A 227,497-nucleotide genomic window follows, 5' to 3' on the forward strand; every position below is an offset into this window, starting at 1 on the left:
GTCCTGACCGCGCTGTCCGCGCTCGCCGACCCGGTGCGCATCCAGCTGATCCGTGAGCTGGCGGGCTCCGCCGTCTGGACACGCAGCTGTGGCAGCTTCGACGTGCCGGTCGGCAAGGCCGCGCTCAGTCACCACTTCTCGGTCCTGCACGGCGCCGGCCTGGTCGAACAGCGTGATGAGGGGCCCAGGCGGGTCAACCGACTGCGTCGTGAGGAGTTCGAAGCCCGTTTCCCCGGGCTGCTCGACCTGATCCTCCGCGCCGACGGGGCTGGTTGAGGCGTCCAGGCCGGTCGGACTCACCCGACCCGATCGGCCGCAGCGGCTGCCGCTGAGCGGCCGGCGCTGCGGCCGAACACCGACCCGGCGGTCAGCCCGGAGCCGCCCGGATAGTTGAAGTAGAAGAGCCCGCCGACGAGTTCACCTGCCGCGTGCAGGCCCGGTACGGGCAGTCCGCGGGTGTTGAGGACGCGTACGTCGGGGTCGATGCGCAGGCCGCCGAAGGTGAAGGTGATGCCGCAGGTGACCGGATAGGCGGTGTGGGGAGGCGTGTCGAGGGGCTGGGCCCAGTTGGACTTGGGTGGGGTGACGCCTTCGGCGCGGCTGCCGTCCCTGACCGTCGGGTTGAAGGGGCCGCCCGTGATCACGGCGTTGAACTCCTGCACCGTAGAGGAGAGTTGGTCCTCTTCTCGAGATCCGCAAGGTGCGGACTGTGGCTCAGGGGCGCAAGCGGCTGGTCCGTGAGCGGGAGGCGCCGCGGGGCCTTTTCCAGTACGAGGACTCGGGCCCCCTCTTGCCGGGCGGAGTGCGCGGCGCAGAGTCCGGCGTTTCCGCCACCGACGACGATGACGTCCCAGGGTGCTGCCATGAGTGCGGGTGCTCCTGATCGCGAGAAGGGGCCGGTCCGGAGCGGAGGCTCCGGACCGGCTGTGGGGGGCGTCAGCCGGCGGTGGGCACAGGGTCACGGTCCGATCCGGCCGCCGCCTTCGGGCCGGCCTCCTCCGCGTCCCCTGGCTCCGCACCGGATGCGGGTTCGGCCTGCGGCTGGGGATGCATCTGAGGCTGGAGATCGGTCCGCGGCCGCAGATCGGTCCGCGGTTCAGGGGCGTGGCCGGCTTCGGGGGCCGAGGTGTACGGGATCTCGCCCTTCAGGACGGCCCTGGCGCGCTCCTCGTCGAGTTGCCCCTCCCACTTGGCCACCGCCAGGGTGGCGACGCCGTTGCCGACCACGCTGGTCAGGGCGCGGGCCTCGGACATGAAGCGGTCGATGCCGAAGATGAGCGCCAGGGCGGCGACGGGGACGTGCGGAACGGCGCTGAGCGTTGCGGCGAGGGCGACGAAGCCGGAGCCGGTGACGCCGGCGGCGCCCTTGGACGTGAGCAGCATGACGGCGAGCATGGACAGTTGCTGGGTGAGGCTGAGGTCGATGCCGAGGGCTTGAGCGAGGAAGACCGAGCCCATGGTCAGGTAGATGGCGGTGCCGTCGAGGTTGAAGGAGTACCCGGCGGGCAGCGTGATGCCGACGACGGGCTTGGAGGCGCCCGCGTGCTCCAGCTTTGCCATCATGCGCGGCAGCACCGGCTCGCTCGACGAGGTACCCAGGACGATCAGCAGCTCCTCCTTGATGTAGCGGAGGAAGGGCAACAGGCGCAGGCCGTTGATGCGCATGACCGTACCCAGGACGACCAGGACGAAGAAGAGGGCGGTGAGCCAGAAGGAGCCGACCAGCAGGAAGAGGTGGCGCAGGGTGTCCAGGCCGTAGTTGCCGATGGTGAAGGCCATGGAGCCGAAGGCGCCGATCGGGGCCAGTCGCATGATCCAGCGGATGAGCGTGAACAGGACCTTGGACAGCTTCTCGATGCCCTGGGTGACCCCCTGCCCCGACTGGCCGGCGGCGTTCAGGCCGAAGCCGAACAGCACCGAGACCACCAGCACCGGTAGGATCTCGTGGCCGGTCAGCGCGCTGATCAGGGTGTCCGGGATCATGGCGAGGACGAACGCGGCGAAGCTCTCGTGGCTCTCGGTCGCCTCGGGCGGCAGGCCCTTGGCGGAGAGGGTGGAGGGGTCGACGTGCAGTCCGCTGCCGGGCTGGACGATGTTGACGACGACCAGGCCGATCACCATGGCGACAGTGGTCAGCACCTCGAAGTAGATCAGTGCCTTGAGGCTGACCCGGCCAACGGCGCGCGCGTTGCCCATGGAGGCGATGCCGTGGACGACGGTACAGAAGATGACCGGCGCGATCATCATGCGGACCAGGGCGATGAAGCCGTCGCCCAGGGGTTTGAGCTCGGCTCCGAAGGACGGCCACAGCCAGCCGGCGGCGGCCCCGGCGAGGACACCGATCAGGCACTGGACGTAGAGCAGGGACAGCAGTCGGCGGATGCGGCCGGGTGGAGCGGTGACGGTACCCGGGGCGGCGTCGTTGCGGCTCATGCGGGGCGTCCTTCCAGGACGGGAACGAGAAGTTCGGCTCGGGCGATGCGGCGGGCGGCGCGGTGCAGCAGCACCGTGGGCGACGCGCCGTCCGCCGCGGGGACGGCTTGGGCGGCGATGACGCCGGCGGGGGTGCCCAGGCGCAGCGTGCCGTCGGCGGTCTGCCGGGCGACGCGGTGGGCGAGGGTGCCGGGGGTGGCGGCCGCGGTGGCCAGCGCCACGGCGGAGGTGAGACCGATGGCCGGGTGCGGAGCGTGCATCGACACCATGCGGACGGCGAGGTCGTACTCGTCCTGCCCGACCGGGGTGCCGTCGGTGGTCCGGTAGGCGGCAGGCCGGGCGACGACGCCGACCTTCGGCACGGCGTGGCTGACGGGATCGCTCTCCCCGGCCAGTCCCATGGCCAGGGCGGCCTCACGCCGCAGTACGGTGAGCGTGGGTACCGCCGCGGCGAACTCCACCAGGGATTCGGTGCCCTGGAGACCGAATGCCTTGGCCTCGAACAGCGCGGCCGGGGCGCCCGCGTCGACCAGGGACGCCTCGACCGGACCGGCGGGCCCCTTCAGGGTGTCCAGGGCGCGACCGGTCGGCAGGGCACGTCCGGTGGTGGAGCCCGCCGGGTCCTCGAAGCCGAGCAGGACCGGCACACCGAGCGCGGCAGTGCCCGGCACGGCGGCCGTTCCCTCGTCGGGGGCCCGGTGCCCCGGGGTCGGGATAGTGCCGGTGAGGCGGGCCCCTGTGTTGACGTTGAGCATGCGCACCGTGGTGGAGTCCGACGCGATCGGCACCAGGCCGTGGTGGACGGCGTACAGGGCGACGGCGGTGGCGCAGTTGCCGCAGTTGCTGGTCCACTCCACGCGCTCGTCACCGATACCGACCTGAGCGAAGGCGTACTCGACGTCGATGCCCGGCTCGGCCGACGTCCGGACGATCGCGGCCTTGGAGGTGGTGGAAGAGGCGCCGCCGACGCCGTCGATCTGGCGGGGGTCGGCGGCGTTGTAGGCGGCGAGCAGCAGGGTGTCGGCGTCCACGCCGGTCGCCACCACATCGTGGTGGTCGAAGATCCAGCACTTGCTGGTTCCTCCGCGGATCATCTCGCCCTGCAGACGCAACACAACAGACTCCTCGTGGAAACCCCGACGGCACGTCCGTGCGGGCCGCGATCCACAGTGGGCGCCGGGAGCGTGAAGTACAATCTCGGAAATCTGCAGGGGTATTAAGCTGACATTAACGCTGGAGGTGGCGCGGTGCTCGACGTCCGGCGCATCCTGCTCTTCACCGAGGTCGCCCGCCGGAGCTCGGTCACCGCGGCCGCACGGGCCCTCAACTACACAACGTCAGCGGTGTCCCAGCAGGTCAGCCGCCTGGAGGCAGAGGCCGGGCAGCCTCTGCTTGAGCGCCATGCGCGGGGCGTCACGCTCACCGACGCGGGACGCGCCCTCGCCGAGCGCGGGGAGCGGATCGAGCGCGAACTGAAGGCCGCCGAAAACGAACTCGCCGACTTCGCGGGACTCCGCGCGGGCACACTTCGTGTCGGCACCTTCCCTACTGTCGGTGCCTCCCTCCTCCCCCGGGCTGTGATCGCCTTCCGGGAAGCGCATCCCGGCGTACGGCTGACGGTGCGCAGTTCCCGTATCGCGGGCCTGTGGGCGATGCTGGAGAACCGGGAAATCGAAATGTCCCTGATGTGGGACTACGACTGGAACCGTATCGACCGCGAGGACATCGTCGTCACCTCACTCGTCGACGATCCTCCGGCCCTCCTCGTCAGCGAGACACACCCGCTCGCCGGCCGCGACTCGGCCGCCCTCGCCGACTTCGCCGACGACCCTTGGATCACCCGCGCCGAGAACCACCCCGTGGCCGAGGCTCTCGCTCGCAGCTGTCACGCCGCCGGCTTCGAGCCGCAGATCGCCTACGAGGCCCACGACTACCAGGAAGCCCAGGCCATGGTCGCCGCCGGCATCGGCATCGCCCTCGCCCCCACCCTGGCCCTGGAGGGCATCCGAGCCGGCGTCAGCGTCCTGCCGCTTCAACCCCCCGCTCCGGTGCGTCGCATCCTCCTGGTCCGCATGAGTGACCACGTCCTCACCCCTGCCGCCGAGGCGTTCGCGGGCTTCCTGCGCGACAGTTCTGCGGCTGCCTGACGCGTATCACCCGCCAGTAGTGGGAACGTCGCCGCGTTATGGACCGGCGTCAAGGACCGAACCCGCGTCGTGAACCTTGCGCTTGCCGAATACCTCGTCCGTGCAGGTCACGCGGCATGTCTGTATTCGTGGAGGATGCCGTCAAGGCGGTCGTGGCGTCGTATGTCGAGGTGGCTTAGCTTGTCCGGATCGTCGATTGGCGTCGGCAGTGGGTGTAGTGGTCGGGCGTTCGTGATGCCCTGGTGCGGTCGATGGGAGTTGTAGAACTGCTCGAATTCTCGCAGGGCGTGGAGGAGATGGCGCTGGTTCCAGATCAAGGTCCGGTCCAGGAGCTCGTGTCTGCAGGTCTGCACCCACCTTTCCATGATCGAGTTCATTCTCGGCATCTGGATTCCAGTGAGGACGACCTCGATCCCCGTACCCTTGAGGACAGCGTCGAACAGGACGGGGAACTTCCCATCCCTGTCCCGGATCACGAATCGCGCCCGGCAGCCGACGTCCTCAAGGTCCATGACCAGGTTCTTCGCCGCTTGTGTTACCTATGAGGTGGTCGGGTGTGCGGTGGCGCCAAGGATCCGGATGCGGCGGCTGCTGTGTTCGATCACCGCGAGTACGTACATCCGGGCGCCGGACAAAGTGACCGTCTCAAAGAAGTCGCAGGCCAGGAGAGCATCGGCTTGCGAGCGTAGGAAGTCGGCCCACGTGCTGGAGCACCGGTCGGGCGCTGCATCGACGCCGGCATCCTTCAGGATCTTCCAGACGGTCGACGCGGCCACCTTCACTCCCAGCACGAGCAGCTCGCCGTGCAGGCGCCTGTAGCCCCAGTTTGGATTCTCCCTTGCCAGACGCAGCACCAGAATCCGGATGGAGCGCACCGTACGAGGTCGACCAGGTCGCTTGGGGCGCGATAACGCGGCATGCCGGCGCCTTGCGAGGTCGCGATGCCGGCGCAGTACCGTGTCAGGACGCACGAGCAGCCGCACACGCCGCAGGGCGGGCAACGACAGCTGGTGCAGCAGCGCCGCCAGGAACGCCCGGTCGCTTGAGCTGAACCGGACGTTTTCTTTGCCGAGTTGGCGTTCCAGGACCGCGATCTGGTGGCGCAGGGCCAGGATCTCTACATCCTTGTCCCGGTCGCTCATCGGCAGCAGACGCAGCACCGCGAACGCATTCGTCACACCGAGGTAGGCCAGTCGTAGCAGCACGATCGATCATCATGACGCGTGGACCACGGCTACGCGAGAGGCCGACTCGAGCGACCGCGGCCGAGGACTGTGGGGTCCGGTGCAGGCCTCCGACCAGCGCGGATGACATTCTCGGCAAGCACACCGTCAGCCCACGCGAACTCCTCGCACTGCTCCGGGCCTTCGTCTTGCCCCGCCCCTGCCAGGACACCGATCCCGCGCACGCGCTCCGCTGGTCACACTGGCGCCGCCGACACCAACATCGGGCAGCGGACTGCCACCGCCGCTGGAAAAACGTCACGGCAGTGGCCATCGCATGACAGGAACCTCACGACTCACGACCTACAACTGCCGTGACAGCGACCTAGCTGTGGTGACTCAGAGCCTCTCCTGATCTCCCGACGCCGAAGCGGGAGAGGCCCCTCGTCAGGAAAGATCGATCACTAGCACCTCTTCAGTGAGCTGATGTCGTTCGCATGACCGTACTGCGAGGTGTTGCCGCGCCAGTTGCCGACGGGCCAATTGGGGCCGCCCCATTCCTTGTCGACATACAGGCACCAGACATCGCCGGTGCGGTTCCAGACGGAGCGGACCTTATCGTTGAAGACGTAGCCCTCGACCGGGTTCGCCAAGTTCTCCGAGCCGTAGTAGAAGCGCGCCCAATGGCCCCCGACCGCCCCCACGTTGGCGTTCCCGTACTCCCAGATGCAGAAGTAGTACTCGGGGCACTGCTCCCACGAGCTGATGGATTTCGCGGAAGTCACCCGCGTGTCGTCCAGAGGTGCTGCCTGGGCCGTGGCGGGCACCGTGACCGCAACCGCGGCGGCGAGCCCCAGGGCCGTAGTCATACCTTTCAACCAACGCACAGTATTCACTGCCTTCCGTCGATCCATCCGCACCGGTCGTCCCGGCTTCCCCTCGTCCCCCCTGTGGGCCGAGGTGCGAGCTATGGTGTAGCGCGGATGGGTTGTCCGGCGCCGGACCCGGGAGTGTCTCGGCGAATTTCCAGTGCTATATGACCGAAAAGTCGTAGCGGCTACTGAACTTGAATGCGTGATGTCGGTCAGCCGTCCATGATCAGGTCTGTGCCGGCGAGGCAGCCGTCGACGAGGTGGGGGCGGTACTGGATCTGCTTGAGTCTGAGTTTGACTGCTCGGGTGATCTGGGCCAGGTTGGCGGCAGCGAGGTTACCGATGTCGCGTTTGACCAGTGACCAGATGGCTTCTTGTGGGTTGAGGTCAGAAGCCATCACGATGCAGTGGCCGCACCTTTGCCCGCAGGCACCCCATCCACCACGCTGAACCGCAGCGTTGCCTTACGCCTCACGGACTACAGCTGCCGTGACTGCTTCACTCGCCTGCTGTCGCCACCAGGAAGAAGCCCGCCCTGTCGAATTCCTCCAAGGCAAAACGGAGAGTGCGGGCTTGAGAGATGACGTCACGAGGCGGGTCACCGTTTTCGATAATGATCGATTTCCCAGCAAAGGTGAGCATGTCCCTATAGAAGTAGTCAACTACGTTTGGCGTCATATCGACATCGTCACCAAGAGCGTCGCCGTGTGGGTCGCCATGGGGGTCACGGTATGTCACCACGGGCGAGTCGAGAACGATGAATCCCGGGTGCGGTCGGGAGTGTTCGTGGCAGTACTGGGCCAGAGCCGCGGTGAACGCTGAATGCAGTACGGAGCGGACTCCCTCTCCGCGACCAGACCGCAGGCGACTTCCCTGAAGGGTGTCTTTATTGCAAGCCCGGGAAGTTGGGCAGGTGGGCTGGTTGTCAAGCGGTTCGTCGAAGGCGGGGTAGGCGAACGGGGCTCCGCGTAGGACGGAAGTCGACCAGGACACACCGTCTCTGTAGGAGCCCCGTTGCATGGTCAGTCTGGCATGCCCGCGCTGCGTTACGGGCGGCGCGCCGTCGGGTGGGGGTCGAGCCGTTGGCGTTGCTGTTCGCGCGGCTCCGGGGCCCGGTGGCCACGGCGGTGACGGCCGGCGCGTTCTGGCAGGGGCTGCGGCTGGTGGCCTGGGACTGGCAGATACTCCACGCCGCAGGCATCGATCCCGCACCACGCCGCACCGGCCCAACCTGGCGCGAGTTCCTCTCCGCACAGGCCACCAGTCTGATCGCCTGCGACTTTCTCCACATCGACACCATCGGGCTGCAACGCCTGTACGCCGGCGTCGTCGGGAGTAGTCCCATCGGCGGGCGATGAGCTTGCGGTGCCAGGCCAGCAGCGTGCTGGGGTGATGGGGAAGGCCTTGGCCCAGCGGCGGCGGGGGACCAGGGAGGACAGGGAGGCGAACCACAGGCGGTCCGCGGGTTCGTACCGTACTCGACCTTGTATCTGGCGTCGTAGCACGGCGTTTTCGTGACGCAGGACGAGAAGTTCAGCCTCCTTCGAGGCGTCCCGCCGCAGAACGACCGCCGGGACGGAGAGAAGACCTCGAGTCACCTGGTACAGAAGGGACGCGATCGCCTAAACATGGTCGCAGCTCTCTGCGCGCTGGGGCGGGGCGTTTGACCAGCGGCGATGAATAACCGAGCCCCACAGGACCTGGCGTTCCTTCCTCCGTTCAGAGGGCTTCTCGAAACCGAGTGTGGTGCCTGGGTTCGTGCTGGTCAGGCATAGTGCCGGGGTGGGTGAGGTAGGTCCGGTGCGTCCGTGGAGGTGGCGTGCTGGAGGTGTGTGATGGCGTCGGTGCTGGGGCGGCTGGGCGGCTGGAGGAGCGGGAGCGTGCGGCCCGGAAGCGGGTGGAGGAGTTGCAGGCCGAGTTGGAGGCGGCGCAGTCGGAGTGGGACGAGTGGCTGATCGCCCGCAGGCGGGTCGGCGAGGTGTGGGACGCGGGTGAAACCGCAGGCCAGGAGGGTGTGGCGGGGAAGACGCCGGGCGGGAACGAGGCGGCGACGCTGGCGGCGAAGCCCGGGTCGCTGGTTCCGGTCTGGCGGGAGGGGCTGTCGGCCGAGGTGCTGGCGCCGGATTATCAGCAGGTCATGGGCCTGCTGGCCGAACGGGCGGTGCTGTCGTGGCTGGGCTGGTTGCGAGGAGTACGGCCACGACGGCCCGGCGGCCCCGGCCTGGGCGAAGCGGCTGGCGGTGCCGGATTCTGAGACCCCGGCCCGCTCGAAGATGGCGGTCGACCGGCTCATCGCACGGCGCGAGGTCGACCTGCAGGAGAAGACGCTGTGGCGGATGCTCTACGAGACCGCCGGGCGGGCGGAGGAGATCGTCGGCGTGAACATCGAGGACCTGGACTTCGCCAGGCGCCGCTGCCCGGTCAAGGCCAAGGGCGCCCGGACCAAGGCCCGCCGCCGGGGCCAGGCGGGCGAGGACTTCGTGCTGGAGACCGTGTACTGGGACGCCGGCACCGCCCGGCTGCTGCCCCGGCTGATCAAGGGCCGTATCCGAGGTCCGGTGTTCGTCACCCACCGGAAGCCGGGCCCCGGCAAAGTCGTCAGCCCGCGCGACGTCTGCCCTGACACCGGCCTGGTCCGGCTGTCATACGGGCAGACCCGTGCCCTGCTCGACGCCCACACCGCGGTCGGCGGGGCGCCGGGCACGGGCTGGGACCTTCACGAGTACCGGCATTCGGGCCTCACTCACCTCGGCGAGGCCGGGGCCAGCCTGCCGATGCTGATGGCGAAGTCCCGGCACAAGAAGCCGGAGAACGTACGGAAGTACTTCCACCCCTCGGCGGAGGCGATCGCCGAGGTCACCAGCCTGCTCGCGCCGGGGGACAGCAGACGCTGAGGTCTTACAGCCCGGGGATGCCGTGGTCGTAATTTCCGGGCGCCATCCACTCGTGCAGGGCCATGCGCCGATAGACGTGGGGACCGATGACCTTGTCCCACTGGCCGGGGGCCGCCTCGTCCAGGGCGTTGTTCCAGCGGCGCATCCAGTAGCGGTCCGCGACCCAGAAGGCAGTCTCGGCGACGGTCGAGCCGTCCAAGACCAGGCTGTGGTCGCGGACCCGGCGCAGGGCCTCGGCGAGCTCTTCGGGCCCGATCGGATGCCCCTTGTCGACGGCATCAACCCCGTGTTCCGCATCGGCATGTTCGGCGGCATGGGGCAGGAGGGTGAGGCGGGAGCCCGCCCTGCTGCGGGTGAAGAAGGCCAGGTACACACGCCAGGCGGGCCGGGGACTCATCTCGTGCGCGACGAACAGCAGCCCTCTGCCGCAGTACAGGGGTGCGTGCGTACGAGGCGTCGGGGCGGACGCGGTCGAAGAACGGATCGCCCGCCCGGTAGGCGGTCAGCCGCCGGTGCCGCAGGTCGTCGCGAGACGGAAGGGTTCCTGTACGGCAGTCTCGGGCCCGGGCACAGGGCGCGGGCGTTCGAGCCTGTGGATAACGTCAGAACGAGGGGTCAGAGACGCCGTGCAGGCGCGGCAACTTCCGTTCGCCCGTCGGCTCGGCTACGCCTAACGCGCCAGCTCCACACGGTGTGTCCCATGAGAGCCACGGCGACGACGCATGCTGCGACGCGAATTACGTTCCAGGTTATGGCAAAAACTGGACCCTGCGAGTCCGCCTCTGTACTCAATCGCTCAGTGGCCTCGAAGAAGGCGATCAATGGAACAATCAGGCGGAACAGAAGGCCCCCAACTCCGGGCGTTCGCGCTACGTTCCCCACGAGTCCCACCGGCGCACCAAACACGAAAGCCGCTATTCCCCACACGCGAATTTGCCCCTCACTGGAGGCGTCAGATTCCATTCCGGCCGGAATGGAATCGGTAGGTTCCATTCCGGCCGGAATGGTGGGGTTCACATCCTTAAAAAGGTAGTACGTGACTACACCGATAGCCAACCCTAAAAACGACAGCAACGCTGACTCGATTTTCGATCGACAGAAATAGCCCACCAGGAATGCATAACAGGCCCACGGCCAACCGCTAGAAAAAACAATACTCACGGCGACGCAAACGGGATTATCCCATTTCCCAGCAACGGGACCCACTAGGCCAAGTAGCAACCCCACCCCGAGAGACACAGTGACCGGCACAAAGCGAGCACACGTAAAGCGCATGATTTCTCTTCCCTGTTCAGCGAGTAAGTCCGAGTGGCAGGTGGCGCCACTCCGAGGCTGCGCGAGCCACCGTACAGCCCCTGAGGCCCGCGCCCTGGCGGAGGACTGCGGGTGCCGATAAATCATCCGCGCAGCTCAGGCGGCGTGCTGGCATTCGCGGAGGGCTCCGCCGAGTCGGTCTCGTCTGTGGACTTCCAGGCGGGTGAGTTGGGCTTGTTGGGTGATGGGTGATGGGTGTGGGTAGTGGGCGGCAGGGGGCGGCTTGTTCCAGGGCTCTGTGCGGGCGGTATTCGTTGTAGAAGGATTCGTACTCGCGCAGGGTGTGAAGGAGGTGGCTCTGGTTCCAGATCGGGTCCGGTCCAGGAGTTCGGTGCGGCAGGTCTGTATCCAGCGCTCGATGAGGGAGTTCATCCGGGGTATCCGAATGCCGGTGGTGACGACCTTGGGACCGGCATCGGTCATCAGGGCGTCGAAGGCGGCAGTGAACTTCGAGTCTCGGTCGCGGATCAGGAACTGTGTCCTGCTGCCTGTGTCTTCGAGGTCCATGAGGAGGTTGCGTCCGAGCTGCACGATCCAGTCCCTGGTCGGATGTGCGCTGGCACCGAGGATCCTGATGCGACGGGTGATGTGCTCGATGACGGCGAAGACGTACAGGCGCGCCCTTGTCAGGAGAGAAGGGCCTTGGCCTGGCTGCAGAGGAAGTCGGCCCAGGTGGTGCTCTGTCGTTCGGGTGCGGGTGGGATGCCGTGCCCGCGGAGGATCTCCCAGACCGTGGAGGCGGCGACCTTGAGCCCCAGTGCTGCGAGTTCGCCGTGGATCCGGCGATATCCCCACGAGGCATTCTCCCTGGTCAGGCGCAGGACCAGGGCGCGGATCGAGTGGATGGTGCGTGGGCGTCCACGCCGCTTGGGCATGCAGGTCGCGGCATGGCGCCGCCTGAGCAGCTCACGATGCCAGCGCAAGACCGTCTCGGGGCGAACCAGCAGCAGAAGGTGCCGCAGTCTGTCTTTGGGCAGGTGGCACAGAAGGCCGGCGAGGACAGCGCGATCGCTGTCGGTGAAACGCAGGCTTGCTGACCTGGCGCTGCAGGACAAGCAATTGGTGCCGGAGCACGAGGATCTCGATGTCCTTGTCTCTGTCGCTCATCGGCAGGAGGCGTAGGAACGCAAGGGTGTTGGTCGCGGCGAGGTAGGCCAGGCGCAGCAGCACGACAGATCATGATGCCGTCGGGGCCTTGTGCAGGTGAAGACGCCGGGGTGAGCATCGGCCAAAGTCGAAGATCTCTGAACAAGCTCTCACCTGCGTGGATGATTTACCGGCACCCGCACACTTCAACAGCCACCGGCCCCACCAAGGCCGAGACCAACTCGCGCCCCAGCGACGACCCGAACGTCATACCCCTGCCACCAGCCCGAATCGAACGTCGACAAGCCGTCGCCGGCCTCGTCAACGAGTACCGGAGAGCCGACTGACGACGACCAAAGCCGCAGCTCAGCGCCAATGAAGCCATTCTGAAGCGCTACGGGGATGTGCATCGCACCCTCACCGCAGACTGCGGGCACTGCCCTCGCCGGAACCTCATCCGTGTAGGTCACGCCGCATGTTGGTAATCGGGGAGGGGGCCGCTGAGTCGATCGTGTCGGCGTATGTCGAGGTGGCTTAGCTTGTCGGGATCGTCGATTGGTGTGGGCAGTGGGTGTAGCGGTCGGGCGTTCGCGATGCCCTGGTGCGGTCGATGGGAGTTGTAGAACTGCTCGAACTCTCGTAGGGCGTGCAGAGGATGGCGCTGGTTCCAGATCAAGGTCCGGTCCAGGAGCTCGTGCCTGCAGGTCTGCACCAACCTTTCCATGATCGAGTTCATTCTCGGAATTATGATGAATCGTGCCCGGCAGCCGGCGTCCTCAAGGTCCATGACCGGGTTCTTCGCAGTTTGGGTTACCCAGGATGTGGTCGGGTGTGCGGTGGCGGCCCAGGACCCGGATGCGGCGACTGCTGTGTTCGATCACCGCGAGTACGTACATCCGCGCGCCGGACAAGGTGACCGTCTCAAAGAAGTCGCAGGCCAGGAGGGCGTCGGTTTGGGAGCGCAGGAAATCGGCCCATGTGCTGGAGTTCCGGTCGGGCGCCGGATCGATGCCGGCATCCTTCAGGATCTTCCATACGGTCGAGGTGGCCACCTTCACTCCCAGCACGAGCAACTCGCCGTGAAGGCGCCTGTAGCCCCAGGTTGGATTCTCCCTCGCCAGACGCAGCACCAGAATCCGGATGGACCGTACTGTACGAGGAGCGACGAGGCCGACGACCGCCAGTCCAGGTGCAGGCCTCCGACCAGGGCGGATGACATTCTCGGCAAGCGCAGGGGCGAACCTCGGAGTGCGAAGCGATGAAGCGGCGGACAGGTAGCGCGGGCTGTCCTTTGTTACCGTCACGGTCGCCGGCCGGTATCTCCCGCGTAACTGCCGCAGTCAGGGCTCACCGCGCCGCCCGCTCCAGCGCCCCGCGCAGCTCCGCCGCGCTCGCGCAGCCGATCTCGGGGTGCTCCCGCAGCGCCGTGTCGATGACCTCCGCGAGGCGTCGTGGGATGGCCGGGTCGCGGCGGCGGATCGGGATCGCCGGCTCCTGCAGGACGACCTGCCAGGGGTCCTTGGCGCGCGGGAACTCGCGCGGGGTCCTTCCGGTCAGCGTGTGGTAGATGCAGGCGGCAAATGCCCAGACGTCCGCGGCGGGGGTGGCCTTGCGGAAGTCGATGACCTGTTGGCGCGGCATGAACATCGGTTTGCCCGCTGTGGTGCCGGTGCGTGTCAGCCCGCTCAGGCCCGCCTGGTCAAAGGCCTTTCCGATGCCGAAGTCCGCGATCTTCGCCGTCGTCGAGCCGTCGGTCTCCCTGTGCAGCAGGATGTTGGAGGGGCTCAGGTCGCGGTGGACGACGCCCTGCCCGTGCGCGTGTTCCAGGCCCTTGAGCGCCTGCACCGCGATGGGCACCGCTTCCTCGACCGGGAGTCGACCGCCGCGTTCGGCGACGAGCCGGTCCAGGCTGCCGCCGGTGCAGAACTCGGTTGTCAGATAGAAGGTTCCGTTCGCGAAGCCCGCGTCGTGCAGCGCGACGACGTGCGGATGCTTCATTGCCCGGGTGAGCGCCACCTCGCGCAGGAACCGGGCGCGCGCCGTCTCGCTCGCCGCCACCTTCGGCAGCATCACCTTCAGCGCCACCTCGACGCCGGTGGCCTCGTGCCGGGCCAGGTACACCGCGCCCATGCCGCCACGGCCGAGTTCCCGGATCACCGAGTAGCCGCGGATGGCCATGAGGTCGGCGCGGCCGCCGTGCGCCAGCTCGAGCAGCAGCTTGAGCACGGCGTCGGGCCGGGCCTGACAGGCGGCGCACAACAACTCGCCGGGGCGGCCGCCCGCCTCGTCGCCCAGCTCGCGCTCGCACTTGGCGCAGCGCGCGAGCCTCAGCGTGGCGACCTGCGGCCGAGTGATGTCGACGCGGAACACAGTGTCACCGAGGCGGATCCGGTCGCCGTCCTTGAGGTCGTGCTCGGGGTAGGAATCCGCGACTGCCTCCTCGGGGGTGAGGCCGCGGCGCCGCTGGCCGATCTTCTCGCCGTTGACGTACGTGCCGTTGAGGCTGCCGAAGTCGCGGATGCGGATGTCCGGCGGGTTGATGTCGAGCAGGCAGTGGTGGCGGGAGACGGTCTTGTGGTCGGAGTCGTCGGGTAGTTGTGGCGAACAGTCGGTGGAGCGGCCGAGGATGCGGGTGGTGCGCTCCTCGAAGACGTACGCGCCGGGCTTGGCCCGGCCCTCGACGAGGGTGAGCGTGATGGTGGCCGAGGGCGTCACAGAGGATCGTCTCCTTGTGTGTGAGGGGAGGGCTTCGGGGGACGAGACGGTGAACGTGAGCGTGCCGTCTGCGGCGTCGGACAGTACGCATCCCGCTCCGCTCAGTCGGCTACCAGCTCCCAGTCGAGGTCCCAGAGCCGGATGCCGTCGTCTCCCGCCGAGATCAAGTTGCGCAGGTCGGGGGTGAGTTCGAGGTGCCGGATGCGTTGTTGGTGCCCTTCGAGCACGTGCAGGCATCGGCCGGTGGCGACCTCCCACATCCGTACGGATCTGTCGTGGCCGGAGGAGAAGGCGAACCGGGCGTCGGGTGTGAACCGCACGGCGGAGACCCAGCCCTCGTGCCCCGCGAATTCGCGTACGGACCGCCCGGCACCGGCGTCCCACAGCCGGATCGGTTCGTCCTTGGCGCCCGAAGACATGACCTGGTGTGTGGACATGGCCAGGCGGCCGTCGGCGCTCAGGCACGCCGACAGGATCGGTTCCCGGGGGCCGGTCCAGGTCTGCAGGCAGGCTCCGGTGTCAAGATCTCGCAGCCGGACCACGCCGTTGGAGTCGCCGACCGCCGCGAGCCGTCCGTCCGCGGACGTGGAGATCACGTTGACCGGGCCGTTCCGGGGGATCGTCGCGATGCAGCGGTCGTCGTCCAGGTCCCATCGGCGCAGGACACCGTCGCCGCCGCCGAGCCAGGCGTACCTTCCGTCGCCGGTGAACCTGATGGTCCTCCTCATGTCCCAGTCCGGAGTCAGCCGACGGCACTCGCCGTCTGCCAGTCGCCGCCGAATGATCGCGAGTGGCTTGGTGCCCTCGCACAGGACGTGCCGGCCGTCGTCGCTCAACGCCACGCCACCCACCCTGCCGGGGTGATCGTCGAGGACGTGCGTGCACGCGCCGCTGCCCAGATCCCAGATCCGTACGGTGCCGTCGCTCTGCCCGCTGACGGCGAGCCGGACATCCGCGGCGACACCGATCGCCGTGATGGCGCCGTAGGAGAGGTGGCCGGCGTCCAGTGGCCGCGACCAGGCGGAGCGCAGCCGTACGTGGCGCGCCGAGCGGCCCAGTTCGTGCCAGGCGGCCAGGACCTGGGGGGCGCGCTCGTATCCGGGTATCTCCCGTGCGCGGGTCAACAGGCCGAAGGCTGACCGGTGTCGGCCGTTCGACATCGCCTGGCGTGCTTCGGTGAGCAGTTCCTCGGCCAGTCCGCCGAGCCGGCTGACCTCCGCGTACTCGCGCGGCTTGATCACGTGCGGCTCGGCGACGTATTCGGTATCGGGCAACCGCCAGCGATGCATGGACAGTTCGGGATGTCCGCCGACGGAGCAGCCGAACCGGTCGTCGCTGTCGGGGAATCCGACGTGGTGCATCCCGTACGCGTGGGCGGTGAAGGTCCGCAGACACCGGCCGCTGCTCAGCTCCCAGATCTGAACGGTGTGGTCGCCGGTCGTTCCGGACAGCAGCAGCCGCCCACTGTCGGCGAAGGCCAGGTGACTGGCCGCGGCGGTCAGCCCCGTCAACGTACGCAACGTACGGACCTGCTGGTCGTCCCCCACATCCCACAACCGGATCACCCGGTCCTCGCCGGCCACCGCGACCATCCGACCGTCGGGACTGAAGCACAGCGCATGCGTCGCCGAGCCGGCGGCCAGTACCCGGCACCGGCCATCGGCCACGCTCCACAGCCGCGCCCCGTCCTCCTCGGCGGTGAGCACATGGCGCCCGTCGGCGCTCACCTCGTACTGCGAGCCGTCCAGGGCGCTGTCCTTGAGTGCTGCCCCGAGCGACCACCGGCGGGTCCCGGTCCGCGGTTCCCAGACCTGGACGCGCCCGTCCACGCCCTGCCACACACCGATGCGCCCGTCGGCACTCAACCTGGCCGGGCACCCCGTGGCGCGTGCGGCGGAGCGGATGACGCGGGTACACCTGCCTGCCCTGAGATCCCAGAACTGCACCGTGCCGTCGCGGCTCGTGGACAGTGCGTACGAGCCGTCAGGGGTGAGGTCGACGCCGAGCACCTGCGTGCGGTGGCCCTTGACTGCCAACCGTTGTGCGCAGGTCGCCGTGTCCCACAGCCGGAGCACGCCGTCCCAGTGGCCGCTCAGCGCGAGGCGTCCGTCGGGAGCGAACCGGATCGGCAGGTAGCCCATCACCTCGTGCCGGGCGAGCAGTTTCACCGGCGCGAACGGCAGCGCGAACGGCTCGCGAAACTCGCGGGTGCTGGTGTGGCGGGCATCGGCCACGGTTCCCGAGGCCGCCACCCGCAGCGCCGCCCGTACGTCGGTGTCGTCGGGCCGTTCGCGCGCGAGGGCGTCGAGCAGGTCGTGTGCCGCCGCGAGGTCGCCGCGTTCGAGGTGGACCCGGGCCAGAAACAGCTGCACCTGCCAGGAGGACGCGCCGGACCCACGCGGGATCGCCTCCAACCGGGCGACGAGTTCCCCATCGGTGATCGCCCCCGCACGCCACCGGAACAGGCCACCGTTGTACACGGCCCCGACGTGGTGCGGGTCGACCGCGAGCGCCTGGCCGAAGGCATGCTCGGCGTCGGCGGCCCGGTCCAGGTCGAGGAGCGACAGGCCACGGTTGTTGAGCTCGTCGGCGCGCAGATCGGCGGCCTGCGACGTGGGACGCGGATACGCCGAGCCGGTCGCCTGCTCGTAGATCCCGGTCAGTACATCCGCGATGTCCGCCATCGAGGCCGGCCGGTGGGCCGGGTGCTGCCGCAGGCAGCGCCGGAGCAGGTGGGCGACTTCCGGCGGCGCCGCGACCGGATTCGAGGGGTCGGCCAGGTATTCCTCCAGCGCGAGACCCGCGACCGAACCAGCCGCCCAATGCACACCGCCGGTGAACATCTCCAGGACCGAGACCGCGAAACTGTAGACATCGCTGCGCCGCCCGACGGGCTCGCCCGCGAGCTGCTCCGGGGACGCGTAGCCGACCGTCATGCCGCCGGACGGCACCAACACGCTGACGCCCGGAGCCATTTGGAGGTCGGCCGGGGCCGTGGCGGCCTTGGACCGGGCGAGGCCGAAGTCGGTGATCTTCGCGGCGCCCGTGCCGTCGAGCAGAATGTTGGCTGGCTTCACATCCTGGTGCACCAGGTCTCTGCTATGGGCGTGCTCGAGCCCACGGGCCGCTTGAACTGCCGTGTCGAGAACACGGGCGAGGGCCTGCCGCGCATCCCCGGCGTGGAGGCGCCCGTCGCCGATCCACTCGGCCAGGCTGCCGCCGTCGACGTACTCGGCGAACACGCGGGGGACACCGTCGATCACCCGAACGTAATGGCAGGCGCAGACGTTAGGATGGAGCCCGAGGGACACCCACGCCTCGGCTTCCCTGACGAACAGCTCCTGATCGCCGGGGCTCCGGAACAGCTCGGGCCGCGAACTCTTCACTGCCATGTCGATGCCCCAGGCGAGATGCCGTACCCGGTGCACGACGCCCATCCCGCCCCGGCCAAGCTCGCCGATCACCCGGTACCGGCCGTCGACGGTCTCGCCGGTCACCCAAACGGTCGGCGACGTAGGTGCGTTCACTGCGATTCCTCATCGTGATTGCGGCAGAAGTCGCTGTCCTGGAAGGCCCGGACGCAGAAGGCCCCGTTGTCGGATTTCGACGAGGGTCAGTATGTGACGTCGTCGATCCTGGTGTCGATGTTTCAGGCTCACCGCGGGGGTGCGGGAGCGCTGCGCTTGCCGAAAATATCATCCGCCCTGGTTGGATGCGGTGCGCACGGTGTACCGGAGGCCGACCGGCGAAGTCGCCTGAACGGGCGCTCTCGCGAGGCTGGCGCTTACCGCGGCAAGATGTCGACCGTGTTGCTGCGACTGGCCTGTGGGTGCCGGGAATTAGGCTCTTGCAAGATTTTCGTGATGCGGTGACGGTCGGTGAGCGTTGTCAGGTGAGTAGGGCTCGTTTGCGGAGGAGTGCGAGGCTGGCGCGGCCGTAGGTCTGGCGTTTGAGCATTTTGATCTTGTTTTCGGTGCCTTCGACCATGCCGGAGTTCCAGTCGAGGGTGAGGCCGGCGGTGACGGCGTTCCAGTCCTTGTCCAGTCCGGTCGCGAAGGCTTTGAGTGAGGGGAGGTCTTGGTTGCGGACCTGGTGCACCCAGGTGTTGAGGTGTCGGCCGTTGCGTCTGGTCATGATCTGGGCGAAGGCCTGGACGTGCTGGTGCAGGGCGTTCAGCTCGGGGCAGGCTGCCAGTGCGGTCTTAAGACGCTGCTGGTCATCGGGGTTCAGGGTGGCGGGGTGGCGCATGATCCAGCCGACGAGCCGTCGGGTTGGAGGCGGGGCAGGTTCCGGGGTGGGCAGGGCTCCGTTCGCTCGGAGGGTGCGCAGGTAGCGGGTGACCAGCCGGATGCTGCACTGCAGGCCCCGCTGGGTGAGTTCCTGGTGGAGTGCTGTGGGCGAGTGGCACCCTTCGGCCCATCGCTGGTGCAGGTAGTCGCGGTGTGGGTCCAGTTTGCTGGGGCGACGACCGGCGGCGTGAGCGAGGAGTTCTTCCACGTGTTCAGCCCGGGCGAAGGTCTGCACGGTTTTGTGGTTCAGCCGCAGCTCACGGGCGATCTCTTTCAGCGCCCAACCCTGCTCCAGCAGGGCATGGACCTCGCGGTAACGGCGGCGGGTGCGCGCCTCCAGCGCTCCTTGAGCGGACAGGGCCTGCGCAGGCAGATCTTCGAGTCCGGTCCGGTCTGCAGGTGTTCGGTCCGTGGCCGCTCGGTGCAGGCATCCGCGGTGGCGGGCGATGTCCTTCTCCACGTGTTGTCCGAGGTTGCGCCACAGGTGCCAGCGGTCCGCGACCTGCACGGCAGCCGGCGCGGCGCGGGTGGCAGCCTCGGCATAGGCACCTGCCCGGTCACGGCAGATGACCCGCACCCCAGGGTGATCCCTAAGCCACGTGGCCAGCGGCTCGGCGTCCCCGCCGGGCAGCAACTCCAGCACCCGCCGCGTTGTCCCGTCCACCAGCACCGTGCCCCACACTCCGCCCCTACGCAGAGCGAAGTCGTCGACACCCAGTACCCGGGGAACCTTCCAGTCCGGGTCCGGCAACGCCATCACCAGCGCTAACAGGGTCACCCGGCTCACCGCCATGTGCAGGACCGCCAGCAGCCTCGCCCCGGCGGACCCGGCCAGTGCCAGCCCCACCGCCTGGAGCAGCCCCAGCAGCAGCGGCGTATAGCGCCCATACCGCACGGACAGCCCGTCCACCTGCTCGGCGAACGTCTGCCGCGGACAGCCAGGCTCATCACAGAACATGCGTCGCACACCGAGATGGATCACGACGGGACGGCCACCGACCGCCACATCGGCCAGACGACGCCGATAGCGACTGTGCACCCGCGTCGACAACACCCCGCAGTCCGGACACGGCAACGCGACACCCTCCCGGGTACGCGCCCAAACCTCGACCTTCTCACCCTCAAGGCTCACCCGCTCCACCAGCACCTTCTCCAGGTACGGGAACACGATGCCCAGCAGCTCGTCACACACTCCGCACGATGACACCAAGATGACGCACTGTCACCCCATCACGAAAATCTTGCAAGAGCCCAGATTCCGGCACCCACAGGGACCGGCCGAACCCGTCCGACAACCGGTGACAGCGACGAGCCGCCCTACCCCACCGGGCTTGCCGCGCTGCACGACGGGTGGCGCCTGTTCCAGGCCTCCCAACTACTGCCGCCGCAGTCCGGCCACGAGTACGACGTCTCCTTTCTCAAGCACGAGTTCTTCTTCGAGAAGCTGGAGGAAAGCTCCCGCCCTTGACCCGGTACGGCAACCGCGCCCGAGCGGCCTGGCCGGAAGCGTCCAGCCACGAGTGAACGGCAGCTCGTGGCTGGACACGTCCAGGGTGCCCGGCAGAGCTCAGCGGTTGAACGTCAGGCGCGGTGCCGCGTTGCGGGCCAGTGCGTGGGCCTGGTCGGGCCACCAGGTGCCGGCGGGCGGGTCGACGATGCCGTACTCGGGGTCGATCGTGCCGCCGGTGTTGCGTGTGCAGCTGCCGTCGGACTCACCGGGGATCTTTATCCACAGGTAGGCGTCGACGAGCGGGACGCCGGTGTCGGCGGTGGGGCGCGGGCCGAGGCCGCGGCCGGGCGCGTTGCACCAGATTTCCGGGTCCCCGGTGTACTTGCCCGGCTCCGGGGTCCAGGCGCCCAGACCGTTGCGGCTGGTGTCGATCACGAAGTGATGCAGTTCGTCGGCCGGTGGGGTGCCCACGTTCTGGTCGAACCAGGCGTCGGTCCACCGCCAGGTGGTGGGGTCGGCGGAGGAGACGGCATTGCCGGGGGCGCCGTCGTTGGGCGCGGCGGACGAGTAGTACTGGCTGGCGCACGAGTCGGCGTGGCCGCGCGCCTGCTCGGATCCCTCGCCGACGAACCACATGCACTTGGATATCCAGGTGCCGTACCTGGCGTTGTGGTCGGTGGGGTGGGTGTTGGACACGTTCAGGGCGAAGCCGTCGCTGTACCGGACCCCGGCGTCCAGCAGCCGCTGCGCCATATCGCCGACGGGTCGCCACTGGACGTTCCCCGCGTCCAGATAGACCGCAGTACGCGGTCTGGCCTTGAGTGTCTTGACGGCGTACTCCAGGTCGGCGATGCGGGCGGCTGTGAGTTCGCCGGTCGGGTCCTCGGTGGGCCCGCAGTCCTTGGGAAGGAGGGCCAGGCCGTCGGGTTCGACGACGACCACCGCCTTGGTGTTGCCGATGCCGGCGGCGAAGGCGTCGATCCACTGCCGGTAGGCGGCGGAGGATGCGGCTCCGCCGCTGGAGTACTGGGTGCAGTCCCGGCCCGGGACGTTGTAAGCGACCAGGACGGGGGTCCGGTTGACGGCCCGGGACCGGTGGACGAGCTTGTTCACCTCGGCGCGCACCTCGTCGGGCGTGCCTTCGGTGAACCACTCGGCCTGCGGCCAGCTCGCGAGCCTGGCCATGTTCGTGGCGTTCTCGATGTCACCGTTCCCGAAGTCCACGAGCGCCTGCTTCGCGGCCTTGCTGTGCGGGTCGACGTAGAACTTAGTGGCCGGGGTGATCACATCCTGCGTGGGTGTGGCCTGCGCCTGCGCCTGCGCCTGCGCCTGCGCCTGCGCCTGCGTCGCGGTGAGGGCGGCGCACGCGGTGAGTGCCGCGATGACGGCGGCCGCGCGGCGCCGTGGGCTGCGTGGTGGCATGGCTGCTCCTGGTCGCTGGATGGATGTGAATCAGTAGCCGTAGATCATCTTGTAGGCGACCTCGGGGAGGAACTGTCCGGCCGAGGAGCCGCCTCCGACGCCGCAGTTGCCGTCGGACTCGCCCGGGGCCTTGATCCACAAGAGCATCTCGGCGCCTCCGCCCAGCTGGGTGGGGGTGCCGATACGACGGCCTGAGGGGTTGCACCACTGGCCGTTGGAGCCGTTGCCGTTGCGGCTGGTGTCCACGACGAATGGCTTGGTGTAGCCGTAGCGGGCGTTGAGTTCACTGTTGACGGCGTTGCCGTAGGCGGTGTTCTCGGCCGTGGTGAAGTAGTTGGAGACGTTGAGGGAGAAGCCGTGGGCCTGGCGGAGGCCGGCTTCGTGGAGGCGCCGGGCCATGGTCGCCGCGTTCGCCCAGCCCGGGTTGCCGGCGTCGAGGTAGACCCAGGTGTTGGGGGCCTGGCGGCTGAACTGGGTGAGGGCGCCGGTGAGCATGCCCTCGCGTTCGTCGATCTGGGCCTGGGTCATGCAACCGTAGTCCCCGAGGGAGTCCGGTTCGAGGATGACGACGGCCGGGCGGTTGGCGATCCCGCCGGCGAACTGGGCGATCCAGGTCGCGTAGGCGGACGGCGAAGCGGCTCCGCCCGCGGAGTGCCCGCCGCAGTAGTCGCGGTTGTAGATGTTGTAGGCGACGAGGATGGGCAGTTTGTCCCTGGAGTCCGCGGCGCCCGCGTACGCGCCGGTGGCGGTGCCGATGGTGCCGCTCCAGGAGCCGAACCAGCGGGCCATCGGGGTATTGGCGAGGGAGGCGTTGATCGCGGGCGCCCGGCCGTCGCCGGGGTTGGCGGCGACCCACCTCTTCGCGCTGGAGTCGGGGTCCACGTAGAACCCGTTGGTCATGGTGGTCGGGTCGGCCGCGTGGGCGGACGGTGCGACGGCGAGTGCGAGCGGGAGCGTGAAGAGCGCTGCCACCAGGACGCGGAGTCTGCGGCGCATGACTGTACCTCGGTTTCCTGACAGGGATGCGTCGCGCGCTCTCCTCCCGAGCGTGCGACGCGCTGAGGAAGTGCGGTGGTACGACGTCCCTTGTGCCGGCGACTCTCCGGCAGGAACGACACGTCCGAAGATCGGCAGCGGGCATTGGGAGCGCTCCCACTGGAAGCGGTCCCAACAGCACCGAGAACCTTCGGGGGTGTGGTCGGTATCGTGTTGCGAGCTGGTGAAGCTGTCAAGGGTCGACGTACAACCCGCTCTTCACATGGCGGGGACAAGGCTCTACAGTCCACAACTGGAAGCGCTCCCAGCCCCCTCCGGTCCCTGAGGCTCCGTACCTGTCCTGTCTCGTCCACCGGGTGGGTGGCGGCGGCATGGGCGGGGGTGAGACGCTTCCCGTCCGGTCGAGCGGGAAAGGCTCATGGCTCATGGCAGAAGATGCGCCGCGTCGGCAGCCGACGCTCGACGAGGTGACCGAACTCGCCGGCGTCTCCCGCTCCGTGGCCTCCCGCGCCCTCAACAACGCACCGCACGTCAGCCGCGCCAAACGCGAGGCGGTCGAGCGGGCCGTCCGGCAACTCGGTTACGTACCCAATCCGACCGCCCGCGCTCTGGCCACCCGCCAGACAGGAGCGGCCGCCCTGGTCGTCTCGGGAGAGGATCCGTCGATCTTCGCGGATCCGTTCTTCGCCCAGGTGATCGTGGGGGCGTCGGCCGCTCTGGAGGAGGCCGACCTGCATCTGATGCTGTGCCTGGCCGCTTCCGACCGGGGCCGCAAGCGGGTGGAGGAACTCCTTCGCTCCAAGGGCGCCGACGGCGTCATGCTGATGGCGCTGCGTGAGAACGATCCGCTGGCCCGTATGGCCGAGGAGGCGGTGATGCCCGTCGTGTTCGGCGGACGCCCGGTCGGTTCGGCTCCCCGGTGGTACGTGGACGTCGACAACGTCGGTGGAGCGCGCGAGGCGACCGAGTACCTGGTCTCGCGCGGCCGGACGCGCGTAGCCGCGATCTGCGGGCGTCTGGACACCGAGGCCGGGCGCGCCCGGTACCGCGGCTACCGGGACGCCATGCTGGCCGCCGGCCTCGATCCGTTCCCGCCGCAGGAGGGGGACTTCACCGAGCCCAGCGGAGCCGCCGCCATGGCCGCACTGCTGGCGAACCACCCCGACCTGGACGGGGTGTTCGCCGCCAACGACAACATGGGGGCGGGAGCGCTGCGCACGTTGCGCGAGGCCGGCCGACTGGTCCCCGCCGATGTCGCAGTGGTCGGCTTCGACGACCTGGCCGTCGCCCAGATCGCCGATCCGCCGCTCACCACCGTCCGTCAGCCCATAGCGGCTTTGGGACGGGAGATGGCGCGCATGCTCGTCGCCCTCATCAACGGACAGGACCCCACCCCGCTGATCCTGCCCACCCGCCTGGTCACCCGCTTCAGTGCCTGACGGCTGTGACCCGGACTCCGGCCCACACTGACACGCCACCAGAGGGACGGCTGGGTTGCGTCAGGCCGGCCTCCTTCGCCTACTGCTGAGGGGCCAGACCGCGTTGGCGCAGCCACTTCAGCTGCACCGCGGTGTTCCGGCCGAAGCCGCCGCCGTGGTCGGCGAAGGGCCAGACGGTCATGGTCCGGTCCGCCCCCGCGTAGTGGTTGAAGGCGGCGTAGACGGTGGAGGGCGGGCAGATCGGGTCCATGAGGCCGACGCTGAACAGTGCCGGGGCCGTCGCCCGACGGGCGAAATGGACACCGTCGAAGTAGTCGAGTGTGGCGAAGGTCGTCTCGACGCGGTGCGGACTGTGCCAGCGCAGGTATCTGGTGAGTTCCAGGTACGGGCCCTCCCCGCTGATCTGCGCCGCCTGGCGGAAGTGGCACAGAAACGGAAGGTCCGGAACCACTGCCGCCACCCGGTCCGGGGCGAGTCCGGCGACCGCGAGAGCCAGGCTGCCACCCTGGCTGCCGCCCGCGACAACGACCCGCCCGGCATCCAGTCCGGGCAGTTCGACGATCGCGTCCACGGCGCGTACACAGTCCGTCATGAGGCAGCGATAGTAGTAGTTGTCAGGTGAGTCGACGCCGCGGGTCATGAAGCCTTCGGCCCATTGCGTACCGTCGCCCTCGCCGTGGTCCGGGGTGTCGTGGCCCTGTCCGCGGCTGTCGACGACGAGCTGGGCGTAACCGGCCGCGGACCACAGCAGGTGGTCGGTAGGCAGCCCGCGGCCGCCGGAGTACCCGATGTAGGTGACGACGACCGGCAGCGGCGCCTCGGCGCCGCGCGGGCGCAGCAGCCAGGCGGCCACGGGTTCGCCGTTCCAGCCGGGGAAGCGTACGTCGTCCACCTCGACCGTGCTCAGCAGGTGCCGGTCGGTGACCCGCTCAGCCTTCACCGCTCCGCCTCGGCGCGGGAAGCCAACTCGACGCCGGAGACGGCGCCGGGGCGCAACGGGCAGCCGAGGCAGGACGCAGGGCTGATCGAAGGTGTCAGAATGGCGGTTGCAGCAGTCGAGGGGATGGGGAAAGGCGACCGTGCCGGACAACCGATCGGGAAGACCTTCGGCGGACGAACACAGGGAGCGTGGCACGGGACCCGCATCGGTGACGATCGCGTACATCGCCGAGTCCGCGGGCGTCTCGATTCCCACCGTGTCGAAAGTGCTCAACGGCCGTTCCGGAGTGTCGGACGAGACCCGGGCCCGGGTCGAGCAGCTGATCCATGAGTACGGTTACCGCAAGCCTCCCCAGAGCCGGAGCAATCTGGTGGAGCTGGTGTTCCGCGAGCTGGAGCACATGTGGTCCGTGGAGATCATCCGCGGAGTCGAGCGCGTGGCCCGCAGGAACGGGGTCGGGGTGCTGGTGTCGGAGTTCGGGCTTCCGGACGCGGAGGGAAGGACCATCGGCGACACGGTGGGGCGGCGACCGCAGGCCGTATTGTCGGTGGCCCAGCTCTTTGAGGCGGAGCGGGAGCAACTGACCGCCAGGGGCATCCCCTTCGTTGTCTTTGACCCGATCGATGAGTTGCCCGACGGAGTACCGTTCGTGGGAGCGACGAACTGGAGAGGTGGTCAGGCGGCGACCCGGCATCTGGTCGAATTGGGGCACCGGCGCATCGCCATGATCAGCGGGCCGGACCACGACTTCTGCCGCGCTCGGCTCTCCGGTTACGTCTCCGCCCTCGCGGAGGCGGGCCTGCCGACGGACCCCGGTCTGGTGGTGAAGACGCAGCTCTCGCGTGAACACGGGTACGTGGCGGCGCGGGAGCTGCTGTCCCGCCCCGATCGTCCCACCGCCGTGTTCACCGCCAACGACATGCAGGCGCTCGGTGTCTATCAGGCCGCGCGGGAGCTGGGCCTGGGTATCCCGCAGGACCTGAGCGTGGTGGGTTTCGACGACGTGCCGGCCGTGGCCTGGATGGATCCGCCCCTGACCACTGTCCATCAGCCGCTGGCCGAGATGGCGACGGCCGCCACCGAGCTGGCCCTCGCGCTCGGCCGGGGAGAGGCGGTGCCCCAGGTGGGGCTGGAGATCGTGACCACGCTCACCGTCCGGGAGAGCACGGCTCCGCCGAAGGAGGAGTGAGCCCGCAGGGAACGGACCGCTGTGCCCTGGCCGCCCGGGGGAGCGGGCGGCCAGGAGCGAGGAGAGGTCGGTCAGGAGACCGTGCCGGTGACCGAGGGGCCGGACTTGGTGACGTGGTAAGTGACGGTGGCTCCGCTGTAGAAGTGGAAGGTCAGCGTCACCGGCTCGGTGTCGCGGAGTGCGTTCAGGAATTCGGGGGTCAGGATGATCTTGCCGTTGGGGTAGTCCGGTGAGAAGGCCTTGTTGAACTCCTGGTACGGAGTCCAGCTGGTCTGTCCGGCGTTGCTGCCGTCGGCGTACGTGGCGTGCATGGTCGCCAGTACGTCACCCCGGTACTGGGTGGGGATGGTGAACGAGCTCGTCGTCCCGGTGGCGTCCATCAGGACCGGTGTGTCGTGGGTGACCACGTCGATCTGCCACGGCAGCCCGCGGGAGAACCGGGCTCGGAGCGTGGCGTTGACTCCGTAGGCGCGATCGCCGGCCATCCGGGTCAGGGCCTTGGCGGTGAGGGTGAGCCGGTTTCCGGAGACGGTGTAGTCGCGTCCCGCGACCAGCTTGGTGCGGCCGTGCCACAGGCCGCGGAAGCTGGTGCCGTTCCGGTTCAGGGTGAGCGACTGGGCGGTGATGGGGCTGGACTTCGGCAGGAAGATCTTGTCGAAGGAGGTGGTTCCCGAGCGCGTGGTCCAGCTGGACTTGATCCAGGCGAACAGGGCGGGGTCCCGCCATTGCAGGGTGTCGCGGTTCAGGTAGGCGAAGGGGTCCCACAGCGCCGTGGTGACGCCGGCGACACGCGCCTTGTATCCGAGGTGTTCGAAGTACTTCAGCGCCTCGCCGCGCTCGACGCGGTCCGGATGGTTGTGGTCAGGCCAGCTGAGCAGGCCGTACTCGCCGAGGTAGACGGGGATGCCCTTGGCGACGAACGTGTCGTGCATGCGGGCGAAGGCGTCGTCGAGGTCCTTCTGGGCGGCGGCGTCGTAGTGGGTGCCGCCCGCGATGTTCACGCTGAACGGGAACCAGCTGTAGTAGTGCACGGTGGCGACGAGGTTGCTGTCGTTCAGCGCGTCGATCGTGGCGGACAGGTCGTCCATGAGGGTCTGGGAGGGCGTGCAGTACTGCGTGGGCAGGACCAGCAGACGGTTTGCGTTGCCGCCGCCGGAGGAGCGGACGATGGAGTGGAAGGAGGTGTTGAGCTCGTTCAGGAGCTGAGTCTTCCGGGCGTCCGTGGCGTTGTCGAAGACCGGTTCGTTGACGCTCTCGAAGAGCAGGGCGCGCGGCGCGTCCCGGAATCTCTCGGCTATCTGGGTCCACAGGGCGTTGAAGCGGGCGAGTACCCTCGTCATGGTCGGTGGACATCTTCGAAATCCACTGCCATGAGTCGTGGTGGATGTTGATCACGACGTACAGACCCTCGGCGAGCGCCCAGTCGACAACCTGCTCGACGCGGTTCATGTACGCGGCGTCGATGGTGTAGGGGCCGGTGGCCGAGTGGTGGTCGGTCCAGGTCACCGGGATGCGGACGCTGCGGAAGCCCTGCGCGCGGACGGTGGCGAGCAGCTTTCTGGTGGTCAGCGGGTTGCCCCAGGACGTCTCGTCGGGAATGGCGTCCAGGGTGTTGCCCAGGTTCCAGCTGGGCTGCATCGCCGCGACGGCGTCCATGGCGGAAGCCGGGACCCTGACCGCCGACGGTGACGCTTCCCTCGTGCCGTTGGGCGCGGCCAGTGCCGTGCCGCCGGTCAGCCCCAGCATGACGACCAGCGTCAGCAGCAGGGCCGCCAGGCGTCCTGGGCCCCGACTGCGGTGGTGTGCGGGGTGCCGTATGTCCTTCATACCTCGTCCTTCTCGGTCGGTCGTGCCTTTCGGCCGGTTCACGGGTACGGTGCGGAAGGCTGCGCCGGATTCCAGGGGATGCCGCCGGCCCAGGCGGTCGGCCATGCGCTCTGCTGTCATGACGGCTCCATGGGCGGAGAGGGCTGGGTATTACTGCTCTGGCGGACGGTCAGAGTCGGCTGCAGAAGGACCCGTTCGTCGGTCGGCGGCTCGCCCCGCCGTGCGGCGGTCAGCCGCCGGATCATCTGGCCGACAGCCACGCGGCCCAGTTCCTGCCCGGGGCCGGACACGGTGGTGAGGGCGGGTGTGTGCTGCTCGGCCAGCTGCTCCGGACAGAGGGCGACCACCGAGGCGTCCTCGGGAACGGACCGTCCAACGGCCCGCAGCAGGCCGAGCAGCGGGCCGATCGCCGCCTCGTTCTGCACCACGAAGCCCGTGGTGCCGGGTCGGTCGGCGAGGATCCGGGTCAGGGTCCAGGCGGTGGATTCGTACGTGCCCTCGCAGGGCCGGTGCAGGAAGCGCACCCGCCGCTGCTCCGCCCGTTCGCGGAAGCCGGCGAGGGTTCGTTCGGCGTATCCGGCGTGCCGCTTGTAGACGCCGGAGCCGTAGCCGATGAAGCCCACGTCCCGATGGCCGAGGTCCGCCAGATGGTCCGCGCACAGGGCACCCGCGGCGGCGAAATCGTGGTCGACGCAGGACAGTTGGTGCGGGTCGTTCGGTAGGCCGATCAGCACGGTCTGTGTGCCCCGGGCGCGCAGCGCGGGGATGCGGGGGTCGCCCAGTTCGACGTCCATGAGGATCACGCCGTCGGCCAACCCGCTCGCCGCGACGCGCCGCACGCCCTCGGGGCCCTCCTCGTCGGTGACGAGCAGGACGTCGTACCCGTGCCGCCGTGCCTCGGTCGTGACCGAGATGGCGATCTCCATCATGACCGGGACGTACATGTCCGTCCGCAGCGGCATCACCAGCGCGATGATGCGGGAGCGGCGGCCGGCCAGCGTCCTGGCTCCGGCGTTGGGGTGGAAGCCGAGTTCCGCCACGGAGCGCAGGACACGGTTGCGGGTCGTCTCGGAGATCTGGTGGGAGTCGTTCAGGACGTAGCTGACCGTGCTGGACGAGACTCCCGCGTGTCTCGCCACGTCGGCGATGGTCACCATGATGGTGTGCCGGCGTGGTTCAACCCGGGATCGGTCACCGCGCCGTCACTGCCCGACACGGAAGCGATGTCCGGTTCGACGGGTGTACGCGGCACGTGGTCGGGCAGCGCGGCGTTCAGACCCGACTTCGTGTTCGTGCCTGTCTTCTGCTGTCCGCCATCCCCGCAGGCGGACAGCAACGCGGCCGCTCCCGCGACCGTGGCTGCTGCGCCGGCGAAGCTTCTGCGGTTCAACTCGTGCGTCATGGTCGGGGCCCTTCCCCTGGAGCGTGTCGAAGCGCTTCACTTGGCACGGGAAGTTAGCGGGCTTGTTTCGCACGAAACAAGAGCCCAGACGCAAGGAAAGTTTCTCAGCCTGGTCCATTGACAGCCCGTGCGGGCACTGGCAGCGTCGATGCGCTTCGACAACTCACGCTCAAGCCGTCATCCATATCTGCTTGCAGAGGGGTCTGATTCGTGGCCACTCCGTTCCCTTCCGCCGAGCTGGTTCATCAACGAAACTTTCCAGCCCGGCGTAGCGGGGACGGTGTCGAGTGAGCGCCACGCCTCTGGGCCGTCCGTCCGGGGCATCGCGCTGCCGCGAGCGGCTGCGTATCGGCGGCCCCGACGGCATCGTGCACAGCGGCACCGCGGGAGGGGGGGAAGACCAACTTCCGCTATGAGGACTGAGCCTGGCCCGGACTGACAACAGCGCTGTCCGCCCGGGAGTCCCATCGGGCGGACACCGGCTTTCGATCAGGAGGTGCGCCACCATCGCCACCCAGGGCGTACGGGATGACGCACCGCGCGGCCGCATTCAGTGAAGGAGACACGAATGAAGGGCACGCATATGACATTCATGGTGCCGTGGCGGAGACGCGTGACGCGAACGACGGTGCTCACCGTGGTGACCGCCCTTTGGGTGGCGCTCCTGGCCGGATTGGGCGCCGCCGAGACGGCACGGGCGGCCACCGTGGATCCGAACGCGTGGTACGTGCTGGTCAACCGTGGCAGCGGCAAGGCGCTCGACGTGTCGGGCGCGAGCACCTCCGACGGGGCGAGCCTCTCGCAGTGGACCCGCACCGACAGCGCCAACCAGCGGTTCCAGTTCGTCGACTCGGGCAACGGCTACTACCGGCTGAAGGCGCAGCACTCCGGCAAGGTGCTGGACGTCTTGAACTACTCCACCGCCGACCACGCGGACATCGTGCAGTGGAGCGACGCGGGCAGCACCAACCAGCAGTTCCGGCTGGCCGACTCGCCGGATGGTTACCTCCGGCTGATCAACCGCAACAGCGGCAAGGCCGTCGAGGTCGACAACGCCTCCACCGCTGACGGCGCCAAGGCCGTGCAGTTCACTGACTGGGGCGGGGCCAACCAGCAGTGGCAACTGGTCCCCACGACGGGAGTGCTGGCTCAGGTGCACACCGCCGGGCGGGTGAAGGACGCCGGAAACACGGTGCAGTACAGCTGGCCCGGCGTGTACTTCGAGGGCACCGTCAGGGGTACCGGCGTGGGCATCGTACTCAACGATTCGGCCGCCGACTACGACGTCCAGGTCGACGGAGCCACCGTCGCCACGCTCGTCACGCCCGGCCGGACCACGCACTGGATCAACGGCCTGCAGGACCGCGCGCACACCGTCCGGCTCGTCAAGCGCAACGACAGCCCAGGGGACACGAGCACGTTCGGAGGCTTCGTCGCCGCGCCGGGCGGTGCCGTGCTGAGCAAACCGGCGGCCCGCAACCGCCAGATCGAGTTCATCGGGGATTCCCTCACGGTGGGCTACGGCAACCTCTCGACCTCGCGCGACTGCACCTGGGACCGGGTCAGGCGGACCACCAACGCCGACGTGAGCTACGGCGCCCTGACCGCCCGGCAACTGAACGCCGACTACCAGATCAACGGCTATTCGGGCCTCGGCATGGTGCGCAACTACAACGGAGGCTCTCCGGACGTCACCTACCGGACCTTCTACGACCGTGCCCTGCTGAACGTGTCCGGCGACGTCTGGCAGAACCCGGGCACCTGGCACCCTCAGCTCGTGGTGGTCAACCTCGGCACCAACGACTTCTCGACCGCCATCAACCCCGGTGAGCCGTGGACGCCCGACAGCCTGGCTGCCGCCTACCGCACCGCCTACGGCGACTTCCTCCAGAAGCTGCGGACGCGCTACGGGGCCACGACCACCATCGTGGCGGTCGGCACCGGCCAGTTCGCCGGCCATGTCCAGCAGGTGGTCAAGGCACGCAACGACGCCGGTGACAGCCGGGTACGCTACTGGTTCCTCGACGACTCGGGGCTGGACTTCCTGGGCTGCGACTGGCACTACTCGGCGCACGACGACCGACTCATCTCCGACCGGCTCACGTCGTTCATCGCCGGTCTGCCGATGGGCTGGTGACGGCACCGACCACCCAAGACCACCACAGACCCGACTACGGGACCTCCGACTCCGGAAGCGGTGCGGCTGGACCCGACGGTCGAGATCGCCACCCCCGGCCACCGTGCTCGGGCCGCCCCATGAGCTTCTTCACGGCGGCCCTTGTTCGGTGTCGTAGCACGGCGTTTTCGTGGCGCAGGACGAGGAGTTCGGCCCCCTTCGAGGCGTCCCGCCGTAGAAGCACCGCGGGAACGCAAGACCCCGGACTCGCCTCGCCGCCGGTCTTCACCGCTTTCGCGTACGCGCTGGCACGCAGGTCTTGACGGCAGGGCGGCCGACCGCTTTGACTACGTAGTCAACCGAGGTTTGCGCAGCCATTCCGGACGGCGACCACCTCCATGTCCCGCTCCTCGAGGGAGGACCATGCCCGACAGTTCCACCCCGCCCCGGTCCGCGTCCGGTGCGGGGCCGCGGCCCCGCACCGGACGCGGACCGGGCATGCACGACGTGGCGAGGGCCGCGGGTGTGTCCCAGAAGACGGTCTCGCGTGTGGTCAACGGCGAGCCGCACGTCAGCGACGATGTCCGGGCGCGCGTGCAGCAAGCGATCGATGCGCTCGGATACCGTCCCAACACCGCCGCCCGCGCGCTCACCCGGGGCCGCTACGGGCGGCTGGGCGTGGTGTCGGTCGGCGTCGAACTGTACGGCCCCTCCGCGCAGCTGGTCGCCCTGCAGCGGGTGGCGCACTCCCGCGGCTACGCGGTGGCGTCGGAGGCCGTGGCGGACAGCGTGCCCGACGGGCAGGCGGAGGCGATCGACTCCCTGCTCGCCCAGGGCGTCGACGGCATCGTGGTGCTCAACCCGGTCGGCGACGGCGCGCCGATCCGCGAGGAGGGTGATGTACCGGTGGTCAGCCTGGCCCTGGCCCGCGAGGACGGGATCGCGCCCGCCCGTGCCGCGACCGAGCACCTGCTGGCCCTCGGCCATCACACAGTCTGGCACCTGCCAGGACCGCAGGAGTGGTGGTCCGCCCGCGACCGGCTCCAGGGCTGGCGGGAGGCCCTGGCCGCGGCGGGTGCGCCGGAGCCGCCGCTGCCGGAAGCCGGCAACTGGACCGCCGCCTCGGGCTACGCGGCCGGGATCGAACTGGCCCGCGTACAAGGGCTCACCGCGGTGTTCGCCGCCAACGACGACATGGCCATCGGCGCGATGCGGGCCTTCGCGGAGGCGGGCCTGGACGTGCCGGGGCAGGTCAGCGTCATGGGATACGACGACATCCCGCTGGCGGCATACGTCACCCCGCAGTTGAGCACCGTAAAACAGGATTTCCCGGCTGTCGCCGAGCGTGCGGTGGATCTGCTGCTCACCCGGATCGAGCACCATCCGGATCCCCCGGCCCTCGCCCGCATCCCGGTCCAGCTGGTCCTCAGGGAATCCACCGCGCGGCCGGCGGGCCGGCACTGACGGCCCACCAGAAGGCGGAACCTTCCTTTGCCCGCTGTGAAGGTCCGACCTCTGAGCTAGGCGCTTCGTAACACCCGCAGGAGCGAGGTAATTGTGAACGTTGACACGTCACCCTGGCGAGCTTCTGCTGTTCAACGTGATGTTCAGCTCTTCGTCGATTCCGTTCGCGGTCATCCTGGTGCCGCTGTTCGTCATCGTGGTCAAATCCGTCCTGGGCAACCCTGGTTCATGCTGATCGTTCCCTGGGCCGCCCCCGCCTTCGGGATCTTCATGATGCAGCAGTACACCATCCAGAGCATCCCGGACGAGGTCCTTCCGACAGCTCCCAGGCCACCTTGCCTTTGGGGTTGCAGACCCTCTTCGGCGTGGAGTGCTGCCAGTACGACCTGGTGATGCCCGGTTCCGTGCTCGCCGTCCTGCCGACTGCCGCGGTCTTCGTCCTGCTGCGCAAGCAGCTGCTCGACGGCCTTTCCACCGGCGCGGTCAAGGGCTGAGGCCGCGGCCGCCCCCATACAGACAGAAGTGGAGAAACACATGTACGAACCTGCCGAGCGGGTCCTTTTCGGCGCCGCTTACTACCACGAGTACCGGCCGCACGACCGGCTCAAGGAGGACCTGGACCTGATGGCCGAGGCCCGGTTCTCGGTGATCCGGGTCGGGGAGTCCGTGTGGTCGACCTGGGAACCGGAGAACGGCCGGTTCGCGCTGGAGTGGCTGCGCCCGGTGCTGGACGGCGCGCACGAGCGTGGGATAGGGGTGATCATCGGCACTCCCACCTACGCGGTTCCGCCGTGGCTGGCCAGGCAGTATCCCGAGATCGCGGGGGAGCGGCGCACCGGGGAGCGGATCGCGTGGGGCCACCGGCAGGAAGTCGACTTCACCCACCCGGCGTTCCGCTTCCACGCCGAGCGAGTCATCCGCAAGATCGTGGAGCACTACGCCGACCACCCCGCGGTCGTCGGCTTCCAGGTCGACAATGAGCCGGGCGTGGCGCTTCTGCACAACCACGGGGTCTTCCAGAGGTTCGTCGACGACCTGCGCCACCGCTACCAGGATGTCGAAACGCTCAACCGGGAGTGGGGCCTGGTCTACTGGTCGCATAGGCTCAGCGACTGGGCTGACCTGTGGCGCCCCGACGGCAACGCGCAGCCGCAGTACGACCTGGCGTGGCGGCGCTTCCAGGCCCGCCAGACCACCGAATTCATCGCCTGGCAGGCCGACCTCGTACGGGAGTACGCCAGACCGGGGCAGTTCGTCACCACGTGCATCGCCTACGACCGGGTGGCGGCCGAGGACGCCGAACTGACGAAGGCGCTGGATGTCACCGCCGGGAACCCGTACTACGCCATGCAGGACGGTCTGGCGCTACCGGACCGGGACACCGCCCCCCAGGGGTGGGCGAGCCGCGGGACCTGGGCCCTGTACCAGAGCGCCGATCGGATGTACGCCTCCCGGCAGGAGCCGTTCCTGGTCACCGAGACCGACGCCCAGGCCATCGGCGGCCCGGAGATGAACTACCCGGCCTACGACGGCCAGTGGCGCCAGGCGGCGTGGGCGCTGATCTCCCGCGGCGCGTCCATGATCGAGTACTGGCACTGGCACACCCTGCACTTCGGCACCGAGACCTTCTGGGGCGGGATCCTCCCGCACAGCGGCCGCCCGGGCCGCATCTACCGGGAACTGGCGCGGCTGGGGGAGGAGCTTGAGACGGCCGGCGGTCTCGTCGCGGGCCTGCGCCCGGACGCCGACGCGGCCTTCCTCTTCGACCACCCCAGCATGTGGGCGCTGCAGCACCAGTCGCCGCTTTCCACCCCCGACGGTCCCGACACCGGCTCCTACGGGCGCCTGTTCGGCGCCTTCTACCGCGGCGCCTTCGATGCGGGGCTGCAGGCACGCATCGTTCACCCGGGCCAGCTGGAGACCGCCGACCTGCCGCCGCTGCTGGTCGCCTCCGGCTACTACATCGCCGAGGACCAGGTCCTGGACCGGCTGCTGGAGTACGCGCAAGCCGGCGGCCACCTCGTGCTCGGTCCGCGCACCGGCTACGCCGACCACGAGGCCAGGGCGCGTACCGACATCCAGCCCGCACGCCTGGCCGCGGCGGCCGGTGTCGCTTACGAGGAGTTCTCCAACCTGGCGTCGGCGCTGCCGGTCACCGGTACGGATGCGCTGCCGCTGCCGTCGGCAGCGCGCGCGACCGCCTGGGCCGACGCGCTGTCCCTCACCGAGGCCGAGGTACTGGCCGCTTACGAGCACCCGCACTTCGCCCGGTGGCCCGCTGTGACCACCCACCGTTACGGAGCCGGGAGGATCACCTGCGTGGGTACCGTCCCGGACCAGACCCTGGCCCGCGCGCTGTTCCAGTGGGCCGCCACCGGCACGGACCCGTGGCGCCCCGGCCACCCGTCGATCACCTCCACCGGGGCCACCGCAAGGGACGGCAGCCGGCTGCGCTTCGTGCACAACTGGTCATGGGACCAGATCGCCTTCCCGCTGCCGAGCCCGGTCCGCGATGTCCTCACCGGCCGGCGGTACGCGGCCGGCGACACCTTGCCTCTGGGCCCGTGGGACGTGCGGGTGTGCGTCGAGGAAGCCGTGCCGTCGGCCGACCCGGGAGCCGACGCGAGCGAGTAGCCGGAGTGGTCGGGCCCCGGTCGCGGCACGGATCGCCGGGGCCACGATCGGGGACCTGCCCTTGCCGGCACGGCATCCGCCTGGGCCATCAGCGTGGATCATCCGCCAATGGTCCCGCCACCGGCCGCCCCGCTTCGGCCTCCGGTCCGGGAGCAACGGGCCCCCCGGACCGACGAATGGCTGATCCAAGGCGAAATCGCCTAGGTGAGGGCCGCTTGCCAGGAGGTGCCGCTGCTGGTGGCGTCGGTTCGCAGGCGGTCGCGAGCGGCGGTGTCGCCGTACAGGCTCCAGCGGAACCAGTCCAGGAAGGTGTTCTTCGTCTGGGCGTAGTACCGGTAGTCCGGGACCAGGTACTGGCCGTGGTCCGCTCCGAGGTGGGTGAGGAACGCTTTGGGCGACGGGAGCTCCGCGTACGCGGCGCGCGCCGAGTTGTAGTCGCAGGTCGGGTCGTGGTCACCGTGGATGAACAGCACGTTGGCGTGGAGGCCGGCCGGGTTGCCCATGTCCACGCAGGCGACCGGGACGGCGGCGACGATGCGGTTGTCCGGCCAGGCGGTGAGCAGGCCGTGGGTGGTCATACCGCCCATCGAGTGGCCGGATACCCCGACACCGGCTCGGGTGTCGATGTGTCCGGCGAACGGGTCGCCCGCGGTGTTGTTCAGCGCCAGTGTCCGAGTGAGGACCTCGGAGACGTCCTTCGACCAGTTGCCGTTGTAGACGCTGCCGATGTTGGTGTTGTCGGAGAACGAGGGAGCGGGGCAGATGAAGCCCGCGGAAGCCAGGTCGTGGGTCTGCGAGGAGTAGCAGTCGGAGTTGCACCCCATGCCGTGGCTCCACTCGGCGATGGGGAAGACGCCGCCTGCGATGGGCGCGTTCGGGATGGGGTTGCCGCCCGGGGTGCCGACGGCCGGGTAGAAGACCTTCGTGGTCAGTTGGCGGTTGCCGCGGGACCAGTTGAACTGGCGCACGCCGATGGCGAACTGCGCGGTGGGCGCCTGCCGCGGTGAGGAGATCCGGGGTGTCAGCAGGGTGCCGGCGGCCGCGCTGCTGCCGAGCAGGGACATGCCCACGCCCGTCGCCGCTGCCGCGCCGAGGCCCAGTAAGGTACGCCGTCGCACTGACATTGATGACTCCTTGTTGCTGTGGGGGTGAGGCGGGCCGCACAGACGCGGTGCATCAGCGTGGTGGGTCCCGCGGTAGTTGCGCATGGGGCCGGGCCGTCAGCTCGGTCCCCGGCCCCGTGAAAGAGGGGCCGGGACGCTCAGCAGCTGTTGTTGGTCTGGGTGAGCAGGCCCAGGCGATAGGGGAGCTGGGAGTAGTCACCGCTCGAAGAGGGATCCCTGCCCTGGTAGAGGAACTGCAGGCGGCACCCGTTGATGGTCATGGTCTGGTCGTTGCCGGTGCGGATCAGTTCTCCGTGGCTGATGTCCTTGGTCCAGGCGCCGGAGGGGAAGGTCACGTTGTTGGCACGGGCGAAGGGATTGGATTCGCTGGCCGCGAGCGGCTGCCACTGGCCGTTGAGGCCGTTGGCGGTGAAGGAGCGGTAGTAGCGGTCGCCGACGGCCACTACCTGGCGCCGGAGCTTCCCGGGCTGAGCGCGCAGATGCATCCCGAGTCCCGGCGGCAACGTCGCCTCGGGCTCCAACCTCAAGCAGTGGACCTGGGACGGCAGCTCCAACCTCCAGTGGCAGGCGGTGGAGGTCCCAGGCGGCTACTACAAGCTGGTCAACCGCGCGAACGGCATGGTCGCCGACGGCTGGGGCGCCACCGCCGACGGCTCCGCCGCCAGGCAGGCCGCCTGGAACGGTGGCAACAACCAGCAGTGGACGATCACCCACCGCGGCGGCGACCGCTGTTCGATCGCCAACCGCACCACCGGCCTGGTCCTCGACGGCGGCGGCAACGTCGCATCGGGGTCGGTCACCAAGCAGTGGACCTACGGAAGCAGCACCAACCTGCTGTGGACGTTCACACCCCTGTGACCAGGACGGACGCGGCGGCCGCGAGCGTGTGCCCGTGGCTTGTGCGACCATGGCGATCCCTCGAGGAGACATGGGATGAATTTATAGGGTGCTACGGAAATGGTGTCCGTACCTCTCGCGCGCAAAAGTGATCGAGACGCGATCACCTGCGGGTACGGGGAAGTCGATGCGAACCCTGATGATGCGATCACTCCGCTCCTTCCTGGGCTGTGGGATGTATTGGTACGCTGCCGACGCCCGAGGATGAGCAGTGGGGTAGCGCAGCATGTCATTGACCGACAAGGCCATCGACCGCATCAGGGAGCTCGTCCAGTCGGGCGAGCTTCCCCCGGGTGCCAAGCTGCCGCCCGAACAGCAACTCGCCGCGGAGCTGGGGCTGTCCCGCAATCTGATGCGGGAGGCGGTCAAGGCGCTGGCCGTCTCGCGGGTGCTGGAGATCCGACGCGGCGACGGCACGTACGTGACCAGCCTGGAACCGGAACTGCTGCTGAGCGGCATCGGATCCGCAGTGGAGCTGCTGCGCGGCGACACTCTGCTGGAACTCACCGAGGTCCGCCGACTGTTCGAGCCAGTCGCCACCGGCCTGGCCGCCGGCCGCATCTCGGCCGAGGGGCTCGCGGAGGTGGAGCGACACCTGGAGGCGATGCAGGCGGCCCGCGACGATGTCGAGGAGCTCAACGAGCACGACGCCGCGTTCCACCGCGCGGTGATCGCGGCCACGGGCAACGCGACGCTCGCCACTTTGCTGGAGGGCATCGCGAGCCGGACGCTGCGCGCGCGTGTCTGGCGCGGACTGGTCGACGAGGATGCCGCCGGCCGCACGCTGGCCGAGCACAAGGCGATCTACCATGCGCTGGCCGTCGGCGATGCTGCCCTCGCCCAGGCCGCCGCCCTCATGCACGTCAGCACCACCGAGCAGTGGCTGCGCGAGCACCTGGACCGGGACGGCGCCTCGTAGCCGCGAGCGCTGCGCGTGGGCCCGTGGGCTCAGAAGCCCCATTGACCGCTGACATCGACGGCGCGTTCCTGGCCGTCACAAGCGCTCAACGGGAGGTGTCAGAATGGCGGCGGGGGCAGGCGAGGCGATGGGGAAAGGCGATTGTGCCGGACAACCGATCGGGAAGATCTTCGGCGGATGACGACAGTGAGGGTGGCGCGGGACCCGCGTCGGTGACGATCGCGTACATCGCCGAGTCGGCGGGTGTCTCGGTTCCCACCGTGTCGAAGGTCCTCAACGGCAGGTCCGGCGTGTCGGACGAGACTCGCGCCCGCGTCGAGCAGCTGATCCTTGAGTACGGTTACCGCAAGCCTCCCAAGAGCCGGAGCAACCTGGTGGAGCTGGTGTTCCGCGAGTTGGAGAGCATGTGGGCCGTGGAGATCATCCGCGGTGTCGAACGCGTGGCCCGCAGGAATCGGGTCGGGCTGCTGGTGTCCGCGTTCGGACTCCACGAGTCAGCGGGGATGATCGACGACACGGTCGGACGGCGCCCCCAGTGTGTTCTGTCGGTGGCGCAGCTCTCCGAAGCGGAGCGGGAACAGCTGAAGGCGAAGGGCATTCCGTTCGTCGTCTTCGACCCGATCGACGAGCTACCCGACGACGTGCCGTTCGTCAGTGCCACGAATTGGCGCGGCGGCCAGACGGCGACCCGGCATCTGCTCGACCTGGGACACCGGCGCATCGCCATGATCAGCGGGCCGGATCACCCCTACTGCCGCGCCCGGCTGTCCGGTTACTTCTCCGCTCTCTCGGAGGCCGGCCTGCCGATGGCACCCGAACTGGTGGTGAAAACCCAGCTCACGCGCGAGCACGGGTACACCGCGGCGCGCGAGCTGTTGTCCCGCCCTGATCGCCCCACCTCGGTGTTCACCGCGAACGACATGCAGGCGCTCGGCGTCTACCAGGCCGCGCGCGAGCTCGGTTTGCGTATCCCGCACGATCTCAGCGTGGTGGGCTACGACGACGTCCCGGCCGTGGCCTGTGCGGATCCTCCCCTGACCACTGTCCATCAGCCGCTGGCCGAGATGGCGACAGCCGCCACCGAGCTGGCCCTGGCGCTCGGCCGCGGCGACGATGTGCCGCGGCTCGGACTGGAGATCGCGACCAAGCTCACCGTCCGGGAGAGCACGGCTGTGCCGAAGGAGGAGTGAGGTCGCGCGGAGTCGCGGGTGTGCCCTGGTTGCCCGGGGAGCGGGCAACCAGGGCGAGGGGCCGGTCGGTCAGGACGTCGTGCCGGTGACCGAGGATCCGGACTTTGTGACGTGGTACGTGACGGTGGCGCCGCTCCAGAAGTGGAACGTCAGCGTCACCGGTGCACCGTCGCGGAGTTCGTTCAGGAAGTCGGAGGTCAGGATGGTCTTGCCGCCCGGGTAGTCCGGCGAGAAGGCCGTGTTGAACTCCTGGAACGGAGTCCAGGTGGCCTGGCCGGCGTTGCTGCCGTCGGCGTACTTGGCCTCCATGGTCGCCAGCACGTCACCGCGGTACTGCGTGGGGATGGTGAACGAGCCGGTCGTGCCGGAGGCGTTCGACAGCACCGGAGGGTCATAGGTGATGATGTCGATCTGCCAGGGCAGCCCGCTGGAGAACCGGGCCTGGAGCGTTGCGTTGACCCCGTAGTCCCGGTTGCCGGTCAGCCGGGTCAGCGCGGTGGCCGTGAGGGTGAGCTGATCGCCGGAGACGGAGTAGTCCCGTCCCTCGACCAGCTTGGTGTCGCCCTGCCACAGGCCCTGGAAAGTGGTGCCGTTCGGGTTGAGGGTGAGTGTCTGGGCGGTGATCGGGCTCGACTTCCGTACGAAGACCTTGTCGAAGGAGGCCGTAGCCGAGCGGGTGGTCCAGCTGGACTTGATCCAGGCGAACAGGGCGGGGTCGCGCCATTGCATGGTGGAGCGGTTCAGGTAGGCGAAGCCGGGGTCCCACAGGGCGGTGGTGACACCGGCGGCGCGTGCCGCGTACCCGACATGCTCGTAGTACTTCAGTGCCTCGCCCCGCTCGATGCGGGAGGGGTGGTTGTCGTCGGGATATCCGAGCAGACCGTACTCGCCGAGGTAGACGGGGATGCCCTGGGCGACGAACGTGTCGTTCATGCGGGCGAAGGCGTCGGTCAGGTCCTTCTGAGCGTTGTCGTCGTACCGGGTGCCGCCCGCGATGTTCACGCTGAACGGGTACCAGCTGTAGTAGTGCACGGTGGCGACCAGGCTGCTGTCGTGCAGTGCGCCGATCGTGGTGGACAGGTCGTCCATGAGGGTCTGGGACGGGGTGCAGACCTGCGTGGGCAGGACGAGCAGGCGGTCGGTGTTCCCGCCGCCCGAGGAGCGGACGACCTTGTGGAAGGAGGTGTTCAGCTCGTTCAGGAGCTGCGTCTTCTGCGCGTCCGTGGCGTTGTCGAAGACCGGCTCGTTGACGCTCTCGAAGAGCAGGGTGCGCGGCTCGTCCCGGAACGTCGAGGAGATCTGGGTCCAGGTGGCGTTGAAGCGGGCGAGCACGTTGTCATGGTCGGTGGGCATCTTCGATATCCACTGCCACGAGTCGTGGTGGACGTTGATCACGACGTAGAGGCCGTCGGCCAGCGCCCAGTCCACCACCTGCTTGACGCGGCTCATGTAGGCGGCGTCGATGGTGTAGGGGGCGGTGGCGGACTGGTGGTCGGTCCAGGTCACCGGGGCGCGGACGCTGCGGAAGCCCTGCGCGCGGATGGTGTCGAACAGGTCCTTGGTGACCTTCGGGTTGCCCCAGGACGTCTCGTCCGGAATCGCGTCCAGGCTGTTGCCCAGGTTCCAGCTGGGCTGCATCGCCGCCACGGCGTCCTTGGCGGCGGCCGGAACCCTCACCGCCGACCGCGATGGCTCCCTGGTGCCGTCGGGCGCGGCGGACGCGCTGCCACCGGACAGCCCCAGGATGACGAGCAGCGCCAGCAGCAGGGCCGCCAGGCGTCCGGGACCCCGGTTCCGGTGGTGCGCGGGTTGCCGTATGTCCTTCACGTGCCGTTCCTCTCGGTCGGTCGTGCGGATGGTGATCCGATCCGTGGCGATCAGCCGCCACCGTCGGCCCTGCCTGTCCGTGCAGATCCATTGGGCGGTGCCGGTTCAGCGGCTGATGGGCTCGTAGTCGAACCAGTCGAAATGGACGGTGCCGGCCGCGGCGTACATGCCGATGACGCGGCCGGTGAAGCCGCCGGCGACCTCGGTCGACAGGTAGCGGCCGTCGAGCGTCGCGAGCACGCTGAGGGTGCCGTCGGGCTGCTCGACGCCGAAGGAGACGGCGTCGGGGCCGGTGCGGGCGTCGTGCGGAGGCGGCGGGTCGCCAATCATGAGGCCGAGGACCACCGGCCCGTCGGGTACGGGCTGTGCAGCCACCACTGTGCGCAGGGAGCCGACGCGCGCGACCACCCGCACCTCGCCCCCGGACACCTCGATGGCGTAGTGGTGCCGCTCGTCCAGCCGCACGGCCAGGCCGCCGCGTCCCTCCGAGGGATCGACCAGGGTGCGCGCCCGGCACGACAGGTGCTGCTGACGCCGGCCGGTGAAGACGACGTCGGGCTCGTCCAGGGAGCCGCCCCGCGCGCGCAGCGTCAGCCATCCGGGGCGCTCCTTGGTGGTGCAGTGCTCTGCCGGGCGGTCCCGCACAGAGATCCACAACGGCCGCAGTTCGCTCAGGTCGAAGTCGTCCCGCTGCCCCTCGACGGGGCCGGGGACAAGGGGCCAAGGGAGCTCCGGCAGGTCCAGTGCGACCTCGCCGACGACCGGCCAGCCGTCCACCCAGGTCACCGGCGCCAGAAAGGTCTCCCGGCCGAGTACGTGCCAGCCGGGCGTGCCGCCGCCCGGCCGTACCCCGAGCAGCACCATCCACCACGAGCCGTCCGGGGCCTGGACCAGATCGGCGTGCCCGGTGTTCTGCACGGGATGGTCGGTGCTCCGGTGGGTGAGGATCGGGTTGGCCGGGCAGGGCTCGAACGGGCCGCTCGGCGTACGGCCGCGGGCGATCGCCACGCCGTGGCCGCGCTCGGTGCCCCCCACGGCGATGAGCAGGTACCAGTAGTCGCCGATCCGGTACAGATGCGGCGCCTCCGGGGCCTTGGCGCCGGGTGTGCCGGACCACAGCTTCTGCGGTGGTCCGTACGTCCGACCGGTGTGCGGGTCGATGCGGACCTGTGCGATCCCGGCGACGGTGCACCAGCAGGTGCCGTCCTCGTCCCAGGCCAGGTCGGGATCGATGCCGGGCACGCCGGGGAGCCGGACGGGATCCGACCACGGTCCGGCCGGGTCCGTGGTGGTGACGACCAGGTTGCCACCGCCCTCGCTCACATTGGTGACGATCAGCCAGAAGCGTCCGTCGTGGTACCGCAGGGTGGGGGCGTAGATCCCGGCGGAGGACGGCACATCGGCCGCCAGAGGCAGCTGGCTCGGCCGGTCCAGGGCGTTGCCGATCTGCGTCCAGTGCACCAGGTCACGGCTGTGGAAGACGGGCACACCGGGGAAGTACTCGAAGCTGGAGCAGACGAGGTAGTAGTCGTCGCCCACCCGGCAGATGCTGGGATCGGGGTGGAAGCCGGGGATCACGGGGTTGGCGGGTCCGGTGTCTGACAAGTCACCAGGTCCTTTCGAGGTGTCGGGTGCCCACAGAGGCGGGGAGGGTGTGTCTCAGGCGGAGGTGCCGTCCGGAGAGGGCGCCTCCGGGCGGCTGAGCCGGAGCCGCAGGGCATCGTGACCCCAGCGGATCGTGTGCCGTTCCTCGGTCATGGTGACCTCTCGGAGTCATGGCCTGCGCAGCACTGCGCAACCACCGGGTGGCAGCTCATGGGCCGTGGTGTCGGTGAGCAGGTCGTGGACGGGCTCCGGCAGGGGCACGGCGTCCGCGCCATGGTTGATCAGAACGTGCCAGCGGCGGCCGTCGGGCGCGTGCCGGGTGACGGCTTCCACACCGCCCGGCAGACCCGGCGCTTCCGGGCCGGCACCGGCCTCGTCGAGCAGCCGGCGGACCAGAGCGCCGTAGTCGGCGTCGTCGAGGCGAGTGGAGAGATACCAGCCCTGTCCGGTTCCGAATCGGTGCCGGGTCAGCGCCGGGCTGCCGGCCAGCATGCCGTGGGTGTAGGCGGCGAGCGTCTCGGCGCCCTTGGTGTGCAGGGACTCGCTCCAGACCGTGCCCAACGACCCGTCCGACAGGGCGATCCGTTCATCCGCCCGCAGCGGTCGGTGCTCCTCGACACGGATGCCCAGGGCGTCGCGCAGCGGCCCGACGGGATAGCCGCCGAGCCGGGCCTGCATGCGGTCGTCGACGCATCCGTTCGCGTGCTGGACGAGGAGCGTCCCGCCGCCGGCGACATAGCGGCGCAGGTTCTCGGCGCCCGCGTCGGAAAGGAGGAACAGGGCCGGGGCGATGACGAGCGCGTAGCGGTTCAACTCGTGCTCGGGATGGGCGAAGTCGACCGTGACGCCGGCGTCCCACAACGCCCGGTGCGCTCGGCTCAGCTCCTTGTGGTAACCGAGGCCGGCGGAGGGCAGGCCGTCGACGCTCAACGCCCACCAGGCGTCCGCGTCGTGCAGGACGGCCACGGACGCGTCGACCGTCGAGCCCGCCAGCTCGCCGAGCCGGGCGACCGCCTCGCCGACCTGTGTGACCTCCCGGAAGATACGGCTGTCGGGCCCCGCGTGCGGGACCATCGCCGAGTGCCATGTCTCGGCGCCGGCCCGGGACTGCCGCCACTGGAAGAAGAGCGCGCCCTCCGAACCGCGCGCGATGTGGCCGAGGGTGTGGCGCAGGATCTCCCCGGGCTCCTTGCCGAGCACCCGGTCACCGTCGTAGACGGTGTTGGTGCCCTGTTCCATCAGCAGCCACGGGCGACCGCCGGCCAGGGAGCGGGTGCGGTCGGCGTGGAAGGCGACGTCGGCGGCGGCGTCCAGACCCGGTGACCCTGGGTAGTGATCGGAGGCGACCACGTCGAGTTCGCGGGCCAGGGCCCACAGGTCCAGGTTCTGGTAGGCGGGCAGCATCAGGTGGGTCGTCACCGGCCGGTCGCTGTGCGCGCGGATGGCGTCGCGCTGCTCGCGGAAGGCGGCGATTGTCTCCTCGGACCAGAAACGGCGGAAGTCCAGGGTCTGGCCCGGGTTCTTGTGCCACTGCGTCGCGCGTGGCGGCAGCACCTGCTCCCAGGAGGTGTAGCGCTGGCTCCAGAAGGCCGTTCCCCACGCCTCGTTGAGGACGTCCAGCGAACCGTGGCGCGCGCAGCCACTCCCGGAAGGCCGCCGCGGCGTACTCGCAGTAGCAGAGGGTGGCGTACTCGTTGTGCACGTGCCACAGCGCGAGGGCGGGGTGGTGGCCGTACCGTTCGGCCAGGGCGGAGGCGATCCGGCGGGCGGCGCTGCGGTAGGCGGGCGCGGCCAGGCAGTAGGTGTCGCGGCTGCCGTGGGTGAGGCGGGTGCCGTCGGGGGTGACCGGCAGTGCGTCGGGGTGGGTGAGGGTGAACCAGGGCGGCGGGGAGGCGGTCGGGGTGGCGAGGTCGACGGCCACGCCGTTCGCGTGCAGGCGTTCGATGTGGGCGTCGAGCCAGGCGAAGTCGTAGCGGCCCTCCTCCGGTTCGAGCAGGGCCCAGGAGAAAACGCCCACGGTGACCAGGTTGACCCTGGCCTTGCGCATGAGTGTGTCGTCCTCCTTCCAGACGGGCTCGTCCCACTGCTCGGGGTTGTAGTCCCCGCCGAAGGCGAGGCCGCTCAGGCGGTCGGTGATGCTGCGGGTGGTCATGGCTGCTTCTCCGGTACGGGAGTCGGGTCGTGCTCCGGCGGGTGGTCGGCACCGGCGCCGCCAGGAGGTGAAGGCCGACGGCCGTCGCAGCCGTGGCGGGGGAGCGATCCCTGTCACGTGGCGGCATAGTCCGCCACCCCCTCAGCCGGACAGCAATGGTGTCAGTGCGGCCGTTCCCGCGACCGTGGCTGCTGCGCCGACGAAGCTTCTGCGGTTCAACTCGTGCGTCATGGAGGCGGCCCTTCCCCTGGGGAAGCGTCGAAGCGCTTCACTTGCAGGGCGAAAGGTAATGGACACGTTTCGGGCGAAACAAGAGGCTGAACACAACGAAAGTTTCTTTATGCAGGTCATTGACAGCCGCCACGGCGGTGGCAGCGTCGATGCGCTTCGACATTCCGGCCTTCGGCCCGCCATCCACATCCGTCTGTTGAGGGGTCTGACTCTTGGGATCTCCCTCCCTTTCCGCCGCTGCCGTCCAGCTGCCGTTCCGTGATCCCGCGCTTCCGCTCGGGGAGCGCGTCGGCGACCTGCTGGACCGGCTCACACTGGACGAGCGGGTCGCGATGCCGCATCAGTACGTTCCGGCCGTCCCACGCCTGGGCATCGCCTCGTTCCGCACCGGAACGGAAGCGCTGCACGGGGTGGCCTGGCTGGGAGTGGCGACCGTCTTTCCGCAGGCGGTGGGGCTGGGAGCCGCATGGGACGAGGATCTGGTGCGTGCCGTCGCCGAGGCGGTGTCGGTCGAAGTGCGCGCCTTCCACCGGCACCGGCCGACCTCGACCGGGTCCGGCACCAACGGCCTCCAGACCTGGGCGCCGGTGGTGAACCTGCTGCGCGATCCGAGGTGGGGCCGCAACGAAGAGGGTTACTCCGAGGACCCGCTGACTTCCTCGCCTACAACAACGAGACGGATCGCTGCGTCACCTCCTCCGGCTTACGCCCCCGCGTGCTGCACGAGTACGACCTGGCCGCCTTCAACCTGCTCAACGGCCGCCCCTGCCACGTCAGCCCGCTCATCGAGACGGAGCTGCGGACCTGGGCCCGGACCACCGGCCACGAACTGTTCGTGGTCAGCGACGAGGAAGCACCCTGCAACCTGGTGGAACTGGAGCACTACTTCGAGGACCACCCCACCTCCCACGCCGCCGCGCTGAAGGCCGGCATCGACAGCTTCACCGACCACCGCGAGGACAGCGCCACCGTGATCGGCCGACTGCGCGAGGCGCTGGAGCGCGGGCTGATCGAGGAGGAGGACGTGGACCGGGCGGTGCGCCGTCAGCTGCAACTGCGGTTTCGCCTAGGCGAGTTCGACCCCGACCTCGACCCGTACGCCGGAATCGGCCCGGAGGTGATCGACAGCCCCGAGCACCGCGCCCTCACACTGCGCGAGGGCGGCTTCGAAACGGTCCATGGTCGCTCCCCGCTCACCGGGACGTTCCCGCTAAAGCATTTACCACGCCCCCGGCGCGCACCAAAGGTGCGCTGGACTGCTGACCAGCCGTTCCCGGAAACCAGGAGCCGTCTTGCGCGGCCACGATTTGAATCGAGGCCTACGCCACGCAGCGCAATACACTCCTGAAACTGTCACTGTATGTAAGAATTGATGCATTGATGGACAAGGGGACGGCAGATTGACTCAACCATGACCGAATCCTGCCCGGAACAGCCGCCAGGTCCGGGCCCGAATGAACCCCTGCGGCTCAGTGCCGCCGGCGCGGCCGCATCAGCCTGGATCACTGTGTTGACCACCGAGCACTACAACATGCAGACGCAACGCGCCGCCACGATCGGCGAAGCCAACGGACGGGCCAGCATTTTCCTCGGCGCCCTGTCGGCCGGCCTCATTGCTCTCGGGTTCTACGGTCGCGCCGGGCACAGTGCAGGGACCACCACCTTTTACACGCTGGTGCTGTCGTCGCTGGCGTTCTTGGGTGTGGTCACCTTCGTTCGCTGCCTGGAGATCTCCATTGACGACTGGCAGTTCAATATCCGTATCGCCAGACTGCGCGCCATGTACGCGGAACTGGTTCCCGAGCTGGCCGACCTGCTCCTCGCTGTGGCCGGTGCCGAGCAGGCCGTGGCCATGTTGACGCCGCACCGACAGCCATTTCAGCGGATGCTCAGCGTTGCGGGCAGTATTGGTGTGATCACGAGTGTCGTCATCGGTGCCGACGTCGGCGTCGTGGCCTACGGACTGCACGCCCCGCTCACCACAGCTCTTCCCGCGGGAGTAACGGCCGGACTCGTTATGCTCGTCGCGAGCGTCCGCTTTCAAAGCTCGCGCTGGAAAGGGGCTTCTGCCACCGACCCTTCTCACGGCAGCATCTAGAGCACACCCGATGCAAAGATGAGCCTGAGTTGAGTTTTACCAGCCTTTGACAGTGGCGTGCATTTCCCAGACGAGGATTTCGGCGGGTTCGTCGGCGGTGATCCGCTGGCCTCCGGTTGCGGTGAAGCGCACGGAATCCCCGGCTTCGAGTTTTCCGGATGCCTCCAGCGTGACGGTGCCGCGGGGAACGAAGAGGTGAAGGAACGGCGCCTCGGGAAGGAGCACCGAGTCGCCCGGGTTCAGTCGTGCCGCGTGCAGTCCGGCGTACTTGTTCTTGATGCGGATCGCCGATGCGTCGGCATGCCGGTCCATTCCCGAGGCCACGGTGACCAGGCCGCCGTGCAACAGTGCATCGTCGATCTCCAACTGTTCGTAGCCGGGAGTGATGCCCTCCTCGTCGGGCACGACCCACATCTGCACGAAGTGCACGGGGTCGGTGTGGGGGCTGACGCCCTCGACTCGCCAGGAGTCGTTCTTCTCCGAATGCAGGATGCCCGTCCCGGCGCTCATGCGCTGGGCGAGTCCGGGGTAGATCAGCCCGGTGTGGCCGGTGGAGTCCTGGTGGACCAGTGATCCCTGCAGCACCCACGTGACGATCTCCATGTCCTGGTGTGGATGCGTTTCGAAGCCGGTGCCGGCGGTGACGATGTCGTCGTTGTTTACCAGCAGCAGCCCATGGTGGGTGTTCTGAGGGTCGTAGTGGTGCGAGAAGGAGAAGGAGTGCTTGGAATCAAGCCAGGACAGCTGTGTTTTGTACCGTTCCCGGCTGCGGCGGATGTCCACCGTCGGTTGCAGAGCAGCGGTCATCGCATGCGTCCTTTCCACCCCCGGCGTACCGCCGCGCTCACGGCCGTCCCCGGGCGCCGGGTGGAACCGTCACCGTCGGCACAGCGTCGGGGGCTCCCCGGTCGGCGACGTGCAGTTGTGTGCAGTGCTGGTCGGCGATCTCGGCGCAGATGTCGGCCGCCTGCTCGCAGAGGGGGTTGCCGAAGTCCGCGGCGGTCAACGCCATGATCATCTTGTAGCGGAGGTCATACATGTCCGCCTCCGGAAGTTCGGGGGGTCGGCAGCCTCCAGGCTAGGCGCACCCGCGTGCCGCCGCCATCTGTACGGCACCGGCCCCTTGCGGGAACAGGCATCGAAACGGACTGTTCACAGGGCAGATCTGTAGGCGCCGATCGCCGGGTCGCCGGCCTGAACGGTGTCATTATTGCCATAGGGTGGTTGACCTGGGGTTTTGCGATCGCCCAAGTATGGGCGTGATCGTTGATCGTGGGTCTGTGACTGGTCTACCTGATCTTCTGTCGACTACTGGGCTGCCTCCTCTTGCTGGGCCGATCGACCGCCGCGAACAACGTCGAGATCCTCACTCTCCGCCATGAGGACGCTGTGCTGCGTCGGCAGGTCGAGCGCCCGCGGATCTCGTGGGCCGATCGTGCCGTGTTCTCCGCTCTCGCACGGCAGTTGCCGCCCGCCTTGCGTCGTCATCGGCTGGTCGCCCCGGGGACGCTGCTTGCCTGGCACCGCCGTCTGGTGCGCTGGAAGTGGCGTCAAGCACCGGTCAGAGCCGGTCGTCCGCCGTTGTCGGAAGAGACGGTCGCGCTCATCCAGCGCTTGGCGAGGGAGAATCCGACCTGGGGCTACGTCAGGATCCAGGGTGAGCTGCGACGGCTCGGTCATCGGGTCGCGTTGCGTCGGTCAGGCGGAGCAGCTCCCAGTGTTCACGGGCGGTGCGTGTGTTGGTCACGCCACCCCGCGGAGGTCGTTCAGGGGTTCGGTTTCTTCGACTTCCACTGCGGGGCCGCGTGGGACGACTTCCACGAGGGCGCCGAGAATGCCGGACAGGTCCGTTTCGAAGCTGGTGATGTCGAAGTAGGAGCGGTCGGGGTCCAGGGTGGCGACGAGTTCCCCGGGCTCGGTGCTCAGGGCGAAGGAGTGCAGGCCATGGCGACGCCCGAGATCCACTGCTACCGTGTGCTACTGATCGTCGCGGAGAGTTGTCACGTGGCTGGGGGTCAAGGGGGCGCAGGTTCGAATCCTGTCGTCCCGACCAGCATCATCGCAGGTCGGAGGCCGTTTCCGCGGGTAGCGGAGGCGGCTTTAACCATGTCCGGGCTGGGGGCAAGTGGGAGCCCTCTGGGAGCCCTCGTGCTCCCAACTCGCAGACGTGTCAACGCTGCCCGATTCGTCCGTCACCCGATCCGGTAGACCTACCGCCCCGTATCGGGTACCTGTGCGCCGTCGTCAACCAGGGGCCCCCGACGTCACGGTTTTCGCAGGCAGCTCGCACGTGGGGTTCCTGGCTGCCGGGGTGCGCCCCGCGCCAAGGCAGGGCAAAGCCCCTTGTCGCCGGTCTGTAGATAGGGCACTCCCAGGGCGTGAGTGCCGTATCCGGCTCTGCGGCGCCATGGCGAGACAGTCGGCAGAGGCCCCCACGGTAAGAAAAAGTGTGCCAAGCGAGGCGGGAGTGTGCCGCTGGTGTGGTGTCGCCGGAGCCGACGACGTCTTGGTGTTGATGCCCTATACCTGGGTGGCTGGGGAGGGTAGACAGCGCGAGCGTCCATCTGACTTGCGCGGATGGATTTATCGGCACTTGCAATGCCGCAGCTGTCGGATCAGGCCAGGCGTGGTGGCGTTGAGGACCGTTGAGGTCGGCAGTTGAGGCTGTTCGAGCCGCCGTGATGAGGATCAATGGGCCGGGGCCGGGGCCGGGGCCGGGGCCGGGTCGATCGGCGGTGGGCCGCCGGGCGGGCGCGGCCGCCTTCGCAGGTCCTTAGGCCTTTCCTGACTGGTCGGCGGGGCAGGGCTTCGGCGTAGTCGTGTGACGTCCGGTTCGTGATCACCCGAGGCCGAGGAGTGCCAGGGGGCGGAGTGGTTCGCGGGCGTTGCGGCGGAGGCCGGCCGCGATGTTCTTCACTCCGGCCATGCGGAGGGCTCAGATGGCGAGATTGCGTCAGGTGGCCATCGCACGGGGCGCGTTGCCGGTCCGCAGCTGGGAGGCGTCCTCGGCGAAGGTGGTGATCACGAACCGGGCGTCACGCGACTGCGCCGAAGCCCTGCCAGTGAGTTGTGGTCAGACCAAAGGTCCATACGAAAAGCCCTGGCCGCCTCTTCGTTCTCGCGGGAGTGGCACAGTTCCGGTGTGCGGCGGGAACAGCCGGTCCGGCCGACACTGTTGCACCGCCAAGAGAGCGGCGCCGCGCGGATGGGGGACACAGAGGCCAACAGCCGACGTGATCCGGGGCCCTCGGGTCCGCGGTACGCCCGGTCATCCGACATCCGATATTGAAGGGCGACCGCTCATACGCCCGGCACGGACTCGGACCGAGGCCTTTTCACACAGGAGGACAGTTTCATGAATGACTTGCCCTTGACGCTTATGGCGGTACACGCCCACCCCGACGATGAGGCCACTGGAACAGGAGGTGTCCTCGCGCGGTACGCGGCGGAGGGCATTTGCACGGTCCTCGTGACGTGCACCGACGGCGGTTGTGGTGACGGACCGGGGGGTGTCAAGCCGGGCGATCCCGGGCACGATGGGGCGGCCGTCGCCTTGATGCGGCGTCAGGAACTCGAGGCAAGCTGCGAAGTCCTGAAGGTCAGTCATCTGGAGACGCTGGACTACGCCGACTCCGGGATGATGGGGTGGCCGACCAATGACGCCCCAGGCTCCTTCTGGCAGACACCTGTGGAGGAGGGCGCTGCCCGACTCGCGGAACTCTTGCGGCGCTACCAGCCCGATGTGGTCGTCACCTACGACGAGAACGGCTTCTATGGCCACCCCGACCACATCCAGGCCAACCGCATCACGATGGCGGCGCTGGCGATGACCGCGCTGACACCGAAGGTGTACTGGACGACGGCGCCCCGCTCGATGATGCAGCGGTTCGGGGAGGTCATGCGCGAGTTCGGTGCGGACGGGCAGGAGCCGGATCCCGCTGAGGCCGACGCGATGGCCGAGATCGGACTCCCCGACGAGGAGATCACCACCTGGGTGGACACCACCGCGTTCGGCGGCCAGAAGTTCGATGCGCTGGCCGCGCACGCCAGCCAGGGCGAGAACATCTTCTTCCTCAGGATGGGCCAGGAGAGGTTCACCGAGTTGATGGGCGTCGAGACCTTCGTACGTGTCCAGGACGCCACCGGCGCGGCCGTGCCCGAGAACGACCTATTCGCCGGACTGCGCTGATCCGCCCGCCCAGCGGGGGTCAGAGAGCTCATGGTCCGGCTCGCACACCCGGAGGCTTGTTCACGTGGGTTCCGCTCCGGCGGCCCTTGATCATCAGAGTGGCCCTGCTCGGTCGCGTGGCGGTTACGAGGATGCCAGTCCCTCCACCCGGGCAGGGCCGTTGAGCGGGAACGTTCGACACGCTGGGCGGGGATCAACCGGACGGGCTGGTGGCCGGTGTCCACGCCGAGCTGGGGGCCGCCCCACACAGCCCGTCCCCGGAGCAGATGCGGGCGTCGGGTTTGTGCCGATCAGGTGTGGTGGCCACCCATCCGACGCGCAAACCATATGCTGCGCTCACGCCGTATCGATAAGGTGGTGCACTCGCTACGCAACTACGGCGATGTGAGGGCACTTGGGGTTCGTGTGGAGTTTGATTTTGCTTCTCTGGGCGACGCATCGGCAGTTGCGCCGACCGATCCGCGTGTGTTCTTCAACGCGCTGTCCCGCGCAGATCACTACGAGTTCCTGCGCGATCCCCAGGGACAGGTCCTGGAGGAGTGGCACCGGCGCCGCACGGAGCGGGATCTCGTCGTCAAGCTCAACACCGGGGCCGACAAGACACTCGTGGGGCTGATCATCTGCCAGTCCAGCCTCAACGACGGCGCGGGGCCGGCGCTCTATCTCGCCCCCGATCCCTACCTCGCCGAGCAGGCGGCCCAGCAGGCTGCCGACCTCGGCCTGGACGTCGTCACCGACCGGGCCGAGCGCGGGCCGCAGGTGGTACTCGACCCGGGAGTCCCGTACGCGGTGGCCGTCGGCGTCGACTTCGACTGCCTTGCCCGTCGTGATGAGGTCGTGGGCTGTGGTGTCGTCCAGACGAGTGCCGATCATGGAAAAAGTGGAGCCGTTCAACTTTCCGCAAACAAGCTTGATTGAGCGGGTAGTTGGGACGGGAGTCGGGAACCATCACGCCAGGGCCCGGTGGCATCGCCCGGGCCCCGGGACTGGGGGCAGACATGGACGCAAGGGACAGGGAGGGCGCATCAGTACCCTCCGAGCAACCGCCCCCACGACCACCGCTGCCCCCGTACCCCCCGTACCCCCCACGCCCCCCGCAGGCGCTGCCCCCCTCTCAATCGCCGCCGGACAGTCAGGCGTCCCGGGCGGGCGGAGCGCGCACCTGGCTCACGAACTCCCCCCACCCGTATTGGCGTTGGGGCGTCCTGGCGCTGGTCGTGGTGCTCATCGCCGGTCTGACGACCTTTGTGCTCTGGCCGCGCGAGGAGGAGAAGACGCCCCCGCAGCTGGCCTCGGCGGCCACGAAGAGCCTGCGTGCCTGGCGTGGGGTCACCTATGCGGGGACCACGGTGGACGGCAACGGCGCGATCGTCGGCTTCCGTCTGACGGTCGCCCGCGACGGCACCGCGTACGGAACCCTGAGCCGTGACTCGGGGGCGCTCGCGGAACTCGCCGTGAGCCCGGAGCGAACCCTTCTGCGCGGCAACCAGCAGTGGTGGTTCGGGCACGAGCCGGGCAGCGCCGACGCGCTGGCGAACACCTGGGTGGCCGACCCGCCGCACGGTGTGACCGGCCTGGCCGAGCTGTCCCGGCTGACTCCGGCGGCGCTTGCCGATGCCCTCCTTGATGAGGACTCCGACGGTCCGTCCGGGGTTGCCAAGTGGCGCCATAGCGGGGCCACTTCGGTGAACGGCCGCCCGGCGAAGGTACTGACCGATGGCACCCTGCGCATCGTGGTGACCGCGTCCCCTCCGTACCGGCCGCTGTCGGTCGGCCTGCCGGGTTCCGCCGAGCCTCAAGGCCCCACCACGCCCGAACCCGCGCCGAACATCTGGGATGTGCGCACCGCTGCCTTCCGCTCCGGCCCGCCGGGCGGCGCCGTACGGTCCGCGGGCCACGCGAGCGCGGCGGCCGGTGAGCCCGCGCCGGACCCGGGCCTGTCGTCCGCGGTCAGTGAGCCCGACGAGGCTCAGGTGCAGAGCACAACGGAGGCCGTACGCCGGGTCGACGAAACGCAGGAGCAGGCCGAGCCGCTGAGCGAACGCGTGGTGGCGCAGCCGGACGTGGCGGTGCAGGCCACCCCGACCCCGTCGGTCTGCACCACTCCGAGCTGCACGGCCGCCGTGACCGTGACCAACCGGGGTACGGCTCCGGCCAGTGGCACGGTGATGGTGACCGTAGCGGGCCAGACAGCGCTGAACAGTACCGTTTCGGTGCCTCCCGGTGGAAACCGTGCGCTGACGGCGACGGCGAGGAATGTGGCAGCGCCCGGCCAGACGGTCCCGGTGACCTGGTCCGCCGTCTTCTACGCACCGGATGTCATGGGCGACGACCCGGCGCTCGTCAAACGGCTGGCGGACCGCGGCTTCCGGCTCAACGAGCCGATGGGCGACCAGCGTGCCAACAGCGGCCCGGCCAACGGCAAGGCCGTCCTCCAGCTCCTCGACGCCATGACACCTGGCATCGGTCCGCGGACCAGCCCCCTGCTCCGCAAGCAACGGATCAGCGATGTCAGCCAGACGGTGGCCAATCTGGTGCAGCAGGGCGCGTTCGAGCCGTTCTACGAACTGGCCGTGAACACCGACAACCTGAAGCTCTCCGACGAGAGCGGATTTGCCGAACTACGGGCGAAGACAGCCCAGTTCAACGACTCTGACCGGCGGACGCTCCAGCATGCGAGCGATCTGGCGCGAGCGGGGCACGAGGTCGTCTGGGGCACCACCTTCAAACCCGCGGGCTCTACGGACGGGTACAAGGCCGACCTCCAGGACCTGACCCGTAAGCAGACCATCCAGCGCAAGGCCGTGTCTGGGAGCACGGACGCGGTCGTGAACGACTTCGCGAAGGCGATCGGCGAACTGTCCGGTGACGGGGTGGCCCCGCCCGGCTTCAACAAGGTCGCCTGGGTCGACATCGACCCGAACGCCATCACGGCCCTGGTCGGCATGGGCCGGCAGGCGCTGGTACAGGAGTTGAAGAGGCTCAAGCTCGACAAGCACTGCCGGGGCGCGGGCGGGCCCGCCTTCGACGCGGCCGTGTTCACCACCTATCCGCCCGGCCCCGACGGCACCCCGCAGCGTACGAACAGTGTGTTCACCTGCAACGAGCTGCTGAGCCGGGGCGCCGACCACCGTAAGTACATCCAGAACGAAATGATCTGGAAGGCCAACAACGACCCGGTCTGGTTCTCTGACAACTACGACAGCATCGGCCGCCGTCTGAGCAAGGCCGCGGCGGAGAACGGCGTCGGGCTGCCTCAGCTCGCCAAGGACAACGAGAACAACTGGATCTCCAAGCACGAGCTGCCCTCGGCACCCGGCGCGACGCTGTCCCCCGCGAAGTCCGTCGGCCCGGGCTCGGTCGGCGACAGAAAACGGAGCAGCCTGCTCGACAAGATCGCCGACCACCGCAAAGCGTCCGTGGATCTCACCAACGCGGAGCGGAAGTTCCGGGAGAGTCCCACCGTGGCCAGTCAACGGGAACTCGACAAGGCACGGCAGACGTACCGAAAGGAACTCGGCGTCAAGCCCAACAACAGCTCCATATCCGAGCGGCTCGGCGAGAGCGCGGCCCGCTACCACGTCGTTCCGGAGGAGTTCCGGGGCGCCGAGTGGATCCCACTGCCCAAGACCCCCAACGGCGCCGATATGTTCGACCAGTTATACCGGCTCAAGAACGGCAAGCTACTCATCGTCGAGGCCAAGGCGCCGTCCGGCGATCTCGGCTGGCGTCAGGGGAAGGGCCGCCACAAGGGCAAGCTGGTCCAGCAGGGGACCAGGGAGTACGTGGAGACGATCATCGAGCTGATGAAGGAGCGTGCGGCGAAGTCCCCGCGGGACGGCAAGCTGGCGCGGGACCTGGAGGAGGCGCTGGAGCATAGCAAGCTCCGCTATGTCCTCGTGAAGGCGAAGGAGGGCGGCGGCTCCTACGCGGGTGCCACTCTGCAGGACTGTGACATCTACTAGAAGACTGATGAAGATCTTGGGTTCTGGCTCTGCCGCGTGAGCGGCAGAGCCAGACTCGTCTTGTGTCGATGGGTGAGTGGGTCGGGGAGACCGTTGGGCCGGACGTGTGGGAGACGTGCCGGGATTTGATCCCGGCGGGGAGTGTGTTCGCGTTCCTGGCCGAGCATCGTGGTGCCCTGTTTCCGGCTCAGATGTTCGCGGACATGTATCCGTTGGCGAACGGGCGGCCCAGTATGCCGCCGCAGATCTTGGCCGCTGCGATCATCCTGCAGTCCCAGCACGGGCTGTCGGATCACGAGACGGTGCAGGAACTGCGGTGCGACCTGCGGTGGAAGGCCGCGTGCGGGCTGGGTCTGCACGACATGGCATTCGATCCGTCGTCGGCGAGGGGAGGGAGCTGTGCCCGGGCCTGGTGTGGGCGATGACGGTTGTAGTGCCGGGCGTAGGCGTCGAGGATCTGTCGGGCATGGGTTTCGTTCCATATGAGCAGGTGGTCGAGGACCTCGCGTCGAAGGACTCGGTGTACTTCGCGTCCCGGTCGCGAATCAGGAAGCGCAGCGAGTCCACCCGCACACCCAGCTCGATGGCGCGGTTTCTCGCCTGTTGCACCGCCCAGGGCGCGGTGGGATGGGCTGTCACGCCGGCGATGTGCAGTCGGCGTGTGGGTGCTCGAGGAACACCAGCGCGTACATGCGGCGCAGGTCGATCAGGTCGATGTATGGGAAGTCGCAGGCGATGATGGACTCGGCTTGCGCGGTCAGGAACTCGCGCCACGTCGGGCCTCCCCGGCGTGGGGCTGGATCGATGCCCGCCGCTGTGAGGATCTCCCAGGCCGTCGTCGAGCCGACCGGGTGTCCGAGCCGGATGAGTTCGCCCTGGATCCGTCGGCAGCCCCACCGCGGATTCTCCTTGGCCAGCCGTAGCACCAGCGCCTTCACCACACGCGCGGTCGGCGGTCTCCCGGGCCTGGTCCGGCGCTTGCTGTAGTCCCACTTCCGGGCGATCAGCCTGCGGTGCCATGCGAGCAGTGTCGTGGGCGTCACCGGGAACGCGTGCGCCCACCGGTACCGGGGGATCAGCGACGACAGCGCCGCGAACCACCGCCGATCCGCCGGCTCGTACCGCACAGGCCTCGTGGGCTGCCTGCGCAGCACCGCGTTCTCGTGTCGCAGTACAAGCAGTTCCGCGTCCTTGGCCGCGTCCCGACGCAACAGCAACGCCGGGAACGCGAGCAGCTTCCGAGCCACCTGGTACACCAGAGAGACGATCACCCGGACAGGGTTCCAGCAGACCGTGATGGAACGCCAGACCCGCTCCGAGTAGCAGCGATGAGTTTCCGAACGGCACACGGCGCGCGTGGCGCGGGCACCGCGTCCCGAGCCTGCCCTCAGATCGCTGATCGTCCCCGCGATGGCTTCGACGCTTTTGAGGGCCTCGGCCACCGCGGGGCCGAAGGCTTCCCATGCTTCGGCGATCATGATGTCGATGTATCGGCCGACTGTTCGTAGGGGTCGCTCATCATCGGCTCTTCGGTGGAGTGCGGTGTGGCTCATTGCGGGGAGGGGGAAATTCGGCCCGGCCCTGCGCGTGCCGCCCCTCGGGGCCCGCCGAGTGTGCTGCGCTTCAGGGTTGCGGTACCGGCTCGGCCTCGTGTGGACCGTGTTCGTGGTCGCAGGTCTCGTCGAGGCCGTAGGTCTCCCAGGTGGGGAAGGGATCGTTCCAGGCCGACCAGACGTGTGCGCCCAGCGCGTGTTCGTCGTCGGTGAGCAGGCATGCGGACAGGGCGTTGTGCAGGGCGGCGGGGCGCAGTCCGGTGCCGATGAAGACGAGCTCCTGGCCGTGGTCGGCGACGTCCTCAGCCTCGCCTTGGCCATCGCGTGCTCCAGATGGCTCGAACCGGGCGACGGCGCCCGCCTGCGACCACAGCCCGGTCACCCGTGGGCGGGTCGCCAGCCAGAAGAAGCCCTTGGAGCGCAGGACGCTGCCGTAGGTCCCGGTGTCCAGTTCCGTGGCGACGAAGTCCCACAGCCGGGTGGGGTGGAACGGGCGGGTGGCGCGGAAGACGGTGCTGGAGATGCCGTATTCCTCGGTCTCCGGCACATGGTCGCGGTTGAGTTCCATGACCCAGCCGGGGGCCTGCTGAGCGCGTTCGAGGTCGAAGCGGCCGGTCCCGAGCACCTCCTCGAGTGCGACCCGGCTGTGCGTGGCGGGCACGATGCGGGCGACCGGGTTGAGCCGGGACAGTGCCGCCGCCAGCCGTTCGGCCGCCTCCGGGGTGACGAGGTCGAGCTTGTTGAGGACGATGACGTCGGCGAACTCGACCTGGTCCATGAGGAGATCACTGACGGTGCGCTCGTCGTCCTCGTACTGGTCCAGGCCCCGTGCGGCCAGTTCGTCGCCGCCGGTCAGTTCCGGCAGGAAGCCTGCGGCGTCGACGACCGTGACCATGGTGTCGAGCCGCGCGACCTCGCCCAGCGTGGCGCCGTCGTCGCGCGGGAAGGCGAAGGTCGCGGCGACGGGCATGGGCTCGGAGATGCCGCTGGACTCGATGAGGAGGTAGTCGAACCGTCCTTCCCGGGCGAGCCGGTCCACCTCCTCCAGGAGGTCGTCGCGCAGGGTGCAGCAGATGCAGCCGTTGGTCATCTCGACCAGCCGCTCTTCGGTGCGCGAGAGGGCGGCGTCGCCGTCGCGGACGAGTTCGGCGTCGATGTTCACCTCACTCATGTCATTGACGATCACCGCGACGCGCAGCCCGTCGCGGTTGTTGAGGAGGTGGTTGAGGAGTGTGGTCTTGCCGGATCCCAGAAATCCCGACAAGACCGTCACCGGCAGCTGGTCGGCCATAGGGCGCGTCAGCCCTCGGGGTGGAGCAGGCCGCGCCGGTAGGCGGGGACGAGGCGGCGCGGCACCTGGTGTTCGCGGCCGTCGATGGTGATCGTTACCAGCTCCGGCGTGCTCGCCTTCCACTGCGCGCGGCGGTGGCGGGTGTTGCTGCGGGACATCTTCCGCTTGGGGACGGCCATGACGCATCGGTCCTTTCCTGATGGGTGTTGTTGCCCCGTAACCGTATATGAAAATGGGTACCGTTTCCATGTAACGTCTGTGGTGACACTGTGGCGTCGTCACTCAGGAGGAGATGTGCCGTTGGTGATGTTGCGGGTACGCAGGACCGCTCATGCGCTCGTGACCGCCATCGGACGGGTGGCGGAGTGAGGGCCGGTGTGAGGCGAGGGGGCCGGGGGTTGCTGGGTCTGGTGTCCGGTAACACCCCCGAAGCCCGGGGGCGTGTGCTGGACCTGCTGCTGCGCACCTCGCCCGGCGTGCTGGTGCTCTCGGTCTCGGTCCATGGCGACGAGGCGGGGCGGTATCCCTTCGTCCAGCGCTTCGCCGCAGGTGGCGATGAACGGGAACCGGTCTCGCTGTCTCAAGCGGCCACCGGCGATCCCGCGGTGATCATCCGCCAGGATCTGGACGTCATCGCACGGGCTGCCACGTGCCCGCATGTCGTGCTCGCGCTCCCTGACAATGTCGACGCGGTGCCGTTTCTGGCCGAGCTGTGGCGGACCCCACTGGGTAGAACTCCGCTGTCGGACCACTACGATCTGGCGCCGCTCGCCGTCGGCGTCGACCCCGGCCGGCTGCTGAGGGATCTGCGCTGCGTGCACCGCGCCGTCCCCGTCTTCGGCCACCATCCGCACGCCGTGCCCCTCACGGTCGCTGAGGCCGCCGCCCGTCAAGTGGAGGCCGCCCAGGTGATGGTCCTGCGGGGCCGACGGCAGGAGCCTGACGGCCGCCGGGAAGGCGCCCGCGCCCTGCTCGCCCACCTCAACCCGTCCGCGATGCCGCACCTCGACATGGAGGGCGCCGACAGCACCTCTCTTCCGGCTCTGGCGCGGCCCGGATCCGGATGGGCCGCGGCCGGACCGGCCGATCGGATCGACGCCGTCACTCCCGTCGTGCGCCGCCGTGGCCTCGACCGCGGCGTGGCCTCGGTGCTGTGGCGGTCCCGGCGCCCGCTGCATCCCGAGCGGTTGGCGCAGATCCTGCCGCAGGTCATGCCCGCGGTGGTGCGCAGCCGCGGGCACCTGTGGATGGCCACTCGCCCGGACGCGGTCGTCTCCTGGCGTTCGGCCGGGCGCCATCTCGAACTGCGGGAGGCGGGGCGCTGGCTGGCGGACGGGGACGCCGCGGCCTGGTGCGCCGCCTCGCCCCAGCGCCGGACGCTTGCGTCGTGGTACTGGGACGACTACTACGGCGAGCGGCGCAACGAGATCGTTTTCACGGGCGCCGAACTGGACGAGGGCCGGCTGCGGGTCGCCTTGGATGGCGCAGTACTCGACGACGGTGAACTGGCCCTGGGTGCCGACCACTGGGCCCGCCTCCCCGATCCGCTGCTCGGCGCCGAGGCGTATGACCCGGAGAGCTGACCCGTAAATGGGGGCTTCCGGCTCATGGTCGGACGCCCCCACCCGGGCTGTGCGGGCGAGCAGGGACGCTCTGCCGCTCCGCGGGTCAGCGGGCGATGAGGTCTGTCAGCCTGGTCTTGGGCTGAACGGTGGTGAGGTAGCCGCCGGCGGCAAGTGGTGTCGGCGTCTTGAGGATCTTGGTCACCCGGCGAGTTCGGGTGTCGATGACGGAGATCAGGCCGTCGCCGCCGTGGCTGACGAAGGCGAGGTCCCCGGCGGGGGTGATGGCTCCGCTGCGTCGCTGTGTGCCGGCGGCGGGCTTCCCCTCCTGGGGGCCGTGCGGCAGCGGGTGCAGCGGCACTCGGCCGACGATCCTGCGGTAGGTGGACGATGCCGGGTTGACGTCCAGCAGGTAGGCCGCGTCGCCGTCGGGGTGGATGGCGAAGAACAGTGCGTAGGGCTTGGACAGCGCGAAGCGACCCACGATTCCGTCGGTGAGATGGATGAGGTGAGAGCGGCCTCGTCGGAGGTCGATGGCGTTGACGAAGGTGTGGGTGTCGGCCCACCGCTCGGCCGGACGATCGGGGTCGGCCTGGTCGACCGCCCCGTATACGGACTGTCCGTCGGCGGACAGCCGGGGGGGGGGGGGGGGGGGGGGGGGGGGGGGGGGGGGGGGGGGGGCGGTAGTTCTGGACGACGTCGCGGGTGGTGGAGTAGGGCACGCTGCGTGGGTCGCGGAGGGTGCCGCCGGATACGGCCGCGCTGTCGAGCCCGTCGGGGGTGGTGCTGTAGACCCGGTCGCCGTTGCGCGAGACCACGGGGCCGTGGGTGTCGAACCCGACAGGAGCGGTGCCGGTCGGTGCGGCGGCCTTGCCTCGGAGGATGTCGGAGAGGGCGTAGGCCCTGAATTCGCCGCCTGCGGTCACGATCAGCAGCAGGGGGTGGCCGGCCAGGTATACGTGCATCTCGTCGTAGCCGCCACTGCGGTTCGGCTTGAGATTCACGGTGAGCTGACGCGTCGCGTAGGTGGTGAGGTTGACGACCGTGACGGTCTGCTCAGAGGCCCCGTCGTTGTCGGAGCCGACAGCGAAGTAGCGCCCCGAGGGGTCGACCGCCGATCAGCCGGCGCGCTTCCGGGTCGTGTCCGTGGGAATGTCCGCGGAGCCGACGACGATGGGGTGGCCGGACGTGTCGATCCGGACGGCGAGTACCCGGGCGTGCCGGTCGTCGGTGAACAGCAGTCGCCCGTCGGGCAGTTGCACACTGCCGGCGTGTTCGCCGAGCACGACGTCGTCAAGCTTGCCGGTGAGCTTCATGGTCGAGGTCCGGTAGACGTAGACCTCGGCGGCGCTCGGGTCGGCGGCGACCAGGTACCGGTCAGGTGTGTCGGGGAACCGCTGGTCGGCGGCGGCGGCGTCGGCCGGAGCGGAGGACAGAAGGGTGACCGCGAGGACAGTGGCACCCGCTGCTGCGGCAAGTCTGCGCAGGAGTGCCAGCGGTCCGCGTCCGGGGGACCGGTCGCATACGCGGCTGCCTGGGGATCTGTGTGCTGGTTTCTGGTGGCGCATGGGGAGAATTCATCAAGATAATAATCGTTTTCATATGTCCTGGAGGTGTGCCCACTCCCACCATCAGTCGGACCGGGCCCTTGCTGGACGGTGCGGCGATCGTCCTGCGGACGGCGGCGGGAGAGGACCGCCGAGTGCGGTGAGGCTCAGCTCGCGGGCAGCGCAGGTCTCCACGATCCGGCCCTGCCGCATGATCGCGACGCGGTGGGCGAAGTGGCGTACGAGCGCGAGGTCGTGGCAGACGAACAGATACGCCAGGCCCCGCTTCTCCTGCAGGGCGGTGAGCAGATTCAGTACTCCCGCGCGCACCGACGGGTCGAGTGCCGACACCGGCTCGTCCAGTACCAGCAACCGTGGCTCGCCCGCGAGGGCTCGTGCGATCCCGACGCGCTGGCATTGTCCGCCGGACAGTTCGTGCGGCAGTCGGTCGCCCAGCGAGGGGTCGAGGCCGACCGTCTCCAGCAGCTTCTCGACCTGGCCGGGTGCCGGTGGCCTGTGTTGTGCGCGCAGGGGTTCGGCGATCGCGTCGCGGGCCCGCAGCCGTGGGCTGAGTGAGCCGTAGGGGTCCTGGAAGACCGGCTGGAATCGTGGCCGCAGGCGGCGCAGTTCCCGCTCCCGCAGGACGGTGAGCTCCCGTCCTTCGAAACGTACGCTCCCCTCGTCCGGGTGGCGCAGCGCGAGGGCGGCCAGGGCAGTGGAGGATTTGCCGCAGCCCGATGGGCCGATCAGGGCGAGTGTCTCGCCCGCGTGGATCTCGAAGGAGACCTTGTCGACGGCAGTGTGGTGGCCGTAGCGGACGACGAGGTCGGTCACCTTCAGCAGCGGGTCGGTCATGCTGTCGCCTTCCGCGAGAAGAGTTCGGTCGCCGGTACCGGAAGGTCCGTCGAGCGGTGGCACGCGGCCAGCTGCCCCGGTTCCCCGGCCGCGGCCAGTGCGGGCTCGCGGTCTTCGCACTCCTGCCGGGCCAGCGGGCAGCGCGGTGCGAAGGCGCAGCCGCGCGGGAGGGCAACTGGTGACGGCGGTGCGCCGTCGATCGACGGCAGCCACCGGTCCGCTGAGCCCGCTTCGGCGGGCGGCAGTGAGGCGATGAGGCCCGCGGTGTACGGGGCTCGGGGGGTTCGGAACACCGGCTCCACCGGGCCTGATTCCACGGTCTTCCCCGCGTACATCACCAGGACCCGGTCCGCGTGCCCGGCGACGACCCGCAGGTCGTGGGTGATCAGCACCAGCGCCGCGCCGGTGGCCTCGCGGGCTGTCGCCAGGACATCCAGCACCTGGGCCTCTACTCCCGGGTCCAGCGCGGTCGTCGGCTCGTCGGCGACGACCAGCTCCGGCTCGTTCACCATCGCCATCGCGATCACCGCTCGCTGTCGCATCCCGCCCGAGAACTCATGCGGATACGCCCGTGCCCGCCGTGCGGCGTCCGCGATGCCCACGCGCTCCAGGGCTGTCACGACCCGTATCCGGGCCTCTTTGCGGGAGGTCTTCGTCACGGATCGCACGGCCGCGGCGATCTGGTCGCCGATTGTGTGCACCGGGCTGAGCACGGTCAGCGCGTCCTGCGGTACGAACGCCATCCGGCGGCCCCACACGTCCGCCCAGGATCCGCCGACCAGCTCGCGCCCGCGCAGCCGCACGCTGCCGGTGACACGGGCCCCGTGTGGCGGCATTCCGAGGACCGACCGCGCGGTCAGGGACTTGCCGGCCCCCGATTCGCCGACGATGGCGAGGACTTCGCCTTCGTTCACATCGAACGACACTCCACGTACGGCAGGTATGGCGTGGCCCCGGTCCCGCAGGGTCACGCGGAGGTCGCCTACGGCGAGCAGAGGTTCGGGCATGGGACGTCACCTCGGGTACGGAGTGTGCGGATGGTGCGGATCGCATACGTATGCGGGCTGTGCGGAAACCTCACGGCCGGACCTCAAAGGCCGGTGCTCCGGCGTGTGCGCATGCCCGCGGTCGACAGGGAGACTGCCAGCCCGGCCAGCAGGGCGAGGGCCAGGGCGGGGGCGAGGGCGGCCCAGGGGGCTCGCTCCACGTACAGCCGTGATTCGTCGAGCATGAGGCCCCATTCGGGAGCGGGCGGCTGGGCGCCGAGTCCCAGGAAGCCGAGTGAGGCCAGCGCCAGGGCGATGCCGGGGAGCCGCAGCACCGCGTGGCGGGCGACGGGCCCGGCGACCGCGGGGAGGATGTGCCGGGTGAGGATCCACAACGGGCGGGCGCCGATGGCGCGTTGGGCGGTCAGATAGGCCGCTGCGCGTGTCTCGCGCACCAGCGCCGCCGCGTGCGCGGCGAGCGGTGGCCAGGAGACGAGGGCGACGGCGATCGATGCGCCCGCCGTGCCGGGGCCGAGGACGGCGGCGACGAGGATGCCGACGATGACCGGGGGCAGGGCGTTGGCGATATCGGCGGCGCCGGTCGAGACGTTTGTCAGGAAGCCGAAGGCCAGGGCGAACAGGTAAGAGACCACGCATACGGCGAGGGCCACGCCGACGGTGGCGGCGGCGCCGTGCCCGAGCCGGGCCAGGACGTCACGGCCCAGTCCGTCGGTGCCGAGCGGATGGGCGAAGGACGGCGCCGCCAGGCGCCCGGACATGTCCAGGCGGTACGGGTCGCCGAACAGCCCCCAGCCGATGGCGGCCGCGAGTACGGCGGCGAGCAGCACCGGCACTGCCCGGCGCAGCCGCGTCGGCTCGGCCACCACAGGAGCGGGAAGGGACAGCGCCGCGTCCTTCAGGCCCGGCCCGAGCAGTCGGCGGCGTACGAGATGCGCCAGCGCGCCCGCCGCCAGCCCGAGGGCGAGAAGGACCAGTACGGCGCCCTGAAGCAACGGCAGGTCCTGGGACCTGGCGGCACCGAGCGCGGTGCGCCCCAGACCGGGCACGGCGAAGACGGTCTCGACGGCGACGGCACCGCCCGTGAGGCCGACCGCCACGAGGCCGAGCTGCGGCACCAGCGCCGGCATGGCCCGCCGCAGCGCCGCACCGGCGATCCGCCCGTTCGTCACGCCCGACGCGCGCCACAGCCCTGCCCACCGCTCGCCGAAGACGGCGGGCAGGGCGTCGTCGACGAGCCGTCCGACGATGCCTCCCGCGGGGATACCCATGGCGAGAGCGGGCAGCGCCATGTGCGCGGGCCCCTGCCACCCGGAGGTCGGCAGCCAGCCGCACCACACCCCGAGCACGATCAACAGCACTGTCGCCAGGAGGAATTCGGGTACGGCCGCCAGCATCGCGGCCACCGCCCCGCTGCCTCCGCGCACCGTGCCCCGGGCGCCCCGTACCAGAGCCGGAGCGCACAGGACGGCCGCGACCACCAGTGCCACCATCAGTGACGCGCCCATCAGCGTGAGGGAGACGCCGAGCCCGGAGAGCACCGACGGCAGTACGTCGGTGCCGGAGACCCAGGACTGCCCGAGGTCCCCGCGCAGCAGCCCGGCTGTCCAGTCGCCGAGCAGGGCCAGAGCCCCGGCGTCCAGCCCGAGATCGTGCCGCACGGCCGCCAACGCCTCGTGCGTCGGCTCCTGTTCGGCGGACCGGGCGCGCAGCACGGTGAGCGCCGGGTCCCGGCCGGACAGCCAGGGCAGCAGCCCGACGGCAGCGGTGACGATTGCCAGGGCTGCCACCCGGGTCAGCTCGGCCCGTAGGGCGGCGCTCACTTGACGTACGTATCGACGGTGACCAGCGCACGCTCGCGCGGATCCTTGGCCGAGCCCACCACGTCCACCGCATCTCCCTGGATGACCCGCTCGTGCAGCATGGGGATCGCGGCGTCGGTGTTGAGGATCGCGGTCTCGGCCTTCAGGATCGCCGCCCGCCGGGCGTCGCCCGACGCGGTGGCCTCGGCCTTCCGCACCGCCCTGTCGACCGTTTCGTCGCTGAGCTGGGCGATGTTGAAGGAGCCGTCGCCGGCGAAGTCGCTGTGGAGATACGCGGCCGGGTCACCGGAGTCCAGCACGGTCGCACGGGAGAGGATGAAGGCGTCGAACTTTCCCGCCAGGGCGTCGGATTCGATGTTCGCGTACTCGCGCACCTCCAGCCTCACCTTGAAGCCCGCGTCCTGCAGCTGTTGCTGCAGCACGGTGGCGACCTCGGGCAGCTCGGCCCGGTCGGTGAAGGTCCCGATGGTGACGGACCGGCCACCCGGGTCACCGGCCTTGACGGTCTTCGTACGGCCCTCCCGCCCCTTGGCCGCCCAGGGCAGCGCCGGCCCCAGCAGGCCTCGCGCGACGTCGGCGCGGCCTTCGTAGACGCCCTTCACCAGTGCCTTGGCGTCGATGGCGCGGCGCGCGGCGGCGCGCAGCGCCGGGTCGCCGAACGCGCCCCGCTCGGTGTTGAGATACAGGGTGTTCGTACGCGGCATGGGGACTTCGCTGATCTGGTCCTCGTCCAGCAGCGCCGCCTGGGAGACGGGGATGGCCTCGACGATGTCGGCCTCCCCGCTGCGCAGGGCGGCGGCCCGGGCTGCGCCGTCGGGCACGAAGCTGACATCGATACCGGCCGCCTCGGCCTTGCCGCCCCAGTAGTGCGCGTTGCGGTCGAGGGTGGCCGAGGTGGTCCCGTCGACCTTCTTCAGGACGAAGGCGCCGGTGCCGGCGCCGACCGGGTTGACCGCCTTCCCCTGGTAAGCCTTGGCGGCGAGGATCGACAGCTGCGGGGAGGACAGCCGCTGCGGGATGAGCGGGTCCGCGTGAGCGGTGGTGACGGTGACGGTGTCGTCACCGCTCGCCTTCACCGTCATGTCGACCCCGTCCAGGATGCGCGGCTTGGGCGCGGCCTCGGTGGCGGCGGTCAGGGACCGCACGACGGCGTGGGCGTCGAGCGCCGTCCCGTCGTGGAATTCCACACCCTGACGGATGGTGAAGGTCCAGGTCCGGTCGCCGGTGCGCCGCCACTTCGTGGCGAGGGCCGGCTCCGCGTCGCCGTCCTTGTCGAGGGTGACCAGGGTCTCTGCGGTGCTCCAGCGCGACAGCTTGAAGGCATCGTCGCTGAGCGGGGACAGGCCGGAGCGCGGCGGCTGCATCATCGCGACGCGGAGGCGCTTGCCCTCGGCGGCCGACGGCGGGCCGGAAGCGAAGCAGCCGGTGAGCAGAAGCGCGGAAGCCGCTGATATAGCGGCGGGAGGAAGGGCTTTGGGCAGGTTCACAGGTGTCTTCCAGGGGAGCGGTGAGCTGCGGGTTTACCTGCCCTTGACCGTAGCACACGATAATCATTGTCAATATGCTTGCCTGGGGGCGACGCTGGGCGGCGGATGTGTGGATGTCGGCGGATTGTCGGTCCTGGCGCGGTCGGGCCGGGTGGCTGTGGGTGCCGCCCGGCCGAACCGCGGGGTGTGAAGTGGCCCCGGTCGAGGGCTACCAGCTGCTCTTGGTCACGCCGGGGAGTTCGCCCGCGTGTGCCATCTCGCGCAGTCGGATGCGGGACAGGCCGAAGGTGCGCAGGTGGCCGCGGGGGCGGCCGTCGATGGAGTCGCGGTTGCGTACGCGGGTGGCGCTGGCGTCGCGTGGCTGGCGGCGCAGTTCCCGCTGGGCGGCGGTGCGTTCCTCGTCGGAGGTGCGGGGGTCGGCGATGGCCGCCTTCAGCTCGGCGCGGCGCTTGGCGTAACGGGCGACGATCAGGCGCCGCTGCTCATTCTTGGCGATCTTGCTCTTCTTCGCCATCAGACCTTTCCTCCCTTGGTGCGGATGCGGGCCACGGCGGCCTCGATGCCGATCGCGTCGACGGTCTTGATGCCCTTGGCGCTGAGGGTGAGCCGGATGTGGCGGCCCTCGCTCGGCAGCCAGTAGCGCTTGTGCTGGATGTTGGGGTCGAACCGGCGCTTGGTGCGGCGGTGTGAGTGGGATACGTGGTTGCCGAAGCCGGGTTGCCGGTCGGTGAGTTGGCAGTGAGCGGACATGATCGCTCCCTCTTCATCGTTCGGGGTCACTGTGGGCGGCACAGTAGCAGCTTGATGAAAATGAAAACCAACTCCATGTATGCTGCGGCTCATGGCACGCAATGAACTACGCCCGATCATCAAGCTGAGGTCCACCGCGGGCACTGGCTACACCTATGTGACCCGCAAGAACCGCCGCAATGACCCCGACCGGATGACCCTGCGCAAGTACGACCCGGTCGTCGGCCGCCACGTCGACTTCCGAGAGGAGCGCTGACCGCCATGAAGCCCGGTATCCACCCCGCCTACCGGCCGGTCGTCTTCCGTGACCGGTCCGCCGACTTCGCCATCCTCACCCGCTCCACGGCCACCAGTGACACGACCGTCGAGTGGGCGGACGGCAACACCTACCCGGTCATCGACGTCGAGATCTCCTCGGCGAGCCACCCCTTCTACACCGGCAACCAGCGGGTCGTGGACACCGCAGGGCGCGTCGAGCGCTTCGAGCGGCGTTACGGACGCGGACGGAGGGGCCGGTGAACGCGGACGAGGCGCGGCTGCCCGTCGCGATCGTGGGCGGGTTGCACGCCGACGCCCGCCGGGCCGCCGTCGAGGAGATCCTGCGCACGGTGCCCGGCTCTGTGGCGCTGCACCACGACCTGTCCGCCGCCACCGACAGCGCCGTGCACCGCACCGTAAGAGACGCCCAAGGACTGCTGGGCAGCGGCGACGCGCCCCTGGTGAACGACTGCGCGTGCTGCGCGCTCCGGGAGGACATGGTCCCCGAGCTGCTGCGCCTGGCCGAGAACGGCGGCCACCGGCTGGCCGTCGTCGAACTGTGGGACTCGGTCGAACCCCAGGCCATGGCCGCCGTCATCGCCGCCGAGGGCGCACCCCTGACGCTGACCGGCGTGGCAACCGCGATCGACCCCGCCCTCGTGGTGCCCTATCTGTCCAATGGCGACGATCTGGTCGAGGCCGGTCTCGCCGCCGCTCCGACCGACCAGCGCACCATCGCCGACACCTTCGCCCGGCAGACGGAATACCCCACCGTGATCGCCGTCGCCGAGGGCACATCGGTCGACGAACTCGCGGACGACGGCGACCACGCACTGCTCGCCCAGCTCACCCCGGGCGCACGACAGGTACGCGTCGGCGACGGAGACATGGGGCCCGCCCTGCTGGCCGGATTCGATGTGGCGGCGGCGGCCGCCCGCCAGCACCCGGCCTGCGCGCTGTTGCCGCAGGACGGCGACGAGCACGGTGTGAGCACTCTCGTCTGGCGGCGCGATCGCCCCTTCCACCCAGGGCGGCTCTACGAAGCGCTGGAAGACCTGAGCTGCGCCGCCGCCCGCAGCCGGGGCCGTTTCTGGCTGGCGGACCGGCCCGATGTGCTGCTGTCGTGGGACGCTGCGGGCGGTGCGCTGTGTGTGGAGTCTGCCGGACCGTGGCTGGCCGCGCTGCCGGACGGCGCCTGGGAGATGGTGTCGGCCGAGCGCCGCGTCGCCGCCTCGCTGGACTGGCATCCCGAACACGGCGACCGCTGCCAGCACCTCACCTTCACCTCACCCGGCCTCGACCGCGACGGTCTCCTGACCCTGCTCGACTTCTGCCTCCTCACCGACGCCGAGTACGCGGCGGGCCCGGACGGCTGGAAAGAGCTGTCGGGTGCCTTCGACGAACTGCTCGACCCTGTCGCCTGACCGCGTATCACCCCCGTACGGAAAGGACTTGCTCATGGCCCGCCGCCTCACCACGGAACGCCGGGGCGCCAAGCGTCCCCGCGTCAACCCGCTGGACGCCGCCGGCATCACCTACGTCGACTACAAGAACACCGACCTGCTGCGGAAGTTCATCTCCGACCGCGGCAAGATACGCAGTCGTCGGGTGACCCATGTGACACGTCAGCAGCAGCGCCAGATCGCCCGCGCCATCAAGAACGCCCGCGAGATGGCCCTGCTTCCCTATAGCTCCCGATAGCCACTCCGGTCGCCTGGGGGTGACCATCAGAGATGCTCACCCCCAGGTGGCGTCAGCGCGTGTCGCGGATGTCGAACCGTAGGTGTTCGATGTGGTGGACGGCTTGGCCGAGGAGTTGGGCGACGTGGTCGTCGTAGAGGCGGTAGACGATCCGGCGGCCGTCGCGGCGCCCGCTGACCAGGCCGAGGGCGCGCAGGAGCCGGAGTTGGTGGGAGACGGCGGATTGCTCCATGCCGACTGCGGCGGCGAGTTCGGTGACGGAGTGCGGCGATTGGCGCAGTGTCGAAGGGATCGGTAGCCGCGACGGTGTGGCCAGGGCCTGGAGGGGGGCGGCGACGGATGCCGCCGTGGCGTTGTCGAGGCGGGCGGCCGCGAGGACATCGCGGCCGCCCATGGCCTCATCGGCGTGCACGGCCGCGCCCGCGTCCGCGTGCCCGCGTCCGGGCTTCGCTCGGCGGGCGGATGAGCCGCAGTTCGAGCATGGCCGGTGGTTCGGCGAGTCCTGGGCCGCCGGCGGCGGCCCAGCGGAGGAATTCGTCGGTGCCGTCGTCGTCCTTGGCCCAGCCGATCCAGGTCGCGCGACCGCCCTTACCGCGTCCGGCTGTGGAGGGCTGGACCACGATGACATTGGCCTGGCCGCACAGGCCGAGGCAGTCCGTCGTACGGACGGCGAGGCGGCCGGCGGATTCGGCGGCCGCGGCGCGCAGTCGGTGAGTTGCCATTGGTGGTCGGTGCAGGGGTGCTCGCGCGGGTTGCTGCAGCAGCAGCCCCGGCAGACGACCAGGGTGCACGGCCGATCGCGGGCGGCGCCGATCGTCGCCGTACGGGGACTCACAGCGCGGTCCGGGAGGGCAGCCGGTGGGCTTGCACGCGGCCGTCCCGGTATGCGGCGATCAGGAGTGTGCCGTTCGTGGCAGCGCACGGCACCGTACGCGGCGACGGCGAGTCGCCGCCCCTGGCGGAGCCAGGCGAGGTCGGTGACGGTGCTGGCGGCGGGTTCGGTGGCCCACAGTTCGTCGCCGTCCGGGGCGAGTACGTGTGCGCGGCGGCCGGAGGCGATCGCGACCCATCCATGAAGAAGGTCTGCGCGACCGGCGCCGGGTCGGCGAGGCCGGTGGTCTCGATCAGGATGTGGCCGAACGTCTCGCGCCGCCGCATCAGGGCACCCAGAATGCGGATCAGATCGCCGCGCACGGTGCAGCAGATGCAGCCGTTGTTCATCTCGAAGATCTCTTCTTCGGCGTCGAGGACGAGGGCGTCGTCGACGCCGACCTCGCCGAACTCGTTCTCGATGACGGCGATCCGCAGCCCGTGCTGCTCGGTGAGGATGCGGTTGAGCAGGGTGGCCCGAAGGTCGTCCTCGGTGATCTGTTCGGTAGTGGTGTGCAGGGTCCAGCGGCGGACCTGGCCGTTCATGGGAAGGACGGCGCAGCCTCCAGGGGCGGGCAGCCGAGCTCGGTGCGGGTCAGTTGCCGGACCACTACGGCGGTGTCGTCGTCGAGGCCAGCAGGCGGCGTACGGCCTGCCTCAGCTCGCGCAACTGCGGGCTCGGCCCCGGGCGGGCTCCCAGCGGCATGGCGGCGGTTCTCCTTCGTCGGTGGTGGGTTGGCAGTCGGCGCAGATGCCGCTGAGTTCGACGGTGTGCTCCACCGCGGCGAATCCGGTGTCCGTACCGATCCGCTCGGCCCACCGCTCCACCACCTCGGAGTCCACCGGCCGACTGCGGCCGCAGCAGCGGCACATCAGGTAGTGGCGGTGCCCGTCGGCAGGTCGCCGGCGGTAGAGCCGCTCCCCGTCCCCGTCGCGTACGACATCGACACCACCGGTCGCCTCCAGATCCCGCAGGGCGCGGTAGACCGTGGTCAGCCCGATCCGGACCTCGGCGGCGGTCAGCAGCGCGTGCAGTTCCTGCGCCGAGACGAAGTCCTGACAGCCGGTGAGAACCCACAGGATGGCAGTTCGCTGCCGGGTCATCCGACTGCTCACGGCAGATCACCCCACTGGCGCTCGGCTGGAAGCAATACGCACTTTACCATAGATGAAAATGAAATCCACGTCCATGTGAATGCCCTCGCATGTTTCGCGCTGTGTTTGCCGCCCATCCGCCGCCGCTAAGGTGAGCTCCGGATGCCGCCGTGGCGAAGATCCCTGTGGGGGAGGCGTGATGGACAGTGATGTCGACATAGCGCTGTCACCGCGCGAGCGCAGTGACAGCGGCCGGGCGTCGCCCCGAAGCCTCGACCGGCCAGACGGCCCCAGCGGGCTGGGCGCGGCCGTACGCGTCACCTCCCCCGCGTTGATCGCGGGTCTTCCGGTGGCGCTGCTCGGCGTCGTCGCGATCGTGCTGGAGCCCGAGATCACCGGCGTGCTCGACAACCGGGCGGTGGCGGCGTGGCGGACGGTGTTCACCGCGATCGTCATCCAGGGGGTGCCGTTTCTGCTGCTCGGCACCCTGGTGTCGGCCACGATCAGTGCCTTCGTCCCGGCGTGGGTCTTCACCCGGGTGCTGCCGCGCAACCCGGCGCTCGCGGTGCCGGTGGCGGGCGTCGCCGGGGCGGTGCTGCCGGGCTGTGAATGCGCCTCGGTGCCGGTGGCGGGCAGCCTGATGCGGCGCGGGGTGACCCCGGCGGCGGCGCTGGCCTTCCTGCTGTCGGCCCCCGCCATCAACCCGATCGTGCTCATCGCGACCTATGTAGCCTTCCCCGGCAACCCGCAGATGGTCGCGGCCCGCCTCATCGCCTCGCTTCTCACCTCCGTCATCATGGGCTGGCTGTGGATCCGGCTCGGGCGGGAGGAGTGGCTGCGGCTGCCGAAGGGGCCCACCGGGCACACCCTCGGCGCGAGCCGCGCGGAGGAGTTCCGGGTCTCGCTCCAGCACGACTTCCTGCACGCCGGAGGCTTCCTCGTGCTCGGCGCGGCGGCCGCGGCCACCTTCAACGTCGCGGTCCCGCACTCCGTACTGCGGCTCTTCTCCGACTCCCTGTGGCTGTCGCTGCCCCTGCTGGGACTACTCGCCGTGCTCCTCGCGGTCTGCTCCGAGGCCGACGCGTTCGTCGCCGCCTCCCTCACCGGCTTCTCGCCGGCCGCCCGGCTCACCTTCATGGTCGTCGGCCCGATGGTGGACCTCAAGCTCATCGCCCTTCAGTCGGGCACCTTCGGGCGCGCCTTCGCACTGCGCTTCTCGGCGGCCACGTGGGTCACGGCGGTACTGTGCAGCGCTCTGGTGGGGTGGTGGCTGCTGTGAAGCGCAATGTCCAGGTGCTGCTGCTCCTGTTCCTCGGCGTCGGCCTGCTGCACATCTCCCTGCTGACCGACCTGTATCTGCGCTACGTCCGGTCCGGCCTGCGGCCCGCGCTCATCGCTTCCGGTGTGCTGCTGGTGCTGCTGGGCGCGGTCAGCGCCGCCCGCGACGGATTCCCCTTCAACCGCCCCCGAATGCACCACGGACACGGCCACGATCACGCAGGCGGTCCGCGAGTCGCCTGGCTGCTGTACGTACCGGCCCTGACCATCCTGTTTCTGGCACCGCCCGCTCTCGGCTCGTACACCGCCTCCCGCGACGATGCCCAGGCTCCGAAAGCCCCCACTGTGTCCGCTTCCGGTGACAGCCTCTTCCCCGCCCTGCCCGGCAAGGGGATCGTCGAGATGTCCCTGAACGACTTCAGCTCCCGGGCGGTCTGGGACACCAGCCGCACCCTGAAGGGCCACACCGTCCGCCTCACCGGCTTCGCCACCCCCGGCCGCCACGGCACCTGGTATGTCAGCCGCCTGGTCATCAGCTGCTGCGCCGCCGACGCGCAGGTGCGCAAGGTGCGGGTGCACGGGGCTGCGGCGCCGCCCGCCGACGCCTGGGTGACCGTCACCGGCACGTGGCACCCCACGGGAAAGATCGGTACGGACGACGCGAGCCCGGCTCTGGACGTCACCACCGTCAAGCGCGTCCCGGCCCCGAAGGACCCCTACAACGACATGGTGGCCACGCCACCGAGTCGCTGAGGCCCGGCCGCACATGCGTCGGCCCCAGGCCATCCGGCCTGGGGCTTCGCGGTCTCCGGGGTAGGGGTGCGGGGTGTCAGCAGTCGCGGAACTCGGGGGACTGATTAAGTACCTGGGACCGCGTCGAAGTGAACTTCTCGTACGTCGAGCCGTCCTCGGTGCCCGGCCGGAACACGGCTACCCGGTGGCAGTTCATGAACGCCAGGGTGACGCCGAAGTGACGCTCCAGGCTGCCGCGGATGGCGTCGCTGGCCAGCGCGCGCAGCAGCTGCCCGCGTTCGGCCTCCGACGGCGGCGGGGTGTGGTTGTCGGCGAACTCGGCGTCACCGTCGCGGAGTGTGCCCGCCAGGCCGGCGATGAGGTCATAGGCGTACGGCAGTGATGCGCGGACGGTGGCGACGAAGTCCTCGTCACGGATCTCGCCCTGCTCGGCCTGGGCGAGGAGTTCGGGTGCGACGTTCAGTGACATGGCGGGGGTGGTCCCATCGGTCGGTTACGGGTGGAAGGCGGGTTGGTTCAGCTGGATGCCACGGCGACGGTGGGCGCCGGCTCGGGGGTTGCGGCCAGTGCGGCCGGTCCGTGCCGGAAGTCGGGGTCGATCTGGGCGCTCAGGTCCTGGCCGGTGGCGCGGTTGGCCCAGGCATGGGCGTTGCGGAGATGGAACTGGATCGCCTGTCGCTGGAAGGTCTCCCAGTCCTTGGTGCGGGAGTCCACGGCGGCGCGCAGTTCCTGCAGCGCCAGGCGGTGTTCGGGTTCCAGGTCGCCGGTGTGGCGGCCCTGTTCGCGGGCGCGGACCCAGTCGGAGTGGCCGAAGCAGGCCAGCAGGTCCTCGCCGATGTGTTCCTTGAGGAAGAGCCGGTCGTCCTCGCTGGTCACCTTGTTGCCGATCACGGCGATGGGCACGCCGAACTCGGCGGCGTGGTCCTTGTACTGGCGGTAGACGGACACGCCCTTGCGGGTGGGTTCGGCGACCAGGAAAGTCATGTCGAAGCGGGTGAACAGCCCGGAGGCGAAGGAGTCGGCGCCGGCGGTCATGTCGACGACGACGTACTCGCCGGGGCCGTCCACCAGGTGGTTCAGGTACAGCTCGACGGCGCCGAGCTTGGAGTGATAGCACGCGACACCGAGGTCTTCCTCGGCGAACGGCCCGGTGATCATCAGCCGGACCGCTTCGATGTCCCGGACGTGCCGGGTATGCACCGGATCAGGGCCGAGCGGCCGCAGCAGGCGTGAGCCACGTCCCGGGGGAGTGGTCTTGACCATGGTGTCGGGGGAGGCGATGCGAGGGTTGTCGCCGCGCAGGTACTCCTTGATCTCGGCGAGGTGTGCGCCGAGGGGGACGGCCTCGCGCAGCTCGTCCTCGTCCAGTCCCAGGGCCGCCCCCAGATGCTGGTTGATGTCGGCGTCGATGGCGACGACCGGGGCGCCTGAGCGGGCCAGATGCTGGGCGAAGAGGGCGGAGAGGGTGGTCTTGCCACTCCCGCCCTTGCCGACGAACGCGGTGCGCATGGCCGCGCATCACCTCCAGTTGAACATGAATGTCATTGTGTTGCGTGAAGGCTTCCTGGATCGCAGGCTTCCTGTCAAGAGGTGCTGTCGAGTGGTTTTGGAAACCATTTTCACTTAGCCTCCCTGGTGTTCGTCCCGCTCCGAGGAGACCCTTGCCATGAGATCTGCCATATCCCGCCGCCCCCGTCCCCGCGCTGTCGTCGGAGGCGTCATCGCCGTAGCGGCGCTCACTGGCACCAGCGCCTGCTCCACCGCTTCCTCGGATACGTCCGACACGTCCGCCTCGGGTAAGGCGGCCTCCGGCAAGGTGATCCAGGTCGTGGCGGCGGAGAACTTCTGGGGCAGCATCGCCCAGCAACTGGGCGGCAGCCACGTGCAGGTGAAGAGCATCATCGACAACCCCGCCGCAGACCCTCACGACTACGAGCCGACCGCGGCCGACGGCCGCGCCGTCGCCACCGCCCGGTACATGATCGTCAATGGCATCGGCTACGACGCCTGGGCCGACAAGTTGCTGTCGGCCAACCCGGGCAGCGACCGCACCGAGCTGAAGATCGGCGACCTGGCCGGCGTCAAGCCGGGCGGAAACCCTCACCGCTGGTACTCCCCGGCCGACGTCCACCAGGTGATCGAGAAGATCACCGCCGACTACAAGAAGATCGCCCCGGCCGACGCCGCCTACTTCGACGCGCGGAAGAAAACCTTCGAGGCCACCACACTCGCCCCATACAACCGCCTGGTGTCCGGCATCAAGTCCCGTTACGCCGGCACGCCCATCGGCGCGTCCGAGTCAATCGTCACCCCGCTCGCCGAGGGCCTCGGCCTGAAGACGCTCACCCCCGAGTCCTTCCTCGACGCCATCAGCGAGGGCACCGACCCCACGGCGAAGGACAAGACCGCCATCGACCAGCAGATCAAGAACAAGAAGATCAAGATCTATGTCTACAACAGCCAGAACTCGACCCGCGATGTGCAGGCTCAGATGAAGGAGGCCAAGGCGGCCGGCATCCCGGTGGCCACGGTCACCGAGACTCTCACCCCGGCCGGAGCCTCGTTCCAGGACTGGCAGGTCCACCAGCTCAAGGGCATCCAGAAGGCCCTGGCCCAGGCGACGGGCAAGAAGTAGGGACGGTGGAGGCGATGGCCCGGATACGGGAGGTGGTACGCGACCGCGTACCGCCGCAAAAAACAACCACCGCCGGACGCCCCGGCGACGCTGAGCCCATCGTGTCCCTGCGCGGCGCGGCCGTACGGGTCGGCGGACGCACCCTGTGGTCCGGGGTGGACCTGGACGTCGGCGCGGGCGAGTTCACCGCCGTCCTCGGCCCGAACGGGGTCGGCAAATCCACCCTGATCAAGGTGGTGCTCGGAATCCTGCCCACCGCTGAGGGCGAGGTACGGGTCCTGGGTGACGCCCCCGGCCGGGCCGGGCACCGGATCGGCTATCTGCCGCAACGCCGTAGCTTCGACCCGTCCTTGCGGATCCGCGGCGTCGACGTGGTGCGCATGGGCCTGGACGGTGACCGCTGGGGTTTGCCGCTGTCGTTGCCCCCACGGTTCAGCGCGCGGCGCAGGGCGGCCCGGGAGCGCATCGCCGAGGTCATCGAACTGGTCGGGGCGAGTGCGTACGCCCACCGGCCGATCGGGGAGTGTTCCGGCGGCCAGCAGCAGCGGCTGCTGATCGCCCAAGCGCTCGTCCGCGAGCCCGAACTGCTGCTGCTGGACGAGCCGCTGGACAGCCTGGACCTGTCCCACCAGAGCGTGGTGGCCGCGCTCATCGGCCGGATCTGCGAAGAGAAGGGCGTCAGTGTGGTGATGGTCGCGCACGACGTCAACCCGATCCTGCCCTGGCTGGACCGGGTGCTGTACATCGCTGAGGGCGGCGCCGCCGCGGGGCCGCCCCGCGAGGTCATCACCACGCAGACCCTGTCGCGGCTCTACGGGACACCGGTGGAGGTGCTGCGCGCCGGCGACGGGCGGCTGGTGGTGGTCGGCGGCGGCCACGGCGCGACGGGCGGGGGAGGCCATGGTCACCACCATGAGCTTGGCTGACACCTATCCGGCGTGGTCCTGGAATCCGGTCACCGACCTGCGGGCGATGTGGGCGTTTCCGTTCATGGTCAACGCCTTCCGGGCCGGTACCATCGTCGCCGTCCTGGCGGGCGTCATCGGCTGGTACATGGTGTTGCGCGGGCAGAGCTTCGCCGGCCATACGCTCGCCCAGGTCAGCTTCCCCGGCGCGGCGTGCGCCACCCTGCTGGGCATCACCCCGGTCCTCGGCTACTTCGCCTTCTGCGTCGGGGCCGCCCTGGTCATCGCGGCCATCCCGCGCGCCGGCCAGGGTGGCAGCGGTCAGGAGGCGGCTCTGACCGGAACGGTCCAGGCGTTCCTGCTGGCCTGCGGATTCCTCTTCGTCGCGCTCTACAAAGGCTTCCTCGGCGGGGTCAACTCCCTGCTCTTCGGCAGCTTCCTCGGCATCACCACCACTCAGGTGACCGTCCTCGCGACCGTGGCGGTGGCGACGCTCGCCACGGTGGCGGTGATCGCCCGGCCACTGCTGTTCGCCTCGGCGGACCCCGACGTCGCCGCCGCTCGGGGGGTGCCGGTGCGCGCCCTGTCCGTGACGTTCCTCGTGCTGCTCGGGGTGGCAACCGCGGAGACCAGCCAGATCACCGGCACGCTGCTGGTCTTTGCCCTGCTGGTGATGGCTCCTGCCACCGCCCAGCAACTCACCGCGCGCCCTGTCGCCGGACTGGCCGCGTCGGTGCTGATCGCGCTCGCCGTGACCTGGGCTGGTCTGATCGCCGCGTACTACTCACCGTATCCGATCGGTTTCTACGTCACTACCTTCGCCTTCACCGCCTATGTTCTGGCCCGGCCTGGTCGCCTCCTCGGGCAGGCCCTCGCCCGGCGTGTCCCGGCGGCCGGCCGCCTCTTTGGGGGTGCGGCATGAGCGTCTTCAGTATGTTCGGGCACCCGTACTTCACACACGCGCTGCTCGCCGGGACGGCGATCGCCGCGGCGGCGGGTCTGGTGGGGTACTTCCTGGTGCTCCGGGCACAGGTCTTCACCGGCGACGCGCTCGGTCATGTGGCGTTCACCGGAGCGCTGGCGGCGCTCGCGTTCGGCTACGACCTGCGGCTGGGGCTGTTCGCGGCGACCGTGGTGTTCGCCGTGGTGATCGGTTCGCTCGGCCGGTGGGGTCGCTCCGACGATGTGGCCATCGGCAGCGTCTTCGCCTGGATCCTGGGCCTGGGCGCCTTTTTCCTCACCCTTTACACCACCCGCGGTGCCGCTCATGGCACCGCGGGGGTCAGTGTGCTGTTCGGCTCGATCTTCGGCCTGTCGTCCGGGCAGACGCGAGTGGCGGCGCTGGTGGCCGCCGTGATCTGCGCGGCCGTAGCCCTGCTCGCCCGGCCGCTGCTGTTCGCCTCGGTCGACGAGGCGGTGGCCGCGGCACGCGGTGTGCCGGTACGGGCGCTGGGCCTGGCGTTTCTGGTCCTGGTTGGGGCCTGCGCGGCCGAGGCCACCCAGGCGGTCGGGTCCCTGCTGCTGCTCGGCCTGCTCGCCGCGCCCGCTGGAGCCGCTCACCGGCTCACCGCCCGCCCGTACCACGCCCTGGCCCTGTCGGCCGGACTGGCCGTGGCCGAGATGTGGGCCGGTCTGGGACTGAGCTACGCCGCGCCGCGGCTGCCGCCGAGCTTCGCCATCCTGGCCGTCGCCACGGCCGTATACCTCGCGGCGCTCCTCAGCGTGTGGCCCTGGAAGGGGACCACGCGCGCAACGACGGAGGAATGGGGAAACGCACCACGGCCGTCACGGCATTGAGCGGTGCGGGGTGTGCGCGGTCAGTGGTCGTCCCAGTGGTCCTCATGTCGGGCATGGCGATGCCCGTCGTGGACGTAGTCCACATGATCCCCGTGTGGGATGGCGACATGCCCGCAGTCGGGACGGTGCTGGTGGTCATGTCCCTCGTGGACGGCGTGAGCGGCGGGCTCGCACTCGTCGACATGGTCGTCGTGCGTCCGGTGGAGGTGGCCGTCGTGCGCGTAGTCGATGTGGTCGGCGTGCGGTACGGCGACGTGGCCGCAGCCGCTTCCGTGCCGGTGGGCGTGGTCGGTGTGGGGAGCGTGTGTGCCTGTGGTCATGGGGGACACCCCTTCTTTCTCCCCCCACCACATGGTGCGTCCAGGACGCCGCCCGCGCCAAGCCTCGGCAGTGAAGGGTGTGGACCCTGGCGCGTCATGGGCTACCGGACGGCGACGAGGACGTGGCCGTTCCCGAACTGCCAGACCGGGCCGGCCTGCGCGAACCCCGCCTGGCGCAGCAGCGCGGTGTGCCGGGACAGGCTCAGACCGTTGTGACCGACGCTCTTGACCGCCTGATGTGCCTCCCGCTGTGTCCGCCGGCGCTCGGCGAGCAGGCCGGCCAGTTCCGGATCCTTGGCCGTGGACGCCCACCAGGACTCCCAGTCCTCGTGGGCGAACGCGCGCAGCCGCTCGGACCGCCGGATTCCGACATGGGTGGTGATCTGTGTCGGCTGGGTGTCCTCCGGGGGGAAGTGGTCGGCGTTGACGAGGACGCCGCCGGGGCGCAGTAGGGCCGCGATCTGGTGGTAGGTCCGCCGCAGCGAGTCCTCGCCGAGGCAGTGCAGCGCTGTCGTGGAGACGGCGGCGTCCAGCGGGCGGTTCAGGCCCAGCGCGTCGGTCCACCCGGGCTCGCCGATGACCGTTTCGATGTAGCGGGCCGCGTCGGCGTGGAGGGTACGCGCGAGCCCCAGCAGCAGCGGGTCCATGTCCACCGCGACGATCTCCGCGCCCGGCATCCGCTGGGCCAGCCACGCGGTGAGTGACCCGGGGCCGCAACCGAGGTCGGCGATCAGCGGACGCCGCTGGCGGGCCGTGACCTGCTGCACGACGTCGGCGATCACGGTGAACCGTTCTTCGCGGTCGACGGCATAGCGCTGCTGCTGGCGGTCCCAGCGCCGTACCCATCGCTCGGCCGCGGCCATGCTCAGCCCCATCGGGTCGTACCACCTCTGCCGTTTCCGCACCCGTCCACCGGGTCGGGCCCGAACTTACAGGTGGAAACGGTTTCCATTCACATCTCGCCGGGGGTTTCACCCTTTTCACTGAAGGGTGCGCAATACCTCGAGCAGCCGGTCGATCTCCTCGGCGGTGTTGTGGATGTGCGGGCTCACCCGCACGGACCCGCTCTTCTCGCCCGCGCTGCCCTGGCAGTGGCTGTCGGAGCGGACCATGAAGCCGTGGCTGAAGAGGATGAACCCTAGGTCACCGGAGGTGATCTCACGGTGCCGGAAGGCGACGATGCCCTGGCGTCGCTGCACGGCCGAGTCCGCGGCGAGGCTGGCCCGGCAGCCCAGCACCTCGTACGCGTCCAACTGCCGCAGCCCGTCGGTGAGCCGGGCCGCCAGGGCCATGGTCCAGCGCTCGATCCGGTCGAGGCCCGCCGCGTCCAGCCAGTCGAGCGCCGCCGTCAGGGAGACGATGCCGACGGTGTTCGGGGTGCCGCTCCAGCCGCCGGGCCGGAACGCGGGACCGCGCGCCTGACGCGCCCACACTGCCCCCGACCCCGGCAGGGCCAGGGCCTTGTGCCCGGAGAAGGCGATGAAGTCCACATCCAGGTCGGCCACGGAGACCGGCAGATGGCCGATGCTCTGGGCGGCGTCCAGGCAGATGACCGCCGCCGGGCCGACGGCCTGGCGGACGCGGTGGACGTTCATGTCCGCGCCGTAGACGTGGTGGACGTGCGTGACGGCGACGAACCGGGTCCGGGGCCCGGCGAGTGTGGCCAGCGCGCGATGGTCGTAGTCGCCGGAACTTCTCTGGTACGGCATCTCGACGACATGGACGCGTACGCCGCGGTCGGCCAGCAGCCGCTGAGCCTCCAGCCAGGGGGAGATGTTGGCCTGATGGTCCGCGACGGGTACGACGATCTCGTCCCCGTCGGCGAGGTGCGCCGGGAGCCAGTCGTGGGCGATGGTGCGCAGACCTTCGGTCGTGCCGCTGGTGAGGTGGGTGGACGACCGCTCGGGGGCCGGGTCGTGCAGAAATTCCTTGATCCGGTCCCGGGCCTTCTCGACCAGCGCCGTGGTCCGGTTGGCCCAGGGGTAGGTGGCGCGCCCGGCGTTGGCGTTGGTGGTGGTGAGATAGGTCCAGGCGGCGTCGAGCACCGCTTGCGGCTTCTGCGCGGTGGCCGCGCTGTCCAGGTAGACCAGGTCCGGGTTGCCCATGATGATGGGGAACTGGGCGCGCAGCCGGCGCTGCCACCCCTGTAAGTCCTCCAGCACCTGCCGCGGGCTGGTCACGTCAGTCCCGTACGAGCGGTGCACCGGCGTCGCGCCAGGCGATGATGCCGCCGGCGAGGCTGCGCACATCGGGGTGGCCCATGCGGGTCAGCAACGCCGCGTACCGCGCGGACTTCTCGCCCACCGGGCACGCCAGCAGCACCGGTCGACTCCGGCTGAACGGCAGCCCGCCGTGCACCAGCTCCTCGAACAGCTCGTCGACGATGTTGATGGACCCGTCGATGTGCAGCGCGGCGTACGCGTACGGGCTGCGCAGGTCGACCACCAGCGGCCCCTCCCGGTCGATCCACGACCGGGCGTCCGGGACCGAGATGGCCGGGGCGGCGCGCACCTCGGCCTCGGACAGATCGGCGGCGGAGTGCGTCCGGCGCGGTCGGCCCAGCAGCTCGGGTCGCCGCTGTCGGACGTAGCTCAGATAGCTCTCCACCCGGTCGCAGACGATGAACACCGCCGTTCTGCGGCCGCCCGGCTCCACCGGCTCCTCGTCGTATGCGTGCAGGTGGCGCACGGCACCGACGTAGGCGGCACCTCCGGTGGGCCCGGCCAGGATGCCGCAGCGGCGATTGAGGGTCAGCAGCCCGTCGATCGCCTCGTCCGCGCCGACGGACTCGATGGTGTCATAGGTGTCCGGGTCGAACAGGCCGACCTCGTGGACCTCGTCGAGGGTGCGGATGCCGGGGATGAAGTCGGACTTGGCCGCGACGAGGCCGACGACCCGCACCCGTGGATCGTGCTCGCGCAGGACGCGCGCGACACCGGTGGAGGACCCTGCCGTGCCCACGCAGGCGATGAACCAGTCCGGGGCGCTGCCGTCCAGATCCTTGACGATCTCCGGGCCGGTGCCGGTGACATGGGCCTCGGTGTTGCGGGCGTTGAAGTACTGGTCGGTGTGCAGATAGTCGCTGCCCGACGCGGCCAGCGTACGGTGAAAGACGGTGAGTGGATCGTCCGTCGCGGTCGGGTCCAGGCATTCGCTCTGCCCCGGCAGCTCCTCGATCTCGGCACCCAGCAGGAGAAGCAGATCCTTGATCTCCGGTACCCGCATCCGGTTGGTGACGCTCTTGAAGGACAGCCCGTGCATGCCCGCGATAACGGCGAGCGCCTTGGCCGTGTTGCCGCTGGAGAGCTCCACCACCTGGCTCCCGCTCTCCACGGCGGCGGCCAGATGCGGCCGCGCCATGTTCCACGCGGCCCGGTCCTTGACCGACCCGAAGGGGTTGAACAGCTCCAGCTTGGCGTACAGATCGATATGGCGCAGACCGTGCACGGCCGGGTCGATGCGGACCAGCGGGGTGTTCCCGATGGCCTCGGTGACGCTGTCGTACCTCACTGCTGTCCCCCAGGAGGTGTGATCGGCCAGTACTGCTCGTCCAGGCACCAGCGCCACTCGCCGTCGCCGTCCTGCCAGGCGGCGACCTTGCGGGCGACGGGCTGCCGCTGCGCGTGCGTGGCGTGGAAGTCCATGCAGTACCCGGCGGTGTTCACGAAGGCCATCAGATCGCCCTGCACGGGGCGGCGCGGCAGGAACACGGTCCTCCGCGTGATCAGGTCGGACTCCAAGCACAGACTGCCGAAGAGATGGACCGCTACGGGTCCGGTGCCCTCGGGTGTGCCGGGCTCGCGGGGGAGGATGAGGGGATCCACGAGGACTCCGTGCTCCTCCAGCCCGATGTCGCCCGCCGTGGCCGCGAGCCGCACCCACAGCGGCCCGGCGCCGAAGTCCCGTACTTCGAGAACCTTCGCCAAGGTCAGTCCGCACTGATCGAGCAGCGCGCGGCCGGGCTCGGTGTAGAGGTCGTAGAGATGCTCCAGGAGCAGCGCGCCCAGCGGACGGCCGCCGAAGGCGATTGCCGGTCGGGACAGCAGCTCGTCGAGGTACCGTTCACCGGCGACCGGACGGTACGCCGGATACACTCCCAGCGCCCCGCGGAGCGCACCGCCCACCTCGCGCAGCCCGTAGCCGTGCCCGCCCCACGTCAGGGGCGGGCGGCTGCCGAGGACAGCGTTCGCGAGCTCGGTCGTGTACCGCTCCCACTGCGTACGGTCGGCGAGGTAGTTGACGCCGAATCCGCCGCCGATGTCGACGGCCCGGGGCGTCAAACCCCGGCCGCGGCACTCCTCCAAGGCCATCAGACAGCCTTCGAGCGCGACCGCCTTCTCGGCCAGGGAAGTGGTGTCGAGGTGATAGGCGATACCGGTCAGCTCCACGACGTCGCCGTGCCGTTCGACTGTCTTCAGCGTGGCGTCCAGCTCCCGTATGGGCGACCCGAAACGGCTGCGGCGGGTCAGCACCCTGACCCCCGACGCCTCGAACCCCGACAGCCGCAGCAGCACCCGAACCCGTGGCAGCCCGTGCCCCCGCACCAGCGCCACGAGCTGATCGAGCTCGGCTGACGAATCGAGGCTCACGGTGGCTCCCGTGCGGGCGGCCAGCCACAGGAACTCCGGGTCCTTCGGGCCGGTGGCCATGATCACTGCCGGGCTGACCCCGCAGCCCAGCGCGTGCTGCAATTCGCCCAGCGACGCCACGTCAACGCCCGCCTCGCCTGTGGCGAGGCGCCGCAGCAGAGCACTGGAACGATTCGCCTTGTGCGCGAGGAACATCTGGCCCGCGAGACGGTGCTTGCGGTACACCGAACGGAACCGCTCGACATTCTCGGCGATCTGTTCGGGCAGCACCACGCCCAGCGGCGAACCGAGCGCGTCGGTGAGGTCATGCAGAAGACGGACCGATCCTAGTAACGCTCCCAGCCTCGGCCCCATCCGCGGCTCCAGGTACAGGGCGCCGCCCATGCCGCGGTCGCCTCCCCCCTCAGCCTGTGCCGCGACTCAGTTACCATCCGCCGTACGAGTATTGCCACCCGTGAAGGTCTTTACCCCCGCGCCGCGGCGTATGGCTCAATTCGCGGGGCGACACGTTATGCCGGGACGTCGAGCAGGTTCGGAAGGACACGGGGACGTTGTAGGTGCCAAGAACCTCGTCCGTGCTGGTCACGCGACATGTCGGTACTCGTGCAGGATGCCGCTGAGGCGGTCGCGTCGATGGATGTGGAGATGGGCGAGCTGGTCGGGGTCGGTAATCGGTTCGGGCAGTGGGTGGAGCGGTGCGGCGCCCGCGAGAGTGCGGTGAGGCCTGTGCTCGTTGTAGAACGCCTCGTACTCGCTCAGCGCATGGAGGAGATGGGTCCGGTTCCAGATGAGGGTGCGGTCGTAGAGTTCGGTTCGGCATGACCGCACCCAGCGTTCCATGATCGCGTTCATGCGCGGCATCCGGACGCCGGTCTGGATGACCTTGATGCCCTCGGCTTGCAGGACGGCGTCGAAGGATGCCGGGTAGCGAACGTCACGGTCCCGGATCAAGAACTTTGCCCTCATGCCTGCGTCTTGGAGGTCCATGGCCATATTCCGGGCAGCCTGGGTGACCCAGGCCGCGGTGGGGTGTGCGGTTGGGCCGAGGATCCGCACGCGGCGGGTGGCGTGCTCGATCTGCGCTTGCCGAGAATGTCATCCGCCCTGGTCGGGGGCCCGCACCAGGCCTCACGGTCGTCGGTCGCGGTCACTCGAGTCGGCGCTCTCGCGTAGTGGGTGATCCGCGCGTCATGATGATCGATCGTGCTGCTGCGACTGGCTTACCTGGGTGTGACACACGCGTTCGCGCTGCTTCACCGGCTGCCACTGCACGTCCTGCGACAGTTGCGGCTACTCGTTCGCCCCGACACGGTACTGCGTTGGCACCGCAACTTCGTCAAACGCCGCCATGCCGCCTCCTGCCGGCCCAAACGCCCGGGACGACCGCGCACCGTGCGCCATCCGCACCCTGGTGCTGCGCCTGGCGAAGGAGAACTCGAGCTGGGGCTACCGGCGCCTGCACGGCGAGCTGCTCGTGCTGGGGCTGAAGGTGGGCGCGTGAGGCTGACCCTTTGGAGTGGACACCCTGACAATGGATCTTGATGGTCCAGGAAGGGATGTCGAGGTGGGACGCCAGTCTCTGTACCCGGAGGAGTTTCGGAAGGACGCCGTCGCGTTGTACCGAGCCGCCGGTGGTAAGCGCACGTACGCGGCGGTGGCCGCGGAGCTCGGGATTACCGGGGAGACGCTGCGTACGTGGGTCCGCAAGGACACCGTCCAGCACCCGTCCGAGCGCCGCGAGGTCGGGGCCGGCCAGAGTCCGGCCGAGGAACTGGCCCGGCTGCGGGCCGAGAACGCCCGCCCGCTGAAGGCCGAGAAGGAATGGCAGTTGGAGCGCGAGATCCTGCGCCGGGCAGCGGCCTATTTCGCTCGGGAGCTGAAATGAGCCCCTGCCGCTGAGACTTCATCTCCGACAACCGCGCCGACTTCGGCGTCAAGCGGCTGTGCCGGGTACTCGAAGTGTCCCGCTCCGGCTTCTACCGCCACCAGGCCACCGCACCAGCTCGCGCCGAGCGCCAGGCGGCCGAGGAGCGGGAGGTCGCGGAGATCCGCGCCATTCATGCCGAACACGACGGCGCCTACGGCGCCCCGCGCGTGCATGCCGAACTCTGGTCGCGCGGGGGGAAGATCAACCGCAAGCGTGTGGCCCGGTTGATGCGCGTCAACCACATCACCGGCCGGCACCTGCGGCGCAAGAAACGCACCACGATCGCGGACAAGACCGCGCCCGCCGCCCCGGACCTGCTGATGCGCGACTTCAGCGCGGACGCGCTGAACACCAGGTGGTGCGGCGACACCACCTACATAGCCGTCGGCTCCACCTGGCTGTATCCCGCCACGGTCATCGACATCTGCTCGCGCCGCGTGATCGGCTGGTTGATCGTATCTACGACAGTGCCCTGGCCGAGTCGTTCTTCCAGGGCCTCAAGCGGGAGTTGCTCCACGGCCGGCGCTGGACTTCGAAGGCACAGACGCGGCTTGAGCTATTCCGCCGGCTCGCCTAATACAACCGGCGCCGACGGCACTCCGCCCTCGGCTACCTCACATCGAACGAGTTCGAACAGCGGCTGATCACATCACCTACGCTCTGACTCGCCGCATGAAACCCGGTGTCCACTCCCGGGGATCAACCTCAGCGGGCCGGATTTCATCAGGCGGACCAGAGAGTGTCACTCACTTGAGTTGGTGACTTACCGGCTGGCCTCCGTAGTGAACAGCGGGGCCGTCCGTTTGAGGCTCGCCCAAGCCGAGGCCGCCGCGCGTGCCCACCACGATGGGCCGGAAGTCCCGGTGTGCGGATATTCCGGCACCTGCGCCGGTGGGCTCGACGAGGAACCGCGCCGCGGTGTCGGACCAGCGCAGCGATGTGTACGTGAACTCACCTTGCTCGTAGCCGAATCCGTCACCAGCATCGTCGTAAAGGTCGAACCGGCCGTCGGTGCCCGGGTAGATGCGGACCTCCAGCGGAGGGTCGACTACCTCCTCGGCGTGGGGAACTACGGGTCCGAGCGGAAGGATCGAGCCGGCCCGAACGAAGATGGGCATGTGCTCGAGCGGGGCCGCGGCATCGATGGTCCGGCCCCCGGTATGCCGCTCGCCCGTCCAGAAGTCGTACCAGTCGCACCCGGCGGGAAGGTAGACTTGCCGGGTCCGTGTGGCCTCGATGATCGGCGTGGAGCCTGGGCCGTAGTACATGGGTTCGGTCACCGGGCAGATCATCAGCGCGGGCCCGATCATCAACTGGTCGTCGATGTCGTACACGGCCGGATCGCTGCGGAAGTCGAAGGCCAGCGCGCGCACGCTGGTGTAGCCACGGTGGGCTTCCCAGCCCTGGAGCGTATAGAGGTAGGGCAGCAGTCGGTAGCGCAGGCGGATGAAGGCGAGGATTGTTTCATAGGTGGTGTCGCCGACGTCTCCGAAGCGCCAGGGTTCGCGCGGGGTGTCGGTGCCGTGCGAGCGGAACATCGGTAGGAACGCGCCGAATTGCAGCCAGCGGACGTAGAGCTCGCGGTATCCGAGGTCGCCGCAGCCGTCGGGGAAGTCCCCTCGCCAGAACCACTGTTCCTTGCGATCGACGAAGAACCCGCCGATGTCGCAGGACCAGCGGGGGTTGCCCGTCATGCAGAAGTTGAGCCCGTCGGCGATCTGGGCGCGCAGCGTGGTCCAGGTCGCGGTCACGTCTCCCGACCAGGTGACCGCTCCGTAGCGCTGCTGGCCCGGATAGCTCGACCGGGTCAGCACGACGGGTCGTTTGTGCGGGTCGGCCCCGCGCTGGCCCTCGTACAGGGTGCGTGTGTGCATCAGCGAATAGGCGTTGAGGTGTTCGGCGTCGAGATACTTCTTGCTCTCGTCGGTGTTGATACGCGCTCGGGTGGCGGCGTCGGGTTTGGCTGTGCCGTTCCAGTCTCCTTCGAACGGCTCGGTGCAGTCGGCCCACCAGGCATCGACCCCGAACCGGAAATACCCCTCGTCGGCCTGCTTCCAGTAGAGCTTCCTGGCATCCGCGCTGAAGGCGTCATAGGTGGCGTCGTTGCCGAGCAGGTGTCCCTGTTCCCGCATCTCGACCTGGTCGGGTCCGTCATTGTGCATGTTGGGCCACACGGAGACCATCAGGCGCGTGTTCAGGGCATGGAGGTCGGCGCAGAGTCGGCCCGGGTCGGGGTAGCGGACCGGGTCGAAGCTCTTCTGCCCCCACAGTTCTCCGGTCCAGCTTTTCCAGTCCTGCACGACGCAGTCGAGGGGGATTCCCCGCCGCCGGTGTTCGCGGGCGATCTCGACAAGTTCTTCTTGGGAGGCGTAGTGCTCCTTGGACTGAAAGTAGCCGAGCGCCCACCGGGGCAATAGCGGCACCTGGCCTGTCAGCGTCCGGATGCGCCTGACGATCTCATCGATCTCCGGGCCGAGGATGAAGTAATAGTCCAACTCATCGTCGGTCTCGGTCCAGAAACGGGTTCCGTCCTGGCCGTCGGAGAATGAGGCGAACGCATAGCTGTCCCACAGCATTCCGTAGCCGGCGGTGGACACGATGACCGGGGCGGCCACCTTCATGTTCTGCTGATACAGGTACTGCCGGTGCCCACGGTAGTTGAGGATGCCTTCCTCGTGCTGGCCCAGGCCGTAGATCGCCTCCCCCTCGGAGAGTTCCAGGCGCAGCGTGGTCGAGTACGCCGTACGGTCCACGACGCGCGGCACGGAGTCGGTCACCGCCTTCAGTCCGTCGGCTCCGCGCACGTTCGTTGTGTGCGCGTCCGCGGCGAGGAGGGGGCGGTGGACATCGATCTCTTCGAGCGTTTTCGTCTCTGCTCCGTCGTGCGGCTCGCGCACCAGCAGCCGGCCCGAACTGTCCGCCCAGGTGAACGCGCCGCTGAGGGCGTCGATCCTGAGCTGCAGTGCGGGAGTCGACATGAGGAGTCCGCCGTCGACTTCGGCCACGTCCGGGGCGGTGGCAGGTGCCGGGAGGATCATGAGGCTCTCGGCAGTGCCGAAACGGCCCCGCCGGGTCTGCACTACTCGCATGATCTCGGGGCCCAGGACCTGAATCCTCAGCCGCCCGGTGTCGGTGAGGACGACGACCGCGTCGCCATCGACGTGGTAGCTGGTCACGAACATCGTGGTACTTCCGTCTCTGGCTGGGTCAGTTGGCCGACCTGACCGCTTCGCCGCTCGCAAGGGGATGGTCGAGGCGACACGGCGCAGGTTTCACTCCTTGGTGGCGCCGGCCAGCATGCCGGAGACCAGGGCTCGCTGGGAGAAGAGGAACACCAGGAGCACGGGCAGGATCGTGACGAGGGCGGCCAGGGCGAGTTCCGGGCGCATGATCTGGGTTCCGAGGCCGGCAGAGGTGTTGAAGACCGACGAGGAGGTGAGCAGGTTGTTCAGCCCTACCTGGGCCGGGTATTGCGAACTGTCCGGCAGCATCACGAACGGCAGGAAGAAGTTGTTCCAGTTGCCGACGAAGTTGAAGAACCCGACCAGTGCGATGACCGGTTTGGCCAACGGCAGGGCGACGAGCCGGAAGACCTGCCACTCCGAGCAGCCGTCCATCCGCGCGGCGGCCAGCAGGTCGGCCGGGAGGTTGGAGGAGAAGTAGATGTAGGTGAGGTAGACACCGAACGGGAAGAACGAGAAAGGCAGGATGACCGACCAGATCGTGCCGTCCAGATGGACGGCGTTGAGCTCGAGATACAACGGCAGAACCAGCGCGGCCGAGGGCATCAGCATCACGAGCAGCGTGATGGTCAGCAGCAGTCGGCGGCCGATGAACCGGGTGAGTGCCAGGCCGTATCCGGCGGGGATGCCGGTGACGAGGGTGATGAGCAGCGCGCCGAAGGTGTACAGGGCGGAGTTCCTCAGCCAGCCGAGGATGGCCCCGTCCTGGAAGCTGTACAGGTTGTGCCAGGTGTGGGCGAGCCGGTCCAGGGATCCGAAGGAGAACGGGTCGCCGCGGAGGATCTGCCCGTCGCTCTTGGCCGGGGCGAGCAGCAGCCAGATCACCGGCAGCACGAAGAACAGCAGGAAGAGGCCGAGGATGATGAGCCATGTGGTGCGGGCGGCCAGGCTCTTCGGGCGGATCCGCCGCGGTTTGGTGGGACGGCCGGAGCCTGTGTGGGGCTCGGCGGCCGTGGGCCGGGCCCGGTGGGCGGAGGAGGTGAGCGTCATGGCGGCCTTTCAGTCCCGGTCGAACAGCCCGGCACGGAAGACGACGAGTGCCGCGCAGCCGAGCCCGAGGAGGAGCAGGTCGACCGAGAGCGTTGCGGCGCCGTTGAAGTCGCCCGCCTGGAAGGCGTACTGGTAGGAGAGCTGATTGGGGGACCAGCTGTCGGGGATCACGCCCCAGCTGGCGGTGGAGACCAACTGAGGTTCGACGAACAGTTGGGTGCCCGCCGCGAAGGCGAGGATCAGCATGTAGGCGATCCACTTGGTGAGCATCGGGATCTGGATGCGCAGCGCGATCTGCAGGGTGCTCGCGCCGTCGATCCGGGCCGCCTCCAGGATTTCGTCGGGGATGTTGTTGAGCGCCCCGTACATGATCACGATCCAGCCTCCGGCCCCGGTCCAGAAGGCGATGACGGTGAAGAGCACTGGTAGATGGCTGGGGGAGATGACCTGGGCGAGGGTGTGCCAGCCGAGGGTGTCAAGCAGCCATCCGACCGGGCTGGAGGCCGGGTCGAGCAGGATGAGCCACAGCAGCACACTCGCCACCCCGGCGAGCGCCCCCGGCAGATAGAAGAGGAACCGCAGGGCGGAGGCGGTTCGGCGCATCCGGCCGTGCAGCATCAAGGAGAGCAGCACGACCAGGACCATCAGCACGACGAGCCAGATCAGCAGGTACAGCCCGATGTGAGCGAAGGCCGGGCCGAAGCGGTAGTCGGCGAAGGTGCGGGTGAAGTTGCCGAGTCCGACGTACTGACCGCGGGAGTTGGACAGGGCCAGCCAGATGGCGTAGGCGGTGGGCAGGACACCGAAGGCGAGCAGCAGGAGGACGTAGCCGGAGACGAAGAAGTATCCGGCGCGGCCGAGCGGGTTGCGGGCGCTGCGGTCGCTCCGCTTCGGTCGGGTGGCGGAGATGACGGTCATCGGTTCACATCACCGCTCGACCGTGTAGCCGAGGGACTTGGCCTTGTCGGTGATGGCGGTCTGCCAGTCACCGAGCGTATCGGTGAGCGGTTTCCCCGAGTTGAGAGCGGGGACGACGGTGGAGGCGTAGATCGCCTCGTTGCTGTACTGGGTGGCGGACCAGCCCGGCCACACCCGCTCGGCGGCCCGTTGGAAGGTGCCGCCGATATCACCGGCGAAGTAGCCGGTCCTGGCCTGGTTGGCGAGCCAGGCGGTGGCGGCCTTCTTGTAGGCGGGATAGGTGCCGGCGGTGGCCTGGTAGTCGTTGGAGGTGGTCATCCAGGTCACCAGGTCGGAAGCCGCCTTGAGGTTCTTGCTGTGGGAGGAGATGAACCACAGGCCACCGCCGACATTGCCGGTGTAGTTCGTGGTGTCGCCGTCGAACTTCAGGGGAGCGGCCGCCGCTATCCGGCCCTTGGGGGTCTTGAAGGTCGAGTGGAACAGCACCTGGCCGTACCAGGACGGGCCCGGGAGCATGAGAACCTTGTCGGCCTTGTTCTTGACGAAGCCGGCGCTGAAGACGGTGTCCTTGGAGACCGACCCCTTGGCGATCAGGCCGTCGAGCAGCTTGGCCATCCGGATGCACTTGGGGTCTTTGAGGTTCACGGTGACCTTCTTGCGGCCGGTGACGGTGCTCGCGGGACACCGGCTCGCCCAGAAGTACACCTCCGGGGCGTAGGAATCACCGGCGGTGCCGACGAGATAGCCCGGGTGCTCCTTGGCGACCTTCTCCCCGAGGGCCTGGTACTCCTCCCAGGTGGTCGGGACGGTGTACCCGAAGGTGTCCATCAGCTTCTTGTCGTACCAAAGGACGTTCTGGGCCAGGTCGTTGCGGACACAGTAGGTATCGCCGTTGAAGACGCATGGGCCCAGGGCGCCGTCGGCGAAGCCGCTGAGGGTGGTCTTCGGGATGATGTCCCGGTTGACGGGGGCGGCGTAGGGCGCCCTGCCCTGGGAGGCCCAGGTGGCGTCGTTGACGTTCGCGCTGAAGGCGACGTCGGGCCAGCCGCTGCCGGTCCGGTCGAAGAGCTGCACCTTGGTCTGCAGGTCGTTGGCTCCGTTGGCGTCGCCGCTGTACGTGACGATCTTCATCTTCACGTCCGGATGGGCCTTCTGATAAGCCTTCACGCCCGGCACGCGGGTGGCGTCCGCCCATACCGTGATCTCGCTGCCCGCCTTCTGGGTCACGGGGGAGAACTTCGCGGCTGGCTCGTTCGCCGAGGGGGTGGGATCCGCACTGGCGCACCCGGCCAGCGAGAGCAGACACACGACACCGACAGCCGCGATGGCGCCTGTGACACGTGGACGAGAGGAGTACCGAACACCGTTGTTCATGGCTGACCTCGTTTTGCGCTGGGATGCGGGACGATCGTGCGGGATGAAGGACGCGGGCGGGGACGCCCGATGGTCATGCCTTGGGGGTCATGCCTTGGGCGGGGTGGCCGTCTCCGCGTCGACGTACGGTTGGAGGACGGCCGGGTACTCGAGTCCGGCGGGCAGCGCGACGCCGTGGCCGGTGGGGGCGTGGACGATGCCATCGGCGTCGATGCCGCTCTCACGGCTGATGGGGTTCCCTATCACCAGGGACTCGTAGTACGTGGTGTTGGAGATGGCCATACACAGGTGCCGATTGGGGATTTCGGGTCCGTGTACCTCGGCGCGCAGCCGGAAGGCGTCGGCGAGGTGGGCGGTGCGCATGGCGCCGGTGAAGCCGCCCCGCAGCTGGGTGGAGGCGCGGACACCAAAGGTGGCGGCGCCCGCCTGGATGAAGTCGGCGGAGTTCATATGCGCCCCGTCGGAGGTCTCGGCCACGAGCAAGGGCACGCTCACCGCGTCCGCCAGGCGCTGGTACGCGGTAACGCTGAACTCTCGCATCGGTTCCTCGTACCAGAGGTAACCGGCATCGGACAGAGCGTTGCCGACATGGATGGCGTCGGGCAGATCGAAGCCCGCGGAGCCGTCGAACATCAGCGGGATGTCGTCGCCGACATGCTCGCGCAGCGCCACGGACAGCTTGGCGTCGCGTCGCGCGTCGCCCCAGGCGTGCAGCTTGATGGCCGGGTAGCCGAGCTCCAGCGCCTGGTCGGCGATGTCCAGGTACTCCGCGACGGAGGAGTAGGTGACAGTGGAGGCGTACGCGGGGATGGAGGTGCGGTAGCCGCCCAGAACCTCCCAGGTGGGCCGGCCCGCGAGGCGCCCCGCCAGATCCCACAGTGCCGTGTCGACGAGGCCGAGGAGGTACAGCGGCAGTTCCTCGGTGCGATCCAGTTCCCACAGCCGGTGCCAGAGCCATTCGCGCCGCAGCGGATCCTGACCCAGCAACTCCTCGCGCAGCACCCGGTCCAGCAGGTCCGCCAGCATGAGGCCGGAGCCGCGCCGCGGGCTCATCGCCACACCGTCGACCCCTTGGTCGGTGCGGATGTGCAGCACGGCGGCCTCACCTTCCGGCGGGCTGCCCCTCAGGCCGTGCCGCCAGACGAACGGCGGGTCGGCGGCGGGGACACGGATCGGATAGCTCGCGACATCGGTGATGCGCACGGTGTCCCACCTCACAGAGAAGCTGAAAATACCTCGGGAAACATAAGTCGTCATACGAATATCGTCAAGCCGTTGAGGGCTAGAATGCGGACACGCATCGGAGCGGAGGGGGCGGTCGCCATGACGGAGACGGGCACGGACAGCGGTGGGGGTCCGCCCCCGATGCGGCCCTGGCTCAGGCGGCCCGCCCGGCTGGCGTACGCCGTTGTCGAGGCACTCGCCGACCGGATCGTGGCGGGCCACTTCCCTCCCGGCTCGGCGCTGCCCATCGAGCCCGAGCTGTGCGAAACCTTCGGGGTCAGCCGCACCACCATCCGTGAGGCGGTCAAGGCCCTGGAGGCCAAAGGGCTGGTCCGCGCCAGACAGGGTTCCGGAACCACGGTCACACCGCAGGAAGACTGGAACCTTCTGGACCCCGTCGTGCTGGCCGCCACCTTCCAGCACGACGACCAACTCGTGGTTCTCGACCAGCTCGTCGGCGTGAGATCGGCGCTGGAGTCCCAGATGGCCGCCCAGGCGGCCGTCCTGGCGACGGAGGACGATCTCCGTGCCATCGAAGAGCTGCTCGTGCGGTTGGACGCGGAGACCGCGGCCCCGTATCGCTTCATCGAGACGGATCTCGTCTTCCACGGCCGGATCATGGAGGCGTCGCGGAACCGGCTCGCGAGCTCCATCGTCCGCAGCGTCCACACCCAGGCCCGGACCACCTCTCTGTACAGCGGCGCACCCGACACCCGTGCCTGTGAACTGGCCAACGCAGAGCACCGGCATCTGATGGAGCGCCTGCTCGCCCGGGATCCCAAGGGGGCCGCGCAGGCCATGACGTCGCACATCGAAGACGCCTGGCAGCGCCGCCGTTCACCGGCCGGCCGCCGGTCGGCGGAGTAACCGGGCGCCACTTCTCGTATCCCCGGGCTGCACGGCACGGGGATACGAGAAGTTACTGTTCGGTATCTATTGCCGCTATTCGTATGACGACTAATGTAACCGCCGCTTCGTTTTCGCCACTGCTCCGCAGCCACCCAGCCGGACCACGAGAAGTCCGGCTCCACACCTTCGGGAAGGTGCCACGTGCGGTTCACACGTTCATTCCCCTCACCACAGGACCGGGTGAGCAGAGCCTGCCTGACAGTGGCCGTGGCCCTCGCCACGGTGACCGCGACGGTGCTGGGCCAGGCAACGCCCGCCTTCGCGGCGCGGGCGGCGACCGTCCACGTCTCACCGGGCGGCCACGGCACCGCCTGCTCAGCGGCCCACCCCTGTTCGATCGGGCAGGCCAAGGCGAAAGTGCGGGCCCACAACTCGCATATGAGGGCCGATATCGTCGTCCAACTCGCAGGCGGTCCCTACCGGCTCTCCGCGCCGCTGACCTTCACCCGGGCCGACTCCGGCACCAACGGGCACACCGTCACCTGGAAGGCCGCGCCTGGTGCCCGCCCCGTCATATCGGGGGCGCGGAAGGCCACCGGCTGGACACCGCAGGACCCCGCGAAGAATATCTGGAAGGCCAAGGTCGGCACCGGTTTCGATATCCGGCAGCTGTACGTCGACGGAGTCCAGGCCACCCGCGCCCGTACCCAACTGGACCGCGCCGACCTGACCGCCGACGCGAACGGCTACACCTTCACCGGCGGCGCGCTGAAGTACCTCAACAGCCTGGCCGATCCCGGCCGTACGGAGATCGATGCCCTCGGCTCCTTCACCAACCGGTACTCCCCGGTGGCGGGCATCAGCGACGGCGTCATCACCATGGAGCAGCCGGCCTGGAACAACAACACCTTCGGATACGACACCATCACCAACCCTTTCCGGAAGGGGCCGCTGTACATCGAGAACGCGTATGAGTTCCTCGACTCGGCGGGCGAGTGGTACCTGAACACCCGTACCGGGACCCTGTACTACAAGCCCCTCCCGGGCCAGGACATGTCCACCGCCGATGTGGAGATGCCGAGGCTGGAGTCGCTCCTCTCCGTCGGCGGCACCTACCGTGCCCCGGCGACCCGTATCGCCTTCTCCGGCCTGCAGTTCTCGCACACCAGCTGGCTGCAGCCGTCCACCGGCCAGGGGTACGCCAACCAGCAGACCGGCGCGTTCGTCCACGGTGACTGGGAGCGTCCGTCGGACGCGCTGAACTCCTGCCAGTTCGGCTGCCGGCTCTTCGAGGCGACCCGTCCCCACTGGCACCAGATGCCGGCCGCCGTCCAGGTGTCGGCCGCCTCCCACATCAGCTTCACCCGCAACCGGTTCACCCAGCTCGGCCAGGTGGCCCTCGGCATCGGCAACGACGCCAACGCACACGCCACGGGAGTCGGGCTCGGTACCGACACCATCAGCGTGACCGGCAACGTCTTCACCCAGGACGCGGGCGGCGGTGTCGTGGTCGGCGGTGTCCAGGCCGACGCCCATCACCCCAGCGACAGCCGCATGACCAACCGGAACATCACCATCAGCAACAACGTGATGCACGACCTCGCGCTGGACTACCGCGACATGACGGCCGTGCTCGTCACCTACGCCACCAACGCCACGGTCTCCCATAACGAGATCTACGACATGCTCTACACCGGCATCGCGATCGGCTACGGCTGGGGCACCAACGACCCCGGGGGCAGCCAGGACTACCTCAACCGCGGGCTGTACGACTTCCAGCCCGTATACACCACCCCCACCACGTTGAAGAACCTCAGGATCACCGGCAACCATCTGCACAGCGTGATGCAGCAGATGGACGACGGCGCCTGCATCTACACCCTCTCCGCCGCGCCGGGCACCCTCATCGACCGGAACTACTGCGCCGACAACAACGGCCACTACGGCATCTACCACGACGAAGGATCACGTAGCTATACCGACAGCAACAACGTCTTCCGCAACACCGGCGACTGGAACCATGAGAACTCCAACTCCACCAACAACACGGGCGCGCTCACGGTGACGGACAACTGGACGAGCAACGGCTCCATCAGCCTGCGCGACGGGGAGCGCGGCAACACGGTTTCCGGCACTGTCGTCGTCAGCGACGGCAACTGGCCCCGCGGCGCCAAGCGGGTCATGGAGAACGCCGGCGTCCGCCACAAGTGACTGTCCCTGCCGAACACCTCATCCGTGCAGGTCATGCTGCATCTTGGTATTCGTGGAGGATGCCGCCGAGGTGGTCGCGGCGGCGTATGTCGAGGCGGGTTAACTTGTCCGGGTCGTCAATTGTTGGGGGCAGTGGGTGCAGCGGTCGAGCGTTGGCGATGCCCTGGTGCGGTCGGTGGGTGTTGTAGAACCGCTCGTACTTGTGCAGGGCGTGGAGGAGGTGGCGCTGGTTCCAGATCAAGGCCCGGTCCAGGAGCTCGCGTCTGCAGGTCTGTACCCACCGCTCAAAGGCGAGACTGTCTTTGTCGCGATCACGCATGGGCAGAAGCCGTATCAGCGTGAACATGCTCGTCAAGGCCAGGTATGAACCGCCCCGGATCGAATGGAGACTCGATTTCATGAAAGGATCGAGTCATGGCACGACCTTCCCGTTACCCGCTTGAGCTCCGTCGCCGTGCGGTGCGCATGGTCGCCGAGGTGAGCGACGACTACCCGAACGAGACGGCCGCCTTGCAGGCGGTGGCAGAGAAGCTCGGCATCGGCTCCCGCGAGACGCTGCGGAACTGAGTGAAGCAGCACGAGATCGACGCGGGCCGGCGTCCGGGGACGACGACGGAGGAGTCCGCCCAGCTCAAGGCGTTGAAGAAGGAGAACGCCGAACTCAAGCGGGCCAACGAGATCCTGAAGTCCGCGGCGAGTTTCTTCGCGGCCGAGCTCGACCGGCCACACACGCGCTCGTAGCGTTCATCGACGAGCACCGGGACCGCTTCGGCGGCGTCGAGCCGATCTGCAGAACCCTCACCCAGCACGGCTGCAAGATCGCCCCTTCCAGGTACTACGCCCGCAAGAAACACCTTGAAACTCCGTCCGCCCGTTCCGTGCGCGATGAGGAACTCAAAGAGCGGATCCAGGAGGTCTACACGTCCAACTACCGCGTCTACGGAGCCCGGAAGATCTGGCGCGAGCTGAACCGGCAGGAACACGCCGTGGCCCGCTGCACCGTCGAGCGCCTCATGCGCGAACTCGGCATCACCGGCGCCGTCCGAGGCAGGAAGGTGATCACGACGATCATCGATCCGGCCGCCGAGCGGGCCCCGGACCTCCTGGACCGCGACCTCGTCGCCAGTGCCCCCAACCGCTGCTGGGTCGCCGACTTCATGCATGTCGCCACCTGGAACGGGGTCGTCTACATCGCCTTCGTCGTGGACACCTTCTCCCGGCGCATCGTCGGCTGGTCCGCCGCTACCACCAAGGAGACCAGGCTCGTCCTGGACGCCCTGGAGATGGCGCTGTGGCAGCGCGACCGGGATGGACTCCCCTACACTCAGGGCGAGTTGATACATCACTCGGACGCGGGGTCGCAGTACACATCGTTCGCGCTGGCCAAGCATCTGGACCGAGCAGGGATCGCGGCATCGATCGGCTCGATCGGCGCCGCGCTCCAGGCGGTGCAGCAGGCGGCGTCGGAGTACCGGCGGTGTGCCCTGGCGATGCTGAGCGGGACCGAGGAAGCCGAGGCGGAGACGCGCCGGGTGTACGCGACCGAGCGGAATCGCCGCTGGTCGGGGCGAACCCGAACGGTGAGGGCTGGTGTTCTGGCCAGTCGGCAGGGGCGGCGGGGCGCAGCCCGTAAGGGGCCTCCCGCGATCTGTACCGACAGTCGGATAGGGATGGTCCCCCGCTCCCGGCTCCGTCACGCCTGCTCCGCGTCAGGCCTGTGCCGACTCTGGGATGCCCAGTCGGCTGGCCACGGCGGTGAGGGCCGTTCCCAGCGGGAGCGCGACCCGGGTGACGGCGTGCCGGTCGCCCCGGGTCGGGTCCAGGTTGACGATCAGCACCGGCTTCCCGGCCTGGGCCGCTTGGCGGACGAACCGGAGCCCGGACATCACCGTCAGTGAGGATCCCAGGACCAGCAGCGAGGTCGCCTCGCGGACCAGCTTGCGGCAGTGCTCGACCCGCCGTGGTGGAACGGCTTCGCCAAAGAACACCACGTCCGGTTTGAGAATGCCGCCGCAGACCGTACAGGGCACCACGCGGAAGTCCCCGACCTGTTCGTCGGTGAGGTCGGCGTCACCGTCCGGGTTGATTCCGGCGGCCACCGGCTCGAAGCCCTCATTGGCCTCCTCCAATCGTCGGGCGAGTTCGCGGCGCGGGCCGAGGGCGCCGCAGGAAAGGCAGACGACCCGGTCCAGGCTTCCGTGAAGTTCCACGACGCTCTCGTTGCCGGCAGCCTGGTGAAGGCCGTCGACATTCTGGGTGATCAGACCTGAGAGCAGGCCATGCCGAGCAAACGCGGCCACGGCCCGGTGCCCGGGGTTGGGGCGGGCGCGGCCGAAGGTGCGCCAGCCGAGGTGGCTGCGAGCCCAGTACCTGCGCCGGGCCTGGGCGTCGGCTATGAAGTCCTGGTAGGTCATCGGGGTATGCCGGTTCAGGCTCCCGCCCTCGCCCCGGTAGTCGGGGATGCCCGACTCCGTGGAGATGCCGGCCCCGCTGAGTACCAGCACACCGCCGGTGCTCAGCGCTTTGGCGACCGGTTCCAGATCCGTGCTGCCCGGCGGCAGGTCCTCGGTAGGGGTCCAGCTCAAAGTGGGACGCATGCGCATGCCGCCAGAATACGGAACAGGCTGCCACCCCCGCTTCCGCCGTCGATGGCACCATCTGGGCGTTCACGGGCCCGGCGCAAGGGGCCGGAAGGTCGCCGACGCCAGCCCAGCGCCGTTTGCCTTGGGCGCGTCGGGGCCCAGACGGGATCGACTCGGCGGACCAGGTGTCGTCTGTCCAGTGGGTTGCCCTCGTATATGGAGTGGCCGGCCCGTCATCGGGCAGGCGCGCCGTCGAACGTGACCGCTGTTCCCGCGGCCATCCGCCGGGCCGGGCGGAAGACGACACTCAAGTTCGGGTACGGCAGCACCATCGTTTCGATACCGGGGCCGGCAGGCGGATCAGCCGTATCACCACGACCGGCATGCTGCCTCAGAAGGACCCGTTGTTCTGAGGTCCGGCACATACGAACCAGCGGGTCAGTCCGGATGACCGGCGCCCGCAAGCCTGAGCGGGTGTCAGCTTTCCGTGGTGTGTGGTTGGGGCCATGTGGTCTGGGTGGCGTGGTCGTGGAAGTCGGCTCGCAGGGTCAGTGCGCCGCCGAGGGCGGTGATGTAGGCGGCCATGGTGTCGATCTGCGGGGTGCTGGCTCCGTTTTCGATCTGGGCGATGCGAGCCTGGCTGACGCCCAGTGCGCGGGCCAGTTCCCGCTGGCTCATGCCCCGGCTGCGTCGGGCCTCTTTGAGGAAGGTTCCCCAGGTGTGGGTGGTGGTTTCCTCGGGCGGTGTCGCGTTGGGGCGTTCGGCCGGGTGTGTGGTGGGGTTCATGGTGGCCGTTGTCCTTGTCAGTCGACGCTGCCGCGTGGGGCGATCCACTGGTGGGGCTGTCCGGTCACCTTGGCGATGGTTTCGAAGTCCGCGTCGTAGTACAGCAGTGTCAGCCCGGACAGTTCGGCGGTGGCGGCGGTCATCAGGTCGACTGCTCCCGGTCCCTGGTGCCAGCTCGAGGTGACGAGGAGGTCCTGCACCTGCCGGGCCCGGGTCAGCGCACGGTCGGGTACGGGGTCCAGCCGAAAGCGTCGTGGAGGTAGCGTTCCAAGAGGGTTCGTTCCTCGCGGCCGCCGACGGCGCGGACCAGTTCGAGTTCGGTGATCTCGTACACGCTCGCCCGGCCCTCGTCCAGGACGGTGGCCCAGTGTCGTTCCACGGCGGGGGTGCGGAACAGGCGGTTGCAGGCGCTGGTGTCGATCAGGTATTGGGACGCGCTCACGCGGGACGGGCCTCGCCGAAGGCACCGCCTTCGCCGGCGAGCTCGCTCAGCCGCTGCCGGGCTGCGCGGCGCTGGTAGATCGCGCCGACCGCGATGTCCACCGCCTTCGCCACGGTCTCGGTGTCATCCTCGGTGTGCAGGAGCTGCTTGGCCTCGGCCGGGGTGTCCTGCGTCTGCATCCCATGGATCGGGGAAGGAGGTGTCGGTGCGCTCGGCCCGCGCGGCCAAAGTCGCCGGACCGTGGTCACTCGAAGGAGGGGTACGTCGCCCGACTGACGCCGACTGGCGCGTAGTGTGCGGGGTGCATACTTCTTGGGCTTCATGTACTGGTGTAGGTCTCTGAACGGACCACTACAGAGTGGTACGGATGGTTATAGAGAGTGGTCACTGGGCTGGGGGTCAAGGGGTCGCAGGTTCAAATCCTGTCGTCCCGACCAGCATCATCGCAGGTCGGAGGCCGTTTCCGTGGGTAGCGGAGGCGGCCTTGACCATGTCCGGGCTGGGAGCAAGTGGGAGCCCTCTGGGAGCCCTCGTGCTCCCAACTCGCAGACGTGTCAACGGTGCCCGATTCGTCCGTCACCCGATCAGGTAGACCTACCGCGCCGTACCGAGCCCCTGTGCGCCGTCGTCAACCGCAAGCCCCCGGGGTCACCCCATCGATTCGGATGCTCTCTGCATCGAGAGGCATAAGAACCCCTTGTCGGCTCTCGACTCCCTTTCGGGGTGGGAGCACGATCTCGTGCTCCCCATGCGACAGGGGGGAAGCTGTGGGCTGAGGGCCTCGGTCGGCGTGTTTCCGCAGGCAGCCGGTGCTCGGGTGTCCCGGTCGCAAGGTGCCTGCCGCGTCAAGACGAGGTAATGCCCCTTGGCGTCCGCCGGCAGACGGGGCACTCCCAGGGCGTGAGCGCCCTATCGGGCTCTGTAGCGCCGTAGCGAGACAGCCTGTGCCGCTCGAAAAGTCATCGCCGCAGGTGAGCGGGGTGCGGTCAGTCCGCTGGGATCATGTCCTCCGTGATCGTGCCCTTGCTGTACAAGGTGACCCGAAAGCTGCTCACTGTTCCATCGGTGCTCCTACGTCGCGGGACAGCGAAGGACGCGGAACTGCTGGTGCTGCGGCACGAGAACGCGGTCCTGCGTCGCCGCTAGTTGGCCGGATCGGTCCGCTATGAGCCTGCCGACCGGTTCTGGTTCGCCGCCCTGTCCGGGCTGATACCCCGGCGCCACTGGCGCGAGGTCTTCCCTGTCACCCCCGGCACCCTGCTTGCCTGGCATCGCAGGTTCATCGCCGCGAAATGGGACTACACCGCGCGCCGGGGCACCGGTCGCCCACCCACCCCGGCAGCGATCAAGAAGCTCGTCGTGCGGCTGGCGAGGGAGAATCCGACGTGGGGGCACCGGCGGATCCAAGGGGAGCTGGCCCGACTCGGGCATCGGATCGCCGCCTCGACGGTGTGGGAGATCCTCAACGCGGCCGGCATCGACCCCGCGCCACGTCGCGCAGGCCCCACCTGGCGCGAGTTCCTGACCGCGCAAGCCGAGGGCATCATCGCGGCAGACTTCTTTCACATCGACACCGCACTCGGCAGGCGGTTGTACGCGCTGGTGATCGTCGAGCACGGCACCCGGCGGCTGCACATCACCGGGGTCACAGCCCGCCCGACCCGGGACTGGGCGGTGCAGCAGGCGCGGAATCTCACTGCCGACCTGGGCATACGCATCGAGTCCCTGCGCTTCTTGCTGCGCGACCGCGATGGCGAGTACGGCGAGGCATTCGACGCCGTCTTCCAGGCCGAGGAGATGGAGATCCTCGAAAGTGCGCCACAGGCTCCCCGCATGAACGCGCACTGCGAACGCATCATCGGCAGCATCCGACGCGAAGCCCTCGACCACGTCCTCGCGGCCTAGGAGCGGCACTACAACGAACACCGACCCCACCAGGCCCGCAACCAGCTACCACCCGACGCCCACGAACAACCCGCCGCGGCGCATGGCCTCAGCGCCGGCAAAGTCCTGCGCACCCGGCTCCTCGGCGGCCTCATCAACGAGTACAGATATGCAGCATGACATGCAGCGATGACTATTCGAGCGGCACAGGGTGCGGCCCGCCAAGACCACTCGGCAGTGGATGCGCTCATGTGCCTCGTCAGTTGAGTCGCGCCCGGTCGGTGAAAAGGGCTCGATGCAGCATGGCGCGGACGCGGTGGTCCATCCGGCCGCGGTGGGCATCGTCGTTGTCCGCCATCACGCCGGCCGCCATGGGGAAGGCCAGCATCACGTCCTGGACTTCGACGGCCGGGTGGACGAGTCCGGCCCGGCGGCCGCGTTCGAGGTGCGGCTGGAACGCGGCCACCGTGCGGGTGGACAGGCCGGTCAGCCAGTCGAGGTCCGCGCCGGACAGGGCGCGGGCGAGGCTGCGGTTGTCGCGCTGCATGTCGAGGACGAAGTCGAGGAGGCGCACGATGCCGTCCGGGCGCTCGCCGAGTTCGATGGCGTGCTGCTCGATGCGTGTGACGTTGTCCTCGAAGACCGTCGCCGCGAGTTCCTCGCGCGTGGCGAAGTTGCGGTACAGCGTCGTCCGGCTGACATCCGCGGCGCGGGCGATCTCCTCCAGGGCGACATCGGGGCCGGACTCGGCGAATGTCCGGCGGGCGGCTTCCAGCAGCCGTTCCCGGTTGCGGGCGGCGTCGCGTCGCTTGGTGCGCTGGGCGTCCTCTGGCATGCCCCGCAGACTACTGGCGATTATCCGTACACCCATGTACGTTTCTTGGGTCGTGGCAGGGCACACCAGGAAGGAACACCGATGGAAGGCATCAAGGACAAGGTCGTCGTCTTCGCGGGCGCAGGTGGGCTCGCCACCGCGACAGCGAGGTTCCTGGGCTCCGGCGGTGCCAGGATCGTGGTGAGCGACGTTGTCGAGGCCTCCGCGGAGGCCACGCTCCAAGCCGCCCGGGACGGCGGGGGAGACGGCGTCGCCATGGTCGTCGACATCTCGGACGAGGACCAGGTCAGGAGCCAGATCGACCGGGCGATGAAGGAGTGCGGGCGGATCGACGGACTGTTCAACGTGGCCGCCAACATCCATCCGGAGGAGGTCGCCAAGGACACCCATGTGGTGGACATCGACCTGGCGGCTTGGCAGCGCACGCTCGACGTCAACCTGACGGGCTATCTGCTGACCCTCAAGCACGCCCTGCCCCACATGATCGCGGGCGGCGGCGGATCCGTGGTGAACACGATGTCCGGTGCCGTCTACGCCGGTATGGCGGACAAGGTCGCGTACTCGGTCACGAAGGCCGGGGTGGGGGCGCTGACCCGGCATGTCGCCCGCAAGTACGGCAAGGCCGGAGTGCGTGCCAACGGTGTCGCGCCGGGCTTGGTGATGACGGAGGCGACCAGGCTGAACCTGCCGGAGGAGTTCCGCGACATGATCCTCACGACGACGCCCGCACCGCGTCACGGCAGGCCCGACGACATCGGTGCCACGGTGGCGTTCCTGCTGTCCGACCTGTCGGAGTGGATCACGGGGCAGGTGATGTGTGTCGACGGCGGTACCACGATGCGTGGGTAGTGAGCCTCCCGCTGAACAGCCAGGTCGCCGCTCACGGACGTGCTCACCTCTCATCAGCAGACCTCATCCACGCCTTGATCGGTACGACTGCGGCGGGAACCGGCACCACGCCGGTTCCCGCCGCAGTCGTACCCGCTTCCGCTACGGGATCTCGACCTTCTCCGCCTCGCGCCGCATGGCGTCGGCGTCCTCCGCGAGGAGCCAGCCCTCGGCGACGAGTTCGTCCAGCCGGCGGTTGAAGCGCTCGACGTAGTCGGACGAGTCCTGGTACAGCTGCCGCAGCTTCCGCGGGTCGAACGGCTCTTCGCTGCCGACCGTCAGATAGCTCGGAGTGCCGTCCGGGTTCGTCGGGTTGGGCCGGTACGCGGAGTGCGGGACGTCCAGCTGCACACAGCGGACCCCGCCCCGGCTGTTGCCGTGCGCGTCCGTGGCGAAGTAGCCGTCCGGGCCCACCTCTATGCGCTCGGCGCGGGGTGGCACGGTGCCGTTGGCCACCCACTCGACCAGGTGATGCAGGCCCACACTGAACAGCTCGAAGTGCGGCAGGCTGCTCATCCGCGGGCCGAAAGTGGCGTCGGGCTCGTCCGGGAACGTCGCCTGCCACAGGGACACGTCGTCGTAGGGCGCGTGCCGAGTGCCCATGTGCGGGACCGCGGCCAGCTCGTAGAGGCGGAACTGGTCGCCGGGCTTGTCGCTGTCGTCGCGACGGTACCGGCGGCCTCCGTAGCCGGGGCTGAGCGAGTAGTCGGGGCGGGAGACGTCGCCGTCGCTCATGACCTGCACCACCGGCACGCCGACGTCGTGGAAGGCCTCGAAGGGGAAGCCCGACGGGAAGAAGCCGTCGTAGACCGGTGAACCGTCGCCGAGACGCTGAACGTCGTGGGTGTCGCGGATGTAGTACGTGGTCACGCTGCCGGTCTGCGAGTGGCCGGCGAGGATGACGTGGGCGACGTGCCATCCCGCGAACGGCCCTTGGGGTGAGCGGAGCGCGGCGCCGGCCTGGGCGAGGATCGTGCCGGCCGCCCGGTTCCGGCGTTCCAGCTCCGACCAGAACACCTGGGCGAGCTCGGGCCTGCCGAAGTTCGGGTTCGCGTCGAAGTCCGCGGTGTCGGGCCCCTCGATGCGCAGGGCCTCGTAGCGCTCCGGGTTGGACGGCTGCACGTGCAGGTCGAGCGTCGTCTTCTGCGCGGTGATCTCCACCCAGGCGTGGCCCGAACGCATGATGTAGGGGGCGGTGTAGATCCAGATCGGCGCGATCCCGTGGACGTGCAACGGCTCGGCGATCACGGTGCCGCTGAAGCGGGCGCCGTCACGGGGCCGCCGAACCAGCAGCGTCGTCGCGTAGGGGTGGCCGTCCTCCTCGCCGGAGGCGATCCACTCCTCCTCGACGTAGTCGTACGTGTCGAGCGGGGGCACGTGGGTGCCGTACGGGGCGAACGTCGCCGAGCCGTCCTTGGGTGATCGTCGCAGGACAGCGGGGGTCACAGCTTGCATGGCGCTCCTTGATGGGCGTGCGGGGGCAGGGCCGTCAGCGGGGGATGACCGGAAGGATCAGGCGGGAGGGGTGCAGCTCGTCGTGGAAGATGTGCTGGGTGGCCGGCACCGTCTTGGCCGTGGAGGCGTGGGTGATGCGCTCGCCGGTGTTCGGGTTGAGGTCGTAGGTGGGGAACTCGCTGGAGGAGATGTCGAGGCGGATGCGGTGCCCGGCCTTGAAGACGGTGCTCGTCGACCACAGGCTGATCTCGTAGCAGTACGCCGCCCCCGGCGTCCGGGGCTGTGTCACCCCGTGTCCCGTGCGGACGACGCCCTGGCAGACGTGGACGGCGCTGCCGTCGGGGAAGACCTCGACCAGCTTCGCGGTGAAGTCGGTGTTCTCCACGGATGACGAGGCCCACAGCTCCAGCGTCACCGGACCGGTGACCTCCACGTCGGTCGCCAGCGGCGGGGTCGTGTAGACAAGCACGTCGGGCCGCTCGGCGACGGCCTTGAGGTCGACGGGGTCGTTGTATGTGGGGCCCACTCTGAGTGAGCCGGGCACGGGGTCGCTCGGGTCGTACACGAACACGTCCGGCGGCTCGTCGGCCGGCGGCTGGGTCGACAGGCCGCGGACATCGTCGGTGCGGCGGAGGTAGTACGGGGTCCACTGCGTGCGGGCCAGGGGCCACTCGCGCTCCTCGCGCCAGACGTTGTCCCCCATCACGTACAGCTGGACCGGCGGTTCCTCTTCGTAGCCCGGCAGCTCGCCCTTGAGGTGATGGGCGAAGAACCGCATGACCGGCGCGTCCGGGCCGAAGTCGATGAGCAGCCCGGCGTTCGGATCGGCGTCGGGCCGGACCTGGGTGCTGATGTGGTTCCACGGTCCGACGACCAGCCGTTGTCCCTTGCGGGTCCGCTCGGTGGCGCCCTGACGTGTCAGCGTGGTGTAGGCATCCAGGCCGCCCTTGCCGAAGAAGTCGTACCAGCCGGCCAGGTGGAAGGCCGGCAGATCGATGTTCTGAATGTGGTCGGCGGCACTGATCTGTCGCCAGTACGGGGCCTTCCCGTCGTCGTGGTCGCACCAGTCGCGGAACCAGGGCGCCAGCTCCCGCAGTTCCTCGATGTCCCGCAGGGGACGGCGGTCGAGAAGCGTACGGGTTCCCTCCATCTCCAGCCGGAGCATCTCGGCGAGCTTCCCCGGGTCGGCGAGGCCGGCCTCGCTCATGATCTTGTCGGCCTCGGCGAACCTGGGCAGCGGCGATGCCGTGTCCCGGCGGTCGGCCTCCTCGGTCGTCATGAGGGCGCTCCAGCTCAGCGCGAGGCCGAGGTGGATCACGCCGGGTGCGTAGTACCACGTGCTGTCGCTCCAGTCCCAGGAGCACGTGAACGGGGCGATCGCGACCAGGTGGGGCGGCCGGGCGATGGCGGCGGTCCACTGCGTGTAGCCGCTGTAGGACATGCCGTACATGCCCACCTTGCCGTTCGACCACGGCTGCACCGCCGCCCACTCGACGGTGTCGTAGCTGTCCTCCACGTCGGGGTGGAAGGGGTAGAACTCGCCTTCGGAGCCGTACCGGCCGCGGCAGCTCTGCACGGCCACGGCGTAGCCCTGCCGGGCGATCATCTGCCCGAACCTCGCCATGATCCCGTCACGGATGTTGTACGGGTAGCGCTGCACGAGCACCGGGTACGGGCCAGGTCCGGCGGGCCGGAAGATGTCGGTACGCAGGCGGATGCCGTCGCGCATCGGCACCATCACGTCGTTCTCGACGACGAGGTCATCGACGTCAGCCATGTCGTAGTGCCCTTTCGTGTTGCTGCCGGATCGTCAGCGCAGGGCGCTGCCGATGCTGATTCCGCCGTCCACGTCGAGGACCACGCCCGTCACGTATCCGGCCGCTTCCGAGCACAGGTAGGCCGCGGCCTCGGCGATGTCCGTCGGGTCGCCGATGTGCTTCATGGGCACGCGGGCGGCGAGCTTGGCGCGGGCGGCGTCGTCCATGGAGGCCAGCATCGGAGTGTCGATGAGGCCGGGTGCGATCGCGTTCGACGTCACGCCGTGTGGGGCGCCTTCGAGCGCGATGGTGCGGGCCATACCGAGCACGCCCGCCTTCGCCGCGGCGTAGTTGGCCTGGCCGAAGTTGCCGCGCCAGGACATGGAGGAGAACGACAGGATCCGTCCGTACTCCCGCTGTTTCATATGCGGGAACACCGCGCGGGTGCAGTGGAACATGCCCCGCAGGCTCACGTCGATCACGGCGTCCCACTCGCCGTCGGTCATTCGCTCCAGGCGGTTGTCCCGGATGACCCCGGCGTTGTTCACCAGAACGTCCACGCGGTCGTAGGCCGCGAGTGTGTCGGTGACCCACGCGTCGACCTGCCGGGCGTCCGCCACGTCCACGACCGACGTTCGCACGTCACCACCGCACTGGGTGGCCGTCTCCTTCACCGCGGCCTCGTTGACGTCGCACAGTGCCAGCTGCGCGCCCTCCGCCGAGAACCGGAGCGCCATGGCCCGGCCCAGTCCCTGCCCGGCTCCGGTGATCATCACGGTCCGGTCCACATAACGTCGCACGGCGGTCACCTCAAGGCTCGTCGGTCGAAGAAGTCGGTCAACTTGGCGGCGATGTCCTGCTCGTGCCAGTGCTCGGCGAAGATGTCGAGCTCCCGCAGCAGGGCGGCCGGCACACTCGGATCGGCGAGCATCTGCTTCATCCGGCCGTGGCAGCCGGCCGGCAGTCCCGTGAAGGAGTCCGCCACGGCCGTCACGGTGTGCTCGAACTTCCCCGCGTCCGCGACGACTTGGACGAAGCCGCTGGGCAGGAACTGCTCGGCCGGTAGCAGTTCGCCGGTGAGCATCAGGCGCCGGGCGAGGGGCTCGCCGACCTTGCGGGCGAGCCGGACGCTCGATCCGGCGCCGGGCAGGAGTCCGTTGCGGATGTGTCCGTCGCCGATGACCGTGCCCGCCTGGGCCACGACCGCGTCGCACGCCAGCGCCAGCTCCAGGCCACCGGCGACCACATGGCCGTGCACGGCGGCGATGACGGGTTTCGGCGCCGTCTCAAGTCGCGTGAAGCACTCCGAGACCAGTCCGAGGAACGCCAGCGGATCCCCGCCCGTACGGGCCAGCTCCAGAAGGTGCCGCAGATCGGCTCCGGCGCAGAAACTCGGCCCGTTGCCGGCGATCACCACCGCCTCGGTGTCGGGGTCGACCATCGCTTTGGCGACGGCCTCGTCGAGGGCGTGGAGCAGGTCGGGGTTGATGGAGTTCCGGCTTCCGGGCCGGTTGAGCCGGATCCAGCGCAGCCGTCCGGCCTGTTCGATGAGAACCGCAGTGGTCACGCGCGGGCCTCCGGACGGGTCTGCCGCTGCTGACGCAGGACGTAGCGCTGGATCTTTCCGCTGGGTGTCTTGGGCAGGCGGTCGACGAAGTGCACGGCGCGTGGGTAGGCGTGTGCGGCGTAGCGCTTCTTGACCAGCCGCTGGAGCTCGGCGGCCAGGGCCTCGGAGGCGCCCACCGCGTCCTGGAGGACGACGTAGGCCTCCAACACCTCGCCGCGGACCTCGTCGGGTGCCGCGATCACCGCGCACTCGACCACCGCGGGGTGGGTGGCCAGCACCGACTCGACCTCGAACGGACCGATGCGGTAGCCGGCCATGATGATGACGTCGTCATCCCGGGACGAGAAGTGGAAGTAGCCCTCGTCGTCCACACGCCCGACGTCGCCCGTGTAGTACCACCGGCCGTCCGGGCTGAACTTCTCCGCGCTCTTGCCCGGATCGCCTTCGTACCCGCGGAACCAGGCCAGCGGACTCTCGGAGAGGTCTGCGGCGATACGGCCGACGGTGCCGACCGGCGCGATCTCGTCCCGGTCCTCGTGCAGCACGTGCAGGCTCCACCCGGGCATCGGGTGTCCCATCGCCCCGGGACGCACGGGCCGGCGCAGCGCCGGGAGGTGGTGGTTGTTGATCAGCATGCCGGCCTCGGTCTGGCCGTAATGGTCATGCACCTGGATGCCGAATGCCTGTGTGGCCCAGGCGTTGACCTCGGGGGTCAGGGGTTCGCCCGCACTGGACGCGCAGCGCAGCGTCAGGCTGTCCGGCACCGGCACGTCTGAAGCGCGCAGGGATCGGTACACGGTGGGTGCGGCGGTGAAGTTGGTGACCTTGAATTCATCCATCACCTGCCAGGTGAGCTCGGCGGAGAACCCGGAGTGCAGCAGCACGCTGGGCACGCCGAGGCTGAGTGAGGCGATCACGCCGAAGTACAGTCCGTACGCCCAGCCGGGGTCGGCGGCGTTCCAGAAGACGTCGTCCTCGGTCACGCCGCAGCCGTACTCGGCGTAGAGACGGAAACCGGCGATCGCCGAGGCGGGCACGACGACTCCCTTGGGACGCCCCGTCGTGCCTGAGGTGAAGATGTGCACGATTGGAGCGTCCCCGCCCAGGGCAGCCGCGGGATACCCCGGCTCGTGCGCGGCCATCAGTTCGGTGAAGCTGAGATCACCGGCCTGGCCGGCGCCTCCGCTGACGACGATCTGCCACTTCGCGTCCGCTGGGATGTCCTCACCCGGATTCAGCTTCGACCGCTGAGCCTCGTCGCAGACGACAACCTTGGTGTCACTGGCCAGCAGCCGCAGCGCGATCGCCGGGGGCGCGAAGGCGGTGAACAGCGGCACCGTGACCGCGCCGAGCCGCCAGGTCGCGAGCAGCGCGACGAGGTAGTCGACGCTCTTTCCCATCAGCGTCGCCACGCGGTCGCCCGGCCCGACCCCCAGGTCGGCCAGGGCGGCGGCGAACCGCTCGGACTCCGTCTTGAGCCGGCCGTAGGTGAGCACAGTGGCCGAGAGGTCAGGCTCTACGACGGTGTAGGCGGCGGCGTCGGACGGGTGCCCGTCGCAGAGCAGGTGCGCGACTGCCGCGTGCGGGCCGCTGTAGAGGGTGACCAGCTCATGGACCCGGACGAGCGGGTCGGCGGCAGAGCGGGGATCGGAGAGGGCCATCGATTGCCTCACCTCGATACGACGAAGGTGACCTTCGGTCTGAGTACGATTACGTGTACGTTAGTACCCTGTGAAGTATTCATCAAGGGTTCGGATGGCCGCTCCCGGAGTAGGGGCGGGCTCGGCAGCGGGACCGCAGCATCCTGCGCCTGACCCCGATGGACGCAGCTGGGAGTTCGCCCCGGCCGCCTCAGGCGGCGGTCACGTCAGCGGCGTGGAAACCGGGCGCAGCGCGGCGAAGGCACCGGTAAAGCTTCAGCGGGGTGTTTTGGAGAGCGCGGCGAGCACGAGGTTGCTCAGCTCGATGAACGCATCCCCGGAGGACAGCCCTGTGGAACCGAGGAGTTCACGGCTGTGGATGCCGTCGATCAGCAGCCCGACGGCCTGGCTGACGAACTCGGCGTGCACCGAGCGGAAGTCGCCGGCCTCCACACCCGCGTGGATCATCTCCCGGACCCTGCGCGTCGCGGCGAGCGAGTTGACCGTGTAGATCTCCCTGGTCGCGTCGTCGTCGAGCATGTCGTCATAGCACGCCGCGGACATACGCCGCATCTGCGTTCCCACCGAAGCGAGGTAGGTCGCGATCTGCTGTGCCGGGTCCGCGACCGTGGCGACCTCTGTCTCCACTTGTTCGGCGGCGTCCCGGAAGAAGCGCTTGAGGGCGGTCGCCACGAGATGGTGGCGGCTGGAGGAGATCGCGTACAGCGTGGACTTCGAGCACTGCAGGCGCGCGGCGAGCGTGTCGACGGTCAGCCGGGCGAAGCCTTCCTCCAGGACGATCGCCTGCAGCTGCCCGAGCAACTCCTCGCGACGGTCGTCGTCGAGGCGTTTACGTCCGGCACTTGCCACGCGCCGACCAGCCCGCGGAGCGCGCTGCACGGATGCGTCCCTCCCTCCGGGGCCGAGCTGTTCCGGTACTGTTTCAGGCTTCATCGTACTGCAGGTCACGAGAAGATCTGTGTCGTCCGAAGAGGACATCGAGGAGTGGTCCGTCGCCGGCGCCGTAGTTGCCGTCACCGTCTCGCCATCGTCGACGCGCAGCACCGCACCCAGCTGGTCGCCGCTGACGTAGCAGTCCTCACGGTCGTCGACGGCCACGTCCACGGGATGGGCGAGTCCTTCGGCGAGGGCTGTGAGGGGGTCGGTCCCCCACTCCGACTCGGCTTCGTCCCAGCGCAGTTCGGTCAAGCGGGTCCGGAAGCTGCCTGGCGCAGGCGTGCGCCGGTGAGCGGACTGCCGAAGCCGCTGCCCGCCGATGACGGCCACTTCCACTCGGTCGGACAAGGGCTCACGGGTGAATCCGGGCTCCTCCGCATACGGGTCGTCGGCGTAAGGGGCCAACCCGAGCCGGTCCGGGTCCGGAGCCGTGGGGGCGGGCGGCTTCCGAGGGCTGTGCATGGGGGGTCTCTCTGCTGTCCGTGGCCGGTGGGAGTTCGCTTGTAAGGTGCTGACACGTGCGCGGGTCCCGAGTTCGGGTCAGACGGCGGACCAGCCGCCGTCCACGGGAAGGACGGCGCCGTTGATGTTGGAGGCCGCGTCGGAGGCGAGGAACACGATGGCGGCGGCCTGAGTCTCGGGGGCGGCCGGCCGGCCGACGTTGCCCATGTAGGCCATGAGCGCCTGCGGGCCGAGTGCGTCGGTGTCGATGTTGATCTCGATGTTGGTGAGAGTGCCGCCGGGGGCGATCGCGTTGCTGCGGATGCCGTGGTGGCGGTAGGTCACGGCGAGGGACTTGGTCAGGCCTACGATGCCGTGCTTGGCGGCGGTGTACGCGGCTCCGGCGCTGCTGCCGCGCAGCGAGGCCTCGGAGGCGGTGAAGACGATCGCGCCGCGCCCCGCCTGCAGCATGTGGGGCAGGACGGCCCGGGTGAGCAGGAACGGGGCGGTGAGGTTGACCCGTACCAGGCGTTCCCACTCGGCGTCGGTCACGTCGGCCACGGCGGACATGCCGTCCATGATCCCGGCGTTGTCGACCAGCACATCGATGCTCCCGAAGGCGGTGACCGCGGTGGCGACGACCTCGTCGACCACCGACCGCTCGCTGAGGTCGCCGACGACGGTGACGGCCACCCCGCCGTCCTTCTCGATCTCGGCCCTGACCTGGTCGGCGGCTTTGGCGTTGAGGTCCGCCACGACGACCTTGCCGCCCTGGGCGGCGAAGGCCGCCGCCTTCGCGGGGTCGACCTGGCTCTCCGCCTGGTCCATCAGCTTCGTGAGCTCCGGGTCCGTGGACTTGAACGGATTCAGGAGGGCGGTGGGGCCGAAGTTGTTGGCTGCCTCCCGCGGAGCGGTGTTCAGCCCGTCGATGAAGAGGAACATCGGGTACTTCTTCGAGGCGACCGACCCCAGGTTGTTCTGCGGGGGCACCGGCGTCCACTTCACCTTGATCCCGATGTCGGCGAGTGCCTGCGTGACGGTCGGCTCGAGCTGCTTGTTGAAGGCGAAGCTCGGCATCGTGACGGAGAACCCGCCCGGATAGCCGGCCTCGGCCAGCAGCTTCTTCGCGGCCGCGGTGTCGTATGCGTAGGTCTGATCGAGTGCGGCGTCGTAGGCCCGGCCCTTGGGGTTGAACACCTGGAGCGTCGGCTTCCCGACGCCCTTGAGCAGCTGCCTGGTGATCTTCTCCCGGTCGAACGCCATGTTGATCGCCTGTCGCACCCGCTTGTCACCGAGCGGTTTGAGCACGCTGCCCGTCCGGTCGGCGAGGATCAGGTTCGACACCGCCGTGGCCTGGACGAGCGTCATCTTGAAGCCCGCCGCCTTGAGCTTGCCCGCGTACTGAGGGGCGGCGGGACCGGCATTCAGCTGCCCGGCCTGCAGCGCGTTGAACGCCGCGGTGGGATCCGCGATCACCTTGAGCGTCACGGTCCGGAAGGGGTAGGCCTTCGCGTTCCAGTAGTCGTCACGCCGCTTGAGCACATACGTCGAGCCGTTCACCGTCGCCTTGTCGAGGACGTAGGGACCCGAACCGACCGGGTTCAGCTGAGTGCTCTTCTTGGCCATCGTGGCAGGATCACCGATCACCCCGGCTCCCATCGCGAGGCTGGTCAGCAGTGAGCCGTCCCGCTGCTTGAGACGGAGCACGACTGCGCCGGCATCAGGAGCTTCGACCGATGTGACGAAGGCCAGCACGACCTGTTGCGTCCCGGGCGTGGACAGGGTGCGCTCCAGGGTCGCCTTCACCGCGGCCGCGTCCACCGCGGCGCCGGAGCTGAACTTCATCCCTTTGCGCAGCTTCAGGGTGAGGGTCAGGCCGTCGTCGGAGTACTTCCAGCTCTTTGCTGCGTTGGGCTGCAACTTGCCCTTGTTGTCCGTGTAGAGCAGCGTGTCGTACAGGGAGCTCCAAATGAAGGCCGGTTGTCCGTCGTTGAGCTGGGCTGGGTCGAAGGAGTTCGGAGCGGCCTGTATGGCGAGGGAGAGCGTCGTGTCGCCGGGCGACGACGAGTCTCCCGACCCTCCGCCGCATGCCGTCAACGCCAGTAGTGCCGCTGCCGTGATCGCTGCGGGCAGTGTCCGAAACCGTGGTCGCGGGCCGTTGGATCGAATGCGCATCATGTGGTCTTCCTTTGTCCCGTGCGGTCCGGGGCCGGTGCGATGACTGCGGCCGGCACCACCCCGGGGCTCCTGCCGGACGGCTCGCGGTCGGTCCTCCGCGTCGGGCTCGGGCGTGGCACCCCATCGACTGAGCCCGCGCTTGGTGTCTCGAACGCGCCTACTCGGCTACTCTTACCAAGTGGTTGGAATTGCTCGTGGAAGGTAGGCGTAGGCAAGAGCGGGTGGGAAGAGGGTGTGCGGCGTTCTTGACCAGAGCGTTACCTTTCGGCTGGTGGTGATGGCGGCGACGTGACGGGGTGGCGCATCGTGAAGGCGCTGGTCGCGGGGGTGCGAGAAGCTCCGCGAGCTCTGCTGGGCCGCCTTTTCAATTCCAACCACCTGGAAAGATATGGCGCCGGAGCACTAAGGTGCCGGGACATCACCAGTGAGAGCCTGACCCGACCGCCGCCGACGCGCGCGGCCAACAGCGAGGGGGTGCGACGTGTACCGGGCAGAGACACGGGGTCCGAACGCGAAGACGGCAGCCCGGCGAGCAGACATCATCCGTGCGGCACGGGACAGCTTTGCCGAACGCGGGTACAGAGGTGCTTCGTTGCGAGACATCGCGAAGCGTGCCGGGATCAGTCATGCCGGTCTGCTGCACCACTTCCAGGACAAGGACGACCTGCTCACCGCTGTTCTCGCCCAGCGCGACGACGAGGAATGGGAACGCAGCTTCGCCGAGGTCGACGGCCCGGACTCGCCCCAGGGGTACCTCGCGGAGACACTGCTGCACCACCAGAAAGCACCCGAGCTGATGCGCCTGTGGGCCGAGCTTGCCGCTTCGGCCTCATGCGCCGACCATCCCGCTCATGGGTACTTCGTCGACCGCAATGAGCGCGTGCGCACCTTTACGGCCCAGGCCATGCACAAACGCGCGGCACAGGGGCGGCTGCCGGAAGGCCTCGATCCGGACAGTGCGGCCGCGCTTCTCCTCGCCGTCCTGCATGGTCTGCAGATGCAGTGGCTGCTGAACCAGGACCTGGACATCATCGAGCCGCTCAACCGCTTCTTCGATCTCATTCTTCTGCCGGCGGAGAGCTAGCTGCCTCCTCGGGGCCCGTCGGCGGGTGCTCGGCCCGTCGATGCTGCCGTGCCCTTGGCGTATTGAAACGTTCTCATCGGGTGATGTGAAGGGGGCCGGCGTGCACGCACCTACCCACCTACGGGTGGAGCATCTGGACAACGGGTTCGGCATCGACGTGGCTGTGCCCAGACTGTCGTGGTGGCTGCCGGAGGGCTCCGTGCGCCAGCTGGCCTATCGGCTCAGGACCGATGCATGGGATTCGGGGCGTGTGGACAGTGACCGGAGCGTCCTGGTGCCCTACTCCGGGCCGGAGGCGATGCCGGGGGAGCCGGTGGTGTGGCAGGTCAAGGTCTGGACCGACTTGGGCGAGAGCGACTGGTCGGAGCCGTGTGTCTGGGAGCAGGCCCTTCCCGCGGGGGAGTGGACCGCCATGTGGATCGAGCCCGCCGAGTGCGAGCGGCCGGCGGCCGGTCGGCGACCGGCGTACCTGCTGCGGCACGCGTTCGAGCTGAGCGAACCCCCGGACCGGGCCCGGCTGTACGCCACCGCCCATGGCGTCTACGAGATGTTCGTCAACGGCATCCGCGTCGGCGACCAAGAACTCACCCCGGGCTTCACCTCGTACCTGTCACGGCTGCACGTGCAGACGTATGACGTGACGGACCTGCTGCGGCCCGGGGCCAACGTGGTGGGCACGGTGCTGTCCGACGGGCGGTTCCGCGGCTGTAATGGCACTCAGCGCATACCGGACGGCTTCGGCACACGCACCGCCCTGCTCGCGGAGCTGCACACGCTCTTCGGCGAGGGCCGCGCCGGCGTGGTGCGGACCGGCGCGGAGTGGCGGTCCTGCGTCGCGGAGATCACGGCGGCCGATCTGATGGAGGGCCAGCGGGTGGATTTCACCCGGGCCCTTCCCGGCTGGTCCCAGCCGGGTTTCGACGACTCGGCATGGGATAAGACAGTCGTCCCCGACGGGGGCCTCTATGCCCTCCGCGACCGGCTCACCACCAGCCCGGCACCCCCCGTACGCCGCATCGGGACCCTGCCCGCGCTCTCGGTCACCCGTCCCAAGCCCGGCGTCCAGGTCGTCGACTTCGGCCAGAACCTCAACGGCTGGGTACGGCTGTCGAACCTCGGCCCACGCGGCACCGAGCTCACCCTCGTCCACGGCGAAGCCCTGGACCGCGACGGCGACGTGACCACCGAACACCTGGACCTACCGGCCGAGAACCACGACGAGGGCATCGCGCTCACCTTCGGGCAACGCGACCGCGTCGTCTCCTTGGGCCGCTCCGACGAGGTCTTCGAACCGCGCCACACCACCCACGGTTTCCAGTACGTCCGCATCGAAGGGCATCCCGGCACGATCGCCCCCAACGACATCGAGGCGGTCGTGGTCCACACCGACCTGCGCCGCACCGGCTGGTTCCGGTGCAGTGACGACCGGATCAACCGCCTTCACGAAGCAGCGGTGTGGAGCTTTCGGGGCAACGCCTGCGACATCCCCACCGACTGCCCGACCCGCGAACGCGACGGCTGGACCGGCGACTGGCAGCTCTTCGTGCCCACTGCCGCGTTCCTGTACGACGTCGTCGGCTTCTCCACCAAGTGGCTGCGCGACCTGGCCGCCGACCAGTGGCCCGACGGCAAGACCGCCAACATCGCACCCGACCACGCCATCCTGCGCCGCACCCCTCAGCACCGCCGCGCCCTGCTGCACGGCTCGGCAGGCTGGGGCGACGCGGCCGTCATCGTGCCGTGGGAGACCTACCTCGCCTACGACGACGCCCAGATCCTCGCCGACCAGTACCCGTCGATGACCCGCTGGGTGGACTGGGCCGCCGCGCAAGCACGCACAGGACGCTTCACCGAACGCGCGCGAACCCGACCCGAGCCCGCGCCGCACGAGGAGTTCCTGTGGGACTCCGGCTTCCACTGGGGCGAATGGCTAGAACCCCGGCAGGCCGACGCCACCCCCTTCTACCTACAGGACCACGGCCCGGTCGCCACCGCCTACCTCCACCGCTCGGCACGCCTGCTGTCCCGCATTGCCGGCATCCTCGGCAAACCGCACGACGCCGAGCGCTACGGCCGCTACGCCGACCGAGTCCTGGCCGCCTGGCGAACCGAGTTCATCCGTGAGGACGGCACCCTCACTCTCGACACCCAAGCCAATCACGTCCGCGCCCTCGCCTTCGACCTGGTGCCCGACGAGCTGCGAAGCCGCACCGCCCAACGGCTGGTCGCGCTGATCCGCGACGCCGGTACTCACCTGAACACCGGTTTCCTCGCCACCCCCTACCTGCTGCCCGTCCTGGCCGACAGCGGACACCTCGACGTCGCCTACGAGCTGCTCTTCCAGGACACGCCCCCGTCGTGGCTGGTCATGATCGACCGTGGCGCCACGACCATCTGGGAAGAGTGGGAAGGCATCGACGACAACCGCGTCCCGCACAGCTCCCTCAACCACTACAGCAAGGGCGCGGTGATCTCCTTCCTCCACCGCCACACCGCGGGCATCCGCCTGCGCGACGACGCCCCCGGCTACCGCCACTTCGACATCCGTCCCCAACCCGGCTCCAGGCTCACCTGGGCTGAGGGACAGTTCGACTCCGTGTACGGGCGCCTCGCATCCAGCTGGCGCATCGAAGGCGGCCGTTTCCACCTCACCGCCACCGTGCCACCGGGCACCACCGCGACCATCACCCTGCCGAGTGGACACACCACCGAAGCAGGCCCGGGACACCACCACTACGACTGCCCCATGACGTTGTAGGTGCCAAGAATTACGTCCGTGTGTGCACCATCCGGCCGGGGTAGCGTGCTGCGATCATCTCCGCCATCTCCCGCGCGTGCGCGAGTTTGCCGGTGTGGCGTGGCTGCCACAGCCGGGCCAGGGCCGGCAGGCACACCGGCCGCAAGGAGAAGGGCAGTTGCACCACCAGTCCGGCGATCACCCAGCATTTGCCGTACCCGATCGGCCCCGGTCCCTTCGCTGCCCCGTCGTGGTGCCAGGCCGCGCCGAACGTGATCGGCGCGCCTGCCGGCAGCAGCCGGGCCACGATCACGTCGGCCAGGGCCAGGCCCATCTGGTCGGCGCACCAGCGGGCGTGGTGCCAGAACCGCTGCAGGCCGGCGCCGAGCACGGCGACCACGGCGCGGTCGCTCTGCCCGAGCAGGGCGTTGGCGCGGGCGAGGCCGTCCGCCCAGGACAGGGAGGGCGAGGCGTGCGAGTTCTCGATGACGTCGTGCTCGGACTCGGCGCGGCAGGGGTAGCCCGACATGCCGCCGGTGCGGCGGAGCGTGGCGAGGGCTTCGGTGCGGCCGGTGAGGATCCTGTGGACGTAGGCCTGGTGGCCGGTGTCCCACAGGATCTTGTCGCGGGGGGAGTCGAAGACGCGGTGCAGGGCGATGGACAGTTCGACGACCCCGAGGTTGGGGCCGAGGTGGCAGCCGTTGGCGGTGCAGGTGTCCACCAGCAGCCGCCGGATCTGCGGCGCCAGTTCGCGGGCCACCTGCGGGGACAGGGCGCGCAGGTCCTCCGGCCCCCGGATCTCCTCCAGGCGTGGCACGGCGCAACCCTCTTTCTCCAGTGGTGGATTCATCGCACCCCAACGGGTGCCGGCGAGACCTCGCCGGCCAGCGGTGTCTGCGGGACGCGGCCGATGACCGGGTCGGCCAGCCGGCCGGGCATGGAGAACACGACGTCCTCGGCGATGCCCCGCTGGAGCTCGACCTGGTCGAAGCCGAGTTCGGCGAGCCGGGCGACGAGCCCGTCGACGAGGATCTCCGGGGCACTGGCCCCGGCGCTGATGCCGACCGACGACACGTCCCTCAGCCAGGCCGCTTCGAGGTGCTGTTCGTCGGGCACCAGATGGGCGGCGGCGCCGTGGTCGCGGGCCACCTCGACCATGCGCAGCGAGTTGCTGGAGTTGTGCGAGCCGACGATCAGGACCAGGTCGTCGTCGCGTGCGAGGTCCTTGACGGCGTTCTGCCGGTTCTGGCTGGCGTAGCAGATGTCGTCGCCGGGGGTGAACAGGTCGGTGAAGCGGGCGCGCGGGGCCTCGACGACGCGCTCGGTCTCGTCGAACGAGAGGGTGGTCTGGGTGAGGACGGCGACCGGGGTGTCGTCGGGCAGGCCGAGGCGCCGTACGTCGTCCTCGGTCTCGATGACGACGATCCGGTCGGGGGCCTCGCCGAGGACGCCCTCGACCTCCTCGTGGCCCTCGTACCCGGCGAGGAGGATGGTGCGGCCGTCGCGGGCGAAGCGCACCGCTTCCTGGTGGACCTTGGCGACCAGCGGGCAGGTGGCGTCGATGACTTCGAGCTGCCGGCCGGCGGCGGCGGAGCGCACCCCGTGCAGGTCCAGCGCCCGCTCGACGATGCCGATGGCGCGCCGTACGCCCGCGCGGAAGCCGCGCGGCTGAGCCAGGACGACGTTCCCTTCGCTCACGTCGCGTCACCCCCGGCCGGTGCGGGGACGGCGGAGGTCATCCGGCGCGGGGTGCGTGCGTCCAGCCTCAGGCGCAGCCGGCGCGGGTGGTAGACGGTGGCCAGCGGGACCGGGCGGATGTCCATGCCGGGCTCGCAGGTGACCCGCCAGCGGCCGAGGATGGTGGCGAGCCCCAGGGTGGCCTCGGTGCGTGCGTAGAGGTCGCCGATGCACTTGCGGGCGCCGGTGCCGAACGGCACGTAGGCGTGGCGGGAGGCCGGCGCGATACGGTCCGGGAGCCAGCGGTCGGGGTCGAACTTCTTGGGGTTGTCGAAGGCGTCCTCGTACTGGGCGACCGCGGCGGGGCTGAAGACGACGGTGGAGCCGGTGGGCAGCTGACGGCCCGCGAGTTCGGTCGGGGAGGCGGTGAGGCGGGTGAACAGCCAGGCCGGCGGGTGCAGTCGCAGCGTCTCGGAGATGATCCGGTCGGTCAGGGAGAGGTTCGGCAGGTCGTCCCACTGCGGGGCGCGGCTGTCGAGGACGGTGTCGATCTCGTCGTAGAGCGCGGCCTCGATCTCCGGGTGCTGGGAGAGGAGGTAGAAGACCCAGGTGAGGGTGGAGGCGACGGTCTCGGTGCCGGCCGCCATGACGGTGATGACCTGGTCGTGGATCTCCTTGTCGCCGAGCCGGCCACCGTCGTCGTCGCGGGAGGCGATCAGGGCCGCGAGCAGGTCGTCGCGCTCGGTGTCGGAGCTGCGGTAGTCGTCGATGAGCTGCTGGGTGGTCTCGTGCAGGAAGTCCAGGTTGCTCTTGTAGCGGCGCTGGGACGGCAGGGGCAGTCGGCGGATCGAGGCCGGCAGGAACATCTGCCGGAACAGGCCGTTGAGCACGACGTCGAAGGAACGTTCCACCTTCGCCGCCAGCTCGGGGCTGACGGGTGTGGAGTACAGGGTGCGGCCGACCGTGCGCAGGGCCATGCCGTACATCTCCTGGAAGGCGTCGACGACCATGCCGTCCTGCCAGCGCGACGCCGTGTCCTCGATCTCGGCGTGCATGGCCGCGGCGTACCGCTTGAGCTGGCCGCGGGTGAACGCCGACTGCATCAGCCGGCGCTGGCGGCGGTGGTCGGCGAACGGGCAGGTGACGAGGCCGTTGCCGGCGATGTCACGGGCACGGTCGTAGAAGACGCCGCCCTTGTCGAAGATGCGGTCGTTGGTCAGGACGTGCCGCAGCAGTTCGGGGTGGGTCGGGACGTAGGCCGTGGTGGGGCCGATCTTGATCTCGACCAGGTCGCCGTGGGCCGACAGCGAGGCCATGAAGTTCACGGGGTGACGCATCATCTGGAGGGCGTGTCCCACGACGGGGAGCGCCCCGGGCGCCGCTCCCGCCGAGAAGGTGGTCTGCTCGGTCATTCGATTCTCAACTTCCCATCTTTACTGATCTGTTGACAGCTGTTCCGGTCTGTTGACAGTTGCGCCGCCGCGACGGCCGGGCGCGGGGGCGTGTTGCTGGTGTGCGGTGCTGCTAGTGGGCGGTGTTGCCGAGCTCCTCCAGGTAGCCCTGGGCACCGGCAGCGAGCGCGAACTCGGCGTCGTAGCGGCCCGAGGAGCGGTGCCAGTCGTAGGAACCGCGGATCACGGTGCGCACGGCGTCGTTGCGGTAGCGCTCCAGGGCCTCGCGCTCGGCCTCGTCGAGCCGGTAGATGTCGCCGACCTGCGGCAGGCAGGACTCCAGCAGGAGGTACTGCTCCAGGCGGGCGCGCACCTCGCTCTGGATGTGGGCGACGCTGCGGTCCTTGGACCAGCCGTGCTCCCGGCGCAGGATCATGACCATGTTGTTCTGCTCGCCGCGGGCCTCTTCCTTCTCCAGCGAGGCGATGTCGTTGAGCAGCAGATTGACGTCGACGGCGATCTGGAGCATCGCGGAGAGCACGGCGCTGTCGAAGACCCGGTGCGGCACCTCGAAGCGGCCCGCGCGCTCGGCGAGGTCGACCGTCGGCTGCACCCCGATGGTCTGCCGGCGCACGGCCAGGTACTGGGCCGCGGAGTTGTACGGCGTGTCCCAGAAGCGGCTCTCCGCCTCGTCGACGTAGCCGTCGAAGTAGCTGCGCCAGTGCCGGGCGCTGCGCGCGCACCAGGCGGGTGTCATGCCCTCGCTGGTGCGCCGCCAGATGTCGGCGAAGCCGTGGGCGATGGGGGGCGCGGTGTCGGGGAGGGGGCCGTCCAGCGCCGCCGCGACCGCGTCGGTGAGCTGTTTGGTCTCCTCCGGGTTCTCGCCGCGCGGCCCGTCGAAGAGGTCGTCGAAGAGGAAGAACCACGACATCAGGTCGACGCCCAGGTCCAGGTCGGCGCCGGTGGCGTGCGGGTAGAAGCGGGAGGCCAGGTCGGCGTAGCCGCCGCGCAGATGACGCGTCGCCGCCGCCTCGGACTTGATCAGCCCGAGCGACCGCGGCCACGCGAGCTGCTCGGCGTCGGCCCGCGCGTGATCCGGGCTCTGCCGCCCCGGCAGGGGTATGTGGAAGTCGACGTCCTGGGGCATGACGGAATCCTTGGGAGTGGGTTGCGGAGGGGCAGCGGGCATGGTGGTGCCCTGGCGGGGGTGGCGCGCTGATCGGAGAGTCAGAAGTCAGAAAGGGGCATACGGGTACGGGGGCCGGCTCGGTCTCAGACCTCGCGGTCGACGACGAACCGCCCGAGCGCGAGGAGTTCGTCCCGCGCGCCGGCGTCCAACTTGATACTGCGCAGCGCGTCCTCGGCCAGCGCCATCCGCCGGGCGGCCTCGGCCAGCGCCCAGTCCCGGCCGCCGGCGTCCTCGATCAGGCCGGCCACGCGCCGCAGTTCCTCCTCGCCGGGTTCGCCGGGGGTGGTGAGCCAGGCGGCCAGCTCGTCGCTGAGCGGGCCGTCCTGGTTCAGTGCGTGGCTCACCGGCAGGGACTTCTTGCGGGAGCGCAGATCGGAGTGGACCGACTTGCCGGTGACGGCCGGGTCGCCCCAGATGCCGAGAACGTCGTCGACGAGTTGGAAGGCGACGCCGACCTGGTCGCCGTAGAGCGCCAGCGCGTCCACCGTCGCCTCCGGTGCCCCGGCGAGGACGGCGCCGATCGCGGCGCTCGCCGACAGCAGCGCGCCGGTCTTGCCGGCGGCCATGTCGATGCACTCCTCGACCGTGACGTGCGAGCGCTGTTCGAAGGACAGGTCCTGGACCTGGCCGCGGATCAGATGCCGGGTGGTGCGGGCCAGCAGCCGGGCGGCGGGCGCCGCCGTCGGCAGCCCGGTGTCCAGCAGCACCTCCTGAGCGAGCGCCAGCATCGCGTCACCGGTCAGGATGGCGCTGGAGGGACCCCACAGCTTCCACACCGTGCGCCGGTGGCGGCGCTTCTCGTCGCCGTCCATCAGATCGTCGTGCACCAGGGAGAAGTTGTGCACGAGCTCCACGGCGACGGCGCCGGGCAGGGCGACCTCCGGCGGTGCGCCGACCGCCTCGGCCGACAGCAGCGCGAGCGCCGGCCGTACGGCCTTGCCGGCGCCGGCGCTGGTGGGCGCGCCGCCGACGGTGATCCAGCCGAAGTGGTAGGCCGCCTGGTGACGTGAGCGGTGGTCGAGCCGGTCGACGGCGGCGCGCAGCGCCGGGGTGATCGTGACCCGGCCGTGGCTGAGGCAGGCGGGAGCGGTGCTCATGTGGCGACCTCCGCGCGCCAGGGGTCGGTCGGGTCGTCGAAGATGCTGACGACCTGGCGCATGATGCGCCGTTCGGCCGGGTTGAAGGCCTGCTTGGCGTGGACGGTGCCGAGCTGGTCCCACACGACGATGTCCCCGGGCTGCCAGGTGTGGGCGTAGGTGTGCTGGGGCTTGCCCGCGTGCGACAGCAGTTCGTCGAGCAGCTTGCGGCTGTCGTCGGGGGTGAGGTCCACGATCCGCTTGGTGTTCAGGGTGCTGATGTAGACCGACTGGCGGCCGGTGCGCGGATTGCGGGCGATCAGCGGGTGGATGGTGGAGGTGCCGTCCTCGGGCTGGATCTGTTCGGTGCTCTCGCCGAGGGACACCTCGCCCTGGAGCTCCTCCTCGATGGTCTCCTCGTACCCGGTGCGCAGGGCGTGGCGGACCCGGTGGGAGTGCAGGCGCCGGCGCTCTTCGGGCGACAGCGACTCGTACAGGGCGTACATGTCGGTGAAGAGGGTCTCCCCGCCGCCGGAGGACGGCACTTCCACGGCCTCCAGGAAGCCGATCTGGGAGACGCGGGGGCGGAAGGAGTAGTCGGTGTGCCAGCCCATCCACTCGGCGTCGCCGACGCCGATCTTGCGGCCGTCCTCCACCAGGTTGGAGACGATCAGGATCTCGTTGTGGTCGGGGTGGGCGCCGCTGGTCAGACCGGTCTTCGGGATGTACCCGAAGCGGCGGCCGAAGGCCAGGAACTCCTCGAAGGAGGGGATCTCGTGGCCGCGGAAGACGAGTACGAGATGCGCGTCGAGCGCCGCCCAGATCTCCTCTGACTGGGTCTTGTCCATGTCGCCGGTGACATGGGCGCCGTGCACGACGGCGCCGAGAGCGGCGCCGGGTATCGGCGTTACGTCCATGGGCGTTGCCGCCTTTCGCAGAAGGGAGGGGCCAGAAAGGGGGTCAGCGCAGTTCGAGGCCGGCGAGGTCGCCCGCCTCGCGCCAGCGCCTGAGGATGTTCACGAACTCCACCGAGCCGCCGCCGTAGCTGGAGTTGAGCAGGGGCAGTCCGCTCGGGTCGCCCTCGTTGTTGTAGAGGCCGGGCGTGCAGTTCTCGAGGAAGCCGATGTCGTTGGTGGCGAGCCGGAGGATCTCCTCGACCCATTCCTTCTCGCCGGCCTCGGAGGCCTCCACGACCTGGTGGCCGCGCTCCTCGACGCACTTGACGATGTGCGCCAGGTGCCGGGTCTGCTCGCCCAGCATGTAGGGGATGTTGACGTGCCGGCCGGCCTGGATCTTGGACAGGATGAAGCAGTTGGGGAAGCCGTTCACCTGGAGTCCGTGCAGGGTGTGCGCCCCGTCCGCCCACTTCTCCGACAGCTTCACGCCGTCGCGGCCGACGATGTCGTAGCCGGCGCGGTGCGTGTACGGGACGGCGAACTCGTGCTCGTAGCCGGTGGCGAAGACCAGGCAGTCGACCGGGTACTCCCGGCCGTTCGCGACCACCCCGGCCGGGGTGAGCCGCTCCACGCCCTGCCCCTGGGTGTCGACCAGGGTCATATTGGGCCGGTTGAAGGTCTGGAGGTAGCCGTCGTGGAAGCAGGGCCGCTTGCAGTACACGCGGTAGTACGGCTTGAGGGCGGCGGCGGTCGCGGGGTCGGTGACGACGCTGTCGATGCGGGCGCGCAGCTCCTCCATCTTGAGGAAGTCCGCCCGCTCGGCCGCGAGCGCCCGCTCCTTCGGGTCGCCCCCGGTGTCGCCGGTGGGCAGGATGGCGGCGGCCAGCTTGGCCGTGGTCTGGGTCCAGCGGTCCTGGACCAGGTCCTCGTCCTGCGGGATACCGGAGGTCAGCGCGTGGAAGTTCTCCATCCGGCGCTGCTGCCAGCCCGGGGCGAGGGTGTCCGCCCAGTCGGGCGGGGTGGGCCGGTTGCCGCGGACGTCGACTGCGGCCGGGGTGCGCTGGAAGAGGACGAGCTGCTCGGCCCACTCGGCGAGGTGCGGGGCGAGCTGGACGGTCGTGGAGCCGGTGCCGATGACGCCGACCTTCTTGTCCTTCAGCTTGGTCAGGCCGCCGGTGCTGTCGCCGCCGGTGTAGTCGAAGTCCCAGCGGCTGGTGTGGAAGGAGTGCCCGGCGAACGTCTCCAGGCCCGGCAGTGCGGGGAGTTTGGGGCGGTGCATCAGACCGATCGACATGGCCACGTACCGGGCCCGGATCAGATCGCCGCGGTCGGTGCTCACCAGCCACTTCCCGGCGGCCTCGTCCCAGCGCAGCTCGGTGACGGTGGTCTGGAAGAGGGCGTCGCGGTAGAGGTCGTACTTGTGGGCGATCTGTTGGAGGTGGGCGAAGATCTCGGGCCCGGTGGAGTACTTCTCGGTGGGTATCGTGCCGATCTCTTCGAGCAGCGGCATGTAGACGTAGCTCTCGACGTCGCACCGGACGCCGGGGAAGCGGTTCCAGTACCAGGTGCCGCCGACGTCGCCGGCCTCGTCGATCAGCCGGATGCGCTTCAGGCCGGTCTCCTTGCGCAGATGGGCGCCGGTCAGCAGGCCGCCGATGCCGGCGCCGACGACGGCGACGTCCACCTCGTCGGTGAGCGGCTCGCGCTCCTGTCGCTCGGTGTAGGGGTCTCGCGCGTAGCGGCTGAAGTCACCGCGCGCGAACTGGTAGGTGCGACCGACGCTGCGCTTGTCGCGTTCCTGCCGATATTTCTCCCTCACCGCTTCCAGGTCGATGGTCAGTGTTTCATCGCCACGGTCGTCGCTTTCGGCGCGGGCCACAGCTCCTCCTCGGGGGAAGGGGGTGGAAGGGAAACATGACGCCATACGTCGTCGAACTGATCGCGCAGCCGCAGCGGGGCGTCGGAGTTGCTGAAGAGATAGAAGCGATCGGAGCCGAGGGCCTCCCACACGAGTCCGGCGACGTCCTCGGCGCTCACCGAGGTGTCGCCGCCCGCGCCGCGCGGGGCCGTCAGGCCTTGGACCATGGGGGTGTCGACCCGGCCGGGACACAGCACCGACACCCGGACCCCGGTGCCCCGCAGATCGGCGCGCAGACTGCGGGCGACCGCGAGGTCGGCGTGCTTGGAGGCGGCGTAGGCGGCGCTGCCGGCGCCGACGACGAAGGCGGACATCGAGGCGGTGTGGATCAGATGGGCGGGCCGGCCGCGCTCCAGCAGCCGGGGGACGAAGGCGCGGGCCACCAGGACGTGCGCCCAGTGGTTCACCTCGAAGACCTGCCGCATCCGCTCCAGCGGCACCTCCCACAGGGGCTGTCCCACGGGGCCGAGGACCCCGGCGTTGTTGCACACCACGTCGATGTCGCCGAGTAGGTCGAACGCCGTGTCCGCGAGCCGTTCGACGGCGTCCGGGTCGGTCAGGTCGGCGGTCACTGCGGTGACCTGAGCGCCCTGTGCGGTGAGTTCGGCGGCCCGGCGGTGCAGTGCGTCGCCTTCGACGTCCGCCATGACCACGCCGGCGCCGGCCCGTGCGAAGCGGGCGCTGAGGGCGAGGCCGATGCCGCTGGCCGCGCCGGTCACCACGGCTGTCCTTGTCTGTAACTGCACTTGGCTGTCTCCGCTTCTGCGCGCGGGTACGCCGAAGGACGGCGCGCCGTTGCCAACGAGGAGGTCTGGATCAGATCGCGCCGTTCGAGGGGCGCGGGTGTCAGCTGGGGTCGGGGAGCTTCAGACTGATCACGAGAACGGTCACCGAGAAACATGCCAACAGGGCGAGAACGAGCACGGCCGCCGACGCCGTCGACAGCCAACTGGCCAGGGAGAGATAGAGGGTTCCGCCGACGGTCGCGCCCAGCGCGGTCGCCATCTGCTGGCTGGTCACCAGCACACCGCTGCCCATGCCGGCCTGCGCGGGGGGTACGTCGGCGAGGATCGTCCGGAACAGCGTCGGGCCGATCAGCGCCGCGCCTGCGCCGAAGAAGGCGATCCCGACGAGCACGAGCGCCAGGGAGGGATGCGGCCAACCCAGCCAGATCACCAGTGCCAGCAGCAGCAGGCCCGTGCCCTGGACGAGGGCGCCCAGGGTGACGATCCGGCTGCCCAGGGCCGCCGCGATCCTCGGGGTGAACAGCGTCACCACGAAGAACGCCGCGGCGAACGGCGTCAGCACCCCGCCGGAGGCGAGCCCGTCGAAGCCGAAGTGACCCTGCGCGATCAGCGCGTAGACGAACAGGAAGGCGCCGAAGCCGGCCGAGAACGGCACCATCGCCGCCAGCCCTCTGCGCATCCCCGGCTGGGACAGCACCGACGGGGACAGCAGCGGTGAGCCGCCCCGCGCCTCCAGCCCGCGCTCGGCCCGCACCAGCGCCAGCGCCCCCACCGCGGCGACCGCGAGCAGCGACCACAGCCACAGCGGCCAGCCCAGGTCGGGGCCTGCCACGACCAGGGCCAGGACACAGACCATGGTGACACCGAACAGCACGGTACCCACCGGGTCGAAGCCCGGCTTCGCGTCGGCCCTGGTCGCGGGGGTGCGCCGGACGGCCAGCAGCGCGGCCACTCCGATCGGCACATTGATCGCGAAGACCGACCGCCAGCCGATCCCGGCGACGTCCAGCGAGACCAGCAGCCCGCCCAGGATCTGCCCGGTGACCATGCCGAGGGCCGCGGTCGCGCCGTACATGCCGATCGCACGGGCGCGCGCCTGGCCCTCGGTGGCCGCCTGGATCGTCGCCAGCACCTGCGGTACGAGCATGGCGGCGGCGGCGCCCTGCAGCAGCCGGGCCACGACGAGGAACTCGATGGTCGGGGCGAGTCCGCACAGCGCCGAGGCGACGGTGAACGCCGAGAGCCCGTAGGCGTACAGGCGCCGTCTGCCGAAGGCGTCGCCCAGCCGCCCGCCCAGCACCAGGCCGAGGGCGTAGGTGAGGCCGTAGCCGGACACCACCAGCTCCAGTGCGGCGGGGCCGCCGTGGAGGTCGTCACTGATCGAGGTCAGCGCCACATTGACGATGGAGGCGTCCACGATGGACAGGGCGTATCCGGTGAGCACCACCACGAGGGCGATGCCACTGAGCCCCCCGCCGGCCGGTTCCGTGCCGGCCGAGGGCTCCGGTGTCGCGTTGGGCCCCTTCAGAGGGGGGAGGCCCTCACGTTTCGTCATGCGCTGCCTACCCGGGCGTTTGTGGGGGGGACGGTTGAGGCGGGTGCGGGGGTAACAACGTCACTCGGTGGTGGTGGGGGTGCCGGTGATCTTCGACATGATTCCCTTGGAGGGGTCCTTCGCGGACTCCGGCCAGGGGGTCAGGGCGTTGAACCCGCGGTGCGAGGAGGCGGGCTGGATGCGGGTGTCCATCGACATCCGCATGCCGGCCGGGTCCACCGAGACGTTCGGGATGGACTTGTGACACATGAAGGCGTGGAAGATGATCACGTCGCCCGGTTCCATGGGCGAGAACAGCAGTTGCTCGTCCGCGCCGAACTCCTCCGCCGGGATACCGCGCACGGCGTGGCCGAAGCGGCGGAAGTTCTCGGTGACGACGTGCTCGCGCGGGCCATTCTTGTGGCTGCCGTCGGCGACGGCGACGCCGCCTATGTCGGGGGTCGTCGCGAGCAGCGGCACCCAGGCGGTGCGGAAGTCCTTGTTCGGGCCGATGTAGAAGCCGTCCTGGTGCAGCGGGGTCAGGAAGCTCGGCTCCGCGGAGCCCGCGGCGGAGGGGTAGTAGCGGATCGTCGTCGACTTGAAGACGAAGACAAGCTCGCCGAAGACCTTCTCCCAGACCTTGAGGGTCGAGGGGTGGTTCCACAGGTCGTCGTACTTGACGTAGTCGTGCATCGCCACCTCGTCGACCGCCTCGAAGGACTCGATGGTGAGGGTGTCGAGCGTGGTGCCGGGGGCGGCGTGGCCGAGTGCGATCAGGCCCTCGAGCATCTGCTCGGCCGTGGTCCGGACGAGTTCACGGTCCAGAGCGCCGCGCAGATAGAGGTAGCCGTGCTCGTCGTAGAACCGGTCGAGGGCCTCACGGTCGTCGAGAAGAGGCGTGCAGTCGACGTAGTCGCTGAAAGTGTCCGTCATGGTTCCTTGTCCTCCTGACGTCTGTGCGTGAGGGAAGGAGCGTCAAACATCCGGGCGGGCGGTCGGCTTCGATGGCGCCGGGTGAGGCGGAGGTGACGAGGGACGACCGCCGGGGACGGCCGGTGCTGACGTTCAGGATGGTGGGGGCCGGGCCGGTCAGAGGGACGATCCGGTGAGCAGGGACGGGTATGCGAGCAAGTGGGCCGTCGTGGGCACCTCTCCGCAACCGTTGATACCGATACGCACAGTCATAGGTGTGTCCCTCACCGGGCGGTCCAGTGACACTGGAGCGCCGTCGCTCTTGAGGTCGATGGTGCGCCGACGCGCTGTGATCCGTCACAGACGACACGCCATACAACGTTCTGGCAAAGCGATCGACCATGAACGGTGGACGGCTGTGTTTTCGCTCGTGCAATGCCACTTAGAAGGTAACGGGGATTTCATCGAACCCGCCGGTGATCCGGTGCTCCTGCCAGCGCAGCGACTCCTCGGGTACCGCGAGCCGCAGGTTGGGCAGTCTGCGGAACAGCCGCTCGAACACCGCGGTCAGCTCGATCCGGGCCAGCGTGCGGCCGATGCAGTGCCGGGCGCCGCGCCCGAATGCCAGGTGCGACTTGGGCTTGTCCCGGGCCAGGTCGAACAGGTCGCTGTCGGGGAATGCCCGGCCGTCGTAGTTGGCCGCGCCGATGGCCAGCATTACCGCGTCTCCGGTCCGGATCACTGTCTCGCCGACGGTGATGTCGCTGTGCGCGTAGCGGGGTATTATCGCGTTGGATCCCTTGCCGCCAACGCCCAGGCGCAGGATCTCCTCGACCGCGGCCGACGCGAGTTCGGGATTCTCGGCCAGCAGGGCACGCTGGGCCGGATTGCGCAGCAGCAGCAGGGTGCCCAGGTCGATGCGCACAATGGTGGTCTCGTAGCCGAACAACAGCACGGCGTTACCCAAGTGGGCAATGTCCGCATCGGACAGTGCGCCGTCTTTGTCGGCGATCAGCTCGGACAGGATGTCGTCGCCCGGCTCGGTTCGCTTGCGCGCCACCAGTTCCGTCATGTAGCCAACAACCTGTTGAAAGGTGTTCGCCGAGTGCTGGTTGTCGCTCTGGTCGAATGTGCCTCTCGCCCACTGCCCGAACCGCTCCCGGTCGGCCAACGGCACGCCAAGCAGATCGCAGATCACCATGGTCGGCAACGGAAACGACAGCGCGCGGTGCAGGTCGGTCGGCGGAGTGCTGGCGGCCAACTGGTCGAGCAGGTCGTCCACGTGGTGCTCGATCCGGGTCTTCATGAGGTGCATCCGGCGCGTGGAGAACCGGGGCACAAGCAGCGCGCGCATCTGCGCATGCCTGGTGGCCTCGGTGTCGTGGTCGTCCCCGGCCATCAGCGCGATCATGAAGCTCCTGGCCGCGCTCTTGGCCGACTGCTCCGGGTTGGGATTGCTGAGACCGAGTCGACGGTCGGCGAGTAGTGCCCTCACCTCGTCGTAGCGGGTGACCAGCCAGGCGTCTTCACCCGCGGTCCGTACCCTGGTGATCGGCCCCTCCTGCTGCAGTGCGCGCATCTGGGGCGCGATGCCGAGCATGGCTGGGTTGTCGAACGGTAACCTCGGCAGTTCCTTCATGTGGTCATGATCATATGTTGCGGTTTTTATGTCAATAAGTTTGAGTCAGGGATTTCAGCGGTCGAATCAACGTGGGTTGACTGTTACGACTGGCACGTGTGTGCTCGACGTCCGGGGGAATGCCGGTGCCGTTTCCTTGACATCGGCGAGAAATGGCAGGCCATCAGCTTCGGGGAGATCGCGCAGTGACCACCTTCGGACCCACTCACCCCTTAAAGCGCCACCAAATACCACTGCCGGGGCAAAACGCTCTTTAACCACAAGTACGCGCGCGCAGGTCGCTGAAAGCGCGGAAAGGATATCGTGCAGGTCGTCTTCCGGTGCAATGCACAGAAACACCACCGTCGCGCGGTGAATAGGCCATGTGCGGACTGGCTGACGGCTGTCCACGGAGGCCACGAGGTTAATCCCATCGGCTTCCACGAGCACCGCCGCGAGCACCTGCCTGGCTATGGGGTCGCGATCAGTCAGGACAATGTCGGCCATTTCAGTGTAATAGCGCGGCTCGGCTGCGGCGGAGTCGGCCACCTGATCGGTACTGCAGCAGGGCCGACTATCTGGTCGGTAATCAGTTGAGTCCCCGCTCGTTTTATGTTGGAGAATTGTGCCAACTCAGCCTCCGAGGAACTGCGTCTTTCCCCTCGTAGCGTGAAGTCCGTGACCGCAGGGGAAGTTGGGAGTCATGGCGGAGAAGCGACGGAAGTTCGAGCCGGAGTTCCGTGAGGGAGCCGTACGGATCGTGACGGAGACCGGCAAGACGGTCGCTGAGGTCGCGAAGGACCTGGGGCGCCGCCGTGCGACCACCGACTGGACCGCCTACCTCCAGGCACGCACCCTTGCGCCAGGGCGCACCGGTCGGGGGGACTCCGGAACCGATCCCTCATAGCGAGCGCTGGGACCCGGGCGCGAAGGCAACACCACCGCGGTCGCCGGTTCGGGTGAACCCCCGGGCCGCACCGTGGATTTGCCGGCGCGGAAGCCGATACCACTGCGCTACCACTGTCCGGCGTCACCAGCAGTCGAAGCCGACGGAGGCGCTGATTGGGAAGGCGATGGGGCAAGGCAGCGAGGAAAGTGCGGTCCTCGGGCGCGAACCGGGGGCGGGCTCCGCCGAGCTGCCGCTCCAGCACGGCGAGTTGGTGCCGCAGCGCCAGGATCTCCACTTCCTTGTCCCGGTCGCTCAGCGGCAGCAGCCGTAGTGCGGCGAAGGCGTTCGCAATTGATCATTATGTCGGTCAACGCCGACGCGCCGGAAGAACACCGCCCACCCGCCGTCGGCAAGACAACGTGATCCGTTCTTTCACCTGCGCGGATGGACTTTTCGGCTCTTGCAAGATTTTCGTGATGCGGTGACGGTCGGTGAGCGTTGTCAGGTGAGTAGGGCTCGTTTGCGGAGGAGTGCGAGGCTGGCGCGGCCGTAGGTCTGGCGTTTGAGCATTTTGATCTTGTTTTCGGTGCCTTCGACCATGCCGGAGTTCCAGTCGAGGGTGAGGCCGGCGGTGACGGCGTTCCAGTCCTTGTCCAGTCCGGTCGCGAAGGCTTTGAGTGAGGGGAGGTCTTGGTTGCGGACCTGGTGCACCCAGGTGTTGAGGTGTCGGCCGTTGCGTCTGGTCATGATCTGGGCGAAGGCCTGGACGTGCTGGTGCAGGGCGTTCAGCTCGGGGCAGGCTGCCAGTGCGGTCTTAAGACGCTGCTGGTCATCGGGGTTCAGGGTGGCGGGGTGGCGCATGATCCAGCCGACGAGCCGTCGGGTTGGAGGCGGGGCAGGTTCCGGGGTGGGCAGGGCTCCGTTCGCTCGGAGGGTGCGCAGGTAGCGGGTGACCAGCCGGATGCTGCACTGCAGGCCCCGCTGGGTGAGTTCCTGGTGGAGTGCTGTGGGCGAGTGGCACCCTTCGGCCCATCGCTGGTGCAGGTAGTCGCGGTGTGGGTCCAGTTTGCTGGGGCGACGACCGGCGGCGTGAGCGAGGAGTTCTTCCACGTGTTCAGCCCGGGCGAAGGTCTGCACGGTTTTGTGGTTCAGCCGCAGCTCACGGGCGATCTCTTTCAGCGCCCAACCCTGCTCCAGCAGGGCATGGACCTCGCGGTAACGGCGGCGGGTGCGCGCCTCCAGCGCTCCTTGAGCGGACAGGGCCTGCGCAGGCAGATCTTCGAGTCCGGTCCGGTCTGCAGGTGTTCGGTCCGTGGCCGCTCGGTGCAGGCATCCGCGGTGGCGGGCGATGTCCTTCTCCACGTGTTGTCCGAGGTTGCGCCACAGGTGCCAGCGGTCCGCGACCTGCACGGCTGCCGGCGCGGCGCGGGTGGCAGCCTCGGCATAGGCACCTGCCCGGTCACGGCAGATGACCCGCACCCCAGGGTGATCCCGGAGCCACGTGGCCAGCGGCTCGGCGTCCCGGCCGGGCAGCAACTCCAGCACCCGCCGCGTTGTCCCGTCCACCAGCACCGTGTCCCACACTCCGCCCCTACGCAGAGCGAAGTCGTCGACACCCAGTACCCGGGGAACCTTCCAGTCCGGGTCCGGCAACGCCATCACCAGCGCTAACAGGGTCACCCGGCTCACCGCCATGTGCAGGACCGCCAGCAGCCTCGCCCCGGCGGACCCGGCCAGTGCCAGCCCCACCGCCTGGAGCAGCCCCAGCAGCAGCGGCGTATAGCGCCCATACCGCACGGACAGCCCGTCCACCTGCTCGGCGAACGTCTGCCGCGGACAGCCAGGCTCATCACAGAACATGCGTCGCACACCGAGATGGATCACGACGGGACGGCCACCGACCGCCACATCGGCCAGACGACGCCGATAGCGACTGTGCACCCGCGTCGACAACACCCCGCAGTCCGGACACGGCAACGCGACACCCTCCCGGGTACGCGCCCAAACCTCGACCTTCTCACCCTCAAGGCTCACCCGCTCCACCAGCACCTTCTCCAGGTACGGGAACACGATGCCCAGCAGCTCGTCACACACTCCGCACGATGACACCAAGATGACGCACTGTCACCCCATCACGAAAATCTTGCAAGAGCCGACTTTTCGGCACCCACAGCCTCACCATCCACAGGAAACGCCCAGCTCAGCGGCCTGATCGGAATATTGACACCCTTCAGGCGCAAAACCGTCGTTCGACAACTGCCACGACTGTATCCATTCAGAACGGCCAGCTGATCGTCTGCGGGGGTTGGTGATCATGCTTATGGCGGTCAGAGACGTGGGTGGACGTCATCGATGGTGATGTCGATGCGGAGGAGGCGAAGACCGAGCTGGGTGGCCGCGGCTGCGTGCAGGGCGGCGCGTACCCGGTGGGCGGTGGTGGAGGCGTGCTGGCCGTAGCGGAGGCTGATGCTGACGGCCACGTGGGTGGGGTCTCCAGGGGTGGGGAAGCGGCAGCCTCGGCCGGTGGTGCCGGGGACGCTGCTGGTGGCGGCGGACAGGAGAGTAGCGGCGGCGTGTTCGGTGATGGACAGACGGTGCGGAGGTTCTGCGGGGAGCGGCAGCTTGCGGAAGCGGCGCGGTTCTTGGCGGATCCGGACCATGACACATGCGACGAAGCCCGGGGGGCGCTCGACCGGTTCGGCGGTCAGCGCGGCGGTCGCCTCACGGAGTGTGTCGATGGCGGTGCCGCTCGGCAACCGGTCAGCAGTTGGATGGTTCATCGCCATGGCGTGAGCTCCTGAGCAAGCCGGGCACGGGCGCGGTGGACGCGACCACGGACGGCATCCGGGCTGGTGTGGACGGTGTGGGCGATTTCGTTGGTGGACATGCCTTCCAGTTCTCTCAGCACCCAGCATGCGCGCTGCTCCGGGGTGAGCCGTCTGAGGGCGCTGGTCAGCGCGGCACGTAGCTCGGCGGCCACGGCCTGCTGTGCGGGGCCGGCTGTGCGGGACGGCGGCAAGGCCTCCTCTTCGAGGCTGGTCTCGGGGCGTCGGGCGCGGGCGACGTTGACGGCGCGGGTCGCGGCGATGCGGTACAGCCAGGCGGCGAACGCCTGCTCCGCATGGATTTCGTGCAGGCAGCGCCAGGCGGTGATGAAGGAATCCTGGGCGGCGTCCTCCGCGGTGTCGGCGTCTCCCACGATGCGCAGCGCAATCCGGTACACCCGAGTGGCGTAGCGGCGCACCAGGTCCTCGAAGGCTGCGGTGTCACCGTCACGGGCGCGGGCGACAAGAACGCCGTCCTCCGCCTCGGAGGTCACCTTGTGCGAGTGCCCCGGCGGGAGGCTACGAACCACTTTCGCGTGAGGTACATCCCATGACGGGCGTGAGGATCCCCGGGTCGGCTGTGTCTTCTTGAGTGATGCGGGTAATGAGCTCGCACGGAACGGAGAACGGCGCCGTGAACACACAGATGAAAGAGACGACGGTCAAGTCGAGTGAGCAGTCCGAAGGGGCCCGTTCCGTGACGGCGCGGGGGTCCGCGGAGCTGGTGAGCGAGCAGGGCAGGACGTCGGTCGCGGATGTGGTCGTGGCCAAGATCGCGGGGATGGCGACCCGTGAGGTGCCGGGCGTGTACGCGATGGGCGCCGGCGTGTCCCGTGCGCTGGGCGCGATGCGCGAGCGTCTGCCCGGAGTGGTCGGCCCCGGCATCACCCAGGGGGTCGCGGTCGAGGTGGGTGAACGCCAGGCCGCGGTCGACCTCGATGTGATCGTCGATTATGGGGTGTCCATCCCGGACCTGGCCGCGGGGGTTCGCCGCAACGTGGTCACCGCGGTGGAGAAGATGTGCGGATTGGAGGTCACCGAGGCCAACATCACCGTCGGCGACATCCACATGCCCGGTGATGAACCGGCCGAGTCGGCGGAGTCCCGCGTCCAATGACACATCCGGCACATCGCACACATCCGACACGTCCAGCCCCCGGCCGGGATACGGGCGAGGTCGGCCGGCTGGCCGGCCGGATCGCCACCGCGGTGGCCGACTGCCCGGCGGTAGCGGCCCTGGCCGACGGGCCGGTTGCCACCTACCTGCCGGGCAGCACCGTGGCCGGGGTCGCCGTCCGCGACACCGAGGTAAAGGTCGAGGTGGTCGCGGTCTTCGGTACGCCGGTGACCGAGGTCGCCGCACAAGTACGGGCCGCGGTCCACGGGCTGATGCCCGACACACAGGTGGAGGTGTGCATCGACGACATCGAACTCCCCGACAGCGCCGCTCGGGAGACGCTCAGATGAGCGCGCACCCCACACCGCAGCGGCAGGCGTTCCGGGCCTGGGTGCGCCTGCACCACCCGGACGTCGGCGGCGATCCAGAGGAGTTCATCGCAGGGTTGAGCCGCTGGCGCACCGCTGTCGCGGCGCCGCGCTGTTCCGAGGTGGTCCGGGTGCGCGTGTTCCGCAGCCGGGGCGGACTGTGGCTGGCCGCCCGGTGGTGGCGGCGCCACCGGCGCCGTCGAGCGCGGCGCGTGCGCTGACGCGATGCGGCACAAGTTCAGACGAGGGAAATGAAGTGAGTGACATGGACGGAACGCAGTGGGCTACAGCGATCGGCCTGGGATTCGGGACCGCGCTGGGCTTCGCCGGAGCCTTCGGTGGCTTGACCGCTTTCTTGATCGTGCTCGTTCTCGGCGCCGTCGGACTCCTCGCGGGCCGGGCCGTGGCCGGTGAACACGATCTGAGCGGCCTGCTGGGCGGCCGGAGGCGGTCGTGACCACAGATCTGGCGCCGACGCCACCGGCGGCGCTCGGGCCGCCGGAGACCCGCGGGCACACTGAGATCGCCGATCGGGTGCTGGAACGGATCGCCGTGCGCGCCGTCACCGAAGTGGACCAGGCCGGCGGGGCGCCGCGTCGGCTGCTCGGGGTGCCGCTCGGGCGGGCCAAGGCCCTGCCCGCCCCCCAGGCCACGGCCCACGTGGACGGGCACCTGGCCACCGTGGCGATGACGGTGTCGGTGGCATACCCGGCGCCGATCCGCCAGGTGAGCCGCCGCGTGCGGGAGCGCGTCGCTGCCCGCATCGGCGAGCTGACCGGCCTGGACGTGCGCGAAGTCGACATCGACGTCGCCCGCCTCACCCACCCTGCGGCTCCCCGCACCACCGTGGACCACGAAGCGCCGTCCGCGCCCCCGCAGGCGGTCGACCGACAGCGCCGACGGGCAGCGATACGTGCCTTCCGGCCCAGGCGGACCCTCCCGGCCGTCCTGATCGCCGCCCTGCTGGCCGCCGTCGCGCTCCTGGCCACCATCCAGGTCGTCGCGAGCCTGATCAACCGCGACGCACAGGTGCTGCCGGTGACATGGCTGACCCGGGCAGGCCGCGATCTGCGGTGGGACGATCCCGCCGTGCTCGCCGCAGCCGCCGCGATCCTCGCCGTCGGGGTACTGCTGGTCGCGCTGGCGCTGGCGCCCGGCCGTCCCCGGATGATCGCCTTGCGGTCCGAGGATCCCCACACAACGGTCGGCATCACCCGCGCCGGGCTGCGCCGCTGTCTGACCGCCGCCGTCGGCGGCATGGACGGCATCGACCGCGCACACGTACGACTGCGCCGGAGGCGGGTACACGTGAACGCCGACAGCCCGCTGCACGACGTCGGCGACCTCCCCCAGCGGGTCCGGCAGGCCGTCACCGACCGCCTCGACGAACTGTCACCCATGAGACCACTTCACGTCCGCACCACCGTACGAGGACGAGAGGAGTGAGCCCGATGCGCCGCCCCACCGCCCGCGCCAACCGCATCGCGCTCCTCGCGGTCGGCCTCGTGCTCACCGCGGGCGGCGGCGCCGCACTCGCCCGCGGCCTCGACCTTCGCCCCGGTCTGCTCGGGGCATCCCACGCTCCACTGATCGACGAGCAGGCTCGCCGCTACGCCGCGGACCACTGGTGGTTCTGGGCCGCCGTCGCCGCGTGCGCCGCCCTGCTCGCACTCCTCGCACTGTGGTGGCTCGCCGCCCAGGCCCACACCGACGCCATCCACCACATCAATGCCGAGCCCGACCCTCGCCACGGCGCCACTCATCTGTCCGCCCGGGCCGCCACCGAAGCACTCGAGGAGGACCTGACCGCCAGCCCCTACGTGCGACGGGCCAAGGCCACCCTCACCGGCGCCGCCACCGTTCCACGACTGACACTGACCGTCACCCTCACCGCCGACACCGACCCAGGCGCCGCGAACCGGCACATCCACCAGGCACTGGCTCAACTCCGCCACGCCCTCGAAAGCGACCGCCTCACTGCCACCACCCGCATCCACATCGCCCCAGCCCGCCACTGAGTACCAGCCCTCGCCCGCGATGCGGGCCGGTTGCCTTACGCGCGGCCACGTATCGGCTTCAGAGTTCGTCCGTCTGGGTGCGGTCGTCCGCGGAGGATCGGCTGGCCACCAGCCAGGATCACGCCGGCTCTACCGCCCGGGTGTCCACGTCCGGGGCGCGGGCTGCGACCGCGATCACGTGGGCGTCGTGGCGTCGGTCTTGGCCTCGCCGGGGTAGAGGTCGGCGATCCGCCGCACCGTCAGCCCTGGCAGACAGGCCACCTGGCAGCGTGTTCGGGCCCGGAGGTCGGGGGCTGCATTGCGGAGCCGTGGAGAAGACAACGGGGGGCGGCTCTGCGGCCGGTGACACCAGCGCGCTCGCCGATGTGGCCCGAGCGCTGCCGGATGCCAGGGTCGGAGATCTGGCCGTGCGCGCACCCGTGCGGGCCAGCGGCCGTTGACGCCCAGGTGAGCCAGGCCTTCCACGGACAGTTTGCGCCAAATCCTTGCCGCCCACCGGTGTCTACCAGCGATTCGGCCGCTCCCGGCCGACCGGCTACCGCTCCGTAGGGTCGCACGTGTCGTGGCCGCGTTCACACTGTCCGGGAGGCTCGTGACGTTCGACCACTTCGGCGAGCCGGCTGAGCATGCTGCGGTGGCGTAGTTGCATCAGAGCGTCCACCACCGCGTTGTGTAGCTTCCCGGCGACCCCGCGCAGCGGATGCTCGTCGCAGATCACCATGGTGTTCTCGCCCCACGGGCGCAGTTCGAGGGCGATCCTGGCAGTGCCGAGCCATCCGCTGATGGCCTCCAGCTCCAGAACGTGCGGTGGCTCGCTGCGCCGGGCGATGGTCTCTCCGCTGCCCTTCCACGGGCCGAGTTCCACTGTATAGACGATGCGTGATCCGGTCCGGGGCCATGTTCCGGCGGTGGGATGGGTCCGCGAGGTACCGACGACCCAGTCACCGTAGCGGGTACCGTCCGCCAGCACCGCCCACACCGCTTCGGGACTGCGGCGGATCATCTGGTGCCGTACAGCCATGCGTCAACTCCCTGCCGAGTCCGGAAAGGGGGGCAGTGCACGTCCATCCCAGGGTACGGCGGGCGCCGGTGGTTGACCTCCGGACAATGTCACGCGGTGGCGTCCGCGGCGTCGAGCACGCGGTCACTGCGGGCAGCCGACTGTGCTGATGCGGCAGTGGCCGACTCCGCGCGGAGGCCGTCTCGCTGATGGGACAGGAGTGGGCTCCGCATTATAGTCACATCCTTGGCACGCGCGGGCCCGGCACTCCCGCACCCGCTCGTGCCGCAGCCGCCAGCAGCGTCACCCGCAGCGGCGCCAAGTGCGTCAGATGGGGCAGAGACTCGACGGCCGCCCTCGCCCGCCATTCTGCGAAAGATACAGTGAGCCCCCTGCCTGGCTGTCTGGGTTGGCGTATCGACGCAAGCTCAAGTCGCGGCAAAACACTTGGCGTTTTCCCGCGGCGGGGCACTCCCACAACGCTAGCGCCGTACCCAGCCGTACCGCGCCGCAGCGTGCCCGTCCGCCAGCCGGTCAAGGCAGCGCGTCCTGTGAGTCCGAGGTCGCCGGTTCGAGTCGGCCCACATGGCGCCGCGGCGACCGGACCCCTACCCCCCTCGGTTTTGGTGTGGCCGAGGGGTCCTGCTAAGCAGTGCCTGTCATCTGCCGCTTTCGCTCTCCATCCGTGTGTGCCTTCTCCAACAGCGAGCCTTCTTCCTGCTCGTAGTGCGACAGGGCGACGCCGAGGCCGAAGAATGTGGGCGCCCACTCGCCGACGTAGATGCCCCAGCGGTCGGCACGGTCGAGTCCCGCGCCGGGTTCGGCACGCAGGGAGGCGGCCCAGGTGAGCACGGAGAGTCCGATGGAGGCGACGGCGGCGGTGTAGGCGTGCTCGCTGCGCAGGCCCATGTCGTGCAGCTTCTTGATCATGACGGTTGCTCCTTAGGGTGTTCCCTCTCGGGGTCACCTCCGGGTTCCCCCTCCGTGGCGAGTGACGCGGGGCGAGCGAAACGACCAGGGGTGCCCTCGAGAACGAAACGAACGAGTTCCCGGGTCGTGTGCCGGTCTGGGGGCAGGGCCGGGACGTCACGGGGATGCCGTGTTCTCAGTCGGCAACGCTTCCAGCAGGTCCCCGCTGTGGGAGTCCGCTAGCGCGCGAGCGGCGCCGGCCAGGGCTGACGTGCCCGCGGGTCGTCTTCGTCGAGGACGAGGGAGGAGCCGGCTCATGTGGCGACTGGTCACAACGATCCCTCGGCTTCATCATAAGCCTGGCCACCACGACCTCGCCTTGGGCCGTGCCCTGCGTTGGGCGCGCCTGCGCACTCGACGCACGGTTTCATGATCTGTCGTGCAGCGGTCGCTGTTCTCCCTGCTGACGGTTACACCCCGCCACCGGAGCCGACAGCTCCGGTCAGCGAACGGGGCTTTGGCCGCGTGGTTGCGCGCCATATTTTCGGGCCCTCGACCGCCACTGTCCGACTCGTTGTCAGTCTGGTCGCGAAGTGGGTCCTTTGGGGGCATGGTGGGAACGTTCTTCCGCAGTCGCGATGCGCCACGCGAACGTCAGCGGCCGGTAGCTGGCCCAGCCTTGACGCTTGCGGCCTGAGTGTGACGGCCTCGGATCCGGTAGCGGCGTGGTGCATCCATGGCTCCCGAGGCATGGCCACATGCCGCGATCGAACGATATGCACCATACTTGCTTATATGACCTGATTGACGGCCTCGTCTTTGTGGCGGGAGGAGGAGCGAGCATGAAGAACATCCAGGCTGCCCTGGTTTTCACCGGCGGTTACCTCGTCGGACGCACGCACAAGATGCGCTGGGCTATCACCCTCGCAGGACTGACGGCCGGGAGACGCTTCCTGTCCGGCGGCGATGTGGCCGATGGGGGGCAGGCGAAGTCCCCCGGGCTCGGCCGACTCGGCCAGGAGCTTCGCGGTGAGTTGATGACTGCGGGGCGCTCGGCAGCCATATCGACAATAAGCAATCGAATGAATTCCCTGAGTGACGCCCTGGGGGAGCGGGCCTTGGCGTTGCGTCCCGGCCCGAATGGCCAGGAGCCGGATGAGTCGTCGTCACAGGGGGACCACGCACGGGGGGATGAAGCCGAATCGCAGAAGGGACCCGAGGACGAGGGGCGGTCCCGAGCCGGCAAATCGAAGAAGTCAGCTGACCATCCGGCCGAGCACGAAAAGAAGACCGAGGCCGGAGGGTCCGGACGGAGCCGAGGGTGATGGGGCATGGCTGAGAAACCGGACAACCAGCACACGGGCGGGGTCGGCACCCTCGCCAAGCAGCTGCCCACCGACCGTCTGAAGCAGGAAGCGCAGAATCTCCTCACCGCACTGGGTGAGAAAGCCCTGTCATCGGTGAGCAGTATCGGCGGGGACGGCAGTTCCGGAGGCGGACTCGGTGCCGTAGTGAAACCCATGGTGAAGGCCGGATTGGGCAAGGCCAAGGACAAGGTCATGGACAAAGCCAAGGAGGCCATACCGGGCCTCGGCGGCGGCGGCGGTGGTGGCGGCAAGGACAAGAAGCTGAAGGTCACCAACATCGTCGAACAGATTGACGTCGGTGCCCCCGTGTCCCTCACCTACGACCTGTGGACCCAGTTCGAGGACTTTCCCAGCTACATGAAGAAGGTCGAGGACGTCCAACAGGAGTCCGACACGGAAATGGAGTGGAAGGCCCAGGTTTTCTGGTCCCATCGCAAGTGGCGCTCCGAGATCCTCGAACAGGTGCCGGACAAGCGGATCATCTGGCAGTCGCGGGCTGAGAAGGGCCATGTGAACGGGGCGGTGACTTTCCATGAGATAGCTCCAGATCTCACCCGGATCCTGCTGGTCCTCCAGTACTACCCCCAGGGCTTCTTCGAGCGCACCGGAAATATCTGGCGGGCCCAGGGCCGCCGCGCGCGTCTTGAGCTCAAGCACTTCCGTCGCCATCTCATGACCGAGGTGCTGCTTGAACCCGACGAGATCGAGGGCTGGCGGGGCACGGTGCACGAGGGTGAGGTCGTGGAGGAGGAAGAAGAGCCCGAAGGCGAGGAAGAAGAGGAGGATGAGGAGGAAGAGGGCGAGGACGAGGAAGAAGAAGCCGAGGAAGAAGAGGAGCCTGAGGACGTGGAGGATGAGGCCGAAGAGAAGGAGAAACCGCGGCGGCGCTCGCGTCGTTGACGGCCGCCTCCTCCTCAACAAGGACGGCAGGAAGCCGCAGGTACGGCATCGGGGCCCGTCGGGTCCGCCGGCCGCCACCGCACCTGATTCCACCGCATGGGTGCGGACGCCGATTCCGCCACCGGCACCCCGTGAGTGGCTGCCTTCGGATGGCGGGGAACTTCCCGTCCCGGTCCCGGATCAGGAACCGCGCCCGGCAGCCCGCGTCCTCAAGGTCCATGACCAGGTTGTGGCTGTTTCCGAAAAGTCGCAGGCCAGCAGGGCATCGGCCGGGGAGCGCAGGAAGTCGGCCCACGTGCTGCAGGCCCGCTCGGGTGCCGGGTCGATCCCGGCCTGACGGAGCGCATCGTGCGTGGCCTTCCCTGACGCTTGGGGCGGGAGGCGGCCGCGTGGCGGCGTGCGACCAGGCTGCGGTGCGGGCGCCATCCGTGTCAGGGTCGGCGTTCGCCACATACGCATGGGAGCCGTCCGGGCGCACGGCCACGAAGCGCGACTGGGCGCTGACGCCGATGGTGGCGGCGCCGGCGGCGGTGTCGATCACACTTACCGTGTTCGAGCCACAGTTGACCACATACGCGCGGGCCCCATCGGGCGTGAGAGCGGTTTCCTGGGGTGTGTTACCCACGGAAATGATGGCTCCTGCCGCGAACGCGGCACTGGACATGGAGCCGCGCGCCAGGGCCGACCACGCGAAACCGGTGGCTCGGCGCCATCTCTGGGTACTCATGGCGCATGGTGCTGATGACCCCTCCAGGGGTGTACGCGCCGCAGCATGACACGTGGCTGCTGACCGAAGCGCTGCGCCGCGAGAACATCACCGAGGACACCGCCGTCCTGGACGTCGGGACCGGTAGCGGTGCCCTGGCCATCGCTGCGGCCCGGCGCGGTGCCGGGCGGGTGACCGCGGTCGATGTCTCGGCCCTGGCCGTGGCGACGGCGTGGCTCCACGCCCGGCTGGAGGGGCTGCGGATCCAAGTGATGCGCGGGGATCTTTTGACCCCGGTGGCTGACCGCTGCTTCGATCTCATCGTTGCCAATCCCCCCTACGTGCCCTCTCCGGGCGCCCGCCGCGGCCGCGCCGTGGCGTGGAACGCCGGTGTCGACGGCCGGGCACTGGTCGACCGGATCTGCCGGGACGCGCCACCGCTGCTGCGCCTTGGAGGTGTGCTCCTTCTGGTTCACTCCGCGCTGTGCGGCGTCGAAGGAACCGTGAGGCGGCTGGGGCAGGCGGATATGCGGGCGGCCGTGGTGGACCGCCGCCTCATCCCGTTCGGACCGGTGCTGCGCGAGCGGGCCGCGTGGCTGGAGGGCCGCGGGCTGATCGAACCGGGCGAAGAAACCGAAGAGCTGGTGGTGATCCGTGCCGAACGAGCGCAACGACAGCGACGGGACGCGTGCGGAGCGGTGGAGGTACGACAGCCCTGAGCCTGTCGTGCGGGTGACGCTTGAAACGGACGGCCCGATGCTGATCGAAGGTCCCGTCGAGGTGGCCCTGCCGGACGGCCGCGTGGTCCGCTCTGACCGCTTCACGGCTGCGGTGTGTCTGTGCGGCCGCAGCGCGCGTTATCCGTGGTGCGACACCAGCCACCGCCGCCGTCCGCCGAGGTCACAGCGGAATACGCAGTGAGGAGCGGTCGTCGCGCCAAGCGCCCAGAAGCTGACTCGCGAGCCGGTCCTCCAGGAAGACGGTGGCGTCGACTCCGAAGGCGACATCGGGGGCCAGCCCCGGTTCGTCCCGCAGCAGGCCGTCGACCACGCCATGGCGCACGACCTGCTCGTGCACCGCGTCGGCCTCGACATGCTCGGTGTAGAAGAACACGACCGCCTCCTCCGCTCCCATGCGGCGCAGCGCCTGGGCCAGCCGGTCGGAGGAGGGCGATGAGGTGATCTCGACCGTCGCGAAGTGCCCCACCAGAGCGCCGCGCAACGCGCGGTGCAGTCCCAGCAGCGACATCAGATTGACCACGGCCAGCATCTGCGCCGACGCGGCGTCCAGGTAGCCGTTGTACGTCGGGTCCAGACCCAGGCCCGCCATCAGGTTGGCGAACAGCTCCGCGTGCACGCGCTCCCCGCGTCCGGCGCCGAACTCGTCGTACTCCACCGCCGCCATGGCCGCCTTGGCCTCACCTCGCAGCCGCGGGATCACCCACACATGCGGATCAGCCTCCTTGAGCTGGTAGAGCGAACGCTGGGCGATGTACTCACGCAGCTGCCAGGGCTCCCCCTCGTCCCTGAGATAGTGCGACACTCCCACGTCCTCGCCCGACTCCACCAGCAGCCCCTCCAGGGCGGTCGCCACCTCGTCGTGTCTGGTGGCGTCGGCGCGCAGCGCAGCGAGAAAACGCTGCTCCAGCGCTTGGCGCAGCTGGAGCAGGTCTGGATTCCACTCCCAGCCGTCGTCCACCCCGGCGAAACCCTGGTAGTGGAGCTCGTAGCAGAGATAGAGCCCGAGCTGCAGGTCGTCCCCGTACGGATCCGCCTCCCGCAGCGGGCGGCCCGCGGGCAGCGTCGCCTCCCCGGGCGCGCCCAGGAGGGCGTCGACGAGCGCGGTGGACAGCTCTCCCCGCCCTGCTGGCAATGGCATCCGGTGCTCCTTTGGGACTGCGGGCCGTCGAGGTGATGAGGGACCGGCCACCCGGATGGGTACCCCGGTGCCACGAGATCTCTCGGTTGCGCGCCGGGCGTGCTCCACGCAGGGCGAGGATGGCCCTGACACTCTGGGGCTGCGGTCGACTCTGCGTATACGCGGACGTACACCTGAGACACGTTCGCCATGGGCGTCATGCGACTACGTAGCTGTGCGAGCCGAGGCCGGGGCGATCGCCGACGCGGCGGCGGGCCAAGGGGTGAGCGCGGGTGTGATGGTGCAGTAGCGCGAAGACCGCTGCACAACCGGCAAACCCTCCCTGGGGCCGGTGGCCTTCACGCCTCGTCGGCAATCCACCGGGATCGTGCAGGAGCACTTCGTGCATGGTCCTGACCGGGCCGTGGGCGAGGCGGGCCAGCTCGTGACCACGCTGATGGCGAGCGCGGCTACCCGACCGAGGGATACGAGCAACAGAAGCGCGATCTCTCGGTTGAACACGCCGAAACGCTGCAGCACTACCGCATTGCCCACGAGATCAACCGTCGCGCCGGAGACAGGAACACCTCAACCGAGGAACTGCGGAGCGCCATGGTCCACTACCGCGCCTTGGGGGGTCCTTCTTCGACCGCCTGCTCAACGCCTGACCGCCGGCCCCGCCGCGCACTCCGAAGTCGCAGCCCCGGGCACGCTTTGGCCGCCGCCCGCGCAGACGTCCAGCGCGAGCGGCGGCCACCAGCCCGCCGGGCCAGAGGGTCCGGCATCCCCTCCGGCAGACTCTGGCCGACCGGGGATCCGGAGTGCTCTGTCAGCGCTTGAAAGCGCCCTTGATGTTCTGCCCGGCCTGCTTGAGACCGCCCTTGGCCTGCTCACCCTTCCCCTTGGCCTCCAGGGAACGGTCGCCGGCGGCCTTTCCGGTCCTTTTCTTCACCTTTCCCTTTTCCTTTTCCGCGGAATGCGCGGTCTTCTTGCCCAGCCTCATGACCAGTCCTCTCAGCGGCTCTCGCGGGCACCCGTATCTAGGGTCTTTTGTTCATATATGTTCCCTCCTGGGTAACGGTCCAACCGTGTGAGGGCCGAGCAGCGGCGCCAGGAGGTCAGCTGATCCGGGAGCGGTTGCCGTGGGGACAGCCGAGGACCACTGTGGGAAGGAGGGTATTCGTGCGAGATCGGAGGATGCCATGATCGTCCTGGGGGTCATTCTTCTCGTCATTGGGTTCCTGGCCGGGATCTCCATTTTGTGGACCATTGGAATCGCCTTGGTCGTGATTGGAGCGATCTTGTGGGTCCTGGGCTCTGTGGGGCATGCGGTCGGCGGGCGACGGCACTACTGGTAGCCGAAAATGTGGCCAGGTGCCCCGCACGACCGTCGGGCACCCGCGTGGCCCCCGGCCCCGACCTGCTACCCGCCTCTCGCGGTTTTCGCAACGGGCCGGTGGGCGGACATTTTGCGACCAGCAGTCGTCGACTCGCTGATCGTCGACATGTCGGAGGGACGTGCTATGGCGAAGGATGTAACCGTGAGCTGGGCCGATGCCCCGACAGGGCACGACTACCCGGCAGCCGAGTCATTTCTGCGACTGACGGCAGCTCCGGCTCTCGTGGATGTCCTCACCGCGCTGTTCTCGCAGGCGCCGACGGTGCGGCATCGCGCCAAGGACATCCTGCGTGCGGCCCGACTGCAACTGCTTCCCGCAGATGACCCCGAGGTCGCAAAGGACCTGAAACATGCCAGGAAGGGCAAGCCACTCTCACCGATCCTCCTGGTACGCGGCGAGCTGAACCTCGACCACCCTCTGCAGATAGCTGACGGCTATCACCGGGTGTGCGCCAGCTACCACCTCAACGGGGACACCGAGATTCCCTGTCGCCTTGTCGCCCTGCCCGTGATCGCCGTATGAACGCCTGCCCGCGCCGCCCGCCGGCGCGAGGACCGTGGCCGTCAGCGGCTTTGGGAGACCGCTGGCGCGACACCGGACCGCTGGTCGCATTCCCGGCGTACCCCGTCCGGTCCACCCGTCGCCTCCGGTGGCAGCCGAGGCACCGGAGGCGACACCGCACACAGCCGCCTCCCGGCTTTCACGGATCCGCCCTGGGCCATGCCTCGCGGGCGTGGGCGGACGGGAGAGCAGGCCGCTGGCGAGCCTGCGGCGGGCGGCACGCCATATCGTGCGTATCGCGCACCACGAGGGGCACTCGGCCGCCATGAACGCCGAGACAGGAATCCAGGGGTCCTACTGGCTGGAGTCCGCTCCGCCCGGCGACCTCGCTAGCCCGCCGTCCGGTGACTTCACCGTCGACGTCGCCGTGGTCGGCGGTGGCATCGCCGGACTCAGCACGGCCTGGGAGCTGGTCCGGCAGGGACGCGAGGTTGCCGTCCTGGAGGCCGATCGTGTCGCCGCCGGGGTCACCGGCCACACGACGGCCAAACTGACCGCTCTGCATACCCTGGTGTACGACCACCTGCGCCGCACCCGCGGCCCCGAAGGCGCACGCCTGTACGCACGCTCCCAGACCGCGGCGATCCGGCACGCCTCCGAGATCGTCGACGAACTCGGCATCGACTGCGAGTGGGAGGAGGCGGCGGCCTGCACCTATGCCGAGGATCCGCAGCGCACCGGGGAGCTGCGGGCGGAGGCCGAAGCCGCACGTGAGGCGGGTCTTCCGGCCGAGTTCATCACCGATACCGAACTGCCCTTCGCGGTCGCCGGCGCGGTCCGGGTGAGCGGGCAGGCGCAGTTCCATCCCCGCAAGTACCTGCTGGCGCTCACCGACGACCTGCGCCGGCGCGGCGGCACGGTGTACGAAGCAACACGTGTCGTCGGCCTCACCGAGGGCGAACCCTGCGTCCTGCGGACCGACACCGGTGTGTCGGTCCACGCCAACGAGGTCGTGATCGCCACGCACTACCCCGTCTTCGACCGGGCCCTGCTGTTCACCCGCCTCGGCTCACGCCGTGAACTCGTCGTCGCCGCGACCATCGACGAGGACCGCGCCCCGCGCGACATGTACATCACGCCGGAGCAGGCCACACGCTCCGTGCGCAGCGCGCCGTACCGTGACGGCAGACGCCTGCTGATCGTCACCGGGGAACACTTCGTCCCCGGCACCGCGGACGTCGAGAAGCGGTTCGCCCGGCTGTCCGCCTGGGCCGACGACCACTTCGCCGGCCTCACGTTCACCCACCGCTGGGCCACGCAGGACAACGACTCCACCGACTCCGTACCTCTGGTCGGGCCGCTCCACCCCGGCAGTCGGCACACCTACGTGGCCACCGGGTTCGGCGGCTGGGGCCTGAGCGGCGGCATCATGGCGGGCAGTCTGCTCAGCGACCTGATCAAAGGCCGCGAGGTCGCGTGGGACGGCCTCTACGATCCGCGCCGCCTGGCTTCCGTGTTCCGCGAGGGGGCGTCGTTCCTGAAGCATCAGGCCCATGTGGCCCGGCACTTCGTCGGCGACCGGCTGTCACCCGTGACGGGCCCCGCACCCGACGACATCCCGCCGGGTCACGGCGCCGTGGTGCGCCTGGGTACCCGGCAGTGCGCCGTCCACCGGGATGAGAACGGCTCGCTCCAGGCGGTCTCGGCTCGCTGCACCCACCTCGGCTGCATCGTGTCCTTCAACCACGCGGAGCAGGCATGGGAGTGCCCGTGCCACGGCTCCCGCTTCGCACCGGACGGAAGGATCCTCCAAGGTCCTGCCGTGCGCCCTTTGGAAAAGCGCACCATCCCGAAATAGGCGCGGCCCGGGGTAGATGTGTCGCGCATCTAATGTGCAAAGAGGGACAAACCCGCGACGTGGCGACGCACAGGTATCGCCTTCGTCAAAGGCAGGGTCGCCCTGACGGCGCGTGCATGTGCCGGAAGCCCCATCGAGGGTTCTCGGTGCCGAGCTGGATGATCAGGTCGCGGATCTCCTCGGGCAGGGTCGGGCGCCCGGTAGAGGGCGGTTGCGTCCACTTCTGCTTCATCAGGCGCTGGTGCCGGGCCGGCAGGGTGCGCGGTGGGACGCTCCGGTGTTCGCGCAGGGCGCGGGGGAGCAGTCGGGTCAGGGCGGCGAGCAGTGCACGGTCCGGCCAGCCTGGCCCCGGCAGGGCGACCTCCGCATTCCTGGCCGCAGAGGATCGAGTCATCAGGAACAGCCACGCGAAGATCCCTGTGGCGATCAGGTAGACAAGTCGTACCAGCACGAGGACTGATCATGCTGGGAACCGGCGGTCACACCCACCGGCATGATCTGGCGTCGATGCCGACGCCGCCCACCAGAACGCGCCGGGGTGGTGGCTCGTCCTGGTGAGCGACGTCGACCGGTTGCCCCGCGGAGCTCGGGCGCGGGGGCGCCTCAGCGTTCCGCACCGAAGTGGCAGGTCCGAAGTCGGGCGGGGGCGGGGCCGGCTCCGACGGCGGACCCGGCAAGGTGAGGACGACTGCCAGAGTGGCAGCCGCCATCGTCGGACCTGAACTGTCGCGTCGTCTCAGGCACGCCGGACGGGGACCCTGCGGGCCACCAGGACGCCCTCAGCGTCACCGCTCCGGCCCCGGCGGCCCAGGCGAGCTACCGGTCGGACGAGTTCGGGGTGACGGCGGCGCCGCTGCCGCCCGCGTGGACGGCGTTGGGCGTCGATTCCATGCCGCTGAACGTCTGGGTCTTCAGCGCCAGGTTCTTGTCATCGGCGCTGCCCCAGGCGTAGAGCGCGGTCCCGCACCACCGCGAGCCGTGCGAGGTGCACGTAGGAAGCCGGTCGTCCTGACGCTCGGACCTGGCTGGTCCGGGCAGATCGTGCCCAGGCTGCCGCGGCCACCGGGGCTGGCGGAGGCCGTCGCGGTCGTGGAAGCGGTCGCGTCCGGGTGAGGTGCCGTCGCCCGTCGGCCCTCCGGCCGAGGCGGCTCCTGGCATCGGTGGACGGAACGTGATCAGCTGGACGGACGTGTCAAGCGCTCGAATGCTGTCGTCCGGGGTGTGACAGCCGTGTCGGGCGCTCACGGTGCGGCGCCACCCATAGGGCAAGCCCGAGGACGCGCCCGACCTCCGATTGAACAGGTGATCGCATCGAAGGAGGGACCATGGCCGTTCATCATCGCGGGACAGGGGCGCCGGACACTGTCGTGGTCGGTGCCGGTCTCGCCTGCGCCCTGGACCTGAGCCGAGCCGGACGGCGGGTGGCTCGGCCGCTCTGTCCCGGGCCGGGCTGTCGGACGCGGCAGTCGCCCACATCCTGCGGCCCTTCCTGTCCGGAGTGCTCCTGGAGGACCGTCTGCAGACCTCTGGCCGTTTCTTCCACCTGGTCTGGCGGAGCATGGTGCGAGGGACGCTCTGTCTGCCCGCCGACAGCACCGGAGCGGTGCTGAACACCTGTGTGCTCACCGAGGTCGCTCCCACCTACGCGCCGCCCGGCACCGCACTGGTCTCCAGCTCCGTCCTGGGAGGACCGGCGCAGACCGGATCCGTGTAGGGCGCGCCGGCGGCGGGCACACGGGCCGCCCGGGAGGTCCTGACCAACAGTGCACGGAAGAGAGACAGGGATTCGTCCCCGCGACCCGGAGCGAGGCGTGGAAATGAAAGGCGCGCGTGCGCAGATGGCCGGCGCCACCGGCGTCCTCGGCGGTGCGCTCACAGCCGAACTGGCCGGTCTGGGCGCACGTCCTGCCCTCGCCGGACGCGACCCGGACCGCCTGGACCGGGCAGTCCGGTCGTACCCGGGGGCTCCGACCGTCCTGTTCGACGCGCACGACCCCGAGTCCTGCGCCCGTGCGGTGCACGAAGCTTCGGCTGCCCTCGGTGGCCTGGACGCTGTCGTGATCGCGTTCGGGGCGGTGGCCTTCGGTGAGGCGGAAGAGGTCGGTGGCGAGGTCGCGGAGTACCTGATGGCGGTGAGCGTCCTCGCGCCCGCAGCGTTCTTGCGTGCCGCCCTCGGCATCATGCGACCTGGTTCGGTGCTCGCCGCCGTCACCGACGTGGTGGCGGAGCGCCCGCAGCCGGGGATGGCTGGCTGCATCGCCTCCAAGGCCGCGCTGAGCACCTGGCTCGGTGCCGTGCGCCGTGAGGCGCGGGGCGCCGGCGTCCGGGTGCTGGGCATCCGGCCGGGCCACCCGGACAGCGGTTTCGCCGGCCGGCCCGTCGCGGGCACGGCCCCGCCGATGCCCTCGGGAGGCGACCCGCGCCAGGTCGTCAGGGCCGTCGCCGACGCGCCGGCGACGGACGCCGAGCTCCTGCGTACGGCCCCGGACGGAACGCCCGTCGTCGAGCGGCGGGCCAGGTGAGCCGACGTGCCTCAGACCTCGTCACCAGGTCCGAAGTGGTCATTGTGGGCGGCGGCGCGGCCGGACTCAGCCTCGCGCACCGGCTGACGGAGACCGGCTCCACCACCGTGACCGTGGTGGAGCCGCCGGACGGTTCGCTGCGGCCGCCAGAACGGACCTGGTGCTACTGGGACCGGGGCACCGGCGACTTCGACGAAGCGGTCAGCGCATCCTGGTCCCGGCTGCGCGTCCACGGCGCCGACGGCGGCGAGGTCACCGCTGATCCGGCCCCGCTGCGCTACCGCATACTGCGGTCCGCGCAGTTCGAGCGGCTGGTGCACTCCCGGCTGGCCCGTTTCCCCGGTGGGCGTGTCCTGCGCGCGACGGCGGACGCGGTACGGGACGTGGCTGACGGGGCGGAAGTTCACTGCACGGCACCCGATGGCCGGGCGCTGACGCTGCGCGCCCGCTATGTGTTCGACTCCCGTCCCCTGCGCGCCCTGCCGCCGGCCCGGACGCTGCTGCTGCAGCACTTTCGCGGCTGGTTCGTGCGCACGTCCGCGAACCGGTTCGATCCCGCGGTCGCGGACCTGATGGACTTCCGGGTGCCGCAGCCGCGTCACGGGCTCGCCTTCGGCTACGTCCTTCCGCTGGCGCCGGACCGGGCTCTGGTCGAGTACACCGAGTTCTCCCGGACTCCGCTGACCACCGCGGCATACGAGGCGGCGCTCGGCCACTACAGCCGCGAGATCCTGGCCCTCGGTGCGTTCACCGTGGAAGCGGCGGAACAGGGTGTCATCCCCATGACCGACGCGCGCTTCCCCCGGCGGGTCGGGGCGGCCGTCTTCCGTATCGGGACCGCGGGCGGCGCCACACGCCCGGCGACCGGCTACACCTTCGCCGCCGTGCAGCGGCAGAGCAGAGCCATCGCCGCCGCTCTGCGAGAGGGGCGCAAGATCGTGCCCCCGCCGCACGGGCGGCGTGCGCTGGCCATGGACGCGGTGCTGCTGCGGGCCCTGGACACCGGACGGATCGACGGCCCCGACTTCTTCACCGGCCTGTTCCGCCGTACGCCCCCGGAACGTCTGCTGCGCTTCCTCGACGGCGCCACCTCGCCCTGGGAGGAGTGGGGCATCGGATTGCGCACTCCCGTCGGCCCGATGCTCCGGACCGCCGTTGAACTCCCCTTTCTGCCCCGCCGCGCCCGCCCCGCCCCGCGAATCGGAGAGAGCCACCCATGACACTGCTGCGCGACCACGATCTGGCACGCGCCTTCGACCACGCCTCGCACACCTACGACCGTCTCACGGCCCTCAACCCCGGCTACCGCACCGACCTCCTCCGCTCGGCCCGCAGACTACGGCTGCCCGGAGACGGAGCAGGACTCCACGTGCTCGACCTCGGCTGCGGCACCGGCGCCTCGACCCGGGCCCTGCTGCGGGCCGCGCCCCGCGCTCGCATCACCGCCGTCGACGCTTCGCCGGGGATGCTGCGACGCGCGCTGGCCAAGCCGTGGCCCGCACGCGTGCGCTTTCTGCATCTGACGGCAGAGGAAGTGGCGACGGCCGGAGCGGGTCCCTTCGACGCGGTCTTCGCCGCCTACTTGTTCCGCAACGTCACCGACCCGGATCGGGTCCTCGCGACCGTCCGGGCACTGCTGCGACCGGGCGGACGACTCGCCGTCCACGAGTACAGCCTCAGCGGCTCGGCCGTCCACCGCGCCCTGTGGACGGCCGTGTGCCATGGGGTGATCATTCCGGCGGGCACGCTCAGCGGTGACCGTGCCCTGTACCGCCACCTCTGGGGCAGCGTCCTCGCCTTCGACACCGCACCCGCCTTCACCGACCGTCTGACGCGTACGGGCTTCACGGACGTGCGCGCCGTCCCCGTCGCCGGGTGGCAGACCGGCATCGTGCACACCTTCCTCGCCCGCAACGGCTCCGCCACCGGGGAGCACGCCCGGTGAGCGCCCGCCCGCACGGTGGCGCCCGACGGGGCCGCGACCGCAAGGCCGAGGTCCTGATGCCCGAACCCGGCCGGGCCAGGTTCGAGTACGGGGACGCGCCGTCCGTCGCCGTGGTCGGCGGCGGCATCGCCGGTCTCGCGGCGGCCACCCTGCTGGCCGAACGCGGCGCCCGCGTGACCCTCTACGAACGGGAGGAATCACTGGGCGGCCGCCTCGCCGGCTGGCGCATCCGCCTGGCCGACGGATCCGAGGCGACCATGAGCCGCGGTTTCCACGCCTTCTTCCGCCAGTACTACAACCTGCGCGGCCTGCTGCGGCGGACCGACCCCGACCTCACAAGGCTCACTCCGCTGCCCGACTACCCCCTTCGGCACAGCGGCGGCCTGACGGACAGTTTTGCCCGTGTCCCGCGCACACCACCGTTCAGCGCACTCGGTTTCGTCGCCCTGAGCCCCACCTTCGGCTGGCGGGACCTGGTCACCATGGACGCCCGGGCGGCGCTGCCGCTCCTCGACGTCCGGGTGCCCGAGGTCTACCAACGCTTCGACCAGGTCAGCGCGGTCCGTTTCCTGGAACGCGTCCGCTTCCCCGAGGCCGCCCACCACCTGGCGTTCGAGGTGTTCTCACGCAGCTTCTTCGCCGACCCGCGCGAACTGTCCGCCGCGGAACTGCTGCTGATGTTCCACATCTACTTCCTCGGCTCGGCCGAGGGCCTGCTCTTCGACGTACCGAACGAACCCTTCCCGCAAGCCCTGTGGGAGCCGCTCGGCGACTACCTCCAGCGCCTCGGAGTGGTCGTCCGCACCGGCACCTCCGTGCACGACGTCCACCCGCGCGACGGTGGGGGAGTCGCGCTGCGTACCGACACCGGCGCGGACCGGCACGAGGCGGCGGTGCTCGCCCTCGACACCGGAGGACTGCGCCAGGTAGTCGCCGCGTCACCCGGCCTGGGCACCGCCGCCTGGCACGACAACATCGCCGCTCTGCGTACCGCCCCACGGTTCCTCGTCTCCCGGCTCTGGCTCGACCGGCCTGTCCGTGCCGATCGCCCCGGATTCCTCGGCACCAGCGGGTACGGCGGCCTGGACAACATCAGTGTCCTGGAACGCTACGAGGGCGAGGCCGCCCGCTGGGCCGCCCGGAACGGGGGCTCGGTGGTGGAACTGCACGCCTACGCCGTCGCTGCCGATGCGGAACGGGAGAAGGTGCAGAGCATGCTCGTCGACCGGTTGCGTCAGGTGTACCTGGAGACACGCGAGGCGCGCATCGTCGACGCCCGGCACGAGTGGCGCTCGGACTGCCCGCTCTTCCCGGTCGGCTCCCACCACCGGCGTCCCACCGTGCGGACCCCCCACCCGTGGCTGACGCTGGCTGGTGACGCGATCCGCTGCGACCTCCCGGTCGCGCTGATGGAACGCGCCGCCACCACCGGATTTCTGGCGGCCAACGCTCTGCTCGCCGCATGGGGCGTTCGGGGCCAGGTGCTGTGGACGGTCCCTCGGGCGGGCCGATCGCCCGCGCTGCGGGCACTCGGCGCACTCGGCGCACTCGCGGGACGTTGATCCGGGGCCGCATGACGCCAGGGGCGGGCGCCCGACGACCGGGGCCGGCGCGGAGCCCGATCGGCAGACGGGTGGGCTCGGTGGCTCAACCCTCGCTGGTCACCCCGGGAACTGTCCGGTGCTGCGCAGCGTCCAGCGTCGCTCGGCGTACGCCAGGTCGTCGCGCCACAGGCGCCCGGCCGTGCGACGCATCAGCGGGCGCAACACGGGGGCGGCGACCCGGGCCAGCTTGAAGCCGCGCCGGTCCGAGGCGGCGACGACCGCCTCGACCACGGTGGTCCGTGGCTGTTCATCGGCCTCACCGGTAAGCGGCGTGGCATGGGTCTCCACCACGGACGTCGCTCCCTCGCCGTCGGCGATGCGCATGACGACCGTGCGCGGCTCCGGCGCGGTGAACTCGGCCCGGACCGGGACCACCAGACGCCCCGCCACGCGGAAGGAGACATCGACGACGAACGCGTCATCCTCGTCACCTCGCGGCTCCCGCGCCACCGTCAGGCCGACGAACGAGTACGGATGGAACCACGAGCCGTGCCACGGGTCGAGACGGTTGGCGACCACGTCCTGCGGTTCGCACCGCCCCACCGCGGTGAACACCGCGTCCACCCCGCTGCCCGTCGCGGGACGCACCGGCACCACGGGGCGTTCCGACGGTTCCTCGCCGCCGACCGTGTCCAGCCGCACCCACACCAGCACCCCGTCGTCGTGGACGGGGTACGGCTCCCAGCCTGCGAAGGCGGTACCGTCCAGGGCCAGTCCGTGCCAGTGGCACACCAGCGTGCCGCACACCACCCGGCTGTCGCGCAGGGGAGCACCGAGATGAGGGCAGGCGCCTGGACCCGCGTGCAGCCCACCCGTGTCCGAGCGCCACAGCACGACCTCGACGCCGCCCACCGTCCTGCCGCACGGGTGCCCGCCGGCGCGCACCTCCCGGGAGGCACCGACGACGAACCAGTTGCCGGAGGGACGTGCGGAGGCCCGCTTGAGCGCGTCGGCAATCAGCGCCGGCCGTGCCGCCCGCCAGGTCGGTTCCTGCGCAGCCGCCGGGCCGCGGCGCCGCCGCAACGGCGGTGCCCAGCGGGCCTTGTCCGTTCGATCGCTCACTACCCGGGCCCCTTCCACTGAAGTGCCGCGCCGCCTTCCGCAGGTGCCGGACACGCGACGCGGGCGCGCCACCGCGCGCCGATCACCTGTACGGCTCCGGCCGCGGCGGTGGCCGCACGCCGTCCGCGTGACACCGTGGCACGCTGATGCAGCACGATGTAGTCGCGGTGCGCGATCGCGTCGAGAATGCCGCCGTACAGGGTGAACGCGGTGCGGATGCAGGGGCGCACCCGCGGGTCGAGCATGTCGATGCCCGGTTCCGCCGCACGGTACACGTCCCTGATCATGGCCTCGGCAGCGACGAGCGCCGCGCGGATCCGCGGGTCGCGGTGCCCTGTGCGGCGGCTCCACTCCAGCAGCGACCGGTCCACGTCATGGGCGGCGAGCAGGTCCGCCGGCAGGTAGACGCGGCCCCGGTCCAGGTCCTCACCCACATCCCGCAGGAAGTTGGTGAGCTGGAACGCCACCCCAAGGGCCGCCGCGTGCGGTGCCGCCTCCTCGCGGGCGACGACCGTGCCGAGCACCGGCAGCATCTGCAGACCGATCACCGCCGCCGAGCCGTGCATGTAGGAGCGCAGGTCGGCGTAGGTCGGATAGTCCGTGACGGTCAGATCGCTGCGCATCGAGGCCAGGAAGTCGGCGAACAGCGTGTGGTCGATGCCGTACCGGTCGGCGGTGTCGGCCACGGCCCGGACCACGGGTTCGCCCCCGCCGCCGGTGCGCAGCCCGCGCGCGAGGTCGCTCTCCAGGCGCCGCAGCAGCCGTTCGCGCTCGTCGGGTGTCCGGCGCCGGTCGAGGTCGTCCACGATGTCGTCCGCCCAGCGGGCGAAGCCGTACAGCGCGTGCACGGCCGAGCGGCGTTCCAGCGGCAGTAGACGGGTGGCCAGGAAGTAGGTCCTGCCGTGGCGGGCGTTGAGCCGCCTGCACCGGGCGTAGTCCGCGCGCAGCGCGGGATCGGTGATCCCGGCGGCGTCCAGTTCACGACGGGTCATCGGCACCTGCCGAAGTCGGGGCGTGGGGGACATGAGCGCCGACTGTGCTCGACCGGGTGTGTGGGGCGCGGTTTCCGATGCCGCCGGTGACGCGCGCCGCGGCGAGTTTGCCGCTGATGAGCACTGTCGGCACGCCGACGCCGGGGGTGGTCCCGCAGCCGGCCAGCACGACGTTGTCCAGCCCGCGTACCAGGTTGCGCGGCCGGAACGGGCCGGTCTGGGCGAACGTGTGGGAGACCGAGAACGGGCTGCCCGCCGCGTGGCCCTGTGCCGTCCAGTCCAGTGGAGTCACCAGGAGCTCCTCCTGGACACTGTCCGCGAATCCGTCGAGGCCCCGGCGCTCCAGCTCGGCGACCAGCCCGTCGCGGTAGCGCGGGCCCAGGTGCCGCCAGGCGGGCGCGGAGGGGCCGACGACGGTGTTCGGGCAGGGGGCCAGGACATAGTGGAGGTGGCCGCCCGGCGGCGCCAGGGTGGGGTCGTGCGTGGTCGGCCGGCTGATCAGCAGGGAAGGGTCGCTCATCAGCGCTCCCGAGCGGGTCAGTTCGTCGAACGTGCGCTCCCATGCCGCGCCGAAGGAGAGCGTGTGATGGGCGAGACCGGGCCACGTGCGGTCCGTCCCGGCGTGCAGGATCACCGCGGACGGTGAGTGACGCAGCCGCACCGGGCGGCGGGGTGCTCGCCCCAGGAGCCGGTGCGCGGCGGACAGTTCACAGGTCAGCACCACCGCGTCGCACCGAATCCGCTCACCCGACCTCAGGCGTACGGCACGTACCCGGCCGGCCGAGCGCTCCAGCCCGCTCACCTCCGTCGACCACCGAAGGTCGGCACCGGCGCCGGCCGCCGCGTCGGCCATGGCGCGGGGCAGCGCGTGCATCCCGCCTTTGGGAAACCAGACGCCGGCCACGGTGTCCATATAGGCGATCACGGCGTAGGCCGCGAGGGCCCGGGCGGGGGCTACTCCGGCGTACAAGGCTTGGAAGGAGAAGACCCGGCGCAGGCGGGCGTCGGAGAGGAAGCGGCCGATCCGGTGGTCCAGACGTCCGAAGCCGCCGAGCGCCGCCAGGCATGCCAAATCCGGGTGCAGGAGCTGGAAGGGGGAGTCGAAGTTCGTGTCGATGAAGCGTCGCATCTGCGCCCGGTACAGCCGCTCCAGCCAGTTCCGCAGCCTGCGGTAGCCCGCAGCCTCCGACGGTCCGGCGAATCGACGGACCTCCGCCTCCATCGCCTCGCTGTCGGTGTGGACGTCGAGCGAGGTCCCGTCCGCGAAGCATGCCCGGTAGGCCGGGTGCAGGGCCACCAGCTCGACGTGGCGGCCGAGGCTGTCCCCGACGGCCGTGAACGCCTCGTCGGCCAGGTGCGGCATGGTCAGCACCGTGGGGCCGGTATCCACCTGGTATCCGCCGACCTGTACGCGGCCGGCCCGGCCGCCCGGACCGGCGTCCCGTTCGACGACCGTGACCCGGCGGCCGGCGCCGAGCAGGTGAAGGGCGCAGGCGAGGCCGGACAATCCGGCGCCCACCACGACGACATGGTCCGTCGGTCCCGCCACCGTCCTCACGCGCCCTCCTCGGTGGGGCCCGGGGTGACGCCCGACGCTCGTTCGACCAGCGCGGCGAACTCCCGCCGCAGGTCCGGACCGGCGCCGGTCGTCGAGAAGTGCCGCAGACTCGTGGCTGCCAGTTCCGCGATCTTCGACTCCACGACGGTCCGGGCTCCGGTCCGCTCCAGCGCCGCCCGCATCCGCTCCACGGTGTCCTCCGACCGATAGGCTGCGCCTGGGGCGAGCACAGCGGCAGCCTCCTCGTCCCCAGCGGCGTCGGCGAGCCTGACGCCGACGGCGAGCAGGTAGGTGAGCTTGCGCGTCCGCAGGTCGTTGCCGGCCGGTTTGCCCGTGAGCGCCGGGTCGCCGAAGGCGCCGAGGAGGTCGTCGCGGAGCTGGAAGGCCAGACCCGCGCACCGGCCGGCGGAGCGCAGCGCGTGCAGCGTGTACTCGGCGGCGGCGGCCAGCGCCGCGCCCAGCGCCATGGGCCGCTCGACGGTGTACAGGGCGCTCTTGAGCGTTGCGATGGTGAGCGCCTGGTCGACACCGGACGAGGTGGCTGCCTGCGCGTGGATGTCGCGGTACTGCCCGGCGACGATCTCACCGCGCATCGCCTGCCACTCGAGGAACAGTCGTCGACCGTGCGGTGAGCCGAGTGCGGTCTCCGTCAGCAGATCGTCCGCCCACACCAGTGCCAGATCGCCGGCGAGTACCGCGGCTGAGGTGGCGAATGAATCTGGTGGGCCGGTCATCCGTGCGGCCCGGTGCATGCGGGCGAAGCCGACGTGCATAGCCGGCGCACCCCGACGCAGCGGCGATCCGTCCATCAGGTCGTCATGTATGAGGGCGCATGCCTGGAGGAGTTCGAGGGCGGCTCCCGTGTGCAGGACCGCTGTGGCATCACCCGAGCCGCCCGCCGCCCGCCAGCCGCACCACGCGAACGCCGTGCGTAGCCGCTTCCCGCCGCGCTGGACGAACGTGCTGACAGGGCCTGCCACGTCGCGGGCGAACAACGGGTCCACATCCCGGGCCCGGCCCAGTGCCGTCTCGAGGTGATGCTCCAGTACCGTCTCGACGGCCCTGACGGCCTCGCGGGCCGTGCGCGGTTCCTCGACGAGTTTGGCCGGGTCTGCCACCGTCGGCTGCACTCCAAGCATCCGCAACCTCTTCTCACTCTCGGTCACCTGCACACCAGTGCTTCTGCCGTCGGCCCGTGCGCGGATGCGTTGATCTCTGCCCGGTGTGCAGCCGGTTGGGGAACTTTTCACTCCACCGGCCCATCGACATAGGTCTCATGGCGGTGCGTCACCGCGTGTGCGCTCCTGCCGGCGGACACTCAGCGAGGTCGGTGAGCCGGTCGAGCTGCCGCACCGCCCGGGAGGTGCGGTGGTTGCCCGCGAACCGGTCCCGGTGCCGGTCGAGGAACGTCCAGTAGCCCGCGGTGTAGGGGCAGGCGTGCTCGCCGGTCCGGTCGCCCGGCCGCGGTAGGCGCACGGCCCGCAGAGGTCGCTCAAGCGGTGCACGTAGGCGCCGCCTGACGTGTACGGCTTGGCCGTCATCCGGCCGCCGTCGGCGTACTGGGACATGCCGACGACGTTGGGCACCATGATTCAGTCGTATCCGTCCACGAAACAGCGGTGGAACCAGTCCATGACCGCGGGGTCCCAGCCCCGCTGGAGGCGAGGAGGGTGCGCGGGGAGATGATGCGGTGGCCGTGCAGCGGCCGGGGGGGTGCCCCTATGTGTTTGGTCAAGGTCGAAGGCCAGTAGGTTCGTGTGGTCGAGAGTGGGGTCAAGCCGTAGGGGTGTGCATGGGGGATAGCCAGGTCACGATCAAGCTCACGAGTGACGAGGCACTGGTGCTGTCGCACTGGCTGGAGAAGTTCCAGATGACGGACCTCAGTCGCGTTGTCGACGATCCAGCGGTCTGGGCACCGATCCATCGGATCGCCGGAACTCTGGACAAAGTGCTTCCTGAGCTGTTCGCACCCGACTATGACCAGCGGCTTGAGGCCGCTCGTCAGCGACTTCGGCCGGAGGACTGACCGATCGGTCTGACCCTCATCTGGCCCCTGCGGGTTGGGGTTCATAGAAGGTGCCGTCGCGGAGCATGGCGAAGAGGACGTCTGCCCGGCGTCGGGCCAGGCAGAGCAGGGTTTGGGTGTGGTGCTTGCCCTGGGCGATCTTCTTGTCGTAGTAGGCCCGGGATGCCGGGTCGCCCAGGGCGGCGAACGCGGAGAGGAAGAAGGCCCGTTTGAGCTGCTTGTTTCCTCTCCTGGATGGCTGTTCGCCGCGGATCGAGGAACCCGAGCTCCGCGTCGCCGGGGCGAGTCCAGCGTAGGCGGCGAGGTGGCCGGCGGTGGGGAAGGTGCTGCCGTCACCGACCTCGATCAGGATGCGGGCTCCGGTCCTGACGCCAACTCCCGGCATGGACGTCAGGACCTTCGAAAGAGGGTGAGCCTCCAGGAGTTCCTCGATCCGCCCGGCCAGCAGCTTGCGCTGGTCAAGGACGGCCGTCAGCGAAGTGGCCAGGCTCGGGACGATCAGCGCGGCCGCCTCAGTGCCGGGAACGGTGACGGTCTGCTCGTCGAGGGCAGTGAAGATCTCGTCGGCCAGGCGCTCGGCCATCCTGGGGGCCTTCGGCCGCAGCAGGGTGATCAGCCGACGGCGGCCGGCTTTGCGGATCTGGACCGGTGACCCGAACCGTTCCAGCAGCGAGAGGACGGCCGGATGCTGCAACCGCGGCCCCAGCACCCGTTCCAGAGAAGGGTGGATCTGGGTCAGCAGGCCGTGCAACCGGTTCGCGACCCGGGTGGCCTCGCCGGCCAGGTCGTCGTCGAAGCCCACGATCATCTCCAGCTCGGCGATCGTCTCGTCCTCGCCGTCGATGGCCCGCAAGGTGTGGGGCATCGCCCGGGCGGCGTCGGCGATGATGAACGTGTCCCTCGCGTCGGTCTTGGCCTCCCCCGGGTAGAGGTCGGCGATCCGCCGCATCGTCAGCCCCGGGAGATAGGCGACCGGGCAGCCCATGTCCCTGGCGACCGCCAGCGGCAGAGCCCCGATTGAGGCTGGCTGGTCGACGACCACAAGTACGGTCCCGTGCTTGGCCTGGAGTTTCGCGAACAGCTCGCGGAGCTTGGGCTCGGTGTTGGGCAGGCGCCTGTCGAACGCCTTCTTCCCGGCCGGGGTGACGGCGGTGGCGTGGTGTTCGCCCTTGCCGACGTCCAGGCCGAGGAAGACGTCGATGTCGCCGGTGTCGATCACGTGCAGGCCCCTCCATCACGCTTTCGTCCGGCCTGCCAGGGCACCGAGCTGCCACATCCACGTTACGGAGAGCTCTTCCGGCTCGAATGAAAAAGCCGGTGCTCAAGCCCCTCATCAGCGGTCCGTCGATGCCTCCGGGCCCGGTGACACCACCCCCCGGATCATCAACAACAAGGGGGGGAAGTCATGCCGGACCCGAAGGCCGGAGGCCCCATTGCGGAGCCGCGAAAAAGGTAACGGGGGAGGCGGGCGAGGGCGGCGGGCAGGGTGCGGTCTGGCCGGCTTGACTTGGGGGTGGTGATCTGTCGGCGCAGGACCGCGACCTCGTGCCGCAGGATCAGTGTTTCGGCGTTGTTGGCGGCGGAGGAACGGGAGAGCAGGACCAGCCACGCGAAGATCCGCGTGGCGATCAGGTAGAGCAGTCGCACGAGCATAGGCACCCAGAGTGCCCTACCGGCACACAGGGACATCGTCCCTGTTCAGGGCCGGTGCAGCCATTCTGAAGCGGTACGGGTATCGTCGGATCCACGGCGAGCTCGCGGCGCTGGGGATCAAGATCGCCGCCTCCACCGTCTGGGAAATTTTCCGTGAGTACGGCATCCCACCGCGCCCGAACGGCAGAGCACCACCTGGGCCGACTTCCTCCGTGGCCAGGCCGAGGCCCTTCTCTCCCGCGATCTCTTCGAAGTCCGCACGCTGACCGGGACGCGCCTGTACGTCTTCGCCGTGATCGAAGACGCCACCCGGCGCATCCGGATCGGCGGCGCCATCGCACACCCCACCGCGGGCTGGATCGTGCAACCCGGACGCAACCTTCTTCATGGACCTCGAGGACGCGGGTACCAGGGCACAGTTCCCGATCCGCGACCGCGATTCGAAGTTCACAGCGGCTTTCGACACTCTGATGATCGATGCCGGCCTGTAGGCCGTCACCACCGGCATTCGGATCCCGCGGATGAACTCCCTCATGGAGCGCTGGATACAGACCTGCCGCACCGAACTCCTGGACCGGACCCTGATCTGGAACCAGAGCCACCTGCTCCACGCCCTGCGCGAGGACGAATCCTTCTACAACGAACACCGCCCGCACAGGGCCCTGGAACAAGCTGCTCCCTGTCGCCCGCTACCCACACCCATCAAGCAGCAAGTCTGCTCGCCCACCTGGAAGTCCGCAGACGAGACCGACTCGGCGGAACCCTCCACGAGTACCAGCGAGCGGCTTGAGGTGCGCGGATGATTTATCGACCCCCGCAGAGTTCGCGCACTGTCGCCATGTCGCTGAACGGGAGCAGCCGCTCACCGACGATCTGGTACGGCTCGCTGCCCTTTCCGGCGATCAGGACGATGTCGTTCCGGTCGGCGACGGTCAGGGCGTGGGCAATCGCCCGACGGCGGTCGGTCAACCGTTCGAACGCCGTCCCGGTCGCCGCGAGACCTGGGGTGATCTGGTCCAGGATCGTCTCGGGGTCTTCGTTGCGAGGGTTGTCCGAGGTGAGGACGCACAGATCGGAGTGAGTCCCGGCGATCTTCCCCATCCAGGCACGCTTGGTGACGTCACGGTCCCCGCCACAGCCGAAGACGGTGATCACCCGGCCGGAAGCGAAGGCCCGGATGGTGGTGAGGACTTGGTCCAAGGAGTCCGGGGAGTGGGCGTAGTCCACGATCACGGACGTGCCGCGCGGGGTTTCGAATCGTTCGAGCCGACCCGGGACCGGAGGCATCTGGTCGAGTGCGGTGACCAGTCCCTCCAGGTCGTGCCCCAGGACGTGGCAGGCGGCCACAGCCGCCAGCGCGTTCGCCACCGAGAATCGACCGGGAACCGGGATCGCCGCCGAATACTTGCGACCGTCGTGGTGGAGGGTGAACCGCGTACCGAAGGCGTCCATAGTGAGGTCGGTGGCCCGGTAGTCCGCCTCGGCATCGAGGGCGTATGTGGTCACCGCGCCGGGCATCATCACCGGGATCCCCGCACCCACCGGATCGTCGACGTTGACAACCGCGCGTCGGCACAGGCCCTGGAACAGGCGCAGTTTCGCGTCCCGGTAGTTCTCCATCGTTCCGTGGTCGTCGAGGTGGTCCTGCGTCAGGTTGGTGAAGACCCCGACATCGATGAACGAGTGGTCCACTCGGCGTGTCAGCAAACCCATCGACGTGGCCTCCAGAACCACGCTCCCGACCCCGCGGTCGCGCATGCACCCCAGCAGGTACTGGAAGTCCGGCGATTCCGGTGTGGTCAACACCGACCTCGGCATGGGGATCAGCTCGTCGCCGATCCGGTTGCCGGACGTTCCGATGACGCCCACCTTGGCACCCTCGGCGATCCGCAGGACGGACTCGACCATGTACGACACCGACGTCTTCCCGTTGGTGCCGGTTATGGCCACCATGTCCATCCGCTGCCCAGGATCGCCGTAGTAGCGGGAGGTGACGACCGCGGCCGCCGTCCGCGCATCCGGTACCCGGACGACACACACCCCCGCGCCCGAGGCCGCAGCCCGGACCGGCGCCGGGAGATCCGGCGCTGTCCCGTCCACGAATACCGCCACCGCTCCGCGCGCGAGGGCAGGCCCAACCGCCTCGGGACCACCCTCACCATGGCCGGGCACCGCGATGAACAGCGACCCCGGCGAGACCCGGTGGGCGTCGAAGCACGCTCCCGCAGTGATCTCCGTATCGGGGTCGCCCTGAAGAATCTCGTGATCGTGCCCGGCCAGCAGCTCGCTCAGCTTCACAGGAATCCTTATCGAGGACGCGGCTCGTCCGGCCGTCCGGCCGTCCGGCCGTCGCAGGCAGACGGCGGGGCCGACGGCGCGCCGTAGCCGGGGGGGGAAAAGAAACGGACTTGGCAACCACCGGATCGGGCCGGAGGCCACCACTCAGCCCGACAGGTGGAGTCGCACGGGGCACACACGGAGAGCGGACCGCGGCGAAAAAACCACGGTCAGGCGGCCCGGCCGGACAGGGGCCGTGGGAAATCGTTAGCCGTGGCCGTGCAAGGCTCGGCAGCTAATCTGCGGCACCTCGGAGTAGAGGGCGGTAGAGCACAGCGCGCGAGGCGCCTGTCGGCACTCCCTCACCCTCACAGCACGTGTGCAACCCATGTGGCGAGTGTACGTCCAACGGAACGGTCCGAGATACGCGTACGTGCCCGTCCCGAGGCAGCGCCCGCCCGGACGCCTCCCGCACGGCGGCCGGGCAACGATCCGTGGCGGCCGGCATCCAGAAGATCTGGCTCGACGGGATGGTGAAGGCCACCCTGGAACGCAGCGTGCCGCAGATCGGGGCCCCGAGCGCGTGGGCAGCCGGTCACACCGGCGAGGGCGTCAAGGTCGCCGTGCTGGACACCGGCATCGACAGCCGTCACCCGGACCTGGTCGGCGCCGTCGTCGACGAGAAGAACTTCTCCACCACCACCGACGCGGTCGACCACCATGGACACGGCACCCATGTGGCGTCGATCATCACCGGCAGCGGCGCCGCATCCGACCGCGGTTTCAAGGGAGTCGCCCCCGATGCGAGCCTGCTCAACGCCAAGGTGCTGGGCAACCAGGGCAGCGGCAGCCAGTCGGGCATCCTCGCGGGGATGCAGTGGGCGGTCGACAAGGGTGCGAAGGTCGTCAACATGAGCCTGGGCAGCACGGACAGCCCGGGAACCGATCCCCTCGAAGACGCCGTCGCCAGGCTGTCCGCCCAGCACGGCACCCTGTTCGCCGTCGCGGCGGGCAACGACGCGCCGTGACGCGCAACCTCTGCGTGTCCCGCGCCCTCTTCCATACCGGCCATGGCCGTACGCGCCGACGTGCCCCGGTCCGGTCCGCACACCAGCTGACCGACTCGGTTTACGACTCCGCCCCGACCCCGATCCCGATTCCACGAGGACACACCGCTGTGATGCCCGACGAACACTTCGACCGCATCGCCGACGACCGCATCGATCGTCCGCGCGCAGCCCGTCGCGTTCGTCGGGAGACGCACAGCCCGGTTCCCGGGGAATCGGCTCACCATGCGCCGGCGAAACCGCACCTGTGCGGAGCCGCCGCTGCCGATGGCGCGGACCGTGTCGCGAACACCGGCCGTCGATGTTCCGGCACTCGCCAACCGGCGCACCTCGCGCCGCAGACCGTATGACGCTCATCCGCACCCGGGACGTCCGGGAGCACACCGGAACCGCAGGAACCGTCCGAGCCGTCGTCTGCCCTCGCGCAGACGGCCTCGGTGCACACGACCGACTTGGGGCAGACGTGCCGGAACTTGTACTGCATGCCAATGGACGCACCTGGACCCTGGAGGCGTCCCGGAGCTACACCATCGGGCGCGACCAGCAGGCCGACATCTCGTGCATCGACCGCCGAGTCTCCCGGCGGCACCTCGTGATCCGTTGTGACGGCGGGACGTGGGTCATCGAAGATCTCGGCAGCGCGAATGGCACGTTCACCGAAGGGCGTCGTATCCAGCGGATCGAGATCGGCCACGGTTCGATCGTCCGGCTGGGAGACGTCTCCACCGGCATGCGGCTGGACTTCACCGGAGCCTCGGCGGTGGTGGGCGACGATCAGGTGCGTGTTGACGCTCGGATACGCGCGGGGCTGCCCCAGGACGAGGCCCGTCCCAAGGCCCGGGGTGCCACGGATCGGGGCACGTCGGCGGCGGCCGCCGCCACACCCCCGGTGGTGCCTGGTCCCCGGGCGGGGGAGGTTCCGGGAGCCCCCACGGGGGCGGCGGCCCGTGGCGACGACCTGTTCCGGCCCCTCCCTCACCTCGCCGCATCCGACCTCACCCGTGCCGCAGTTCCCCGGACTCCCGTAGACACGGGTGACGCCCGGGACATCCACCGGCCCGAAGGACCCACAGCCGGTCCCCGTGGAGCCGCCGCGGCCCTTTCCATCGACCGGGACCCCTCGGGCGTCCACCCACTCGTCCTGGGACAACGGCTGCGTATCGGTCGCGCGCCGGACAACGAACTCGTGGTGGAGGGCCCGTATGTCTCCCGCCACCACGCGGAGTTCCGGCCCCTGCCCGGTGGCCGATTCGAAATCGTCGACCTCGGCAGTCACAACGGCACCTATGTCAACGGGCAGCCCGTGGACCGCCGGATCATCGGCCCGTACGACATCGTCGGTGTCGGCCACTCCACCTTCCGTCTCGCCGGGGACCGGCTGGAGGAGTTCGTCGATACCGGTGAGGTGTCCTTCACCGCCCGCAACCTGACAGTGACCGTCGGGCGCGGTAAGACCATCCTGGACGACGTCTCCTTCGGTGTCCCCGAGAAGTCGCTGGTCGCGGTGATCGGGCCGTCGGGCTCCGGGAAGTCCACCCTTCTGCGCGCACTCACCGGCTACCGGCCCGCCGACCGTGGTCAGGTGCTCTACGACCACCGCGATCTCTACGCCCAGTTCGCCGAGTTGCGCCGCCGTATCGGCCTCGTCCCGCAGGATGACATCCTGCACAAGGAGCTGACCGTCGACACCGCTCTGAAGTACGCGGCCAAGCTCCGCTTTCCCGGTGACACCAAGGCGGCCGAGCGCAAGGCCCGAATCGACGAGGTGCTCCAGGACCTCAGACTCGACGTCCACCGGGCCAAGAAGATCGCCTCGCTCTCCGGCGGTCAGCGCAAGCGGGTGTCCGTTGCCCTGGAACTGCTGACCAAGCCCTCCCTGCTCTTCCTCGACGAGCCCACCTCCGGTCTGGACCCGGGCCTGGACCGTGATGTCATGAAGTTGCTGCGGGAGCTCGCCGACGACGGCCGCACCGTGCTGGTGGTGACGCACTCAGTCGCCGAACTGTCCCTGTGCGACCGGGTGTTGGTCATGACTTCCGGCGGCTCCGTGGCGTACTTCGGTCCCCCGGGCGAGGCCCTGGACTACTTCGGTCACGACAGCTGGGCCGATGTCTTCTCCGCCTTCGAGAACCATCGCGACAACGACTGGGGCGGACGCTGGCGGGCTTCCCGGCAGTACGACCGGTGCATCGCCGAGATCGACTCGGCCGTACCGCCGCAGCAGCCCGGCACCCCTGCGACGCAGCCGCGCGCACGAGCTCTGCAGCGCAAACCACAGGGCTGGATCGGCCAGTTGTGGACGCTGATGCGCCGCTATGTGTCGGTCATCGCCTCCGACAAGGGCTTCATGGCGCTGATGCTGCTGCTCCCGGCCGTGCTGGGCGGAGTGAGCTGTCTGATTCCGGCGACATACGGACTCGCCCCGCCACCGCCCGACAGCCGTTTCCGCTACAACCAGGAGTCCGGAACCATTCTGCTGGTGCTGGTCGTCGGCATGTGCTTCTCCGGCGCGGCCAACTCCGTACGTGAATTGATCAAGGAACGGGTGATCTACGAACGGGAGAGAGCCACAGGTCTGTCCCGATCCGCGTATCTGATGTCGAAGGTGATCGTCCTCGGTCTGATCACCGCGATGCAGGGTGTCGTCATCTGCGCGATCGGCTTCTCCGTCCGTCAACTGCCCGCCCAGGGGCTGCTCATGCCCACGGCCGTCGAGGTCTGCGTGGTCATCAGTGCGCTGGGCTTCACCACCATGCTGTTCGGTCTGGTCATCTCCGCGCTGGTGAGGACCCCGGAGAAGACCATGCCGCTGCTCGTGATGTTCGCCGTCGTCCAGGTCGTCTTCACCGGGGTCCTCTTCAAGCTGTTCGACGCTCCGGGCATCGAACAGATCGGCTGGCTGATGCCCGCCCGCTGGGCGGTCGCCGGCGCCGGGACCACACTCGACCTCGCGCACACCATGCCGCCCTGGAATCTCGACAAGCCGGACGACCTCGACCCGCTGTGGGCCCGCACCGTCACCCAGTGGGGCATCGACCTCGGTGTGCTCCTGGCGATCGGACTGATCTGCGGCTTCGCGGTGGCCCGTCTGCTGCGCCGGCACGAGCCCGAGATCATGCGAGACTAGCGTGCGCGTTTCACCTGGCACCGTGTCCGGATCTTGATCGGAAAACCGAAGCTCGGCGACCGAGCCTCCGAGTTCACCTTCCTGGTGCGAGACCGGGCCGGGCAGCTCTTCGCCAGCCGGGGCGGGGTCCACGGCCAGGCGTTAGCCGGATGTTAGTGGGGCGGCAGTGTTGCGGTAGTGGCCCCGGTCAGAGTTGTTGTCGTACCGAGCAGACGACGACACCGACCTCTCCGGGGGGACTCGAAATGCGCTCCAACACCACTGCCCGCATCGCCCGCCGTCGCACCCTCCGCGTCGCCGCCGCGGTCCTGACCGCAGCCGCCGCCCTGACCCTGACGGCCTGCAACAACGACACGAAGTCCGGGGGCCAGGCCGACACGGCCCCGGCCGGGTCCAGCAGCTCCCCGGGTTCCTCCGACGGCAAGGGAGGCTCGGAGGCGGGTGTCGAGCGCTGCCGCACCGAAAACCTGGAAGCCGCGTTCGCCACGGGTGAGGACGCGCTCCCGGTGCCGGAGGAGAGCGCGGGCGGCGCGACGACCGCCACCATCGTCCTGATGAACAAGGGCACCAGCTCCTGCAGGATCGGCGGCTTCCCCGGTGTGGACCTGACCTCGATAAACGGCGGCGAGCGCTGGTCCTTGGCCCGCTCCTCGCAGAAGTGGAGCTCCCTGGAGGTGGAGGCCGGCCAGAGCACCGAGTTCACCCTCAACCTCGCCTTCACCAAGGAGGAAGAGGGCTTCTACCAGCCGGCCTGGGTCGAGATCACCCCGCCCAACGAGACCAAGTCCCTCAAGATCGAGTGGCCCTGGGAGACCGACAGCCTCGTCGACCAGCGCGGCGCCACCCGCCCCGCCACCTTCGTCAACCCCATCGGCTGACCAGCCCAGAGCTGTGCCATGAAAGTCCGCTTCCCCGGTGCGTCACACCAGGGCAGCGGACTTTCCGTTTCACGGCCCGTGCCCGGTGGGAACCCACGGGTCCAGCGCTGTGCCTCGGGCCGATGCATCCGTGGGTTCGGCTGGAACACGAGGATGCTGAGCGAGCGGAAGTCGCGTGCAAGGCCGTCGAGGAACTCGCCCAGGTTGTCCCAGACGGTCATGGTCATGGTCACGGTTTCGAGCCGTGCACGGACACCGACATCCAGATCGGGCCGACGGGTCGGAAGCTGCTGTCGCTGTCAATCGTCTGAGGCTCCGGCCGCTGGCGCTGGACTGGCGGCTCGGTCTGGTGGTGTGCGCGGCGCTGCCGGTGCCGTGGCCGGGCCGTAGACGGCCATGGTCACCCCAAGGCCGGCGAGCGCTGCGGTGGAGTGGTGTCCCAGGACAGCGGTGTCCACGAGGGCGCCTGCCGAAGCCGCGATCATCGACAGGTAGAGCGGTAGTGCGGTTGCTGCGATCTGCTTGATCAGCCCGGTGGCCGTGGGCCGTCCGTCGTTCGTCGTCACTGGAACTGCTCCCTTGTGATCTTTGCGGATGTCGGACTCAGACGCCCGTGTTCCGCGTCGATGCACTCGGCGATCGCCTCGACCTGGTCGAAGAGGGTAGAAGTGGCCGCCTGCGAAGGTGCGGACGTGCACCGGCTTCCGGAACGCGCCGCGCCAGCCCTCTGGTGAGGCCACCGGGTCGATCAGACCGCAGAAGACCCCGCCAGGGTCCGGCTCAGCTGCGAATCAGCGGTGACTCGGTGGCCGTCGAGCACGGCAAGGTCGGCCCGCAGGATGTTCGTGACGACCGCGGAACTGATCGCGGCCACCGCCCGGCCTGCACTTATAGACCATTTCCCTTGCCCGTAAGACCGTCGTCTCTCCCTGGAAGGATCGGTAACTCACCCCAGCTGGAGCTAGGTTGGACCGATCGACATGCAATCCCCCTGGAAAGGGGCATGAATCGGTATGACCGTCGCCTCACAAGCCCCGGCCCAAGTCTCGACTCGAGTCCCGGCCCAAGGCCGTGCCGCCCGGTTGGTGGGGCGGGCCCCCGCCGGGGTGCGGCCGTATCTGGAGTTGCTGCGGCTGGACCGGCCGGTGGGGGCCTGGCTGCTGGTGGTGCCCGGATGGATCGCACTGGGAGCGATCGCCGGGCCCCGGGACGGGGCCCTGCTCGGGCTGCTGCTCCTGGTGTACGGGGTGCTGTCGAGAGGGGCCGCCTGCGGGCTCAACGATGTGCTGGACGCGCGGTTCGACGCGCAGGTGCCGCGTACGGCGGGGCGGCCCGTCGCCTCCGGGCGGCTGGCGGCCGGGCGGGCACTGGTGCTGTGTGTCGTGGTGGGGGCCGTCGCTCCGCTGGTGATGGGGTTCTGGAGTGTGGAGGCCGTGGTGTGGGCGGCGGCCGGGGCGCCCCTCGCGGCGGTGTATCCGTATATGAAGCGGGTCACCCACTGGCCGCATGTGTGGCTGGGGATCACCATCAACTGGACGTTGCCGCTGGTCTACGGCCTGCTCACCGGAGGGCTCGGGCTCGGGGGCGGGGTGCTGTACGGGGCGCTGATCTGCTGGGCCGTGGGGACGGACGTGATCTACGCCTGCCAGGACCGGGAAGCCGATGTGCGGGCCGGGGTGCGGTCGGCCGCCGTGCTGCTGGGGCGCCGTAGCCGGGTGCTGGTGGGCGGCGTGTACGCGGGGTGTGTGGTGCTGCTCGCCTGGTTCGGGGTCGTGGCCGGGCTCGGGCCGCTGTACTGGCCCGGACTGTGCGTGGTCGCGGGGCAGTTGGGATGGCAGGTATGGCGGGCCGACCCTGCGGACGTCGGAGCCTGCGGGCGGGCGTTCGGCACCAACCCCCTGTGCGGACTGCTCATCCTCGTGGCCGTGCTCGCCGGGCGGATCGGTACCCTCGGCTGAGGGACACGGACCCTGGAGGTGCTGGTGGGACTGCGGGAACGGATCGCGGCGGAACTCACGGCGACCATGCACGGCGGGGATCTCAAGCTGGAGCGGTACGCGGGGCCGCCCGGTGATCCCGGGCTGTTCGGGATCGCGCCGGGGGACCCGGTGTGGCGGGTGCACGGGCAGGCCACCGGGATGCTCACCGGCGGGTTCGCCGCGCTCATGCTCCAGTCGCTGCATCCGCTGGCCATGGCAGGGGTCGACCAGCACTCCGACTTCCGCGCCGATCCGGTCGGGCGGCTGAACGGAACCGTACGGTTCATCACCACGACCACCTTCGGCTCCTCGGCCGCCGCCCGCGAGGTGATCGACCTCGTCCGGCGGATCCACACCCGGGTGCACGGCACCGCCCCCGACGGCCGGCCGTACCGCGCGGACGACCCCGACCTGCTCACCTGGGTGCACACCGCCGAAGTACGCAGCTTCCTCGCCGGCCACCAGACCTACGCACCCCGTCCGCTCCGACTGACCCCTGCCGAGTGCGACGCCTACTACCGCCAAGCCGCCCCCGTGGCCGAGGCGTTGGGCGCACGGAACGTACCGCGCACGTCCCTCGAAGCCGAGCGCTACCTGGCCCGCCTCCGCCCCCAACTCCACGCCACTCCGGCCGCGTTGGATTCGGTACTGTTCCTCCGCCGCTTCGGACGTACACGACGGGAGCGGCTGGTCGTAGGCCTGCTCACGAACGCCTCGGTCGGACTCCTCCCCGACTGGGCCCGCACCGAACTCGGCATCCACCGCCCGGCCCCCGTCCGCACCGGCTGGGACCGGCCCCTGGCGACGGCCGTCGGACGCACCCTCCAGTGGGGGCTCGGGCCCTCCCGGATCCAGGCCGCCGCACGGGGGCGGCTGGCAGGGGCGCGGCAGGGATGACGTCGAGACATGCCCGCGTCTTGGAGGCCCATGGCCATGTTGGGCGGCTCCGTCAGGGTTTTGGTTTCGAAGAAGTCGGTGGCGAGATGATGGTCGCCGAGGCCATGCGCATCTACGGGACCAAGACGAAGGCGAAGGCCGTGCGCATGGCTATGGAGGATGCCGTCAAGCGCCACTTGCGTCAGGAGTTCGCGGACGCGATCAAGAGCGGAGAGCTCGACCTCGGCGAGATCGTCGAGAACACCGGCCCCCGTAACGCCGACGGCACCCTCCAGTGCTCTGCGCAAGGCGCTGCGTGACCGACTACCTCGCCGACAAGTCGGCACTCGCCCGCTGGGGGCATCCCTCCGTCGGCCGTGCCCTGGACGACCTCAGTGACCGGGGTGTCCTGGCTACCTGCGCGGCAGTTGAATGGGGAATGGTCTATAGCGCCCGCAATAAGCCGGATATGGCGCGCATCCGCTTTCTGCTGCGCGGTTTCAACTTCCTGTACTGCGGCGACGAGGTGTTCGAGCGCGTGCTCGAAGTGCAGGGCATCGCGCTGGAGCGCGGTTTCCACCGTGCCTTGTCTATGGCGGACCTCCTCATCGCCGCCACAGCCGAATGCCACCGGGCGACCGTACTCCACTACGACGGCGACTTCGACATGATCGCATCAATTACCGGACAGCCCGCCCAGTGGGTCGTCCCCCCCCGGGAACCGCGGACCAGTAGCCCGGCCATAGTGCCAGGACGGCTGGGGGGATTGGGCCTCGGCCTCGTGGCCCGGCGGGGCCAGGTTCGCCTGGGCGGAGGCAAAGGGGAGTGCGCCCAGTTGCAGGACGCGCGGTCTCCAAAGGAGAGGGCGGGGTCATGGCTGGCAGCATCCTGTTACGGCTGCGTACGGACTCCGGCTGGCAGCTACAGTGTGGTACGGATGGTTGCGGAGAGTTGTCGCTGGGCTGGGGGTCAAGACATCCGATGCGGATGATCTGTCAAGCGGCGGCTTCGAGAGCGGGGTTTGTGGGTGCGGGAAATGCGGTTGCTTCGTCGTAGTGGATGCCGTGGGTGAGGCAGTGGTGGAGGCATCCGAGCAGTCGGTTGAAGAGCTTGCGCTGGCGGCGGTGTGGCGGTCTTTGGCCTTGCGTCGCCGGTCGTAGTGAGCTCGGGCGCCGGGTGAGGCGGTCAGGGCGGAGAAGGCCCAGACGTAGTCGGCGGAGGCCAGGCGCTGGTTCTTGACCCGGCGGGCGAGGACGGCGACGCTTTTCCGGACGCCCGGGTGACCGGTGCGGCCCCGGCGAAGGCTTTGAGGCCTTTCGCGTCGGTGAAGCGGGATCGGTCGTCGCCGATCTCGGCGAGCACCCGGGCGCCGGTGAGTGAGCCGAGCCCTGGGAAGCTGGTGATGATCTCGGCGTCCGGGTGTGTGTTAAAAGATTCCACCGCCGCTTGGGCGAGGTCGTCTGCGCTGGTGCAGGCGGCTTCCAACTGTCGTAGCAGGGCGGTGGTCTGGTGTCCCATGGCTTGCTCGACCAGGGGGAGTTGTCGCATCTGTGGGGCGCGGAGTGCGGTGTGGAGGCGGTCGGCTTCGGTGTCGATGTCGCGCTTGCGACCGGCCTTGGCAAGGAGTGTGCGCCCTGCGTCGGCGAGGCGGTAGTGGGTGAAGTCGGCCTGCCGGGTCTCGTTGGGCAGCTCGGCCTGGAAACGGATGCAGGACGAGCGCGGCCGTTTCCTGTGTGTGGGGACGACCAGGCCGTGGGCGGTGAGGTAGCGGCTGATCGTGGCCCGTGACACGCGCAGTCGATGATGGTGCTGCAGGTGCCAGGCGATGGTCTCGGGCCCGGCGTCCAGGCCCTGTTCGGCTCGACGGCGGCGATGGCTGAGGACTTCGTGTGGCGGCACGAGCGAGCCGCCGCGAGCAGGCCCGGCGGGCTGTGCCCGTGCGGCTGCTCAGGAACGGGCGGCGTCGGCCTTCTTCGGAGCCGAGACCGCCGTCACTCAGAGGTGCCCGGAGGCCCGGTCCCGGGCACCTCCCCGCCCGGATCGATCAACAATCAAGCAGAAGATCAACCGGCCGACGCACCGGTGGCTTCAGGCTCAGGCCCAGCGCTTCAGGAACTCGATCGCTGCGGAGCCGACCTCCGCGGGATGCGAGGCACTCAGGAAGTGCTGCCCGCCCTCAATGATCTCCAGGCGCGCCTCGGGGGAGCAGGTGAACATCCGGATCTCCTCCTGGGCGTTCGGCACGGAGTACACCTGGTCCGCGGTACCGTGCAGCCACAGGACAGGGCAGCGGACCTCGTCGAGCCTGCCATGGAGCCCGTCGCGGTCCCGCAGGTTCACCGTGCTGAGGCGCAGACGGTGGCGTCCGGCGTCACCGGTGTAGTTTGCACGGTAGGCGGTGAGCCAGAACTCGCGTTCCTCGGCTGAGACGCCGCCCAGGGCCGTGGCGAAGACGGCGTCTACGACCTCGTCCGGCACGACCCAGTCCTCGCCGACCGGGTCGGCGAGGGCGTCGACGAGCGGCGTGTTGGACCCTATCCCGTCCCAGCACCCCAGGTCGCGGCTGCGCGGGCTCTCGAAGTCCATCGACGTGCCGAGCGGGATGAGGCCCCTCACGACGTCCGGGGCGAGCAGCGCCATGCGGACCGCCACCCAGCCGCCCTGCGAGGTTCCCAGCACGAAGGCCTCGTCGATCCCGAGGGCATCGAGGGCCTGCAGGTTCGCGACCGCGCTGTCCCAGTAGGTGAAGTGCTGGTACGCGGCCCTCGTGCGGCCGTGCCCGTAGGGTTCGAGGGCCAGCAGGTTGGCCGCGGACCCGAGCTCCGGGTCGGCGAACTGCGGCCGGTACAACTCGGCCGAGGTGGTGTACGAGTTGATCAGGACCAGCGTCGGGAGTGCGGGGTCGTACGGCTTGCCGAAGGTGTACCCGACGGTCGATCCCCCGAGGTGAGGGATCTCGACGGTCTGTCCGGGCTTGCTCACGGTGTACTCCTCGATTCGTATGCGGGGGTCTCTGAGAACGAGGCGTCGGAGCGGAGGACGGGAGTCCGGAGACGTCCGGCAGTCTCCGGTCCGCTCCACGCTTGCCAGCGGGTGGCGATGCAGGCGGTTCCAAGGCGCTAGTCGATGCCCTCGAAGCCCACTCGACGGAGGTCCCCACGAAAGAGCCGAACACGGCTCGACGCGCCTCGCGCTCGGCGCCGCACCTGGCCTGCCATGGTCATGCAAATTACCCCTTCGGGGGACGGCTCCGGTCGAGTCCACTGCCATGATGGGCTGATGATCCACATGATGTCGAATAATGGTTCGGCCTCACCCTGTTCGCATCTTTCGTAGCCGTGGCCCAAGAGGGCTCAATCCCGGCGGGCGCCCGCCGACAGGGAGTCACACAGCCAGCGATGACACGTCAGATCCAGCGGCTCGAGCACGATCTCGGCGTGCGGCTGCTGGTGCGCGGCACCGGACCGTTGCGGACGACACCCACGGGCGCCAGGTTCCACGACCGCCAATCGAGCCGCCAACGGTCAGCGGCCGCTGCGCGATCTCCGGCGGCGTGTGGCACTCGTACTACGACGCCACCGATGTCTCAAACGCCCGCGTCCTGGACATTGACCACCTCGTACCCCTCGCAGAGGCCCGGGACAGCTGGGGCCTCGAGCTGGTCGGCCCAGGAACGCCAGAACTACGCCAATGACCTGGGGGATGCGAGGTCCTGGCGGCGGTGAGTGCTCGAGAGAACCGCAGCAAGGCTGACCAGGACCCCCGCGAGTAGCTTCCCCCCGATCCGGGAGCGCGCTGCCGGTACATCGAGGAATGGACGGACCGTGGTGAAGTGCCGCTGGGGCTTGTCGGCAGACCCCGCTGAAGTGGCCGCTCTCACCGCCCTCGCCGACCATGCTCTCACCCGCCGTACCGAGGCGGTCGAAGATCGAGTGGAGTCTCTGCAGGTACAGACAGGCGGCAACTTCGCCGCCGTCATCGAGGGCCAGGTCGCGCTCCGTCGCGAGGTGCGAGACGGCTTCGCCAAGCTCGACGCTCGCTTCGATGCCCTGGAGTAGAAGATGGAGAGCAACCAGGCACACATGACCGAGCTGCTCACGCGTCTGGGCGGATGGAACCCGGACGCTGGCTGATCGCTTGGGCCACGTCATGCTGCGGCCTCGGACCCCTCGTGGACGTCCGGGGCCGCAGCCGTAGCCGGTTCTATGCGGTGGATGACGCCGTGCCGGGTACCGTCTGCCCTGAGACGCGGGTGGTCAAGGCACGGTGGAGGATCGCCGCCGCCGAGGCTGCTGACCTGGTCGGGAACGCTAACGTGGCGGTCGGCGACGTATGCCGCCCCGACCGGGCGCTTCGGAACTACCCCAGAGCCACACTGCCGGACTCGCGCCGCAGCGTGGAAGCACAGCGGGTTTCACAAGCTGTCGCCAGGAACGCTGAAGACCACCGACCTGCGCGATGGGCGACTGTTCCTGCCGAACCGGACGGTCCTGCTCGCCGAACCCGTGCGTACTCGTCTGGCGACCTAACTGGACTACCGAAACCGGCGCTGGCCCGCACCGCCAACCCCCACCTGTTCGTCTCCCGGACCACGGGCTGCGGCGTGGAGCCGGTCAGCCACGTCTGGACCAACGATGTACTCGGCATGTCCACCAGCCGGCTCCGGGAGGACCGCCTCCTCCACGAGGCCGAGGCCACCGGCGGCGACCCCCGCCGCATCTGTGACTTGTTCGGCCTGTCCGTCGGCGCGGCCCTGCGCTACACCGGCACCATCGATCAACCCGGCCTCATCGAACACAGCCTCCGCAACGCGGGACCGGCACCGAGGCAGGGGTCCGAGTAGGAACGGACCAGGAAACCGGTGTTGCTGTCAGGAGTTTTGACGGGCCGTGGTCCGGGTCGTGCGCCGAGCCGGCCGGGCTCCGGAGGCCCGGCCGGCAACCTGCGCGGCGGCTGGTCGTTTCACGCGCTGCTCACGCGTCGGCCCCAACCGAAGTGCGGTCAGTAATCCCAGACGGCCGGTACGAAACGGAAGGCGTTGCCGGCGACCGCCACGTGGCAGACGGACGGGAACGGCAGGTGAGTGGCCACCAGTTGCTCGCCGCTCGCCGCCAGCTCTTTCAAGAGACGGATCCGGACGCGGGCTGATTCCTCGGGGTCGTGGTCGAAGCCGTTGTGCCACTCGGGGTTGTCGAACCCGCACTGGAACACGGCATCGCCGGCGAACGTCAGCCGGTCGCCGCCGGACTCCAGGCGGACGATGCTGTGGCCGGGGGTGTGACCGCCGGTGCGACAGATCAATACTCCCGGCGCCACCTCGTACTCCGTCTCGAACGGCTGCAACTGGCTGCGGTACACATCCAGGAACCGCGAGGCGGTCGTTCGAAGCACGTCCGGCACCGGTGCCGGCATGGCGGTGCGGGAGAAATCAGGCGCTTCCCAGAACTCGGCCTCGGCGGCCGCCAGGTGGACCCGCAGGTCCGGGCGCAGCCGGCGCCTCAGACCGTCGATGAGCAGCCCGCCGATGTGGTCCATGTGCAAGTGGGTGAGCACCACGTCGGTCACGGATGTGGGATCGATCCCGGCGGCGTCCAGTCGCATGGCCAACTGCCCGGCCCGCGGGAAGCCCGGAAACTCTGTCCCCAGCCCGGAATCGATGAGGATGGTCCGGCCACCGCTGCGCACCACGGCCACATTCAGTGGCCAGTCGAGCATCTCCGGTGGCAAGAACATGTCACTGAGCCAGGCCGCCAGGTCGGCCGTGGCGGCGTTGGTGGCCATCGTCGCGGGGGGTATCGGCAGCACCCCGTCGCTGATCACCATCACGTCGATGTCGCCGACCTTCAGCGCGTAGCGCGACGGAACTAATTCGTCATACCCCGGTGCATCGGGGCGTGAGATGTTGACCCGGCTCATGTTGTTCTCCTCTTGAAGAGCGTTGCCGAAGACATCGACGGCGCCATGGGGCACACCGTTCAGTCATCACCTAGGACCGGACGGCAGCTCGGTTTGTGACAGCCGTCCTGCTCCCTCGCCCCCGCCTCGCCCGACCGATCATGCCGAGGATTGGCCCAAGTGATTCCCCGACGCGGCCACATCGGTCACGTTTCCGCACGTCAGCGCCTCTCTTGTGCGTTCGGGGCCGCTCGTCTTCCACGGACCTAGGTGATCATGAAGTTGTCGTCCGCCCGGGCCAGGCCGCACGACCGACACGAGCCCGGAGCTCGTCAGCACCAACTCGGCGCCAACACTCGGACGAGGAGGCCGAGGCGCAGACGCGGCGCCTGCTGGCCACCCGCTACAACACCGTCCGTCCCTTCCTGTCCCTCCTCGGGGAGTCGCCCGCGCTGGGGGCGGCCTCCGGAGGCAAGCGGATTCTGGAGGCGGTGAAGCGGCTCCCGGCGCTTGCCCGGCGGAAGGTGAAGGCCAAACCGCTGCTGCCCCGCGAGATCGACGCCAAGCTGGTGCTGGCGCCGTGGAAGAAGGCGGTGTACTCCAACCCGGAGCTACCCGAAGGCGCAGTGGACCGCGACGCGTACACCGTGTGCGTGCTGGAGCAGCTGTTCCGGGCACTGAACCGGCGCGACGTGTTCGCCTCGCCGTCGAACCGGTGGGCGGACCCGCGGGCGCGGCTCCTGGACGGCAAGCAGTGGGAGGCCGTCTCCGAGGAGGACGTACTGCACGGCGCCAAGCTCAGCTTCGAGATTCAGCCCAACGGCCGCCTCAAGCTGAACGTCGACCGGCTCGGCGCACTCGGCGAGAGTGACTCCCTGAAGTGGCTGCGCAAGACCACCGCGAAGATGCTCCCGAAGATCGACCTTGCCGGACCTGCTGTTCGAGGTCGACTCATGGACCGGATTCCTGGACGCCTTCGTGTACCTGGGCGGCGGCCGCACTCGCATGGAGAACCTGAAGACCTATCTGGTCGCGCTGCTGGTGAGCGAGGCGTGCAACATCGGCTACACCCCCGTCATCGACGCCGACGACGAGGCGCTCACCCGGGCCCGGCTGGTCCACGTCGACCAGTACTACCTGCGCGCCGACACCATCGCCGCAGCGAACGCGAAGCTGATCGAGGCCCAGGGGCGGGTGCCGATCGTGGAGCACTGGGGCGAGGGCCTGCTCGCCTCGGTCCACGGGCTGCGGTTCGTGGTGCCGAAGCGGACCATCAACGCCGGGCCGTCGCCGAAGTACTACCACTTCAAACGCGGAATTACATGGCTAGATGCTGTAAATGACCAGGTGGCGGGCATCGGGCAGATGGTGGTGCCCGGAACTCCGCGCGACTCCCTGCACATCCTGGACACCCTGCTGAACCTCGACGCCGGGGTGAAGCCGGACATGGTGGCCACCGACAACGTCTCCTACTCCGACATGGTGTTCGGCCTGTTCTCCCTACTCGGCTACAACTTCTCGCCCGCTTCCGCGATCTGGCCGACCAGAGGTTCTGGCGGGCGGAGATGCCCGGAGCAGACACCGGCGGATATGGGCCGCTGGAGCCGCTGGCCTGCAACAAGGTGAACCTGAACAAGGTGATCACGCACTGGCCGGACATGCTCCGGGTGGTCGGCTCCCTGGTCACCGGGCAGGTCCGCGCGTACGATCTGCTGCGGGTGTTCGGCCGTGAGGGACGCCCCACCCCGCTGGGCACCGCGTTCGCCGAGTACGGGCGGATCGCCAAGACCCTGCACCTGCTGCGCGTGGTCGGCCCGGTCGACGACACCTACCGGCGGCAGATGAACCGGCAGCTCACCGTGCAGGAGTCCCGCCACAAGCTCGCCCGCGACATCTGCCATGGCAAGCGCGGGCAGATCATGCAGGCGTACCGGACAGGTCAGGAGGACCAGCTCGGCGCTCTCGGTCTGGTGCTGAATGCCGCCGTGCTCTGGACGACCCGCTATCTGGACGCCGCCGTCGAGGAGTTGCGGGCGCTGCCCGCCGACGAGCGCGAGCGCGACGTCCTGGACGAGGACGTCGCCCGTGTCTCCCCGCTCAAGCACGCGAACCTCAACGTGCTCGGCCGATACAGCTTCCGCGCCTCCACCCCGATCGACGGCGGCTTGCGCCCGCTGCGCGACCCGCGTGCGGGCGGTCTCGACGCCCACACCGTCCGCCCAGCCGGTCTCGCTGTCAGCGCTCTGTGTCATTATGCGGACGCGTCCCAGAGGAGTGGGCCGCGGTCTACTGATTGCCAGGGGGTTGGGGATGGGCGCGGGTACGGAGCCGGACGGCTCGTCCAGGTCCGACGAGGAGTGGGAGCGGTTTCTGCGCGAGTCGGTGGCGGGTGCCGCCGACGCGCCCAAGGAGCCGTCGGCGCGGGCCCGCGAAGTGGCAAAGCGGCTGCGCGCGGAGCCCGGCCGCGGCCCGGAGGGCTGGCGCAGCTACACGCCCGCGCGGCCCAAGCGGCGCACGGGCTGGTACGTGGTCGGGCTGCTGGCTTCGCTGGTGCTGCTGGTGGTGGCGCTCGCGCCGGGGCGGATAGTGGACCTGTTCGCCGGCGACGACCCTGACTCCCCGCCGCTGGCGGCCGAGACCGCCCGCCCGACCCAGGCACCCCCGGCGGAGGCGGCCCAACGCCCCACCATGGAGGAGCCGTTCCGCGGCTCGCCGGCGGCGAGCTGGGCGAGCGGAGCGGCGGGAATCAGCGTGCCGAAGGCCGGGGCGGTCGGCTGGATGAGCGCGGCCGAGGTCGAGCGGGCCCTCGCCCACAGCCGAGACTTCCTCGTCGCGTCCGGCCTGGACCGCGGGGTGCTGCGGGGCGAGCGCCCCGAGAAGGCGATTGCACTGATCAACCCGCACCAGAAGGACGTCCAAGACCTTCTGAAAACCGCTTTCCGAACCCCGAGCGAGAAGAACGACCCCCTCCTCCTCTTCAGCCGCTTCCAGCCCTCCCGCACCCACCTGGTCGGCGACGTCGTGAAGACCCGGGGCCGGCTCACCTACCGGGAGGGCGAGCGCGGCGCGCTCCAGGTGACCGCCGACGTCACCTTCGTCTACCCGGTCACCCGCGCGGACGCGGGCGGCGACGACGAGATCGTGCGCACGATCGTCCGGCGCGAGCTGGTCCTGAGCTGGGACGACCCTGACAAGGTGATCACCGAGCCGGGCACGTTCTCGATCGTCTCGTACAAGTACGACATGACCAACGGTGGCTGCGGCGCCCCCACGGGCTACTTCACCCCGCCCTTCGGCACGGACCGCCGGGCGGACGAGGCCGGCACGGAGATCGACCCGTACGACCGCAGCGCGCCGGTCGGGCAGGGCGAGTCCTCCGGGGACGAGTGCAGGAGGGCGACGCGGTCCTAGCGGGCGGCACTCGGTGGCGGCCACCCCAACCCCGAGGGCGATGAACATCCAGCCGCCGATCCACTCCCAGCGCCGACGCCAGGCCGGTCGGCCGAGCACCGCGCGCAGCCGGGCGGCGACGTGCACGAGCGCCAGCCAGTAGACGACGCCAATCGCGACATCGAGCGCGCCGAGTCAGCCACGTCCGGTACGCAGCACCAGTTGCGCTGGACAGTTCCGCGCTCAACGGCCGAGTGCAATGCTCACTGGCCAACGAGAGCGCTCAGTGTGCGACACGAGGTCGCACACTGAGCGTTGTAGTTGGCCAGTTGAGCATGTGGGTGGGCAGGCTAGCGCGAGCGGGGTCCCAAGGGCGGTTTCCGGTGATCTCGCCATGTCGCTGGTCGCCGGGGAGCCTTGCGAGTTGCCGGCCGTAGACGTGCTGGAAGGCGGTGACGCGTCACTGGCCGACGGGCTGTCAGAAGTCGTACGGCTTCGTGGTGCTCCAGTTCAGCACGTCGGCCTCGTTCCAGCTGAACTGCGTCTTCTCGCCCTTGGTGTCGACGGAGTAGAAGGGGCCGTCGTGACCGTCCGCGCCGCGCAGCGCGATGGCGAACGACTGCGCCGTCTGGTTCTCCGAGCCGTAGTCGAAGAGGTTCACCGCGCTGTATGCCTTGCCGCCGGGCTGGAGCGTGATGCGCTTGTCGCCGCCCGGGTTGTCCTTCTTCGAGTGCGGCAGTGCGGCGCCGTCGTCGCCGAGCCTCACGGCCGGGTACGAGGTGACCCAGCATGGCTTGGTGCCCTCGTTCGACGCGGTGACCAGCAGGTGGTCGCCCTGCTGCCCGGCGAACCGGTGCATCGCGGTGACCAGCATCTCGTCGCCGCGGCACTGCTGGGCGCCGACCGCTGTGCCCTTGCTCGCGACCTCGTCCGTCCCGCCCGAGGCGCCCGCCTTGGTGTCACCGCCGCTGTTGGCCTGCTCCGCGCCGCCCTTGCCGTCCCCGTCGGACGCGGGCCGGCTCTGCGCGGTACCGGCGGCGTTGTCGCCGCCCGCCGCCTTCGAGCCGCCGTCGGCGCCGCCGCAGGCGGTCAGGCCCAGCGCCAGCGCGGCGGTGACGGCGGCCAGGGTGGCGGTACGAATCCGGGAAGTACGCATGATCGGGTTCCCCCTGCGTTTTGTGCGGGAGTCTTCTTTGGCGGTTCCCGCGGTGTGGACACCACTTTTCCCGGGGCCACTGACGTTCTGGAAACGTCTCACTCACGTCCCGCAAACAAACCGCGCGCGAACGGGTGAGGCCGAGCCGCGGGCGGCCTGGAGCTCCTCACCGGCCGGATCAGCGCTGGCGTTGGCCGCACCCGCTGCGGACCCGCCGGAGCGGTGCTGTCCACCCTCCGCAAGGCCCTCGGCCTGGCCGACGGCATCGAGGAACTGACCGACGGCGGCGACTGGCTGGGAATTCCGTTGCGCTTCACCGCCGGTGAGCCCGTGAGTATCCCCGCCGCTACCCGGCTGCACGCCGTGGACGCGAGCGTGACCGTCGTGAGGAACACTGTGTTCGTCACCGACTGGGCCCGCCGGTACTTCGGCCCGTGGTGGAACGCCTACGCGGTCGACGCCGAGAGCATCGGCACCGCCCCTGTTGTCGTCGCCGACGTCAACCAGCCGGCCTACGCCGACCTCGCCACACTGATCGAAGCGTGCCCCCCACCAGGAGGTCACCTACACCAAGGCCCGGACCCTCCTCGCCTGTGACGGCGCGGGCACCATCACCGCCGTCTCGCCCGAGGCGGGATGCCTGACCATCGCCGGTCTCATCGCCGAGCCCGTGGCCCTGGCCGCCGCCCGCATCGCCCGCATCGCCCGCGAGATGATCCGCGCGGCACTACTGAGCGACGGGTGGACACTCCTTCACGCCTCCGCCGTCGTCCGCGACGGGAAGACCGTGCTCACCTTCGGTTCCAAGGGAGCTGGGAAGACCACCACCGCCCTGCTGCTGGCCTCCTGCGGGCTCCAACTGCTCGCCAGCGCCCGGGCCTTCATTCGCCCCGACGCCGACGGCCTGCAGGTACTGCCGTGGCCGTCGGCGGCCGCCATCGGCCTGGGCCTGCTCGACGCGCTCGGCCTGTACGACGTCGTCCGCGACCGGCTCAAGTCAGGCGAACAGCTCCACCCCACCCAGCACCAGGACGTCACCGACGCTCTTCTCGCCGGACGGCGCGAGCCGCTGTGGGAGGCCGGCGGCAATCGGGAGAAGCGGGAGAAGAAAGTGCAGGTCTTCCCTGACCAGTTCGACACCTGGTTCGGCATGACCCTCGCCACCGGCGGCACGGCATCGACGGCGGTGGCACCGATCGGGTCCGAGCCGCCGTCGCCGACCACCTCGCCCAGCTCCCGCACCACCCGGTGGTCCTGGGCCACGACGCCAACGCCAACGCGGACTTCCTCAGCAAACTCGCCGACAGCATCTGACAGCCGCCGGACCGGCGGGCACACCGCCGCGGCGGCGACGAGACGGCCTGAGGCTGACGGAGCCTGCTGACTGGCAGGCTCCGTCAGTCCGCTGGTCGGGGCGTACGACCGGTGCGGATCTCTCCGAAATACTTGCGTGCGGTGCCTTCGGCCAGCCCCACAGTGCCGTTCCGTAGGGGGCGGAGCGGGGTCAGCTGTCGACGTTCCCGGGTTCGGGCTCGGCCAGGGCGTCGTTGGTGGCGTCCAGGTACTGGTCGCGGTCCCGCGCGGTGACCCACAGATGCGATGCTCGGCGGCCGCGCTGGGCGGGCACGTAGAGAGGCACGTACTCCTGGCCCGCGGTCGCGGCGATGAGCCGGTCGAGCCGCATGCCGAGCGTGGGCGCCCAGGTGCCGTGCCTCCGGTTGCAGCGTCCGTAGCCGCGATCTGGGCAGGGCAGGGGATTGCGGCTGTCGCATGGCAAATGGTCGGGGTTTCGGAGGAGCGAGAATGCCCTTGATCTTTAAGGGGCCCAGCGCTTTGTCAGCGGCTCGGGCATCGAGCCAGCCCAGCTGGCGGGCTTGCTGCGAGCGGAGGGGCCTCAGCGCAGCCGGCGCGCGCGCAGCACCAGGTCGTCGGTATGGTGCGCGCCGGCGCCGCCGTCGGGCGCCACGCGTGGCCGCTGCTCGTCCACCTCCACCTCCCAGTCGTCGCTGAGCAGAGCGGCGACCATCGAGGGCCAGACGTAGTCAGCCGGGTCGAAGCCGCTGTCGTGCGCCTGCTGGTTGTCCATCCCCGCGTGGTGTACGAGCAGCAGCACGCCGCCGGGCGCGACGGCCGCGAGCAGCGCTCGCTCGGCTGCGGCGTCGGGGGTGCGCAGCAGGGCTGGGTACTGCGCGGAGACCAGGTCAAAAGAGGCTGGCGGGAGCGCCGCCTCCGTCAGGGCGGCGTGTACCCAGCGAACAGTGAGGCCTGCCTCCCGTGCGTGCCCGGCCGCCCGCTCCAGCGCCACGCCCGAGACCTCGAGCGCGGTCACGTCCCAGCCGCCGCGCGCGAGCCAGACGGCGTCCGCGCCCTCGCCACAGCCGACGTCGAGCACCCGCCCAGGTGTGAGCCCGGCGACCTCGGCCACGAGCGCACCGTTGGGCTGGCCGCTCCACAGTTGTTGTCGGTCGGCGTACCGGTTGTCCCACTCCGCCCGCACCGCGGGGTCTCCGACGTAGCCGTCGGCAGGCGAGGGGGTGCCGGACACGGGTGATCCTGCTGTGATGTTGTCGGTCACGGACCCACCGTCGCCCATCGTGTCCCGGGCACGCCACTACTGTTGCCGGTCCGGCAAAACGGCGTCGGGCGCGGAGGGAAGCGGACCTGACCACCTGAAGCCCTCTGTTCTCCGATCGTGTGGTTTTGTCGCCGGTCAGCCGTGGGTGAAGCGGGCCGTCGATGGCAGCGTGAAGGACCTGCCCTCCGCCATCCGCGATCGCGGCAGCTCGGTGCGTAACAACTCCGATCGCACCGCACGCGTCTACGAGAAGCGCAACTTCGCCGGCCGGTGGGTGTGCGTTACCAAGAGCGGCGGTTCGATCCACGACCTGCGCGGCTACAACCTCAACGATCAGACCCGCTCGCTACGCATCAACCGCAACGACTGCGGCTGAAGCGACGAACCACCACCAGTGCTCCTCCGGCATGCTCCGCGGGATCGCGTCGGCTGGCAGTGGCGCCACTCTGGTCGCGACGTCGCGCATCTCCTCGTCCGTCGCCTCCGCCCAGTCGGTCGCGACCAGCGCCGTCGGCGGCAGGCCGGCGTCCCGCAGCAGGATCTCGACCACGCTGCGGGCGAAGCACGCGTTGTACCAGCCGGTGGACGTCTCGCTCTCGAGGGCGAAGTCGAGCTCGGCGAGGTACACGGCGAAGTCACCGCCATGACCGTCGAGTACCTCACGGACGTGGTCGTAGAACGCCGTGAGCCGCTGCCCGGCCCACTCCGCCGACGGGTCCTGCCGGCGCAGCAACCACAGCGCCAGCACGGTGGCCAGCGCATCGCCCAGCGTCGCGGCCCGCGCCCGGTCGCTCCCGTGCGCCTCAGCGAGAACACCGATGGCCCGGTCGAACCCGGCGAAGTAGCCGTCGGCGTCGGAGCGGGGGAAGTCGTATCGCACCACGGTCCACGGTTCCCGTTCAGTGCTTCAGGAAGGCCCCGAAGGTCGCCATCACGACGCGGCTGTCGGCACGTGCGTAGATCATGACGGTGAGCGTAACGGGCTTGCCCGCGTCGTCCGTCGCCTTCCACCCGAAGACCGGGCAACTGGACCTGCATCCGGACCCACCCGCCTACGCCACCCAGCTCCGGCTGATCACCGCGTGGATCATCACCATGGCGACCACGCGATCGGCACCGACGCGGTGCGCACCGTCCGGGTCCGGCCCGCCGACGCCGCGCCCGCGCCCCGTACGGCTCGGCCCGAACCGTCGGCAGTGGCCGGACCCGAGGCGCCAGTGAAGACGAGGGAGACGGCGTCCCCGGGCTATCGGGAGACGTTGGCCGCGCACCAGGCCGTCGCGCCAGCCCGGCGAGTCGACCCGGCCATCGCTGAGGCGCTCGAGCGGCAGAACCGGGCGATGCGCGAGCAGGGCCGGCGCCGGGCTCCTATCCCCAGCCGCGCGGCGCCTTGCCGGGCCGAGCGAGTGGGGTCCGAAGCTCAGTTCCTCGTCGGCGCCGGGGCCTTCGCCGGCCCGGCCAGGTGCTCGGGTTCGAGTACGAAGACGGGGATCACGCGGTGGGTCTTCTCCTGGTATTCGGCGTACGGCGGATACGCGGCCACCGCGCGCTGCCACCACTGGGCCTTCTCGTCCCCGGTGAGCTCACGGGCCATCATGCCCTGGCGTTTGGGGCCGTCTTGGAGATCCACCTGCGGGTCGGCCTTGAGGTTGAAGTACCAGACCGGGTGGCGCGGGAAGCCGGCCTTCGAGGCCACCGCCGCGTACCGCCCCTCGTGCTCCACGCGCATCAGCGGAATCTTGCGGATCCTGCCGCTCTTCGCGCCGCGCATCGTGACAATGACGACCGGCAGGCCCGTGTCCCAGAGCGTTGTGCCCTGTGTGCCACCCGAACTCTCATACAGCTCGACCTGTTCGCGCACCCACTGCGCCGGACTCGGCTCGTACTCGCCCTCAAGAGGCATCGCATTCACCCCATTGTCGTGTACGGATTATGTCGGGACAGTCCAACACAAGCCTCGCGCGAAGGGGAGACCGCCGTTCCCGCTCTGTCGACAACTTCAAGTGAGACGGCAAGGTTCCGCCTGTCGCACCCGGCTTTGTGTCTCCGCAGGTCAGGGCATCCCCCGGCAGCAAGGTCGAATGAGACAGGACAGTTGCGGTCGGTGTCTGGTCAGATGCCGGAGGCGGCGAGGTGGAGCTGGCAGGCGCAGTCGAGTGCTTCTGCGGGGGTGCCCGTGGGGCCGCCCGTGGGCAGCAGGGAGTCCTCGTAGCGGTCGCTGTCGGCGTAGTAGAGGGCGAAGCCCCACCTGCCGACGGCGCCGGTGTAGCGCAGCCGCATCAGCTTGACCTGTTCGCTGTCGGCCAGTTCCGCCTCCACATAGGCGAAGGCGCCGCGGTGGCGGACGTGCAACTGCTCCAGCTGTGGCCAGGCGGTGCGGGCGTGCTCGCCGAGGCGCCCTTCCAGCGAGAGCCGGGTGTGTTCCGAAGGCGTGGGCATGGCGTCCATCCTGCCCGAGGGGCCGGTCGGCGGGTACGGCAGGCTCTGGCCTGTCGTGATCCACTTCTCCCGATCGGCCTGCCTGCCTTGCCCGTTGCCACCGCCCGCCCGATAGCCCTGCGCGCCGCCGGGCGCGAGCGGCTGAAGAAGATGGCCTACGGTCACAAAACCGAGTACCGGTTACGCACGCGCGCGCAGGTGGTGCTGCATGCCGCACGGGGACGCTCCAACGCGCGCATCGCCCGGGAAACGGGCCTGCACCTGGGCACGGTCCGCTACTGGCGGGGCAGGTTCGCCGAGCGCGGTCTCGGCGGGCTGAGGGACCGCGAAAGGTCCGGACGGCCGCCGTCGTTCACCGCGCTGCAGGCAGCCCAGGTCAAGACCCTGGCCTGTCGGCTGCCGGCCGAGACCGGGGTGCCGCTGTCGCGCTGGTCGTGCCCGGAGCCGGCCCGCGAGGTCGTCGCCCGGGCGATCGCCGGCTCGGTCTCCGCCTCCACCGTGCGCCGCTGGCTGGCCGACGACGCGCTCAAACCCTGGCAGCAGCGCTCCTGGATCTTCATCACCGACCCCGACTTCCGGATCAGGGCCGAGCGGGTGCTCGGCTTGTACGCCCGCACCTGGCAGGGCGTCCCGCTCGGCGAGGACGAGTACGTCATCAGCGCAGACGAGAAGACTTCCATCCAGGCCCGCTGCCGCTGCCACCCCACCCTTGCCCCCGGCCAGGCCCGCGCGATGCGCGTCAACCACACTTACGTCGTCAGTCGGCTGTCCGGTACTCGTTGATGAGGGGTATGACGTTCGGGTCGTCGCTGGGCGCGAGTTGGTCTCGGCCTTGGTGGGGCCGATGGCTGATGAAGTGGCCTGCGTAGTCGCGGAGGATCTTTTCGGCGTGGCTGCGGCCGAACAACAAGAGCCGGTCGGTGCACTCCTGTCGAGCTGAGCGGATGAAGCGTTCCGCGTGGGGGTTGCAGTTGGGGCTGCGCGGAGGGATCTTGGCCACCGTGATGTCCTCGCCGGCGAACACGGCGTCGAAGGCGGCAGTGAGACCGTGGCGGGGCTGGCCTTGTGCCCGAGGCGCCGCATTTCGCCGTGCACGCGCCGAAAGCCCCATCGAGAGTTCTCGGCGCCAAGAGGGATGATCAGGCCGCTGATCTCCTCTGGCAGGGGAGGGCGCCCCGGAGGCGGTGGCTGTGCCCCTTTTCTGCTTCACCAAGCGTCGGTGCCAGGCCAGCAGGGTGCGTGGTGAGACGATTCGATGTTGGCGAAGTGCGTGGGGGAGTAGCCGGGCCAGGGCGGCAAGCAGCGCCCGGTCCGGCCGGCCAGGCTTGGGCGTGGTGACCTGTCGGCGCAGAACTGTGAGCTCGTGCCGCAAGATCGGTATTTCCGCGTTCTTGGCCGCAGAGGAGCGGGACAGCAGGACCAGCCATGCGAAGATCCGTGTGGCGATCAGGTAGACAACTCGTACCAGCACAAGGATTGATCATGCTGGACGGACGGGCGCGTCATGGCGTTTCCCTCGGTCAGGCAGGTGAAGCCATTCTGAAGCGCTACGAGGCAAGGACGCCGAACTGCTGGCGCTTCGGCTGGGTCCCCTGACCCTACGAAGGGCTGGAACAACCCGAACAGGAAAGTAGAGCAGCACTGAAGCGGAGCGGCAGCCACCGCGAGCCTCCGACTCTACTCAGGAGTGCATTTCCGTGTCAGGATCCTAATTTCCGGCGCCTGTGAGTTGTTGTCAGCCGAACCAGGTGGCCTGGAGCACCACGATGCGCTCGCCGCGTACATCGGTCAGATAAGTGAGCATGAGCTGACCCTGGGCCTCGGTGCGCAGCCCGGGGCTGGAGCCGGTATACGAGGCGCCTTCGAGGAAAACCATGGACTCCCGCACGGCGATCTCCTGTGCCAGCTGCTCAGCGTGGGCACGTGCTTCGGGCGGCAGGTCATCGAGAAGATCAGCAGCCCACCAGTTTCGCCAGGTCGGCCGAATCGGGCGACAGAGTCCCGCAGGTCCGGGAAGCCTTCGGGTGGAGCGCTGCCGCAGCACCTCGACAGCGGAGGGCGACGGCTCGGCGTCAGGCATCAACGCTCCGGGGAGAACTCCGGCAGCACGCCCTTGGTGAGCAGGAAGCACCCGTATGGTCTGTCCTCGCCCGTGATGACCACCGCAAACGCGGAGCGGGCACGCGCATAGAACGCGTGGCGTTCGACCGTCTCCACCGCGAGAGGGCGGCCCGATGCCTCCTCCGCGGCGGCGACGAAGTCCGTCTGTACCGGTGGCTCGGCGGCGGCGTCGCCGACGACCTCCATCCTCGCGATGGGCTCGGCGACGAACGTGTCGAGCGGCAGCAGTCCCAGCACCGCCCGGCCGGCCGAGACGACGTCGGTGCCATCCAGCCGAATCACACGGTCGTTCACGGAGTGCGCGGGGAAGTTCCTGTCGACGAGCGCGATCGTGTCTCCATGCCCCATCCGCGCGAGCGCGTACAGCAAGTCCGGGGTCAGGAGCGGGTCGAGTCCTTTGAGCAAGGTGGATCAGCCTTCCGTGATCGAGGATGAGCGGGGGCCGGAGTCGCGGGGGCCGGGGTCGAAACCGTCCGGGGGCGCACCGAGCTCCGGAGTCGCGAGCGCGTGGCTCAGCAGCGGGGGCGCGAGCAGTCCGCACGGCTCGGGCTCGGCGCGGAGCCCGGTCCCGGCGTAGTAGCGGTTGGCCGCCGACGGCGCGACCCGGATGCGGAGTTCGTTCCCCTCGGGCCGCAGGGCGTCAGCGGGGATCGTGACGCGGTACGGCGCCCAGGCGCGCGCCCCCACACGCACGCCGTTCACGGACACGATCACAGCTCCGGCGACAGCCGGGAGCGTCAGCTTCAGGGGGACCGGCGCGGCGAGCTCGATCTGCCGCACATAGTCGGCGGTGCCCGCGAACGCCGGAAGGCCCTGGCGCTCCCAGCCGTACGTCACCGCGATGTCGCGGCGGGTGCCCGCCTCCTCGTACGCGTCCTCGGCGACCTCGAGCAGCCAGCCGGACTCGAGCGCCTCCGGCGCCGACCATTCCGGCGTGCCGTGACCGGCCGCGGCCTCGGAGTCTTCCGTGGCGTCCGCCCAGCCTGAAGCCGGTTCTGCGCCCCTGCACACACGCAACATGCGCAATGCGTTCTGCTCCAGCCGCAGCACGACCGGGCCCTCGGCTGCTTCGAGGGTGCGCACGGTGCCGTCGGCGGCCTCCCACTCCTCGATATGCCAGGGCCCGTCGGGCAGCAGGAGCTCCACCGTGCCCTCGGTCTCGGCGAAGCACGCGAAGCGGAAGCCGTCGGCCGCGTCCGGGCCGCCGCGCCAGCGCACCGCCGAGCCCGCGGGGACGCGCAGTGTCGGCTCGGTCTGCCCACGCTGCGCGGCGAGCCCGCGCAGGACCGCCTCCTCAGGGACCGTAGCGAACACCTCCACGGCTGGGGCGAGGCCTGCCCAGTCCTCGAGGGCGGTCTGTGGGCCCTCCTGGTAGACAGCGGGCGTCGCACCGCTCGCGAGCACCCGTACCCCCGATTCGGCCAGGCTGCGAAGCCGGCGCAGCGATGCGGCCGAGCGCAGCGTTGTCACGGCGGGAAGCACGAGCGCCCGGTACCGGTGGTCCCCGAAGCACACCGCGCCCTCCTCCACAGCGGCGGCGTCGAGATCGCGTTCGTCCACGAGGTGGAAGCCCACCCGGGCCTCGTTGAGCGCGCGGGCCCACTCGCCCATCGCCGACGCCTGCTCGCCGAGCTGACCCGCGGTCCACACCGTACGCAACGGGTACAGGACCGCCACGTCGCTCTGCGGTGACACCGGCTCGAGGAATTCGCTCAGTCGCGCGCTCTCGAGCGCGAACCGCAGGTGATGATCGGCGAACCACGGCTCGAAATTGATGCCCGGGGGGAAGTCGAAGCGCGGATTCCGCAGCGACTCGTGATCGTCTCCATGGCCGTGGGTCTGATAGAAGCCGTGGAAGATCATCTGCCGCATGCCCTGCAGATGGTGGTTGATCGCCGTTGTGCGCAGCTCCTGGAGGGTCAGCCCCCAGTGGCCGGACCACGGGGTCCCGCCTTCGGGCGGGGTGAGGAAGTACTGCTCGACCATCGTCCCGCCGCGGCCGTGGTGGCGGGCGACCGAGTCGCCGAACACGGGGCTGAGCTGCACCAGGGCGTCCTGCGCATCCACCGCGGTGAGGTCGCGGTAACCGTCCACGCCGAAGTGGTCGAGTCCGAAGTTCACGCGCAGGTCCCAGTTCGTGAACGCGGTGTCGAGCGCCCAGCCGCCGACGTGCCCGAGGACTTCATGGCCGGACTGACGCAGGCCGTGGGCGTGGCTCCAGGTGCGCAGCTTGCCGAGGAACGTCTCCATCGCGTAGCCGCTGAAGTGCTCGTAGAACTGGGCGCGAAGGCTCAGCCGCTCCGGCTCGTCCCCGTCGAGTACGGCGGCGAGCACTTGGGGGGTCCGCCCGCCCCAGCGCTCCCGGATCGAGACGGCCAGGCTCTCGTGGAACGGCATCGCCGACCGCAGGTCTCCTGTGCGCTCCGTCCAGTCGTAGTACACGGCGTGCGGCTGGTCGAAGAACATGTAGGCGACGGTGGAGCCGAAGAAGTCGCCCAGGGCGTCGGCGAAGGGCTGGTAGCCGGCCTCGATGAAGCGATCGACCGCGACCGGGTCGACGGGGTTCACGAGCCGGGAGGTCGCGCAGCGGGCGGAGACGAACACGATCGCCTCCGCGCCGTCGGGCACGGGGTCGACGAGGCGGACACGACACCTGTCGGCGGTGCCGTCCACGCGGTCGACGAGCTCGGGCCGCTCGGCGGCCGCGCCCTGCTCCCCTTCCACGACGAGCGCGTACTCGATCCGCCAGTCGGCCCAGGCGACGACGCCGCCCTCGTAGTGCCAGTCCATCGCGGCGGGGCCGAGGTTCTCCGTCGCCGAGCGGATCCCACTGAGCGAGCCCTCGCTCGCGCCCGCGGGGACCCGCACCCAGAACAGGTGCCGTTCGCGCAGTTCGTCGTGCCCGGTCACGGCCCGGCCCGCCGCGTGACCGGTCTGCCAGTTGTAGTCGTCATAAATGCCGACGATCATGCCGAACTCGGCGGCCGTCTCGACGGCTGCACGGCACGCGGCGAGGTAGTCGTCGTCCAGGTAACCCTCGATCGGGTACGACAGCCGCGCCTGCACCTGGAAGCTCCGGATCCCGGCGCCGTACATCTGCCGCACCTGGGCGCGGATCGTGTCCTTGTCGGGTAGCCGATGCCAGAACCAGTAGGTGGCAGGCGCATGCCACGGGTCCGGGTTCCGGAATCGCTGTAGCGCGGTCTCATGTGCGGACAAGGCGGTCAGCTCCTCGAGCGGCGGCGAGACCCGCGTGGGCCTCGCCGCCACGGGTCGGTCAGCGTTCGGTGCGGTCGGCCGCACGCCTGTCGGCCGCGTCGGGCGTCGGAACCTCGCGCCCGCCCTCCCCGCGAGCGGCGTCTCCCGCGGTCACGAGCGAGTAGTCGGGCTTCGGGTCCAGCCGCAGTCCGAACGTGAGGATCGCGTAGAGCGCGGCGCCGAGCGCCAAGGCGATGACGATGCCGAGCCCGCTCGACCCGAACACGCCGGTGCGGCCGCTCTCGGTGAGGAGGAATCCCGTGATCTCCCCGAAGTTCGGGTCGGAGCTCGTCACGAGGCCGAGACCGACGACGGTTCCGGTGATCAGACTCAGAATCGCCGTCCAGCGCCCGTCGCGGCCGCCGTAGCCACGCGGGTTCGCCATATCGGTGTTCCAGCCCATGCGGCGCTGCCGGATGAAGTCGACGATCTGGATGCCGCCCATGGTGCCCATCATCACGGCGATGAGCGACAGGAACGACTGGAACGTCGCGAGGAACGAGGTGGAGATGAACAGCAGGTAGAAGGCGCCCGCCGCGATGATGATCGCGTTGATCGCGGTCGTCACGGAGCGGCGCAGCCGTACGCCGACCGCCATGAGCGCGAGGCCGGAACTGTACATGCCGGTGATGGCGGCCGAAACGAGCGAGATGACGATCACGATGGAGAAGGGAACGAAGAACCACATCGGCAGGAGCGCGGTGAGCGCCCCGATCGGGTCGGACGCTGTGGCGGCACCGAGCTTCGAATCCCCGCCGACGAGAAGCGCGCCGACGGCGAGGAGGATGACGACCGGCAGGCTGAGCCCGGCGACCGTCCAGCTGATCACGCCGCGCGCCGGGGTATCGCGCGGGAGGTAACGGGCGAAGTCGCCGCCGTAGTTGAGGAAGCCGAGGCCGACGAGGGTCATCGCCATGATGATGCCGCCGATGAACACCAGCGGTCCGCCCGCAGGGGTGTCACCGAGGTGCGCCCACTCGATCTCAGGCACCATGAATCCGAGGAACGCGACCGTCATGATGCCGGTCACCCACGAGATCCAGACCTCGACCTTCATGATGAACTCATGGCCGAGGACGGAGACCATCATCGTCACGGCGAGCACGAGCACGAACCACAGCACGATCGTGAACGTGGCGCTCGACCCGTCCGTGTCGGCGAACACCGACGGCCACAGCTTCGCGAACAGGTTCGCACCGGTGGTCGAGGCAAGGGTGATGATCGTCACCTTCCAGCCCATATTGGACAGGTAGGCGAAGAACGCGGGGATCCTGTTGCCCTTCATGCCAAACGCGAAACGCGTCTGGGCGAGGGTCGGCAGTCCCGTGCGGGGCCCGCCGACCGCGAGGATGCCGACGAGGGCGGACGAGGCGAGGTAGCCGATGGTCCCGGCGACGATCGTCTGCCAGACGTTCAGGCCGAGGCCGAAGACGAAGATGCCGTAGCTGATGCCGAGGATCGAGATGTTCCAGGCAAACCACACAGCGAACAGGCCGCGCGGCCTCCCGCGCCGCTCGGCATCGGGAACGGGATTGACGCCGTTCGATTCGACGGTCGTGCCTCTACGACCTTGCTGAGCCTCATTGCTCACGGAAGGGCGCCTTTCGATGTATGGCGATGTGGGGAGGGGCAGGAGGTTGAAAGTTCGGGGAAGTCATGGGTTCGCGTTCGAGGAGCGCGTCGACCGCGTCCGGGGTCGACGCGGCTCCGCGTGCGACGTGCGACGTGCGACGTGCGACGTGCGACGTGCGCCGTGCGCGGTGACGTCCATCGCGGCCGCGGCGGACGCGTGTACGGCGGTGAGGCGGACCGCTAAGCGGTGGGGTGGACCGCTAATCCGCCGGTGATAGGGGCAGTGAACGCGCCGGGGAACGTGTCGTCGGCGCCGGCCTTGTCGGTCGCGTCGACACGGAATGGGGCCACATGGGTCGTGGCACCCTGTGCGAGGACGACAACGCCGCCGGAGCCGAGCGTGACGAGGCTGTCGCCGGGACCGGAACGTTCGAGGACGGCGGCGACGGTGCCGGGGGCGGCCGGGGCCGGGTCGAGGGCGAGCAGACCGGCGAGTTCACCTTCGTCGAGGATGAGCAGGGCCACGAGCGCGAGCAGCTCGGGACGGAGTGCGCGGGCGGGTGACGGGCTGAGGGGCACGCGTGCCCGGCCCGCGTAGGCTCGGAGCAGCGCCGCCACGACAAGGGCGGGCACCTCGTGGTCGGTGACGACGACGTCAGACGGCGGGCTGTCCGCGGCGAGCGCGCGGACATGCGCGGGCTTCGGGGGATCGCCGGCTCCCGGGTCGACGACGATGCGGCTGCCGCCGCAAGCGATGACCGGGACGGCGGTTCCCGTCGCGGCGTGGTCATGACCGACGATCACCGCGCCGGGGCCGACGCCCGCGGCGGCGAGGTCGGCAAGGGCGTGCTCGGCATCGCGGCCGACGGAGGCGAGCAGGGTGACGTCGGCACCGGGGCGGCGGGCGGCGAGGGCTTGGTGCGCGCCCTTGCCTCCGCCCGCCTGAAAGCGCCTGGTGGTGCGAATCTGCTCAGCGCCGCGCGGCAGGCGCGGCAGTGTGCGGCCGAGGCCGAGGTTCACCGGTCCGACGACAAGCACCCCTCCGCCGCCCCCAGGGGCGTGCGGCGGGCGGTCACGCGGTACTCTCATCGTCGGGAAAAGCATTTCCGAACCTAAGCACGCTGGCCCCGGCCGCGTCAACGGGTCGCCGAGACTGCCCTGATAGCATCCACGGGCAGGAACCAGGGGAGACCAGGATGGGCGCGCGCATCGGCTTGAAGGACGTGGCGTTGCGCGCGGGGGTGTCAGTGCCGACAGCGAGCCGTGTGCTCTCCGGTGTTCAGCGCAACGTCGATCCGGAGCTGGCGCTGCGGGTGCGGAACGCATGCGAGGAACTGGGCTACAGGGTGAACGCGGCGGCGCGGGCGCTGCGGATTCAGTCGACGGATTCGTTGGCGCTTGTCGTTCCTGCGATCGCGAACGCGTACTTCGCGGAGCTGGTGTCGGCGTATTCGCGTCGCCTGGATCTTCAGGGCAAGCGGCTGGTGACGATCGACACGGGCGAGAGCCCGGAGACCGAGCAGCGCCAGCTCGGCGCCATGGATCGTGCGCTGGTGGACGCGGTACTCGTGGTACCTGCCGCGTTCGAGCGGAGTGGCGCGGCGATCACGGAGCTCGCGCGGTCCAACCGTGTCGTGCAGGTCGACCGCCGCGCACGAGGCGTCGAAGCGCCGTCGGTACGGCTCGACAACTCGGCCGGGGTCCGCCTGCTCGTGGAACACCTGCGGGCGCGGGGCCGCCGCAGCATCCTGATGGTCGACGCCCAGGAAGACTCCTCGTCGAGCATCGAGCGCACAACCGCGTTCCGCGCGCTCGCCGGGCCGGACGACCGGGTTCTGGAAATGCCCAACTTCACAGTGGCGAGCGGCATCGACGCGGCGCGGCTCCTGCTCGCGAACCCCGGCGACACAGATGCGATCATCTGCACCGCTGACACTGTCGCGCTCGGCCTGCTGACGGCGCTTCAGCACGCCGGTAAACGCGTGCCTGCTGAGTACGCGATCACGAGTTTCGACGGTACGTACATCTCCGACACCGCCGCGCCGGGACTCACCACCCTGGGCTCGACCGCCGAGCGCATGGTCGAGGCATCCCTCGCCCTCCTCGACGGCGGCAGCGGTGATGTCGTCCTGAAACCCGAGCTCGTGGTCCGCGGTTCCAGCGGCTGACTGCGAATCCAGGGTCGCCGGCCCTTGAAGGGTGTCTTAATTGCCGTACGGTGGCTGACCTGGGGCTTTGTGATCGTCCAAGTATGGGTCACCTCGCCCAAGCCCGGCTGGCCGGGCCGTGCGCTACTCGCCACCCTGACCCGACTACTCCCCCGCGCCTTCGCGAACACCGGATCGTCTCACCGCGCACCCTGCCGGCGTGGCACCAGCGTCTGGTGAAGCAGGAGTGGACGCAGTCGCCGTCTACTGGGCGGCCGCCGCTGCCGGAGGAGATCCGCGACCTGATCATCCGGCTCGGCGCCGAGAACTCCCGATGGGGCTTCCGACGCGTGCACAGCGAACTGCGCCGTCTCGGGCACAAGGTCAGCCCCGCCACCGTCCGTCGGGTACTGCGTGCTGCCGGTCTCGGTCCCGCGCCGCGCCGCCAGCCGGCGCGCGGTGAGTGGGCTGCCTTCCTCAAGGCCCAGGCCAACGGCCTGCTCGCCACCGATCTCTTCCATGTAGACACCGTGGCACTGCAGCGGCTCTACGCACTGTTCGTCATGGAGGTGCGTACCCGCACCGTCCATATCCTCGAGGTCACCGCCCATCCCACCGCCGTCTGGGCCGCCCAGCAGGCCCGGCAGTTCCTGTGGCAACTCGGCGACCGCGCCGCAGAATTCACTCACCTCATCCGCGACCGGGACGCGAACCACCGCCCCCACCAAGGCCGAGACCAATTCGCGCCCAAGGACAACCCCGCGAGGGACTACGAGCGACTGATGGCCCACGCAGAAGCCCATATCCAGCGGGCGTTCATCACGCTCATGTCGCGCCACCCGGCCCGCCCTCGCCGCGAGGCCGAGGCGTTGCCGGCCACCCTCGCCGCTACCTGAAGGCCAGCATTCGGCCGTTGCCGTTTGGAACGGCGGCCATCGAGCGGCACACGGTCCGCGGGCTCGTACCGTACTCGTCCCTGCAGCTGGCGTCGTAGAATGGCGTTTTCGTGCCGCAGGACGAGAAGCTCAGCCTCCTTCGAGGTGTCCCGCCGCAGAAGCACTGTGGGGACGGAGAGAACTGACAGGCGCGGCCCAGCGCGGGCTACCGCCACGCGCTCGTCTTCGTCCGCGCCCTCTATCACGGCGTCGCTCGCTGGGCGGCGGACGATCCGACGTGCAGGGGTCGCTGGGGTGCCCCCTCAGAGTGAAGCGTCACACGGTTTCTCAGCGTCTGGGAGGGCTCCAGGCCCAGTTCGTCGAGCAGGACGCGGCGGCATTGTTCGTATTGCCGCAGTGCTGCGCCTCTGTTGCCAGCGGCGAGATGTGCGTTCACAAGTACCTGATGAGCGCTTTCCCGCAAGGGTTCCGCGCGTACGGCGGCGAGCCCGGCGGCGACGGCCTCGCCATGGCGGCCCGCCGCTGTCAGCCGTTCGGTCATCGCCTCCAGCGCATACAGCCGGAGTTCATGGTATTGCTCCTGCTCGATCAGCACCCACTCGTTCTCCGACCACTCGGGTAACAGGTCGGCCGAGAGGTCCGCCCGTGTCTGCGCGGTGAGGATGTCGTCGCACGGGCGTGACATGTCGAGCAGGCGGTGCGCGCGCGTCGCCGCCGTGTGAATGTCCACGTTGATGTGCTTGGAGACCGCCAGTTCCTGCGTGGACGCGTCGATGACCTGATGTCCCGTTCGCATCGCGCGCCACAAAGACGACCTGAGGTTGGCGTGGGCGCGGGACGCCGTGACGTCCGGCCATAGCATTCCGGCCACGTAGGTTCGGGTTCGTGGCATCTCCTGCAGGGCGAGAAACGCGAGGAGGCGTTGGGCGCTGGAAGAAAGCGGCACGCGTTTGTGATCGACCGACAGCGCGAAGCCTTTGAGCAGCCTCAACGTGATGACATGGCCTTCTGCGCTCATCGGCCCCCCGGGGCGATATTGGCTCCAGCGACCCACCCCATACCGGCAATCGGGATGCCCGGAAGCCATGTTACGAGCAAGTCATGATCGTTTGTCCGGTCTTTCGGCTAATGGACGTTATATGGCCAGGCGTCACCGGAACGTCACGGGAACGTCACCTGTCCGGCTCGACTAACTGGTCGAGCCAGGCATGCACGGCGGTGAGCACGTCGTCGACCGTGCTCACCGCGGTGGGGGGCGCCTGGTGCGCGCCGCCCGTCCGCACGATGCGTGCGCGGAAGCCGTCCGGTCTGCCGCCTTCCATCCACACCCGGAGGATCAGGACGCCCGTCCGCTCTGAGGGGATTTCCATGAAAGGAAAATATGCCTTGTTCGTGTCACCCCGGCGTTGTCGGCGCGTGTCCGGCTACGTCGTCGGCGGCCGCGAAAACGGACTGGTGACGCTCGTGTGATGCGCGAATCGCGGTCCGGCCACGCCGGGCCCGGCATCCTCTCGGAGCACGCCTTCGAGCGCGGAGCGGGGGGAGGATTCGGATGGGTGACTTCGGCGTCATCGCCGACGTCTCGACGGTCATCGTGGAGACCTTGACCCAGGCCCTGCGCGGGCTCAGCCAGGTGGAACCCCCGATCGCGGAACTCAACGACCTCTCCGAGACGGTGCAGACGCCGCCGCCGAAACTCACGGTGTTCCTGTACGAGATCGCCGAGGACCCGACGTCGCGCAACCGGCCGCCGGTGCGCTCCCAGCCACCCGACCCACCGACCACCCGCAAGCCGCCGATGGCTCTGCTGCTGCGGTACCTGGTCACCCCCTGGGGCGGTGACCAGGCGACCCAGCACCGGATGCTCGGACGGGCCATGCAGACGTTCTACGACGACGCGATCCTGGACGGCGCACAGCTGTCCGGCAGCCTGGCGGCGAGCACCGACTCGCTGCACCTCAGCCTGACCCCGCTCACCCTGGATCAGAAGTCCTGGGTCTGGTACGCGATTCAGAAGCCGTACCGGCTGTCGCTGAACTACGAGGTCCGCGTGGTCAACCTGGACTCCGCCGTCGAGACGGCGGCCCGCCCGGTGCACAGCCGGGTCATCAGCGGGGCGGCGTTGCCATGAGCCGCTTCGTACCGCTGGAACGTTCGACGCTCTACAGCCCGGCCTGGTTCATACCGTTCGACGACTACGCCCGGCGGGTGCGCAGTGCCGGGGTGACGGTCCAGCTGGACCGGTTCGACGAAGGTCACTGGCTGCCGCTGGACGACGTGGCGGTGCGCACGCCCAGCGCCGCCTTCGCCTATCCGGGGCTGGGCAGGTGCGGCGAACCGTGGGCGGCCCGGCCGCGGCGCCACCGGGCCCGCTTCGCGGCCGCCGGCTACCAGCCGCTGTACCCGGCCGACGGGCAGCCGTTCTCGGCCGGTCTGGTGGGCGTCGAGTTCCTGGCGTACCCGCATGACGACGCCCACCCGCCGGCGGTGGTGACCGAGCCGCGGCTGGTCCGGCTGCTGCCGAGCGTCTCCTTCCCCTACCCGCCGGGGCTGCGCACGGTGCACGGCGTTGTGGTCGACGCGGCCAGGGGGACGCCGATCGCCAACGTGCTGGTCGAGGCCCGGGGACAGACCAGCCGGGACCTGACGCCATGGCACGAGCGCACCCTGTCCGACGCCGCGGGCGCCTTCCGGCTGGCCCTGCGGTGGGAGGGCGAGAAGGCCGACGAGCACGCCGTCGAGGAGACATTCCGCCTGCAGGCCACCGAGCGGCCGGGCCGGTCCGGATCGCTGGTCGTGCGGCTGCCCCAGGACACCGAGCGCCGACACGTCATAGAGATCCGAGAGCAGTGAGGAGCCGTCCATGCCGGAATATCTGAGCCCCGGGGTCTACATCGAGGAGATCGATGGGGGCCCACGGCCGATCGCGGGGGTGAGTACCAGTACGGCCGGCATGGCCGGGGTCACCGTACGCGGTCCGTACACCGGCAAGCCCAAGCTGGTCACCAATTTCCTGGAGTTCCAGAACACGTTCGGCGGGTTCCTCCGCGAGCCGGACGCCCTGATCCGGGACACCTGGGCGAACGATCCGGCGGAAGGCGGCCGCTGGTGGCTGTTCCCGCTGGCGGTCAAGGGCTTCTTCGACAACGGCGGTCAGCGGCTGTACGTCAAGCGGGTCGCCGGCAGGCAGGCGAGCCCGGCCTCGGGCGTGCTGGGCCACGGCCTGGTCAGCCCGGTCGCCGGTGATGCCGCCAAGGGCGCGACCCGCCTGGAGCTCGGCCACCTGATCGGGTTCGCCGGCGTCGGGCAGCAGATCCAGATCTTCCGCGGCGACGACCAGCAGTCGATCCATACCGCCGGGGTCGCCGCCTACGACGCGACCGCCCGCCGGATCGTCCTGGACGCCGCGCTGCCCGCGGAGGTCAGGACGGCCCGCGGCGACTACGTGCAGATCGGGACGCGCAGCGCGGAACAGACCCTGGAGTTCACCGCCGTCAGCCCCGGTTCGTGGGGCGACGCGGTCCAGGTGCGGATCCAGCCGATGGCCTCGGCCGCGCTGCCGGTGCTGCCGGATCCGCAGGAGGGCGCGCTGTTCGTCACGCAGCTGGCCGCGGACGCCGCCGAGGACAGCGAGACGGTCGAGGTCGCCGCGGTGACCGGGCTCGACCCCGACGACCTGCCGTCCGACGTCTGGGTGCAGATCGGCTCCGGCCGGTTCAAGGTCCAGGTGAGCCCGCCGGCGGACGGGAAGGTCACGCTGACCCTGCCGTCCGGCGCGGCGCATGAGGCGTGGCGGCGTGGGCTGGTGGTGCGCCGCGTGCGCCGGGGCAACACCTCGCAGGGGCCGACGCTGCGGGTCGGCGGAGCGAGCCGGCTGTACGAGGGCGCCGTCGTCCAGCTCGACGACGGCACCACTCTGACCATCCGCACCGTCGAGACGATCGCCGCGGACGTCGTCACACTCGACGGGGACGTGCCCGGGACGTTGTTCGAAACCGATCGGCTGCACCTGGTCGAGGCGCAGGTCGACGCCCGGTTCGCCGACCCCTCCGGGGCCGTGGTGACGGAGACGTACCGCAACCTGCGGCTCACCGGCGACGCGCCGGCGAACCTGGTGACCACTCTGGCCGGCCGCTCGCAGCTGGTGCGGGCGACGGCTCTGGCCGCTCTGTCCTCGGACCCGACGAAGTTCCCCGTGCCCGCGGTCGGATCCTGGCTGACGCTGGCGGACGGGGACGACGCCTACGGGAGCCTGAGCGTGGCCGACTTCGTCGGCGAGGACGGCGGCAGCGGCAAGCGCACCGGGATCGCCGCGCTGGAGGACATCGACGAGGTGGCCGTCTGCGCGGTGCCGGGCGTGTGGTCCGGGACGGTCGAATCGGCCCTGGTCACCCACTGCGAGCTGCTCAGGGACCGGTTCGCGATCCTCGATCCGCAGGACGGCCTGGACATCGAGGGCATCCAGAAGTTCCGCGAGCCGTTCGACACCAAGTACGCGGCGCTCTACCACCCGTGGCTGGTCACCCGCGACCCGTCGACCAACCGCGACGTCGAGTTGCCGCCGTCGGGCCACATGGCCGGGATCTACGCGCGCGTGGACGTGGAGCGGGGGGTGCACAAGGCACCGGCCAACGCGGTCATCCGGGGCATCCGGCTGACCGACGGCATCGCCCAGGACATCACCAAGCGGCATCAGGACCTGCTCAACCCCAAGGGCATCAACGCGCTGCGGTTCTTCCCCGGGATGGGCCACCGGGTGTGGGGCGCGCGCACGCTCTCCTCGGACAGCTCGTGGAAGTACGTCAATGTCCGGCGGCTGTTCCTCTACCTGGAGGAGTCGATCGACGAGGGCACCCAGTGGGTGGTGTTCGAGCCGAACGACGAGGCGCTGTGGGCCCTGGTCCGCCAGACGGTCACGAACTTCCTCACCACGGTCTGGCGCAGCGGCGCGCTCGCCGGGACGACCGCCGACGAGGCGTTCTTCGTCGCCTGTGACCGCACCACGATGACCGAGGACGACCTCGCCAACGGTCGGCTCATCTGCGTCATCGGCGTCGCGCCGGTCTTCCCGGCGGAGTTCGTGATCTTCCGGATCCAGCAGAAGACCCGCGAGACCCAACTCGCCTGAGCACCCGAGGAGAGGCCACCATGCCGCCCGTCACCAGGGACGATCCATACGCTTCCTATAACTTCCAGATCATCGTGACCAACGTCAGCGACGACGGGGTCGCGGTGAGCGGGTCCTTCACCGAGGTGAGCGGGCTGGAGCTGGAGGTTCCGCCGATCGAGTACCGCACCGGGAGCGAGGACATCACCGTCCGCAAGATCCCCGGGCTGAAGAAGTTCACCAACCTCACCTTCAAGCGCGGCATCACCGGCCACGTCGGTTTCTGGAACTGGGTGGTCGAAGCGCTCAACGGCAAGGTACGGCGCACCTCCGGCTCCGTCGTGCTGCTGGACGAGAACCGCCAGGAGGCGATGCGCTGGAACTTCGATCGCGGCTGGCCGACCAAATACACCGGTCCGACGCTGAGCGCCACCAAGAACGAGATCGCCATGGAGACGCTCGTCCTGGCGGTCGAGAAGCTGGAGATCGACGTCTGACATGGCCGGCGAAGCGCTCCCCGGGGTATCCCTGACGTTCGCACCACGCGGCTCCGACACGGAGCCGCTGCGCACGGACGTGGCGGCGTTCCTGGGCCGGCTCCGCCGGGGCCCGGTCGGCACTCCGGTACGAGTGGAGAGCTGGAACGACGTCGTGGGCGCCTTCGGACCGCCGGACGGCGCCTTCGCCACCCCGTACGCACTGCGCGGCTTCTTCGAGAACGGCGGCCGTACCGCCTGGGTGCTCCGTGTGTCCGGGCCGGCCACCACGGCCCGGACACCGTGGACGGTCGGTCCGCTGAGCGGTTTTCCCGCCACGCGCTACCAGGTGGTCGCCACCAGCCCCGGGGTCTGGGCCAACGGCGGGCGCGTCGCCCTCCGTTACCAGGCCAGCACGGTCGCCGGACCGCCCACCGTGGGCGTACGGGTCATGATGCCCGGCGAGGCGCCGGAGACCTTCCCCGGACTGCCGCTCGCCGACGTGGCCGACCGGCTGACCGGGTCCCGCTACATCCGGCTGGTCCCGGACGGGCCGCCACCGCCACCGGGGCGGCCCGGCCCGATCTCGATGTCCTGGGACCTGACGCTCGCGGGCGGCGCCGACGCGGCGCCCACCCGCGGCGCGTACACGGACGCCGTGACCGTACAGGCCGAACTGCCGGAACCGGCGCTGGTGGCGCTGCCGGACCTCGGCGCGGACCTGTCCGGCACCACGCACACCGACGTGGTGCTCGAACTGCTGCGGAGCGTGGAGCCGTTGCACGACCGCCTCGCCGTCCTGGACGTACCGCCCCGGCTGTCCTCCGTGGACGAGGCGGTCGACTGGGTGGGCTCCCTGGCGGCCACGGGCGACAGCCGGCTGCTCGGCTGCGCCGCCGTCTACCACCCGCCGCTGCGCACCCCCGACGGGCAGGCCTTGCGGACCGTCCCGGCGTCCGGGCACGTCCTGGGCGTCATCGCCCGCCTCGACGGCGAGCGCGGGGCGCACCACACGCCCGCCAATGCCCTGATCCTGGAGGCGGTCGACCTCGCGGCCGAGTACCCCGAGCCGCAGCAGGTCCGGCTGTTCGACGCAGGTCTTGACCTGATCCGGTGCACCCGCGGGCGGGGGCTGGTGGTGTGGGGCGGGCGCACCCTGTCCGCCGACCCGCGCACCCGCTACATCGCGCACCGCCGGCTGGTGCACCTGCTGGTGCGCGCGATCCGGCGGGTGGCGAGCCCGCTGGTGTTCGACGTCAACTCACCCGAACTGCGGCTGACGTTGGTGCGGGCGCTGACCTCCGTGCTGCTGTCGGCCTTCCGGGCCGGGGCGCTCGCCGGTGGCCGGCCCGAGCAGGCGTTCCGGGTGGTGTGCGACGACACGAACAACCCGCCCGAGCAGGATCCGGGGCAGCTGGTCTGCGAGATCGAGGTCGCCCCCGCCGTCCCCATGGAGTTCATCCGGCTGCGTCTCGTACTCGGCCAGGACCGAGGCTTGGAGGTGATCGAGGCATGACCCTGGATCCGCTGCCCAAATACCGCTTCCTGGTCACGCTCGACCCCGGCGACGCCTATCTGCCGCCCGCGCAGGCGCTGCTGCTGCCACTGGCCGCGGCCGGGGCGTTCCAGGAGGTCGCCGGGCTCGGCGCGCAGCTGGAGGTGACGAGCTACCCGGAGGGCGGCCGCAACGACTCGGTCCACCAGCTGCCGCTGCGCCACTCGTGGAACCGGATCACGCTCAAGCGCGGGGTGGTGCGCGACCCGGGGCTGTGGGCCTGGTACCAGGCAGGGCTCGCCGACTCGCTGGGCGCCCGCCGCGACGGCGCGGTGATCGTGCTCGGCCCGGACGGGGTGCCCGGCGCGGCGTGGGCCTTCCACGGCGGGCTCGCCGCCAAGTGGAGCGGCCCGGACCTGCACGCGGAGCAGAACGCGATCGCCATCGAGTCGCTGGAGATCGCGCACGAGGGGCTGACGAAGGTCCTGCAGGACGCCGCGGCGAACGCCTTGTCGCGCCTGAGCCAAGGGAGGTGACCGGCGTGCCGAAGGTGACCATTCACCACCTCGAGGTCCGGTTCCAGGTGGACGGCGACGATGGTGCCGTGTTCACCCGCCTGTTCAACAAGCACATCCAGGCCTGGGCGAAGCTCTACGAGGACCAGTGCGCGCGCGCCAAGCACACCGAGGCCGAACGCAGCTTCGGCGACGGGGAGGGCCACCCGTGAGCGTGACGCCCGTGTCCTTCGCCCGCCAGGGCGCCGCCCAGGCGCGCCTGGAGATCGTCCGGCCGGTGATCGCCGACGAGCGGCAGCGGCGGATCCCGCTCCGGTTCAACCCCACCGACTACAAGCTGAGCAAGAGCAACACGTTTGCCGAGATCACCATCCCCGGCCTGGAGACACCGCCCCTCCAGTACGTCCGCGGCGGCACGGAAACGCTCACGGTCCAGGCGCTGGTGGACACCTCCGACACCCTGGAGAACGTACGGAAGGCCTACGTCAACGCGGTGCGCAACCTGCTGAGGCCCGACAGTCGCGAACACGCGCCGCCGGTCGTCCGGTTCGTCTGGGACGAGGAGGTCTTCACCGGTGTCGTGGAGAAGCTGGACGTCAACTACCAGCTGTTCCGGCCGGACGGCGTGCCGCTGCGGGCCATGCTGGACCTCTCGCTCAAGGAGTTCCGCCCGGCCGCCGTGCAGGTCGCCGAGACACCGCGCTCGTCGCCCACGGTGGAGAAGAGCTACGTGGTACGCCGCGGCGACACGCTCAGCTCCATCTCCGCCGCGCTGTACCGGCGGCCCGACGCCTGGCGGGAGCTGGCGCGCGCCAACGGCATCAGCGATCCACGAGACCTGCGACCGGGCCGGGTGCTGACCGTGCCCCGGCTGCCGTGAGGAGCGCGCGATGAGCACCCCCGTGCCCGAAGTCGCATCGCCCGACCGGTACGCGCCCGAGTTCGACGTGCGCATCGAGGGCCTGGAGATGGACCCGTCCACCAAGAACGACATCATCGACATCAAGGTGAACCGGGACATCGACGAGCTGTCCGGCTTCGACCTCACCCTGAACAATTGGGACGACGCCAACCTGCGTTTCAAGCACAGCGATTCGCCGCGCTTCCGGCTCGGCGGCCGGGTCTCGGTCCGGCTCGGCTATGCCGACAAGCTGCTCACCGTCGCCACCGGGACCATCTCCACGCTCAGTCCGAAGTTCACCGACGGCGCGTCGCCCACCGTCCAGGTCAGCGGCGTGGACGGGCTGCTGCGGCTCAAGGACCGCAAGCCCACCGAGAACGAGACCAAGATCTACCGCAATCTGCCCGACTGGCGCATCGCCGAGCAGATCGCCCAGCGCAACCACCTGCGCATCGAGGTCACCAGGGAAGGGCCCACGCACGACAGGGTGGTCCAGAAGAACCAGGACGACGCGACGTTCCTGCTGGAGCGGGCCAAGCGGCTCGACTTCGACTGCTACATCCTGCCGGACCCGAAGACCGGCGAGGACACGCTGTACTTCATCAAGCCGACCGACGGTCGCGACGGCCGCCCGATCCGGGTGTACCGGCTGGCGTACGCACCGGGGCTGAGCACCGGCCCCACCGACCAGCCCGAGGGGCTGATCCCCAACCTGATGGAGTTCACCCCGACGCTGACGGTGTCCCAGCAGGTCAGCAAGGTCACCGTGCGCGGCTGGGATCCCCGTACCAAACAGGCGATCGCGTTCACCGCGACCGCCGAGAACCTGCCGGCCGGGCAGAACACGGCCGACGGGCAGAGCGGGCCGCAGGTCGCCGAGTCCACCCTGCAGGGCCGCCAGGAGGTCATGGTCGACGCGCCGGTCGGCAGCGACCAGGAGGCCCGCGAACTGGCGATCAGCCTGTTGCGCGAGCGCGCCTACGAGTTCATCACCGCGACCGGGAAGGTGGCGGGCCTGCCCGAGCTGCGGCCCGGCGACAACCTGGAGATCTACGGCCTCGGCCGCCGCTTCTCGGGCACGTACTTCGTCAAACGGGTCGAACACACCCTCAACACCAGTGGTTTCTTCACCCAGTTCACCGCACGGCGGATCCACCAGGGGGCCCAGTGACCATGAGGGGCACGCCACGCGCCCGTTCCAGCGACAAGCGCTACTACGGTGTCGTCGAAGCGCTCGTCGTAGAGAACGAGGGCGACGACGAAGGCCAGGTCAAGCTGAAATTCCCCTGGTTCGACGACACCACGGTCACCGACTGGGTCCGCGTCAGCCAGCTGTACGCGGGAGGCGGCTACGGCTCGGTGTTCGTCCCTGAGAAGGGCGACGAGGTGCTCGTCGCCTTCGTCCACGGGGACATGCGGTACCCGATCGTCCTGGGTGGTCTCTACAACGGCGAGGACAAACCGCCGACCGCCCGCACCGAAGGCCGCGACCAGAAGATCATCCGGACCCGGCACGGCCACGAAGTGCTCCTCGACGACACACAGTCCAAGGCCGCCGTGCGGATCAAGTCCGCCGCCGGACACGTGGTGGAGCTGGACGACCAGGGCAAGGCGATCCGGATCACCGCGGCCGAGGGCGGCAGTGTCACCGTGACCGCGCAGGGCGAGATCACCCTCAAGGCGCCGAAGGTGACGGTCGATTCCCCCTCCATCGACCTCGGCGGCGGCGCCACCGAACCGCTCGTGCTCGGCAACGCGCTGCTCCAGGCGTTCAACACGCACACCCACCCCTCCGCCGCCGGGCCGACCGGCCCGCCGACCCCGCCGCTCACCCCCGCCGTGCTGGCCAAGAAGGCGAGGACGGCATGAGCGAGGAGTTCCTCGGGACCGGCTGGCGGTTCCCGATCCTGCCCGACGCGTCCGGGCGGCTCGGGTACGCCGTCGGCGAGGAGAGCATCGAGCACTGCCTGCGGGCGCTGCTGCTCACCGGCACCGGCGAGCGGGTCATGCGGCCCGAACTGGGCACCCGTGCCCACGAGTTGCTGTTCGCGCCGGGCAGCGTGCAGAACCTGCGCGACCTGGAACACTCGATCGCCGCTGCCGTCCGTGACCACGAGCCGCGGGTGGAACTGGAGGAGGTCCGCGCGGAGGCCGACCCGGCCGACGAGTCACGGATCACCGTCTCGGTCGTCTACCGCATCCGGCGCAGCAACACCAAGGCGAACCTGGTGTTCCCGTTCTACACCGGACTCACGGGTCTCACCGGGAGCACACCATGACGCTGCCCGTGCCCAAGCTGGACGACCTGACCTGGGCCGACATGATGGCGGCCATCCGCCGGCGGATCCCCGTCGAGTCGGACGGCACCTGGACGCTGCACGCGCCCGTCGACCCCGGCGTCACCCTCCTCGAACTCTTCGCCTACCTCCTCGAGCAACGGCTGTACTGGCTCGACCAGGTGCCGGACGCGCTCGTGGTCGCCGTATTGCGGCTGCTCGGCCTCGAACCGCCGCGCCCCGCCCGCCCTGCCGCCACCGTGCTGCGCGTCGCCGCCCGGCAGGCGGGCACCGCCGTCCCGGTCGTCCCCGCCGGGACGGCGCTGACCCGGGACCCCACGGGGCAGATCGTCTTCACCCTCGACGACGACGTGGCCGTCCTCCCGCTCGCCGAGGGCGGTGAGATCACCGTGTGGACCGACCGCGACCGTACGGCGGACCTGCGGGCCCGCCGCGGCATCGCGCTGCTGGCGAGCGACGGCGCCCCGGCCGAGGTCCGGTTCACCCTGCCGCTCACCGGAGCGCACCCCGCGCCCGGCCCGCTCACCATGTTCGTCGAGCTGGACGCGCCCGCCGCGTCCGCGTCGTCGTGGCTGCCCGGGGCGGTCGCCGATGTGCCGCCTCCCGCGGAGCTGACCTGGTCCTGGTTCCGGCCGGGCACGGACATTTCCGGCGGGTTCGGGAAATTCGAGAAAGTAGAGGACGGCACGGCCGGGCTCAGGCGGTCCGGTGTCGTCCGGCTGCACCCCCCGGCCGGCTGGTCCACCCGGGAGACCGGGATCCTGGTGTCGACCCCGGCCGCCACGTACACGGCCCCGCCCCGCCTCCTCCAACTCGCCGTCAACGTGTCCGCCGCGCACCACCGCCGGCACCACACCGCGCGCGGTGCCGAACTCCAGGAGCAGATCGACGCCTGGCTCAGGCTGCCCGGCCAGCACCTCGTCCTGCCGGACGCCGCCGACCGCCTCCTGGAGGCGACCCTGCGCCTGGCGGGTCAGGAGTGGCAGCCGGTGCCGGACTTCACCTTCGGCGCGCCGGCCGACCGGATCTTCGTGCTCGATCGGGCCGAGGGAGCGCTGGTGTTCGGCGACGGACTGACCGGGCGCATCCCCCGCCCGGACCCGGACCCGGACGTGCACGTCGCGTACGTGACCGGTGGCGGCCGGGACGGTAACGGCGGCATGACCGACAACTGGTTTGCGGCCGCAGACCCTCCGGTCCCGTCGGGAGCGATCTCGGCCGCCAACCTCGTACGGGCCGAAGGTGGCGCGAACCCGGAGACGATCACCGAGGCGCGCCGGCGCGCGGCCGCGTCCCTGGGAGAGGTGACCCGCGCGGTCACCGCCGACGACTTCGTCACTCTGGCCCGTACGACACCGGGCGTCGCCGTCGCCCGCGCGTACCCGTCCCTCGGCGAGCACCCCGGCTTCCCGTGCTCCACGGTGCCCGGCGCGGTGACCGTCCACATCGTCCCGGCGGCGCCCCGGGACGACCTCGCCCGCGAGGACTTCGTCGCCGCGCCGCTCCCCGACCCGGGCATGCTGTGCGCGGTCGCCGACCGCCTGGCACAGGCGCGGCTGCTCACCTCCGAGGTCTTCGTCCGCGCGCCCCGCTACCGCGAGGTGACCCTGCGCGTCGCCCTGTCGGGTGACCCGGCCGACCGCACCCGCGTGTCCACCGTGCTCACCGCGGCACTGCGCCGCTTCCTCGACCCGCTCGTGGGCGGTGAGGAGCAGGACGGCTGGCCGTTCGGGCAGCCGTTACGGCCCTCGGCTCTGCTACGGGCCGCGCAGCGGGCGCTGGGGGACCTCGCGGACGTCGCCGCCGTGGCGATCGGCCTCGACGGGGCGGACTCGGATGGGGCCGACGAGGACTGCGACGAGGTGCCGCTCGGCGCCGGGGAACTTCCCGTCCTGCGGACGGTCCGCACCCGGATCGTGACCGCCGTCGAACCGGGGGAGGGGCTGGCATGACCGGCGGCGTGTGGTGGGAGAAGGACGCCCGGGAACGGGAGAGGGCGGACGGGCGGATCGTGCCCGGTCCCGGACCGACCGGCGTCCAGCCCGAGCTGGTCGAAGCGACGCGTGAGGCGGTCCGCGCCGACATACGCGGCCGGATCGCGGGCTACACCCCGGACTGGACCGACCCCGACCGCCAGGACGCCGGCGTCGCGCTCGTCCGCCTCTTCGGCACCCAGGCCGAAGCCGTGCTCGGCCGCGTCAACCGGCTGCCGGAGAAGGCGCTGGCCGAACACCTGGCGACGGCGGGCGTGCGACGGCGCCCGGCGGGCGCGGCGGCCGCGCTCCTGGAGTTCACGGTGAACCCGCCGGACGGCGCCTCCGTGCTCGTCCCGGCCGGGTTCCAGAGCGCGGCCCAGGCTCCGGTGGGGCAGGTCGTCTACGAGACGGACCAGGACCTGTACGCCACACCGGCCACCCTCGGCGCCCTCGCCGTGCAGGAGGCCGGAACGCTGGAGACCCTGCCGCTGGGGCCGTCCGGGCCCAGCCGTCCCTTCGCGCCCTTCGGCCGGGACCCGGAGCCCGGCAACGGGCTGTGGATCGGACTCGCCGGCCCGGTCGGCCCCTACCCGCGGCTGTCGCTGGGGTTCGTGGTCGTCGCCGCTCCCCCCGCGCCCGCGGGCTCCGGCGGGGCGGTGCCCCTGCCGCTGCCGCCCGCTCCGCTGCTGCGCTGGGACGTGCTGGACGGCACCCGGCTCGTACCCGCCGAGCTGATGCGGGACTCCACGGCCGGGCTCAGCGCCGGCGGGACCGTCGAGCTGCGGGTCCCGCGCTCATGGGAGCCGGGCACTCCGTCCGGCAACCGGCCCCGGCTGCGCTGGCTGCGCGTGCGGATCGCGCACGGCGCCTTCGCCGGTCCGGCGCCGGTGCTGTCCGGACTGCGGCTGAACGTGGTCGCCGCCACCGCCGCCCGCACCATCCGGGACGAGCCCCTGCAGCCCGTCCAGGACCCCGCGGCCACCGGGCGGCGCCGTATGAAACTCAGTCAGGCGCCCATCCTCGCCGGATCGGTGGTCATCGAGGTCGACGACGACACGGGCGGCGATGTGTTCGGCACCACGGCCGGAACCCTGTCCCGGTGGCGCGAGGTGGAGAGTCTGGCCGGATACGGCGCCGACGACCGGGTGTTCACCGTGGACCACGACAGCGGCGAGGTGACCTTCGGGGACGGCGTCAACGGCGCGGCCGTCCCGCCGGGCTTCCGCAACGTCCGCGCCGTGCGCTACCGCGTGGGCGGCGGCAGCGCCGGCGCCGTACGGGCGGGTGCCGTGGGCGCGGTGGTGACCGCGCTCCCGTTCGTCACCGGCGTCAACAACCCCTTCCCGGCCTCCGGCGGAACGGACGCCGAGCCCGACGCCGACGCCATGCGCCGCGGCGTCGGCGAACTGCGGGCCCGCGGCCGGGCCGTGGCCCCGGCCGACTACGGCCTGCTCGCCACCCATGCGCCCGGTGCGTCGGTGGCCCGCGCCCGGGGCGTGCCGGGCCTGCACCCCGACTTCGCCGGGGCGCCGATCCCTGGCGTCGTGGGAGTCCTCGTCGTACCCCCGGTGTCGGCGGGCGACGACCCCGGCGAACCGCCGGTCCCCACCGCCACGACCCTCCGTGCGGTCGCCGACTACCTGTCGCGCGAAGCCGCCCCCGCCGGGGTCACGGTGGTCGCCGCCCCCGCGCCGTACCGCCGCGTCGGAGTGGAGTCCTGGGTCACGCTCGACCCGGACCTCGACCGGGCCGCGGTCCTGGCCCGGGCCGGCGACGCGGTGCGCACCTACCTGGATCCGCTGCGCGGCGGGGAGGACGGCGCGGGCTGGCCGTTCGGCGGCGCGCTGCGGCACACGGCGCTGGTCCGACGGCTCCTGGCGGTCGACGGGGTGCTGGCCGTCACCCGGCTCTCGCTCACTGTCGACGGAGTGCGCCGGCCGCCCTGCACCGACCACGCCCTCCCGCCCCACACCCTCGTCTGGCCGGAGCGCCCGCTGCTGATCCCGGTAGGTGACCAGTCATGACGTGCACACCACACCCCGCGACCTTCCGTCTCCTCGACGCCTACGTCGGCTGGGACGAGTCCACCGGCGGCGAGCGGGGCACCGACGGCACCGACGGCATCGTCGGCTTCGACGACCCGGCCGGCCTCCGGCTCGCCTACCGCGGCCCCACGCCGGAAGGGCCAACCAGGGGCCGGCTGCTGCCGTGGTTCCCCGACCCCCGCCTCGCGCCGGGGTGCGGGCCGTGCGCCTGGTACCTGCTCGTCCCGGGCGAGCGGCGGCTGCTGCGCCGCGACGTCTGCAGCGGCGCCTTCACCCCCGTCTGGCCGCCCGGCTGCGACCCCGGCCTGCTGCGCGAGCCGGTCTCCGTCGCCGCGCGCGGACACCGGCTCGCCGTGGTGGAGTCCGACCGGGTCCTGGTGTGGCGCCGCGAGGGCGCGCAGCTCGCCGGGGTGATCCGGGCCGAGCGGCCCCGATGGGCCGCCCCGGCCCCCGGCGACGAGGTCCTGGTGGCCTGCCAGGGCAGCACGGACCTGCGGCGGTTCGACTCGACGGGCGGCTTCCGCGGCGTGCTCCGCACCGGCGCGCGCGGCGAGGTCATCGGCCTGCGCACCGGCCCGGAGCGGACGGTGTGGCTGCTCACCGACGACGGCGGACGGCTCAGGATCCACCGGGGCGGTCACCGCCGCCCCTTCCGCACCGTCACCGTGGACGAACTGGCCGCGGCCCTGCCGCCGTCCACGCTCACCTCGGCGGACGAGGACGGGTTCTGCCTGAGCGAGAAGGGCCCGGACGGCCCCGAGACCACCTGCCACACCTGGCAGGGCCTGCCTCGGGACCCCGCCCCGCCGGCCACCGACGCGTACCTGACCAGCGGGTCGTATGTCACCGCCCTGATCGACAGCGGCATCTCGCGGTGCCGCTGGCACCGCGTGCGCGTGGACGCCGACGTGCCCGGCGGGACGGCGGTCGCCGTCGAGATCGTGGTGAGCGAGGACGGCCGGTACGACGAGAGCGACTGGCAGGCGTCGCCTCCGGGAGCCACGGACTTCCTCGTCGACCAGCCGCCCGGCCGCTTCCTGCGGCTCCGGCTGCGGCTGTCGGGCGACGGCGGTACGACTCCGGTCGTACGCCGGATCCGGCTGGACTTCCCCCGGGTCACCAGCGCCGACCTGCTGCCGCCCGCCTTCCGCCAGGACCCCGCGGCCGACGACTTCACCGAGCGCTTCCTGTCGCTGTTCGACGCCACGCTCGCCCAGCTCGACCGGGTGATCGAGCGGTATCCGGCACTACTCGACCCGGCCGGCGTCCCGGACCGGGTGCTGCCGTGGCTGGCCGGTCTGCTGGGCCTGTCGTTCGAGGCGGGCTGGGACGCCCGCACCCGGCGCGCGCTGCTGGCCGCGGCCCCGGAGCTGTACCGGCGCCGGGGCACGCCGTGGGCGCTGCGGGAGGCGGTACGCATCGTGTTCGGGGTGACCCCGGTCATCGACGAGCTGGCGACGGACCGCCGCTGGGCGCATCTGCGCGAGGCCGCCGGCGGCTCCGGAGCCGGGCAGGGGCAGGGGTCGGGGCCCGGTCAAGGGCTCGGCGCCGTGCGGCTGTTCGGCCGGTCGGCGAGCCGGTTCCGGGTCGGCGGCTCGGCGCTGGGCGCGGCGCCGCTGCGCGCGTTCGGCGTGCCGGACAGCGACCCGTTCACCGCGCACGCGCACCGGTTCCGGGTGCTCCTGCCCGCCGGATCGGCGGACCGGGCGGCGCTGCGGCGGCTGGTGGAGCGGCAGGCGCCCGCGCACACGGTGGGGTCGGTACGGACCGGCGGCGCCGGGTTCGTGGTCGGTTCGAGGTCCACGGTCGGCGTGGACACCGCGTTCGTCCCGCTGCCGGCGCCTGTGCTGGGCGGCGCGCACCCCGTGCGGCTGAACCGCGACGGGGTGCTGAGGCCGGGACCGAGAGGGTCGCGCCGAGGGATGGGTGTGGGAGTCCTCTCCGCCGTCGGTGTGCATACACAAGTGTCGTGAGAGGACGGGGCGATGACGGAGACAGAGACATCGAGGACAGAGGAGTTCGACGCGCCACCACTGCGCCGGCTGCGGTACTTCCACGGCCAAATGCTGGGCGCGCGGGACTTCCAGCGTGAACAGGAGTATTACCGTGAGAAGTTGAGACTGCGCATGCGCTGTCTGCTCGGCTACGGAGTGGTGTGCGGCCTGCACGTGGAACCGGCGCCGCGGGACGAGGACGACTGCCCGCCGGACGCCGAGGCGCCCGCGGAGGACGCCGAGGCGCCGCCCGCGGAGGGTGAGGCGGACCGCACCGGGCACACCCGGCGCCGGGCCAAGGTGAAGATCACTCCAGGTCTCGCCGTGGACTGCGACGGCAACGAGGTCGTGGTGCGGGGCGGCTGCGTGATCGACCTGTGGAAGGCGCTGCCCCCGCACGAACGGGACACCGACACCGTCTGGGTCGGCATCGAGTACGCCGAGCGCCCCGTCGAGCCCACCCGCGCCGTCTACAACGACACCTGCGCGGAGACCCCCGACTGCGAGTTCGGCTGGACGGAGGAGTGCTACAAGGTGCGGGTCACCGGGTGCGAGCCGCCGGTGGACGAGCGCTGTGACACGTGCTGCTCGGCTTGCGGGCACAAGGTGCTGTGGCTGGCCAGGATCGACTGCGTGGACTGGCACGAGCCGGTGCGCCGCGACCAGATCCACATGAACGTACGCCGTCCGTTCGGCCGCCATCTGCCCACGGTGATCACCGGCATCAACTGGATCCACGGACACACCTACACCATCGACGAGGCCAAGGCCCTCCTCGGCACCCAGGACGAGGACGGCGGGCTCGTGGTGCGGTTCTCCGCCGGCGTACGGTCCGACACGCTGCGGCCCGGCGTGGTGGAGCTCCAGGTGATCGAGGGCGGCAGCGGCCGCAACGCCTCCACCTGGTACATGGGCGGCACGTTCGCCGAACCGGACGCCGGATCCGACCAGTGCGACGAGTTCACCCAGGAGTTCCGCTATCGCCAGACCACGCGCGAGACGCTGCAGGACGGCGACCGCGTACTGATCACCGTCCGCGCCGCGTTCATCCTCGACCGCTGCTGCCGCCCGGTCGACGGCACTCACGTCGGTGGACGCGTACCGACCATCGACGCCGAGGCCACCCCGTCGGCGGCACACGGCGGCTGCCACCTCCCGCCCTCGGGCATCGGTCCCTGGACGTCCGGCACCGGGGCGGGCGGGGACGTCTTCGAGAGCTGGTTCTTTGTGAAGGAGCGCTGATCATGCGAACAGACTGCGGATGCGGCTGCGGTGGCGACGCCACCTCGACCTCCGCCTTCGTACGTCCCCGCTTCTTCGCAGGGCAACTGCTGACCGAGGACGACCTCAGCCTGCTGGTCGAGTACACGACGGCGAAGAGCAGACTGCACAACCGGTCCCTGTACGGGCCGGGAGTCATCTGCGGCCTCGGCGTCACCTGCGACCCGTGCGGCGGCGGAACCGTGGCGGTCCACCCCGGACACGCGCTGGACTGCGCAGGCAACGACATCGTGGTGCCCTGCACCGAACGGGTCGACGTACGGGCACTGGTGCGCGAGCGGCGCATCAGCGGCCTCGGCGTGGACTGCGGGGAAAACTGCGACAACGACGGCGGCCGCCGCTACGGGCTCTACGTGCGCTACCAGGAGTCCCCCGTCGAACCGGTGGCCCCGTACGCCACGGAGGAGCCCTGCCCCTCACCCGGATGCGTGCCCTCCAGGATCCAGGAGGGGTTCCGCTTCGTCGTCGGACGCGACGATGTCGAGGACCACCGCCACAACCCCGGCACCCGGCTCCTGACGAGCCTCGGCGACCTCGCGCGGGCCGACCGGGCCCGCATCCGCGACCGGCGGCTCGGAATGTACGTCGACGCCCTCCTCGTCGCCTCGCTCGGCACCGGCCGGACCTTCCGCTTCGACGCCGCCGACGCGCGGCGGTACGCCACCGCCTTCGCCTGGCTGCGCGAGAACGCGGGCGGAGAGGGCCCGCCGCCCCCGCCGGCGGCCCGCGAGATGACCGAGCACGTACGCGCGCTGGCCGCCGCCGTCGCCCGGTTCGACACCTACGACCCGGCCGGGCGGGAGCAGCTGGCAAAGGACTACCCGGACCTCGCCACCGTCCGGGAGGCGCGCACCGTCCTCGGCACGGCGTGCCGGCGGCTCAGCGGCGCCGACATGGAAGCGGTGTGGCCGGACCCGCTGCGCCGCACGATCGCCCACGCCGCCGTCACCGAGACCGCGGCCCGGGTCGTACCGGAGGGCGGCGACCCGGACGCGCCGCTGGAAGTGCGCATGCTGGCCCAGGGCACACCGCTCGGCCACGCGCTGCGGGTGGAGTTCCGCGCCGACATCGGCCTGATCCGGGAGTGGCTGCTCGGCCGTCTTGACCAGGCCGCCGACCTCGCCGACTGCGCGCTGCGCACGGATGTCGCCGCCGTGGACGTACCGCTGCTGCCGCCCCCGCCGCCGGACAGCACCGAGAAGGCGACCGTCGCCGAGGTGCAGCAGATCGCGGAGGCGGCCGCGGCACTGGCCACCGCGGTGCGCCGGTTCCTGACCGACGCCGCGTGCGCCACCCTGAACCCGCCGTGCGGCGACAGCGCCGACACCGACGTCCTGCTCGCGCATCTGGAGCTGGACGGCTGCGATGTCGTACGGGTCTGCTCCGCCACCCGGGAACAGGTCCTGCCGGGCGGATCGGCGTACGGCGAGTGGCTGCCCAAGCTCTACCGGCTGCGGGAGCTCGCCGAGCGCGTGTGCTGCCAGCCCCTCCCGTCGTACCAGAAGCCGGTGCTACCGGCCGAGGGCCCGGTGGCGCGCCCGTATACCGAGGGACTGCTCGGCGACTGGCCGCGCACGGGGGACCTGGAGGAGATGCTGTCCCTGCTGCTGACCCCCGCCCCCGGGGAGACGCCGCCCAAGGCGCTGCACGAGCAGGTCTACACCACGCCCAGTGAAGTCACCGACAGCATGCAGGAACTGGCCCGGCTCAGGACGCAGGTGGCCGACCTGAATGCCGCGCTGGAGGGCCTCCGCGCACAACTGGGCAGCGCACAGACCCAGATGAGCCGGATGCAGGAAGACTTCCCGGACCGGCTGGGGCCCCGCCTTGCGGAACTCGAAGGCGCGGCGGGCCAAGCCCCTGACCAACCCGCTGATCAAGGGGCGGATGTCGGGGAGGAGCCCGCCAAACCCCCGGCCAGACGCAGCCGTTCCTCCCGTACGAACAAGCCCGGTGAGACGCGATGACGGGCCCGCTGCGCCCCGCCTTCCACGAGGGCCAGGTACTGGCCGCCGCGGACCTGTCGGCCACCGTCGAGTACGCGCGCGGCCCGGCCGCCCGGCACGCCCGGCACCTGCACGTGTGGGGCATCGCCGAAGGGCTCGGCCTCGTCACCCAGTCCCGTACCGACCCGGCCACGGGCGCCCGCTACGTCGAGGTGAGCGTGTCGCCGGGGATCGCCGTCGACGGGACCGGCCGCGAGGTGGTCGTCACCGAGCCGGTGGTGCTGCGCGAGAGCGACTTCGACGAGGTCAACGGCGCGGACCAGCTCACGGTCGAGCCCTATCCGGTCTTCCTCACGGCCGCCGACCGGGAACCGGACCGGTCCGCCGCTCCGGTCTCCTGCTCCGGCAGCGCCACGAAGACCCGGGTGGAGGAGTCGTACCAGATCCTCTTCGGGCGCCTCGGCGACGAGCGGCTGGTCGCGGAGCAGCAGCCGCCCGCGATCGGGGCACCACCGGCCGATCCGCCCGTCCGCTGGCTCATCCTGCTGGGCTACGTCCAGTGGACGGACGGCCACTTCAGCGGCGTCGTGACCGAGGCACGCGGCGTCGCGGCGCGGTTCGTGGGCGTACGCGCGGACACCGTCTCGGCCGCGTCCGGCGCGCTGACCCTGCGTACGGGCCCGGAGGCCCAGGAGGGCAAGCCGGCGCTCGTCCTGTCCGGCGGCGATACGCCGAACCTGGTCTTCGGCCTGTACCAGGGCGGCGGCACGGTCGCACCGCTGATGACCGTGGCGGCCAACGGCAACCTCACGATCGAGGGCAGCCTCAGCGGCGGGACGCAGGCCGGCAGCACGCTGGTGACGTCCGGGACCGCCACCGACGGGATGCTGCTGCCGCTGCCGTCCGGCGTCACCCCGGAACAGGTCGCCGACGGGCGGGTCGTGCTCCACGTCCAGCTGACCCCGCGCACACCGACCTTGGCCGGCACGGAGCTGTACAGCCCGGTGGAGGCCACCGTGGACGGCGACCGGCGGGTCCGCTGCCGGGTGCGCCGGTACAACCCCCTGGTGAGCCCGGCCAAGGTCGTCGAACAGCCCGGGGCGGCCGACTTCCTCGTGGTGGCGACGGTCGCGGCGACGAACGGCGGTGGCTGACGATGACTCTTCACGTGGTGTACGCGGTCGGCACCGGCCATGTCGTGGGCGCCCTGGCCCAGACCGGTGCCGACGCCCCGGCCGACGCGGCCGCCCTCGTCGGCCGCGCGCTGCCGTTGCGCGTCTCCCTGGGCGACGGCCGCATCGCGATCCTCCCGGTGAGCGCCGAAAAGCTCGACGTGGCGGCCGTGGACGACGAACCGGCCGCCCTCGCCGATCCGTTGGCCTTCGGCGTCGAGGTGACGTCCGAGGGCAAACCCAAACCGGCGCTGGTGCGCCTGGCGACGTGGAGCGACGGCGTCGTGCTGGCCAAGGACGGGATCACCATCACCGTGCAGGTCCCGGCGAACCGCACCACCCCCGTGATCGCCCTGATCTCCGACGAGCAGGACACCCATGTGCTCGCCGGGGAGATCCCCGCCCAGCAGACCCAGGTGAAACTGCCGGTGACCCTCACCGCGGGCAGCGAGCACGGTGTGCTGGTGCTCGCGGCGGGCTGGGCGGGCCACCTGGGGATGGAGAAAGTGACGTGAGCGCGCCCACCGCGCCGGCCACCGGCGAGGCCATCGAGCCTGGCGAGCCCGGCGAAATCACGGTGCACCGGTGCACCGTGACGGTGGCCCGGCGCGGTGGGTGGAGCTGGGGTCCCGATCCACGCGGCCTGGTCAGCCAGGTGGTGGAAGCCCTGCCGGACCTGCTGGCGGACCACTTCGCCGAGCGGCTGGCGGGAGACGGACCGGACGTGGAGATCACCGAACCGCTGACCGTCACCGTCCGGCAGGGCCGGCCCGGAGGGTTTGGCCGGCCCGCGGGCGGCGGGCCGCCCGTCGAGGTGCACTTCGCGCCGGTGCCGATGGTGGAGCTGCCCGCCGACGCGCCCGGCGCCGGCGCCGATGCCACGTCGTTGGAGGAGACCTTCGCGGCGGCGCCGGACCCGTGGACCGTCCCGGGCGCCGCCGCGCTCTTCGCCGAACTCGCCGAGCGCGGGGAACTGGACGCGCTGCTGGCACTGTTGCCGGACGCGTCGCTGTCCGCGTACGTGCTCGCCCTGCTCGGCGTCGACGACGCGGCGGCCGCACGGCTGCTCGCCGAACTCGTCGGGCGCGCCCTCGCACCAGCCCCTCCTCCCGCCGGCCCGCACGGCCAGGCCGCCGCCGGGTCCCGGCCCGCCTGGGAGCTGCCCCGGCGGCTGCGCGCCGCGGTCGCGGGCGCCGAGGCGGCGGACCTGCCCCGGCTGCTCGCCGACTTCCTGGCGTCGGCGGACCACGAGGAGGCGGTACGGCTGGTGCGGTCCCTGGCCGACCCGTACGACCGCGCCGCCGACGAGCCGCCGGGGAACACGGGCGGCGCCGGCGAGGCGCGCACCACCGCCGGGGTGCGTACCACCGACGCGGCGCGCGCCACAGGCGAGGTGCTTACCACCGGAGAGGTACGGGTGTGGTCCGCGCTGCCCTTCCTGCTCGCCGGGCCACTGGCGCGCATCGGGTACCTCGACGCCATCGGACCCGCCCTGACCGGCGTCGAACTGGCCGATCAGGCACCGCTGTTCGCGGCGGCCCTGGGCTACAAAGTGCTGGGCGTGACCGCACGTGGCTGGCGCCGCGCCGACCGGGACAGCGAGGCCGCGGCCGCCTTCGCCGGCCTCCAGTCACCCGTCGCCGAGGAGCGGCTGGCCGCCTTCGCCCGCCAGGTGCGCCCCGCGCTGCCGGTCCTTGACGGCGTACTGGCGCTGTCGGTGTGCCGCGGCCACGACCCCGCCCACCCGCTCCTGATCACGGGGACGGACAATGGGCTGTTCCTTGTCGACGCCCACGGCATGTTCCCGATCGCCTGGGCCGCGCAAGCCGCCGGGCTGCTGCCGTACTGGCAGGCGTGCGGGCACCCGCCCGTACTGCTCTGCGACGGCCCCCTGCCCCCCGGCACCCTGCGCGAACTGGCCGCGGCCGACGTGCCGTTCCTCACCGGCGTACGGCCGCTGCGCGGCGATCCGGTGGCACGACTGCCCTGGCGCACACCGCTGTGGACCGCCGAGGGCACGGCACCGGACGTACGCCTCGCCGCGGAACTCCCCGCCCACGCACAGCGGTTCGCGGACCTGGTTGCCGCGCTGGTCAGCGAGCGCCGGGCGGTACCACTGGCGCCCGACGGCGGCCTGGAGCGTACGGTCACCTTGGCCGCGGCCCTCGGTCTGGCCACCATCGCCTGGACGCTCTGGCGCGACCGCGAGACCCCGGATCCGCTGCTGGCCCTGACCCGCTTCGCCGACCTGGATGCCACGGTGCGATACGAGCCCGCGGCCGTCCGGGTACGCGTCCCGATGGGCCGGCGCCACGCGGACCTGCTGCGCGGCGGTCTGCTCGCCGATGTGCCCGACGTGGTCTGGCTGAACGGCCGGACCCTGACCTTCTCGGCCGGGTGAGAGCCATGGGCGAACCAGCGGTCGAGCATCTGCGCATCAGGCTGGCGGGCCTGCACCAAGCCCTCAGGGCCGCCGTCGAGCGCCAGGCCCGGCTCGCGGCCCGGCTCACCCGGCCGGACCTCACGCCGTACTGCGTGACCGACGAACAGGTCGATGTGCTGCTCGGCGAGGTGCACGCCTTCACCGACACCATGGCCGAGCCGTACGAGCCCCGACAGACGGAGCCGGAAGCCGAACGGGACCTGAGGCGGCGCGCGTCCGCCGAGGGCACGACCCTGCCGCTGGACGCGCTCGCCACCCGCTTCGGCCTGACCCGCGCCGAACAGGACGCGCTGCTCCTGGCCGCGGCGGTCGAACTGGACCGCGGCTACGAACGGATCTACGCCTACATCGTGGACAACCTGAACCGGCGGCTGCCGAGCGTGGAACTGCTGGTGAGTGTGGGCGCGAACGGCGCGGCGGCCCGCCTCGCCCTGCGCCGCGCCCTCGGCCCGGCCGGGCCGCTGCGCCGGTACGGTCTGCTGCGCGCGCACGGTGAGGCCGCGGTCGAACTCGCCCAGGAACTGGTCCTCGGCCCCGGGGTGCTGGACTTCCTGCTGGGCTGGGGCGGCGACGTCGGCCTGCTGGGCCACGACCCCGGCGAGGTCGCGCCGCCGGAGCCGCGCGTGCTGTCCCCCTACCTGTCCTCGGACCTGCTCACCCGGCTGGGCCGTGCGCTGGGCCGCGGTGACATCGACCTGGCCGGGCTGTGGGGCTGCCCGCCCGACGGCCAGCTCGACGCCGTACAGGCGCTGGCCCGGGCCGCGGGAGCACCGCTGCGGACCCTGACCGCCGATCCCGAGGCCGACCCTCAGTCCGATCTGCGGACGGCCGCCGTACTGGGCGCCGTGCTGTGGATCCCCACCGATGACCTGCACGGCGAGCCGCGGCGGCTGTACGCCGACGCGGTGTCCGCCGCGCTGCTGCGCTCGCGCGTGCCGGTGTGCCTGACCGGCCTGAAGCCCTGGCGCCCGGCGGGCCTGCTCGCCGCCCGCGCCTACGCCGAACTCACCGTCCCCGCCCCCGGTTTCACCGACCGCCGGGCCATGTGGTCGGCCGCGCTCCCGGACCTGGGCGGAACCCTCCTCGAAGACCTCGCCGCCCGGTACCGGATGAGCGGCGGTGAACTACGTGCCGTGGCTTCGGTCGCGGACGCCGGGGCCCGCCTGGCCGGCAACGGACACCCGGAGCGGGTCGCCGACCACGTCGAACCCGCCATCGCCACCGTCACCCGCGGACGCAGCGGCAGCGCCGTCCACTCGATCGTGCCCCGGCGCACCGTCGACGACCTGGTCCTGCCCGACGTCCAGTTCCGCCAGATCCTGGAGATCGCCTCGGCGTTCCGCGCCTGGCCCCGGATCGCCGAGAGCTGGGGTTTCGCCCGCCGCTCGGGACACGGCGGGGTCAAGGCGCTCTTCACCGGAGAGCCCGGAACCGGCAAGACCATGTCCGCCGAGATCGTCACCGGCATGCTCGGCCTGGAACTGCTCAAGGTGGACCTCGCCCAGGTCGTCTCCAAATGGGTGGGGGAGACGGAGAAGAACATGGAGATCGCGTTCCGGCAGGCCGAGGAGAGCCAGGCGGTGCTCCTCTTCGACGAGGCCGACGCCCTGTTCGGCAAGCGCGGCGAGGTGAAGCACGGCACCGACCGGTACGCCAACCTGGAGGTCGGCTACCTGCTGCAGCGCCTTGAGGCCAGCGACGGCCTGGTGATCCTCACCAGCAACCTCAAGGAGAACATCGACCCCGCCTTCACCCGCCGCTTCCACTTCGTCGTCCACTTCCCCCGCCCTGCCACCGCCGAACGCCGCAGACTGTGGCGCCTCGCCTTCCCCGAGGAGGCCCCGCTCGCGCCCGACGTGGACCTGGACGCCCTGGCCCGCCTGGACATGACGGGCGCCAACATCACCACGGCGGCCCGCGCGGCGGCCCTGGCGGCGGCGGACGGGGGCGGCGCCACGATTGCCATGCGCCATGTCGTACGGGGTGTGGCACGCCAGTTCCAACGCGAGGCCCGGCTGCTCCGCCCGGCCGAACTCGGCCCACACGCCCATCTGCTCGACGAAGCATCCCAGGGGTGACACCGATGCTGCCCACCGAACCCCCGCTCTCCCTGCACCGCCTCCTGGCCCCGGTCCCCCCGGCCCGCACCCAGGACACGGCGACAGCCACCCGCCATGCGCCGGCCCCGACCCCGGCCCCGGCACCGACTCCTGCTCCGGCGCCCGTGAGCAATGCGACGGTGGCCCGTGCAACGCACCCTCCGGCGACGGTGGGGTCCTCGCTCCTGGCAGGTCAGGACCAGTCGGGGAACGCGGCCGTGGCCCATGCCGCGCTGCGGGCGATGCCGGGCGCGGTGCCGCTCATGGCGCCCGCGCCGCAGGCCACGACTACGGGGCCGTGAGCCCGGCCTCCGGTCCCCGGGGACCGGAGAGATACGCACGACAATCCCCGGCGCTTCAGCTGCCCCCACGCGAGGCGGCCCGGCGCTGGAACCCCTCGATCATCGGGACCAGTTCGCGGATCTCGGCCACGGTCTCCTCGTCGACCGGGTCGGTCCGCACGTTCGCGGGGTCCCATGACTCGTTCTCCAGCCAGTCGACGTACTGCGTGTGGTGCTCGCGCAGGACGGCGAGCAGGGAATCGCCGCAGCGTTCGACCTCGTTGTGCGGCTCGACGTCCTTCCAGATCCCGAATACGGTCGTCCGACCCGCCCCGAGCTCGGCGAGGCTGTAGCAGTGCACCCGGCCGCCGTGCTCGAGGTTGACGTTGATGCCGAGGAACAGGGGGACCAGGTCCGGGTCGCGGGCGAAGACCTTGCGTGTGATGTCCGCCATCGGGTCGGGCCGCTCCGACGGGCCACCGCGATCGGGGGGTACGGCCAGACGCCAGGGCAGCAGGGGGAAGTCCACCATGAGGTCCAGGGAGTGGGGGCCCGCGTCGGCGAGCACGAAGAACTCCTCCGGGAAGCCGACGCCGTAGCACTCCCGTACCACCTCGTGGGGCCCGAGTCCGTGCGTGTAGAGGGCCCTGGCCAGGCTTGCCATCGATGCGTAGTCGTCGCGTGACGACTCGGCGCGCAGACGCCGCAGCGCGTCCTCGGTCACTCCGGCCCCTCTCCGGTCCGCTCGGCCTCCATGATGCTCCTCAGCAACGGGGAGAGCTCGCCCCAGACATCCTTGAGCGCGTCGGCGGTCAGCGCGGTGATGATCCGGCGCGTCACCTTCCGGGCCTGCTCGACCACCTGCCCGGCCTGCGGCGTGCCCGCCTCCGCCAGGGTCTGGGCCAGGTGCTTGGCGTCCTCCCTGAGCTTCTTGGCGCGTGTCCTGATCACCACGCTGTGCACGGTCCGCCGAGGATCGTCGGCCATCAGCTTGACGACTTCTTCGACATGGACGAAGACGACGTCCTGGAGTTGGGCCTGTAGCTTCGCCCACGCTTTCCTGCTCACGCCCTGCGGCTTCGGGGTGGACAGGATGAACTCCTGGGCGAGCCGTGTGGCGCTGGCCATGGACTGCGACTGCAATACCAGTGCGTAGGCCCGATGGCTGCGGCGGGCGATCTCCTCCGCGCTCAGCTTTGGATCGAGACCTTCGCCGCGCTCGGCGCCGACGACCTTCTGCCGGGTCACGGAGAGACCGCGCTTGTCGTCGCCCGGGGCCGGGCTCGTAGTGGTGCTGGCCAGGGGCGCGTAGACGATGGAGAAGCCGTCGCCGAACAGCTCCATCAGTTTGATCTTGAGTTTCCGGCCCTCGGCACCGCCGATGGGGTACAGCTCGCCCTGGGCCTCGAGCAGGCCCTGGGTCCGGGGATCCTGGAAGATGCCCGGGGAGCCCTCCTTGTCCCACGCCTTGATGAGCATGTTCGGCTCGGTCGGGTAGAGCATCTGCGTGTACCGCTTGTCGATGGCCTCCCGGATCGCCCGGTCCACCTGGTTGGAGAGCGTCGTCAGCTGGACGGTGCGGGGATCGGCGTCCTTCTTCCAGTCGAACTTCTCGAAGGTGTAGCCCCCGATGGTGAGCAGCGGGTGCTCCCGCATCTCGCCCAGCACCTTGGTGTAGGCGGCCAGGACGCCCATCCCCTTGGTGGTCGAGACACTGGTATCGGCGTCCTGGCTGACGATGTGGACCTGCTTGTTGGCCTTGCTGAGGATGTCCACCGCCTTCTTCGTGTACGAGGAGCCGAGCACCTGCTGGCGGAAGACACCGTAGGGAAGCGCCTTCTTGTCGCGCAGGCCGGACTCGTTCTTCTCCTCAGCGAGTGCCCGCTTGCCGTCCGATCCGAGGCCCCGGTACTTCGCCCGCACCTCGGCCAAGGAGGCGTTGCCCTGCTCCTTCCCGTCCCTGAATTGGACCCACCGGGGCGTCCAGACGAAGCCGAAGACCGCCGCGACGAGCTTGCTCGGCGGATTGACCATGCCGATGGCCGCGCTCAGCTCGCTCTTGTTCTTCTCGGGGTTGAGGCCCTCGAAGGCGTTGACGCCGATGACGACGGCGGTCCTGGCCGCCGCCATGTCCTCGGATCCACCCCCGGGGACGTCCCACGCCGTACTCAGATACCGGGAGGCCACCGCGGGGTTGCTCTGGATCTCGGACGGAATGGCCGCCATGTTGACGACGAAGCCGATGAAGGGGTCGTCGCTCTGCCCGGCGGGCCTGACCTCGTGCAACTGCGCGACCGTCGGTCCGTACCTGTTGACGTCCATGCGGCCCTGCGCTCTGGCGATCCGGTACGGGAACTCGTCCTCCGACAGGGTCTCGACCGGCGTGTCCTCGCTCGGGTTGATGGTCACTCTGATGCGGTACTTGCCCTCGGCGATCTTCTTGAGCTGGATCCGGGTGAGGCCGTGCCGCTGCTTGATCGGGCCGAGGCCGCGCCGCACCGACTTGACCGTGGCCGCTTCCTCGTTGAGCAGGTGCGTCGCGTCGCGCACGGCGGCATCGAGGGCGCGCTTCTTGTCCGCCTCGGACCGTTTGTCGGGCCGTTTGTCGGGCCGCTTCTTCTTCGGGTCGCGCCGCTTCGGCCTCCGCCGTTCGGGCCTGCGCCGCTGGTCCGGCCGCCTCCGCCGACGTGGCCTGCCCGGCCGCTTCCGGTCCGGCCGGCGCTTGGGCTTCGGTTTCGGCTTGGGCTTCTTTCTGTCGAAGGCGGACTTGATCTTGGACCATAGCTTCTTCACCAGGCCCACGATCTTGTCGATCACCCAGTCCACCGCCCGGTCCACCGGCTTGGACATCGCCTGGACGATCTGCTTGACGCGGGCCGCGATCCCGCCCACCCCCAGGATCGCGGCGAGGACGCCCAGCAGGACCGGGATGGAGCGGGCGAGGGCGCGTTCGATCAGGCCAGGTACGCCGCCGCTGCCGCCCCTCGCGATCGCGATGACCGCATCCAGGACGGCGTTGACGAACTCGAAGATCTGGCGCGCCTGGGTGACGATGAAGCGCACGATGTCGATGATCAGCTTCACCGCGCGTACGAACGCGGACGCGGGGTTGAGCAGCGAGAGCACCCACATGATCCCGGCCTGGATGATCGTGGGCGTCACATACGCGATGACCTTGTCGAGCAGCTCCTTCTTCAGGTCGCCCACGCGCGTCTTGAGGTCTTCCCACATCCCCGCGACGCCCCGCTTGCGGACCTCCGCGACCAGCGGCACCGCAGTCTCGGCCGCCGCGACGGCCGGTTCCATCTTGGGGACCTTGCGGACGATCCGGGCGCGGATGTTCTGCCAGGTCAGCCCGAGCAGCGAGGCGAGCATCTTCAGGACGCCCTGCGCGTCGAACTTCGAGGGCAGCTCGATGCCGGCCTCGGCGGTCTTGCCCAACAGCCAGGACAGAATGCCCTGTTGCAGGTGGCGGCCGATGTTCGCCAGGAACTGCCGGAGACCGGCGCCGACGGCCGAGACCAGGTTGCGCAGGAAGCCGATCGGGTCCTTGAGGATCAGCATGATCGCCGACGCGGCCTTGGCGAGGACCGACAGCAGCAGCCGCTTCAGCTCCAGGATCGTGTTGATCACGGACTTGACCGCGTCCACGGCCTTGGCCACCAGGCCCTTGTTCTTCTCCTTCTCCGCCGCGATCTCATCGTCGACGGACTTGAGCGCGTCCGTGTACTTGGTGGCCAGCGTGTCGACGA

The 227,497-nt window shown here is 69.8% G+C and carries 200 protein-coding genes and 29 pseudogenes (2 of these 229 only partly in view); 104 read left to right on the forward strand and 125 right to left on the reverse strand.

Annotated features, from left to right (window positions below; all coding sequences use genetic code 11):
• A protein-coding gene (locus ACWY4P_RS45945) for an ArsR/SmtB family transcription factor (protein WP_456206768.1) crosses the window boundary here: on the forward strand, positions 1-276 show its 3' portion. 69 nt of this gene lie to the left of the window's left edge; 276 of the gene's 345 nt are visible here — the last part of the coding sequence; the start codon falls outside the window, past its left edge; its stop codon occupies positions 274-276.
• A 20-nt stretch (positions 277-296) separates the two neighbouring features.
• Here ACWY4P_RS45945 and ACWY4P_RS45950 read toward each other — a convergent pair whose 3' ends face one another.
• The 4 genes from ACWY4P_RS45950 to ACWY4P_RS45965 form a co-directional block, all read right to left on the reverse strand.
• The gene (locus tag ACWY4P_RS45950; RefSeq protein WP_456206769.1) at positions 297-662 is read right to left on the reverse strand and encodes an FAD-binding protein; all 366 of its coding nucleotides are present in this window, start codon (positions 660-662) and stop codon (positions 297-299) included.
• Positions 641-865 carry an FAD-dependent oxidoreductase gene (locus ACWY4P_RS45955; protein ID WP_456206770.1) on the reverse strand — a complete coding sequence of 75 codons (225 nt, stop codon included), beginning with the start codon at positions 863-865 and terminating at the stop codon, positions 641-643. Before ACWY4P_RS45955 ends, ACWY4P_RS45950 begins: the two co-directional genes overlap by 22 nt.
• A 71-nt stretch (positions 866-936) precedes the next feature.
• Positions 937-2,433, reverse strand: coding sequence for a dicarboxylate/amino acid:cation symporter (locus tag ACWY4P_RS45960; protein WP_456206771.1), 1,497 nt, complete (start codon positions 2,431-2,433; stop codon positions 937-939).
• Positions 2,430-3,548, reverse strand: coding sequence for a PrpF domain-containing protein (locus ACWY4P_RS45965; RefSeq protein WP_456206772.1), 1,119 nt, complete (start codon positions 3,546-3,548; stop codon positions 2,430-2,432). The genes ACWY4P_RS45960 and ACWY4P_RS45965 overlap by 4 nt, the downstream gene beginning before the upstream one ends.
• A gap of 132 nt (positions 3,549-3,680) precedes the next feature.
• On the opposite strand from ACWY4P_RS45965, the gene ACWY4P_RS45970 reads away from it, so the two are divergent.
• Positions 3,681-4,580, forward strand: a complete 900-nt coding sequence (locus ACWY4P_RS45970) for a LysR family transcriptional regulator (RefSeq protein ID WP_456206773.1) — start codon at positions 3,681-3,683, stop codon at positions 4,578-4,580.
• Positions 4,581-4,687: 107 nt separating this feature from the next.
• Here ACWY4P_RS45970 and ACWY4P_RS45975 read toward each other — a convergent pair.
• The 4 genes and pseudogenes from ACWY4P_RS45975 to ACWY4P_RS45990 form a co-directional block, all read right to left on the reverse strand.
• Positions 4,688-5,785 (reverse strand): annotated as a pseudogene (locus tag ACWY4P_RS45975) (integrase core domain-containing protein).
• A 422-nt stretch (positions 5,786-6,207) separates the two neighbouring features.
• The gene (locus ACWY4P_RS45980) at positions 6,208-6,612 is read right to left on the reverse strand and encodes a peptidase inhibitor family I36 protein (RefSeq protein ID WP_456206774.1); all 405 of its coding nucleotides are present in this window, start codon (positions 6,610-6,612) and stop codon (positions 6,208-6,210) included.
• A 215-nt stretch (positions 6,613-6,827) separates the two neighbouring features.
• Positions 6,828-7,010 (reverse strand): annotated as a pseudogene (locus ACWY4P_RS45985) (IS630 family transposase); the annotation flags it as partial.
• A 103-nt stretch (positions 7,011-7,113) separates the two neighbouring features.
• Positions 7,114-7,353 carry a hypothetical protein gene (locus ACWY4P_RS45990; RefSeq protein ID WP_456206775.1) on the reverse strand — a complete coding sequence of 80 codons (240 nt, stop codon included), beginning with the start codon at positions 7,351-7,353 and terminating at the stop codon, positions 7,114-7,116.
• A 344-nt stretch (positions 7,354-7,697) separates the two neighbouring features.
• On the opposite strand from ACWY4P_RS45990, the gene ACWY4P_RS45995 reads away from it, so the two are divergent.
• Complete coding sequence (locus tag ACWY4P_RS45995) at positions 7,698-7,973, forward strand: hypothetical protein (RefSeq protein WP_456206776.1); 276 nt, start codon at positions 7,698-7,700, stop codon at positions 7,971-7,973.
• 800 nt (positions 7,974-8,773) lie between these two features.
• Positions 8,774-9,509, forward strand: a pseudogene (locus tag ACWY4P_RS46000) (site-specific integrase); the annotation flags it as partial.
• A gap of 4 nt (positions 9,510-9,513) precedes the next feature.
• Here ACWY4P_RS46000 and ACWY4P_RS46005 read toward each other — a convergent pair.
• The 7 genes and pseudogenes from ACWY4P_RS46005 to ACWY4P_RS46035 all read right to left on the reverse strand — a co-directional run bounded on the left by ACWY4P_RS46005 (position 9,514) and on the right by ACWY4P_RS46035 (position 20,105).
• The gene (locus ACWY4P_RS46005) at positions 9,514-9,906 is read right to left on the reverse strand and encodes a hypothetical protein (RefSeq protein ID WP_456206777.1); all 393 of its coding nucleotides are present in this window, start codon (positions 9,904-9,906) and stop codon (positions 9,514-9,516) included.
• A 1,013-nt stretch (positions 9,907-10,919) separates the two neighbouring features.
• Positions 10,920-11,993 (reverse strand): annotated as a pseudogene (locus ACWY4P_RS46010) (integrase core domain-containing protein).
• Positions 11,994-12,375: 382 nt separating this feature from the next.
• Positions 12,376-12,696, reverse strand: coding sequence for an integrase core domain-containing protein (locus ACWY4P_RS46015; protein WP_456206778.1), 321 nt, complete (start codon positions 12,694-12,696; stop codon positions 12,376-12,378).
• Positions 12,686-13,039, reverse strand: a complete 354-nt coding sequence (locus ACWY4P_RS46020; protein ID WP_456213378.1) for a hypothetical protein — start codon at positions 13,037-13,039, stop codon at positions 12,686-12,688. The genes ACWY4P_RS46015 and ACWY4P_RS46020 overlap by 11 nt, the downstream gene beginning before the upstream one ends.
• Positions 13,040-13,256: 217 nt before the next feature.
• The gene (locus ACWY4P_RS46025) at positions 13,257-14,624 is read right to left on the reverse strand and encodes a protein kinase domain-containing protein (protein ID WP_456206779.1); all 1,368 of its coding nucleotides are present in this window, start codon (positions 14,622-14,624) and stop codon (positions 13,257-13,259) included.
• Between the two features lie 101 nt (positions 14,625-14,725).
• Positions 14,726-18,151: a WD40 repeat domain-containing serine/threonine protein kinase gene (locus tag ACWY4P_RS46030; protein ID WP_456206780.1), complete on the reverse strand. Its 3,426-nt coding sequence runs from the start codon at positions 18,149-18,151 to the stop codon at positions 14,726-14,728.
• A gap of 361 nt (positions 18,152-18,512) precedes the next feature.
• Positions 18,513-20,105, reverse strand: a complete 1,593-nt coding sequence (locus tag ACWY4P_RS46035) for an ISL3 family transposase (protein ID WP_456206781.1) — start codon at positions 20,103-20,105, stop codon at positions 18,513-18,515.
• A gap of 78 nt (positions 20,106-20,183) precedes the next feature.
• Between ACWY4P_RS46035 and ACWY4P_RS46040 the strand changes: the two are divergent.
• A pseudogene (locus ACWY4P_RS46040) lies at positions 20,184-20,381 on the forward strand (hypothetical protein); the annotation flags it as partial.
• Between the two features lie 99 nt (positions 20,382-20,480).
• Here the strand turns inward: ACWY4P_RS46040 and ACWY4P_RS46045 are convergent.
• On the reverse strand, positions 20,481-21,785 hold the full coding sequence (locus tag ACWY4P_RS46045) for a glycoside hydrolase family 6 protein (protein WP_456206782.1): 1,305 nt from the start codon (positions 21,783-21,785) through the stop codon (positions 20,481-20,483).
• A 30-nt stretch (positions 21,786-21,815) separates the two neighbouring features.
• Positions 21,816-22,781, reverse strand: a complete 966-nt coding sequence (locus ACWY4P_RS46050) for a glycoside hydrolase family 6 protein (RefSeq protein ID WP_456206783.1) — start codon at positions 22,779-22,781, stop codon at positions 21,816-21,818.
• A 425-nt stretch (positions 22,782-23,206) separates the two neighbouring features.
• Between ACWY4P_RS46050 and ACWY4P_RS46055 the strand changes: the two genes are divergently transcribed.
• Positions 23,207-24,220, forward strand: coding sequence for a LacI family DNA-binding transcriptional regulator (locus ACWY4P_RS46055; protein WP_456206784.1), 1,014 nt, complete (start codon positions 23,207-23,209; stop codon positions 24,218-24,220).
• Between the two features lie 79 nt (positions 24,221-24,299).
• Here the strand turns inward: ACWY4P_RS46055 and ACWY4P_RS46060 are convergent, their stop codons facing one another.
• Complete coding sequence (locus tag ACWY4P_RS46060) at positions 24,300-25,160, reverse strand: acetylxylan esterase (protein ID WP_456206785.1); 861 nt, start codon at positions 25,158-25,160, stop codon at positions 24,300-24,302.
• Between the two features lie 208 nt (positions 25,161-25,368).
• On the opposite strand from ACWY4P_RS46060, the gene ACWY4P_RS46065 reads away from it, so the two are divergent.
• Positions 25,369-26,349 (forward strand): LacI family DNA-binding transcriptional regulator, encoded by a 981-nt coding sequence (locus tag ACWY4P_RS46065; protein ID WP_456206786.1) that lies wholly within the window; start codon positions 25,369-25,371, stop codon positions 26,347-26,349.
• Positions 26,350-26,420: 71 nt separating this feature from the next.
• Here ACWY4P_RS46065 and ACWY4P_RS46070 read toward each other — a convergent pair.
• The 3 genes and pseudogenes from ACWY4P_RS46070 to ACWY4P_RS46080 all read right to left on the reverse strand — a co-directional run bounded on the left by ACWY4P_RS46070 (position 26,421) and on the right by ACWY4P_RS46080 (position 29,578).
• Positions 26,421-28,176, reverse strand: a pseudogene (locus ACWY4P_RS46070) (cellulase family glycosylhydrolase).
• A 116-nt stretch (positions 28,177-28,292) separates the two neighbouring features.
• A complete protein-coding gene (locus ACWY4P_RS46075) occupies positions 28,293-29,333 on the reverse strand; it encodes a LacI family DNA-binding transcriptional regulator (RefSeq protein ID WP_456206787.1) in 1,041 nt (346 codons plus the stop codon).
• On the reverse strand, positions 29,327-29,578 hold the full coding sequence (locus ACWY4P_RS46080; protein ID WP_456206788.1) for a hypothetical protein: 252 nt from the start codon (positions 29,576-29,578) through the stop codon (positions 29,327-29,329). The genes ACWY4P_RS46075 and ACWY4P_RS46080 overlap by 7 nt, the downstream gene beginning before the upstream one ends.
• A 637-nt stretch (positions 29,579-30,215) precedes the next feature.
• Between ACWY4P_RS46080 and ACWY4P_RS46085 the strand changes: the two genes are divergently transcribed.
• The 5 genes from ACWY4P_RS46085 (at position 30,216) to ACWY4P_RS46105 (ending at position 35,792) form a co-directional block, all read left to right on the forward strand.
• Positions 30,216-31,715 (forward strand): RICIN domain-containing protein, encoded by a 1,500-nt coding sequence (locus ACWY4P_RS46085; protein WP_456213280.1) that lies wholly within the window; start codon positions 30,216-30,218, stop codon positions 31,713-31,715.
• 402 nt (positions 31,716-32,117) lie between these two features.
• Positions 32,118-33,158: a LacI family DNA-binding transcriptional regulator gene (locus tag ACWY4P_RS46090; RefSeq protein ID WP_456206789.1), complete on the forward strand. Its 1,041-nt coding sequence runs from the start codon at positions 32,118-32,120 to the stop codon at positions 33,156-33,158.
• Between the two features lie 100 nt (positions 33,159-33,258).
• Positions 33,259-33,393, forward strand: a complete 135-nt coding sequence (locus tag ACWY4P_RS46095) for a hypothetical protein (protein WP_456206790.1) — start codon at positions 33,259-33,261, stop codon at positions 33,391-33,393.
• Between the two features lie 112 nt (positions 33,394-33,505).
• Positions 33,506-33,652 carry a hypothetical protein gene (locus ACWY4P_RS46100; protein WP_456206791.1) on the forward strand — a complete coding sequence of 49 codons (147 nt, stop codon included), beginning with the start codon at positions 33,506-33,508 and terminating at the stop codon, positions 33,650-33,652.
• Positions 33,653-33,692: 40 nt separating this feature from the next.
• The gene (locus tag ACWY4P_RS46105; RefSeq protein ID WP_456206792.1) at positions 33,693-35,792 is read left to right on the forward strand and encodes a beta-galactosidase; all 2,100 of its coding nucleotides are present in this window, start codon (positions 33,693-33,695) and stop codon (positions 35,790-35,792) included.
• A 200-nt stretch (positions 35,793-35,992) separates the two neighbouring features.
• Here the strand turns inward: ACWY4P_RS46105 and ACWY4P_RS46110 are convergent, their stop codons facing one another.
• Both ACWY4P_RS46110 and ACWY4P_RS46115 read right to left on the reverse strand, forming a co-directional pair.
• Positions 35,993-36,916, reverse strand: coding sequence for an alpha/beta hydrolase family protein (locus tag ACWY4P_RS46110; protein WP_456206793.1), 924 nt, complete (start codon positions 36,914-36,916; stop codon positions 35,993-35,995).
• 137 nt (positions 36,917-37,053) lie between these two features.
• Positions 37,054-37,350: pseudogene (locus ACWY4P_RS46115) on the reverse strand (non-reducing end alpha-L-arabinofuranosidase family hydrolase); the annotation flags it as partial.
• 61 nt (positions 37,351-37,411) lie between these two features.
• On the opposite strand from ACWY4P_RS46115, the pseudogene ACWY4P_RS46120 reads away from it, so the two are divergent.
• The 3 genes and pseudogenes from ACWY4P_RS46120 to ACWY4P_RS46130 form a co-directional block, all read left to right on the forward strand.
• A pseudogene (locus ACWY4P_RS46120) lies at positions 37,412-37,774 on the forward strand (RICIN domain-containing protein); the annotation flags it as partial.
• 265 nt (positions 37,775-38,039) lie between these two features.
• Positions 38,040-38,732, forward strand: a complete 693-nt coding sequence (locus tag ACWY4P_RS46125) for a FadR/GntR family transcriptional regulator (protein ID WP_456206794.1) — start codon at positions 38,040-38,042, stop codon at positions 38,730-38,732.
• A 212-nt stretch (positions 38,733-38,944) separates the two neighbouring features.
• Complete coding sequence (locus ACWY4P_RS46130) at positions 38,945-39,922, forward strand: LacI family DNA-binding transcriptional regulator (protein WP_456206795.1); 978 nt, start codon at positions 38,945-38,947, stop codon at positions 39,920-39,922.
• Positions 39,923-39,991: 69 nt separating this feature from the next.
• Here ACWY4P_RS46130 and ACWY4P_RS46135 read toward each other — a convergent pair whose 3' ends face one another.
• From ACWY4P_RS46135 to ACWY4P_RS46145, 3 genes and pseudogenes are all read right to left on the reverse strand, one after another.
• Positions 39,992-41,749, reverse strand: a complete 1,758-nt coding sequence (locus tag ACWY4P_RS46135) for a cellulase family glycosylhydrolase (protein WP_456206796.1) — start codon at positions 41,747-41,749, stop codon at positions 39,992-39,994.
• Positions 41,750-41,854: 105 nt separating this feature from the next.
• Positions 41,855-43,354: a glycoside hydrolase family 43 protein gene (locus tag ACWY4P_RS46140; RefSeq protein WP_456206797.1), complete on the reverse strand. Its 1,500-nt coding sequence runs from the start codon at positions 43,352-43,354 to the stop codon at positions 41,855-41,857.
• Between the two features lie 168 nt (positions 43,355-43,522).
• Positions 43,523-45,506 (reverse strand): annotated as a pseudogene (locus ACWY4P_RS46145) (beta-galactosidase).
• 443 nt (positions 45,507-45,949) lie between these two features.
• Between ACWY4P_RS46145 and ACWY4P_RS46150 the strand changes: the two are divergent.
• Positions 45,950-46,884 (forward strand): annotated as a pseudogene (locus ACWY4P_RS46150) (glycoside hydrolase family 3 protein); the annotation flags it as partial.
• Between the two features lie 264 nt (positions 46,885-47,148).
• Entirely contained in the window at positions 47,149-47,835 is a 687-nt protein-coding gene (locus ACWY4P_RS46155) for a hypothetical protein (protein WP_456206798.1), read from the forward strand.
• 36 nt (positions 47,836-47,871) lie between these two features.
• On the opposite strand, the gene ACWY4P_RS46160 is transcribed toward ACWY4P_RS46155, so the two are convergent.
• From ACWY4P_RS46160 to ACWY4P_RS46170, 3 genes are all read right to left on the reverse strand, one after another.
• Positions 47,872-48,642, reverse strand: a complete 771-nt coding sequence (locus ACWY4P_RS46160) for a pirin family protein (protein ID WP_456206799.1) — start codon at positions 48,640-48,642, stop codon at positions 47,872-47,874.
• Between the two features lie 37 nt (positions 48,643-48,679).
• Complete coding sequence (locus ACWY4P_RS46165) at positions 48,680-48,874, reverse strand: hypothetical protein (RefSeq protein ID WP_456206800.1); 195 nt, start codon at positions 48,872-48,874, stop codon at positions 48,680-48,682.
• Positions 48,875-49,578: 704 nt separating this feature from the next.
• A complete protein-coding gene (locus tag ACWY4P_RS46170) occupies positions 49,579-49,800 on the reverse strand; it encodes a hypothetical protein (protein ID WP_456206801.1) in 222 nt (73 codons plus the stop codon).
• Positions 49,801-51,190: 1,390 nt separating this feature from the next.
• Between ACWY4P_RS46170 and ACWY4P_RS46175 the strand changes: the two genes are divergently transcribed.
• The 4 genes from ACWY4P_RS46175 to ACWY4P_RS46190 all read left to right on the forward strand — a co-directional run bounded on the left by ACWY4P_RS46175 (position 51,191) and on the right by ACWY4P_RS46190 (position 56,414).
• Positions 51,191-52,024, forward strand: coding sequence for a PIG-L family deacetylase (locus ACWY4P_RS46175; protein WP_456206802.1), 834 nt, complete (start codon positions 51,191-51,193; stop codon positions 52,022-52,024).
• Between the two features lie 327 nt (positions 52,025-52,351).
• Positions 52,352-52,942 (forward strand): DEAD/DEAH box helicase family protein, encoded by a 591-nt coding sequence (locus ACWY4P_RS46180; protein WP_456206803.1) that lies wholly within the window; start codon positions 52,352-52,354, stop codon positions 52,940-52,942.
• A 299-nt stretch (positions 52,943-53,241) separates the two neighbouring features.
• On the forward strand, positions 53,242-55,989 hold the full coding sequence (locus ACWY4P_RS46185) for a hypothetical protein (protein WP_456206804.1): 2,748 nt from the start codon (positions 53,242-53,244) through the stop codon (positions 55,987-55,989).
• 233 nt (positions 55,990-56,222) lie between these two features.
• Entirely contained in the window at positions 56,223-56,414 is a 192-nt protein-coding gene (locus ACWY4P_RS46190) for a transposase (RefSeq protein ID WP_456213281.1), read from the forward strand.
• On the opposite strand, the pseudogene ACWY4P_RS46195 reads toward ACWY4P_RS46190, so the two are convergent.
• From ACWY4P_RS46195 to rpmF, 3 genes and pseudogenes are all read right to left on the reverse strand, one after another.
• Positions 56,372-57,260: pseudogene (locus ACWY4P_RS46195) on the reverse strand (integrase core domain-containing protein); the annotation flags it as partial. The gene ACWY4P_RS46190 and the pseudogene ACWY4P_RS46195 sit on opposite strands and share 43 nt — an antisense overlap.
• A 352-nt stretch (positions 57,261-57,612) precedes the next feature.
• Positions 57,613-58,833, reverse strand: coding sequence for a GTP-binding protein (locus tag ACWY4P_RS46200; RefSeq protein WP_456206805.1), 1,221 nt, complete (start codon positions 58,831-58,833; stop codon positions 57,613-57,615).
• 8 nt (positions 58,834-58,841) lie between these two features.
• The gene (rpmF, locus tag ACWY4P_RS46205; RefSeq protein ID WP_137976993.1) at positions 58,842-59,012 is read right to left on the reverse strand and encodes a 50S ribosomal protein L32; all 171 of its coding nucleotides are present in this window, start codon (positions 59,010-59,012) and stop codon (positions 58,842-58,844) included.
• Between the two features lie 231 nt (positions 59,013-59,243).
• On the opposite strand from rpmF, the gene ACWY4P_RS46210 reads away from it, so the two are divergent.
• Positions 59,244-60,416, forward strand: a complete 1,173-nt coding sequence (locus ACWY4P_RS46210; RefSeq protein ID WP_456206806.1) for a GTP-binding protein — start codon at positions 59,244-59,246, stop codon at positions 60,414-60,416.
• An 85-nt stretch (positions 60,417-60,501) separates the two neighbouring features.
• Here the strand turns inward: ACWY4P_RS46210 and ACWY4P_RS46215 are convergent, their stop codons facing one another.
• From ACWY4P_RS46215 to rpmB, 8 genes are all read right to left on the reverse strand, one after another.
• Positions 60,502-60,879, reverse strand: coding sequence for a hypothetical protein (locus tag ACWY4P_RS46215; protein WP_456206807.1), 378 nt, complete (start codon positions 60,877-60,879; stop codon positions 60,502-60,504).
• 634 nt (positions 60,880-61,513) lie between these two features.
• The gene (locus tag ACWY4P_RS46220) at positions 61,514-61,963 is read right to left on the reverse strand and encodes a hypothetical protein (protein ID WP_456206808.1); all 450 of its coding nucleotides are present in this window, start codon (positions 61,961-61,963) and stop codon (positions 61,514-61,516) included.
• Between the two features lie 63 nt (positions 61,964-62,026).
• Positions 62,027-62,797, reverse strand: a complete 771-nt coding sequence (locus ACWY4P_RS46225) for an ABC transporter ATP-binding protein (protein WP_456206809.1) — start codon at positions 62,795-62,797, stop codon at positions 62,027-62,029.
• The gene (locus tag ACWY4P_RS46230; protein WP_456206810.1) at positions 62,794-63,804 is read right to left on the reverse strand and encodes an ABC transporter ATP-binding protein; all 1,011 of its coding nucleotides are present in this window, start codon (positions 63,802-63,804) and stop codon (positions 62,794-62,796) included. Before ACWY4P_RS46230 ends, ACWY4P_RS46225 begins: the two co-directional genes overlap by 4 nt.
• Before the next feature lie 83 nt (positions 63,805-63,887).
• On the reverse strand, positions 63,888-65,624 hold the full coding sequence (locus ACWY4P_RS46235; RefSeq protein WP_456206811.1) for an ABC transporter permease subunit: 1,737 nt from the start codon (positions 65,622-65,624) through the stop codon (positions 63,888-63,890).
• Complete coding sequence (locus ACWY4P_RS46240; protein WP_456206812.1) at positions 65,621-66,991, reverse strand: ABC transporter substrate-binding protein; 1,371 nt, start codon at positions 66,989-66,991, stop codon at positions 65,621-65,623. Before ACWY4P_RS46240 ends, ACWY4P_RS46235 begins: the two co-directional genes overlap by 4 nt.
• 328 nt (positions 66,992-67,319) lie before the next feature.
• Positions 67,320-67,625: a 30S ribosomal protein S14 gene (gene rpsN, locus ACWY4P_RS46245; RefSeq protein WP_456206813.1), complete on the reverse strand. Its 306-nt coding sequence runs from the start codon at positions 67,623-67,625 to the stop codon at positions 67,320-67,322.
• On the reverse strand, positions 67,625-67,861 hold the full coding sequence (gene rpmB, locus ACWY4P_RS46250; protein WP_456206814.1) for a 50S ribosomal protein L28: 237 nt from the start codon (positions 67,859-67,861) through the stop codon (positions 67,625-67,627). The genes rpsN and rpmB overlap by 1 nt, the downstream gene beginning before the upstream one ends.
• 91 nt (positions 67,862-67,952) lie before the next feature.
• On the opposite strand from rpmB, the gene rpmG reads away from it, so the two are divergent.
• The 4 genes from rpmG to rpsR are packed head-to-tail and all read left to right on the forward strand — an operon-like array spanning position 67,953 to position 69,820.
• A complete protein-coding gene (gene rpmG / locus ACWY4P_RS46255; RefSeq protein ID WP_009719228.1) occupies positions 67,953-68,117 on the forward strand; it encodes a 50S ribosomal protein L33 in 165 nt (54 codons plus the stop codon).
• Between the two features lie 5 nt (positions 68,118-68,122).
• Positions 68,123-68,380, forward strand: coding sequence for a type B 50S ribosomal protein L31 (locus tag ACWY4P_RS46260; protein WP_456206815.1), 258 nt, complete (start codon positions 68,123-68,125; stop codon positions 68,378-68,380).
• The gene (locus tag ACWY4P_RS46265) at positions 68,377-69,543 is read left to right on the forward strand and encodes a CobW family GTP-binding protein (protein WP_456206816.1); all 1,167 of its coding nucleotides are present in this window, start codon (positions 68,377-68,379) and stop codon (positions 69,541-69,543) included. Before ACWY4P_RS46260 ends, ACWY4P_RS46265 begins: the two co-directional genes overlap by 4 nt.
• A 34-nt stretch (positions 69,544-69,577) precedes the next feature.
• Positions 69,578-69,820: a 30S ribosomal protein S18 gene (rpsR, locus tag ACWY4P_RS46270; RefSeq protein WP_456206817.1), complete on the forward strand. Its 243-nt coding sequence runs from the start codon at positions 69,578-69,580 to the stop codon at positions 69,818-69,820.
• A 52-nt stretch (positions 69,821-69,872) separates the two neighbouring features.
• Here the strand turns inward: rpsR and ACWY4P_RS46275 are convergent, their stop codons facing one another.
• From ACWY4P_RS46275 to ACWY4P_RS46290, 4 genes and pseudogenes are all read right to left on the reverse strand, one after another.
• On the reverse strand, positions 69,873-70,214 hold the full coding sequence (locus ACWY4P_RS46275) for an ArsR/SmtB family transcription factor (RefSeq protein ID WP_456213282.1): 342 nt from the start codon (positions 70,212-70,214) through the stop codon (positions 69,873-69,875).
• Positions 70,215-70,218: 4 nt separating this feature from the next.
• A pseudogene (locus ACWY4P_RS46280) lies at positions 70,219-70,655 on the reverse strand ((2Fe-2S) ferredoxin domain-containing protein).
• Positions 70,652-71,236, reverse strand: coding sequence for a GTP-binding protein (locus ACWY4P_RS46285; protein WP_456206818.1), 585 nt, complete (start codon positions 71,234-71,236; stop codon positions 70,652-70,654). Before ACWY4P_RS46285 ends, ACWY4P_RS46280 begins: the two are co-directional and overlap by 4 nt.
• Positions 71,237-71,347: 111 nt before the next feature.
• A complete protein-coding gene (locus ACWY4P_RS46290; protein WP_456213283.1) occupies positions 71,348-71,794 on the reverse strand; it encodes a Fur family transcriptional regulator in 447 nt (148 codons plus the stop codon).
• 190 nt (positions 71,795-71,984) lie between these two features.
• Here ACWY4P_RS46290 and ACWY4P_RS46295 point away from each other — a divergent pair, with 190 nt between their 5' ends.
• Together ACWY4P_RS46295 and ACWY4P_RS46300 are read left to right on the forward strand one after the other, a co-directional pair.
• Complete coding sequence (locus ACWY4P_RS46295) at positions 71,985-73,064, forward strand: permease (protein ID WP_456206819.1); 1,080 nt, start codon at positions 71,985-71,987, stop codon at positions 73,062-73,064.
• Positions 73,061-73,816, forward strand: a complete 756-nt coding sequence (locus ACWY4P_RS46300) for a TIGR03943 family putative permease subunit (RefSeq protein ID WP_456213284.1) — start codon at positions 73,061-73,063, stop codon at positions 73,814-73,816. The genes ACWY4P_RS46295 and ACWY4P_RS46300 overlap by 4 nt, the downstream gene beginning before the upstream one ends.
• A gap of 76 nt (positions 73,817-73,892) precedes the next feature.
• On the opposite strand, the gene ACWY4P_RS46305 is transcribed toward ACWY4P_RS46300, so the two are convergent.
• Positions 73,893-74,285, reverse strand: a complete 393-nt coding sequence (locus tag ACWY4P_RS46305) for an SCO5389 family protein (RefSeq protein WP_456206820.1) — start codon at positions 74,283-74,285, stop codon at positions 73,893-73,895.
• Between the two features lie 47 nt (positions 74,286-74,332).
• A complete protein-coding gene (locus ACWY4P_RS46310) occupies positions 74,333-75,325 on the reverse strand; it encodes an ATP-binding protein (RefSeq protein ID WP_456206821.1) in 993 nt (330 codons plus the stop codon).
• A 157-nt stretch (positions 75,326-75,482) separates the two neighbouring features.
• Between ACWY4P_RS46310 and ACWY4P_RS46315 the strand changes: the two genes are divergently transcribed.
• The 4 genes from ACWY4P_RS46315 to ACWY4P_RS46330 are packed head-to-tail and all read left to right on the forward strand — an operon-like array spanning position 75,483 to position 79,153.
• On the forward strand, positions 75,483-76,451 hold the full coding sequence (locus ACWY4P_RS46315) for a metal ABC transporter solute-binding protein, Zn/Mn family (protein ID WP_456206822.1): 969 nt from the start codon (positions 75,483-75,485) through the stop codon (positions 76,449-76,451).
• Between the two features lie 14 nt (positions 76,452-76,465).
• Positions 76,466-77,377, forward strand: a complete 912-nt coding sequence (locus ACWY4P_RS46320; protein WP_456206823.1) for a metal ABC transporter ATP-binding protein — start codon at positions 76,466-76,468, stop codon at positions 77,375-77,377.
• Positions 77,364-78,278: a metal ABC transporter permease gene (locus ACWY4P_RS46325; protein ID WP_456206824.1), complete on the forward strand. Its 915-nt coding sequence runs from the start codon at positions 77,364-77,366 to the stop codon at positions 78,276-78,278. The genes ACWY4P_RS46320 and ACWY4P_RS46325 overlap by 14 nt, the downstream gene beginning before the upstream one ends.
• The gene (locus ACWY4P_RS46330) at positions 78,275-79,153 is read left to right on the forward strand and encodes a metal ABC transporter permease (protein ID WP_456206825.1); all 879 of its coding nucleotides are present in this window, start codon (positions 78,275-78,277) and stop codon (positions 79,151-79,153) included. The genes ACWY4P_RS46325 and ACWY4P_RS46330 overlap by 4 nt, the downstream gene beginning before the upstream one ends.
• A gap of 20 nt (positions 79,154-79,173) precedes the next feature.
• Here ACWY4P_RS46330 and ACWY4P_RS46335 read toward each other — a convergent pair whose 3' ends face one another.
• The 6 genes and pseudogenes from ACWY4P_RS46335 to ACWY4P_RS46360 all read right to left on the reverse strand — a co-directional run.
• Complete coding sequence (locus ACWY4P_RS46335; protein WP_456206826.1) at positions 79,174-79,473, reverse strand: hypothetical protein; 300 nt, start codon at positions 79,471-79,473, stop codon at positions 79,174-79,176.
• A 101-nt stretch (positions 79,474-79,574) separates the two neighbouring features.
• Positions 79,575-80,348 carry a class I SAM-dependent methyltransferase gene (locus ACWY4P_RS46340; protein WP_456206827.1) on the reverse strand — a complete coding sequence of 258 codons (774 nt, stop codon included), beginning with the start codon at positions 80,346-80,348 and terminating at the stop codon, positions 79,575-79,577.
• A 105-nt stretch (positions 80,349-80,453) separates the two neighbouring features.
• Positions 80,454-81,578 (reverse strand): aminotransferase class V-fold PLP-dependent enzyme, encoded by a 1,125-nt coding sequence (locus ACWY4P_RS46345; RefSeq protein WP_456213285.1) that lies wholly within the window; start codon positions 81,576-81,578, stop codon positions 80,454-80,456.
• 76 nt (positions 81,579-81,654) lie between these two features.
• Positions 81,655-82,983, reverse strand: a complete 1,329-nt coding sequence (locus ACWY4P_RS46350) for a pyridoxal-phosphate dependent enzyme (protein WP_456206828.1) — start codon at positions 82,981-82,983, stop codon at positions 81,655-81,657.
• A complete protein-coding gene (locus ACWY4P_RS46355; protein ID WP_456206829.1) occupies positions 82,980-84,446 on the reverse strand; it encodes a Y4yA family PLP-dependent enzyme in 1,467 nt (488 codons plus the stop codon). The genes ACWY4P_RS46350 and ACWY4P_RS46355 overlap by 4 nt, the downstream gene beginning before the upstream one ends.
• Positions 84,447-84,644: 198 nt before the next feature.
• A pseudogene (locus ACWY4P_RS46360) lies at positions 84,645-85,145 on the reverse strand (integrase core domain-containing protein); the annotation flags it as partial.
• Between the two features lie 120 nt (positions 85,146-85,265).
• Here ACWY4P_RS46360 and ACWY4P_RS46365 point away from each other — a divergent pair.
• A pseudogene (locus ACWY4P_RS46365) lies at positions 85,266-85,560 on the forward strand (helix-turn-helix domain-containing protein); the annotation flags it as partial.
• A gap of 66 nt (positions 85,561-85,626) precedes the next feature.
• Positions 85,627-86,653 (forward strand): annotated as a pseudogene (locus ACWY4P_RS46370) (IS3 family transposase).
• An 82-nt stretch (positions 86,654-86,735) separates the two neighbouring features.
• Here the strand turns inward: ACWY4P_RS46370 and ACWY4P_RS46375 are convergent.
• The 5 genes from ACWY4P_RS46375 to ACWY4P_RS46395 all read right to left on the reverse strand — a co-directional run bounded on the left by ACWY4P_RS46375 (position 86,736) and on the right by ACWY4P_RS46395 (position 93,716).
• Positions 86,736-89,165: a TIM-barrel domain-containing protein gene (locus ACWY4P_RS46375; protein WP_456206830.1), complete on the reverse strand. Its 2,430-nt coding sequence runs from the start codon at positions 89,163-89,165 to the stop codon at positions 86,736-86,738.
• Positions 89,166-89,261: 96 nt separating this feature from the next.
• Positions 89,262-90,221 (reverse strand): carbohydrate ABC transporter permease, encoded by a 960-nt coding sequence (locus tag ACWY4P_RS46380; RefSeq protein WP_456206831.1) that lies wholly within the window; start codon positions 90,219-90,221, stop codon positions 89,262-89,264.
• A gap of 9 nt (positions 90,222-90,230) precedes the next feature.
• Positions 90,231-91,139: a carbohydrate ABC transporter permease gene (locus tag ACWY4P_RS46385; protein WP_456206832.1), complete on the reverse strand. Its 909-nt coding sequence runs from the start codon at positions 91,137-91,139 to the stop codon at positions 90,231-90,233.
• Positions 91,140-91,148: 9 nt separating this feature from the next.
• Positions 91,149-92,513, reverse strand: a complete 1,365-nt coding sequence (locus ACWY4P_RS46390; protein WP_456206833.1) for an ABC transporter substrate-binding protein — start codon at positions 92,511-92,513, stop codon at positions 91,149-91,151.
• 87 nt (positions 92,514-92,600) lie between these two features.
• Positions 92,601-93,716, reverse strand: coding sequence for an enolase C-terminal domain-like protein (locus ACWY4P_RS46395; RefSeq protein ID WP_456206834.1), 1,116 nt, complete (start codon positions 93,714-93,716; stop codon positions 92,601-92,603).
• 84 nt (positions 93,717-93,800) lie between these two features.
• On the opposite strand from ACWY4P_RS46395, the gene ACWY4P_RS46400 reads away from it, so the two are divergent.
• The gene (locus ACWY4P_RS46400) at positions 93,801-94,604 is read left to right on the forward strand and encodes a FadR/GntR family transcriptional regulator (protein WP_456206835.1); all 804 of its coding nucleotides are present in this window, start codon (positions 93,801-93,803) and stop codon (positions 94,602-94,604) included.
• A 222-nt stretch (positions 94,605-94,826) separates the two neighbouring features.
• Positions 94,827-96,797: a right-handed parallel beta-helix repeat-containing protein gene (locus ACWY4P_RS46405; RefSeq protein ID WP_456206836.1), complete on the forward strand. Its 1,971-nt coding sequence runs from the start codon at positions 94,827-94,829 to the stop codon at positions 96,795-96,797.
• Between the two features lie 31 nt (positions 96,798-96,828).
• Here ACWY4P_RS46405 and ACWY4P_RS46410 read toward each other — a convergent pair whose 3' ends face one another.
• A complete protein-coding gene (locus tag ACWY4P_RS46410) occupies positions 96,829-97,143 on the reverse strand; it encodes an integrase core domain-containing protein (protein WP_456206837.1) in 315 nt (104 codons plus the stop codon).
• A 68-nt stretch (positions 97,144-97,211) separates the two neighbouring features.
• Between ACWY4P_RS46410 and ACWY4P_RS46415 the strand changes: the two are divergent.
• Positions 97,212-98,170 (forward strand): annotated as a pseudogene (locus tag ACWY4P_RS46415) (IS3 family transposase); the annotation flags it as partial.
• 336 nt (positions 98,171-98,506) lie between these two features.
• Here ACWY4P_RS46415 and ACWY4P_RS46420 read toward each other — a convergent pair.
• From ACWY4P_RS46420 to ACWY4P_RS46440, 5 genes are all read right to left on the reverse strand, one after another.
• Positions 98,507-99,400 carry an NAD-dependent protein deacetylase gene (locus tag ACWY4P_RS46420; protein ID WP_456206838.1) on the reverse strand — a complete coding sequence of 298 codons (894 nt, stop codon included), beginning with the start codon at positions 99,398-99,400 and terminating at the stop codon, positions 98,507-98,509.
• A gap of 456 nt (positions 99,401-99,856) precedes the next feature.
• Positions 99,857-100,165, reverse strand: coding sequence for a helix-turn-helix domain-containing protein (locus ACWY4P_RS46425; protein WP_456206839.1), 309 nt, complete (start codon positions 100,163-100,165; stop codon positions 99,857-99,859).
• Positions 100,166-100,182: 17 nt separating this feature from the next.
• Complete coding sequence (locus tag ACWY4P_RS46430) at positions 100,183-100,308, reverse strand: hypothetical protein (RefSeq protein WP_456206840.1); 126 nt, start codon at positions 100,306-100,308, stop codon at positions 100,183-100,185.
• A 71-nt stretch (positions 100,309-100,379) separates the two neighbouring features.
• Complete coding sequence (locus tag ACWY4P_RS46435; RefSeq protein WP_456206841.1) at positions 100,380-100,607, reverse strand: hypothetical protein; 228 nt, start codon at positions 100,605-100,607, stop codon at positions 100,380-100,382.
• The gene (locus ACWY4P_RS46440) at positions 100,604-100,786 is read right to left on the reverse strand and encodes a hypothetical protein (RefSeq protein ID WP_456206842.1); all 183 of its coding nucleotides are present in this window, start codon (positions 100,784-100,786) and stop codon (positions 100,604-100,606) included. Before ACWY4P_RS46440 ends, ACWY4P_RS46435 begins: the two co-directional genes overlap by 4 nt.
• Positions 100,787-101,609: 823 nt before the next feature.
• Here ACWY4P_RS46440 and ACWY4P_RS46445 point away from each other — a divergent pair.
• Positions 101,610-101,753 (forward strand): hypothetical protein, encoded by a 144-nt coding sequence (locus ACWY4P_RS46445; protein ID WP_456206843.1) that lies wholly within the window; start codon positions 101,610-101,612, stop codon positions 101,751-101,753.
• Positions 101,754-102,671, forward strand: a pseudogene (locus tag ACWY4P_RS46450) (integrase core domain-containing protein).
• Positions 102,672-102,750: 79 nt separating this feature from the next.
• On the opposite strand, the gene ACWY4P_RS46455 reads toward ACWY4P_RS46450, so the two are convergent.
• Entirely contained in the window at positions 102,751-103,326 is a 576-nt protein-coding gene (locus tag ACWY4P_RS46455; RefSeq protein WP_456206844.1) for a TetR/AcrR family transcriptional regulator, read from the reverse strand.
• An 81-nt stretch (positions 103,327-103,407) separates the two neighbouring features.
• Here ACWY4P_RS46455 and ACWY4P_RS46460 point away from each other — a divergent pair, with 81 nt between their 5' ends.
• Positions 103,408-104,175 carry an SDR family NAD(P)-dependent oxidoreductase gene (locus ACWY4P_RS46460; RefSeq protein ID WP_456206845.1) on the forward strand — a complete coding sequence of 256 codons (768 nt, stop codon included), beginning with the start codon at positions 103,408-103,410 and terminating at the stop codon, positions 104,173-104,175.
• A 141-nt stretch (positions 104,176-104,316) separates the two neighbouring features.
• Here the strand turns inward: ACWY4P_RS46460 and ACWY4P_RS46465 are convergent, their stop codons facing one another.
• The 8 genes and pseudogenes from ACWY4P_RS46465 to ACWY4P_RS46500 form a co-directional block, all read right to left on the reverse strand.
• Positions 104,317-105,669, reverse strand: a complete 1,353-nt coding sequence (locus tag ACWY4P_RS46465) for an alpha/beta hydrolase domain-containing protein (protein WP_456206846.1) — start codon at positions 105,667-105,669, stop codon at positions 104,317-104,319.
• A 34-nt stretch (positions 105,670-105,703) separates the two neighbouring features.
• Positions 105,704-107,446: a CocE/NonD family hydrolase gene (locus ACWY4P_RS46470; protein ID WP_456206847.1), complete on the reverse strand. Its 1,743-nt coding sequence runs from the start codon at positions 107,444-107,446 to the stop codon at positions 105,704-105,706.
• A gap of 33 nt (positions 107,447-107,479) precedes the next feature.
• Positions 107,480-108,226 (reverse strand): SDR family oxidoreductase, encoded by a 747-nt coding sequence (locus tag ACWY4P_RS46475; RefSeq protein ID WP_456206848.1) that lies wholly within the window; start codon positions 108,224-108,226, stop codon positions 107,480-107,482.
• Between the two features lie 5 nt (positions 108,227-108,231).
• Complete coding sequence (locus tag ACWY4P_RS46480) at positions 108,232-108,993, reverse strand: enoyl-CoA hydratase/isomerase family protein (RefSeq protein ID WP_456206849.1); 762 nt, start codon at positions 108,991-108,993, stop codon at positions 108,232-108,234.
• Entirely contained in the window at positions 108,990-110,654 is a 1,665-nt protein-coding gene (locus ACWY4P_RS46485; RefSeq protein WP_456206850.1) for an AMP-binding protein, read from the reverse strand. The genes ACWY4P_RS46480 and ACWY4P_RS46485 overlap by 4 nt, the downstream gene beginning before the upstream one ends.
• A 255-nt stretch (positions 110,655-110,909) precedes the next feature.
• On the reverse strand, positions 110,910-112,052 hold the full coding sequence (locus ACWY4P_RS46490; protein ID WP_456206851.1) for a TetR/AcrR family transcriptional regulator: 1,143 nt from the start codon (positions 112,050-112,052) through the stop codon (positions 110,910-110,912).
• A gap of 78 nt (positions 112,053-112,130) precedes the next feature.
• Positions 112,131-112,859, reverse strand: a complete 729-nt coding sequence (locus ACWY4P_RS46495) for an SDR family NAD(P)-dependent oxidoreductase (RefSeq protein WP_456213286.1) — start codon at positions 112,857-112,859, stop codon at positions 112,131-112,133.
• Positions 112,860-113,006: 147 nt separating this feature from the next.
• A pseudogene (locus ACWY4P_RS46500) lies at positions 113,007-114,209 on the reverse strand (ABC transporter substrate-binding protein); the annotation flags it as partial.
• 592 nt (positions 114,210-114,801) lie between these two features.
• On the opposite strand from ACWY4P_RS46500, the gene ACWY4P_RS46505 reads away from it, so the two are divergent.
• Positions 114,802-115,293 (forward strand): TetR/AcrR family transcriptional regulator, encoded by a 492-nt coding sequence (locus ACWY4P_RS46505; protein ID WP_456206852.1) that lies wholly within the window; start codon positions 114,802-114,804, stop codon positions 115,291-115,293.
• Between the two features lie 100 nt (positions 115,294-115,393).
• Positions 115,394-118,051 (forward strand): family 78 glycoside hydrolase catalytic domain, encoded by a 2,658-nt coding sequence (locus ACWY4P_RS46510; protein ID WP_456206853.1) that lies wholly within the window; start codon positions 115,394-115,396, stop codon positions 118,049-118,051.
• A gap of 10 nt (positions 118,052-118,061) precedes the next feature.
• On the opposite strand, the gene ACWY4P_RS46515 is transcribed toward ACWY4P_RS46510, so the two are convergent.
• From ACWY4P_RS46515 to ACWY4P_RS46570, 12 genes are all read right to left on the reverse strand, one after another.
• The gene (locus tag ACWY4P_RS46515; protein ID WP_456206854.1) at positions 118,062-118,847 is read right to left on the reverse strand and encodes a 1-deoxy-D-xylulose-5-phosphate synthase N-terminal domain-containing protein; all 786 of its coding nucleotides are present in this window, start codon (positions 118,845-118,847) and stop codon (positions 118,062-118,064) included.
• A gap of 29 nt (positions 118,848-118,876) precedes the next feature.
• On the reverse strand, positions 118,877-119,728 hold the full coding sequence (gene ispH / locus ACWY4P_RS46520) for a 4-hydroxy-3-methylbut-2-enyl diphosphate reductase (protein ID WP_456206855.1): 852 nt from the start codon (positions 119,726-119,728) through the stop codon (positions 118,877-118,879).
• A complete protein-coding gene (ptlI, locus tag ACWY4P_RS46525; RefSeq protein ID WP_456206856.1) occupies positions 119,725-121,119 on the reverse strand; it encodes a pentalenene oxygenase in 1,395 nt (464 codons plus the stop codon). Before ptlI ends, ispH begins: the two co-directional genes overlap by 4 nt.
• 112 nt (positions 121,120-121,231) lie before the next feature.
• Positions 121,232-122,245 carry a pentalenene synthase gene (gene ptlA / locus ACWY4P_RS46530; RefSeq protein WP_456206857.1) on the reverse strand — a complete coding sequence of 338 codons (1,014 nt, stop codon included), beginning with the start codon at positions 122,243-122,245 and terminating at the stop codon, positions 121,232-121,234.
• Between the two features lie 125 nt (positions 122,246-122,370).
• A complete protein-coding gene (locus ACWY4P_RS46535; RefSeq protein ID WP_456206858.1) occupies positions 122,371-123,384 on the reverse strand; it encodes a polyprenyl synthetase family protein in 1,014 nt (337 codons plus the stop codon).
• Positions 123,381-124,280, reverse strand: a complete 900-nt coding sequence (gene ptlD / locus ACWY4P_RS46540; RefSeq protein ID WP_456206859.1) for a neopentalenolactone/pentalenolactone F synthase — start codon at positions 124,278-124,280, stop codon at positions 123,381-123,383. The genes ACWY4P_RS46535 and ptlD overlap by 4 nt, the downstream gene beginning before the upstream one ends.
• Before the next feature lie 43 nt (positions 124,281-124,323).
• Positions 124,324-126,078 carry a neopentalenolactone/pentalenolactone D synthase gene (ptlE, locus tag ACWY4P_RS46545; protein WP_456213287.1) on the reverse strand — a complete coding sequence of 585 codons (1,755 nt, stop codon included), beginning with the start codon at positions 126,076-126,078 and terminating at the stop codon, positions 124,324-124,326.
• 17 nt (positions 126,079-126,095) lie between these two features.
• A complete protein-coding gene (gene ptlF, locus ACWY4P_RS46550; protein WP_456206860.1) occupies positions 126,096-126,896 on the reverse strand; it encodes a 1-deoxy-11-beta-hydroxypentalenate dehydrogenase in 801 nt (266 codons plus the stop codon).
• Between the two features lie 127 nt (positions 126,897-127,023).
• Positions 127,024-128,478, reverse strand: a complete 1,455-nt coding sequence (locus ACWY4P_RS46555) for an MFS transporter (RefSeq protein WP_456206861.1) — start codon at positions 128,476-128,478, stop codon at positions 127,024-127,026.
• A 60-nt stretch (positions 128,479-128,538) separates the two neighbouring features.
• The gene (gene ptlH, locus ACWY4P_RS46560) at positions 128,539-129,390 is read right to left on the reverse strand and encodes a 1-deoxypentalenic acid 11-beta-hydroxylase (RefSeq protein WP_456206862.1); all 852 of its coding nucleotides are present in this window, start codon (positions 129,388-129,390) and stop codon (positions 128,539-128,541) included.
• Positions 129,391-129,811: 421 nt separating this feature from the next.
• The gene (gene penM / locus ACWY4P_RS46565; protein WP_456206863.1) at positions 129,812-131,008 is read right to left on the reverse strand and encodes a pentalenolactone synthase; all 1,197 of its coding nucleotides are present in this window, start codon (positions 131,006-131,008) and stop codon (positions 129,812-129,814) included.
• A gap of 66 nt (positions 131,009-131,074) precedes the next feature.
• Positions 131,075-131,536, reverse strand: coding sequence for a hypothetical protein (locus tag ACWY4P_RS46570; RefSeq protein WP_456206864.1), 462 nt, complete (start codon positions 131,534-131,536; stop codon positions 131,075-131,077).
• Positions 131,537-131,690: 154 nt separating this feature from the next.
• Here ACWY4P_RS46570 and ACWY4P_RS46575 point away from each other — a divergent pair, with 154 nt between their 5' ends.
• On the forward strand, positions 131,691-131,894 hold the full coding sequence (locus tag ACWY4P_RS46575) for a transposase (RefSeq protein WP_456206865.1): 204 nt from the start codon (positions 131,691-131,693) through the stop codon (positions 131,892-131,894).
• 166 nt (positions 131,895-132,060) lie between these two features.
• Positions 132,061-132,207, forward strand: coding sequence for a hypothetical protein (locus ACWY4P_RS46580; RefSeq protein ID WP_456206866.1), 147 nt, complete (start codon positions 132,061-132,063; stop codon positions 132,205-132,207).
• Positions 132,208-132,377: 170 nt separating this feature from the next.
• Here the strand turns inward: ACWY4P_RS46580 and ACWY4P_RS46585 are convergent, their stop codons facing one another.
• The 3 genes from ACWY4P_RS46585 to ACWY4P_RS46595 all read right to left on the reverse strand — a co-directional run bounded on the left by ACWY4P_RS46585 (position 132,378) and on the right by ACWY4P_RS46595 (position 135,195).
• Entirely contained in the window at positions 132,378-133,970 is a 1,593-nt protein-coding gene (locus ACWY4P_RS46585; RefSeq protein WP_456206408.1) for an ISL3 family transposase, read from the reverse strand.
• 233 nt (positions 133,971-134,203) lie between these two features.
• On the reverse strand, positions 134,204-134,662 hold the full coding sequence (locus ACWY4P_RS46590) for a hypothetical protein (protein WP_450485316.1): 459 nt from the start codon (positions 134,660-134,662) through the stop codon (positions 134,204-134,206).
• Positions 134,653-135,195, reverse strand: coding sequence for an RNA polymerase sigma factor (locus tag ACWY4P_RS46595; RefSeq protein WP_456206867.1), 543 nt, complete (start codon positions 135,193-135,195; stop codon positions 134,653-134,655). Before ACWY4P_RS46595 ends, ACWY4P_RS46590 begins: the two co-directional genes overlap by 10 nt.
• Positions 135,196-135,347: 152 nt before the next feature.
• Between ACWY4P_RS46595 and ACWY4P_RS46600 the strand changes: the two genes are divergently transcribed.
• From ACWY4P_RS46600 to ACWY4P_RS46625, 6 genes are read left to right on the forward strand one after another with little or no spacing between them, the layout of a single operon-like run.
• On the forward strand, positions 135,348-135,818 hold the full coding sequence (locus ACWY4P_RS46600) for an Asp23/Gls24 family envelope stress response protein (protein ID WP_456213288.1): 471 nt from the start codon (positions 135,348-135,350) through the stop codon (positions 135,816-135,818).
• Positions 135,815-136,168: a hypothetical protein gene (locus ACWY4P_RS46605; protein WP_456206868.1), complete on the forward strand. Its 354-nt coding sequence runs from the start codon at positions 135,815-135,817 to the stop codon at positions 136,166-136,168. Before ACWY4P_RS46600 ends, ACWY4P_RS46605 begins: the two co-directional genes overlap by 4 nt.
• Entirely contained in the window at positions 136,165-136,407 is a 243-nt protein-coding gene (locus ACWY4P_RS46610; RefSeq protein WP_456206869.1) for a hypothetical protein, read from the forward strand. The genes ACWY4P_RS46605 and ACWY4P_RS46610 overlap by 4 nt, the downstream gene beginning before the upstream one ends.
• Positions 136,408-136,451: 44 nt before the next feature.
• Entirely contained in the window at positions 136,452-136,643 is a 192-nt protein-coding gene (locus tag ACWY4P_RS46615; RefSeq protein WP_456213289.1) for a hypothetical protein, read from the forward strand.
• Positions 136,640-137,632 carry a DUF6286 domain-containing protein gene (locus ACWY4P_RS46620; protein ID WP_456206870.1) on the forward strand — a complete coding sequence of 331 codons (993 nt, stop codon included), beginning with the start codon at positions 136,640-136,642 and terminating at the stop codon, positions 137,630-137,632. Before ACWY4P_RS46615 ends, ACWY4P_RS46620 begins: the two co-directional genes overlap by 4 nt.
• A gap of 5 nt (positions 137,633-137,637) precedes the next feature.
• Positions 137,638-138,204 (forward strand): hypothetical protein, encoded by a 567-nt coding sequence (locus tag ACWY4P_RS46625; protein ID WP_456206871.1) that lies wholly within the window; start codon positions 137,638-137,640, stop codon positions 138,202-138,204.
• Positions 138,205-138,361: 157 nt separating this feature from the next.
• Here the strand turns inward: ACWY4P_RS46625 and ACWY4P_RS46630 are convergent.
• The 3 genes and pseudogenes from ACWY4P_RS46630 to ACWY4P_RS46640 all read right to left on the reverse strand — a co-directional run.
• Positions 138,362-138,471: pseudogene (locus tag ACWY4P_RS46630) on the reverse strand (IS110 family transposase); the annotation flags it as partial.
• A 268-nt stretch (positions 138,472-138,739) separates the two neighbouring features.
• A complete protein-coding gene (locus ACWY4P_RS46635; RefSeq protein ID WP_456206872.1) occupies positions 138,740-139,225 on the reverse strand; it encodes an SRPBCC family protein in 486 nt (161 codons plus the stop codon).
• A 624-nt stretch (positions 139,226-139,849) separates the two neighbouring features.
• Entirely contained in the window at positions 139,850-140,134 is a 285-nt protein-coding gene (locus ACWY4P_RS46640) for a hypothetical protein (RefSeq protein WP_456206873.1), read from the reverse strand.
• Between the two features lie 821 nt (positions 140,135-140,955).
• On the opposite strand from ACWY4P_RS46640, the gene ACWY4P_RS46645 reads away from it, so the two are divergent.
• Both ACWY4P_RS46645 and ACWY4P_RS46650 read left to right on the forward strand, forming a co-directional pair.
• A complete protein-coding gene (locus ACWY4P_RS46645; protein WP_456206874.1) occupies positions 140,956-141,438 on the forward strand; it encodes a hypothetical protein in 483 nt (160 codons plus the stop codon).
• A gap of 6 nt (positions 141,439-141,444) precedes the next feature.
• Positions 141,445-142,380, forward strand: a complete 936-nt coding sequence (locus tag ACWY4P_RS46650) for an SRPBCC family protein (RefSeq protein WP_456206875.1) — start codon at positions 141,445-141,447, stop codon at positions 142,378-142,380.
• Positions 142,381-142,528: 148 nt separating this feature from the next.
• On the opposite strand, the pseudogene ACWY4P_RS46655 reads toward ACWY4P_RS46650, so the two are convergent.
• Positions 142,529-142,802, reverse strand: a pseudogene (locus ACWY4P_RS46655) (integrase); the annotation flags it as partial.
• 119 nt (positions 142,803-142,921) lie between these two features.
• Positions 142,922-143,107: pseudogene (locus tag ACWY4P_RS46660) on the reverse strand (hypothetical protein); the annotation flags it as partial.
• Between the two features lie 5 nt (positions 143,108-143,112).
• Between ACWY4P_RS46660 and ACWY4P_RS46665 the strand changes: the two are divergent.
• Entirely contained in the window at positions 143,113-143,805 is a 693-nt protein-coding gene (locus tag ACWY4P_RS46665; RefSeq protein WP_456206876.1) for a HemK2/MTQ2 family protein methyltransferase, read from the forward strand.
• Positions 143,806-143,812: 7 nt separating this feature from the next.
• Complete coding sequence (locus ACWY4P_RS46670; protein ID WP_456206877.1) at positions 143,813-144,007, forward strand: CDGSH iron-sulfur domain-containing protein; 195 nt, start codon at positions 143,813-143,815, stop codon at positions 144,005-144,007.
• Here the strand turns inward: ACWY4P_RS46670 and ACWY4P_RS46675 are convergent.
• Positions 143,987-144,964, reverse strand: a complete 978-nt coding sequence (locus ACWY4P_RS46675; protein WP_456206878.1) for an iron-containing redox enzyme family protein — start codon at positions 144,962-144,964, stop codon at positions 143,987-143,989. The two genes, ACWY4P_RS46670 and ACWY4P_RS46675, sit on opposite strands and share 21 nt — an antisense overlap.
• An 808-nt stretch (positions 144,965-145,772) precedes the next feature.
• Positions 145,773-145,946, reverse strand: a complete 174-nt coding sequence (locus ACWY4P_RS46680) for a CsbD family protein (RefSeq protein WP_456206879.1) — start codon at positions 145,944-145,946, stop codon at positions 145,773-145,775.
• Positions 145,947-146,145: 199 nt separating this feature from the next.
• On the opposite strand from ACWY4P_RS46680, the gene ACWY4P_RS46685 reads away from it, so the two are divergent.
• The 3 genes from ACWY4P_RS46685 to ACWY4P_RS46695 all read left to right on the forward strand — a co-directional run bounded on the left by ACWY4P_RS46685 (position 146,146) and on the right by ACWY4P_RS46695 (position 148,702).
• The gene (locus ACWY4P_RS46685; RefSeq protein WP_456206880.1) at positions 146,146-146,301 is read left to right on the forward strand and encodes a DUF6131 family protein; all 156 of its coding nucleotides are present in this window, start codon (positions 146,146-146,148) and stop codon (positions 146,299-146,301) included.
• Positions 146,302-146,484: 183 nt separating this feature from the next.
• Positions 146,485-146,865 (forward strand): hypothetical protein, encoded by a 381-nt coding sequence (locus ACWY4P_RS46690; protein WP_456206881.1) that lies wholly within the window; start codon positions 146,485-146,487, stop codon positions 146,863-146,865.
• 304 nt (positions 146,866-147,169) lie between these two features.
• Positions 147,170-148,702 (forward strand): FAD-dependent oxidoreductase, encoded by a 1,533-nt coding sequence (locus ACWY4P_RS46695; RefSeq protein WP_456206882.1) that lies wholly within the window; start codon positions 147,170-147,172, stop codon positions 148,700-148,702.
• Positions 148,703-148,787: 85 nt separating this feature from the next.
• On the opposite strand, the gene ACWY4P_RS46700 is transcribed toward ACWY4P_RS46695, so the two are convergent.
• On the reverse strand, positions 148,788-149,153 hold the full coding sequence (locus tag ACWY4P_RS46700) for an integrase (protein WP_456206883.1): 366 nt from the start codon (positions 149,151-149,153) through the stop codon (positions 148,788-148,790).
• Between the two features lie 285 nt (positions 149,154-149,438).
• Positions 149,439-149,662: pseudogene (locus ACWY4P_RS46705) on the reverse strand (DUF4397 domain-containing protein); the annotation flags it as partial.
• A 466-nt stretch (positions 149,663-150,128) separates the two neighbouring features.
• Between ACWY4P_RS46705 and ACWY4P_RS46710 the strand changes: the two are divergent.
• The 5 genes and pseudogenes from ACWY4P_RS46710 to ACWY4P_RS46730 all read left to right on the forward strand — a co-directional run.
• Positions 150,129-150,389: pseudogene (locus ACWY4P_RS46710) on the forward strand (hypothetical protein); the annotation flags it as partial.
• Between the two features lie 130 nt (positions 150,390-150,519).
• A complete protein-coding gene (locus ACWY4P_RS46715; protein ID WP_456206884.1) occupies positions 150,520-151,224 on the forward strand; it encodes an SDR family NAD(P)-dependent oxidoreductase in 705 nt (234 codons plus the stop codon).
• 35 nt (positions 151,225-151,259) lie between these two features.
• On the forward strand, positions 151,260-152,444 hold the full coding sequence (locus ACWY4P_RS46720; RefSeq protein WP_456206885.1) for a lycopene cyclase family protein: 1,185 nt from the start codon (positions 151,260-151,262) through the stop codon (positions 152,442-152,444).
• Entirely contained in the window at positions 152,441-153,169 is a 729-nt protein-coding gene (locus tag ACWY4P_RS46725) for a methyltransferase domain-containing protein (RefSeq protein ID WP_456206886.1), read from the forward strand. Before ACWY4P_RS46720 ends, ACWY4P_RS46725 begins: the two co-directional genes overlap by 4 nt.
• A gap of 56 nt (positions 153,170-153,225) precedes the next feature.
• Complete coding sequence (locus ACWY4P_RS46730; protein WP_456213290.1) at positions 153,226-154,731, forward strand: FAD-dependent oxidoreductase; 1,506 nt, start codon at positions 153,226-153,228, stop codon at positions 154,729-154,731.
• Positions 154,732-154,830: 99 nt separating this feature from the next.
• On the opposite strand, the gene ACWY4P_RS46735 is transcribed toward ACWY4P_RS46730, so the two are convergent.
• From ACWY4P_RS46735 to ACWY4P_RS46755, 5 genes and pseudogenes are all read right to left on the reverse strand, one after another.
• A complete protein-coding gene (locus tag ACWY4P_RS46735) occupies positions 154,831-155,835 on the reverse strand; it encodes a DUF5914 domain-containing protein (RefSeq protein WP_456206887.1) in 1,005 nt (334 codons plus the stop codon).
• Entirely contained in the window at positions 155,835-156,827 is a 993-nt protein-coding gene (locus ACWY4P_RS46740; RefSeq protein ID WP_456206888.1) for a phytoene/squalene synthase family protein, read from the reverse strand. Before ACWY4P_RS46740 ends, ACWY4P_RS46735 begins: the two co-directional genes overlap by 1 nt.
• Positions 156,814-158,385, reverse strand: coding sequence for a phytoene desaturase family protein (crtI, locus tag ACWY4P_RS46745; RefSeq protein ID WP_456206889.1), 1,572 nt, complete (start codon positions 158,383-158,385; stop codon positions 156,814-156,816). The genes ACWY4P_RS46740 and crtI overlap by 14 nt, the downstream gene beginning before the upstream one ends.
• A complete protein-coding gene (locus tag ACWY4P_RS46750; RefSeq protein ID WP_456213291.1) occupies positions 158,382-159,524 on the reverse strand; it encodes a polyprenyl synthetase family protein in 1,143 nt (380 codons plus the stop codon). Before ACWY4P_RS46750 ends, crtI begins: the two co-directional genes overlap by 4 nt.
• Before the next feature lie 135 nt (positions 159,525-159,659).
• A pseudogene (locus ACWY4P_RS46755) lies at positions 159,660-160,049 on the reverse strand (cryptochrome/photolyase family protein); the annotation flags it as partial.
• Between the two features lie 128 nt (positions 160,050-160,177).
• On the opposite strand from ACWY4P_RS46755, the gene ACWY4P_RS46760 reads away from it, so the two are divergent.
• Positions 160,178-160,411 carry a hypothetical protein gene (locus tag ACWY4P_RS46760; RefSeq protein ID WP_456206890.1) on the forward strand — a complete coding sequence of 78 codons (234 nt, stop codon included), beginning with the start codon at positions 160,178-160,180 and terminating at the stop codon, positions 160,409-160,411.
• Between the two features lie 16 nt (positions 160,412-160,427).
• Here ACWY4P_RS46760 and ACWY4P_RS46765 read toward each other — a convergent pair whose 3' ends face one another.
• Positions 160,428-161,630: an IS110 family RNA-guided transposase gene (locus ACWY4P_RS46765; protein WP_456206891.1), complete on the reverse strand. Its 1,203-nt coding sequence runs from the start codon at positions 161,628-161,630 to the stop codon at positions 160,428-160,430.
• Positions 161,631-161,794: 164 nt separating this feature from the next.
• Positions 161,795-162,064 (reverse strand): hypothetical protein, encoded by a 270-nt coding sequence (locus tag ACWY4P_RS46770; RefSeq protein ID WP_456206892.1) that lies wholly within the window; start codon positions 162,062-162,064, stop codon positions 161,795-161,797.
• Positions 162,065-162,138: 74 nt separating this feature from the next.
• Between ACWY4P_RS46770 and ACWY4P_RS46775 the strand changes: the two are divergent.
• Positions 162,139-162,854, forward strand: a pseudogene (locus ACWY4P_RS46775) (integrase core domain-containing protein); the annotation flags it as partial.
• Between the two features lie 14 nt (positions 162,855-162,868).
• Here the strand turns inward: ACWY4P_RS46775 and ACWY4P_RS46780 are convergent.
• Positions 162,869-164,362 carry a UDP-N-acetylmuramoyl-L-alanyl-D-glutamate--2,6-diaminopimelate ligase gene (locus tag ACWY4P_RS46780; protein WP_456206893.1) on the reverse strand — a complete coding sequence of 498 codons (1,494 nt, stop codon included), beginning with the start codon at positions 164,360-164,362 and terminating at the stop codon, positions 162,869-162,871.
• A gap of 476 nt (positions 164,363-164,838) precedes the next feature.
• Between ACWY4P_RS46780 and ACWY4P_RS46785 the strand changes: the two are divergent.
• The 3 genes and pseudogenes from ACWY4P_RS46785 to ACWY4P_RS46795 all read left to right on the forward strand — a co-directional run.
• Positions 164,839-165,360: pseudogene (locus ACWY4P_RS46785) on the forward strand (S8 family peptidase); the annotation flags it as partial.
• A gap of 511 nt (positions 165,361-165,871) precedes the next feature.
• Positions 165,872-168,535, forward strand: a complete 2,664-nt coding sequence (locus tag ACWY4P_RS46790) for an FHA domain-containing protein (RefSeq protein ID WP_456206894.1) — start codon at positions 165,872-165,874, stop codon at positions 168,533-168,535.
• Between the two features lie 245 nt (positions 168,536-168,780).
• Positions 168,781-169,413, forward strand: a complete 633-nt coding sequence (locus tag ACWY4P_RS46795) for a DUF4232 domain-containing protein (RefSeq protein ID WP_456206895.1) — start codon at positions 168,781-168,783, stop codon at positions 169,411-169,413.
• A gap of 299 nt (positions 169,414-169,712) precedes the next feature.
• Here ACWY4P_RS46795 and ACWY4P_RS46800 read toward each other — a convergent pair whose 3' ends face one another.
• Positions 169,713-169,979: a hypothetical protein gene (locus tag ACWY4P_RS46800; RefSeq protein WP_456206896.1), complete on the reverse strand. Its 267-nt coding sequence runs from the start codon at positions 169,977-169,979 to the stop codon at positions 169,713-169,715.
• Positions 169,980-170,426: 447 nt separating this feature from the next.
• On the opposite strand from ACWY4P_RS46800, the gene ACWY4P_RS46805 reads away from it, so the two are divergent.
• The 4 genes from ACWY4P_RS46805 to ACWY4P_RS46820 all read left to right on the forward strand — a co-directional run bounded on the left by ACWY4P_RS46805 (position 170,427) and on the right by ACWY4P_RS46820 (position 173,259).
• Positions 170,427-171,371, forward strand: coding sequence for a 4-hydroxybenzoate octaprenyltransferase (locus ACWY4P_RS46805; protein ID WP_456206897.1), 945 nt, complete (start codon positions 170,427-170,429; stop codon positions 171,369-171,371).
• A 24-nt stretch (positions 171,372-171,395) separates the two neighbouring features.
• Positions 171,396-172,289, forward strand: coding sequence for an oxygenase MpaB family protein (locus ACWY4P_RS46810; protein ID WP_456206898.1), 894 nt, complete (start codon positions 171,396-171,398; stop codon positions 172,287-172,289).
• 89 nt (positions 172,290-172,378) lie between these two features.
• The gene (locus tag ACWY4P_RS46815; protein ID WP_456213292.1) at positions 172,379-172,588 is read left to right on the forward strand and encodes a type II toxin-antitoxin system VapB family antitoxin; all 210 of its coding nucleotides are present in this window, start codon (positions 172,379-172,381) and stop codon (positions 172,586-172,588) included.
• Entirely contained in the window at positions 172,585-173,259 is a 675-nt protein-coding gene (locus ACWY4P_RS46820) for a PIN domain-containing protein (RefSeq protein ID WP_456206899.1), read from the forward strand. Before ACWY4P_RS46815 ends, ACWY4P_RS46820 begins: the two co-directional genes overlap by 4 nt.
• A 4-nt stretch (positions 173,260-173,263) precedes the next feature.
• Here ACWY4P_RS46820 and ACWY4P_RS46825 read toward each other — a convergent pair.
• Positions 173,264-173,900: pseudogene (locus ACWY4P_RS46825) on the reverse strand (transposase); the annotation flags it as partial.
• 462 nt (positions 173,901-174,362) lie between these two features.
• Entirely contained in the window at positions 174,363-175,250 is an 888-nt protein-coding gene (locus ACWY4P_RS46830; protein ID WP_456206900.1) for an alpha/beta fold hydrolase, read from the reverse strand.
• Positions 175,251-175,606: 356 nt separating this feature from the next.
• Between ACWY4P_RS46830 and ACWY4P_RS46835 the strand changes: the two genes are divergently transcribed.
• From ACWY4P_RS46835 to ACWY4P_RS46845, 3 genes are all read left to right on the forward strand, one after another.
• Entirely contained in the window at positions 175,607-175,993 is a 387-nt protein-coding gene (locus ACWY4P_RS46835) for a LysR family transcriptional regulator (RefSeq protein ID WP_456206901.1), read from the forward strand.
• A 141-nt stretch (positions 175,994-176,134) separates the two neighbouring features.
• On the forward strand, positions 176,135-176,326 hold the full coding sequence (locus tag ACWY4P_RS46840; RefSeq protein ID WP_456206902.1) for a hypothetical protein: 192 nt from the start codon (positions 176,135-176,137) through the stop codon (positions 176,324-176,326).
• 545 nt (positions 176,327-176,871) lie between these two features.
• On the forward strand, positions 176,872-177,111 hold the full coding sequence (locus ACWY4P_RS46845) for a hypothetical protein (RefSeq protein WP_456206903.1): 240 nt from the start codon (positions 176,872-176,874) through the stop codon (positions 177,109-177,111).
• Positions 177,112-177,269: 158 nt separating this feature from the next.
• Here ACWY4P_RS46845 and ACWY4P_RS46850 read toward each other — a convergent pair whose 3' ends face one another.
• Positions 177,270-178,184 (reverse strand): MBL fold metallo-hydrolase, encoded by a 915-nt coding sequence (locus ACWY4P_RS46850; RefSeq protein ID WP_456206904.1) that lies wholly within the window; start codon positions 178,182-178,184, stop codon positions 177,270-177,272.
• Between the two features lie 957 nt (positions 178,185-179,141).
• Between ACWY4P_RS46850 and ACWY4P_RS46855 the strand changes: the two are divergent.
• A pseudogene (locus ACWY4P_RS46855) lies at positions 179,142-180,235 on the forward strand (transposase); the annotation flags it as partial.
• 238 nt (positions 180,236-180,473) lie between these two features.
• The gene (locus ACWY4P_RS46860) at positions 180,474-181,574 is read left to right on the forward strand and encodes a hypothetical protein (RefSeq protein ID WP_456206905.1); all 1,101 of its coding nucleotides are present in this window, start codon (positions 180,474-180,476) and stop codon (positions 181,572-181,574) included.
• 457 nt (positions 181,575-182,031) lie between these two features.
• Here the strand turns inward: ACWY4P_RS46860 and ACWY4P_RS46865 are convergent, their stop codons facing one another.
• On the reverse strand, positions 182,032-182,709 hold the full coding sequence (locus tag ACWY4P_RS46865; RefSeq protein ID WP_456206906.1) for a DUF4232 domain-containing protein: 678 nt from the start codon (positions 182,707-182,709) through the stop codon (positions 182,032-182,034).
• 222 nt (positions 182,710-182,931) lie between these two features.
• Between ACWY4P_RS46865 and ACWY4P_RS46870 the strand changes: the two genes are divergently transcribed.
• Complete coding sequence (locus ACWY4P_RS46870; protein WP_456206907.1) at positions 182,932-183,306, forward strand: hypothetical protein; 375 nt, start codon at positions 182,932-182,934, stop codon at positions 183,304-183,306.
• Positions 183,307-183,379: 73 nt separating this feature from the next.
• Positions 183,380-184,093 (forward strand): hypothetical protein, encoded by a 714-nt coding sequence (locus ACWY4P_RS46875; protein ID WP_456206908.1) that lies wholly within the window; start codon positions 183,380-183,382, stop codon positions 184,091-184,093.
• A gap of 120 nt (positions 184,094-184,213) precedes the next feature.
• Here the strand turns inward: ACWY4P_RS46875 and ACWY4P_RS46880 are convergent, their stop codons facing one another.
• Positions 184,214-184,393: a hypothetical protein gene (locus ACWY4P_RS46880; protein WP_456206909.1), complete on the reverse strand. Its 180-nt coding sequence runs from the start codon at positions 184,391-184,393 to the stop codon at positions 184,214-184,216.
• Between the two features lie 210 nt (positions 184,394-184,603).
• The gene (locus tag ACWY4P_RS46885) at positions 184,604-185,284 is read right to left on the reverse strand and encodes a class I SAM-dependent methyltransferase (RefSeq protein ID WP_456206910.1); all 681 of its coding nucleotides are present in this window, start codon (positions 185,282-185,284) and stop codon (positions 184,604-184,606) included.
• A gap of 169 nt (positions 185,285-185,453) precedes the next feature.
• On the opposite strand from ACWY4P_RS46885, the gene ACWY4P_RS46890 reads away from it, so the two are divergent.
• Positions 185,454-185,660 (forward strand): peptidase inhibitor family I36 protein, encoded by a 207-nt coding sequence (locus tag ACWY4P_RS46890; RefSeq protein WP_456206911.1) that lies wholly within the window; start codon positions 185,454-185,456, stop codon positions 185,658-185,660.
• Here ACWY4P_RS46890 and ACWY4P_RS46895 read toward each other — a convergent pair.
• Positions 185,631-186,167, reverse strand: a complete 537-nt coding sequence (locus ACWY4P_RS46895) for a hypothetical protein (RefSeq protein WP_456206912.1) — start codon at positions 186,165-186,167, stop codon at positions 185,631-185,633. The genes ACWY4P_RS46890 and ACWY4P_RS46895 overlap by 30 nt on opposite strands.
• A gap of 101 nt (positions 186,168-186,268) precedes the next feature.
• Here ACWY4P_RS46895 and ACWY4P_RS46900 point away from each other — a divergent pair, with 101 nt between their 5' ends.
• Positions 186,269-186,505, forward strand: coding sequence for a hypothetical protein (locus ACWY4P_RS46900; protein ID WP_456206913.1), 237 nt, complete (start codon positions 186,269-186,271; stop codon positions 186,503-186,505).
• Between the two features lie 199 nt (positions 186,506-186,704).
• On the opposite strand, the gene ACWY4P_RS46905 is transcribed toward ACWY4P_RS46900, so the two are convergent.
• Together ACWY4P_RS46905 and ACWY4P_RS46910 are read right to left on the reverse strand one after the other, a co-directional pair.
• Positions 186,705-187,187 carry a nitroreductase family deazaflavin-dependent oxidoreductase gene (locus ACWY4P_RS46905; RefSeq protein WP_456206914.1) on the reverse strand — a complete coding sequence of 161 codons (483 nt, stop codon included), beginning with the start codon at positions 187,185-187,187 and terminating at the stop codon, positions 186,705-186,707.
• Positions 187,188-187,396: 209 nt separating this feature from the next.
• On the reverse strand, positions 187,397-187,723 hold the full coding sequence (locus ACWY4P_RS46910; protein ID WP_456206915.1) for a hypothetical protein: 327 nt from the start codon (positions 187,721-187,723) through the stop codon (positions 187,397-187,399).
• Between the two features lie 87 nt (positions 187,724-187,810).
• Here ACWY4P_RS46910 and ACWY4P_RS46915 point away from each other — a divergent pair, with 87 nt between their 5' ends.
• The gene (locus tag ACWY4P_RS46915; protein WP_456206916.1) at positions 187,811-188,506 is read left to right on the forward strand and encodes a helix-turn-helix domain-containing protein; all 696 of its coding nucleotides are present in this window, start codon (positions 187,811-187,813) and stop codon (positions 188,504-188,506) included.
• Here ACWY4P_RS46915 and ACWY4P_RS46920 read toward each other — a convergent pair.
• From ACWY4P_RS46920 to ACWY4P_RS46945, 6 genes are all read right to left on the reverse strand, one after another.
• A complete protein-coding gene (locus ACWY4P_RS46920) occupies positions 188,481-188,747 on the reverse strand; it encodes an integrase core domain-containing protein (protein WP_456206917.1) in 267 nt (88 codons plus the stop codon). The two genes, ACWY4P_RS46915 and ACWY4P_RS46920, sit on opposite strands and share 26 nt — an antisense overlap.
• A gap of 711 nt (positions 188,748-189,458) precedes the next feature.
• Positions 189,459-189,611: a hypothetical protein gene (locus tag ACWY4P_RS46925; protein ID WP_456206918.1), complete on the reverse strand. Its 153-nt coding sequence runs from the start codon at positions 189,609-189,611 to the stop codon at positions 189,459-189,461.
• 191 nt (positions 189,612-189,802) lie between these two features.
• Complete coding sequence (locus tag ACWY4P_RS46930; protein ID WP_456206919.1) at positions 189,803-190,213, reverse strand: RbsD/FucU family protein; 411 nt, start codon at positions 190,211-190,213, stop codon at positions 189,803-189,805.
• A 42-nt stretch (positions 190,214-190,255) separates the two neighbouring features.
• Positions 190,256-193,063, reverse strand: a complete 2,808-nt coding sequence (locus ACWY4P_RS46935; RefSeq protein ID WP_456206920.1) for a hypothetical protein — start codon at positions 193,061-193,063, stop codon at positions 190,256-190,258.
• 58 nt (positions 193,064-193,121) lie between these two features.
• Positions 193,122-194,693, reverse strand: a complete 1,572-nt coding sequence (locus tag ACWY4P_RS46940) for a purine-cytosine permease family protein (protein WP_456206921.1) — start codon at positions 194,691-194,693, stop codon at positions 193,122-193,124.
• A gap of 221 nt (positions 194,694-194,914) precedes the next feature.
• On the reverse strand, positions 194,915-195,694 hold the full coding sequence (locus ACWY4P_RS46945; RefSeq protein WP_456206922.1) for a PfkB family carbohydrate kinase: 780 nt from the start codon (positions 195,692-195,694) through the stop codon (positions 194,915-194,917).
• 176 nt (positions 195,695-195,870) lie between these two features.
• Here ACWY4P_RS46945 and ACWY4P_RS46950 point away from each other — a divergent pair, with 176 nt between their 5' ends.
• Positions 195,871-196,842 (forward strand): LacI family DNA-binding transcriptional regulator, encoded by a 972-nt coding sequence (locus tag ACWY4P_RS46950; protein WP_456206924.1) that lies wholly within the window; start codon positions 195,871-195,873, stop codon positions 196,840-196,842.
• A gap of 215 nt (positions 196,843-197,057) precedes the next feature.
• Positions 197,058-197,717 carry an IS3 family transposase gene (locus ACWY4P_RS46955; protein WP_456206925.1) on the forward strand — a complete coding sequence of 220 codons (660 nt, stop codon included), beginning with the start codon at positions 197,058-197,060 and terminating at the stop codon, positions 197,715-197,717.
• Between the two features lie 47 nt (positions 197,718-197,764).
• Here the strand turns inward: ACWY4P_RS46955 and ACWY4P_RS46960 are convergent.
• The 3 genes and pseudogenes from ACWY4P_RS46960 to ACWY4P_RS46970 all read right to left on the reverse strand — a co-directional run.
• A pseudogene (locus ACWY4P_RS46960) lies at positions 197,765-197,905 on the reverse strand (integrase core domain-containing protein); the annotation flags it as partial.
• 53 nt (positions 197,906-197,958) lie between these two features.
• Positions 197,959-198,735 (reverse strand): AfsR/SARP family transcriptional regulator, encoded by a 777-nt coding sequence (locus tag ACWY4P_RS46965; RefSeq protein WP_456206926.1) that lies wholly within the window; start codon positions 198,733-198,735, stop codon positions 197,959-197,961.
• A 154-nt stretch (positions 198,736-198,889) separates the two neighbouring features.
• Positions 198,890-199,087, reverse strand: coding sequence for a hypothetical protein (locus tag ACWY4P_RS46970; RefSeq protein ID WP_456206927.1), 198 nt, complete (start codon positions 199,085-199,087; stop codon positions 198,890-198,892).
• A gap of 182 nt (positions 199,088-199,269) precedes the next feature.
• Between ACWY4P_RS46970 and ACWY4P_RS46975 the strand changes: the two genes are divergently transcribed.
• The 21 genes from ACWY4P_RS46975 to ACWY4P_RS47075 are packed head-to-tail and all read left to right on the forward strand — an operon-like array spanning position 199,270 to position 223,766.
• On the forward strand, positions 199,270-199,848 hold the full coding sequence (locus tag ACWY4P_RS46975; RefSeq protein ID WP_456206928.1) for a DUF4255 domain-containing protein: 579 nt from the start codon (positions 199,270-199,272) through the stop codon (positions 199,846-199,848).
• Positions 199,845-200,570, forward strand: a complete 726-nt coding sequence (locus ACWY4P_RS46980) for a carboxypeptidase-like regulatory domain-containing protein (RefSeq protein ID WP_456206929.1) — start codon at positions 199,845-199,847, stop codon at positions 200,568-200,570. The genes ACWY4P_RS46975 and ACWY4P_RS46980 overlap by 4 nt, the downstream gene beginning before the upstream one ends.
• Before the next feature lie 10 nt (positions 200,571-200,580).
• Entirely contained in the window at positions 200,581-202,845 is a 2,265-nt protein-coding gene (locus ACWY4P_RS46985; protein ID WP_456206930.1) for a phage tail sheath family protein, read from the forward strand.
• Positions 202,846-202,865: 20 nt separating this feature from the next.
• The gene (locus ACWY4P_RS46990; RefSeq protein WP_456206931.1) at positions 202,866-203,321 is read left to right on the forward strand and encodes a phage tail protein; all 456 of its coding nucleotides are present in this window, start codon (positions 202,866-202,868) and stop codon (positions 203,319-203,321) included.
• 1 nt (position 203,322) lies between these two features.
• A complete protein-coding gene (locus tag ACWY4P_RS46995) occupies positions 203,323-204,816 on the forward strand; it encodes a phage tail sheath family protein (protein WP_456206932.1) in 1,494 nt (497 codons plus the stop codon).
• Positions 204,813-205,331 carry a phage tail protein gene (locus tag ACWY4P_RS47000; RefSeq protein WP_456206933.1) on the forward strand — a complete coding sequence of 173 codons (519 nt, stop codon included), beginning with the start codon at positions 204,813-204,815 and terminating at the stop codon, positions 205,329-205,331. Before ACWY4P_RS46995 ends, ACWY4P_RS47000 begins: the two co-directional genes overlap by 4 nt.
• Positions 205,328-205,522, forward strand: coding sequence for a putative phage tail protein (locus tag ACWY4P_RS47005; protein WP_456206934.1), 195 nt, complete (start codon positions 205,328-205,330; stop codon positions 205,520-205,522). The genes ACWY4P_RS47000 and ACWY4P_RS47005 overlap by 4 nt, the downstream gene beginning before the upstream one ends.
• Entirely contained in the window at positions 205,519-206,190 is a 672-nt protein-coding gene (locus tag ACWY4P_RS47010) for a CIS tube protein (protein ID WP_355851624.1), read from the forward strand. The genes ACWY4P_RS47005 and ACWY4P_RS47010 overlap by 4 nt, the downstream gene beginning before the upstream one ends.
• Before the next feature lie 10 nt (positions 206,191-206,200).
• Positions 206,201-207,382 (forward strand): phage late control D family protein, encoded by a 1,182-nt coding sequence (locus tag ACWY4P_RS47015; RefSeq protein WP_456206935.1) that lies wholly within the window; start codon positions 206,201-206,203, stop codon positions 207,380-207,382.
• Between the two features lie 2 nt (positions 207,383-207,384).
• Entirely contained in the window at positions 207,385-208,080 is a 696-nt protein-coding gene (locus tag ACWY4P_RS47020; protein WP_456206936.1) for a phage baseplate assembly protein V, read from the forward strand.
• Complete coding sequence (locus tag ACWY4P_RS47025; protein WP_456206937.1) at positions 208,077-208,490, forward strand: GPW/gp25 family protein; 414 nt, start codon at positions 208,077-208,079, stop codon at positions 208,488-208,490. Before ACWY4P_RS47020 ends, ACWY4P_RS47025 begins: the two co-directional genes overlap by 4 nt.
• Positions 208,487-210,460: a baseplate J/gp47 family protein gene (locus tag ACWY4P_RS47030; RefSeq protein ID WP_456206938.1), complete on the forward strand. Its 1,974-nt coding sequence runs from the start codon at positions 208,487-208,489 to the stop codon at positions 210,458-210,460. Before ACWY4P_RS47025 ends, ACWY4P_RS47030 begins: the two co-directional genes overlap by 4 nt.
• Positions 210,457-212,508 carry a putative baseplate assembly protein gene (locus tag ACWY4P_RS47035; RefSeq protein ID WP_456206939.1) on the forward strand — a complete coding sequence of 684 codons (2,052 nt, stop codon included), beginning with the start codon at positions 210,457-210,459 and terminating at the stop codon, positions 212,506-212,508. The genes ACWY4P_RS47030 and ACWY4P_RS47035 overlap by 4 nt, the downstream gene beginning before the upstream one ends.
• Positions 212,505-214,502 carry a phage tail protein I gene (locus ACWY4P_RS47040; RefSeq protein WP_456206940.1) on the forward strand — a complete coding sequence of 666 codons (1,998 nt, stop codon included), beginning with the start codon at positions 212,505-212,507 and terminating at the stop codon, positions 214,500-214,502. The genes ACWY4P_RS47035 and ACWY4P_RS47040 overlap by 4 nt, the downstream gene beginning before the upstream one ends.
• Positions 214,503-214,514: 12 nt before the next feature.
• Positions 214,515-215,765, forward strand: coding sequence for a hypothetical protein (locus tag ACWY4P_RS47045; RefSeq protein ID WP_456206941.1), 1,251 nt, complete (start codon positions 214,515-214,517; stop codon positions 215,763-215,765).
• 2 nt (positions 215,766-215,767) lie between these two features.
• Positions 215,768-217,771 (forward strand): hypothetical protein, encoded by a 2,004-nt coding sequence (locus tag ACWY4P_RS47050; RefSeq protein WP_456206942.1) that lies wholly within the window; start codon positions 215,768-215,770, stop codon positions 217,769-217,771.
• Positions 217,768-218,904, forward strand: coding sequence for a hypothetical protein (locus tag ACWY4P_RS47055; RefSeq protein ID WP_456206943.1), 1,137 nt, complete (start codon positions 217,768-217,770; stop codon positions 218,902-218,904). Before ACWY4P_RS47050 ends, ACWY4P_RS47055 begins: the two co-directional genes overlap by 4 nt.
• Before the next feature lie 2 nt (positions 218,905-218,906).
• Entirely contained in the window at positions 218,907-219,437 is a 531-nt protein-coding gene (locus ACWY4P_RS47060) for a hypothetical protein (protein ID WP_456206944.1), read from the forward strand.
• The gene (locus tag ACWY4P_RS47065; RefSeq protein ID WP_456206945.1) at positions 219,434-221,323 is read left to right on the forward strand and encodes a hypothetical protein; all 1,890 of its coding nucleotides are present in this window, start codon (positions 219,434-219,436) and stop codon (positions 221,321-221,323) included. Before ACWY4P_RS47060 ends, ACWY4P_RS47065 begins: the two co-directional genes overlap by 4 nt.
• Before the next feature lie 5 nt (positions 221,324-221,328).
• A complete protein-coding gene (locus ACWY4P_RS47070) occupies positions 221,329-223,443 on the forward strand; it encodes an ATP-binding protein (protein ID WP_456206946.1) in 2,115 nt (704 codons plus the stop codon).
• Between the two features lie 5 nt (positions 223,444-223,448).
• Positions 223,449-223,766 carry a hypothetical protein gene (locus ACWY4P_RS47075; protein WP_456206947.1) on the forward strand — a complete coding sequence of 106 codons (318 nt, stop codon included), beginning with the start codon at positions 223,449-223,451 and terminating at the stop codon, positions 223,764-223,766.
• Positions 223,767-223,821: 55 nt separating this feature from the next.
• On the opposite strand, the gene ACWY4P_RS47080 is transcribed toward ACWY4P_RS47075, so the two are convergent.
• Positions 223,822-224,469 (reverse strand): hypothetical protein, encoded by a 648-nt coding sequence (locus ACWY4P_RS47080; protein ID WP_456206948.1) that lies wholly within the window; start codon positions 224,467-224,469, stop codon positions 223,822-223,824.
• On the reverse strand, positions 224,466-227,497 hold the 3' portion of the coding sequence (locus tag ACWY4P_RS47085) for a phage tail protein (RefSeq protein WP_456206949.1). 1,330 nt of this gene lie beyond the right edge of the window; the window shows 3,032 of its 4,362 coding nt (coding positions 1,331-4,362); the start codon falls outside the window, past its right edge; the stop codon is at positions 224,466-224,468. Before ACWY4P_RS47085 ends, ACWY4P_RS47080 begins: the two co-directional genes overlap by 4 nt.

Source organism: Streptomyces sp. LZ34 (assembly GCF_053890475.1).

What these genes read in the sequence shown, in the direction of transcription:
- ACWY4P_RS45955 (WP_456206770.1), bottom strand. Translation starts at nt 865, where the DNA reads ATGGCAGCACCCTGGGACGTCATCGTCGTCGGTGGCGGAAACGCCGGA.
- ACWY4P_RS45960 (WP_456206771.1), bottom strand. Translation starts at nt 2,433, where the DNA reads ATGAGCCGCAACGACGCCGCCCCGGGTACCGTCACCGCTCCACCCGGC.
- ACWY4P_RS45980 (WP_456206774.1), bottom strand. Translation starts at nt 6,612, where the DNA reads ATGACTACGGCCCTGGGGCTCGCCGCCGCGGTTGCGGTCACGGTGCCC.
- ACWY4P_RS46005 (WP_456206777.1), bottom strand. Translation starts at nt 9,906, where the DNA reads ATGAGTCCCCGGCCCGCCTGGCGTGTGTACCTGGCCTTCTTCACCCGC.
- ACWY4P_RS46015 (WP_456206778.1), bottom strand. Translation starts at nt 12,696, where the DNA reads ATGGACCTTGAGGACGCCGGCTGCCGGGCACGATTCATCATAATTCCG.
- ACWY4P_RS46045 (WP_456206782.1), bottom strand. Translation starts at nt 21,785, where the DNA reads ATGCCACCACGCAGCCCACGGCGCCGCGCGGCCGCCGTCATCGCGGCA.
- ACWY4P_RS46050 (WP_456206783.1), bottom strand. Translation starts at nt 22,781, where the DNA reads ATGCGCCGCAGACTCCGCGTCCTGGTGGCAGCGCTCTTCACGCTCCCG.
- ACWY4P_RS46055 (WP_456206784.1), top strand. Translation starts at nt 23,207, where the DNA reads ATGGCAGAAGATGCGCCGCGTCGGCAGCCGACGCTCGACGAGGTGACC.
- ACWY4P_RS46075 (WP_456206787.1), bottom strand. Translation starts at nt 29,333, where the DNA reads ATGGTGACCATCGCCGACGTGGCGAGACACGCGGGAGTCTCGTCCAGC.
- ACWY4P_RS46080 (WP_456206788.1), bottom strand. Translation starts at nt 29,578, where the DNA reads ATGACGCACGAGTTGAACCGCAGAAGCTTCGCCGGCGCAGCAGCCACG.
- ACWY4P_RS46090 (WP_456206789.1), top strand. Translation starts at nt 32,118, where the DNA reads ATGCCCGACAGTTCCACCCCGCCCCGGTCCGCGTCCGGTGCGGGGCCG.
- ACWY4P_RS46105 (WP_456206792.1), top strand. Translation starts at nt 33,693, where the DNA reads ATGTACGAACCTGCCGAGCGGGTCCTTTTCGGCGCCGCTTACTACCAC.
- ACWY4P_RS46110 (WP_456206793.1), bottom strand. Translation starts at nt 36,916, where the DNA reads ATGTCAGTGCGACGGCGTACCTTACTGGGCCTCGGCGCGGCAGCGGCG.
- ACWY4P_RS46125 (WP_456206794.1), top strand. Translation starts at nt 38,040, where the DNA reads ATGTCATTGACCGACAAGGCCATCGACCGCATCAGGGAGCTCGTCCAG.
- ACWY4P_RS46155 (WP_456206798.1), top strand. Translation starts at nt 47,149, where the DNA reads ATGACCGAATCCTGCCCGGAACAGCCGCCAGGTCCGGGCCCGAATGAA.
- ACWY4P_RS46160 (WP_456206799.1), bottom strand. Translation starts at nt 48,642, where the DNA reads ATGACCGCTGCTCTGCAACCGACGGTGGACATCCGCCGCAGCCGGGAA.
- ACWY4P_RS46165 (WP_456206800.1), bottom strand. Translation starts at nt 48,874, where the DNA reads ATGTATGACCTCCGCTACAAGATGATCATGGCGTTGACCGCCGCGGAC.
- ACWY4P_RS46175 (WP_456206802.1), top strand. Translation starts at nt 51,191, where the DNA reads ATGAATGACTTGCCCTTGACGCTTATGGCGGTACACGCCCACCCCGAC.
- ACWY4P_RS46180 (WP_456206803.1), top strand. Translation starts at nt 52,352, where the DNA reads ATGCTGCGCTCACGCCGTATCGATAAGGTGGTGCACTCGCTACGCAAC.
- ACWY4P_RS46190 (WP_456213281.1), top strand. Translation starts at nt 56,223, where the DNA reads ATGCCGCCGCAGATCTTGGCCGCTGCGATCATCCTGCAGTCCCAGCAC.
- ACWY4P_RS46200 (WP_456206805.1), bottom strand. Translation starts at nt 58,833, where the DNA reads ATGGCCGACCAGCTGCCGGTGACGGTCTTGTCGGGATTTCTGGGATCC.
- rpmF (WP_137976993.1), bottom strand. Translation starts at nt 59,012, where the DNA reads ATGGCCGTCCCCAAGCGGAAGATGTCCCGCAGCAACACCCGCCACCGC.
- ACWY4P_RS46220 (WP_456206808.1), bottom strand. Translation starts at nt 61,963, where the DNA reads ATGCGCCACCAGAAACCAGCACACAGATCCCCAGGCAGCCGCGTATGC.
- ACWY4P_RS46225 (WP_456206809.1), bottom strand. Translation starts at nt 62,797, where the DNA reads ATGACCGACCCGCTGCTGAAGGTGACCGACCTCGTCGTCCGCTACGGC.
- ACWY4P_RS46230 (WP_456206810.1), bottom strand. Translation starts at nt 63,804, where the DNA reads ATGCCCGAACCTCTGCTCGCCGTAGGCGACCTCCGCGTGACCCTGCGG.
- ACWY4P_RS46240 (WP_456206812.1), bottom strand. Translation starts at nt 66,991, where the DNA reads ATGATGCAGCCGCCGCGCTCCGGCCTGTCCCCGCTCAGCGACGATGCC.
- rpsN (WP_456206813.1), bottom strand. Translation starts at nt 67,625, where the DNA reads ATGGCGAAGAAGAGCAAGATCGCCAAGAATGAGCAGCGGCGCCTGATC.
- rpmB (WP_456206814.1), bottom strand. Translation starts at nt 67,861, where the DNA reads ATGTCCGCTCACTGCCAACTCACCGACCGGCAACCCGGCTTCGGCAAC.
- rpmG (WP_009719228.1), top strand. Translation starts at nt 67,953, where the DNA reads ATGGCACGCAATGAACTACGCCCGATCATCAAGCTGAGGTCCACCGCG.
- ACWY4P_RS46260 (WP_456206815.1), top strand. Translation starts at nt 68,123, where the DNA reads ATGAAGCCCGGTATCCACCCCGCCTACCGGCCGGTCGTCTTCCGTGAC.
- rpsR (WP_456206817.1), top strand. Translation starts at nt 69,578, where the DNA reads ATGGCCCGCCGCCTCACCACGGAACGCCGGGGCGCCAAGCGTCCCCGC.
- ACWY4P_RS46275 (WP_456213282.1), bottom strand. Translation starts at nt 70,214, where the DNA reads ATGGGCGGCCGCGATGTCCTCGCGGCCGCCCGCCTCGACAACGCCACG.
- ACWY4P_RS46285 (WP_456206818.1), bottom strand. Translation starts at nt 71,236, where the DNA reads ATGAACGGCCAGGTCCGCCGCTGGACCCTGCACACCACTACCGAACAG.
- ACWY4P_RS46290 (WP_456213283.1), bottom strand. Translation starts at nt 71,794, where the DNA reads ATGACCCGGCAGCGAACTGCCATCCTGTGGGTTCTCACCGGCTGTCAG.
- ACWY4P_RS46295 (WP_456206819.1), top strand. Translation starts at nt 71,985, where the DNA reads ATGGACAGTGATGTCGACATAGCGCTGTCACCGCGCGAGCGCAGTGAC.
- ACWY4P_RS46305 (WP_456206820.1), bottom strand. Translation starts at nt 74,285, where the DNA reads ATGTCACTGAACGTCGCACCCGAACTCCTCGCCCAGGCCGAGCAGGGC.
- ACWY4P_RS46310 (WP_456206821.1), bottom strand. Translation starts at nt 75,325, where the DNA reads ATGCGCACCGCGTTCGTCGGCAAGGGCGGGAGTGGCAAGACCACCCTC.
- ACWY4P_RS46315 (WP_456206822.1), top strand. Translation starts at nt 75,483, where the DNA reads ATGAGATCTGCCATATCCCGCCGCCCCCGTCCCCGCGCTGTCGTCGGA.
- ACWY4P_RS46320 (WP_456206823.1), top strand. Translation starts at nt 76,466, where the DNA reads ATGGCCCGGATACGGGAGGTGGTACGCGACCGCGTACCGCCGCAAAAA.
- ACWY4P_RS46325 (WP_456206824.1), top strand. Translation starts at nt 77,364, where the DNA reads ATGAGCTTGGCTGACACCTATCCGGCGTGGTCCTGGAATCCGGTCACC.
- ACWY4P_RS46330 (WP_456206825.1), top strand. Translation starts at nt 78,275, where the DNA reads ATGAGCGTCTTCAGTATGTTCGGGCACCCGTACTTCACACACGCGCTG.
- ACWY4P_RS46335 (WP_456206826.1), bottom strand. Translation starts at nt 79,473, where the DNA reads ATGACCACAGGCACACACGCTCCCCACACCGACCACGCCCACCGGCAC.
- ACWY4P_RS46340 (WP_456206827.1), bottom strand. Translation starts at nt 80,348, where the DNA reads ATGGGGCTGAGCATGGCCGCGGCCGAGCGATGGGTACGGCGCTGGGAC.
- ACWY4P_RS46345 (WP_456213285.1), bottom strand. Translation starts at nt 81,578, where the DNA reads ATGGGCAACCCGGACCTGGTCTACCTGGACAGCGCGGCCACCGCGCAG.
- ACWY4P_RS46355 (WP_456206829.1), bottom strand. Translation starts at nt 84,446, where the DNA reads ATGGGCGGCGCCCTGTACCTGGAGCCGCGGATGGGGCCGAGGCTGGGA.
- ACWY4P_RS46380 (WP_456206831.1), bottom strand. Translation starts at nt 90,221, where the DNA reads ATGACGCTCACCTCCTCCGCCCACCGGGCCCGGCCCACGGCCGCCGAG.
- ACWY4P_RS46385 (WP_456206832.1), bottom strand. Translation starts at nt 91,139, where the DNA reads ATGACCGTCATCTCCGCCACCCGACCGAAGCGGAGCGACCGCAGCGCC.
- ACWY4P_RS46390 (WP_456206833.1), bottom strand. Translation starts at nt 92,513, where the DNA reads ATGAACAACGGTGTTCGGTACTCCTCTCGTCCACGTGTCACAGGCGCC.
- ACWY4P_RS46400 (WP_456206835.1), top strand. Translation starts at nt 93,801, where the DNA reads ATGCGGACACGCATCGGAGCGGAGGGGGCGGTCGCCATGACGGAGACG.
- ACWY4P_RS46410 (WP_456206837.1), bottom strand. Translation starts at nt 97,143, where the DNA reads ATGTTCACGCTGATACGGCTTCTGCCCATGCGTGATCGCGACAAAGAC.
- ACWY4P_RS46420 (WP_456206838.1), bottom strand. Translation starts at nt 99,400, where the DNA reads ATGCGCATGCGTCCCACTTTGAGCTGGACCCCTACCGAGGACCTGCCG.
- ACWY4P_RS46425 (WP_456206839.1), bottom strand. Translation starts at nt 100,165, where the DNA reads ATGAACCCCACCACACACCCGGCCGAACGCCCCAACGCGACACCGCCC.
- ACWY4P_RS46430 (WP_456206840.1), bottom strand. Translation starts at nt 100,308, where the DNA reads ATGACCGCCGCCACCGCCGAACTGTCCGGGCTGACACTGCTGTACTAC.
- ACWY4P_RS46440 (WP_456206842.1), bottom strand. Translation starts at nt 100,786, where the DNA reads ATGCAGACGCAGGACACCCCGGCCGAGGCCAAGCAGCTCCTGCACACC.
- ACWY4P_RS46445 (WP_456206843.1), top strand. Translation starts at nt 101,610, where the DNA reads ATGTCCTCCGTGATCGTGCCCTTGCTGTACAAGGTGACCCGAAAGCTG.
- ACWY4P_RS46455 (WP_456206844.1), bottom strand. Translation starts at nt 103,326, where the DNA reads ATGCCAGAGGACGCCCAGCGCACCAAGCGACGCGACGCCGCCCGCAAC.
- ACWY4P_RS46460 (WP_456206845.1), top strand. Translation starts at nt 103,408, where the DNA reads ATGGAAGGCATCAAGGACAAGGTCGTCGTCTTCGCGGGCGCAGGTGGG.
- ACWY4P_RS46465 (WP_456206846.1), bottom strand. Translation starts at nt 105,669, where the DNA reads ATGCAAGCTGTGACCCCCGCTGTCCTGCGACGATCACCCAAGGACGGC.
- ACWY4P_RS46470 (WP_456206847.1), bottom strand. Translation starts at nt 107,446, where the DNA reads ATGGCTGACGTCGATGACCTCGTCGTCGAGAACGACGTGATGGTGCCG.
- ACWY4P_RS46485 (WP_456206850.1), bottom strand. Translation starts at nt 110,654, where the DNA reads ATGGCCCTCTCCGATCCCCGCTCTGCCGCCGACCCGCTCGTCCGGGTC.
- ACWY4P_RS46490 (WP_456206851.1), bottom strand. Translation starts at nt 112,052, where the DNA reads ATGCACAGCCCTCGGAAGCCGCCCGCCCCCACGGCTCCGGACCCGGAC.
- ACWY4P_RS46495 (WP_456213286.1), bottom strand. Translation starts at nt 112,859, where the DNA reads ATGGACCAGGCGGAGAGCCAGGTCGACCCCGCGAAGGCGGCGGCCTTC.
- ptlI (WP_456206856.1), bottom strand. Translation starts at nt 121,119, where the DNA reads ATGACCGAGCAGACCACCTTCTCGGCGGGAGCGGCGCCCGGGGCGCTC.
- ptlA (WP_456206857.1), bottom strand. Translation starts at nt 122,245, where the DNA reads ATGCCCCAGGACGTCGACTTCCACATACCCCTGCCGGGGCGGCAGAGC.
- ACWY4P_RS46535 (WP_456206858.1), bottom strand. Translation starts at nt 123,384, where the DNA reads ATGAGCACCGCTCCCGCCTGCCTCAGCCACGGCCGGGTCACGATCACC.
- ptlD (WP_456206859.1), bottom strand. Translation starts at nt 124,280, where the DNA reads ATGGACGTAACGCCGATACCCGGCGCCGCTCTCGGCGCCGTCGTGCAC.
- ACWY4P_RS46555 (WP_456206861.1), bottom strand. Translation starts at nt 128,478, where the DNA reads ATGACGAAACGTGAGGGCCTCCCCCCTCTGAAGGGGCCCAACGCGACA.
- ptlH (WP_456206862.1), bottom strand. Translation starts at nt 129,390, where the DNA reads ATGACGGACACTTTCAGCGACTACGTCGACTGCACGCCTCTTCTCGAC.
- penM (WP_456206863.1), bottom strand. Translation starts at nt 131,008, where the DNA reads ATGAAGGAACTGCCGAGGTTACCGTTCGACAACCCAGCCATGCTCGGC.
- ACWY4P_RS46575 (WP_456206865.1), top strand. Translation starts at nt 131,691, where the DNA reads ATGGCGGAGAAGCGACGGAAGTTCGAGCCGGAGTTCCGTGAGGGAGCC.
- ACWY4P_RS46580 (WP_456206866.1), top strand. Translation starts at nt 132,061, where the DNA reads ATGGGGCAAGGCAGCGAGGAAAGTGCGGTCCTCGGGCGCGAACCGGGG.
- ACWY4P_RS46590 (WP_450485316.1), bottom strand. Translation starts at nt 134,662, where the DNA reads ATGGCGATGAACCATCCAACTGCTGACCGGTTGCCGAGCGGCACCGCC.
- ACWY4P_RS46600 (WP_456213288.1), top strand. Translation starts at nt 135,348, where the DNA reads ATGAAAGAGACGACGGTCAAGTCGAGTGAGCAGTCCGAAGGGGCCCGT.
- ACWY4P_RS46605 (WP_456206868.1), top strand. Translation starts at nt 135,815, where the DNA reads ATGACACATCCGGCACATCGCACACATCCGACACGTCCAGCCCCCGGC.
- ACWY4P_RS46610 (WP_456206869.1), top strand. Translation starts at nt 136,165, where the DNA reads ATGAGCGCGCACCCCACACCGCAGCGGCAGGCGTTCCGGGCCTGGGTG.
- ACWY4P_RS46615 (WP_456213289.1), top strand. Translation starts at nt 136,452, where the DNA reads ATGGACGGAACGCAGTGGGCTACAGCGATCGGCCTGGGATTCGGGACC.
- ACWY4P_RS46625 (WP_456206871.1), top strand. Translation starts at nt 137,638, where the DNA reads ATGCGCCGCCCCACCGCCCGCGCCAACCGCATCGCGCTCCTCGCGGTC.
- ACWY4P_RS46635 (WP_456206872.1), bottom strand. Translation starts at nt 139,225, where the DNA reads ATGGCTGTACGGCACCAGATGATCCGCCGCAGTCCCGAAGCGGTGTGG.
- ACWY4P_RS46640 (WP_456206873.1), bottom strand. Translation starts at nt 140,134, where the DNA reads ATGATCAAGAAGCTGCACGACATGGGCCTGCGCAGCGAGCACGCCTAC.
- ACWY4P_RS46645 (WP_456206874.1), top strand. Translation starts at nt 140,956, where the DNA reads ATGAAGAACATCCAGGCTGCCCTGGTTTTCACCGGCGGTTACCTCGTC.
- ACWY4P_RS46650 (WP_456206875.1), top strand. Translation starts at nt 141,445, where the DNA reads ATGGCTGAGAAACCGGACAACCAGCACACGGGCGGGGTCGGCACCCTC.
- ACWY4P_RS46665 (WP_456206876.1), top strand. Translation starts at nt 143,113, where the DNA reads ATGGTGCTGATGACCCCTCCAGGGGTGTACGCGCCGCAGCATGACACG.
- ACWY4P_RS46675 (WP_456206878.1), bottom strand. Translation starts at nt 144,964, where the DNA reads ATGCCATTGCCAGCAGGGCGGGGAGAGCTGTCCACCGCGCTCGTCGAC.
- ACWY4P_RS46680 (WP_456206879.1), bottom strand. Translation starts at nt 145,946, where the DNA reads ATGAGGCTGGGCAAGAAGACCGCGCATTCCGCGGAAAAGGAAAAGGGA.
- ACWY4P_RS46685 (WP_456206880.1), top strand. Translation starts at nt 146,146, where the DNA reads ATGATCGTCCTGGGGGTCATTCTTCTCGTCATTGGGTTCCTGGCCGGG.
- ACWY4P_RS46695 (WP_456206882.1), top strand. Translation starts at nt 147,170, where the DNA reads ATGAACGCCGAGACAGGAATCCAGGGGTCCTACTGGCTGGAGTCCGCT.
- ACWY4P_RS46715 (WP_456206884.1), top strand. Translation starts at nt 150,520, where the DNA reads ATGAAAGGCGCGCGTGCGCAGATGGCCGGCGCCACCGGCGTCCTCGGC.
- ACWY4P_RS46725 (WP_456206886.1), top strand. Translation starts at nt 152,441, where the DNA reads ATGACACTGCTGCGCGACCACGATCTGGCACGCGCCTTCGACCACGCC.
- ACWY4P_RS46730 (WP_456213290.1), top strand. Translation starts at nt 153,226, where the DNA reads ATGCCCGAACCCGGCCGGGCCAGGTTCGAGTACGGGGACGCGCCGTCC.
- ACWY4P_RS46740 (WP_456206888.1), bottom strand. Translation starts at nt 156,827, where the DNA reads ATGACCCGTCGTGAACTGGACGCCGCCGGGATCACCGATCCCGCGCTG.
- ACWY4P_RS46750 (WP_456213291.1), bottom strand. Translation starts at nt 159,524, where the DNA reads ATGCTTGGAGTGCAGCCGACGGTGGCAGACCCGGCCAAACTCGTCGAG.
- ACWY4P_RS46760 (WP_456206890.1), top strand. Translation starts at nt 160,178, where the DNA reads ATGGGGGATAGCCAGGTCACGATCAAGCTCACGAGTGACGAGGCACTG.
- ACWY4P_RS46770 (WP_456206892.1), bottom strand. Translation starts at nt 162,064, where the DNA reads ATGCTCGTGCGACTGCTCTACCTGATCGCCACGCGGATCTTCGCGTGG.
- ACWY4P_RS46795 (WP_456206895.1), top strand. Translation starts at nt 168,781, where the DNA reads ATGCGCTCCAACACCACTGCCCGCATCGCCCGCCGTCGCACCCTCCGC.
- ACWY4P_RS46805 (WP_456206897.1), top strand. Translation starts at nt 170,427, where the DNA reads ATGACCGTCGCCTCACAAGCCCCGGCCCAAGTCTCGACTCGAGTCCCG.
- ACWY4P_RS46815 (WP_456213292.1), top strand. Translation starts at nt 172,379, where the DNA reads ATGGTCGCCGAGGCCATGCGCATCTACGGGACCAAGACGAAGGCGAAG.
- ACWY4P_RS46850 (WP_456206904.1), bottom strand. Translation starts at nt 178,184, where the DNA reads ATGAGCCGGGTCAACATCTCACGCCCCGATGCACCGGGGTATGACGAA.
- ACWY4P_RS46860 (WP_456206905.1), top strand. Translation starts at nt 180,474, where the DNA reads ATGGGCGCGGGTACGGAGCCGGACGGCTCGTCCAGGTCCGACGAGGAG.
- ACWY4P_RS46865 (WP_456206906.1), bottom strand. Translation starts at nt 182,709, where the DNA reads ATGCGTACTTCCCGGATTCGTACCGCCACCCTGGCCGCCGTCACCGCC.
- ACWY4P_RS46880 (WP_456206909.1), bottom strand. Translation starts at nt 184,393, where the DNA reads ATGCGGCTCGACCGGCTCATCGCCGCGACCGCGGGCCAGGAGTACGTG.
- ACWY4P_RS46905 (WP_456206914.1), bottom strand. Translation starts at nt 187,187, where the DNA reads ATGCCTCTTGAGGGCGAGTACGAGCCGAGTCCGGCGCAGTGGGTGCGC.
- ACWY4P_RS46910 (WP_456206915.1), bottom strand. Translation starts at nt 187,723, where the DNA reads ATGCCCACGCCTTCGGAACACACCCGGCTCTCGCTGGAAGGGCGCCTC.
- ACWY4P_RS46950 (WP_456206924.1), top strand. Translation starts at nt 195,871, where the DNA reads ATGGGCGCGCGCATCGGCTTGAAGGACGTGGCGTTGCGCGCGGGGGTG.
- ACWY4P_RS46965 (WP_456206926.1), bottom strand. Translation starts at nt 198,735, where the DNA reads ATGAGCGCAGAAGGCCATGTCATCACGTTGAGGCTGCTCAAAGGCTTC.
- ACWY4P_RS46970 (WP_456206927.1), bottom strand. Translation starts at nt 199,087, where the DNA reads ATGGAAATCCCCTCAGAGCGGACGGGCGTCCTGATCCTCCGGGTGTGG.
- ACWY4P_RS46975 (WP_456206928.1), top strand. Translation starts at nt 199,270, where the DNA reads ATGGGTGACTTCGGCGTCATCGCCGACGTCTCGACGGTCATCGTGGAG.
- ACWY4P_RS46980 (WP_456206929.1), top strand. Translation starts at nt 199,845, where the DNA reads ATGAGCCGCTTCGTACCGCTGGAACGTTCGACGCTCTACAGCCCGGCC.
- ACWY4P_RS46985 (WP_456206930.1), top strand. Translation starts at nt 200,581, where the DNA reads ATGCCGGAATATCTGAGCCCCGGGGTCTACATCGAGGAGATCGATGGG.
- ACWY4P_RS46990 (WP_456206931.1), top strand. Translation starts at nt 202,866, where the DNA reads ATGCCGCCCGTCACCAGGGACGATCCATACGCTTCCTATAACTTCCAG.
- ACWY4P_RS46995 (WP_456206932.1), top strand. Translation starts at nt 203,323, where the DNA reads ATGGCCGGCGAAGCGCTCCCCGGGGTATCCCTGACGTTCGCACCACGC.
- ACWY4P_RS47000 (WP_456206933.1), top strand. Translation starts at nt 204,813, where the DNA reads ATGACCCTGGATCCGCTGCCCAAATACCGCTTCCTGGTCACGCTCGAC.
- ACWY4P_RS47015 (WP_456206935.1), top strand. Translation starts at nt 206,201, where the DNA reads ATGAGCACCCCCGTGCCCGAAGTCGCATCGCCCGACCGGTACGCGCCC.
- ACWY4P_RS47020 (WP_456206936.1), top strand. Translation starts at nt 207,385, where the DNA reads ATGAGGGGCACGCCACGCGCCCGTTCCAGCGACAAGCGCTACTACGGT.
- ACWY4P_RS47025 (WP_456206937.1), top strand. Translation starts at nt 208,077, where the DNA reads ATGAGCGAGGAGTTCCTCGGGACCGGCTGGCGGTTCCCGATCCTGCCC.
- ACWY4P_RS47030 (WP_456206938.1), top strand. Translation starts at nt 208,487, where the DNA reads ATGACGCTGCCCGTGCCCAAGCTGGACGACCTGACCTGGGCCGACATG.
- ACWY4P_RS47035 (WP_456206939.1), top strand. Translation starts at nt 210,457, where the DNA reads ATGACCGGCGGCGTGTGGTGGGAGAAGGACGCCCGGGAACGGGAGAGG.
- ACWY4P_RS47040 (WP_456206940.1), top strand. Translation starts at nt 212,505, where the DNA reads ATGACGTGCACACCACACCCCGCGACCTTCCGTCTCCTCGACGCCTAC.
- ACWY4P_RS47045 (WP_456206941.1), top strand. Translation starts at nt 214,515, where the DNA reads ATGACGGAGACAGAGACATCGAGGACAGAGGAGTTCGACGCGCCACCA.
- ACWY4P_RS47050 (WP_456206942.1), top strand. Translation starts at nt 215,768, where the DNA reads ATGCGAACAGACTGCGGATGCGGCTGCGGTGGCGACGCCACCTCGACC.
- ACWY4P_RS47055 (WP_456206943.1), top strand. Translation starts at nt 217,768, where the DNA reads ATGACGGGCCCGCTGCGCCCCGCCTTCCACGAGGGCCAGGTACTGGCC.
- ACWY4P_RS47060 (WP_456206944.1), top strand. Translation starts at nt 218,907, where the DNA reads ATGACTCTTCACGTGGTGTACGCGGTCGGCACCGGCCATGTCGTGGGC.
- ACWY4P_RS47070 (WP_456206946.1), top strand. Translation starts at nt 221,329, where the DNA reads ATGGGCGAACCAGCGGTCGAGCATCTGCGCATCAGGCTGGCGGGCCTG.
- ACWY4P_RS47075 (WP_456206947.1), top strand. Translation starts at nt 223,449, where the DNA reads ATGCTGCCCACCGAACCCCCGCTCTCCCTGCACCGCCTCCTGGCCCCG.